Source organism: Halomonas shantousis (assembly GCF_054654615.1).
Map to the genome: position 1 here is coordinate 906,604 of NZ_BAAIER010000002.1, position 230,686 is coordinate 1,137,289.

A 230,686-nucleotide genomic window follows, 5' to 3' on the forward strand; every position below is an offset into this window, starting at 1 on the left:
GGCTCGCCTGCGGGAAGGTCCTGTACCAGTGCCGGAGCGATCAGGCCGATGCCGGCATAGGTCAATCGGGGCTGGTCGTGGTAATCGACCCGGGCATCGGCGGAGAGATGGAAGTCGCCCTCGGGATGATGATCGGGATTGGCGACCAGCACCAGATGCGCCAGATCGGCCCCCAGGGGGGGCAGGCGGCGAAGGTCGAGGTTGCACCAGACGTCACCGTTGATCAGCAGAAAGGGCGCGTCTCCCAGCAGTGGCAAGGCCTGGCGAAGTCCGCCGGCGGTTTCCAGCGGCGTGGTTTCGCGACTCCAGCTGATCGAGACGCCGTAGCGGCTGCCGTCGCCCAGGGCCTCGATGATCTGCTCGGCACGGTAGCTGACGTTGACGACCACCTCATGGATTCCGGCGGCCGCCAGACGCTCCAGATGATGCACGATCAGCGGCTTGCCACCTGCCGCGAGCAGCGGCTTGGGGCAGTGATCGGTGAGCGGGCGCATTCGGGTGCCGAGGCCGGCGGCCAGTATCATCGCCTTCATGGCGCCTCCTCGGCGATGCCCCGGGTCCCGAGCTCCCGGTGCAACCGCGGAGCGAAGGTCTCGTCCAGCCAGGCGACGAAGCCGGCATACTCCGGCCAGGGGGCAAGCCCCTCGCGAAGGTGAGCGAGAAAACGTGGCATCCAGGCCAGATAGCGCGGCTTGTCATCACGCAAGGCCAGGCGACAGAAGATGCCGAGAACCTTCAAGGAGCGTTGCGCCCCCATCTCCTCGTTCATGCGCAGGAAGGCGTCCGGTGCCATCTCATCGAGGCGGCCGCTGGCGGTGGCATGAACGCGAAACTCCTCCGCCCACTCGGCAAGGCGCGATCGAGGCCATTGGCGGTAACGCCCGCACAGCAGCGAGGCGAGGTCGTAAGTCAACGGACCACGTACGGCATCCTGAAAGTCGATCAGCCACAGGCGTTGGTCGTGGATCATCAGATTCATGGCATCGAAGTCGCGATGTACCGCCACCGTGGGCTGCGCCAGGGCGGCCGTGATCAGGCGTTCGCGAACCTCGGGCCACTGCGGCGGTGTCTCCATTGCCAGCAGGCGAGTCAGGCACCACTCGGGAAACAGGTCGAGCTCGCGGGCCAGCAGGGCCCGATCGTAGACGGGCAGGGATTCGTCCGGCGCGCGCTGCTGGAGTGCTTCGAGCAGTTTCAGGGCGCGCTCGGTCCAGGCGATGGCCGTATCCTCGCTGTCCATGTGCCGATGCATGGCATCGTCGCCCAGATCCTGAAGCTCGATAAAGCCCGCCTCGAGATCCACGGCATGTAGCTGCGGTACCGGCAGCTCCTTGGCGTGCCAGGCTTGGGCGATCGCCACGAAGGGATGGCTGTCCTCCTTGTCGGGTGGCGCGTCCATGACGATACGGGTCTCGCCATTCGGCAGGGAGAGACGAAAGTAGCGGCGAAAGCTGGCGTCACCGGCGGCCAGCTCCAGGCGAACGCGATCCTCGCGCAGGGCATGGCGATGGGCGACCCATTGGTGCAGCGTGTCCAGGCGGTGTGGCATGAAGGCTCCCGGTGAATGAGGCGTGTTGACGGGGTCGGCTCGTCGCCGCATGCTGACGATGACCCGTCGGGCGCTGTCGCAATGACGCTACGTGGCCCTGACGCTTGCGATCACGATAAAGACGCGCGCCGCGGGGTCTGTATAATACCGATTCCACTCGGCAAGGACACAGAGGATCATGGGCCAGCGCTTTTTCTGGACTGCCCTTACCGGCCTGATTACCACCGCTGTCCAGGCAGCGCCGCCGGCGCCGCTTCCGGCCGAGCAGCTCGACTGGCAGCCTTGGGGTGACAGTCCGCCGGTGGGTTCACTTTGCAGCGGACGCTATGTTGAACCCGCCTACCAGCTCGCTGCCGGCCGCTCGCCGGAACAGATATTGACCGACTCGGCCAGTGCCGTGTACGGCGAGAATGGCGAAACCATCCTGAGCGGAGAGGTCGTCCTGCGTCGTGACGACTATCAGCTCGAGGCGCCAAAGGTGCGGGTCAATGCCGCCCGCGACCAGGTATTCGCCGATGGGCCGCTGACGGCGCGATACCCGGGGCTGCTGGTTCGGGGCGACGGGGCGGCCGTGTCGCTGAACAGCGATGCCGCCGCGGTGAACGGGGCGCATTACGTGATACACGACCAACGTGTACGTGGCGATGCCGTTCAGCTCGCGCGCCTCGCAGACGGCCGTTACCGGCTCACCGAGGCCAGTTTCACGACCTGTGAGCCGGGTAGCCGCTTGTGGCGCCTGGTAGGCAATGATGTGCTGCTCGATCGTGAACAGGGTTACGGCACGGCCCGGCATGCCCGTCTCGAGGCGGGCGGAGTCCCGGTGTTCTACTGGCCCTGGGTACGCTTTCCTCTCGATGACCGCCGTCAGTCGGGGTTTCTCTGGCCCACCATGGCCATCTCCGGGGACGGATTCGATTATGCCCAGCCCTATTATCTGAACCTGGCGCCCAATTATGACGCGACCCTGACGCCACGCTGGATCACCAACCACGGCTTCATGCTGGGCGGTGAGTTCCGTTATCTGTTCGGCAGCGACGAAGGCATCATCGAAGGGGCCTATCTCGGCTCGGATCGTGGTGGAGAAAGCGACAATCCCAACGATCCCGACGACGCTTTCGAAGGCGAAAGCCGCTGGTACTTCGACTATCGCCATCGCGGCTATTTCACGCCGCGTCTCGACTACGAGATGCTGTATGGCGCCGCCAGCGACGGCCGTTATTTCGATGACTTCGGTCGTAACTTCGCCGAGACCGAAACCGACTATCTGTCACGCCTTGGCCGCCTGACCTACCGCGGCACGAAGTGGTTTCTCGATGCCCGGGCGCAGGGATATCAGAACCTCGACTATCCGCTCCATGACAACGACAAGCCGTTCTATCGCCTGCCCAGTCTGACCGCCAATGCCCGCTGGCAGCAGGACAACGGTCTGTATCAGGAGTGGAACTCCAATGCCACCTACTTCTGGCGCGACGTGAATGAGGCGAATCCAAGCATTCCGATTCGCGAAGCCGCAACCGGTTCACGCCTGCACCTGACCCCGGCGCTGGGCTGGCGTGCCCAGCCGAGCTGGGGCTTTCTGGAACCACGCTTCCAGCTGTGGCAGACCGAGTACGAACTCGACTACGGCAACCGGGACACGGCGCGCGACGAGAGCCTTTCGCGTACCGTGCCGGTCTATTCGGTGGATTCGGGACTGGTCTTCGAGCGCGACGCGTCGCTGTTCGACAGTGGCTACCGTCAGACGCTCGAACCGCGTCTGTACTATGCCTATGTGCCGGAGCGTGACCAGAGCGAGTTTCCCGATTTCGATACCGACGAGCGTCCCTTTTCCTGGGATCGCCTGTGGTCGCCATATCGTTTTGTCGGCTCGGATCGCATCGGCGACGTCAACAAGCTCTCCTACGGAGCTACGACACGTTTTCTGGAAAACGCGTCGGGACGACAGCGTCTGGCCCTGTCGGTGGGACAGAGCGCCTACTTCTCGGATCGCAACATCGATATCTACGGCGACCCGCAGACCCTGCCGGATCGCGAGACGCAGTATGAGCGCTGGTATAATGCGACCCGGGACCGCTCGCCCGTGGTCACCCAGCTCGACTGGCTGATCACCGACCGCTGGAGCAGCCGCTATGAATGGTTCTATGATCCCGAGCGCGAGCTTACCGAGAAGACCTCGGCCTATCTGCAGTATCGCCATCCGCGGGGGCATGTATTGAACCTTGGCTACCGCTGGCAACTCCAAGGGTTCGATCCTTCTGGCGAACCGGAAGATCAGTTGGCCTACGATCGCGAGGATTTCGACGTATCCTTCGCCTATCGGGCCACCAGCCGCTGGGATCTGATCGGACGCTATCTCTATGACAACACCAATGACCGCGCGCTGGAGCAGCTTGCCGGCGTGCAGTTCAACGATTGCTGTTATGGAGTACAAGTGGTGTGGCGCGAATGGGTCGATGATAACGACACCTCCAACACCATCGAGGACGACTACTCCGATCGTGGCCTCTTCCTGCGCTTCGTCTTCAAGGGGCTCGGCGGAGTCGGTCAGGAAGCCGACAGCTATTTCGAACAAGCCATTCCCGGCTATCAGGCCACCCGTTTCTGAAAGCAAGTGAGGTATCCATGCGCCGTAGATTGTTCGCATCCCTAGGCCTGGCAGTGGCGATACTGGTGTCGCCACTGGCAGTACTGGCCCAGGCGGTGCCTCTCGACCGTATCGTGGCGGTCGTCAACAAGGACGCCATCATGGCCAGTGAGCTCGAGAACCGTGTCATCCAGACGCGCAGTCAGCTCAAGGCCCGCAACATTCCGGTGCCCTCGGACGACGTGCTGCGCAAGCAGGTGCTGGATCGCATGATCGTCGAGCAGATCCAGTTGCAAATGGCCAAGCAGGCCAACCTGTCCGTCGACGACACCCAGCTCAACCGCACCCTGCGCGGCATCGCCGAAGAGAACGGCATGACGCTGGAGCAGTTTGCCGACACGCTCGAGCAGGAAGGGTTGTCATTGTCCATCGTGCGTGAGCAGGTACGTCGCGAGATGCTGCTGCGTGAGCTTCAGCAGCGCCGTGTGGCCAGCCGGGTCTCGGTCTCCGACCGTGAAGTCGATCGCTATCTCAACCGGCAGGATGAGAATCAGGACGTGTCCTATCATCTGGCGCACATTCTGGTGTCGGTGCCTCAATCCCCCAGCCCTGAGCAGGTGCGCGAGGCACAGGAAAAAGCGCGTCACCTGTATCAGCAGCTGCAGCAGGGGGCTGACTTCCAGCAACTGGCCGTTGCCGAATCGGATGGCGGCCAGGCCCTGGAAGGAGGCGATCTGGGCTGGCGGCCGGCGCAGGAGCTGCCGAGCATCTTTGCCGACGTGGTGCCTCAGCTCTCCGTGGGTGACGTCAGCGAGCCGATTCGCAGCTCCAGCGGCTTTCATCTCGTCAAGCTGATGGAGCGGCGCGGTGGCAGCCAGGAGCAGCAGCAGGCGATGATCAACGAGGCGCGGGCCCGCCACATACTGATCGAGACCACGCCCAACCGTGACGAAGACCAGGCCTTGGCGCTGGCCGAGGAGCTTCGCCAGCGTATCCAGTCGGGCGAGGATTTCGCGGCGTTGGCCCAGCAGTACAGCGACGACAAGGGCAGTGCCCTGAACGGCGGCGAACTGGGCTGGGTGCGTCCCGGCCAGACCGTGCCGGCCTTCGAGGAGGCGATGAACGAGCTGGACGTGGGGGAAGTCTCACAGCCGGTGCACTCACGCTTCGGTTACCACCTGATCGAGGTGCTCGAACGCCGTCAGCAGGACGTGACTCAAGAGGCTCAGCGCGAGCAGGTGCGCCAGACCCTGTTCCAGCGCAAGGTGAATGACGAGCTCGATGCCTGGATTCAGGAAATCCGCGCCGGGGCGTACGTCGATAACCGCTTGGAAGGCCAGTCGTAATGGTGCCTCCCGTCCTGGCCCTGACCACCGGCGAACCCGCCGGGATCGGTCCTGACTTGGCGTTGATGCTGGCCTGCGACTGGCGACATCTCGAGTCGCCGGTCGTCGCGGTCGGCGATCCCGAGATGCTGCGTGAACGCGCCGGGCAACTGGGATTGCGAGTCGAGATCGCCGTGCTGGCGTCTGACGAGGCGGTACCGGCGCCGCGCGACGGACGACTGCCGGTATGGCCAGTCGACTGCCGGGTGCCGGCGACGCCAGGCGTGCTGGCATCGGCCAATGCCGACTATGTTCTCGAAACGCTCGATGTGGCGATTGCCGCCTGCCGTGAAGGTCGGGCCGGAGCCATGGTGACCGCGCCGTTGCACAAGGGCGTGATCATCGAGGGGGGGCATCCCGCTTTCACCGGGCACACCGAGTACCTGCGAGATGCCTGCGGGGTTGACGAGGTGGTGATGATGCTTGCCACCTTTGCCCCGCAGACGCTGCGGGTCGCTCTGGCGACCACGCATTTGCCATTGCGGGAAGTGGCGGATGCCCTGGATGCGGCGGGACTGGAGCGTGTGGTGCGCATACTCGCCCACGATCTGCGTACGCACTTCGGCGTGGCCCGGCCACGTATCGCCGTGTGTGGACTCAATCCCCACGCCGGCGAGGGCGGGCATCTCGGGCGCGAGGAGCTCGACGTCATCATTCCCACGCTGGAGCGCCTGCGTGCGGCGGGACTCGATCTGGTCGGGCCGCTGCCCGCGGATACGCTGTTCACGCCCCGTCACCTCGCGAATATCGATGCCGTGCTCGCCATGTACCACGATCAGGGCCTGCCGGTGCTGAAATATGCCGGGTTCGGGCAGGCAGCCAACATTACCTTGGGGCTGCCGATCATTCGTACCTCGGTCGACCATGGCACGGCACTGGATCTCGCCGGTACCGGGCAGGCCGATGCCGGCAGCCTGCGGGTCGCTCTCGACACCGCAGCCAGCATGGCAAGTGGCGTTGCCGGCGTCTGAGTTGAATCTGCAAGGATACCCTAACTGCATGTCAAGCCGTCCCCCGGCCCATCGGGCCCGCAAACGCTTCGGGCAGAATTTCCTGCGCGATGCCGGAATCATTTCGCGTATCGTGCGTGCCATTCGTCCGCGTCCCGGAGAGCGCCTGGTCGAGATCGGCCCGGGGCAGGGGGCGCTCACCGAGCCGCTTCTGGACTCCGCCGGCCAGTTGGAGGTGGTCGAACTCGACCGCGATCTGATTCCCGGATTGCGCGTCCAGTTCTTCAACTATCCCGGCTTCGTGATCCATGAAGGCGATGCGCTCAAGTTCGATTTCGCCGCCCTGGCTGCCGAAGGCGAAGGCCAGCCGCTGCGGGTGGTGGGCAACCTGCCCTACAACATCTCGACACCGCTGATCTTTCATCTGCTCGAGACGCGTGGCGCCATTCATGACATGCACTTCATGCTGCAGAAGGAAGTGGTGGAGCGTCTCGCGGCGGAGCCGGGCGGAGCCGACTGGGGGCGCCTGTCGATCATGGCCCAATACGCTTGTCGGGTGGAGTCGCTGTTCATCGTGCCGCCGGAAGCGTTCACGCCGCGGCCCAAGGTGGAATCGGCCATCGTGCGCCTGATCCCGCATGCCGAGTTGCCGTATCCGGCACACGACGAGGCGCTGTTCGCCACCCTCGTGCGCGAGGCCTTCGGTCAGCGGCGCAAGACCCTGCGCAACAATCTCAAGGGGCGCATCGAAGCCGACGCGCTGGAGCAGCTCGGTATCGATCCCGGCCGCCGGCCGCAGACGCTGACGGTGGAGGAAATGGTCCGCATCGCCAATCACTTGGCAGGAGAAGCGAGATGAGTGAAATGAGCGAGCTGTCGAAAAGTGTCGAAGTCCTGGCGGTGCCGACCTATCGTGTCGAGGAATCCTCACCCGGCGAGCAGCGCTTCGTATTCAGCTACACCATTACCGTGCACAACCATTCGGCGCATTCGGTCCAGCTACTGGCGCGCTACTGGAAAATCACCCAGGGCAGCGGCAAGGTCCAGGAGGTACGCGGCAAGGGAGTCGTGGGCAAGCAGCCGCTGATCGGCCCGGGACAGAGCTTTCGCTATACCAGCCGTGCGGTACTCGAATGTCCGGTAGGGGTCATGGAGGGTATCTACACTTGCATCGATACGCTGGCGCAACGGCCCTTCGACGTCATCATTTCGCCGTTCCGGCTGGCGGGGCTCAACCAGATCCATTGATCCGACCGCGCCGCTCCACATCATCCATACGACGGGAGAGTCATGACGACCTATGCCATCGGTGACCTGCAAGGTTGCTTCGAGGAGTTCGAGGCGCTGCTGACGCGCCTGGCCTTCAATCCCCGGCACGACCGGCTGTGGCTGGCCGGGGACCTGGTCAATCGCGGACCGGGGTCGCTCGAATGCCTGCGTGGTGTGAAGCGCCTGGGCGATTCGGCAAGTGTGGTGCTGGGCAATCACGACCTGCATCTGCTGGCCGTCGCGCATGGCATGGCCAAGCCCAAGCGCTCGGACACGCTGGAACCGATCCTGAACGCGCCGGATCGCGTCGAGTTGCTCGACTGGCTGCGCATGCAGCCGTTGCTGGTGACCGATGCGGAGCAGGATGCCGTGATGGTGCATGCCGGTCTACTCCCGCAATGGTCGCTGGCGCGGACCTGCGAGTTGGCGGCTGAGGCCGAGGCCATCCTGCATGGAGAGCGTCTGGTCGATTTCCTGGCCGTGATGTACGGCAATCGCCCCGCACGCTGGTCCGATGATCTCGAAGGCGTCGACCGCTGGCGCTTCATCGTCAACGTGCTGACGCGGATGCGCTTCATCGCCGCCGATGGCACGCTGGATTTCAGTGCCAAGGAGGGACTGGACAGCGCACCCGAGGGCTTCGCGCCCTGGTTCACCTATCCTCGTGAAGACGATCCGCGCATTGTTTTCGGGCACTGGGCGGCGCTGGAAGGGCGTGCACCTGACGCTGCGGTGCGGGCCGAGGCGCTGGATACCGGTTGCGTATGGGGCGGTCCGCTGACGGCACTGAACCTGGCTACCGGGGAACGCATCAGCGAGCCGAGCCGCCAGACCGAACGCGGCTGATCCTGCCCGGGACAGGCAGCATTTTCCAACAGGAGCCTTTTCATGTCACAGGAAACCGCTTTCGAGCACTTGGCGCCACTCACGTTGCTGGAATGGCTGAACGCGGCGCACACGCTCACGCTGGTGGACATTCGCGACCCGCTGAGCTTCGCTCAGGGCCATATTCCCGGCAGTCGCCATCTCGACAACACCACGGTCGGCGCGCTGATGGACGAGGTGCCTCGCGATACGCCGCTGGTGGTGGTCTGTTATCACGGGCATTCCAGTCAGCAGGCTGCCGCCTGGCTTTCCGGCCAGGGATTCCAGAAGGTGTACAGCCTCGATGGTGGCTTCACCGACTGGGCATCGCGTCATCCGGCGCGTGTCACGTCATGAACCCGCCATGACTCGTCACCGCGATCCCGTCATCGATGGCCTGGACGTCTACCGGGTGGGAGGGGCCGTACGCGATACCCGCCTGGGCTGGCCCGTCTATGATCAGGACTGGGTCGTCGTCGGCGCAACGCCCGAGGAGATGCTCTCGCGTGGCTTCAAGGCAGTCGGCCGGGACTTTCCGGTGTTCCTGCATCCTCGCACTCATGAGGAATACGCCCTGGCACGCACCGAGCGCAAGCAGGGGCATGGGTATACCGGCTTCGTGGTGCATGCCAGTCCCGACGTGTCGCTGGAAGAGGACCTCGCACGGCGCGACCTGACCATCAATGCCATGGCCGAAACGCCCGAGGGCGAGCTGGTCGACCCCTTCAAGGGGCTGGTCGATCTCGAGGCCCGTATCCTGCGCCATGTCTCGCCGGCCTTTGTCGAGGATCCGCTGCGAGTGCTGCGTACGGCGCGTTTCCTGGCGCGCTACCAGGGGTTGGGGTTCACCATTGCCGATGAGACGCGAAGGCTGATGCGCCATTTGGCGCACTCCGGGGAAATCGGCCATCTCGTGGCCGAGAGGGTCTGGCAGGAAACCGAGAAGGCCCTGGGCGAACCGCATCCCGACGCCTATTTTCGTACCCTTGCGGAATGTGACGCCCTGCGCGTATTGATGCCCATGCTGGCGGACGACGCCGACGCACTCGAAACCGCCTTGACGCGCATGATACAGATACCGGAGGACGTGGAGCCCCGGCCATGGCGCTGGGCGCGGTTATGCGAGCATCTGCCCGAAGCCGAACTCGAGGCACTGCACGACGCTCTGCGCATTCCCAACGCCTACCGTGAGCAGGCACGCCTGCTGGCGCGAACGCGGCAGCTGCGTCTGGCGGTGTCGGGGGCAGAGCTGGATGCCAGCACCGCGATGGAGTGGTTCAACCGTGTCGATGCCTGGCGGCGCAGTGAGCGCGTCGTGCCCCTGGTGGAGTTGCTGAACTATGATGATCCGGGCCTGGCGCGCGACGTCATGCTGGCGTGGCGGTTGGCGTCGCAGGTAGTGCCCAAGGTGCTGGTGGCGGAGGGCTACAAGGGGGCGGAACTGGGTCGGGAGCTGGCGCGTCGTCGCCATGAGGCCATGCTGGCCGCATTGAATGTGCCCTGATGGCGTGCCTCTCCGGTGCCTTATTCTGCTGTCTGGCCGGCACCGTCGGCATGGGAAATCCTTTCCCCTCGCCAGACGAAGTCCACCGGCCATAACCGCTGACTGTCCCGATCGAAGCCGGCCCAGAGGTCTGCATAGCGCTCGCCCAGGCTGGGGTGCCGATCCTCGGGCAGCAACTCGGCCAGAGGCCACAGCACGTAGGCGTTACGGATGATCTCTTCGCGAGGCAGCGTGACGCCCTCGATAGTGCCGGTCAGGTCGCCGATCGTCAGCAGGTCGATATCCAGGCGCTGCGGGCGGAAACGAGGTGCGTTCGGGTCCCTGCCGTGGCGCTGCTCCAGACACTTGCTCCAGTCACGCAGTTCTCTCACCGTGGCGGTACTGGAAAAGACGGCAACCAGGTTGTAGAAGTTGCCTCCCGCCTGGTATCCCAGCGGTTCGCTCTCGAAGACCCGCGATACCTTCAGGTCGGTAAAGCGGGCCTGCAAGGCATCCAGGCATATTCTTATGTGATGGTCACGCCGGGTGTTGCTGCCGATGCCCACCACCACTTGCCGCTTGCAGGTGGCGGAGGCCGAACACGCATTCATGTGCGCGTGCCCCGCTCGATACGCACGCCGACGGCAGCAGCGTTGGCTACGGCACCGGGCTTGCGCACCGTCAGACGCAGCCAGGTGACGGCGAACTCCTCCTGCAGCAGGGCGGCAAGACGCTCGGCGAAGGTCTCGACCAGCAGGAAGGCGTGCTCGTCGGCAAAGCGCTCGATACGTTCGCCGATGGCCGCATAATTCAAGGTCTTGTGCAGATCATCCGTCGCCGCTGCAGGACGAATGTCGGTGGCCAGTTCCAGATCCAGTGACAGGCGCTGTCTGAGAGTGCGCTCCCAGTCGTAAACGCCGATCACGGTTTCCACAGCCAGGGCTTCGATCAGTACTCGATCCACGGTGGCTTCTCTTGCGATGGGTCCATCCCCCCGGAGCGGAGCCACCATCTCGAGGCCCGGTCGGAAGGTCGAACCTTCAATTGTACGTCAGGATGATGGCAGAATCGCAAGTCATGCCGATGGAAACGCCCATGACCCTATTGTCTCCGTTCATGTCGACCTGCTTGCTGATGAGCGCAGGCTATCTGAGCGGCTCCCTGCTGGGAGCCGTCTGGGTCTGCCGCATCTGGAAGCTGCGCGACCCGCGCTTTGCCGGCTCCTGCAACCCGGGATTTTCCAACGTGCTGCGGGTGCATGGCGCGGCGCCGGCAGCCGTGACGCTGGCGGTGGATGCATTCAAGGCGATGCCGGTGTTGTGGCTGGCAAAGTGGGAGGGGTTGCCCTTGTGGGCGCAGGGGCTGATCGGCCTGGCCGTGTTGCTCGGACACAGCTATCCGCCCTGGCACCATTTCCGTGGCGGCAAGGCCGTGGCCAGCGCCTTTGGAGTGCTGCTGGTGCTGGTCCCGACCGTGGCTCTGCTATGTGCCGCCTGCTGGGCGCTGCTGGCCTGGCGCGGACGCACCGCTGCCATGGCGTCGCTGGCCAGTGCCGCCATGGCGCCCCTGGCCAGTTACGTGCTGGCCCGGGAAGCGACCCCCATCGTCAGCCTGTTCTCGGCGCTGGTCCTGGTCCGCCATGCATGGAACCTGCGCCATCCCGGAAGTGGCGTCGGGCTGGCGCTGTCCCGCCGTGGTGCGGACTCGGAAAAGGCGGGGCGCCAGGCTGACGACGAGCCCTGACGCCTGCCCGAAATCGGCTTACCGGCTTTCGCCGGAGCCGGCTGGCGGCATGAGATCGGCCAGCGGCCAGCGGGGTACGGCACGCATGGCGCTGTCGTCATGTTCTCCGGCGCGCAGTCGTTGAGCTCCGACATAGGCAATCATGGCGCCATTGTCGGTACAGAAGCGCCCGCGTGGATAGTAGGCACGAGCGCCACGCTTGGCGACCTCCCCCTCCAGCCGCTCGCGCAGACGCTGATTGGCACTGACGCCACCGGCCACCACCAGGCGCTTGAGACCGGTGTCGTCGAGTGCCCTTCGACATTTGATGACCAGCGTATCGACGACAGCCTCTTCGAAGGCGCGAGCGATGTCAGCACGCCCCTGTTCATCGAGCTGGGCTGCCTCGCGCAGCGCATTGATGGTGGTCAGGGTGTGAGTCTTGAGCCCCGAGAAGCTGAAATCGAGACCGGGACGATCCGTCATCGGTCGTGGGAAGCGAAAGCGGGTCGGATCGCCCTGCTCGGCCAGACGGGCAACCTGGGGACCGCCGGGGTAGGGGAGTGCCAGCATCTTGGCGGCTTTATCGAAGGCTTCTCCCGCCGCGTCATCCACCGACTCGCCCAACAGGCGGTAACGTCCCAGGCCGTGAACCTCGACAAGCTGGGTATGGCCTCCCGACACCAGCAGGGCGACGAATGGAAATTCGGGGGGATTCTCCTCGAGCATCGGCGCCAGCAAGTGGCCCTCCATGTGATGGACACCGAGCACCGGGATATCCCAGGCGCGAGCCAGGCCATGCGCCGTCGAAGCGCCGACCATCAGTGCGCCGACCAGTCCAGGGCCCGCCGTGTAGGCAATGGCGTCGACATCGCCGTTCTTGAGCCCGGCGGCGTCGAGCGCTTCGCCGATCAGCGGCAGCAGCTTGCGTGTGTGATCGCGAGAGGCGAGTTCCGGCACCACGCCGCCGAACTCGGCGTGCATGGCAATCTGACTGTGCAGGACGTCCGCGAGCAGTCCTTGGGCAGTGTCATACAGAGCGACGCCGGTCTCGTCGCAGGAGGTCTCGATTCCCAGTACGCGCATGTTCAGTGGTCCGAGGCTGGCAAAGCTGCCTATTGTACGCCTTTCCGGTGGGGGCGGGCAGGGCGAAGGCATCGCTGATTGCAAAGCGGGATTGCGGCGACTAGAATACCGGACTCTGCAAGACTGGGTCGTGCGCCTAGGCATCTGAATCTCAGGATTCATGTTCGAGGGTGACGTCCCGATCGGGCGATCCATCGAACGCGTTGCCAAGGGGCGTGCGTTCAAACCGAACTCATGATTCCCAAGGTAGGTGAGTGCTTAATGCCTTCTGTTAAAGTACGTGATAACGAGCCGTTCGACGTCGCGCTGCGTCGCTTCAAGCGTTCCTGCGAAAAAGCAGGTGTTCTGTCCGAAGTCCGTCGTCGTGAGCATTATGAAAAGCCCACGGCGGTACGCAAGCGTGAGGCTGCTGCCGCAGTCAAGCGCCACGCCAAGAAGCTGCAGCGTGAGCGCAAGCGTTTCGAGCGGTTGTATTGATCCGTACTTGAGGTAGCTCTGCTGCCTCAGAGGGACGCCAAGCGGCCGCCATTCGGTGGCCGTTTGTTTTTCTTTCTCAGTGTCATCTGTTACATCGTTTTTCCTTCCTCGCCGTTTCGGCAAGATGCGTCTTCCACCGCTCGAGAGTCCATGTCATGGCCGGACAGATTCCCCAGCGCTTCATTGATGATCTGCTCAGCCGCATCGATGTCGTCGAAGTGGTGGGCGAGCGTGTGCAACTCAAGAAGACCGGGCGCAACCATTCCGGCCTGTGTCCTTTCCATCAGGAGAAGTCGCCGTCCTTTACAGTGAGCCAGGACAAGCAGTTCTATCACTGTTTCGGCTGCGGGGCGCACGGTAATGCGCTGCGCTTTCTGATGGAGTACGACAATCTTCGCTTTCCCGAAGCGGTGGATGCGCTGGCCTCGAGGCTGGGCATGGAGGTTCCTCGGGAGGGCGATGACGACCCGCACGAGCGGGCGCGGCGGCAAGCGCGGGACAAGGCACGCGAGGAGGGGGAGAACCTTCTGGAATTGGCCGCTCGCTTCTTTCGCGAGCGCCTCTCCCTGCCGGAGGCCAAGACGGCGCGCGACTATCTCGAGCGGCGCGGACTTTCTCGAGACATCCTGCGCGACTTCGGCATCGGTTACGCACCGGATGCCTGGGAGGCGCTCAGGCATCATCTGGTGAGTCAGGGAATCGGCGAGGCAGTGCAGATCGAGTATGGCCTGCTGGTACATCGGGAAGACACGGGGCGCTGCTATGATCGGTTCCGTGATCGGATCATGTTTCCCATCCGTGACTGGAAGGGGCGCGTCATCGCCTTCGGGGGACGGGTGCTGGGCGATGCCAAGCCCAAGTACCTGAACTCTCCGGAAACGCCGGTATTTCACAAGGGGCGCGAACTCTACGGCCTCTTCGAGGCGCGACAGGCTAATCGCCAGCTCGAGCGCCTGGTCATCGTCGAAGGCTATATGGATGTGGTGGCGTTGGCGCAGTTCGGCATTCGCAATGCGGTGGCCACGCTGGGGACCTCGACCAGCGAGGAGCATCTGCAGCGTCTGTTCCGCCTGGTCGGTGAAGTGGTGTTCTGCTTCGATGGCGACAATGCCGGGCGACAGGCCGCACGACGTGCACTGGAGACGGTGCTGCCGTTAATGATCGATGGGCGTCAGGCGCGTTTCCTGTTTCTCCCCGAGGGCGAGGACCCGGATACGCTGGTGCGCCGTGAAGGTCGCGAGGCGTTCGAGAACCGGATTGTATGCGCCAGCCCCCTGTCAGAATTTCTTTTCGACCAGGCGGCCGAAGGCCGGGATCTCAAGCGTATCGAGGAGCGCGAACGCTACGTCAGTGCCATGCTGCGTGCGCTGGAGCGTCTGCCCGACGGCGTTCTGAAGTCGCTGTTGTTGCAGGAACTGTCGGAGCGCACGGGCATCGAGCAGTCACGCTTTCAGGCATTGATGACAGTTTCGGGAAGACAATCCGCTCAGGCAGGCTACAATTCTGTTACGCAAGGGGGCGAAGAGGCACCGAGCGAGCCCTTGTCATCCGCTCCGGTCGCCGCGCGGCGTGGCGGGCAGGAGCATCGTCGTTCCGCGACTGGCGGGGCGCTGAGCTTCACGGCCCGTGTGCTGCACCTGCTGCTTCATGATCCGGCGTTGGTGTCGCATCTGCCGGACGCGCTGGACTGGTGCCCCGACGAGGAGCATGACGGGGTGTTGTGCCGGGAAGTGATTCGGCTGGTGCGGGCAGGAGGTTACCGTAGCACCCAGGTCATACTGGCCCACTTTCATGGCACCGAGCAGGGTCAGCGCCTGGTCGCGCTGGCGCAACGCGAGCTGTTGATGCCGCGTGAGGCCCGGGCGACCGAGCTTAACGGGTTGGTCGCCTTTTTTCAGGAACGCCAGTCGAAGCGTACGCCGCAGAGCGAATTCGACGCCCTGCTCGCCAAGGAGAAGCGCGGGGAAAGACTATCCAAGGAGGAGAAGCTGCGATTGATGGCCCTGCTCACCGAGCTCAAGGGCGCCGGACGTGCTTGATCCCGGAAACTCGCAGTCAAGGTTGAATTTCCGCAAAAAACCACCATGTTTGTGACCAGCGGAAAAACAGATAGCCGAACACACTAGCACACCTGGACGCCGACGCAAATACAATACTGGCAGTACAACGCTGATAACAGCTATACTGGCTGGCTTGATGGCGCTTCGATCCTATTGATTTACGTCCAGGTGCTTCATTCTTCTTCGTCGAGATAGGGTTTCTATGGCTGGAAATGCGCAGCAGCAGTCACGTCTGAAGGAGTTGATCGCTCGCGGCAAGGAACAGGGTTTCCTGACCTATGCCGAGGTCAACGACCATCTTCCCGAGGATATCGCCGATCCCGATCAGGTGGAAGACATCATCGCGATGATCAACGACATGGGTATCAGTGTCGTTGAGGTCGCGCCGGATGAAGATACCCTGATGATGGCGGATCATTCCACCGATGAGTCGGCCGCCGAGGAGGCGGTGGCGGCGCTGGCTGCCGTGGAGAACGACGTCGGCCGGACCACCGACCCGGTGCGCATGTACATGCGCGAGATGGGAACGGTGGAACTGCTGACCCGCGAGGGCGAGATTGCCATCGCCAAACGTATCGAGGAAGGTACCCGCGAAGTGATGTCCGCGCTGGCCTACCTGCCGGGCGCGGTGGATTCCATTCTCGAAGCCTATGATGCCACGCAGGACGAAGAGGCTCCCGGGCGGCTGTCCGACCTGTTTTCCGGCTTCATCGATCCGGACGAAGGCATTCCTGGCGTTGCCGAGGCGGAAGTGGTCGAAGAGCCGGTCGCGGATATCGATGCGGACGCCGACGACGCCGACGGTGACGACGACGACGCCGAAGACAGCAGCGAGGACAATGCCACCGAGGGGGGGCCGGATCCCGAGGAGGCGCGCGCACGCTTCGAGCAGATTCGCGAGCAGAACGAGGCTACCAAGGCAGCGATCGCCAAGCATGGTCTGGGTTCTACCGAAGCCAGCGCCGAGCAGGCGCGCCTGGCCGAGTTGTTCTCGCCCATCAAGCTGGTGCCCAAGCATTTCGAGCGTCTTGTCGGACAGGTGCGCATCAGCGTCGAACAGGTTCGCGATCAAGAGAAGGCCATCATGCAGGTCTTCGTCAAGCAGGGTAAGGTTCCGCGCAAGACCTTCATCAACGAGTTTCCCGGCAACGAGTCCAACGCCGAGTGGCTGGATGTGTTTCTCGGCAAGCACGCCAAGTTCGCCGAGTCGCTGGAGCCCTTCCGGAGCGACATCCAGCGTGCCCAGCGCAAGATCGGCTTCGAAGAGCAGATGGTCCAGCTAAGGGTGCCGGGGATCAAGGAGGTCAACCGCCGTCTCTCCATCGGCGAGGCCAAGGCGCGGCGCGCCAAGAAGGAGATGGTCGAGGCTAACCTGCGCCTGGTGATCTCCATCGCCAAGAAGTACACCAACCGCGGACTGCAGTTCCTGGATCTGATTCAGGAGGGCAACATCGGCCTGATGAAGGCGGTGGACAAGTTCGAGTATCGCCGTGGCTACAAGTTCTCCACCTATGCGACATGGTGGATCCGTCAGGCGATCACGCGTTCCATCGCCGACCAGGCGCGGACCATCCGTATCCCGGTGCATATGATCGAGACCATCAACAAGCTCAATCGCGTCTCGCGCCAGATGCTTCAGGAAATGGGTCGCGAGCCGACGCCGGAAGAGCTGGGCGAGCGTCTCGAGATGCCCGAGGACAAGGTGCGCAAGGTGCTCAAGATCGCCAAGGAGCCGATCTCCATGGAAACGCCGATCGGTGACGACGACGACTCGCACCTGGGCGATTTCATCGAGGACGGCACCATGATCCTGCCCATCGACTCCGCGACCGACGAGGGGCTGATCGAAACGACGCGCAACGTGCTGGGTGGCCTGACGGCGCGTGAAGCCAAGGTGCTGCGGATGCGTTTCGGTATCGACATGAATACCGACCATACCCTGGAAGAGGTTGGCAAGCAGTTCGATGTGACGCGTGAGCGCATCCGCCAGATCGAAGCCAAGGCGCTGCGCAAGCTGCGCCATCCGTCACGCTCTGATGCGTTGCGCTCATTCCTGGATGAGTGATCCGTAGTGCAGCAAGCGAAGACAGATCTACGCCCGCGATCATCGCGGGCGTTTTTTATGTCCGTTCTTTATGCGGGCTATGACCGGCGCAACTGACGACGGGCCAGCAGCAGCAGCTCGAGCACGGCAAACAGCAGCAGCATATAGCCGAAAAGCTCGGTAACCTCCTCGGCGACATTCTTGAATATCCGGAGATAGGCTTCCTGCATGAAGGCTTCCCAGAACTCGCTACGGCCAAACAGGCGTGAGAATACGTAAGTGCAGAGAAAGCCCGAGGCGAACAGGCCGAAGGAGAAACTGTCGGCGTAGTGGACGAATTCCTCGATAAATGACCGGCGGTTACGGAGCACGACGAACAGGCTGGGCAGCACGACCAATGACACCAGCACCTGCCAGGCACCATCAAAGACGTGAGTGTCAAGAAAGGCATCCTGCTCCCGAATGAGCGAGGCGAGCAGGAAGGCGAGCATCAGCAGGGTCAGATAGCGAAAATGGCGTAGTGCAGTATGCACGTAGAACAGCAGTGCCACGCTGAATCCCAGCAGGAGACTCTGCATGGTTTCGGTGAAGCCCCCCTCGCTGAAGCGTATCGCCGTTACGCTGCTTGCCTCGTGATGCACCCCCTGCATCAGGATGACGATAAACAGGATATAAAGCCCGGCACGAAGGCAGGTGGCCTTGAAGCTGATGCCGTTCTGCTGGGAGTGGTATGATGGCTTCATGTTCCTCGCTTCTGAAATGGCTACATGGCACATTGGAAAAAAAAGAGCAGCATGACCGGCATCTCGCAAAGCGCGGAATGCGCGATACTGTCTCTGGCGGACTCCGGCAGGAGCCGTACTGACGAGAAGCGGTATATTTTAGCCAAAGCGCATGGGCAAGTCTTTCGCTTGTCGCCCACCCCTGGACCATTCATGTTCTCCGGTGACCGAGGTCAACGTCGGTTTGGCGATGGCGTGCGATGCTGAGCGTAATCCAGACGGATCGGGAAATGGTCCAGTATGTTTCCTGATATCAAGCCGCTACAGAAGCGACATGAGATGAGCGCAAAAGATAGCTGTATCATTCGTTATTTTAACCATTACGCCACACTGTCAGCCGAGGACAAGGAGCTGCTGCGCTCCCTTGAGCGCAGCCCGACGGATATCGGCAAGGCGGTTCCGCTCTGGAAGGAAGGCGATAAAGCGGACCATTTCTGTACGCTGTCAGAAGGATGGGCCTACTCGTGTCGGCACATGGAGGACGGCTCACGGCAGATCCTGGATATCTTTTTACCAGGCGACATCATCGGCCTGCGCGAGTTCGCCTTTCAGGAGCGGCTGACCACGGTGGAAATGATCGAGGAAGGGGTCGTGTGCCGCTTCCCTCACCGCCATCTCACCGATATCTTTCGCCAGTCGCCGCTGCTCTCCACGATCTTTTTCGCCATATCCTCACATCATCAGGCCCTGCTCACCGAGCGGTTGATCAATTTGGCCCGGCGTAGCGCGCGGCAGAAGGTGGCCCATTTCCTCTATGAACTCTATGTGCGCCTGCAGCGCACACAGTCATCCCCCATGCACCGATTCCGTGTCCCGCTGTCGCAGCAACAGCTGGGCGACGCACTGGGGCTTTCCTCGGTGCATATCAGTCGTACGTTCACGGCGTTCCGGGAGGAGGGTGTGATGCTCAGGGAGCGACAGTGGATCAATCTGTCTGACCCCGAATCGCTGGCTCGGGAGGCCAATTTCACCGACCAGTACCTGAACGACCATATCAGTCATCTGTTTCAGAAGGCTGCGCTGGATCCTGCCGGCACGCTGGCAAGCTGAGGCTGCCAGCGGCCTGCTGACGACCTACCGAGGAGGGCAGGCGCTCGACGAGAAACTCCACGAACTGGCGGATCTTGGGAGAGAGGTGGCGATGGCGAGGATAGACCACCCATACCGCGGTTCCCGTGTAGAGATAGTTCTCCAGTACGGAAATCAGGTGTCCGCTGGCGAGATGCTCCCGGACGTAATAATCCGGGAGCTGGGCAAGCCCCAGCCCCTTGAGCGCTGCATCGAGCAGAGCGGGGCCGGAATTGGCCTGCCAGCGGCCCGTGACGCGAACTTCCCGGCGAGTGCCTTCGACATCGAACAACCAGCTGTCGCGTGATCCCAGCAAGCAATTGTGGGCCGAAAGCTCCGCCAGACTATGTGGACGCGAGACCTGCTCGAAATACTCCCGCGAGCCCACCACATATTCCCGACGGTCGCACAGGCGCCTGGCGATCAGGCTGGAGTCCTTGAGCACCCCCATGCGAATCGCCACGTCATAGCCTTCATCGATCAGCTCCACCTGACGGTTGGTGAAGTGCATCCTGATTTCCAGCTGCGGGTGCAGGCACTGGAAATCGTTGACCAGCGGTGCAACGTAGCGCTCGCCGAAAGTGGTGGCGCAGGTCAGCTTGAGCACCCCGCGCGGGCTGGCCTGCATTTCGTTGAGTGCCGCTTCGGCCTCACGGAAGCCGTCGAACAGATGTCGGCAATGCTCGTAGTAGAGCGTTCCGGCGTCGGTCAACCGGATCTGGCGAGTGGTGCGATAGAGCAGCTGCGTGCCGAGCTGGCTTTCCAGCTGTCCGACCAGACGGCTGATATGCGAACTCGAGACTTTCAACTGGCGCGCAGCAGCGGAAAAGGTGCCGAGGCGCACCACTTCGACGAAGGCTTCGATACGATCCCAGCGCTGCATTGTTGCTCCCTGGCAATAATCTTGTGAGTCCTGCCCCGTTTATCGTGCCTGCCGACCTCGCCTAAACTGAAGGCACGAATGATCGTCCATCGTATGCCAGTCGTAACGAAACGTCGCCATACGAGGATACCAATGAGTGATCAAGGAGCATTTTGATGAAATCACGTGCCGCCATCGCCTGGGAAGCCGGCAAGCCGCTGGAAATCGCCGAAATCGACGTCGAGGGGCCCAAGGAGGGCGAGGTGCTGGTACGCATCGCCGCCACCGGTGTCTGTCATACCGATGCCTTTACGCTCTCCGGCGCCGACCCGGAGGGGCTGTTCCCGTCGATTCTCGGCCATGAAGGCGCCGGCGTGGTCGAGGAAGTCGGCCCGGGCGTGACCAGCGTGCAGCCCGGCGATCACGTCATTCCGCTGTACACCGCCGAGTGCGGCAAGTGCAAGTTCTGCCTGTCGGGCAAGACCAACCTGTGCAGCGCGGTGCGCGCCACCCAGGGCAAGGGCGTGATGCCCGACGGCACCTCGCGCTTCTCGATCGACGGCAAGATGATCCACCACTACATGGGCACCTCGACCTTCTCCGAGTACACCGTACTGCCGGAAGTCTCCCTGGCCAAGGTGTCGAAGGAAGCGCCGCTGGACAAGATCTGCCTGCTCGGCTGCGGCGTGACCACCGGCATCGGCGCAGTGCTCAACACCGCCAAGGTCGAGCCGGGCTCCACCGTGGCGGTATTCGGCCTGGGCGGCATCGGGCTCGCCGTCATTCAGGGGGCGCAGATGGCCAGGGCCAGCCGCATCATCGCCATCGACGTCAACCCCGACAAGTTCGAGATGGCGCGCCAGTTCGGCGCCACCGAGTTCGTCAATCCCAAGGATTACAGCGATCCCATCCAGCAGGTCATCGTCGACATGACCGACGGTGGCGTGGACTACTCCTTCGAGTGCATCGGCAACGTCAACGTCATGCGCTCGGCGCTGGAGTGCTGCCACAAGGGCTGGGGCGAGTCGATCATCATCGGCGTGGCCGGCGCCGGCGAGGAGATCTCCACGCGGCCGTTCCAGCTGGTGACCGGTCGGGTATGGAAGGGCTCCGCCTTCGGCGGGGTCAAGGGGCGCAGCGAGCTGCCGGGTTATGTCGACCGCTACATGAAGGGCGAGCTGAAGATCGACGAGTTCGTCACGCACGATCTGCCCTTCGAGCAGATCAACGAGGCCTTCGAGCTGCTGCATGAAGGCAAGAGCATCCGCTCTGTGCTGCACTACTGAGCATCATCGTCATTCGCGCTCGGGGCGGTCGATACCACTCCGAGCGATTCTCAAGGAGTCGAGCATGACCATGACCGAATCGCTGGAGCTGGTGTCCGCCACCAAGAGCTTCGGTGGCTGGCTCAAGCGCTACAAGCATCGCGCCCGCAGCCTCGATTGCGAGATGATCTTCGCCATCTACCTGCCGCCCCAGGCCGAAGAGGGCAAGGTGCCGCTGTTGTGGTGGTTGTCAGGACTGACCTGCAACGACGAGAACTTCATGCAGAAGGCCGGCGCCCAACGGCTGGCCGCCGAACTGGGCATCGCTATCGTATGTCCCGACACCAGCCCGCGCGGGCTCGATCTGCCCGGTGAGCACGACAGCTACGACTTCGGTTCGGGGGCGGGTTTCTACGTCAATGCCAAGCGTGAGCCATGGGCGCGGCATTATCGCATGTACGATTACGTCAACGACGAACTACCTTCGGTGGTTCGCCAGCACTTCCCCGTCAATGGGCGCGAGGCGATCAGCGGCCATTCCATGGGCGGTCATGGGGCGCTGGTACTGGCGCTGCGCCAGCCGGGGCGCTTTGCTTCGGTGTCGGCGTTTGCACCGATCGTCAATCCCTGCGCGGTACCGTGGGGGGAGAAGGCGTTCTCGAATTATCTCGGTGACGACCGCGGCGACTGGAAGCAGTACGATGCCTGCGAGCTGGTTCGCTGCGGGGCCTCCCGCCAGGAACTGTTCATCGATCAGGGCGAGGCCGACAATTTTCTCGAGGAGCAGCTCAAGCCCGAGCGTCTCGAGGCGGCCTGCCAGGAGCGCGATCATCCGCTGACTCTACGGCGCCAGCCCGGCTACGATCATAGCTACTTCTTCATCGCCACCTTCATCGAAGATCATCTGCGTTACCATGCTCGCCATCTCGGTGCGAGCGGATAACCATACACGTTTCGATGCCCCAAAGATCTGCACGGCAACCCATGCCCCACCTCAGGTGGGGCATGTCGTTTCTGGCGTATGGCGTGGCCTGAGCCGGTGTGCCGTGATGAGAACCCTCTTGCGCATGGCGCTGGTATACTGGCCGCCACGACACTCAGCGATTGATCACAAGGCGGGCGCATGACGCAGAGCTGGCCGCGCAGAGCGCTGCGCATCTTGCTGTTTTCCTTTCTCGGTTTCATCGTCGCCTCTGTTCTGCTGGTGGCGCTGTTCCGCGTGGTGCCGGTATTCGGCTCGATGGTGATGGTGGAGCGCAAGATCGGATCCTGGGTATCCGGCGAGCCGCTGGACATTCACCAGCAGTGGACGCCCTGGGCGCGGTTGCCCGACAACGCCAAGCTGGCGGTGATTGCCGCCGAGGATCAGCGCTTTCCCGACCATGCCGGGTTCGATCTCGTGCAGGTGCGCAGAGCCCTGGATGCCTGGTTCCGGGGAGAGTCGCTGCGCGGCGCCAGTACGCTCAGCCAGCAGACGGCCAAGAACCTGTTCCTGTGGACTGGACGCAACTGGCTCCGCAAGGGGCTGGAAGCCTGGTTCACGGTGCTCATCGAGCTGCTGTGGCCCAAGGAGCGTATCCTCGAGGTCTATCTCAATATCGCCGAATGGGACAACGGCGTCTTCGGACTCGAGGCGGCGTCACGGCACTACTTCGGCGTTCCGGCCGCCAGTCTCAACGATGTACAGGCCAGCCGCCTCGCCGCCATACTGCCCAATCCACGGGCCTGGAGTGCCTTGCGTCCCTCATCCTATATCGAGCAGCGCAGCGCCTGGATTCGCAGGCAGATGCGCAATCTGGGCGGAACGGCCTATCTCCAGCGCCTTTAGCGCCAGCGCTTCCAGCGCGCAATAGCCGAACGAGCCCGCGATAACCGAAAGGATATGGATTTATCGCCTTGTGCCCATTGGTCAGCATGGAAGGAGCAGGGTAGGGTGTGGCCTACATCTGGATAACGGCCACAAAAGGACGCTTGCATGCCTGCGCTCAAGATCGCCATCGTCGGTTTCGGCAAGATCGCCAAGGATCAACATCTCCCTGCCCTGCGGGACAATCCGGACTACGAGCTCGTTGCCATTGCCAGCCGCAATGCGCGACTCGAGGGTCTTCCTCATTATTCCGATATCGAGACGCTGCTCGACGCGATGCCGGAGGTGGATGCCGTGTCGCTGTGCACGCCTCCCCAGGTACGCTACCGACAGGCCCAGGTCGCGCTGGCCCGTGGCAAGCACGTGATGCTGGAGAAACCGCCCGGAGCGACCCTGAGCGAAGTGGAGGATCTCCGTGTCCGGGCCGAGCGGGCGCAGCGCACCCTGTTTGCGACCTGGCACTCCCGGCACGCCGCCGGGGTGGCCCGCGCGAAGGCATGGCTGACGGATCGCAATATCCATCGCGTCGCCATCGAATGGAAGGAGGATGTCCGGCGCTGGCATCCAGGTCAGGACTGGATCTGGCAGCCGGGCGGGCTGGGCGTGTTCGATCCGGGCATCAATGCGCTGTCGATCGCCACCGCGATCCTGCCGCAGGCTTTCTTCCTGACCCGGGCGGAATTGACGTTTCCCGCCAACTGTCAGGCGCCTATCGCCGCGCAACTGGATTTCTGCGATGCGAACCAGGTGCCGATCCATGCGGAACTCGACTTCCGCCAGACCGGACCGCAGACGTGGGACATTCACGTCGAGACCGATGCCGGGCGCCTGAGCCTGTCCCAGGGGGGCAGCCGGCTGACGATCGACGGCGAGACCGTGCTCGACGGCGAGGATGTGGAGTATGCGGGCCTCTACACGCGTTTTGCCGAGCTGATTGCGGCGCGGCGCTCCGAGGTGGACGTGGCGCCGCTGCGCCATGTGGCCGATGCCTTCATGCTGGGCCGTCGGGTCGAGACCGAACCCTTCCACGAATGACGCTCGGCGTCACATGCCTCCACGGGACGGGTGACGGATGATGTCGCGCAGGGTCGACATCAGCACGCCGGCACCCGGCGACAGGCGCTGCTCTCGCAGGCTGACCAGCCCGTAGGGCTGAACGCTGAGCTTTTCAGTGAAGGGCAGGATACGAAAGCGCGGCGGGGAGCACAGCAGTTCCGCGACCTGGCGTGTGGTGACGGTGAGCGAGTCGGACTTGTCGACCAGCGCCAGCGACACCAGGATATCCGGCGTGTCGACGATCTGTCGCGGCGGATTCATGCCGTGATGCAGAAACAGGTTGTCGACACGTTGGCGCATCAGGGCACCGGGAGGTTGCAACGACCAGGGATAGGCCACCATAGCCTCCAGATCCAGCGAGGGCAGATCCGCGAGCGGATGGCCCTCGCGACACACGAAGCAGATCTCCTCCTCACCGATCTCTTCGAACACGAAGCGCTCGGCCGGAAACCCTTCGGGAATCCGCGTGATCGCAAAGTCGTACTCTCCCTCCATCAGGCGGGGAATCAGCATCTTGCTCACATTGACGTCGACGCGCACCTTCAAGCCGGGATGTTCGCGATGCACTCGCTCGATAGCGCTGCTCAGCAGCGTTACCGCCGGTGCCATGACCGTTCCCACCGCCACCGTTCCCGTATTGCCCTCGCGCAGGGCGTTGAGTTCATCGCCGGTATGATGCAGTTCCGAAAGGATGCTGCGCGCATGGCGGACCATGATTTCGCCGTACCAGTTGGGGGTCACTCCCCGCGGATGCCGATCGAAAAGGGCCATGCCCAACTGGCTCTCGAGATCGCCGAGCAGCTTGGATGCGGCGGGCTGACTCATCGACAGGCATTCGGCGGCGCGATGCAGATTGCGCTGCTCGTCCAAGGCCAGAAACAGCTGCAGATGACGCAACTTTAGTCGTGCACGAAGAAACCAGTCGGCGGGGAGAACGCCCATGTCATGCCTTCCTGTAGAGAATCGATAACCATTGATGCATTGTTTTTGGCAGGAAGCATTATTAGCCGGTTATTTACAGGCTGTCTAATATGATTCGGGCGTCTCCTTCTTGAAGCGCCAACAACAACATTGCTTCCCGGACGGAAGCCAGGAGCTTGCCATGTCACGCAACGTTTCTTTCTCAGGCCTGATGCTGGGTATCGGTCTTGCGGCGCTGATGCTGGAGTCGGCACAGGCCGATGACGCTGCCCACGGCGGCAGTGCCCAGCGCCATGAAGCTGCCGGTGTCGAGCAGGCGCAGTTCGGCACGTTGCCCGATGGCCGTGAGGTCGATGTCTATCGCATCGTCAATGCCAACGGCATCGAGATGCGTGTGATCAACTACGGCGGCATCATCGTCTCGTTGCGCACGCCTGACGTGAAAGGGCAATTCGACGATATCGTGCTGGGTTTCGATTCGCTGGAAAAGTACCTCTCCGATACCTACCGTGACGCCAACCCCTATTTCGGTGCACTGATCGGGCGCTACGGCAACCGTATCGCCGATGGCCGGTTCTCGCTTGATGGCCAGACCTACGAGCTGGCGACCAACGACGGTCCCAATCATCTGCATGGCGGAAAGCAGGGGTTCGACAAGGTGTTATGGCAGGCCGAACCGTTCGAGAACGACCAGGGACGGGGCGTGGTGTTGACCTATACCAGCGCGGACGGTGAGGAGGGATATCCCGGCAGATTGGAGACGCGGGTCACCTACACCCTGACCGATGCCGATGAGCTGGACATCGAGTATCACGCCACGACGACCCAGGCGACACCGGTCAACCTGACTCAGCACAGCTATTTCAATCTCGAGGGCGAAGGCAGCGGTACCATTCTCGATCATTACCTGATGATCAACGCCGAGGCTTTCACTCCGGTCGACGAAACGCTGATTCCGACCGGCGAGATCCGACCGGTGGCTGGCACGCCCTTCGATTTCACCCAGCCAACCCCGATCGGCGAGCGCATCGAGCAGGACAACCAGCAACTGCAGTACGGCAAGGGCTACGACCATAATTTCGTGCTCGCCCGCGAGTCGAGCGGCGCTGAAGGAAACAAGGCAGACGATAGCCTCGTGCTGGCCGCCCGGGTGTGGGAGCCCGACAGTGGACGCCTGCTCGAAGTCTCGACGACCGAGCCGGGGCTGCAGTTCTATTCGGGCAATTTCCTCACGGGCAATCTGACCGGCAAGCGCGGACAGCCTTACCGGCACCGCTCCGGCTTCGCGCTGGAAACGCAACACTTCCCTGACTCGCCCAATCAGGACGATTTTCTCTCCACCATTCTCGAGCCGGGCGACACCTACCACTCGCGCACGGTCTATGCCTTTTCTACCCGGAAATCGCTTGGCGGCACTCCCTGACCGCATGCTCCGCATCATGGGATGACGTATCGGCCGCCGATCGGCGGCCGATAGTCGTGCACTGGTCATACCACTCAGCCAACTTTAGTCGCATCAGCAAGACGACGTCACGACTCACAATGCCCACAGCGCCGCGACTTATCGCTATCCGATAACAAATTCACTATCGCCTCTTGGATAAAAAGGGATTTGTCGGTTATTTCGCGCATGCCTATTGTGGGGACGATTCATGGCGGACCACGTTGTGGTAATCGAAAAACAACAATGCCCCCAGGGGCAAGGAGAACGCGAATGTCTTTCCTACCGACACTGACCCGGCTGGCGTTGAGTGCAAGCCTGGCATGGGGAGCGCTGGGGTCGGCACAGGCCGCCGAGGAAAACGTCAAGATCGGTTTCATCGTCAAGAAGCCCGAGCAGGCCTGGTTCATCAACGAGCAACGGGCAGCGACCGAACTCGGCGAAGACAAGGGCTTCGAAGTGGTCCGTCTGGCCGGCGAGGATGGCCAGCAGGTGCTCAGCGCCATCGACAATCTCAATTCCCAGGGGGCGCAGGGCTTCGTCATCTGCCCGCCTGACGTGCGCCTGGGGCCGGCGATCATGAACCGGGCCAAGCAGTACGGCATGAAGGTGGTTACCGTCGACGACCAGTTCGTCGGGGCGGGCGGCGAGCCTCTGGCTGATGTGCCGCACCTGGGCATGTCGGGTTACAAGATCGGCCAGCAGGTAGGCAACGCCATCGCCGAAGAGATGCAGGCCCGCGGTTGGGATCCGGACGAGGTCGCCGCGCTGCGCATCACCAACAATGAACTGCCTACCGCCAAGGAGCGCACCGACGGTGCCACCGAGGCGCTGCTCGAGGCCGGTTTCAATCAAGCCAACATCTTCGATGCGCCCCAGCAGAACACCGATACCAGCAGCGCCTTTGCCGCGGCATCTCCGGTCCTCTCCAAGCATGGCGATTTCGAACACTGGGTCATTTATGCGCTCAACGAGGAGAGCGTGCTGGGCGGCGTGCGCGCCAGCGAACAGTACGGTCTTTCCCCCGAGCAGGTGATCGGTGTCGGCATCAACGGCTCCGGTGCGGCGTTTGCCGAGTTCTCACGCGAAAACCCCACCGGCTTCTACGGCACCGTGGCAGTCAGTTCGACCCAGCATGGCCGGCAGACGGCGGACAATCTCTACACCTGGATCACCGAAGACGTGAAGCCGCCGGCCAATACCGAAACCACCGGCACCCTGATGACCCGGGACAACTGGCAGCAGGTTCGCGCAGACCTCGTCCTTTAATCCACGCAGGACACATCGACGCCCATGCATGACGTGGGCGTGTTTCTTCGCGAGTCATTTTCGGGAGCCGGATCATGGCCGAACCTTATCTGCGTTTCGACGGCATTACCGTCGAGTTTCCGGGTGTGCGTGCGCTCGACGGCGTCAGCTTCGGGGCCAATGCCGGCGAAGTGCATGCCCTGATGGGCGAGAACGGTGCCGGCAAGTCGACGTTGCTCAAGGTCCTCAGCGGGGTCAACAAGGTCACTGCCGGCGCGCTGTGGATCGATGGTCAACGACACGTTTTCGCCAACGCCCGCGAGGCATTGGCTCAAGGCATCGCCATCATCTATCAGGAACTGACCCTGTCGCCCAACCTGTCGGTGGCCGAGAACCTGCTGCTCGGACAATTGCCCGAGCGTCGTGGATTCATCGACCGCCGTACGCTCCACGACCGGGCCGTCAAGGTACTGCGTGACTTGGGCGAGGAGGGGATTCACCCCGCCACCAAGGTGCGCGAGCTGTCGATCGGTCAGCAGCAGATGATCGAGATCGGCCGTGCGTTGCTGCGCGATGCACGGATCATCGCCTTCGATGAGCCCACCAGCAGCCTCTCCGTGCAGGAGATCCGTCATCTCAAACGTATCGTTGCGAGGCTGCGCGACGAGGGGCGGGTAGTGCTCTACGTCACTCATCGCATGGAAGAGGTCTTCGACATGTGCGATGCCGTGACCATCTTTCGCGATGGCCAGCATGTGCGGACACATACCTCTCTTGAGCATCTCGACCACGACACGCTGGTCAGCGAGATGGTCGGCCGTGAAATCGAGGATGTCTACGGTTACCGCACGCGTCAGCATGGCGACACCCTGATCGAGGTCGAAGGGGTGATCGGGCGCGGCGTTCACGCACCCGTGAGCTTTTCCGTCCGGCGTGGCGAGGTGTTCGGCCTGTTCGGTCTGGTCGGTGCCGGGCGCAGCGAACTCATGCGTCTGGTCTGCGGTGTGGAGCGGGCCCACGAGGGCGTGGTGCGCTTCGATGGCCACGCACGCCGCTTCGCCAGCCCGGGCGAGGCGATACGTGCCGGCATCGCCATGTGCCCGGAGGATCGCAAGTCGCAGGGCATCTTCCCGGTGGCCAGCGTCGCCGACAATCTCAATATCAGTTGCCGGCGCTTCTTCAAGCGCTGGGGCCTGTTTCGCAGCCCGGCACGCGAGGCGGCCAACGCCAACGACTATATCCACCAGCTGAGCATCAAGACGCCGGATGCGAGAACGCGTATCAGCACGCTCTCCGGCGGCAATCAGCAGAAGGTGATCCTGGCGCGCTGGCTATCCGAAGAGATCGAGCTGTTCGTGATGGACGAGCCGACGCGCGGCATCGACGTGGGAGCGCGACGCGACATCTATTCCCTGCTCTACGACCTGGCCGAGCAGGGCAAGAGCGTAGTGGTGATCTCCAGCGACCTGGCCGAGGTCAGTTCGATCTGCGATCGCATCGGCGTGATGCGCGACGGTGAGCTGGTCGAGATCGTACCGCGAGACGAGGCGACGCCTGAGCGCCTGCTGGGACTGGCGCTACCCGCCTGATATCGATTATGGAGAATTCGTCATGACCACACAAAAACTCACCAAAGACGTCGCAGAAGATTCCCCCCATGTCGATGCCGCGGGACGCCGCGGCATGCCCAAGGCGCTGCGTACGCTGCTCGACACCTCGGGCCTGATCGCCATCTTCATTCTGTTATTCATTGGTCTGTCGGTGCTGGTTCCCGACTTCCTGACCGGGCGCAACATCGTCGGCCTGCTGCTGTCGGTGACGCTCATCGGCACCATCGCCACCACCATGATGATGGTGCTGGCGCTGGGCGAGGTCGATCTTTCCGTGGCCTCGATCGTCGCCTTTTCCGGGGTGGTCGCAGCAGTGATCACCTCGACTTCGGGCAGTGTCGTCATCGGGGTGTTGGCGGGGGTCGCCGCGGGTGGGGCGGTGGGGGCCTTCAACGGTTTCGTAGTGGCGCGCTTCGGCATCAACTCGTTGATCGCCACTCTGGCGGCGATGGAGTTCGTCCGCGGGCTGGCCTACATCACCTCCGGCGGCGATGCGGTGATGATTACCGTGCCGGGTTTCTTTGACCTGGGCAGCGCTTCCTTCCTGGGCCTGACCCTGCCGGTATGGACGATGATCGTATGCTTCGTGATCTTCGGCGTACTGCTCAACATGACGGCCTTCGGGCGCAACGTGCTGGCCACCGGCGGCAACGCCGAGGCGGCGAGCCTGGCTGGCGTCAACGTGCGTCGGCTCAAGATCACCGTGTTCGCGCTGCAGGGCGTGGTCGCCGGCGTCGCCGGCGTGTTGCTTACCTCGCGCATGGGCCTAGGCGATCCCAACACCTCGCAGGGATTGGAACTCGCCGTCATCTCGGCGTGTGTGCTGGGTGGAGTGTCGCTGTCCGGTGGGGTGGCCTCGATCACTGGCGTGCTGGTCGGGGTGCTGATCATGGGTTGCGTACAGAACGCCATGGGCCTGCTCAACGTGCCGACTTTCTATCAGTACCTGGTGCGTGGGGCGATCCTGCTGCTCGCGGTGATGTTCGACCGCTGGAAACAGACGCGCAGAGCGAAAGCTTGAATCCTGGCTTTATCGAACAGGTCACGAGGCTAGACCGGCGATAGGCGGCCCCGCACGAAGGCCGTTCGCCAGGGATGACGAGTGTTGCCCCAGGAAAGGCCGACCGCCCAGAGAGCCGCTTCGCAAAGGTCCGCCCTGGGACAGTGCCAGCCATCAGCGACGTCGTGGAAGCGTTCCAAGGCGTCTTGCCTCGTAACGTAACGCGGGGCGGCCACAAAGGTCCGCCCCGCTTTACGTTGCCCGTGTCCTTGAGGCTTATTCGGGCAGTGCGTAGACGGCGATCTGATCGCCGACCTCATCCTTCAGGATCGTATTGCCGCCCGCGACGAAGGCGACATATTCGCGGCCCTTGTACTCATACACCGAGGGATTCGCCACGGCCGGGGCTTCGGCCTGATCGGACCAGAGTTCTTCGCCGGTCTCGAGCGAGTAGGCGCGGAGCTTGGCATCCATCGAGGCGCCGATGAAGATGACCCCGCCGGCCGTGACTGCCGGGCCGCCGATGGTGGGCGAGCCCCAGCGTTCGGGCATGAAGAAGCCATACTGCTGCGAAGCGCCTACCGGGCGGCGCCACTTCACATCACCGGTGTGCATGTCGATGGCAACGATCTCACCAAAGGGCGGTTCCCAGCACGGCATGCCGAGCCAGTTGCGTGCCACCAGCAGCCGCATCCCGTAGGGCGCGCCTTCCTGCGCGGCAAAGCCGCTCTCGTTACCCGACCCGCTATTGGCCTTCTCGTAGGCCTCGCGATCATACAGCTTGATGTATTGCACGATGTGCGAGGTGTTCACGATCGCCGTCTGGCTCTCGGGGTCGAACGCCACGCCTCCCCATTGCACGCCGCCCGCGCTGTCGGGGTAGGCCAGCGCACCCTCGCCCTTCGTGGTGGGCGGTGTGTACATGCCGCGATACTCGAGCTGGTCCCAGAGGCGCGAGCACTGTCCGAAGCCCACGGCATCGGCCAAGCCCCAGACTTCCGGCTTTTCGGACTGATCGAGCAATGGGGCGGGCTTGGTCGGGAAGGGCTGCGTCGGCGCATAGACCTCGCCCTCGACGGAGCCGTCGCCCTGAGGCACCGGGCGTTCCTCGATCGGCCAGACATCCTCACCGGTCAGACGATTGACGACAAACAGAAAGCCCTGCTTGGTCGCCTGCACCAGCGCCGGGATCTGCTGGCCGTCCACCGTGATGTCCATCAGTGTTGGCGCAGCGTTGGTGTCGTAATCCCAGATGTCGTGATGCACCCACTGCCGCGACCAGACTACCTCGCCGGTATCGATATCGAGTGCGGTGGTCGAGGTCGCCAGGGGAACCTCTTCGGTGCGGTTACCGCCCCAGTAATTGGGTGAGGGTGAGGAAACCGGCAGGTAGACCAGTCCGTGCTCCCTGTCGGCCGACATGTGCGTCCAGACGTTGGCGGTGCCGCTCTTCTGGCGCATGTCGTCGGAGAGCGCATGGAAGGTCCATTCGCGTTCGCCGGTCTGTGCGTTGATCGACCAGACAGTGCCGGGCGGCGCCTGCTCATACGCCCAGTCCATGCCGGCCCAGCCGAGAATCAGATGATCGCCCACCACGGTAGGGGGTTGCAGAAGTGACAGCGGCCACTTGTCGTTAGTGTCGTTCCACTGGTTGACGTTCAGTACGCCGTTGTCGGCGAAGCCCTCGCACAGTTCGCCGCTGTCGGCATCTAGCGCAAACAGCTGCGCATCCATCGTGCCCATGTAGACGATCTTCTGGCAGGGTTCGCCGGCCACCGGATCGTCGGCTTCCCAGTAGGAGACGCCACGGTTCTTCAATACGGGCTGCGTCAGGGCCTTCAGTTTCGAATGCGTGTCGAAGCTCCACTTTTCCTCGCCCGTTCCGGGATCAAGCGCGATCAGCCGATAGAAGGGCGTGCCCACGTAAATCGTATCGTTGGCAAAGATCGGCGTCGCGGACCAGACGGTGGCCGGCGTATCGCCGCTGCCGTCGGATACATCGCCGGTATTGAACTCCCAGACCTTTTCCAGATTGCCGACATTGTCGGCGGTGATCTGCTTGAGCGGGCTGTATTTCTGCGCGTTGAGCTGGCCATGGAAACTGTCCCAGGTCGGCTCTTCGGGCACCAGCGGAATCGGCGGGCGGGCGGATTCGCTTTCCGCGCTACCGTTTTCCTGCCCGGGAGATTCGTCCGCCGCGTTCGGCTGGTCCTGTGCCAGCAGCGGAGCAGGCGTGATGAACAAGGCGAGCGCCGCGGCCGTGCCGAAGCGTTGCGCGGTGGATAGCAATGTTGCCATGGAGCGGCTCCTCATGAATGGGCGGGGCGTTGAACGTGAGGGGAGCGGATCATGTCGAGGATGAGTCCGACAAGACCTATGGCCATGGCAACACAAAACCACCATTGGTGCAGAAGGAGTCCTGCGAAGCAGGCACCGACGAGCCCCAGCAAAATCAGAACGCGAAGTGCATTGCGAGCGCCACGGCCTTTCAGCGCCGACAGAGCCAGTGCCAGAATGGCCAGCGCGATGCTTGTCAGGATGATGGCCAGCGCACCGAGAGTGCCGGTGACACCGGTCAGCGGGGTGAAATAGGCATAAAGGGCAATGGCAAGCCCCGCGAGCGAGGCCAGCAGCAGCAGGATGGCGCCCATTCTGGACGAAAGGGTGTGCGACATGGCGTTACTGTCTCCTTGTGAAACGATGGGGGAAACATGGGAAGTCCGTTCCGTTTGTCTTGTCGTTAGTCTGAAACAGTGAATTTATATTAGCAGAACGCTGAATCGCGTGACCGGATAATGCTGCGAGTTTTCATCGAGATGCCGATATCGGGACAGGCATCCCACACCGGGTTTCCGTCACGCTATTCTGTACCGATCGATTCGATGAGGAGACGATATGCCGATTACCTTGGAAAATACCTCGCTGCGCCTGGTCGTCGCGCCTGAGGTCGGAGGCGCGGTGGTGCGCTTCGACTCACTGGGGGGAAACGGCCCGGAACCGATCTTCCGACCGGGCCGCGAGGATGAGCGCGATCCCAACCGGCTGGGACTGTATCCCCTGTTGCCCTGGGTCAACCGTATCGCGGAGGGGGGCTTCGTCTGGCAGGGCGAACACTACAGGCTGGCTGCCAATCAGCCCGGCGAGCCACTGCCCCTGCATGGCGACGGCTGGCAGCAGGCGTGGCGCATCAGACAGCAGACCCTTTCGCAGGTCAGCCTCGAGCTGGAGTCCCACCATCAGCCACCGTTTCTCTATCACGCATCGTTGGTCTATCGCATCGTCGGCGCGGTGCTGACCGTCGAGCTGGCCGTGACCCATCAGGGCGAGCAGCCAGCGCCTTATGGAATGGGGCTGCACCCTTGGCTGCCGCGTACCGCAGGCGCCGAGATCGAGGCGCAGGCGGACGGTGTCTGGGAAGTGGACGCGCGGCAACTGCCGACACACTGGCGTGCCATCGACGAGCGGCCCGAGTGGAATTTCAATCACACCAGGGGGTTGCCGGATGAGCGGATCGACAATGCTTTCACCGGCTGGAACGGTCGCGCCCGGCTGGCCTGGCCATCGCGGGGGGTGACGCTGTACATCGATTCCGATCCGCCCTGCCCGCGTTATCAGGTGTTCTCGCCGGGTCGTGAGGCCGATATCTTCTGCTTCGAGCCCGTCACGCATGATGTCAATGCCCACCACCTCGAGGCGCCTCTGGAGCATGGCCTGGTCGAACTGGCCCGGGGGCAGACACTGCGCGGGCGTTACCGTTTCCAGGTCACACGGGATGAGGCGGGGCGCGTCTGACGTGACGACCGGTAAGAATGCGTGGCGGGGAGTGTCTTTTTTATATCGACCCTTGAGTTTCATGGCGGGCGAGTGCATCTCGATTAGGCTAAGCAGGACAAAGTATGAGCCATTGACCACTGGCAAGCCGCCATAGTGCAAGGAGAAAGCATGTCCACGATTCTTGGCAAGCAGTACATCGGTGGCACACGGCTGGCCGAGGGCGGCCACACCATGCTGTTCAGTCTCGATGCCGCCACGGGCGAGGCGTTCGACCAGCCTTTCCATGAGGCCACGGCACAGGAAGTGACGGCCGCTGCGCGTGCCGCGGCCGACGCCTTTCCTGCCTATCGTGCCCTGTCGCCGGAAAAACGCGCCGATTTTCTCGAGGCCATCGCCGATGAGATCGATGCTTTGGGCGATGATGTGATTGCCGAGGTCAAGCGCGAAACGGCGCTGCCGGAAGGGCGGCTGACCGGTGAACGTGCGCGGACCAGCAATCAGCTGCGCCTGTTCGCCAAGGTGCTGCGTCGTGGTGATTGTCTCGGGGCACGAATCGACCGCGCCGATCCCGAGCGTACACCGCCGCGCCCCGACCTGCGTCAGATGAAGATCGGCATCGGCCCGGTGGCCGTGTTCGGCGCCAGCAATTTCCCTTTCGCCTTTTCCGTCGCTGGCGGTGACACCGCCTCGGCGCTGGCGGCGGGGTGTCCGGTAGTGGTCAAGGCGCATCCCGGCCATCTGATCACCTCGGAGCTGACCGCCAATGCCATCAGCCGCGCGGTGGAGAGAACGGGCATGCCCAGCGGGGTGTTCAACATGATCTACGGCGACAAGGTCGGCGCTCGGCTGGTTCAGGAACCGATGATCAAGGCGGTGGGCTTCACCGGTTCGCAGCGCGGTGGTCGGGCGCTGTTCGACCTGGCCCAGGCGCGTCCCGAGCCGATTCCGGTCTTCGCCGAGATGTCGAGCATCAACCCGGTGTTCGTGCTTGATACGGCGCTGGAGCAGCGTGGCGATGAGATTGCTCAAGGGCTGGCCAGTTCGGTGGCCCTGGGGTGTGGCCAGTTCTGCACCAATCCGGGGCTGATCATCGGACAGCGCTCTCCGGAGATGAGCCGCTTTGTCGAGCGGCTGGGCGAGGCGATGCGCCAACAGCCGGGGCAGCACATGCTCAATGCGGGGTTGCGCGACAATTACCGCGAAGGCATCGAGCGCTTCGAGGGGCTTGGCGGCATGCAGGCAGTGGCACGTGGTGACGCCGACGCGCATCAGGTCGAGGCGCGCCTGTTCAAGGCGGACAAGGCACTGTTGTGGTCAGAGGGATCGCCGCTGCTGGAGGAGGTGTTTGGCCCGGTCACCGTGGTGGTCGAGGTCGATGGACCGGAAGAGATGGTTGCCGCGGCGCGCCGCCTCGATGGTCAGTTGACCGCGACGCTGGTGGCCGAGCCGGTCGACCTGGAGCGTCAGGGTGGGCTCATGGCGATTCTCGAGGACAAGGTCGGTCGGCTGCTGTTCAACGGCTATCCCACCGGTGTGGATGTCGGCGATGCCATGGTGCATGGCGGGCCTTACCCGGCCACTACCGATGCGCGCGGCACTTCGGTGGGGACGCTCGCCATCGAGCGCTACCTGCGTCCGGTGTGTTACCAGAACCTGCCTGATGCGTTCCTTCCCGAAGCGCTCAAGAGCGGCAATCCGCTGGGAATCCTGCGCTTGGTGGACGGCGAATATACGCGCGAACCCGTTTAAGCGCGTTTTGTCTCGATGAATGAAACTCGATGAATGAAAAAGGCCACCGTGATTGCCCGGTGGCCTTTTCTCGTTCCGACCCGAGGAACTCAGCCGCTCATCGCCTGAGGCAGATAGAGCACGATGCCGGGGAACAGATGCATCAGGACGATGGCGACGATCATCAACAGAAAAAACGGCAGCGTGGCACGGGTGATGGTCAGGATGTCCTTGCCGGTCATGCCCTGGATGACGAACAGATTGAAGCCCACCGGCGGAGTGATCTGCGACATCTCGACCACGATGACCAGATAGATGCCGAACCAGATCAGATCGAAGCCTGCCGCGTCGATCAGCGGCATGACGATCGATGTCACCAGCAGGATCAGCGAGATCCCGTCGAGAAAGCAGCCCAGCACCAGCAGGAACAGCGTCAGCACCACCAGCAGGGCAGTCGGAGACAGTCCCATCTCGGCGATATTGCTGGCCAGCTGCATGGGCAATTGCGTGAAGCTCATCGCCGAGGAGAGTAACGAGGCGCCGGCGATGATGAAGGCGATCATGCATGACGTGCGCAGTGCGGCAAACAGGGAGTCGAGAAAGATCGTCCTGTTGAAGTGGCCGTTCCAGCGCGCGATCACTATCGACAGCACCACGCCCACCGCGGCAGCTTCGGTGGGCGAGGCCAGCCCACCATAGATGCTGCCGAGGATGCCGCTGATCAGTACCAGCAGCGGAATCAACTGGGCGCTGTTGCGCAGTTTTTTCATCAGCGGCAGGTGCGGTTCCTCATGGCCCGCGCCGCCACGGCGCTGCCCGATCAGCAGCGACCAGCCGATCAGATAGGCCATGAACAGCCCCAGCAGCAGCAGACCGGGCAGCACGCCGGCAATGAACAGTTGCGAGATCGACTGTTCGGTGACCACGCCGTAGACGATCATCATGATCGACGGCGGTATCAACAGGCCCAGCGTCGAGGCACTGGCCAGCGTGCCGATGGCCATTCCGCTGTCGTAACCACGACTCTCGAGTTCGGGCAGGGTCATCTTGCCCACCGTGGCGCAGGTTGCCGCCGAGGAGCCACACACGGCGGCAAACAAGCCGCTGCCGATGATGTTCGAATGCAGCAGGCGACCCGGCAGGCGGTTGAGCCAGGGCGCCAAGGCGCGGAACATGTTGTCGGCCAGGCCGGAGCGGAACAACACTTCTCCCATCCACACGAACATCGGTAGCGCGGTGAGGTCCCAGCCGTAGCTGGCGCCCCAGAAGTCGGAGGCGAGAATCGGGCCGGGGTCGAAACTGGTGAAAAAGCTCAGTGCAATCCAGCCGGTGCCGAGCAGGGCGAAGGCGATCCACACGCCGCCGCCGAGCAGCAGGGCCAGGGTGAAAATCATGGCGATACTGAGCGTCAGCATGAGACGTCTCCACAAGCACAAGCCTTGGCGGGCATCATTCGCCGCCCTCCTGCGACTCGGGAGCCGCATAGCGGGAGGGAGCGGTCAGGGCGGTGACGAGAGTAGCGATCAACGCTTCGAGCAGGGCCAGACACATCAGTACGATGCCGACGACCAGAACCGTTTGCGGAATCCACAGCGGAATCGCGAGCAGCCCGGAGGAGACGTCGCCATAATCGAGGCTTTCACGGACCAGGCCGGTCAGTTCCCAGGCCAGCAGTACGCTCAGCGCCAGTGCGATCAGCAGGCAGGCGGTCTCGACCCATACGCGCACGACTGCCGGTAGTCGCGAGATGAGCAGCGTCACTCGAATATGGGCATGGTGTGTGAAGGTGTAGGCCAGGCTCAGGAAGGTCGCACCCACCAGCAGATAAGCGGCGAGTTCGGCAACGCCATGGATTTCGATACCCAGCCGAGAGGCGCCGACCATCACCAACAGGGCGTCCAGACAGCGCAGGATTACCTGCAGGGTGACCATGGCGCAGATGGCCAGCATGCAGATAGCGGCGCCCCAGGCACCGAGGCGATAGAGTCTATCGAGTCTGAATGTCATGTCAGTCACACAAACGGTGAGAACGCCCGCCGAGCACCATCGGAGCCGAGCGGGCGAGGGTGGGCTTATTGCGCGGACTGGCGCTCGCGGTAACGCTCGACCAGTGCATGGGCCTGCTCACCGGCGCGGCTCTGCCAATCCTGGAAGAGCTGATTGCCGGCAGCCTTGAGATCGGCGGCCAGCGTCTCGTTGGGTGTGGAGATGGTAATGCCGTGAGACTCCAGCGCCTCGGCACTCCGGGCGCTGTCCTCGCGGCTCATCTGCCAGCCACGGCGCTCGGCCTTGGCCGCGGCATCGAGCACGGCCTGCTGAGTGTCTTCATCGAGACGGTCGAAGGCCCGCTGATTGACGAAAACGATATTCTTGGGTAGCCACAGCTTGGCGTCATTGTAATGAGAGACGTAGTCCCATGCCGACATGGAATTGCCGGTGGACACCGAGGTGATCATGGCATCGACCCGGCCGGTGCTGAAGGCGGTGGGAATATCGGCTTCCTCGGTTTCGGTCGGCGTACCGCCGAGGTTCTCGACGAAGCGTTGAGTGTTGATGTTGGGCGCGCGGACACGCAGGCCCTCGAACTGTGACGCGTCGGTCAGTTCGAAATCGGTGTAGATCCCCTGTGCCGGCCACGCGACGGCATACAGGGGCATCAATCCCTGCTCGGCGAACATCTGGGTGATGACTGGCTTGGAGGCCTGCCACAGGTCATAGGCGTCCGCATAACTGCCGGCCAGACCGGGCAGGGTGTCGACTTCATAGATCGGCGATTCGTTGGAGAGGATGGAGAGGAACACTTCGCCGGCCTGGATGGTTCCGCGCCGCACGGAAGGCTTGATCTCGGGATGAGCGATCAGAGAGCCGCCGCTATGTACGGTGATGGTCAGATCGCCGTTGGTGGCTTCTGCCACGTCCTCTGCAAACTGCTTGGTATTCTGAGTATGGAAACTGGCGTCGCCGTAAGGCGTGGCGAGGTTCCACTGGGCGGCCAGTGCGTTTGTGCCAAACGTCAGGGAGCCCAATGCCGCCAGCCAGACAAGAGAATGTGTAGTGCGCATGACAACGTTTCCTCGTTGTTATTGAAGGTCAGGGAACTGAAAATCATTCTTCAAGCGGTGACGTGTCGGGTCAAATCGTTAATTCTTATGTCAAGTATCGGCGTAGTCTTTCATCGCGAAAGGTAATGAAAGAGTTTCATGATCATGTGCGTAGTCCGCTGCGCACTGTTTGCCGAGACGTGCCACGCTGGCGCAGAAACTCGGATAGTTGGCGCTGCGCCAGATCGCCTCGTAGATCATCGGGGGGAGCGGCTCCTCCAGGGACAGACGCTCCAGTTCTCCCGTCTCTATCGCGTCTCGCACCGTGGCGACCGGCAATACGCCGATGCCCAGGCCTTCGATGCTCATGCGCATGATGGTCATCAGCGTACTCGAACAGTGGATTCTGGGCGCCTCGACGCGATGCGCCGCCAAATAGGCCACCAGTTCGCTGTAGGGGCGCGCCTGCTTGCTGAAGGAGATGAAGGCCGCCTGGGCAAACGCCTCGCGGCCGCCATCTCTCAGCCGAGCGGCCAGTGCCGGGGCGGCGAACATGCCCATTTCATAGGTACACAGCGGTGTTTGCACGGCGGAAATCCCCGCTGCGACACCATCCATGGCAAACAGCATGTCGAGATCGTTGTCGGCCAGACGGCGATGCAGAAAGGGCGAGATATCCACTGTCAGTTCGATGGTCAGCTGAGGGTAACGCTTGGCCAACCGGCGCATGAAGGCGGGGAACCAACTGCTGGCGATGGTTTCGATGACACCTAGGCGTAGAGTACCGGAAAAGGCCTCCTCGTCCTGAAACAGGCGCATCGCTTCCTCGCGTCCGTTCAGCAGGCGCTCGGCATGGACGAAGAACTCGCGCCCGCGCAAGGTGGGCTGCACGGGACGAGCCGAGCGTTCGAGCAGCGACTCGCCGACGCTGGCTTCCAGACGAGTGATGCGGTCGGAGATCGACGGCTGGGTGATGTGCAGCCTGGCGGCACCCTTGCGGAACGAGCCCAGCCGCACCACCCAGACGAACGCCTCGAGTTCCTTGAAATCGAACATCGTTTTGTATCCTGCCCCGCGCATGCGAAGCGCATATCGGCATGTGCGGGGGCGGTCTTGGCTGGCCTCAGGCCTTTCTGAACAGCTGGGTTTCGCGGTCCTTGAAGGCCTTGAACTCCAGCGCGTTGCCCGAAGGGTCATAGAAGAACATGGTGGCCTGTTCGCCCGGTTCACCCTTGAAGCGGATGTAGGGCTCGATCTCGAACTCGACACCGTGGTCACGCAGCTTGTCGGCCAGGGCCTGCCAGGCATTCATCTCCAGCACTACGCCGAAATGCGGCACCGGTACGCCGTGGCCGTCAACCGGATTCTTGTGGCTGGCCACACCCGCGCTTTTCAGCGCCGGGTTCAGGTGACAGACGAACTGATGACCATAGAGGTCGAAATCGACCCAGGAGTCGGAAGAGCGACCTTCGGGGCAGCCCAGGAAATCACCATAGAAGCGGCGTGCTTCGTCGATATCACGGACCTGAACGGCCAGATGGAACGGATCGCTGACAGCCATGGGGCATCCTCGCTAGAGCGGTGGCGGACATTGACGTGTCCGGATATGGAAAGCGCTTCCGTCATTTGCAGAAGGCGGAATGCCTGATTCTTCAACCCGCCAATGCCCGGCGTCAACTCGTTTCGAAAGTGAACGCCATGAAAGACCAGACCGATATCATGCATCGTGAAAAACGATTGGACCCTTGCGCTGGGCTTTCCCTAAAGTGAAGCCGACCAGACGGACAACAATCATGAGGTCTCTCGTGCGCCTTCCCTTTCTCAACTGCGACATGGGTGAAAGTTTCGGCAACTGGAAAATAGGCCTCGACGAGGAGGTCATGCCCTTCGTCGATTGCGCCAACATCGCCTGCGGTTTTCATGCCTCCGACCCCGGTATCATGCGCCGCACGGTCGCGCTGGCGGTGGAACATGATGTGCGTATCGGCGCGCACCCTGCCTATCCGGACCTGCAAGGATTCGGACGTCGTTCGCTGGCATGCTCTGCGCGTGAAGTCGAGGACATGCTGCTCTATCAGATCGGCGCGCTGGAAGGCATCTGTCGCGCCGAAGGTGCGCGTGTCAGTTACGTCAAGCCACATGGCGCACTCTATAACGACATGGCGCGCGATCCCGAACTGCTGCGTGCCGCAATGCAGGCGGTGGTTCGCTACGATCGTTCGCTGCCACTACTGGTCATGGCCACCGCCGATCCGACATCGATGCGGGCACTGGCCGAGGAAATGGGCGTGACGCTGTGGTTCGAAACTTTCGCCGACCGCGCCTACGATGCCCAGGGGCATCTAGTCTCGCGCCGCTTGCCCGGTGCCGTTCATCACGATAGCGAAGTGATCGTCGCCCAGGCGGTGAGGCTGGCCAAGGGCGAGGCGCTGACGGCCAATGACGGCAGCACGCTCTCGCTGCCCGCCGACACGCTCTGCGTCCATGGCGATAATGCCGAGTCGGTGGCCGCCGTGCGAGCCATCCGCGAGGCGTTCCAGGCGCTGGAGCGGGCATGACGAGGCCGCTGAATCCACGGCTGGAAACGGTGGGTATGGATAGCCTCATCGTGCGCCTGTTCGAGGGCATCGACGAAGCCAACATGCCTTGGCTACTCGCCGCCGATCAGGCGCTGCGCGTTGCTTTCGATGACGCTTTGATCGATCTCGTGCCCTCCTATACCACCTTGCTGGTGCACTACGACATCCGGCGCATGGGGCTTGAAGAAGCGCGCACGCGCACGCGTCAGGCCCTCGAAGGCCTGGTGCCCGTAGCCGGGAGCGGCGGGCAGCGTCACGTGATTCCGGTGTGGTACGACGAAAGCGTCGGTCCGGAGCTGCCGCGCATCGCCGCGCGGCTGGGCATGCGTGACGAGGAGGTCATCGCCCGCCACTGCGGACGCGACTACAGCGTCTTCGCGCTGGGCTTCGCGCCCGGTTACGCCTTCATGGGGCTGGTCGAGGAGGCGCTGGCGACGCCCCGCCTGAAGACGCCACGTCAGAAGGTCGCGGGAGGCAGTGTGGGTATCGCCGATCGGCAGACCGCGATCTATCCGTCGCGCTCGCCCGGCGGCTGGAACATTCTCGGACGCACGCCGGTAGCGCTGTTCGATCGCGGCCGCGAGGGTTACAGCCTGTTCCGTCCCGGTGACAAGGTACGCTTCGAGGCCATTTCCCGCGAGGCGTTTCTCGCCCAAGGGGGGGATCCCACCCCGCTGGAAGAAAGGGAATGAACGCCATGAAACAAGCGCCAATGAATGCTCTGATCGTCGAGCGCGCCGGCCCGCTGGCGCTGGTCCAGGATGGCGGCCGTTTCGGCGTGCGCCATCTGGGGGTCACGCAGGGAGGCGCGGCGGATTGGGTTTCGCTGGGCTGGGCCAACTGGTTGCTGGGCAACGCGCCGGATGCGCCCGGGCTCGAAATCACCGTGGGAGGACTGACGCTACGCGCCGAATCGTCGGCGCGGCTCGCCCTGGCCGGAGCCGATCTGGGCGCCACGCTGGAGGGGACGGCGCTCCAACCCGGGCAGAGTTTCACCATCGCGCCCGGCCAGCGACTCGTCTTCGCCAACCCCCGCGCCGGGTTGCGGACTTATCTCGCCTTTCCCGGCGGGCTCGACGTCGTCCCGGTGCTGGGCAGTGTCTCCAGCGTGATGCGTGAGGGGCTCGGCGGGCTGAATGGAGAGGGACGCCCGCTCGCCGACGGCGACCGGCTGGTCTGGTCGGGAGACTGCAGCGCTCCGCGCACCCTGCCGGTACCGCTACCCGGCATGCCGGGCGGGTCGGATGAGCCGGTGACGCTTGAACTCGTTGCCGGCGCCCAGATTGCCGAGTTCACCGGGGCCAGCCTGTTTGCCGCCTTCAACAGCGCCTGGCGCGTCGATAGCCGGGCCGACCGCATGGGGGTTCGCCTGACCGGCCCGTGCCTACAGCGCGTCGGCGAGGGAATGATTTCCGAAGGCATTCCGCTCGGCGCCGTTCAGGTGCCTGCCGACGGCCAGCCCATCGTGCTGCTCAACGATCGCCAGACGATCGGCGGCTATCCGCGTCTGGGGGCGTTGACTCCGCTGGCCTGTACCCGGCTCGCACAGTGTCTGCCGGGAACAACGGTTCGCCTGCAGCCCGTGACGGCGGGGCAGGCACGCGAGACACATCTGAAGCAACTGGCGATGTGGCGGGCATGAGCCTGCCACTGGGCCGAGGTCTGCCTGCCCGGTTCATCGACCGACTGCTGTTTTCCTGCCTTTCCCATTCGACCTCACCCCGGCGTCTCGTGGCGGCCTGATTGGCGTCACGCCCGTGGCAAGCGTCATCATGTTGTCTTGATATGAAAATAAATTTCCATAGATGGAAATTTATTTGATTACCTGTCTTGAGGCGCCTAGAGTAGACATCACCGAGTCACTGTCGGAGTCCTGAATGTCCGTCTCGTCCATATCCCTGCCTCCCGAGCGTTACGCCGATCTGCAGATACTGGCGCTGCGTGCCCGTCGCGGCGAGGCAGTGGCGTTGAAACTGTCCGCCAAGGGGCTGGCACTGCTGGAAGGTTTGCTGGCGTCACCGGAGGAGACCGGACTGTCCAGTATTTCCCGGCTGGCCGAGCGTCATGGCGTCAACCCTTCCAGCCTGACGCGCCTGTCACGCGCGCTGGGCCTGCCCGGATTCAAGGCGCTACAGGCGCTATTTCGCGACGACCTGGCAGGAAGCGCCTTCTATTCGACGCGGGCGGAGCGGCTGCTCGACTTTGGCGAGACGCCGCAGGCGATGCCGGGTGAGTCGGGGATGGACTCGGCCTTGTGGCAGCAGGAGATGGCCAATCTTGCGGCAGCGGTGGAAGGACTCGATGCGACGCGCCTTGAGGCGGCGGTACAACGGATCATCGCGGCTCGGCGTGTTCACGTGGTCGGGCTGCGCGCCAGCTTCGGCGCGGCGCATTATCTGGCGTATTACCTGGATTATCTGCGTGACGGGGTACAGCTGGTGTCTCTGCAGGCAGGCATCGGCGCGGAACATGCGCTGCGCCTGGGGCAGGAGGATCTGGTGATCGGCATCGCCTTCCGACCGGAAACCCGCACCAGCGTGGAGTATTGCCGCCTGGCGACGGAACAGGGCGCATCGCTGGTCGCGCTGAGCAACCATCACAACGCGCAACTGGCAGGATTGACCGACACATTGCTGGTGGCGCCTGCCGAGGGCCCGTTCTTCTTCAATCCGATGAGCAGCCTGTTCCTGCTGGCGGAAATGCTGCTGTCGCGCGTCGCTCATGCCATGGGGGGCGAGGCCGTCAGCAGCATCCGCCGACGCGAAGCGCTGATCGGACGTCTCGACATCGAATAACCTTTTCCAGCGCCTTGCAGGAGGTCGCCACATGAATCCCGATCCGACATATCATCCTGGCAAGCCGTCACTCGATGCCGCAGCGTGGCTGCAAGGCGGCTATGACGATGCCAGGGAGGCGACACGCGCCTCCGACACGCTGTTGATCAACGAACAGTCCCGGCTGCTGGAGACGCAGGGGCGTCGTATCGTCAAATTCGGCTTCGGCCAGTCGCCATTTCCGGTATTCGGGCCTGCGGTCGAGGCTCTGGCCCGGCATGCCGGCGACAAGGCCTACTTGCCGGTGCAGGGCCTGGCGGCGTTGCGCTCTCGGGTGGCGGCCTTCCAGAGCCGCATGGACGCCACGCCATGGGAGGAGGAGCGGGTCATGATTGCGCCGGGCAGCAAGCTGTTGCTGTTCGCGCTGATGAGGGCTTTGCCGCCGGCCGAGATCGTGATTCCCGCGCCGGCCTGGGTTTCCTATGCACCGCAGGCCAGGATGGCCGGACAGCGGGCGGTGCGTCTGGAAACTTCTTTTGCCACGCGCTGGCAGATCACGCCGGAACAGCTCGATGCGCATTGCCGGGCGGGTGGCCCCCGGTTGAGACTGCTGATTCTCAACGCACCGGGCAATCCCACCGGCCTGTCGATGGATGAATCGACACAGCGCGACCTGGCGGACGTGGCACATCGGCATGGCGTTCTGGTGCTGTCCGATGAAATCTACGCGATGCTGCATCATCAGGGCGAGCATCGGGCCTTTGCCCGGGACTACCCGCACGCCACGGTGACGACCAGCGGCCTGTCCAAGTGGTGCGGCGCCGGGGGCTGGCGCCTGGGTGTGGCGCATATCCCCGCGGCGCTAGGCGACGAAGTATTGGCACGCATGCGAGGCATTGCCTCCGAAACCTGGTCGAGCGTGGCCAGCCCCGTCCAGGAAGCGGCCGTTACGGCCTACACGCCGACACCGGCACTGCGCGAGTATGTGCAGCGCCAGCGGGATATCCTTCGCAATGTCGGAGAATGGTGCGCAGCGCAGCTCAACCAAGCCGGAATTCGGACCCATGCGCCCCAGGGGGGCTTCTATCTGTTTCCCGATTTCGAGGCACACCGGGACCGTTTGGCAGCACGCGATATCACGACCAGTGCCCAACTGACGTCGCGCCTGCTCGAAGAGCTGGGCGTGGCCTTGCTGCCAGGGTCAGCCTTCGGGTGCGCCCCCGACCAGTTGACGGTCAGGCTCGCCTACGTGGATTTCGATGGTGACAGCCTCATGGGCGAGGACGCGCCGGATGCAGGCGCCTGGGTGGATCGCCCTGCATTCGATACGTTGCGCCACGGTATCCAAGCGATGGTCGATTGGGTTCGCGGTTAGTGATTGCGCTGGCTGTCGTTGTTCTGCGACAAGGCCAGGTTGAATTTACATTTAATTTTTCAATATGTTACAAGAAAGGTGGAACTAAGCGGGCGTGAATGCGTCACACTTGGTACACACACGGCAATACCTTTGGAGGTTCTTCATGCAACGGATCACTGCATTCCTGTCGGCAGCTGTGCTCGCCACAACCATGGCCGCTGGATCCGCTATGGCTCAGGAAAGTTCCGGTGCGGCCGGTAGCGCGGGTACCACCCAGTCCCAGACGCAGAATTTCTCCGACGAGCAGCTTCAGCAGTTCGCCGATGTTTCCCAGGAGATTGCCCGGATCTCTCAGGAATACACAGGTCAGTTGCAAGACGCACAGGATGAAGCCTCCCAGCAGCAGATTCGTCAGGAAGCCAATGACGAAATGGTTCAGGCCGTGCAGGACAGCGGTATGAGCATCGAGGAATTCAATAATATCGGCCAGGCGATCCAGCAGGATCCGCAGTTGATGCAGCGTGTTCAGAAGATGGCTCAGCAGCAGTAACCGCCGATCTCGAGAGAAGCCGAGCGCCAAAGGCCACCTTTAAGGTGGCCTTTTTTATGGCTGCTTTCTACAGAACTCTCTACAGGTTTCTTTCTATAAATTCCATGGAAGAATAGAGAAAGGACGGCATGACCTGCCGCGTTCTGGCAGCAAGTCATGCCATGCCCTTGAAGCTTAATTGTCGCGATCGTTGTCTATCGCTTCACTGGCATTATCAAGGATGTCGGACGTGACGTCCTTGGTGCTTTCCCAAGCGCTGGCGGCCCCTTCCTTCGTGTTCTCCCAAGCGCTGGCGGCGCCTTCCTGAGTGTTTTGCCAAGCCTGAGCGGATTGGGATTTGGCCCGGTTCCACCACTCATTGTTGTATTCGGGCAATCGTTCGATCTCTTCCCTGTCCATGTCGAGATAGACACGGTAGGTCAGATCGTCGAGGGTAGTGCTGTCATCGGTTTCGACAGTAAACCGACCCTTCTCGACTACGAAATCCTTGTCACCGATGTCCAGGACGCCACCCGCCTCGAAGATCAGCCCTTGAACGCTCATGTCTTCGCCGAGCAGGATGTCCTCGACATCACCGATATCTTCATCGCGATTGCTGGCGAGATAAACATCGGCATCCAGCAATTCATCGGCTGAGTACAGGCCTTGAAGCTGATTCGTTCCCTGCTGGGCTTGGCCCTGCTGCTGGTTCTGGGCCATTACATGGCTGCCCACGGTGAGCCCGCCAGCAACGAGAGCGGTAATCAGAACGGGATTGAGCTGTCGACGCATGTGATGTGCTCCTTGCTTATCCATGTGTACATAGAGTGGACGTGTTTCCACATCTGTTTCGATGGCAAATTGTGAAATTAGTGCCCTGTCAGCAAAATGCTTGGCATTTCCCTGCCAGCCTCTGCGAATCGCCATCTCTGCATCTTAAGGGTAAAACGCCTGCATGCTTTTTCAAGCCGATACGTTCTTCGCTCCCATGGTCGGGGCACGGAAGTGTCTTTTTACGGTCCATCATGAATGTTGGCCGCTTGTGAATAATTGGCTATTTTCTAGGTGTTCCAAGCGCTAGGTGTTCCAGTAGCTAGGGGTTCCAATAGATAGTTCCGTCCCATCGGGAGAAGGGTGGTGAACAGGCTTCGTGTTGTACGCCATGACCGTATCGCAATTAGCGAAACGCCATGCTCGGAGCGAAAACAGGGAGGAAGCAGCATGAGTGAGGCAAGAAAGCCAAGGAAATTACTGATCGGCTTGTGTCTGATGGGAAGCCTGGCATTGGCGGGGTGTGGTGAGGATGAGGCGCCTGAGCCAACCGACAACCAACCCTCGGCTGAGCAGGATGAGGGGCCGGCAGCCGGTAGCCCGGCCTATGAGCAGGGTGTGCTTGATGATGAAGGTGAGCATAAAGTGCTCGAAGGCGGCAACCTTGAACGGGATGAAGCCGTTACCATGGATCCGCGCGGCGAGTCCGGTCCCGCAGACAGCACGGAAGATGATTCCCGGACTGGAGAAACGTCAGAGCCGCCAGATCAGGACTCCTTCGACGACACCACTGCCGGTGGTACGGCAGGCGGCTCTCTGACCGAGGAGGAGCCGGACGAGCAGCGCTAAGGTCCGATCGAGCGTCAGAAAAGATGCGCCGCGCTGTGGTGCGGCAGGACTTCGGCGATAGAGACGCCCCATGCCGGTGAGCCGAGGCATGGGGCTTTTCCGCATGAACGTGGGGCTTTCTCGTCCCTTACGCCCTCGTCCCTTACGCCGGGCGCTGCAGGGAGAACAGATCGGTGCAGCGGACGTAATCCGCACCGGCCATGCGCCCTACGGGTTGCAGGGTATCGATGTTGATATGACGCCCATCCCAGACGGTATTTTCGGCATGGATCGTCACCACTTCGGCAAGTACCAAACAACCGGCACGGGGCTGCTGACCGAACTCGACAATGCTGTGCAACTGACAGCCGAAGGCGACGGGGGCCGCGGCGATACGCGGCACGCGCAGTTTGCCCAGAGAAGCCTTGGCAAGACCGGCATGCAGAAATTCATCTTCGCCATACGCCAGTGAAGCGCTGGTGGCGTTGAGCGCCTCGATGAGGGGCTCCCCCCCGATATGCACCACGCACTCCGGAATCTCGCGCAGATTGCGAACGGTGTCCTTGGGGTGCCCGGCCTCTCCCAGCAGGGGGGAGAAGGCCAGCACGGGAGGCGTGACGCTGGCGACATTGAAAAACGAGAACGGCGCGAGATTGGCCTGCCCTTTGCCATTGACGGTCGATACCCAGGCGATGGGGCGCGGGGCGATGCTTCCGCTGAGCAGGCGATACAGGATGGCGGGGTCGAGTGTCGAGGCGTTGAGTTCCATGGCGTTCTCATGAGAGGGGCGTGCCTCGTATCCCATCATGGCGTGTCGTCTGCGTCCAGCGACAGGTGCCTGTCGGCTCTGTTTCGTGCCGCTTGCAGTTCCGGTAGCTTGAGGCTTTATTGGAATGATCGCGACATGTTCCGCATCAAGGATGAATCTGGTATGGGAGGAGGTATGTTGGACACGAAACGCTTGAGGACGGTAATGGCGGGACTGGTGCTGGTGTCTGCAGGGCTGGGCTTGGCCGGGTGCGGAGATGACGAGTCCGGCGATTCGAGCGATGTCTCCATCGACGATGTGAAGGATGCCCAATCCGATACGCGATACGATACCGATGCCGAGCAGAGCGAGAGCCCGGATGACAACAAGGATTCCCCTGAGCTGAGCGGCGAGATACCGGCCCAGGGCGGCAAGCAGCGCGGTGCGATGGGGCAGGATGCCGGCACGCTGGAGGGCGAAGGCAGCACTCGCAGCGGACAGAGCGGTATCCAACAGGGTCTGGAAAGCTCTCAAGGGAATCAGGGCGAGACGACCAGTGTGATGGAAGCACCCTCCCAGTCGCAGTGATGCCGATGTCTGACGGGGCGGGCGAAGACTACCCGGTCAGAGCAGAAAAGCCAGCTGCAGCGGCAGGTACGCCAACGCCAGCAGGGTGGAGCAGAACACCAGGCTGGCGACATACTCCGGCTCTCGCTGCGCACGCTGAGCAAAGAGATAGTTATAGACGGCCACGGGCATGCTCATCTGTAGCACCAGGATACTTCGTGCCAACGGCGGCAGATCGAAAAGATAGCCGATTCCCAGTGCCACCGATGCGGCGATCACGGTGCGCAGAAGGCTGAATTGCAGGCCTGCCCGAAGCCCCTTCACCTGGATGCCGGCCAATGAGACCCCGAGGGTGATCAGCATCAACGGTACGGTAAGGCCCGACAACAACCCCACCGTATTGGCCATCCACTTGGGCAGTTCCTGATGCGAGAGCATCAGGCCGACGGCAATGGCGATGCTGTATATCGTGGGTGTGCGCAGCAATACCTTCAACGGGTTGCGGCGGCTGGTCACCAGTACGCCAAACGTGAACTGCACCATCGCCACCGTCATCATCACGGTTACCGCATAAGCGAATCCCGCCTCGCCGAAGGCATACAGGGATACCGGCAGCCCCATGTTGCCAGTATTGGGATACATCATCGGCGATATCACCACCCGCCAATCCTTGCCCAGCAGCTTGGCCATGCCGAAGGCCCCCATGGCCATGACCGCCAGTACGGCTAGCGTGCCCAGCATGGTTTGCCCAAAGGCATGAGGCTCGATATGGGTACTGGCCAGCGAGGCGAGAATCAGTGAGGGAGTACCGACATTGAAGACCAGTCGGGTCACGAAGTCCGTGGGATAGGAATAGCCCAGACGGACCCAGAAGAAACCGATACCGGCACCAAACAGGACGGGCGCCATGACGGCAAACAGTTCGGCAAGCATTGCGCATCCTTGTGGTGACCGAATCGAGACGGCATGTTGCCTGTCTGATGGCCTGCGAGCAATGCAATCGTCAGGCTGACCCAGCGTTACGGTACGCTGGCGTATGGCGCATGATTTTTATACAGTGAAAAGAGAGGAGCTCTCGATCCGATCATCGCTGTACCATGACCAAGCTCTCTCAGGCTCAAGGAGGATGACCTGTCAATGTCGAACGCAGAGACGTTCCTTTCATGTCCCTTGCCCTACACGCGTGATGCCTGGGCGTTGTTTCTCGATCTGGACGGGACGCTGAGCCCGCTCATGGCCAAGCCCACCGACGTTGTGCTCGAAATGCACCTGCTCGAGCTGCTGAGCTCGCTGCATGAACAGTTGAATGGAGCGCTGGCGATCGTCAGCGGACGCTCCATCGAGAATCTGTCGCAACTGTTGTCGCCTCTCGAACTGCCTCTGGCGGGGCAGCACGGGGCCGAGCGTCACGATAGCGTTAACGGCTATTCCTTGAACGAACCCGATCACGACACGCTGAAGAAGGCTCGCGAAGAGCTGAGCCGCTTTCTCGAGGCGCATCCCGATCTGGAACTGGAGGACAAGGGGGCGAGCCTCGCGCTGCACTATCGCAACGCTCCCGACAAGCTCGAGGTCATTGAGCGGCAGTTACAGCATCTGCGCAGTACATTGGGCGAAACCTTGACGATGCATGGTGGCAAGTTCGTTTTCGAGCTGCGAACCACCTCCTGCAACAAGGGGGAGGCGATCCATCAGTTCATGAAGGAGGCGCCCTTTGCCTCACGAACGCCAGTGTTCATCGGCGACGATCTGACCGACGAGGATGGTTTCGCCGCCGTCAATGCACTCGACGGCTACTCCATCAAGGTGGGGGAGGGTGACACGCGAGCGATGTATCGCCTCAAGGATCCCGAAGCCGTCGAGGCGTGGCTCAGTGCCTGTCTACGTCAGCTGTCAGACGCTTGATAGAGGCAATGGGCCGTGCCATGGCGTTGAAAGGACAATGCGTTTGGCTCGATGCGGGAAAGACGTATCGGCCTTGCACGAGAGCGTCAGATGAGTGACCCCAGGGGTGAACAGCCGGCCGGGAATCATCAGGTCGGACAGGGTAAATAAACGGCCATCAATCATTTATCAGAGGAAGTCTTTTCTCATGTCCACGGAACAGGATAATGCGCTGATTGTGGTCTCCAACCGAGTGCCGTCTCCCAAGAGCTCGGGAGGAAGCCAGGGAGGCCTTGCAGTCGGCGTGATGAATGCGCTCCAGAAGAATGAAGGGTTATGGGTCGGCTGGAGTGGGGAAATCGACCAGGACCGCGACGCGCAGCTCAATCACTACACCTTCGATTCGGTACGTTTTGCGACATTTCCGCTGACGGAGCAGGATCACCAGACCTTCTATGTCGGTTTCTCCAACGAAGTGCTCTGGCCGTTGTTTCACTACCGCACCGACAAGGTGGAGTACAGCCGCGAGAATCTGGAAGGCTACCTGCGCGTCAGCCAGCGCTATGCGCGTCATGTGGCGACGCTGGTCGAACCGCATTCGCGTATCTGGGTACACGATTATCAACTGATACCGCTGGGATATTTTCTGCGTCAGGCAGGAGTCGAGGCTCCCATCGGTCACTTCCTGCACACCCCGTTTCCGCCGTGGGACGTGCTGCGCATTCTGCCCGACTACGAAAACCTGCTGCGCTATTTCAGCGCCTACGACGTCATCGGCTTCCAGACCGAATGCGATCTGCGCAATTTCCGTGACTGCATGCAGCATGGCCTCGATGCCGTCTTCCATGAAGACGGAACGATAGAGGCCGACGGTCGGCGCTTCAGAGCCGAGGCCTTTCCCATCTCGATCGATGTGGATTCCGCTCAGGAAATGGCCAAGCGGGGCGTGGAAACCAACACCGGCAAGCGGCTGGCGAACTCCCTGCGGGACCGCACGCTGGTCATGGGGGTCGATCGCCTCGACTACAGCAAGGGCGTCTACAAGCGCTTCCAGGCTTTCGAACGGCTGCTGGAGAAGGCCGAACATCAGCACGGCCATGTGGTGTTCATACAGATATCGCCACCCTCACGCACCGACGTTCAGGAATATGCGGATCTGCGTATCGAGCTCGAACGTGTCGCCGGCCATGTCAATGGACGTTTCGCGGATTACGACTGGACGCCGCTGCGCTATCTCAACCGCGGTTACAGCCGCGAGTCGGTTCTGGGCTTCCTGCGTCTGAGCCGGGTCGGCTTTCTCACGCCGCTGCGCGATGGCATGAATCTGGTCGCCAAGGAGTTCGTGGCCGCCCAGGACCCGGAGGATCCCGGTGTGCTGGTGCTTTCCCATCTGGCGGGTGCCTCCTGGGAGTTGAAGGAGGGCGCACTGGTATGTAATCCCTACGATACCGAAGGCGTCGCCGACATGCTGGAACAGGCGCTGATCATGCCCTTGGAGGAGCGCAAGGAGCGCTGGCAACGCATGATGGATGTGCTGCGCAAGAACGATATCCATCAGTGGTGCCAAGCATTTCTCGGCGCGCTGGGCGATATTCGACAGCCCCAGAGGGATCAGTTGCAGCTGCCGGATTGACGCATTTCGTTAGGAAAACGGGGCCTTTAATCCTCGCGCTAACCCGTTGTAAGAAAAACCGCCCTTGACCATGGGCGGTTTTTCGCAAGAATCGGAGAGCCTTTCCATCCCTGACAGGACTCTCCATGGAGCTTCTCCGCGTCGTCTTTCGCGATTATCGCTGGCCATTCATCGCCGTCATGGCACTGAGTCTGGCCAGTGCCATCCTCGGTATTGGCGTCATCGCCTTCATCAATCAGCAGTTGATCGAATCGGCCGGCAACCCGGCGGTCGTGCTGCCGCAGTTCATCGGGCTGATCGTGCTGCTGCTGCTCGTCACGCTGGGCTCGCAACTGGCCCTGACGGTGCTGGGCCATTTCTTCGTCTATCGGTTACGTGGCCGTTTGATCAAGCGCATCCTCGATACCGATATCGAGCGGATCGAGCAACTGGGTAGCGCCCAGCTGCTCGCCAGCCTCTCCAGCGATGTCCGCAATATCACCATCGCCTTCGTCCGCCTGCCCGAACTGGTGCAGGGTATCGTGTTGACGCTGGCTTCCATCGTCTATCTGGCTTGGCTGTCACCCTCGATGCTGCTGGTCACGATGGTCTGTATCGGTGTCACCGTGGCGGTAAGCTGGTGGCTGGTCTCGAAGGTCTATCTGCACTTCAGCCAGGTACGCGAGGCCGAGGATCGGCTCTATCAGGATTTCGAATCGGTCATCGACGGACGCAAGGAACTGACGCTCAACCGCTATCGAGCTCAGCACCTGTTCGAGCAGGTCTATACGAACGACTCCCGGGATTACCGCTACCACATCATCCGCGCGGACACCTATCACCTCAGCGCCAATAACTGGACCAACATCATGATGCTGGGCGCGATTGGCGTGGTCTTCTTTCTCGCCAACACGCTGGGCTGGGCGAATACCGCGGTGGCGGCAACCTTCGCGCTGACGATCCTGTTTCTGCGTACGCCGCTTATACAGGCAGTTGGCGCTCTGCCGACCCTGATCAATGCCCAGGTCGCCTTCGACAAGCTTGGATCGCTGGAACTGGCCGAGTACCGGTCGGAGTTCCATCGCGGAGAGGCGGCGGCCGACTGGCAGGTCATCGAGCTTCGTGACGTCAGCTATCGCTATGCCGCCAAAGACGGCCGGAATGGATTCGAAGTGGGGCCGCTGAACCTGCGTCTCGAAAGGGGCGAGCAGGTGTTTCTGATCGGCGGCAACGGCAGCGGCAAGTCGACCCTGGCCCGCCTGCTGACCGGCCTGTACCGTCCATGCAGCGGTGAAGTGCTCATCGATGGCCAGCCGGTCACGCCGGAGCAGTGGGAGAGCTTCCGGCAGCGCTTTGCGGCGGTGTTCACCGACTTTCATCTTTTCGATCGCGTGATAGGGCCTCAGGGGGAGCCGGTGGATGCCGAATTTCTCGGTGCCTGGCTGGACCGGCTCGAGATGCGCGAGAAGCTTCACTTCGAAGATGAGCGTGTGACCAACACCCGCCTCTCCCAGGGGCAGCAAAAGCGCCTGGCGCTATTGCTGGCGTTGGCCGAGAAGCGTGACGTGCTGGTACTCGATGAGTGGGCAGCCGATCAGGATCCCGTGTTTCGGCGCATCTTCTATCGTGAATTGCTGCCGCGCTTTCGCGAGATGGGCAAGACGGTGTTCGCCATCAGCCATGACGACCACTATTTCGAGCACGCCGACCGGCTGCTGGAGATGCGCAGCGGGCAACTCACCGAACTGACGGGGGAAATGCGCCATCAGGTCAGCCGTGATGCCGTCGCCCGCATCGGACATCCCGGAGCCGATTCGGCCTGAGTACAGACTGCGTCGAGAGGTTGATCGTCGCCATTCTGGCGATTGTGAGTACAAATAAAAATCTTTATCATATGGAATGTGTTTCGTCTCGCTGAACAAACCGTCCCGTTTGACGCGTCGAACTTTTTGCATGTCTTGTACTGCTGCATAACCGAGGAATCGTCATGCCCCGTTCCCTGCCCCCCGCCGGGCCTTTCAACGTTCTGTCGTCCCAGACCCGCCGTCGGCTGGCGCGGAGCCTCCCCGGTATGCTGCTGCTGGCCGCACCATTAGCCGCTCTGGCTCAGGACAATGCCCAGGATGAGCCGCTGAATACCATGGTGATCATGGGGACGGCGCTCAAGATCGAGACGCCGGCGGTAGAAACGCCACGCGCGACCTCCGTCGTGGCCAGCGAGGAACTGGAAGAGCGTGCCGTCAACGATTTCGACGAAACGTTTCGCTATCGCTCCGGGGTGATCTCGGCACCCTATGGGGATGACAACAAGGCCGACTGGTTCGTGCTGCGCGGCTTCGATGCCGGCGATGCCATCTACCAGGATGGCCTGCGGATGTTCCGCGAGGGGGGATACTTCTGGTGGCTGACCGAGCCTTTCGGCCAGGAGCGGGTTGAACTGCTCAAGGGGCCGGCGTCGATTCTTTACGGCGAGGCGCCTCCCGGCGGGGTGATCAACAGCATCAGCAAGCGGCCCACCGAGGAGGCGCGCGGACTCTTCGAGCTCGAGGCTGGCAGCGACGATCATCACCAGGTGGGTATCGATACCTCCGGGCCCCTGGCGGGCACCGACGATGTGCGTTATCGCGTGGTGGGGCTGTTTCGCGAAGGCGACAACGAGATCGACGGTACCGACAACGAGCGCGTCTACTTCGCCCCCAGCCTATCGGTCGACCTGACGGAAGATACCCGTATCACTTTCCTGGCCAGCTACATGAAGGATCACGGGGTATCCACCAACGGCTTCTTCCTGCCTTACGGCTCGCTCAACGATACGCCGTTCGGCAAGGTCGACCCGCAGACCAATCTCGGCGAGCCCGACTACGATCGGCGCGAGCACAAGCAGGTATCGCTGGGCTACGAGTTCGAGCATGACTTCGACGATACCTGGACCTTCCAGCAGAACCTGCGCTACAGCGAGCTGGAATTGCTGCTGCGTGGCGTCTATGCCTCCTATATGGCCGACGAGCGCCATGCCGTCCGCGGTTTGACCTACCGCGACGGCGAGTACGATGCGCTCACCGTCGACAACCGTCTGGTCGGCAAGTGGTTCACCGCCAATACCGAGAATACCCTGCTGCTGGGTGTGGACTATCAGGATTTCGATCTCAGCTATCAGAATGGCGATGATTTCAATTTTGGTGAACCGTTCGATATCTTCGATCCTGAATACGGCAATTACACCCCGGTCGATGCCAGTGGTCCGGAACATCACTATGAGCAGGGCAAGGAGCAGTTGGGGCTGTACGTCCAGGATCAGCTGCGCCTGTACGATCGCTGGGTCCTGCTGGCCGGGATGCGCCATGATTCGGTCGATGTGACCAATCGTAGTGGGACAGGTGACGATAGTAGCTATGACGACGACCAGATGTCCTTTTCCGGCGGCGTCATGTACCTCGGCGATTACGGTATCTCGCCTTACCTGAGCTACAGCGAGTCGTTCAATCCGCAGATCGGCTACGATCCCGATGGCAATGCCTATGTCCCCAGCGAGGGTGAGCAGTGGGAAGCTGGGGTCAAGTACGCGCCCGACTGGCTCGATGGCTACGTGACCGCGGCGGCCTTCGATCTCAAGGAAACCAACACGCTTTATGTCAGTGGCGAATCCAGCAACCGGCAGGGCGGCGAGCGGCATTCCCAGGGCTTCGAACTCGAGGGTGTGGGTTACCTGACCGACCAACTCCAGGTGAAGGCCGCTTATACTTATACAGACACTACTATCGAGAGCCCAGTGTTGGATGAGGTTCGCGCAGGAGGCATTCCGCGCCATCAGGCGTCGCTGTGGCTCGACTACGGCTTCGAAGGTGGCGCCCTCAACGGGCTCGATATCGGCGGTGGCGTGCGCTATGTCGGCGAGAGCGTCGATTCTCCTCTCTATAGTGATGCCGAGGTTTCCTCGTACACCGTATACGATGCCATGGCCCAGTACGCCATCAACGACCAATGGACGGCCCAGCTCAACGTCAAGAACCTCACCGACAAGGAGTACATCAGCAACTGCAACTACTGGTGCTACTACGGCGAGTCACGTAGCGTCGTCGGCAGCCTCAAGTATCATTGGTAAGCTTCACGGTGAGCTGGACGGCGAGATGAATGAGCGATTGAGGCTTTTTGCGATGCCGTATCAGTCAGCGTAGATATTCTCAGACGGTCGTAGCGCAAGGTCCCGCCATCTGGCGGGACCTTTCGTTGAGGCTACGATCAAGGGCTATGGTCAAGGGCGAAGATGCCCAGCGATCAGGCCGTCAGCAGGCTGGAATCCTCCGCGTTGGCGATGCCCAGCAGAGGCGCAGACAGTTCCACGACATTCGACGTTTCAGGTAACGTATCCGTCTCCTGGCCGCTCATGGCTTCGAGCGTTTCTGAGTCATCAGTGGCCGACATTGCCGAGAAAGCCGCTTCACGGTCCAGGGTGAACGCCTGAAGATTCATGGAGCCACCGTTGAAGGACAGACGCAGGGTCTGCTCGCCGGCCTGCAGGTCGAGCTCCAGCGCCTGGGTGGTGACGAAGTCGTTCCAGTCGCCCGAACTGGGCACCGCAACGGGCCCGGAGTTCTCATAAAAGCTCCCGTCCTGCTCCACCGAGGCCGCAATCGAGCGACCCGCGTTGGGCGTCGCGACCATGAACGACAGATCGTAGGTACCGGCTTCCTCGACATCGAGGGTGTATTCGACCCACTCTCCGTCCCGGATCCAGCCGATCGCGGTACCGTCATCCAGGATATCGACACCCTCCTGGCGGTAATCGCTACCCAGTTGAGCCGCCTCGGCATCGCTGTAGGCGACATCCTGTCCCCCCTCGTCGAACAGCACGGCATCGAGAGAGAGGCTCTCTCCCACCTGCCATGGCGCATGGTCGGCATTGAAGGGGAGTTGCCCCGAGGCACCAGCCTGATCCAGTTCAAAGGAGGCCAGGTTCTGCGAGCCGCCGTTAAAGGTCAGGCGCAGCACCTGCTCTCCGGCGTTGAGCTCGACCTGGATGGCGTCGCTGTCAGTATAGGTGTCCCAACTGCCGCTATAGTCAATGGCGACGGGAGAGAGGGAAGCGTAAGTTTCACCGGCCTGAGTGAAGTCGGCGGTGATGGAGCGCCCCCCGCTCTGGTTGCCCAGCGCCGTCAGGAACGACAGGTTATACGTACCGGCCTGCGCTACATCGAGGGTGTACTCCAGCCATTCGCCATCCGTCACCCAGCCGACGGCGTCGCCATCGCCCAGGATGTCGACGCCTTCCCCGCGGAAATTGCTTCCCAGTTGGCTCTCGCTACTGTCGTTGTAGGCGATCCCCTGGCCCCCTTCGTCATAGCGCGCAGCATCCAGCGTCAGGCCATCCTGATCGACGAACCAAGGCTGCTGGGTGTCATTGTGAGGATGCTGCTCGGTAGTCCCTTCCTCCGTATCCTGAAAGTTCGGGATACCGTCGCCATCATTGTCGTCGTAGAGATCGACTCGGCCGTTGCCATCGGCATCTTCCGTTCCGGAGGGGTCATAGGTCTGGACGTTCTCGACCAGGAAGATGTTGTCGTTGTAGTCATAATTCACTCCCGCGTAGTCCTGAATGACGATGTAGGTGTCGGGAATGACGTTACCGGCGCTGTCCTTGGCGATATAAACCCGAATCAGGTGGCCGTCGTCCGCGTTCCAGTTGAGGTTGGTTCCAGGATTGCCGATAGCGTCGACGCTATCTTCGTAAAGGTTGGCGTCGGGATCGGACCAGGAGATATATCCCTGACGGCCGCTGATCCCGGCGAAGAAACCGAACGGCGCATCGCGATCGAGTGTCGTGGTGGCCAGTGAGTCGCCGTCGTTGAGCGTGCGGGGGAGCAACGTCTGACCGTCGAGCTCATCATGAGCGAGAATCTCGTTGAGATCACGGCTACCGACGTCGTGAACGAACAGACGAGCGATGTCCCCCTGGGTGTGGTAGGCCGCCAGTTGCGTAATCTTGATGGGCGAGCTGCTGTCCGCACGCTGGAAGTAGGGAGCGATAATCTCGTCGCCATTGGCTTCCACCAGGCCGCCCTGGTTCATCTGCTCCTGAGCCACGTCGGTGCTGAAGCCAAAGGCATCGACTATTTCCTGAACCGTTGGCTCCTGGCCATGCTCCGATTGGCCCTGAGCGATTCCCGCGAGTTGAACCACCGCCTGAGGCGTCTCACTGCCATTGGCATGAACCAGCAATGTCGACTCGTAGAGCGAGCCGTCATTGGTATCCTCGGCAATGAAGCGTACCGTCACGTTCAATGAACCGCCGGCGGGCACCATCAGGTTTTGTGTGTCGCCGACGATTTCGAACAGCGAAGGATCGGCAATTTCCAGACGGGTGACCGCGAAATCGGCGGAGCCGTTGTTATTGATGCTGAACGTCGCTTCGTCATGGACCTCCTGGCTGTCATTGGCCGGATTCTCGATACGGCTCATGACGAGACGATCATCCGAGGGGATGCCGTCAAGGTTCTCGATCGAGAGGTCGCCGGCGGCGACGGGTTCGAAGAGAGAAGCCGGCTCGATGCCTTCGATAACGAACATGTTATCGTTGTAGTCGTAATTGATACCGGTGTAATCCATGATGCCGAGATAGGTATTAGGTATCGCATTGCCGTTGGCGTCCAGCGCCTGGAACATCCTCACGGTATAGCCACGCTCGATGCCTTCGGCATCTTCCGGCACATCACCGCTTCCCGTCGGGTTGAGCGACGGGTCGGTGGACAATCCTTGGACGATGATGCTGAAGAGGTCATTGCCTTTCCAGCTGTCGGGAATCGTGTTGTGGTAAAAGGTCGCCGTTGCGAACTGTCCATCGTTCTCGATCGGCAGCAGCGACTGGTTGTTATCGCCGGCATGATTGGTCAACTGGACCACCTGCCCCTTGTTATCGGGGTTATGGATACCCAGGTAGGCGGCGCCGCTGCCGTGAAAAGCGGCAAGCTGGGTGATCTTGGCCGAATTGAACCCCTCGGCAATCTTCCAGTATCGCGATAGCACTTCATCGTCGTTGACCGGGCGATAGAGGTCGTGATCATTGAGGACGGAGTTCTCCCCGGCCTGAACGGTGGGCAGTCCCTCGATGACATTGCCGAAGCCGAAAACTTCCCAGACTTCGTTGACGTTGGGTTCCCAGCCGCCTTCGTCGCGCGCCTGCCAGAAGCCGGCCAGGTGCATCTCGGCAATGGGAGTGTCGGCGTCGTTGGTCGTTAGTTGCAAAGTCCCCTTGAAAACCCCGTCGCCCGCATCCGTAGCGGGAGGCGTATAGGCGTCCCGATCGAAGAGAATATCGACGGTAATCGATTCGCCGGCTGCCAGTGTCAGATCTTCGAAGATGGTGGGATCGGCCAGTTCGAAAGGCCCTGAGAGATCGGCTTTAAGTATCGACAGCTCGGCGGTGCCGGTATTGCTGACCACAACGCTGCCGCTCTCCTTGAAGTCGCGATTCGGACTCGAGGCGCTATTGTTTTCCAGGTAATTGAAGTGAATCCGGTCGGCATAGTACCCGGCATCGTCGCTTTGAAGAGCGATGTTCGCGCCCGGATCGGTCGGTATCGGTGACGTGGCCACCTGCAATGAATCGATATTGGGACCATTGGCATTGGGTGCCGTAACGGTAATGGTATTGGAACCCGCATCGAGACTCACTGCGGTCGTCCGATAATACCAGTCATCCCAGTTGGCATTGGTCTGGCCGATAAAGTTGAGGGCACTGGCAGTGTTTCCGTTTACGCTCAACCCGAGCGGGCGGTCGTCCTTTGTCGAGTCAAGTGCATAGCGGAAACCGACTTCGTACATGCCTGCCTCGGCAACATCGATTGTCCAGGTAACGGTCTGATCTCCGCTGCCGGCAAAATCCACATAGCTCCCCCCTGACGTGAGCGGGTCTGCCACGACCGCGGGACCGCCATCGAGTTCGGCACTCTCGGCTTCGTACTCCGTGTAGCCGGGTGTCGGATCTTCCGGCTCGTCGGGCGTGGTATCGAGCAAGAAGTCCGCCGCCGCGGTGGCTTCGTTGCCTGCTGCATCCGTCACGAACAGCGTGGCGGTGACTTCGCCGTCGGGCAGGGCGGAGACATCCACGCTGAACTGGCCGCTGTCATCCGGCACGACGATGATGCGCTCGCCATCGTTGAAGCTGACTTCCAGCGTTTCGATGTCATCGTCCAGCCCGCTGACCTGGAACGTGGCGGTCTCGGCCTCGTCACCCTCGAGAACGGTGTCGAGTGCGGCCAGCGCCAGGTTGTTGTCGGCATCCGCCGAGTCGTCGGACGCCTCGACGGCGAGGACCTCGAGCTGGTCGATGTTGGGGCCGCTGCTGCCGGTCGAGGTCAGCGTAATGACGTTCTCCTGTCCCTCGATCAGCGTGACGCGCTGGGTCAGGGTCTGCCAGGTACTGAAGCTGCCGGTGGCAGTGAAGTCGAGCGTGATGGGTGCGCCACCGTTGACGGTCAGCGCCAGCGGACGGGTCCCCGACGCCAATGAATAGCGCAGCGCCAGATCGAACTCGCCGGTCTGGTCAGAGCCTATGGTCCAGGTGAGGGTTTCGCCGCTGCCGATTCCGTCTCCGTAGTCGACGAACCCATCGCCCAGATAACCGGCCTGGTCGGCCACCTCCTGAATGTAGTTGTCGCTCGTCGACTCGGGGCCGGTGCCCAGCTCGGCATCTTCCGCCTGGTAGGTGCCGACCGGCGTGGTGAAGACAGGCTCGCCGGGCGTGGTATCGAGCGTGAAGTCCGTCGCCGCGGTGGCTTCGTTGCCTGCCGCATCCGTCACGAACAGCGTGGCGGTAACCTCGCCATCGGGCAGGGCGGAGACATCCAGGCTGAACTGACCGCTGTCATCCGGCACGACGGTGATGCGTTCGCCGCCGTTGAAGCTGACTTCCAGCGTTTCGATGTCATCGTCCAGCCCGCTGACCTGGAACGTGGCGGTCTCGGCCTCGTCACCCTCGAGAACGGTGTCGAGTGCGGCCAGCGCCAGGTTGTTGTCGGCATCCGCCGAGTCGTCGGACGCCTCGACGGCGAGGATCTCGAGCTGATCGATGTTGGGGCCGCTGCTGCCGGTCGAGGTCAGCGTAATGACGTTCTCCTGTCCCTCGATCAGGGTGACGCGCTGGGTCAGGTTCTGCCAGGTACTGAAGCTGCCGGTGGCAGTGAAGTCGAGCGTGATGGGTGCGCCACCGTTGACGGTCAGCGCTAGCGGACGGGTCCCCGACGCCAATGAATAGCGCAGCGCCAGATCGAACTCGCCGGTCTGGTCGGAGCCTATGGTCCAGGTGAGGGTTTCGCCGCTGCCGATTCCGTCTCCGTAGTCGACGAACCCATCGCCCAGATAACCGGCCTGGTCGGCCACCTCCTGAATGTAGTTGTCGCTCGTCGACTCGGGGCCGGTGCCCAGCTCGGCATCTTCCGCCTGGTAGGTGCCGACCGGCGTGGTGAAGACAGGCTCGCCGGGCGTGGTATCGAGCGTGAAGTCCGTCGCCGCGGTGGCTTCGTTGCCTGCCGCATCCGTCACGAACAGCGTGGCGGTAACCTCGCCATCGGGCAGGGCGGAGACATCCAGGCTGAACTGACCGCTGTCATCCGGCACGACGGTGATGCGTTCGCCGCCGTTGAAGCTGACTTCCAGCGTTTCGATGTCATCGTCCAGCCCGCTGACCTGGAACGTGGCGGTCTCGGCCTCGTCACCCTCGAGAACGGTGTCGAGTGCGGCCAGCGCCAGGTTGTTGTCGGCATCCGCCGAGTCGTCCGGCGCCTCGACGGCGAAGACCTCGAGCTGGTCGATGTTGGGGCCGGTGCCTGATGTCGCCTGGAACGTCACCGTATTGACGCCAGCGACCAGATCGGCACGAATGTCGAGCAGTTGCCAAGTGCTCCAGGCGGCGTCTCCCGTGATTCCGGCCGGTGGGTTGAAGGCGAACGTGCCTGCGCTTTCCTGATTGATCACCGCTTCGAGCGGGCGGCTTGTTGTCCCGCCATTGGCGTAGCGGACCTGGAGGACGGACTCGCCGGCTTGGGCTTCGGTAAGCTCGAAAGTGAAGGTGATGAAGTCGTCGTTGGTCGAGCCGAAATCGGCGTACCCGCCCATGACGCCGTCACTGTTGTTGGTATTGCCGTCGAGACCATAGGCACCGGGCCGCAGACCGCTGCTTTCCGGGTTGTTCTCGTTGCGGATCTGGATTTCGGCATCGGCAATGGCCACCGAGGTGCCATCGTCGGGCGTGTTGTCTTCCGCCTGAATCGTCAGAATCGAGACGCGGTCGTCTTCGTCTCCTCCCGTCGGGTCAGTGACAACCCCACCGGGTGCCGGGTCGAGACGAACCAGCTGGCTTTGCCCGTTGTTGCGATTGAGCGTCAGCAGATAGAGCTGACCGGTAGCGGGATTCTCTATGATGTCCAGCGAGTCCACATAGCGAATGACATTGCCATTGATGTCGCGCAGCACATCGTCGCCGATGATATTGCCGTCTTCATCCAGCGTGATCGAACGTATGTCGTCCCCGCCTGAATACTCGGTAAAGAGCAGGTTGTGTTGCAGGCTCGAGCCGAAAACATCGCTGGTATATTCCGTCGCTCCGTTGGGCGAACGGTTCTCTCCGAGCGAGTAGGCATCTTCTATACGGTAGTTGGGATCCGGCTCCTGACCGACGGGATAGTCATCGACCTGATTGACATCCTCTGCGCTGGTCGGGTTGCCGCCATTCATGATGTATTGATCATGCAGCGGATTCGGGTGGCCGTAATATCCGCCTTCTTCCACTGTAAAGAGGTAATCGTCCTGCTTGGAGACGTTAACTTGGCTTTCATCCACTGACGTCGAGGGGTCATCCGGTACACTGCCGCCAGCGGCCGAGCCATTGGTGGGCACGTAGAGTTGGCCGTTGGAGTGCCAGACGAGATCGTAACCATTGCGTATGCCGGTGGCGAAAATCTTGAGCACCGCATCATCGGCGTAAGGGTCGTAGAACTGCTCGAGAATGGCGCCCTCATCGTTCTGCACCGTAGCGGTGCCATTCTCGGCAAACACCAGATACTCCCCATCTCCCATGGGAATGGGATCGTTCTTGAGATCGTTATCGTCATCGGCATAGCGCCGCCCATTGTCCGGTAGAGGCTCTGTCGAGACGTCAAAGCCTCCTTCGGGTGGGGTGCGTGTAGGATCGATCTCCAGGACAGCGGCATTGAGGAGGCGTTCAGGTCGGCTGCCCCAGGCGCTGTCCGGCTCGCCCATGGCAGAATCCGATCCTTGTATGACATAGAGAAGATGCGTCGGGACATCCGGATTGGTGACGGCGTCATAGTCGGGATTGACTCGAAACTCGAGACTATTGGACACGTGATCGGCTACGGAGCGGGGCAGGCCGGTAATATAGGGGTCAGCCGTTGCAGTGAACTCGGGACCGTCACCAAGCGTGATCTTGGTGATACGGCCGCTGAAATCGGGCACGCTTTCGCTGCGTCCGGACAGCGGGATGGGATAGTTGTCCGTGACCCATAGCGTACTGGCGTCATTGGGATCGAATGTCAGGCCGATGATGCCACGTGGCCCATCCTCGTCCTGGAAATAATCGAGCGTCAGGGTCTGCTCGCCGGAGAGGCCGCCGGTGTCGGGATCCACATCGTATCGCTTGATCTCTCCCGCCATCGTGGCGATATAGAGTTTCGACCCATCGGGCGAAAGCTCGACGGAGGTGAAGCCGTAAGCGTTATCCTCCGATCCGTTCAGCTCGATATTCTTGGTAAATGCCACTTCGCGAGCAACGCTTTCCGGAGCGTCACCGGTCACGAATGTAGTGGTGAATGTCTGAAATTCCCGGGTCGGTGCGTCGGGATTGTCGTTATCGCCGCGGTCCTGGAAACCTTCGATCTTTATCGTGTAACTGGTGAACTCCTTGAGACCGTCCTTCGGTGAGATGGTCAGGGAGTCGAAGCCGCCGGTGGTATTGATGTTGAAGGCCACTTCCTTACCCGTCACGGTCTCGAAAAGGCGGACGGATCCATCCTGCAGGCTTTCCAGCAATGTGCCGCCACGTCCGTCGACGACCGAGACTCCAATGAAGATATCCGAGTCGGGGCCTACCCCCGTCGGCATGGCACCATTGTCAGGATCCAGGTCAATCGCGATCTCATTGGTACCGACCCCCGAGACGGCGCGCGGATTGGTGAAATGGGCATAATCCTCAGGGGCACTACGTTCATCGCCAGGCGTCAGATCGGGCAAGCCCTTGATTTCGAGATATTGAATTTCAGTGTTGCTGCTACCGGCACCTAGCGAATCGAGGGTCAGCCGGCCATCGGTAACCTCGACAATGCGGGTCACGAGATCGGAACGGAAACCCTCGGTATCGTCGGCAGGGTTGCTGTCATCGGGAAAATCATCCGGACGAAAGGGGGTGAAGGGATCGTTGAACAGTTCACCTTCGGCATTGATGACATTGTGACTGTCATACTCGCCGGAGGTGTCACCGATCGAGAGGGTCACCTCATAGAAGCCGTTCTCCAGCTCCATTTCCCAGCCGGCGTTTTCCGCATAGCTCGGCAGGGCGAAATGGGCGTAGGTACCCTGCAGCGGATCCAGGCCTTCGATATCGTCGGTACGATCATTGACGGCGAGATCGGCCTGATCCTTTAACGATAGCGGTGTCGTGCCGTTGGCCGTGCCATCGGCGATGGAATCTTCGCTGACCCAGCCATATTGATAGACCTTGCCACCGACGGTGACGGTTTGCTGTCCGAAGGCCAGGCCTTCATCGGCAATATACCCCTCGGGGGTGACGAAGTTGGGGTTGTAGGCTGCAGCATCAATCGCCGGTTGGAAGTTGATCTTCACCTCGAAGCGGTTGGCCGGTTCGATTCCCGGATCGGCTTCTTCGCTCTCGATGGTCACGCTCGTGGTCGTGGAGGCTTCATTGCCAGCCTCATCGGTCACATACAGCGTGGCGGTATGTTTGCCCTGCTCATATCCGGTGAGGTCCAGGGTGAAATCACCTTGATTGTTCGGTGTCACGTCGAGGCGTGTTTCGCCATCGTCGAAGCTCACCGCGATGGTCTTGACATCGGCATCCAGACCGGTGATATGAAACGGCACTGCGGCGATTTCGGTGGTATCGATCGTGGCATCGAGCACGTCGAGCCCAAGGTCCCCGTTCTTGTCTGCCGTAGTGTCTTCTGCTGAAGTGATGGGCAGTATTTCCAATTGATCGATATTGGCGCCGCTGTTCTCGAACGAAGTCAGCGTGATGATGTTCTCCTGTCCCCCGGCCAGCGTGACGCGTTGGGTCAGGGTGTCCCAGGTGGTTGCGCTACCGGTTGCCGAGAAATCGAGCGTGACGGTTTCGCCGCCATTGATGTTCAGCAGCAGCGGACGGGTACCGGTGGTCAGCGCATAACGGAATGCCAGATCGAATTCGCCGGTCTGATCGGACCCGATCGTCCAGGTAATGCTCTCGCCGCGGTCGACGCCATTGCCATAGTCGGCGTAGCCCTCTCCCTCGTAGCCGGCCTGGCTATCGTTCACGCGAATGTAGTTGGAAGTCGTCGATTCCGGTCCAGTGGCGAGTGCCGCATCTTCCGCCTGGTAGACGCCGACGGGCGACGTATAGGCAGAGTCGTCTGGCCCCGTATCGAGCGTGAAGGCTGTCGATGCAGTTGCCTGGTTCCCGGCGTTATCCGTGACGAAAAGGGTCGCCGTGACATCCCCGTCGGCAAGGCCTGAAAGGTCGACGGCAAACCGACCCTCGGCATTGAGGCTGATTGCCCGACGCGCGCCATCGTTGACGCTGATTTCGACAGTTTCGATATCGTCGTCCAGGCCCGTTACCTGGAAGGGAACTGCTTGGGCTTCTTCACCCGTAATCGTGCTGTCGAGCGCAATGAGAGCCAGGTTGTTGTCTTCATCCGCAGAGCCATCGTCAGGCTCTGCAACGGCCAGCACCTCGAGCTGATCGATGTTGGCACCGCTGTTCTCGAACGAAGTCAGCGTAATGACATTCTCCTCGCTCTCGTTCAAGGTGACGCGCTGAACCAAGGTTCCCCAGGTGCTGGCACTGCCTGTCGCGCTAAAGTCGAGAGTGATGGGATCGCCGCCGTTGACCGTCAGCAGCAAGGGGCGGCTACCCGTCGTCAGGGCATAACGGAAAGCCAGGTCGAATTCGCCTGCCTGGTCCGATCCGAGGGTCCAGGTAATGGTTTCGCCACTGTCGATACCATCGCCGTAGTCAACGTAGCCTTCGCCCTCGTAACCGTTCTGATCGCTTTTGACTTGAATATGTCTGGTCGCAGTGGATTGCGTTCCGGTAACCAGCTCGGCATCTTCTGCTTGGTAGATGCCTACAGGTGAATTAGCCATGCCATTGACCCCTTGCTTTCATCTGGTTGTCGATTAGCCGCTGCTCTTGGCAAGTTCGGTCTAATACAGCGTTTTATTGCCCACGCTTGGGTGGAAGAAGACGTCCCCTGCTAACGGTGGGCGTGTCATAAGCAAATGATTTCCATGCGGGAAAAATTGAAAAGACTTCACTTTCCGAATGACTTCGCAGGTGCGCATGAATGAAAAACATGTTTTTATTAGTTATTTTTTATGGTCGTGTCGCCGTTGCTCATGGCAGCAATAACATAAGTTACGTAATTAACGTCTTTTGATGTTTCTTTGGGTAACTTATAACTTGCTGTTTGAATTAATTTTGGTTTATGTATACCAACTCATAAACGTTATTTCAGTATGGTTTATATAATTTGCCTGGGTTAAATAGAGCGGTTGTTTTTCGGGGGATAAGCGTATTGATCCAGTGTTTTAGTTCCGGTTTGACGAATAAAAAGTATTAGTGAAAAGTAAAAACGAAAACGCCAGGCCCGTAGGGCCTGGCGTCAAGGAGCTATCTGCCGCTAGTTACAGAATCATGTCTTCTGGCTGCAGGACTATGCCCGTCACCTCAATGGCCATGTCCACGACACCATCGCCGTTGACATCGGCCTGCAGCATTTCACCCGTTACGCGGATTTCTCCGCCCTGGCCGGTGAACCCATCACTGCCCAGCCAGGTGAAGGACTGCTTGCCTTCGACATTGAGGTTGGCGTCGATACCCGAGAGATCGATTCTGTCGCCCTCCTGGCTAGCGAAGTCGAGGATCACATCCCGATCGAGCGGACTGGACTCGAACGTCGAGAGATACATGAACGTATCCTGGCCGCTTCCACCTGCCAGCGTGTCGCCGCCCAGCCCACCGTAGAGAACGTCGTCGCCTTGGCTGCCCGTCAGGCTGTCCGCGGCTTCGCTTCCCGTCAACAGGGGGGACGGCACATCGATGTTCTCGACCTGGCCGTCGATTGCCGTGACGACCGGAAGCGGGTGCTCCTTGGCGTCAACCTTGTAGGAGAAGCGCCAGGTCTCACCCGGCTCCAGAGCCGCGCCGGCGTTGATGCCGGCAATCGAATAGCCGCCATCGACCGCTTGCCAGTCGCCATTCCACAGCTCGACGATCTCGACGGGCAGTTCGATGTCGATGACCGGACGCTCTATGGCCACGCCAGACGTGTTCTCGACGAAGACTTCCGTCATGTAGCCGCTGGACCATTCGCTCTTGATCGAGGAGGTAACGGATAACATGTCCGCCACGAGGGGCGCCTGGCCGACCGATGTATCGAGCAGGCTGAGGTCGGCAGTGCTGCCGGCGATCAGGGCGGCGGTGTCCACCACGATCTCGCTGCCATTCAGGCTCAGCGACTCAGGCAGGTAGGTTTCCTCTCCCAGGGCCTTGAACCCCAGCCGCATGGTCTGGCCGGGCTTCAGGGCAACGGGATTGTCATCGACGATGGTGTAGACATCGTCGGTGTGACTCAGCAGCATGGAGCCGTACCACTTGATGATCTCGGCCTGTGGCAGGCTGAAGCTGATGGCCTGCTCCGTGAGCACCTGATCCGAGGTGTTGGTGATTTCGAGAGCGAGGGAGTAGCCCAGAGAGGAGCGTCCCAGCACCTCGAAGACCGCCGATGCCGAAAGGGAGGGAGCAGGAGCAGGAGCAGGCTCAGGGCTGATGATGCCGATGGCGGGCTGCAGGACGATCGAGGTGATCGGCTCATTCACCGGAGAGGGTTCAGGCGCACTTTCGTCAACGTCCTGTTCGGGAGCGCCGGTAGCCGTATCATCGTTTAATATCTCCTCTGGTGTCGGAGGCTGCGGTACCTCGCCCTGGGAGACGCTGCGTGTGGCAGTGTCGAGCACCTTGCCATCCGCGAAGATGACCCGCTCCATGTCGACCAGCGTGTCGTTGTCGCCGCTGCCCTTCAGATAGAGCCCGCCGTCATCGAGATACGTGACGGCATAATCGGCAAAGACTTTTTCCATCAACGCCGTGTCGAAGCCGGCTCCGCCCTGAAGCGTGTCCTTGCCTGTCCCGCCGCGCAGGATGTCGTCACCGTGACCGCCATGCAGGGTATCGTTGCCACCCGCGCCGTCGAGGTAGACGCCGTCATCGGCGCCTTGGACCACATCATCACGGCGTGAGCCGACGACGTAGTCGAACGTCGCCCGGTTGGCGCCGGCTTCGGTGATGGCACCGAAACTTTCGCCGCCGTTGTTGTACCAGAGGGTCGTGGACATGCCATCGGCTGCAGCGTCGCGGATCGACTGCTCGACATGCACGGTGTTGTCGTGATCCTGGCCGCCGTGAAAATTGATGTCGCGGTCGGTCGAAGTGACATGAATGTCGTTGCCCACCGAGGAGCGCCAGGAGGCGAAGAGTACGCTGTGACGCATGCCGCTGTCCTGCAGGTCGGTCAGCGTGCCGTCATAGACTTCGCGCAGTTCATAGGCATAGCCGTTGCCGCCGGAGCCCTTGTTGAACGCGCCATGAGCCTGCATGGCATCGCCGTTGAAATCCAGCGACAGGGCGATCTCGAAGGCGGTCGAGGGCCCGTTGACGACCTGGACGTCCTCGATACTGCTGTCGACCGTGCCATTGAACTTGACGGCCTGGTAATCGGTCAGCGAGGACAGCGTGTTGCTGAAAACGGCATTGTCGGGTGTGCCGAGTTCGTACTCGATCGAGAAGCCCTGCAGCGTCACGTTTTCCAAGGCGTCCATTCTTTCGATCTTGGCGTCACCGCCATCGAAGTCGAAGTGCACGCCGCGGTCGAGCGTGACGGTCTCGCCGTCGACCGCCACCACCTTGGCCATGCTGGTACGCAACGGCGCATTGAGCTTTTGCCAGGAGGTGTCGCCGATCTCGTCGAAGTAGGCCTGATCGTTGTCCTGCCAGATGCGCACCGTGTCGCCAGCCTTCAGGCCGTGATCGGCTCCATCGAGTGTCAGCGTGTCGGTACCCTCGGTGACATCCCCCGCGAGATAACCGGCCAGGTCGGTATGTTCGCCGGCCACGTAGAAGCCGTGCGAATCATCGTTTTCGAAGGCATCGTCGGTGAAGGTAATGATCGTCTGGCCGGACCCGGCCCCCACCAGCGATACATCCGAGCGGGTAATGTTGATCGAATCGTCGAATCGGTAATGACCGGCCGCCAACTGAACGGTGGTGCCCGCCGGCACTGAGTCCAGCAGGGTCTCGAGCTGGGCGGCGCTGATCTCGGGGCCGACCCGGATCGTTGTGGCGTCGATGTCGTCGACAGGTGCCGTAGTCGTGACGATGTCGATGCTGGAAACGGGAGGTGAGGCCTCGGCAGGGGACGCCGTCGTGCCGCTACTGCTCTGCTGGCCCTCGCCGATAGCGCTGAAGGCCAGGTCGGCGGGTGTGTCGTTTACCGTGAAGGCAGTGGGTAGTGCTCCGCTTTCGCTCAGCACCTTGAACTTGAAGCGCACGGTCTCGCCCGGGGCGATATCGTTGCTGTCATCATCGTCCATGATGGTGTACGTGTTGGCGTGATGCGCACTGACCTGCCCATTCCAGACATCGGTGATTTCGCCCGGCAGCTCGAAGCTGGCCCGGAAATTCTCGATGTTTCGGGAATCGATATTGGTGATGAACACTTCCAGTACGTAGCCGCCATTCCACTGGCTGGTAATGGCGTAATCGACCAAGGATTTCATTTGTGAAACCTAATGTTTGGCGATAGTGCAACGCAGGGTTGCCACGAAGCTAACAATCCTTAGTCGTGTCTCGTGCAGGTGAGCGCAGGAACGGGACGTGTCGAGCGCTCATGGCTGTCGCGGATGAGATGGCCGAACCCACGGCGAAATTTCCTATAGAACCTGATGGAGTCCGGAAGCTGTCCGCAGCAGTATTGCAGGAATGTAATTGGGGGTAACAGAAAGAAAGGCGAGAGGTTTTGGCGCAATTTCAAAGTTAGCAATAATCTATATTAAACAACTCATAATTGCCGGTTGGGATGAATACTCCATATGTGACGCTGGGATTATCGGATAGGCGGGTGTGAGGCATCGTCGGACGGGGAAGCGGGGCGACCGACAAGCGCTTTGCTGAGCTGATCGGCGAAACGCCGTGCCGATGGCAGACCACCGAAGCTCCATACCGGATCCAGCCGTATCACGTCGCGTTTGTGCACGCTGGGCAGATATTGCCACAAGCCGCTCTCAGCCAGTTGATCCGCGACGCCGACCGGCAGAGGGTCGATCACCACCAACTGGGCTGACTCGATACTTGCCAGCTGCTCGAGACCGACCATGGAGAACCCCCAGGCGTTGGTGGGCTCCTTCCAGGCACTGGTCAGCCCCAGCCGTTGCAATACGGCCTGATAGAGGCTGTGTTCACCGAAGACCCGTACATGGCGGGCATCGATGAACTGGACGATCAGCAGGGGAGGCGTGTCTGCCGGCAACCGCGCGGCATCCTGATCGATTCCGGCCTCAACCTCAGCGATCAGGGTCTCGGCCGCCTCGGGCCGACCGACCAGTCGTGCGAGTTCGTGGGCGGCTTCCCGTGCCTGCGACCAGACGTCACCGCCAGCCAGGTAGAGACCGATATTGCTGACCGGCGCAATCCGCGACAGCCGGGGCGTCAAGGCCGCGAACATGGGAGAAATGAGAATGCGCTCGGGTTTCAGCTGCGCGAGCAGCTCCAGATTGGGTTGGGCCCGCAGGCCGATATCCACGACCTCTTCCGGCATGGTCGGCTCCGAGACCCACTCACGGTAGGCGTCGGTCTGCGCCACGCCCTGGGGAGCGACGCCGAGGGCGAGCAACGTCTCGGCCAGTGTCCAGTCCAGGGACACTACCGGCACGATCGGTCTGGCAGCGCCTGCAGCATCGTTGTTCGCCTGGGCAGACGGCAGCATGACAGGCAGGCCGATCAGCAAGGTGAGGGCCAGGCTGCGCAGCATGGCGCGCAGTGGCACGGACAGGACATGAGCGCGCGTCACGAAGTCCCCGGTCAATGCAGGATGGCGATGGGGTGGTCTCCGCCGGGGTGCGGCATGACGCGCATGGGAATGCCGTAAATGGCTTCCAGCGTGACATCCTGCATCATGTCGAGCGGCGAGCCCTCGGCGAGCAGGCGGCCACTGTGCAGGGCCACGAGATGATCGCAGTAGCGCGCCGCCATGTTGACGTCATGAAGCACGATAATGACACCCAGCCCCAGTTCCCGACACAGCTTGCGCACCAGTTCCAGCACTTCGACCTGATGGGCGACGTCCAGCGCCGCGAGCGGTTCGTCGAGCAGCAGGAAACGGCTGCCCTGAGCCAGCAGCATGGCCAGCCATACCCGCTGGCGTTCACCGCCGGAGAGGGTATCCACGAAGCGGTCGGCAAAGGCCTCGGTGTGTGTCAGGGCGATGGCGCGCTCGATCTGGACATGATCCTCGCGTGACAGCCGACCCAGCAGGCCATGCCAGGGGTAACGGCCGAAGGCGACCAGCTCGCGCCCCGTCAGGTTCTCCGCGCTGGGCAGATGCTGGGGAAGGTAGGCGACCTGGCGGGCGAATTCCCGCGTGCCCCAGGCCTCGAGGGGACGGCCGTCGAGGCGGATCTCGCCATGGGTAGCGGGTTGTTGCTGAGCGAGCAGTTTGAGCAGAGTCGACTTGCCCGACCCGTTGTGCCCGATCAATCCATAAACGCGCCCCTCCAGAAAGGAGGCATTGATCGGCTGCAGCAGCGCCTTGCCGCTGACCTCGAAGCTGGCGGCATTGACTTCGAACATGACGAGAACCCCACCGGGAAGGCAGTACAAGCCGCAATCGTAATTCAAATAAGAACAATTATCAAAATGGATCGCCCGAGAGCTGCATGAATTCTGCCTAAAGGCGTCTCAATCCCCATAGGAAGTAGGCCCCGCCGAGCAGTGATGCGACCAGGCCGGCCGGCACCTCCTGGGGAAACAGCAACTGTCGGCCGAGCCAGTCGGAGAGCACCATGAGCAGCGCACCGAGCAACACGGCACCCAGTAGATGCAGGCGGGCGCGGGAGAAGCCCAGCAGGCGTGCCATGTGCGGTGCCAGCAGGCCGACGAAGCTCAGCGGACCCACGACCAGCGTGGCGCAGGCGGTCAGCAGGGCGACCAGCCCCAGCAGTGCCAGGCGCGAGCGGGTGACGTCGACGCCCAGGGCCTGGGCTGTCGGGGCGCCCAGCGGCAGCAGGTCCAGCCAGCGGGAAAAGGGCAGCGCCGCCACGATCAGCACGACAGCCAGACAGACGACAGCGCCTGCGGTGAAGGCATCGACATAGTAGGTCGAGCCGGACATCCAGGCGATGATCTGCTGGCCTCGCGGGTCTCCCCCGGCGAGCACAAAGCTGCGGACAGCATCGAACAGGGCGGTGATCGCGACGCCGGTGAGCAGCAGCCGTTCGGGCAGAAAGCCGCTGGCGCGGTTGAGTATCACCAGCAGGCCCAGTGTCGCCAAAGCCGATAGCGTGCCGATCCCGACGAGCGTGAGCTGGCCGACGGCCGGCAACAGCAGAATCGCAACGATCATGCCGATGGCCGTGCCGCCACTGATGCCGAGCACCTCGGGGCTGGCCATGGGATTGGAAGTGATGCGCTGAATCAACGTGCCCGCCAGGGCCAGCATGGCGCCGGCGCCTGCCGCGGCAAGCATGCGTGGCAGGCGCCATTCGAGCGTCGTCCAATGGCCGGAAGCGGGCAGCCATTGCCAGCCATGGCCGCTCTGACCGAAGAGCAGCGCGATAGCTGCCGAGCCCAGCAGGGCCGCGGTCAGCAGACGGAGCAGGCGACCCGGCGAGGCATGGCGCCGGGCGATGCCGCCAGTGTCGCCTCGGGGACGATCACCGCCCAGCCGGAGCCGGGGAATCAGCCACAGCAGGAGCGGCGCCCCGAAGGCCGCCGTCGTCGCACCGGTGGGAATCATGGTCGGCAGGGCACCGGAGAAACGCTGCAGGGCCAGATCGGTCGCGGCCAACAGCAGGGCGCCGAGCAGGGTTCCCCAGACCAGGCGCTGGCCCAGTCGGCGGGCGCCCAGCAAGCGCACGATGGCGGGGGCCGCCAGACCGATGAAACCGATCACGCCGGCTACGCTGACCACGCAGGCGGTGATGAAGACCGCCAAGGCAAGGCTGGCCAGGCGTAGGTGCTTGAGCGAGACGCCCAGGCTGCGCGCGTTGGTATCGTCGAGTTCGAGCACCGCCAGGGGTCTGAGCAGCAGTGCCGCAAGCAGCGCCCCCGCCAGCAGGCGGGGCCAGAGGAACATGGCGCCGTTCCAGTTGTTCTGCGATAGCGAGCCGGCGCCCCAGATCAGCAGGCCCTTGAGCTCCTCCTGATGAAATAGCAGCAGCACCATGCTCAGGGCGCCGAAATAGAGGTTGATGACCAGCCCCGCCAGCACCACGACCATCGGTGCCAGGGCGCGTCGCCAGGCGAGCAGGAACACCAGCCCCATGGCCAGGCCTCCGCCGGCGATGGCGACCCACTCGCGGCCGAGCGCCAGCAACTGCGGCGCCATCAGGGTCGCGACCAGCAGCGCCAGGTTGGCCCCGCTGGCCACGCCCAGCGTCGTCGGGGCGGCCAGAGGATTGCGTAGCACCTGCTGCATCAGTACCCCGGCCAGGGCGAGGCCACCGCCGGAGAGCAGCGCGACGCACAGCCGTGGCCACCAGCTGTAATGCACCACGACCTGATCGATATCGCTGAGAACGGGGGTGAACAGCGCGGAGAGGGCGGTGGTGACGTCGAGATGTGGGGCCAACGTCAACCAGGCCAGACCCAGCGTAAGCAATCCCAGTGCGAGGCAGGCCCGCCCCGGCGTCATCCGGCGGGTAGCGTCAATCATGGTGACTTTCCTTGTGCGGCCGAAGAGACAGGTTCCGGCGGCGGTGCGTCTGAAAGATATCGGTGCTGTCCGAAGGAGGAATGACCGGGCGCAATCGTAATCCATGCCCTGCGGTTGTCAAAATGAGGTTTCACCCAGATGGGCCCGACAGTGCTGCAGCGCCTGTTGAACGTAGCGCCCCGCCATGCGCTCGGAAACCCCCAGGCGCTGGCCGATCTCGCGTTGGGTAAGCCCCTCCAGGCGATGCCAGATCAGCGCCTGGCGCTGGCGTGTCGGGAGCCGCTCCAGCATGTCCCGCATCCATTGTCGGCACTGGGCATGGCGGGTGGCCGTTTCGGGGCAGCTCGAGGCGCTTTCCAGCAACAGCTCGGGGGCGTCGAGGGGCAGCATGAGCGGCTGGGTGCGGGAATGTCGCTGGTAGTCGATCAGCAGGTTGCGGGTAATGCGAAACAGGTAAGCCCGGGGATTGTGCAGCGGTATGCGCGGTGTCGTCCGGCACAAGCGAAGATAGACCTCGTGACATAGGTCGTCGGCAAGATCGGGGGAGCCGAGTCGACGGGCTAGATAACCGGTGAGTTCACGCGAGTGCCGATGAAAGAGCTGATCGAGCGGTTGGGCGGTCATGACGTCTCAGCAAGGCGTAAACGAACAGACCTCTCATCATGCATAAAATGATACGCATTATCAATTGGTGGCGTGTTGTATTCTGACTGCCGGCATGCCCTGAGCATGCCGGCAGATCGAAACTAGAAGCGATAGCTCAGCGTGGCGCGAACGCTGCGCTCCTCACCGAAATAGCAGTAGTTGAGGTCGTAGCAGGAGGCGACATACTCCTTGTCGAGCAGGTTGGTGACGTTGAGGCGAGCCGAGACACCTTGCAGGCCCAACTGGCCGAGATCGTAACGAAGCATGGCGTCGACCAGCGTGTAGTCGGGTACCTTTTCGGTGTTCTCTTCATCGGCATAGATGTCGGCGTAATAGCGTACACCGAGCCCCGCACCGAGACCGGCCAGCGCGCCGCGAGTCACGGCATAGTCGCCCCATAGCGAAAGCTGGTGGCGAGGCACCTGATTGGCGGTGTTGCCTTCGGTGTCGTCCTCCGTTTCCTGATAGGTCACGTCGGTATAGCTGTAACCGGCCTGGAGGCGAAGATTGTCGGTGAGCTGGGTATGCGCCTCCAGCTCGATGCCCTGGGATTCGATCTCGCCCACGGCGCGATAGAAACTCTCGTTGGGGTCCTTGGTCGAGACGTTCTCCTGAGTGATGTGAAACAGCGAAACCGTGTATTGATCACGCGTGCCGAGCGGCTGGTACTTGAGACCGGTCTCGATCTGCTTCCCTTCGGTGGGCGCGAGTAGGTCACCGTGCTGATCCGTGGTGGCATTGGGTGCAAAGGATGTCGAGTAGCTGACGTAGGGGGCGACACCGTTGTCGAACAGATAGAGCAGCCCGGCGCGTCCGCTGAACTGGGTGTCATCCAGCTCGCTGGCGTTGCCACTGTCACGGTCGGTGTTTTCGATGTCGACCCAGTCGTGACGTGCGCCCAGCGATAGACGCCAGTTCCCCAGGGCCAACTGATCCTGAAGATAGATCCCGGTCTGCTTCAGCTCGCGCCGCTCCCGGGTGGCCGGGTACAGAGCCGTAGGCTCGGCGCCATACTGCGGGTCGAAGGCATCGAGCGTGGGGAAGGCGCCGGAGGGCCAGGCGACGTCGTTCTCGCGCTCCTGGTAGTCGGCCCCCAGCAGCACGGTGTGCTCGATGAAGCCGCTCCGCAGGTGCGCCTCGAGCTGGTTGTCCAGCGTCCAGGCCTGCAGGGACTCGTCGCCGCCCGAGTAATAACGGTAGAGCTCGGTATCGGTGGCCCAGCCGTATGCATAGACCTGGTTCATCTCGACATCGGCGTCCAGATAGCGCAACTTCTGACGGCCGGTCCAGCTGTCGCTGAAACGATGCTCGAGATCGTAGCCGACCATGCGCTGGGTACGTTCGAACTTTTCGTAGTCCTCCTCGCCCTCGAAGAAGGTATTGGAAATATGGCGTCCTGCCCGGCTCTCGATGGTTCCTTCATACGGCAGGCCGGAATGATAGCCGCCCTCCGGTTCGTGTTGCAGGTAGGCGAGGAAGGTCACGCTGGTGGCATCGGTCACATCCCACGTAATCGACGGCGCAATGGCGTAGCGTTCCTCCTCGACCGGACCGAACTGGGTGTCGGCGGCGCTGGCCAGGCCCACCAGGCGATAGGCGACCCGGCTTTCGTCGCCGAGCGGGCCGGTAAGGTCGAAAGCGGCACTGCGCTGGTCGCGATTGCCGGCCATGAAACGCACCTCGCCACTGTTCTCGAATTCAGGGCGCTTGCTGTTCAGGGCCACCAGTCCGCCCGGCGATGCGCGGCCGTAGAGGACCGAGGCCGGCCCCTTGACCACTTCGATGCTCTCCAGAAAATACGGATCGATGACCATTGAGCTGTAGGAACCGCTGTCGCCCATCAGCTTGAGTCCATCGAGGAAGGTATTGTTGATACTGCCGTCGGAGAAGCCGCGCAGTACCAGATAGTCGTAACGATTTGAGGCGCCGATCTGATTGGTGAAGACGCCGGGCGTGTAATTGGCGGCACGTTGTACGCTCTGCGCGCCTTTCTCTTCGATATCCTCGCGATCGATGACGGAGATTGCCTGGGGCGTCTCGATGAAGGGCGTTTCGGTCTTGGTGGCGGCCTGGCCGGTCACCGTCACGGGGGCCAGGGTGACGGCATCGTTTTGTCGGACATCGTGCTGTTGGACATCGGCCTGGCCCCAGACAGCCGTCAGCGACAGACCGGCGTAGACGGTGACACCGGTGAGAGCAGCATGGGTCTTTCGGTACTGGATCTTTCGGTACATCGCGAAGGGTTTCCTTGAATGAGCTTGTTTTTAATGCAAATCGTTGTTATTTGCAGCCTTGCTGACAAGGAAGACGAACCGGGGAGGGATTTCTGAACCGCAGGCAGGAAATAGTACAATGAGTCGCCAATCGGCCTTTCGCGTTCCCGAAAGCACGCGATGCGCAGCCTCAAGCCAATGAAGTGACGCCATGCCTGATCATCATCCCCAACGACTCACCACCTCCCTCGACATCGGGGCGAACGGGCGGGAGAAGCTCAGATCGCTGTTTCCCGGCGTGTTCACCGAGACGCAGGATTCACGCGGCGAGCCGGTCGAGAGTCTCGATTTCGACAAGCTGAAGGCCGAGCTGGGCACTTTCACCGAATCTTTCGAGGCACGCCGCGAGCGTTACGGGCTCGAGTGGCCGGGCAAGCGCGAGGCGCTCAGGCTCGCCCAGATGCCCAGTCATGCCACACTCAAGCCTCAGCGCGAAGCATCGGTGGCCTTCGACGCCTCGCGTAACCTGTTTCTCGAAGGCGATAATCTGGAAGTGCTGAAGCTGCTGCAGAAGCCTTATCACGCCAAGGTGAAGCTGATCCATATCGACCCGCCATACAACACGGCCGGCGATTTTATCTATGCCGATCGCTTCGCCGAGCCGCTTCAGGCATATCTCGCCTACACGGGGCAGACGGATGCCCAGGGCCGTCACTTCACCACCGCGAACGAGCAGGACGGCCGTTATCATAGCCGCTGGCTCAGCATGATCTATCCACGGCTCTATCTGGCGCGGAATCTGCTGGCGGACGATGGCGTGATCCTGATCCACATCGATGAACACGAGGCGGACAATCTGCGCCTGGTCATGAACGAACTGTTCGGGGCGGAGAATGATCTGGGCGAAATCATCTGGGACAAGCGCAATCCCAAGGGGGATTCGACGCGCATTGCCAGCCAGCACGAACGGCTGCTGGCCTATGCCAAGGATCGCACGGCGCTGCGGGAGGCGCGCCCGCTCAAGCGGCCCAAGGCCAATGCCGAGCGCATGATGGCCAAGGCGGCCCAACTGATGCAGAAAGTGGGCACGACGCTGGTGCCCACGGACCTGGAGGAGGTGATTCGCAAGTACGGTCTGGCGCTTGACGCCAGCGACTTTGCACGCGCCTATACCCTGGACGATGCTCGCCGGGACTATCGGGAGTGGCTTGCCAGACAGGACGTTTCGGGGGGCGAGGCGGCATATCGCCATCTCGATGAGCAGGGAGAGATCTACCGTACCGTGTCCATGGCCTGGCCGAACAAGAAAACCGCGCCGGACGAATACTTCGCGCCGCTGATCCATCCCGTCACGCGCAAGGCCTGCCCGGTTCCCGCCCGTGGCTGGCGCAATCCTCCGGCCAGGATGGCGGCGCTTCTCGAGGCCGGCATGATCGTCTTCGGCGAAGACGAGACCAGGCAGCCCGAGCGCAAGTACTACCTGAAAGACAACATGCTGGAGAACGTGCCGTCGGTGCTTCCCTTCGGCGGCAGCGACGATGCCCTGCTGAGGCGACTCGGCATCCCGTTCGACAACCCCAAGCCGGTCGCGCTGGTCACGTCGCTGATCGCCCATTTCACTGGCGGCGAGGGGCTGGTCCTCGATTTCTTTGCCGGCTCCGCGACCGTGGGGCATGCCTGCCTCGAACTGCAGCAGGCGGGGCATGCCGTCGAGTTCATCCTCGTGCAGTTGCCTGAAAAGCTCGACGCCTCGCGAGCGGAGCAGAAGGCGGGCGTACGCTTCTGTCGCGAGCAGGGGATGGCGGAGAACATTGCGGAAATCGCCAAGGAGCGCCTGCGCCGGGTCATTGCCGGATATCCGCAGCAGGGCGGGGTGGCCGCGGGATTTCGCGTGTATACCCTAGCGGCATCGAACTTCCGGTCCTGGCAGGCGCCTGATGCCCGAACGTCGCCCGAGGCGCTGATCGAACAGCTCGAGCTGCACGTCGACCACGTCGATCCCCATGCCTCGTCGGAGGAATTGCTCTGCGAGATCCTGCTCAAGGCCGGCGTTGCGCTCACCGAGTCGATCGAGTTGCGCAACATGGCCGGGCTGCCGGTCTATTGCGTTGCCCGAGGGGAGTGGCTTATTTGCCTGTCCCGGCAGGTGACGCCGATGCTGATCGAGGCGGTGGCGAAAGCGGCTCCGGCGCAGTTCCTCTGCCTGGACGCGGCGTTTTCCGGCGACGATGCGTTCAAGGCGAATGCCGCACGGGGATTTGCCGCGCGGCGGATCCTTTTCCGCACGGTCTAGAGGAGCGGGACGTTGAAGCTGCAATTCGATGCCGAGCTGGACTATCAGCACGAGGCGATCCGCGCGGTGACCAATCTCTTCGAGGGTATGCCTGCGTCGCCGGAAACCGCTCACACGACGCTGGGGATCGCCAACCCCTCACTGCTGGCGCCGTCGGCACTGTTCGCCAACCTGCATCGTGTTCAGGCCCGTCATGATGTGCCCCTGTCGCCTGCGCTACAGGACGCGGAACCCGACTACTCCTTCCCCAACTTCTCGATAGAGATGGAGACGGGTACGGGCAAGACCTACGTCTATCTTCGTACCCTTTTCGAACTCAACCGACGCTATGGCCTGCGCAAGTTCATCATCGTCGTGCCCTCGGTGGCGATCCGCGAGGGGGTGCTGAGCACCCTGCGCCTCATGCGCGAGCATCTCGGAGGGCTGTACGAGAACGTCGCCTCCGACAGCTTCGTCTATCAGTCGAACGACCTGAGCCGGGTCCGGCGCTTCGCTGCCAGCAACACCCTGCAGATCATGGTGATCAACATCCAATCCTTTCAGAAGGAGACGGAAACAGCGGCCAACGTGATTCACCGTGAGCAGGACACTCTAGCCGGCCTCAAGCCGATCGATCTCGTACGGAGCACACGTCCGGTCGTCGTCATCGACGAACCGCAAAGCGTCGACACCACGACCAGGTCTCGGGCTGCCATTGCCGGCTTGAATCCTCTGTTCTGCCTGCGCTACTCGGCCACGCATGTGCGGCCTTACCATCTGCTGTATCGGCTCGGCCCGGTGCGTGCCTACGACCTCGGCCTGGTCAAGCAGATCGAGGTGGTGGCTATCGGCGATTCGCACGACTACAACCGTACTCTGGTACGCCTGGACTGGGTGGGGCATGTCGGACGTGACAGAGTCCCCCGGAGCAAGGTCACGCTCTATGCCAACACCCCGGATGGGCCGCGCACTCGCCAGGTGACGCTCACGCGGGGAGCCGATCTGACACGGTATACCGATCGGCCGGACTACGCCGGCTTCTTGGTCACCGACATCAGCGCTGAACCCGGCAACGAGTATGTCGAGTTCGCCAACGGCGAGATCGTCAGGCTGCACCGGGAGAGCGGCGGCGTGCTCGAGGAGCGCATGAAAAGCCAGCTTCGGGCGACTCTCGAGTGTCACTTCGCCAAGGAGAAGGCGCTCAGGACCCGAGGTATCAAGGTGCTGTCGCTGTTCTTCATCGATCGGGTCAGCGACTATCGGTACTACGACGGGAGTGGCAAGGCCCTCAAGGGCAAGCTGGCGCAGTGGTTCGAGCAGCTCTATGAGGAGATCGCCGCCCAGCCGGACTATCGGGACGTGATTCCCCACCGTGCCGCAGAGGTGCACGACGGTTACTTTTCCGTCGATCGTCGCAAGGGCCGGCCGACAGCGCTGCTGGACACCAGCGGGCGGACGGCGAAGGACGACGACACCTACCGGCTGATCATGCAGGACAAGGCGCGGCTGCTGTCGCCTGAGGAGCCTCTGCGCTTCATCTTCAGTCACTCTGCGTTACGCGAAGGGTGGGACAATCCGAACGTCTTCCAGATCTGTACCCTGCGTGAAACCGGCACTGAGCGTGAGCGTCGCCAGACGATCGGACGCGGGCTGCGTCTGCCTGTCGATCAGATGGGCAAGCGTGTCCACGATGCCCAGGTCAACCGTCTGACGGTGATTGCCAACGAGCCCTTCCGGGACTTCGCCAGCGGCCTGCAGGCTGACATCGAGCGTGCCATCGATCCCAGCGGACGCTTCAAGTTCGGATGTGTTCCGCCATTGGCTTTCACCTCCCTGGCCGACAAATCCGGTGCAGGCCGCCTCTCGCCGGAACAGTCCCGCAGGCTCTGGATGCATCTGCAGGAGGTGGGCGTGCTCGATTCGGCCGGGCAGATCCTGACACTCCCTGCCGCGCGCGACCTCGGGCTGACGCTTCCCGATGAGTTCGAGACGCTGGAGACTGCCGTTGCCACCCGCTTGCAGCAGTTCCAGCCCCGGCCGTTCGTCAAGGATGCCCGGCAGCGCAGAAGCGTGCGCTACAACGAGCGTGTGGCGCTGAATCCCCAATTCAAGGCGTTATGGGAGCGAATCGGCCAAAAAACGCGCTATCTTCTTGCGTTCGATACGGCTGAGCTCGTCGCCGATGCTGCGCAGAGAATCAACCGGATGGCCGCGATCCCGCCCGTGACGATCGAGATGACCCGACGAGACGTGAAGATTAACGCCGCCGGAGTCGCGGGGCGCGAGGTGGTGTCCCGGCATGCCTACACTGTCGACAACGCCCGGCCCTTGCCTGACATACTCAGGTTCCTGCAGCGCGAGACCGAGCTGACGCGGGCGAGTCTGGTGGCGATTCTCAAGGCTTGCGGACGGCTGGGGGACTTTGCGCGCAATCCGCAGCTGTTCATGACCGAAGCCGCCAGACAAATCCATCGCGCGATGCAAGAGCTGGGCGTGGCGGGTATCAGATACGAAGCGATAGCCGGACAACGCTACGAGATGCGCCTGTTCGAGGAGAAGACGGTGGAGGAGTACTGCGACCGCCTGTACCAGGTACAACGTCAGGACGATCGTAGCCTCCATGATGCCATCATTTGCGACTCCGAGGCGGAGCGGGCCATTGCTGCAACGCTGGACGCCGACGATCGCGTGAAGTTTTTCTGCCGGCTGCCGCACTGGTTCAGGATCCCGACCCCGCTGGGCGACTACACGCCCGACTGGGCGCTCGTCGTCGAGGAGGGCGAGACGATTCGCTATCTCGTCAGGGAGGCCCGGCTTGGCTCTGAACGTGACGACTTACAGCGCAAGGCGGCATGTGCCCAAGCGCATTTCGAGGCCTTGGGCGTCGATTTCAAACTGACAAGCCCTCTCGATGAGCTTGCCGGGAAATGAAAGGGCTCTCTGCGATCATGTCTGAAGGACAGTATAGTGGCCGTTCACGAACGCTTGGAAATCCACGATACCCAGTCGTTGGGGGGTATCGTGATTCCAATACCGGAACAGCGACAGGCGAGACGCATCGTCATGGAACCGCGGTCTCGTTTGCCGCAGGTTGTATGCGATAGTGAAATGCCACCCAGTGGTATGGCTGACGGCACAGAGCAGATTGAAATTGGCATAGTCCGCCCGGTAGGGCGCCCATTTCTCGAGCGGTATGTAAGAGCGCTTGAGTTCGATGATCTCCGTTGGCGTACCGTCTTCGCCGAGTCTGAGCAGGTCGATATCGCTGACCTTGATGGCACCCAGGTTCTCCCTCTGCCACTTGTGATAAGCGCTGCTGGTGGCATCGTTGACGCTCTTGCCGCAGGCCCCGGCGGTGACGGGGAGCCCGAAGCGCTGATAAATCGCCTTCAACCTGTCCAGACCGATCGTCACGGGTGGAACGTTCATGGTGCTTATCGAAACGCTGTCGATGACCGGCACCCTGTCATCGAAGCCGACCAGGACATGCGGTAACCGGGCCGCTTCGGCAAGCGTACCAAACGCCGTAATGACTCGTTCCTGCCGGCTCCAGGAGGCCCCGTAGGCCATTACCAGCAGCCGAGGTACCCCGGCCGCGTCGGCGTATACCAGTATCCAGGCGTTACCCGAAACCCAGACGAACGAATGCTCGCGTGTCTGCATCAACGTCTCGTAGACGGCATTGGTTCTGTAGTAGTTCACCTGAGACTCCGTAAAGACCGAGGAGAGCGGGCAGCCGTACGCAGGCACCATTGCCTATCGGTTGGCTTCGAGGCGTTATCGAAACCTAACATTAGCGAAGCTTGATTGAAAGTTGCGCTTCGCGCCTTTCAACTCGGCAGCTGGCGTTTGCCTGATCTCGATTTCCAGGGGGGCCGGGTGAATGATCATGGGAGTCTTGGTGGCAGTACATGAAGGGGAGGGCGGTAGGACCCGAGAGACACACTTTGCCTATGGATTATTAAGATTTATTGCAGAGATATCACGCTTAAGTATTGAGGGAGGGAGCCGATAATAGAGGGAATTCTTCCTCTCTCAAGTGGTAATCAGCATGCTGAATCGAATCAGAATAGGAACCAGGCTTGGTGTTTCCTTCGGTATCATGTCATTGTTGCTTTTAGGTGTCTTTGGTGCGGGATTGTTGGGGCTGGATTCAATAAAGAGCACAGCGAACGTTACTTTTGAAAGGGACATCGCCCTGGATTCCAACGCTGCACAAGTTCAACAGATTGCTTTGCAGCAAAGACGCTATGAAAAAGATATTTTTATTAATATCAATGACTTGGATAAAGTGGCCTCGTATTACAAAAAATGGAGCAATGCCCAGAGCGATCTTGGAGTCGCTTTGAAGGAGGGGCAGGGTCTAGCGGATTCGGAAGAAATAAAAGGATTGTATCGTGAAGCAGAGGATGCCCTTCAAGGTTACATTAGTGGTTTCGATGAAGTTTATAAAAGAATCCTGAATGGTGATCTTTCTGATACTGCCAATGCTAATAAAGCCTTTGGCGAATACAAGCAGGAGATTTATCGCTTGGAGGAACTCGCCGATAATATCGAAGCAGCAGTGTCGGCGAGGGTGGTATTAGCTAAAGAGAGCATAAACCAACAGTATGATGTTGTATTCTGGGCTTTAATCGCCTTCGCAGGTATTGCATTAACCTTTGCAGCGCTGCTGGCTTACGTTATCACTCGTAGTATCGTGCGCCCGTTGCACCGTGCGGTGGAGGTGGCCCAGCGCGTCGCTGAAGGCGACCTCACATCAAGGATCGAACATCAGGGTGACGATGAAATCGCTCTGTTGCTTGGTGCCTTGAGAGAAATGCAGGACAAGCTCAGCGAACTGGTTCGTTCTCTGCGTCTCAGCAGTGAGAGTGTCTTCACTGGCGCAGGGGAGATCGCCACTGGCAATCAGGATCTATCGACACGTACTGAAGAGCAGGCTGCAGCCCTTCAGGAAACGGCATCCAGCATGGAACAAATGGCGTCCACCGTACGCCAGAATACCCATGCTGCGGTCGAGGCCGACCGCCTGTCCGCCAGTGCCTCGGAGGCGGCTGAGGCAGGCGGGAAAGAGGTAGACATTACCGTCGAGCTAATGAAGGAGATTGCCCAAAGCTCTCACAAGATCAATGAAATCGTGGGCGTCATCGACTCGATCGCTTTCCAGACCAACATTCTGGCGTTGAATGCGTCTGTAGAAGCGGCACGTGCAGGTGAGCATGGCCGTGGTTTTGCCGTGGTTGCCAGTGAGGTTCGTTCATTGGCGAGTCGTAGCGCGGAATCCGCCAAGGAAATTCGTGTGATGATAGAGTCGACGACCACCCAGATCATCAAGGGCGCAGAGCAGGCCGAACGTAGTGGGCAAACGATGAATCAGACCGTAGACTCGATTCGTCAGGTGTCCGACTTGATGAAGGAAATTTCTTTAGCGACACGTGAGCAGAACAGCGGGATCGAACAGGTCAATGTCGCTCTGACACAGATGGATTCCGTGACCCAGCAGAACGCCTCGTTGGTACAGCAAGCAAGTGCCGCCGCCGCTTCTCTCGAGGACCAGGCCAAGCATCTGGCTGGACTGATATCCACCTTCAAGATCATTGACGCCGCCGTTCGGGGTGAAATAGCCCAGAAAACGCAATCAGTTGCCTCGACGCGTCACCTGTCCAAGCCAACCGCTTCCAGGAGTGTGGCTGTGCAAGACAAAACAGCCAAAGAAGAGTGGGACGTATTTTAAGGCTACGGAATAGCTTAAGGACACCGCCGTTTTATTGAATCTTTGCCCCAATGATTAAAGGAAATCGCTTCACAACACGCTTGTGTAGCGATTTTCCACGTTGAAGCTCTGCAGCGAGATGGTGGGCCCAGTAGGACTTGAACCTACGACCAAGGGATTATGAGGGCCGTCTAAAGACGCTCGCTTTGGCACATTGGTAGCAAAATCAGTTGACTAGGGGAGGGGAGCATGCCATTGCGGCTCGCAATGGCATGAAGATGTTGACATTTGTCGACAGGCCGGAGATCGCATCAGAATATTTACTTGATATTTTATTTTTTAATAACAACGTAGTGGGGTATTAAATTTATAGTAATGATGGTTAAATTCTTATATTTGTCGAAATAACGAAGGCAGTAACTAGAAGTATTACTGAGTATGAAAATAACTTGTCATTTCTATATTCAATAGACTCCTGCTCCAAGCTTTTTTGTTCGTTGCTAAACAGATCAACGAATAGTTCGTATTCTGAGTTGCAACCGAATTTTTCATTGAGTGTTTCTATGTCTATGCTGTCTTTATCATTAAGTATTTTCCCTCTTATGTTTTCGAAATCTTCACGTATTGTGTTGATCCTTTTTTCTAGTTCTTCTAGTTTCTTTTGAGATTCTTTTGATGGATTGAATTTTTCGTAATCGTTCCATTTTACAACCATTTGGTTAAACGAGGTGCTTAATTTTATAAAAGATAGATACAATGATGATATCTTTTTATCTACGTTCATTACATGTCTATCATGTTCCTTTGAAAGATATTCATACTCAGATGATTTTATCTGGAATAATTGCATAAAAACATTAGATTTTGGATTGTCTGGAGCCTTTAAGTTAACTTCCTGTACGCTATTGAATATTTTTTCATATGATGTTTTTATCTCTTTATATTTCTGGTTTATGCTATGCATTGTTTTCTTGTCTTGTTCTAGCAAAATTGCGCCACCTGTTATTTCCTTTGATAAGGATATGTATTCTAAAATAGAGCTTTTGAAGCTTTCTTTTAAAGTTGCCCTTTCATTTCTAAAGTGTAGCTCTCTGTTTGTAGCGCTTGACATATAAGTGAATAAGGAGGCTATTATAGTGCCTGAAATTATTGCTGTTGAGCTTGGTTGGATGAATTCATAATTTAAATTGGCTATTCCTAATGCTACTCCAGACACGACTGACAATGGATAAAAAGCTATGTGAATTTTCGCAATACTCATTGCTGATATACGTCTCTTTTTAATGTTAGAATGAAGAGTTATAAGCTTTATATAGCTGTTTTCTTTTTGGCGCGACTTCTATTTTTTTGTCGGCATGATTTATTTTCATCCTTTCCAGCCTGATCCCCGCCACCTCACAAGCTTGATCAAGAATCCTGTCCCGCTTCATCCGATCAGCCCGCTTATGGCTGGGGTCGTCCAGCTCCAAGGCGCAGAAAATACGGAAATCATCCTTCTCGCATAGAACATAATCGAAGTGCCACTGGGACAGTTGCCTGAACAGCGAAGCAAATTCCTTGCTTCTCCGGTGGTACTTCTGGGTATTCGGCTGGATCAGATCGACGACACGGACTTGGCAGAAGATGTGGTAGCGGTCGCCATAGCCTCGCTCCAGAACCTTGTAGACATCACGCTCGGTAGGGGACATGAGATGCGTTTTGCCGATGTAGGCATCGCCCAGGTCCATCAGGTCCTCGGAGTAGTTTCTATCGCTATCCTTGTTGTGCGTGGATTTAGAAGTCTCATATAAGTCATCCTCTTTCGCTGTCAGGCTTTCCTTTACGGTTGGCTCTTGTTTTTCATTTCCTTCTTGCCAGCCTTTCTTGAGGTCTTCCCAATCACGCCGTAGCTCTGTACCAACTGTTTTTGCGTTTCCTTTATAATTTACGTCAAAAAGATTGTTGATGCGCCTATTGAAAGCCTTTTCTATTGGTTCCAAAAAAACGAAGATTGCACTGTAAGTTACGGCAGTGATGATAAAAAATCCTATGAATGGATTTTGTTGGGCTATAAGAAAAGCTAGGAAGACATTCGTCTTAATCATGAAAAATATCATAGACAACATGATGGTGATACATAGTGCCATTCTTGTTTTATAAAACCGCTTGGTACCTACTCCTAGCCAGAGGCTTAACCAACCCCCTGCTAATATACCAAGGCCCGCGACCAAGAATGCTTTACTCAGCGAAAGTAGTTCGTTCATGCTTTCCCCTGCAATAATCTGTTATTACTTATATCTAATATAATTATTAACACCCACCCCTATACCAACTATCCGCAATCCGCCTGGCTAGTCGGTATCCGTTCCCGTTGGCTTAAAGTCTTTGCGTGCCTTCTCTATTTCCGGACTGATCTGCCCAGCTTCTTCGTTGATTTGGTCGGTCATTAGCCACAACGTGTACTTAGTAAATGCGTTCGTGACTTGTAACAGAACCTTGCCTGAAGGGGCATTCTTGCCCTGTTCAAGCCTAATTAAAGTGTTCTTGGGTATGCCGGTGACGTCGCTGAACTCCTGACGTCCCATTCCTTCGGCGTCTCTCAAGGCACGGATTTTTTCGCCAATTGCTATTGACGCATGATCATCCATGATTATACTCACCAATGAGTGTGATCATTCATGATTACCTTAGCCATAACACAAAACGTGTCACTTCCCACATTTTGGTGACATTACCACAACGTGCTACAGCGAGCAGGTACGACATGGAAACGAGCAGTTCGCCCCAGGTCCCGGCCATCGTGCCACTCATGACCGTCGAGCGATTCGCCGAGCTTTCCGGCCTCTCTCCCGACACCGTCCGGGGGCAGCTCCAGCAGGGCAATTTGCCGATTTTCAAGATTGGCCGCCGTCGTCTCGTCAATGTCGCACTGCTCACGGCGGAATGCCTCGGCGCGGAGGACTGGGCATGATCACCTTCCGTACCGTGACCGACTCCCTGGATGACACCACCGCCCGGGTACGTACCACCTGCAACAGCGCCACGCCTCACGCCGCCATCCCGGCTGGCGCGCCCGCTGCCGTTTCTATCGTTGCCCCCGTTTACGCTGACGCCTCCCCCCGAGTTCCCAGCGATTCGGCCCCCGTGGTGCCCCACACCTCGTTCCCGACAGCCACCGGGGTCGCTTTTTATTCCCGCGCGCTTACGCGTCCACTCCTGGATGCGCAGCGCCCCCAGACCACCCCCACGAGGAACACCCAATGACCTTGTCGAACAGCAAAAAGCAGCCCGTTCGCGTGTTCCTGGAACAGGACGACCACTCCCGGTTCCTGGTCCAGGCCGGCACGCACCGCCTGACCCCCTCGGCCCTCGGCGAATGCCTCTTCCAGGACGGCCTCGCCCGCCTGGAGCGCGGCGACCTCTCCGCACTCCCCGAGGCTGCCCACGCCACCCCGCGACCCGGCTCGGAGGGCTGAAAGATGTTTGTGCCTGCCCGTCACCCGTCGCCCATCGGTCGCACGGCTCCCCGAGTCGGCGACGGCCCCGCCGTCACACCTCGCGCAGCGACGGTTGACGGCGGGGTCGGCGTCGACTGCCGTGCGGGCCGACAGATGGGCGCACGGGTAGGGCAGGGACACGCCTGCCCGGAACCCCGAGCCTTGAGGGAGCGGGCCTGCCGGTGTCTCCAAGGCCGCGACTACGGCAGCGCCGCGCTCCTCTACGCCCAGGCCGAACACCTCACCCGGATGCTCTACCCCGAGTCATCCGACCCCCTAGAGCTCGCCGTGCTCGCTCACCACTGCCAAACCCAAGCAGCCCAGCACACACGCTAACGAAGGAAGACACGACCATGATCAACACCATCACCGCCCGCGTCATCGGCGCCATGCGCTACTCCATGGACAACGGCGTCAAGGGCGCCAAGCTCACCCTCATGAACGAAGCCGACGGCAGCAACGACAACCGCGTCGGCTATGAAGTCATGACCATCTCCGCGCCCTACGAGATTCTCGACCAACTGCGGCCCCACGCCCCGCACATGCCCTGCAACCTCGAGATCGACGCCGAGATGCGCGTCACCCAGGGCAAGATGACCATGCACGCCATCGCCGTGCGCAAACCCACCCACGGCTCCGGCACCCCCGCCAAAGCCGAAGCCAAAGCCAGCTAACAGGAATTGCGAGCCATGGCCCTGGACCCTGAACAGTTCAACAGCCTATGGCTCCTGATTTATTGCATCGGGCTCGTCGCCGTCTTCGGGCTCGGCGCAATAAAAGGGGGCCAGCGATGATGGAAGTCCCGCAAATCATCGGCACCCTCATGACCGCCTACGCCCTCGGTTGGGTGTGGGGAAAATCCATGCTTGCCTTCAAGCGCTTTATGGAAGTCTCGATATGACCATCGCAACCCAACTCAAGTCCTCCATTGCCAAGACTCGCGCCCTGGCAGCCAACACTCGGACCAAAGCCACCGCCCTCGGCACACTGGCCTTCGTATCCGCCGGCTCCGCGTTCGCCTCCGGCACCGAAACCTCCGCCGCCCAACAAGCCTTCGACGAACTGCAAAGCCAGGCCGCCGACATGGCCTCCAGCGCCTGGCCGGTGGTCACCGCCATCGTCGGCTCGCTGCTCGCCATCGGCCTGTTCAAGAAGTTCGCCCACAAGGCCAGCTGATCGGCCTCACGGCACACCGGGGGCCACAAGTTGGCCCCTTTTTTAATCTTAAATATTGAGGGTTAATAATAATGTCTGTTCGATTTTTTAAGCTGGGATTATTATTGGCTCTTTTATTTTTTGCATTTTATTCCTCTTTTGCGTCTGCTGGTATTGTATGGACTAAAACAACGCAATATAAACGCTATGGCATTGGTGGCAGCCCTGATTATATGAGTTTATGCTATGCTAAAGCTTTGTCTTATAGTACTGCCTCTCCCGGGTCTTTGAGTTCTCCGTCTAAAATTAAGGCTTATTCTGTCCCTGATCCGTCCATGTCTGTTCCCGATGGTGTTGCTTATTATTGTAATGTATATCGCGGACATTGTACTGCGTGGTCCGGCAGTAGTTGGGATGAATGTACGGCTGAGCAGGAGGATGAGGCATTTAAAGATCCTTCAGTTGTGGAGCCGGATGACGTCATGTTTGGTCGCCCTTATACAGATGAACAATGCCAGTCAGTATATGGCGGTGTTGGATCGTATAAAAATACGGTTATATCATCGGAGGGTGATCGTGTAGCAAATTTGGGGGCGTGTGTAGCATATACGACTGGTGTATCTGTTATTACCGGAGATGGAGAGGTTTTTGGCGAATGGAGTGCGGTGTCTACGGGTAATGTTATGCCATCTCCTGGTGATGCTGATGGCACTTTTTCGACGGTAGATGTAACTATTCCGGATTATTTAACTGAATCGCCAGATTGCCAGGCTAGTTGTATGACGGTTGATGGCGTTACATATGAGGTTGATCAGTCTGAAATAGATAGTGGTAACGTTTCTTATTTTGATCCGGGCGGCTCGTCTGACGGTGGTACGGGCGGTGATACGGGTGGTGATACGGGCGGTGATACCGGCGGCAATAATGGCGGCTCTTCCGGTGGGGATAACGATGGCGGTTCCACCGGGGGAGGCTCCAGTGGCGGCGGTTCCAGTGGTGGAGGCAGTATCGACTGGGGCGAGGATGATGCCCCGACCGGCTCGGAAGACTCCGGCAGCGGCGATATCGTCAACGCCATCAACTCCCTCAAATCGGCAATGAAGACCGGCTTCGACGGCCTGGTCGACAAGCTCACCGAGAACCAGGACGGCAATATCCAGCAGTTTGCCGACGGTGCCCCCTCCCAGGCGGACTACGACGCCAAGTTCGGCAGCCAGGCCGATCATGAAGCCGACATGCTCTCGAAGCTCCAGGAAACCGAGGGCGAACTCACCGGCCTGATCGACGGCTCCGGCTCCGAGTTTCAGACCTGGTACGACCGGATGGGCGGCTACTTCGGCCAGTACTTCCCCATGATCCCCGAGCCCAGCTGTTCCCCGCTGGTCTTCGCGCCGGGCAAGCCGTACTCCTTCACCATCGAATGCCGCATCTTCGAACTGATCCGCTCGGCGCTGGCCTGGATTCTCGGCGTGTTCACCATCTGGGTGGTGCTGTCCTCGATGTTTTCGGCCCGGCCTCACTAAAGGAGACACGCAATGATCCCGGTAGCAGCAGCGGCAGGTATCTGGGCGGCCCTGGTCTCGGCGGTTGCCGAGGGCTCCTTCCTTGCCCACGTCTGGATTTTCAGCATCAAGCTTTCGGTTCGCCTGGCCCTGTTCATGATCAAGGTCGGCGCATTGCTGATCATCATCGGCGTGATCGGTCAGGGCGTTCAGGAGGCATTGGAAAGCTTCAACCTGGTGCTGCCGCCCATGCTCGAGGACGGCATCTCTCGCATCCTGCCGGGCAACTTTATCCTGTGCCTGTCAGCCATCATCACCGCCAAGCTGCTGGTCTTTACCTTCGCCGTGTCCAGCCGCCTGATTTCCCTGTTCCTGAGTGACTTCTAATGGCCGTCTACGTCGTCACCGGCAAGCTCGGCGCCGGCAAGACCCTGGTCGCGGTGGGCAAGATCAAGGACAAGCTCAACCGCGGCTGCAAGGTCGCCACTAACCTCGACATTCGCCTCGACAAGCTCATCGGCGAGAAGGCCCGGCAGACTCGCTTCCACCGCATCCCCGACAAGCCCACCCTCGACGATCTGGAAGCGATAGGGCGGGGTACCGAGTCCTACGACGAGAACAGGAACGGCCTGCTGGTGCTCGACGAGTGCGGCACCTGGTTCAACGCCCGCAGCTGGAACGACAAGTCCCGCCAGGACGTCATCAACTGGTTCCTGCACGCCCGTAAACTCGGCTGGGACATCATCTTCCTCATCCAGGATCTCTCGATCATGGACAAGCAGGCCCGCGTCGCGCTGGCCGAGCATGTCGTCTACTGCCGCCGCCTGGACCGTCTCTCGCTGCCTTTCATCGGTGCGCTCTGGTCGATGTTCGCCGGGGGCAAGATCCCCATGCCCAAGGTCCACCTGGGCATCGTCAAATACGGCGATTCGCCCACCTCGATCATCGTCGAACGCTGGACCTATACCGGGCGCCGCCTGTATCCGGCCTACGACACCAAGCAGGCCTTCTCCGACCACTACCCCCACGGCACCTACAGCCAACTGCCGCCCTGGTACACCCACGGCAGGTTCCGCGTTCCGCACAACGCGAGGTACTACATGAGAATGACCCGTATCGTCTGGAAGCGCTTCAACCGGCCCCTGGTCGGCCTCGCCTCCTTCCTGCTCGGCATCTTCCTGACGGTTTCCGTTCTGGTCGTCGACGAGGTCAACGCCCGATCCACCGAACCCGCCTCACCGCAGCCCCAACAGGATCTCTCGGCCTTCACGCACTACCACATCACCGGCTACGCCCGCCTGGGTGACGCCATTACCTACCGCCTCCTGGACCGCGACAACCGGCCCCTCACCAGTGACGACCTGGAACGCCAAGGCTTCCGCCTCGTCCCGATGGGTGCCTGCCAGCTCCGCCTTGAACAGGGAACCGACCATGTGGACCTCACCTGCTAGCCAACTGACTGTCGGCATTGTCTTCGCCGTGTTGTCGGCAATGTCTTACGCCGAGCCTATCGAACTCCAGCACGCCGATGTGCGCGACTTCGTGCGCTGGTATGCCGAGAAGACTGACACCGCGCTGGCCATCGATCCCGCCGTCGACGGCACCCTGACCGTCTACGCCCCCGACGTCAGCGACGCCCAGTTGCCCGAGTTCTTCGAAGGCGTCATGCACGCCCACGGCTACGCGATCGTGCCCGGCAACCCGCCGACTCTCGTCCCGGCGCACCCGCAAAACGATTTCCTCCAAGAAGTCGACGTGCCCACCGAACCGGTCGCCTCTCGCGTCCTGCCGGTGGCCCACCTGCGCGCCGCCGATCTCGCGCCCCTGGTCACCGCCTTCCTGGCACGCTCCACCCCCGGCAGCGTCACCGCCTCGCAAGCCCAGGTGCTCAATGCCGCCAATGCGCTCCTGGTCAACGGGCCCGAGGAACGTCTCGACGATCTCGAGCGGCTGCTACCGCAGTTCGACGTCATCCATCCCCAGGTACTGATCCGCGCCATCCTCTTCGAAACCACCCAGGGCGACAGTTTCGACCTCGGCGTCGCGCTCGGCTCAGCCTCCGGCAGCAAACTGGCCGGGGGCTTCAACACCAACAACCTCGGCACCACGCTCTCGGTCCCCGGCGGGTCCTTCGGCATCTTCGACGGCAACGTCCTGGCGCTGGCCATCAACGCACTCCAGCGCGACTCCCAGGCCAAGGTCCTCTCCACCCCGCAGATCCTCACGCTCTCCGGGCAGGCCGGGCGTATCTCCGTGGGCCAGAACGTGCCCTTCGTCACCGGGCGCGTCACTGGCGAAGCGGCCAGCGTCGACAACCCGTTCCAGACCATCGAGCGCCGCGATGTCGGGGTCAGCCTCGCCGTCACTCCGGTGGTCACCACCTCGGGACTGGTGATCATGGACGTCAGGACCCAGGCCGACAGCCTCAGCGACTCCCTGGAGGCCTCCGACATCATCACCAACCAGCGCTCGATCACCACCACCGTCCAGATCCAGTCCGGCCAGACCCTCCTCCTGGGCGGGCTCGTCAGCGACGAAACCAGCGAACAGACCTCCAGCGTCCCCGGCGTTTCCTCGCTCCCGTGGATCGGCCGCCTGTTCCGCAACACCTCGACCGGCCACGATCACCGCAAGCTCTACGTCCTGCTGCAAGCCACCGTTCTGCCCACGCAAGGAGCCGCCTCATGACCGTCCGCAACCACTGGATCAGCTGGGGCCAATGGCTCGCCCTGATCACCATGACCGCCGAGCACATCGTCCGCTGGTTGATTCCCGATGCCGGGCACGTCGAGTTCTGGGCCATCCTGGTCGGGCGCATCGCCTTTCCGCTGTTCGCCGGGATGGTCGCCTGGCACGCCTGCTTCAACACCCGCAACCCGTACCGCTATGCCGTCCGCGTGCTGTTGATCGGCCTGATCGCTCAGCTTCCTTACGCCTACGTCCGCCACGCCAGCGATCTGCCGTTCCAGCTCAACGTCTGCTTTACCCTGGGCATCAGCCTGCTCGCGGCGGCCGTCTACCTGGGCCTGTCGTCGCGCACCTCTCGAGCGTTCTACACCGGCGCCGCGCTCCTGGTCTGGTTCTTCCTCGGCCAATGGTTCGAATACGAACAGTTCGGCCTGCTGCTGGTCCCGGCGTTCATGGCGGCGTTTCACTACCCGCGCCAGCTCGCCGCCCTCGCGCCGCTCCTGATGCTCACCTTGGTCATCAACGCCCACCCGGCCTACAGCCTCGTCAGCATGGCCACCGCCGGCGTCCTGGTCCTGATCGCCCAGGACACCCTACGCCCGCGCATGAGCCTGCCCGCCATGCCGCGTCAACTCTGGCTGGCCTGGTACCCGCTGCATTTTGCGCTGATCGCGTTGGTCATGGTGGGCATGGAGGTGGCGAGACCCTCCCTGTAACACGTCTCGCAACTTAGCAAAGCGCACCTTCGTAGAAGCTCGTTACAGCACGTTAGAAGGATTAGGAAAAATGAACCGTTGGGAACGCTACTCGCTGGAATCACTTACCAAGGGTGAACAGGACGAATTCGGCCGACTGTTTATCAGTCCCAAAGGGCAGCGCGAACTCTCGCGCATCAATCTGCTGCATGCCGGCATCGACACCATCCGTCAGCTCTACCGCGGCCAGCCGATCATGTCCCTGTTCGAGTGCATCATCAGTACCTATCACGAAGGCCGGGGCGCCACGCTGAGACTCTTTGACACGCTCTGGGCCGTGGGTGCCGGGGCCACTGGCTCAGGCTTTCGCTACCGCCTGCAGAACAACGAACTCGGCGTCATCATCTTCCTCGGGGCGCGTCACGCCAAGCTCGACGGCATCGGCACCCACGTCAAAATCGAACTCTCGCCCCACTTCATCCACGAACGGGGCAGCGAAGAGACGCAACGCTTCCTGGACTGCATTGCCGCCCAACTGCTCGACGAGTGCGAACCCATCGGCTGTGCCATTCATCTCGCCCTGGACGTGCAGGGCTGGGAACCGCCCAAGGACTTCATGGAGCGCTTCGTCACGCGTTCGAAGAAGGTCATGCGCATCGACGGTATCGACGACATGGAATTCGATCTCTCCAGCATCGCCGCCACCTATGGGCGTGGGGAAACCATGATGTTCGGCAAGGCCGGTGCGCTCCAGGCCTGTATCTACAACAAGACCAAGCAGGCCCACGCCGTCGACAAGATCCATTTCTGGGAAGGCATCTGGCAGGAAGCCGCCGACGACGAGCCTCTGTCCAGCGCCTATGATCCCGACTTGGACGTCTGGCGTATCGAGATGCGCTTTCACCAGTCCGTGCTCCGCGAGTTCGCCCAGGGCGTACCCTGCAACCCCGACACCGGCGAAGAACTCGACATGAACCACGGCTTCAAGCGCTTCCTCGACGTCGTGCCACACCTCACCGGTATCTGGCGCTCCGCGCTGCAAAGCCACCGACTCGACCACACCAGGAACCTGATCGACGCCGCATGGCAACTCTTCCAGGAGGACCCGCGCTTCCTCGCCCAGCCTCCGCACTTCCTCTACAAGCGCAAGCGCAAAGCGGCCGGGATCGGCAACGAGAAAAACGTCGCCCTGGTCGTGGGGAATCTCATCTCGCTCTATGCCCGCCAAGGCTTCACCGTCGCCCAGGCCATCCGGGGCATGCACCACTGCGGCGTCTGGGACCAGATCGCCGAATACTTCCGACACCGAGGCATCGGCGCCGATGCCTTCCGAAAGCTGATAGGTCAGAAGCTCATAGAACGACGATTGTTAGGCAGGGCCGCATAAGCGATGGCAATAAGGCGGGTAAAGACAGGCTGGCAGGTTGATATTCAACCTGGTGGGCGAGGGTTCAAGCGCTATCGCAAGACCTTCAAGACCCAGGCCGAGGCCAAGCGATTTGAAGCCAAGGTGACAGCGACGGTTGCCATGGGGGAGGAGTACACGCCACCCAAGCGGGATCGGCGTCGCCTGCTGGATCTCGTGCAGCTGTGGTACGACATGCATGGCACCACGCTCAAGGATGGCAAAGCCCGGCTCAAGAAGCTGTTCCAACTGACAGCATTGATGGGCAACCCCGTAGCGATAACGATACGGCCTGCCGATGTGGCTCGCTTTCGCCAGACGCGCATTGACCAGGGCATTTCACCCAATACGGCCAACCATGACATCGCTTACCTACGCGCTGTTTTCAACCTGGCGATTCGCATGGGGGAGTGGAAGGGCGATAACCCCTTCGCCACCGTCAAGGCTATCCGGTTGCCTGAACGCGAGCTGGCTTATCTCACCCAGGAACAGATCGACATGCTATTTGCAGAGCTCCAGGAATCCCGAAACCCTGACGTGTTGCTTATCGCCACGTTATGTCTGGCGACCGGGGCCCGTTGGAGTGAAGCCCAGACCCTGCGAAGCGAGAATGTTCGGGACGGTCGAGTCTCCTACATCGGGACCAAGAACGGGCGCAGCCGCTCCATACCCATTTCGCCCGAGCTTTACCGTCGTCTCAAGGCTCATGGCCGTCGGATCGGCAGGCTCTTTCCCCACGATGCCTACCAGGCGTTTACCAATGCACTGAACCGGACGGGCATCGAACTGCCCAAGGGGCAACGCACGCATGTGCTGCGGCATACTTTTGCTAGCCACTTCATGATGAACGGCGGCAATCTGTTGACGTTACAGAAGATTCTCGGGCACCAGTCGATCCAGATGACCATGCGCTACGCTCATATGTCACCTGATCACCTGACAGAAGCGGTCAGATTTGGCCCGCAGATGTCGGTTGACACAATGTTGACACCGGGGGAGAAATACAGCGGAGCCAAGGGGCAGAAGGGAAGGTAAACCATTGATTTTATGGTGGGCCCAGTAGGACTTGAACCTACGACCAAGGGATTATGAGTACGGACCGTAGCGCTCCCGCTAGCTCTCACCCGCTATCAGTGGGTTTACGTAAGATACTGATTATAGTGAGTTTTCACCCCAAAACACCTATCCTTAACTATCATCGGGTCTCCCCCAATAGCCCGGTGGATGTCTCCCCCACACGCTCCCCCGAGACAGAGGTTAAGGACATGGCAAGAACACGGCTAACCGCCGCCGCCGTCAGCAAGCTACCCCCTCCCGACTCAGGCCGAAAGGAAGTATACGATGCCGAGGTGCCGGGCCTAACCCTGCGCATCACCGCCTCTGGCGTGAGAAGCTGGTCTTTCACCTATCGCAAGAATAACAAGTCGCGCCGCCTCACCCTCGGCCAGTACCCCGGCGTCTCTCTGAAGCTGGCCCGCGAGCGAGCCCGCGATGCCAGAGCCAGCGTCCAGCGAGGCGAGGACCCGGTCGAGGACAAGAAGGAGAAGGAGCGCGAGAGGACGCGCAACGGCTTTGATGCCTGCGCTCGTGATTTTGTAGAGAAGTACTGCAAGCCCAACCTCAAGACCTGGAAGAAGATCGACAGCTGCTTTGAGCGCTTCGCCATCCCCGCCTTCGGCGACCGGCCCGTTAAAGAGATACGCCGCCGCGATATTGTGGACCTGCTGGATAAGGTGGCAGCCAAGACACCGGGGCAGGCCCACCACCTCCGTGCCTTCCTCTCCAAGATGTTTAAGTGGCTGCTGGAGCGGGAGATCGTGGAGGTCAACCCGGTCGTAGGCACAGCCCCTCGTCACAAGGCCCAGCCCAGAAGCCGCGTTCTGAGCGAGGCCGAGATAGTGGCACTGTGGAAAGCCACCGAGCGGCTGGGCGGCCCCTTCGGAGCCTGCACCCGTGTCCTGCTGCTTACCGGGGTCCGGCGCGACGAGGCTTCCTACCTGCGCTGGGACGAGCTAGACGGGGACTTTGCCAAGCTACCCGCCTCGCGTATGAAGGGTGGGCGGGACTTCAAGGTGCCCCTCTCCGCGACCGCCAAGGACATAGTGGCAAGCATGCCAGCGCTCGGGGATTACGTTTTCACCACCAACGGGCGCTCGCCGATCTCCGGGTGGAGCAAGGCCAAGACCCGGCTGGATGAATACATGGGCGAGGAGCTGGGGGAATCGGTACCCGACTGGCGGCTACATGACCTGCGCCGCACCCTTGCCAGCGGGCTAGCCATGCTGGGCGTCCGATCAGAGGTCATAAAGCGGGCACTCGGCCATGCGGCCAGTGCCAACGACGTCACAGCAGTGCACTATCTATGGCACAATTACGACACGGAAGCGTTGGAAGCGGTGCAGGTTTGGGCGGGCCATATAGAAAAGATAACCAGCTCAAACATTTAGGCATATGCAACCCTCCCAAGGTTCCATATCATCAGACATACTGCTGGCCAGTATTGATACCGGTTCAGCCAAGCGGAATATTATTTAGGCAGAATCAAATATGGCTGAGACCCCTGTTAACAACGGCCTTACCTGCATTGAAGCCTTCTCTGGTGCCGGAGGCATGTCGCTAGGCTTAAAGCAAGCTGGTTTCGATGTAAGATTAGCCTTTGACATCAACCTAGCTGCTGTTGAAACTTACAATAGCAACTTTTCCTCACACTGTTTAGCCCTTGATGCTAAAGAAGTTACAGGAAGTTATTTACTTAAGGAAGCAGGAGTATCTGGCCGCTTAGATTTGTTCAGCGGTGGCCCGCCTTGCCAAGGATTTTCTAAACAGCGGCGGGGAGCTCATCTACTAGATGACGAAAGAAACAGGCTTGTCCTAGAGTATGCTCGTTTAGTTAAAGAAACTGATGCGCGCGCTTTTATATTCGAGAACGTGGAAATATTCGGCCAAAAGCGGGGAGCGGATCTTATTGAAGAAATACGAGAAGAGCTTTCCTCATACCGGATTTACACCTTTTTTGTCTGTTCTTCAGAATTTGGATTGGCTCAAAAGCGTGGCCGATTCATTATGATCGGTATAGACCGAAATGAAGGAAAAGGTGTGCCTGCTCTTGAGATGACAACCAAGGCTAAAAATGTCAAGGATATCATAGGACACCTTCCACCTCCTCCTGAAGACTATTCCGAGCATCCAAATTACCCGAACCATATAAAGTGTAAAATATCAAAAATAAATGAAGAGCGCTTTTCCCATGTGCCACCGGGCGGCGGCTGGCAGGACATTCCTATGGAGCTAAGACTGCCTTGCCATCAAGTAGTGGATGTAAAATCTGGTGGCTGGCCTGATGTATATGGCCGGCTTGAGTGGGAGAAGCAGTGCCCGACTATTACTGCCGGGTTTGACAGCTTCACTAGGGGACGCTATGGCCATCCTGAACAGAACCGCGCGATAACTCTCAGGGAGGGGGCAATGTTGCAAGGGTTCCCCGAAGATTTTAGATTTTTCGGGACAAGGCATGATATAAGGCTTCAAATAGGCAACGCGGTCCCCCCACCGGTTGCCAAAGCCGCAGGACAGGCTGTAGCTAGGTTGTTGTTAGGAGGAGATATACCTAGCTCAGCTGCAAAACAGTTTCCTGCAGAACATCAAGCTGAAATTAATCAGCTTGAACTCTTATGAAATTCAAAAAATTGGTAAGCATCAACAAAGAAATCACCCACTGTTTTTACAGGAATCACTTCTAAGACATCGGCTGTATTATAACGAGGAGGTACATCGCAGTAATACAGCCCTCCTACTGGAGCCAAATACTTTTGGAAAAGCTTCACCGTCCCTGGAACGCATATGTGGTTGACTTTCGCTTTGTTTTTAACTTGCTGAGTTTCGCTTATACAGACTAAAAACGAAGTATATGCACTCGCCCCGAAGGCTGCATCTAATATCCGCTGATGAGCAAAAGGCTGTACAATCCTCTCACGAGTAGTAATCTTTAACGGTACTACAAGGCTTGCCTGGGAGTATCTGCTTTTAATTACTAGGTCAGTAGATACACTAGAAGCATTCTCTTTCCCATTGCTTGGCAATGCATCGTCTTCCACATCTACGGATTCATCATGCACTAGTTCAGCTAAAGGGATATGCTTTGAGAAAAGCTCCTCTGGCAGCAAGGCCTGCAAAATTGCTGCCATAAGAACCTCGAAGAAAGTTCCTGGCGTTTTCCTACTTCCTTTTTGCCATAAATCATAACAACAGGCTACTGACATTACAGCGGTATAAACCACTGCATTCGCTCTAGCTCTCTCAACCCCACTCCAAAGATCAGGCCTTTTATTAAAAGACCGCAATAGAGCATCATACTCATTAACGAAATTACTCACATCAAAAATAAAAATATCCGGCCTGATTGGCCTAGAAATTTCATTACCTGAAAAAAATGCATTATAGTTTATGACTGGCCAGCCTGAAAAGTCTCCGAAATATCGGTAAGCAGCCTCTCTTGCTAGCTTATTAATGGCGTAAACAACTAACGCCTTACAATCCTCGCCGTGTTTCTGCTGCGAGTTGTATTTTTGAGATGCGATACCCAGATAATACTTTACGTTTTCCATTTTTATCCTTGCCATGCAGACCCAAACAGTACCTACAAGCAAGGCATTGTAAACATGTTGCTAAATATTGGAATGCTTACGAAGGGAGTAATTGGCCAAGTTGGTTGAGAGGGAGTGGGTTAAGCCGGCACCGCCCAGACCGGGTCTATGGGGCGGTTTCCAATGCGTTCGGGGCCGGGGCCGTAGGTGAGGAAGGGGGCGGGCCTGCCGCCCCTTAAACCGCCGTATAGGGGGGGAGGTTAGTCGAGGGGCGTGGATGGATGCCCGACGCCCGCTTCTCCGCGAGTGTGGTTAGCCAAACCGTGGAGATCGTTGAGCGCCTTGCCTACCGTGGCGGAGGTAAACACGCCGAAGCTATGCCCCGGCGTTGCACCGGTATCATTGGCAATCTGCCGGGCCTGGCGTCCAAGTTTACCGCCTTGCTCACGTAACTGATTCCAGCGGGTAGCGGTATCCTTCAGCGTGGCCACGGTAGCCAGCAGCTCGTCGCGGACCTGTTCGGCCTGAGCGCCTAGGTCTTCATGCTGGGTGCGTAGGGCAGCAATGCTAGCTTCCCCTTCACGGGCTACGGCCTGCGGTACGGCATCGAGCAAGGCTTTCCTCTCGATGTTCAGACGACGCTTCTCCTTCGCGTTGGCGGTCCGCTGCTTGGCTTCGGTATCCGTCTCGTTCTCCACCGCTGACACGTCCTCGCCATTCATCAACGCCTCGTAGATGGCTTGGGTTGCGTCCCGGGAGTTAGGGGCCAGTTCGGCTTCCCGCGCCTTGATTTCGGCCAGCCGGGCCTCGATCTGCGCTGGGGTCATGTCCTTAATGGCAGTCATTCGCAAAGCTCCTTTGGTAGCGTGAAATCATCGTCAGCGGGCGGCTGCTGGCTATGTACCTCTAGCCCTGCTTGATCGCGCTCTTTCATGGCCTTCTTGGCTTCTAAGTGTTCCATCTGTACCAGCAGCGGGGCGATGGCCTTCTTAACGGCCAAGCTGACTTCCTCGGAGGTAGGCTGTCGCGTTTGCTGTTGCGCTTCGTAGCGTGCAATCTTAGCGGCTAGGGCATCGAACTCGGCTTGGGTCGGTTCACGGTTCGCCTGCATCTTGCGCTTCAAGTGATCCCATGTGCCTTGGGACACCCCGGGAGGTGCTGAGGCAGTGATAAGTTCATGCTTACTCATAATAATTAACCTCTATCGGATTTAATTGTCTGGTAGGTTTAGGTAATCCCGAGGGACTTATAATCCCTTTGGATGCACCGCTGCCCGGTCCTGCCTTTCTTTCGCGCTCAGCCGCAGCAGCGCCTCGATGGCTTCCACGTCGCCTGCATCCGCCTTGGCCTTCAGCGTCCGCCACCATGTGCGGATTTCGGTCTGGTTGGGCTTAGCCTGAGCCCCCCGATGGCCAACGCCTCGCTTATACATTTTCATGAACTATTCCTTTTATTTCAGACACTTAGTAAATAATAGGATAAGCCCGCTAAAGAACGCACCTAATACCAAAAATTTTAATTAGCAATTCAAAATAGGGGGAAGCTTCGATAAGCTGATTCTTTGCATGGTCTAACCGAGCCCTAGCAATAGGGCTTTTGCGAATAGCTATCAGCGAGTTTCTTATGGATATTGAAGATTTAAAGTTTAAAAATATTACTGATAAATATCTAAAGCCCTATGAGAAAAGGTCTCCTACTGAGACGATGCAGTTTCTAAGGTGGATTCTGGAGAATATTTTCCGCCTAGATGCTCAAGATGCCGATGATGCCTGTGTCGACCAAAAGCAAGACAAAGGAGTCGATGCTCTACTTGTCAACGACACCCTTGAAACTGTATTTATTTTTCAATCAAAATTCCACAACTCTGATAAAGCTACACTTGGCGACACGGACCTTAAAGAATTCACGGGCACCCTGGCTCAATTTAAAACACCCCAAACGGTAGATTTAATCCTAGAGGGGAAAGCTAACGAAAGGTTAAAATCTGCAATCCGCCGGATAGACCTAAAAGAGAAGATAGATACCGGATATGCAGTAGAAGGTGTCTTCTGCACAAATGTCTCGCTGAATAAAGACGGATCAGACTACCTTAGGAATGTAGATGACATTACAGTATACGATGCAAATAAAATTGTTGCAGATTTTGTTGACCTCGATGCAAACGCAGGGGTATCAGACACCTTCGAGTTAGACACGTCGGACACAGAGGTAATTGACTACCGGACCGCTGACGGCATTGATGCAAAAATATTTTTAGCCAATGCACTACAGCTAACCCATCTAAAGGGCATTTCCGACAGCACCTTATTCAGCAGGAATGTGAGATATGCGCTTGGCAACACTAAAGTCAACAAGAGTCTGGTTTCTAGCATTAGAGACAAGAAAGAGCATAAAAACTTCCCACTCTATCATAACGGCATAACAATACTTTGCGACCACATGGCTGCCCCTAATGAAGACAAACTAAGAATTTCAGACTACATGGTCGTCAATGGCGCCCAAAGCTTAACTTCACTAGTCAATTCAAAGTCCAGAATTTCTGCCGACCTAAAGATTTTGGTTAAGATAATTGCGCTTGGAGGAGATGAAGAGCTAACCGACAAGATTACACAAAACAGCAACAACCAAAATGCCATAAAGCCCCGCGACATGCGTTCCAATCACGGCATCCAGCAGCGGCTTAAAAAAGAGGTCTCACAAATAAAAAGCGGGAACTATGAATTACAAGTCAAGCAAGGCGAAGCAGTTACTAAAGGCCATACTATAATATCCAATGAAAAAGCCGGACTTGCCTTGCTCGCTTTAGACCTAGGCGAGCCATGGAGCTGCCACCAGAAATATAAAGTAATGGACGACTCTTATTCAAAAATCTTCGGAAGGTCCGACGTTACTGGCGCTAAAATAGTTGCTCTTCATTCAGCGCTAGAAGAAATCACTGACTCACTTGATACATTTGACGACAAACTCTTTGGCTATTATACATTAACCAAGTACTTCTTAGGTTATGCAGTCTCAGAAATAATCAAGAGCGACGACATCGGGAAACAAACATTTAACAAAATTGACCAAGTTGTCAAGAATGGGAACCTACAAAAATTCTTGGATGTTTTTTCCTCGATTGCCAGCACCACGGTTGCAGACATCAACGCTGAAATCGATGAGCTTCGAGAGAATGGGGAGGATTTTGACTACAAGCGCGACCTTAAAAGCCCAAAATGGTGTCGAACAATGAGTGGCAAGCTTAAAGCAAATTACAAGAAAGATGTTAAGCGGGGGAGAGCTGAGCCAGTTTCTACACTGCTAGCTAACTTAATTTAGCCTTTAAGGGTTGCCTGTCTCCAAGCCGAGATGGGCAACCATAGCCGTCGGTCACCACTTTTGAATATAGAGGAAACCGCTTTATACGGCGGTCTGGGGCGGTTTAAGGGGTGGGGGCGGGCAATGGGAGGGGCAGCCCCTTATCGCAGCGGAAACCGCCGTATAGGGCGGTATGGCTATAGTGTCTATTTAGCCGCCATAATGGCGGGGAGGCGTGAGTGATTTAGCGGCTGACACCGAGCAGGTCGGCTAAAGCTGGGCGATAATGGGATTTACCAACAGCGGCGACTGGTCATCCCTCAAGTTGGTAATAGCCTCGGCCGGTAAAACCGTCCGGGGCTTCTTGTGCCTTGCCGATAATGGTGATTACTCGATGGCGAGGGACAGGGTAATTACTAGCCTGCTGGGCAGGCTATCGTATTACTCCTTGCCTCACTGTAAACCAACCACCACCCCAAGACGGTTTATCCCGGGGGCAGCCATTTTAGTCAGGAAAAAAGCGCTAGAGGCCCGGGATATGGTGGCCCCCTAAAGGGGGTGGCCATCCCGCCCATATACCCAGGGGGGCCTCGCCGGGATATTCTTGCCGGGATATGGGATACTTTTGTTTATCCCGACCCGCAGGTGAGCCGGCTGTTTTGGCTATGGCTGCCTTGCAACTCTACCCCCTCCCCGCCTCTAAGATACGGATCATAAAGCGTTTTTAACAAACAGGCGCAAAATACTATTTGCGGTCTCTTGGGGTATTCGCTTATATTTGGAGGTGCAATTCGCAAGCGCAAGTTCATCGAAAGACGCATTCGCGTCCTGAAACCTCGGCGCTCTTCTCTACCAAAGGAGAGCACCATGACCAAGCAAACTTCCCTTCAGACTAATTCCCATACCCTTCTGAACGCTGAACAGTTCGCGGCGATTCTCGGCATAGCCAAATCGACATTTTACCGCTGGCTTAGCGAGGGGCACGTTCCAGCAGGCATTAAATACGGCCCAAACACTACCCGCTGGCCCCGCCATGTGGTTGAGCAGTGGCTGGCCGAAAAGGAAGCCCCCACCTCCTCGTCAGAAGCACAATAATCGACTGGAGGGATGACCATGAATGCACCGTTCAGCCCCTCGGTAGAGGGGCAACAGTCTACGCTCGCCTGTATGAAACAGGCCCGCCGCTGGTTGCTGTGGAAATACGGACCGCCCAAGCCAGGCAAGAAGTCACCGAAAATCCCTTACTATGCAGACGGGTCTCCACGCCAAGGAGAACTCGACAATCCCGATGATCAAGCCCGGCTAGTGAGCTATGGCGAGGCCAAGGAAGCACTAAGCAAAGGGATTTATGGCGGCCTTGGGTTTGCGCTGGGTCCGGATGGCAATGACGGTTTTTGGCAGGGTATCGATTACGACCACATTCCCGAGCATAACGGGCTGCAAGCTATCGCAGAGGAAACAAAAGGCTACATAGAGTACAGCCCATCTGGCACTGGCGTACATGCCATAGGTTACGGCGAGGAGTTCGATCCGCTAGCCAGCAATGGTTCAGGGATCGAGGCCTATAGCAGGAAGCGTTTCTTTACTTTTACGGGGAACTGGGCTGCTGACCAAGAGCTTGTTTGCCTTGCGTCTTTTGTGCGAGAAAAGCTAGCACCGCTACGGTCCTCTAAAGCTGTATCTAGCAACCAAGCGACAGATGCCGAAGGAGAAGTCGTCTCTCCTGAGACCATCACCGATCTTCGCTCCGCGCTTAATTATCTAGACGCGGACAACCGGGATACTTGGATCGCAGTAGGCATGGCGCTTAAAACCTTGAAGGGCGGGCGTGGGCTTTGGCTAACTTGGTCGCAGTATTCAGACAAATTCGAATCTAATGACGCTGCCCGCACATGGGAAACCTTGGAGCCAAGCCATACGGGCTGGAAAGCGGTTTTTACCAAGGCGCAGGATGCTGGCTGGGTTAATCCGAACAGCAATGAGGCCCGAGGGCAGCGCTCCACCTCCTCGTATAAATCCAATCTTGAGGGTCCGCTTTTCGACCTGCTGGAGCCCTTCGGTGAGTTTATTCAGAAGCAAACACCAATTTTGAAGCTGGTTCGGGGGCTTCTTGGCGAGGGCTGCCTTTCCGTCCTGTATGGCGCACCTGGAGCTGGTAAGTCCTTCCTCGCGCTAGACCTCGGCTTTGCCATAGCCACTGGTCAGCCTTGGATGGATCGAGATACCCAGCAAGGGCCGGTCATCTACGCTTGCGGAGAAGGGGTGGGAGGTTTGCGTCAAAGGGGCCGCGGCATTGCTCAGGTAAAAGGGCAGGCTGCGTCCGATTTCTATTTTCTGCCCCACGCCATGAGTGCACCGGATGAAACCGAGGAGCTTGAGAAGGTGCTGGCACGAGTAAAGGATCGGCATGGCCGGTCCCCTTCTCTGCTAATCGTGGACACCCTTAGCCGTTTCTTTGGTAGCGGGGACGATGAAAACTCCGCCAAGGATATGAAGCGGTTTTTCGATGCCCTCGGCGCGCTGATAGCCAAGCATCCGGCTCTGCACATAATGGTCGTCCATCACTCCGGCAAGACTCAGGAGAGCGGCATGCGCGGCTCCTCTGCGCTGCAAGGGGCGGCGGATACGGTTATAGCTTGCAAGAAGAATGCTAAAGGCTTGCATGATGCACGTGTAGAAAAGCAAAAGGATGGGCCAGAAAATATAATTCTGCCTTTCCGGCTAGAGCCGGTGGATCTAGGCGAGGATGCGGGTGGCGAGCGTCTAACAACCTGCACTGTAGCCTCCGACGCTAGTGGTCGGCCGGCTCCGCCACCGCCCCTGAAGGGCTATGCAGCTGATGCAGTCGAAATCCTGCGCTACCTCCGGAACTCTAAGCTCGAAGGACAAGCAGGTAATCTGGTCGATACAAACCCTGTAGAAATACCACTCAATGCTTATCGTAACCGCTGGTATCAGCAACACCCTACTATGAAGGAGGATTCGGCTAGAAAAACTATGCGGCGCAAGCTGGAAGAGCTTTGCAATAAGCAGCTAATCGAATGGGGCGGCAGCGAGGAGCCTATTTGCATATTACCCGCAATCCAGTCCGTAGTTATTGAAGCTGGGAGGTGATGTCAATGGCTTATCTTGCAGGCTACGAGGCCGTGCGCCGATTGAATGATCAGCTCCAGCAGCGTGAGCATATAGCCATGAGGTTGGAGCTTGTCGCTAGCTTCATTCGAGGCGGAGTCAGGCACGAGGATGCGGCTGTAATGCTGGCCGATACGTCCTTGGATTTTCGCGAGCTAGTGGAAGCAGGCGGGAGAGCGACCGCAGGGGTACATTTTCCATCTTCGAGAGGAGCTGTGCTGCCGACTACAACGGGTACCCAGTACTGCGACGCGCTGGCAACTTCTAGGCTCATGCTAATTACGGGGAACCGACCCAGCATCCACTCCTCGACTGAAGCCCGAGACACTGTCTATCAATGGCTGTCACGCCGTAAGGACGCCACACTTCGGCAGGTACAGTATAACCTGAACGGTACCAAACCATTTAGAGTGGGCTCAGTTCATAACCGGACGGCTATACAGGAAGCAGTGCAGGATTTAGCCCATATAGGGGCAATCCGGCGTACCGGCAGTCGCTACTACGTGGTGGGCTAGCCAGCCCCTAGGTGGGCCGCAGGGGTCAAACGCTCCCCCAACACTCCCCCAGCCATCGGTACACTGGGGGATATTTCGCTAACCCATTGAAAACATGGTGGGCCCAGCAGGACTCGAACCTGCGACCAAGGGATTATGAGTCCCCTGCTCTAACCAACTGAGCTATAGGCCCAACTCGTGCGACTCACTATTATTTCTTGAAAATCAATAACTTAGACAATAAATGCAAAATGCCACATTGCCAAGCTGGAACCTCGAAAGTAAGCTCTCTGGAACCTGATTAGAACCTCAGAACCTAATTTTCGAGGGTGTATGCCGAAACATACTGAAAAGCTCACAAACCGCGCTATTGAGCGGCTTTCCAAGACCCTACCGGTCTCCGATGAGGTATGGGATACCGAGTTATCAGGGTTCCATGTGAGGGCTGGCAAGCGTGGCCTGTCATTCCGCCTGTCCTATTACAACTCCACTGGCACAAGGCGTGTTATTACCCTTGGCAGGAATGGTGTCATATCGGCATCTGAGGCGCGTGAGAAGGCCAAGGCCGCATTAGCACAAAACACCCAAGGAGAAGACCCCAGAGAGACGCAGACAAGCCGTAAAGGTATGCAGGCTTCTACCCTTCGGGATTACCTCACAGGGCCATACAAGGAATACCAAGACAGGCGCAAGGACGGTAAGAAGACACTGAGACGGATTGAGAGGGACTTCGAAGGCTTGCTTGATCGGCCCATGGCCTCATTGTGTCGTGCTGATATTGAGGACTGGCAGAAGGCAGAAGAGCGTAAGGCGAAGCCAAGAGCCTTTACAACGCTCCAACTGTCCTACGCTGCTTTGTGTGGCCTGTTAAGCCATGCTGCTGATAGAAAGGCTATCTCTGAGCACCCTCTTAGGGGCGTAAAACTTCATAAAAGAGCGTTAGAGAATACTGAGGGGAACGCACAAGGAAGGTGCTATCTGACAGAGGCAGAGGTGGAAGCGCTGTTTAAAGGGCTAGAAGCGTATCAGGAACAGAAGCGCGAACAGCGCAGAAGCTCAAGAGCACATGGCAAAAGTCACTTAGTTGACCTGGATACTGTCGCTTATGTTGACCATGTCATGCCTTGGATTCTGACTATGTATTATTCTGGGTTCCGCCCAGGTGACATATACGGCCTGCAATGGGAACACATCAACTTCGAACTTAGCATAATCAGAAAGGTAATCGAGAAGACAGAACATTATACATCCGCACCCAAGACTTTTCCCATACATAAGAAGCTAAAAACTGTTCTAGAAACGTGGCATAAACAACGAGGAGAGCCGAACACCGGCCTCGTTTTTCCTTCATTTGTCACGGGAAAACGTTTGAATAACACAGCTATGATGAAGCCATGGAAGAAGGTTAAAGAACTTGGCGGACTGTCTGACAGCCTTGTGCTTTATAGCCTCCGTCATAATTTCGCATCGCAGCTTGTCATGGCTGGCATTGACTTGCTGACTGTAGCAAATCTCCTAGGGCATACAGACGTAACGATGGTTGTGAGGCACTACGGACACCTAAAACCAGATCATATTGCTAATGCTTTGGAAAGCGTGTTCTGAGCCTTTACTCGTATAACCAATCTAGAAACTCCACTCTATCTTGGAACTCGCCGACCATCTGCCCTGTTAGAGGGTCGATTTCGCCTCCCACACTTTTCTCTGCCTCACGGTGTTTGCTTGCTTCTTCATGAGAGCCTAACAGAAACATCACAATGCTAAACTTTAGCTCATCTCGCTTGGTGCTCCATACAAGGCGCGGGTCAACCATCCAGCGACAATCCCCATGCGCATCAACAACTTCTTTAATAACCCCCTCATCTCTGAGACGACACAAGGCTTTATGTTTGTTTGCACGGTCCCACGCTTTCTCTTTAACAATTTCAGGAAAGCTTTTCTGAACACAGTTATCATGAATATCTATATGGTTTAGAAGTTCACAAATCACCTCCCCTACGCTTTTTGGTAATTCGCTAAGCTTTATAAGAAACTCATCTGTGCAGGTTCTGTAATATACGCTTTGCTTGCCCTTCATGGTAGAATTCCGTCTAGCCATATACACCACAACCCTCATGTTGTAAAAAATTACTACAAGCATATTTGCTGAAAACCGCATGATACCTGACACACAGAGGGTTTGGCAATGCAATAGACTCTCTTATAACGCACAATGAGAATTTAAAACCTTATTAACTCTGCTAAGGCTTCGCTAATCTTAAAAAGATGAGAATTTCAAGGCACCCTCTCAAATATCTCGACACCAGCACAGCAAGAAGAGATACGCATATCGGCGAATTTACATAGTCGATTTTATAATATTATCTTAATTTTTACATAGCTAAAAACTATACTCCTGCATAACTTACAGCTAATAATTTTTTCCGGCTTCTATGAGTCAGACACACACACAACAGTGTTTTTATTTTTTTCCTTTATAGCACGCTGGACTGTTGAAACCCCACAGCCTGATAGCTCAGCCGTTTTGCGTATGCTAAACCCTTTCTCTCGAAGCTCATATATCTTCTTATGCAGTGCTTCGTTAATTGGCCGCCCCTTATAGACACCTCTTTCTCTAGCCTTTTCAATGCCTTGCGATTGACGCCTGCGACGATCTTCATAATCTTTTCTAGCAATAGCAGCAAGCATATCTAATAGCATGCCATTCACAGCATCAAGCATCCTTGCTGTAAATTGATCGTTATCGCTAGGCTTTATAGCTGCATGGCTTGTTGGTAAGTCAAGAGACACGATACGAACACCAGCATCAGTTATAGCCCTTTTCAAGGCATCCCAATCGCAGTGTGTTAAGCGAGTCAACCTGTCCACGCCTTCGACTAAAAGCACATCGCCAGGTTTAGCATCCGAAAGCAAGCGCATTAGCTCCGAGCGCTCTGCCTTAGTGCCGCTAACACTTTCAGCATACCAAGCGACCACCTCCGTTCCTTTATCAGCCGCAAACTGAGCTAACGACTCCCTAGCTCGATTAGCATCCTGGTCATCTGTCGAAGCCCTAAGGTAACCCCTGACATAGCTAGCTGACATGCAACACCCTATGTGTTCGTTTGAGTGTATTCATATTACCTGTGTTCGTTTGGATTGTATAGTGTATTATGAACACACCCTAGGGGCGCTTATCCTTTGTGCTCCTTGAGGTATACCCAAAGAAACACACCTCAGCGCATAAAATTTCTCCTTAGCAAGCCATAAAATCATTGACCAATGAGTAAATTTATGCGTATTGGTGGCGAACCTTGACACTGTTCATCTATACATAGGTAGTCTAGTGATGAGAAGATAGGCATCATAGGCGGCAGTTAGTCAATGCCTCATGTCTGAAGCGGAGCAGCAGGGCTACCCTCACCGCACAGCGAGCGATATATGTTTAAATTTTATGAATTTTTTGCTGGCGCTGGCATGGCTAGGGCTGGCTTAGGAAAAGACTGGCAATGCCTTTTTGCCAATGACTTCGATCATAAGAAGGGCAAAACCTACCAGAGCAACTGGGAAGGTGACGCCATGGTCGTCGAAGATATCAAAAAGCTTACAACCAAAGGCTTGCCTGGCTACGCAGACCTAGCATGGGCCTCCTTTCCATGTCAAGACCTTTCTTTAGCTGGCGGCGGTGCTGGCTTGAAGGGCGATCGTTCGGGAACCTTTTGGCCTTTCTGGAAGCTTATGACTAGCCTTCAAGATGAAGGCAGAGCACCAACAGTAGTCGCTCTTGAAAACGTTTGCGGAACAATAACCTCCCATAAAGGGAAGGATTTCACCGCTATCTGCGAGGCTTTCAATGAAGCAGGATACCGCTATGGTGCCATGGTCATTGATGCTTCACTTTTTGTGCCTCAGTCACGCCCTCGCCTCTTTGTCGTCGGCGTTAAAAAAGGTGCAAAAATCCCCTCTTCTGTCATTTCAGAGTCTCCTCACGATACATGGCATACAAAAGCGCTTAGAAAGGCATATACCTGCCTTAGCGAGCCACTTCAAAAGAATTGGGTTTGGTGGAACTTCCCTCTCCCACCACAACGGACTACTGTTTTTGCAGATATTGTAGAAGAAAACCCTGCAAGCATAGACTGGCATTCTGATGAAGTGACCCGCAATCTGTTAGCAATGATGAGCGAGGTCAACCTTAGGAAAGTCGAAGCTGCAAAGCTCGCAAAAAGAAAAATGGTTGGCACAGTATATAAAAGAACTAGGCGTGACGCAGAAGGAAATAAGATACAAAGAGCAGAGGTTAGGTTTGATGATGTTGCGGGCTGCCTTAGGACTCCTTCAGGCGGTTCCAGCCGTCAGTTATTGTTGTTCGTTGAGGGCGAAAGCGTTAGATCACGCCTAATATCGACACGGGAAACAGCACGCCTAATGGGGCTTAGTGATGATTACGCTCTCCCCGAAAGATATAACGAAGCCTACCATTTAACTGGTGACGGAGTGGCTGTCCCTGTTGTAAGGCATATTGCCCAAAACATTATCGAGAAAATACTAGAGTTAAACACAGAAAATAGCGAGGCTGCATGAGCACCACCCCTTGCGAGAAGAACAAAGAGCTAAAGAAAAAAATTGAGGACTTCGCAGAGACTTTAAAGGTAGAGGCTCATACCCTAGGAGATCACGGTTTATCCGAAGAAGACTTCTACAACAGCGGCGTTTTTCGAGGGGCAGTTGAAAGGATACGCGGCCAATTTAGCGCCACAATGCGGCCAAAGCGTGAATTCGTAAATATAATAATGGCTTACATGCAGGACGAAGGCTACATAAAAGACTGGAGCTCTGCTGGTGAAGCGAATAGGCATGACTATAATGTCACTTTAAATAGCGGAAGGACTGCTATAATCGAGTTAAAAGGATGCCTAGATGGCAATAATACCAATATATTCGAGAGGCCTCCACATGCCAACGAGTTTATCATTTGGAGCGTATGCACAAACTTAGGCGCAGACCCTAGGCACAATGCCTGGTCTGGTATTCATACTCGACTAAGCGCTGAAATAATTTCCAGATCACAGCAAGTCGATGGTGTGTTGGTATGGGACATGGTTTGTGGCACTACTGGCCGCCCTTGCCCCAAAGTAACCAGTGATGCTACGCGCATAACTTCCGTTGGCCCTTACAAAGTAACTCCGCCTTGTATATATCTCTTTCCAGCTACTATACCAAGCCCCAGAAACAACCCGCGCCCAGAGCCCCAAAAGCTTGAGAACGTCGAAATCCTTGACGCTTTTCACAAATGCTTTAACGGGCACGATAATGAAGTTAATTATGTCAACTTTGAAGTTGAATACTCAGGAGCTGACACCCTGAGAAAGACAAAGATCAAGCGCCACGGGACTACTGTGAAAGAGTCTGAACCAACCGCAATCCGCAGATCATAACCATCAGCACGCCCCTTGACAATGAGGGGCTTAATAGACTGGATTAGCCAAAATCCTTTTCTATTTTTCTGGGCGGCTCAATTGGCCACTGTGAGTAGGATTCGTTGCTTTTTATAATTTCTTCTATCTCTTGCGCTTCATTCCAAGCGTGCTTTGTCCCGCACTCCCATATAACCAGAACACGCCATCCTTGTGCCAGCAACTCTTTCTGCTGTCGTGCGTCCCTTTCAATGTTTCGAGAAAACTTTTTATTCCAATATTCTAGGTTAGTGGCAGGCTGGGAAGCATAACGACACCCAGAGTGACGATGCCAGAAACAGCCATGAACAAAAAGCGCCAGCTTATATCTTGAGAATACTAAATCTGGCTTTCCAGGAAGCCCTTCCTTGTGAAGCCTGTATCTAAACCCTTGGTTATGTAGAAAGCGGCGCAACTTCATCTCAGGAGAAGTATTCTTAGATTTTACAGCCGCCATGATTTCAGAACGAGACTTTGTTTTACTCGTCTCTTTCATCTTCATGCTCCCACAAAAGCTACATTCGCCTAGTGTCCAAGGCTCATTCTACTTCAAACAGAACAGGTAGGCTTACCTAGACATAAAAAAACGCCCAAGCTAGAGGATAGGCTATGGGCGTAGAATATTGTGAAGTGTCCCGCGAACATAGCATATATTTAATCGAAAGCCAATCCCTCAGTGTCCATGCATGGATAAAGGGGTTATAACGCCTAAGGGCTCCTATATGGTGCCTAGCAGGCCGTATGGGCGATTCAACGGCGATGCAGTAGGGTAGGCATCAAAAGCCTAAAGCGGCCATCAGATAGCGCTATGCGTCGCCCTGCTTAGGTATTGTGATGACTTCCTCTGCTTTCGCAGTAGCTCAGGGCAATGTCATAGGCACTGGGGCCTGTTGGGATAGTGAGAGCAGCTATCAGGAGCTCTTGTGAAAGCATGTGGCGTCGTCCTGTGTCATGGTGCGTTGCTATCACCTTCTTCTAGCACAGGACGTGACTTGATGCGCCTTGGCTCCTAAATGGAACCTGTAAGGCTTTTCCTTTGAGGAAAGAACCTAGAAATTCTCTTCTAAGTTCTTGTTTTGTTTGGTGGGCCCAGCAGGACTTGAACCTGCGACCAAGGGATTATGAGTCCCCTGCTCTAACCAACTGAGCTATAGGCCCTATATGATGGGAGCCGTATGATAACGGAAGCTGCCCCGGGAGGCTAGGGGCGAGAGTGAACCCCACGGAAGGTGACCATGAAGACGAGACTCCAGCATTTTTATCGTTCAGGGGCGGTGATGGCGTTCACGGCCATGCTGTCCACCCCCGCGATGGCGGTATGGCAGTTATCTCCCGATCAGTCGCGTGTCACGGCGACAGTGGTGGAGATAACCCCTAGCGGGCCCATCCCGCATGAGCATCAGGTGCGACAGATGCAGGGGCAGATAGGCCCGGATGGCACTTTGCGTCTGCCGATCACGCTGCGTCAAACCGATATAGTCGATATGTTGGGTAGCTTACCGCCATGGATGACCGGACTGGCGGACATGCCCCTGGTCACGATAGTGACTCATTTGCCCCCGGAACATCTCAACGACCTGGCGGTAGGCGAGACACGTACGGAGTCGTTGATGATGGGGGGGCAGACGGAGGGAATGAACGAGCAGGAATTGCTGAAGGTAAATCTCACGCGAGAGTCGGCGGACAGGATCCGGGTTCGCAATGCAGAACATATCGCTCTGGATGGCCAGGAACTGATGCAGAATCAGACGGCAAGATCCATTCTGCTACTGCTGGGTTACGAGCGGATAGGCGATGAAGTGCCGGTAGAGTTGGATGCCGTACTCGTCGATCGTTGACCGCTGAGTCTGCTGCGTCATGTGTCGGTTAGGAGGTTTTCGGGACACCGAGCGCCGTTAATGACGAATGATTGCTAAAGATAATAAAAATATGGTTTTTCATAGGAAAGTGCTCTGTCCGCGGGTTCTGTCTGGCAGTGTATGGCGCTTTGTCGCTGCCAGCGGATAGGTAACGATAAGGGTGTATCTTGGAAAAATGAAGGGGAGGCCACTGCAGCGAGGCCGCTTGAACGGGATGGATGCGGTCTGGTCATTTTGGGAGCCACGTGGCTGTCCACTGCGCTGGCTCTGATCCTTCATGCCAGGAGAGCAGCGATGCCTTCGCGGATGGGGATCGCAAGCCTGGCGGGTACATTTCGAAATAGCCGGCGCACAAGGATCATTTATTGCGAGGCGAAAAGGAGGACTGGAGAGGTCATTAAGGTGGGTGAAAACGAAAAGACCCGCCTAGGCGGGTCTTTCGAGCTCGACACCTTGCGGCTCGAGCGATCCTAACTATGCCTTAGCTTAGTTAGCGATCTTGATGTTTGCAGCCTGCAGGCCTTTCTTGCCCTGAGTGACGTCGAAGGAAACCTTCTGGCCGTCCTGCAGAGACTTGAAGCCTTCAGCTTGAATTTCGGAGAAGTGGGCGAACAGGTCGTCACCGCCATCATCAGGAGAGATGAAGCCGAAACCTTTAGTGTCGTTGAACCACTTAACTGTGCCAGTTGCCATTTTCGATATCCTTACACGCAAATATGCGCTTTCAATTGCCGGGCGTTACCCGAGATGCAGTGGGTAAAACAAGGGAGATATACACCAGGCTACCGAATGATTCGATTACAACTGACGATATTCTACTTGCTAACCAACTGGCGCCAGTATCCACATTTGTACGGCACGCGTCAATGCCGTGTTGTGAATTAATTTGTGGTGTTGGCGCCAGGCCGGTCATCCTGTCGCCACTGTCCTCAGCCGGCGACGGGGTGTGGAGACGTTCTTTACCGAGGCTGAACGAAGCTGAGCAAGCTGCTGATCGGCATGCTGGGCCTCCTGCGTGGCGATAAGGGCGCGTTGCAATGCCGCTTGGCACTCCCGTTCCAGCTCTGCGATGCGGGCTTCTCGGGCATTGATCTGCGCCGCCGCCTCGTTGACATGAATGGTGTACGACACCTCTCCATAACAGTTGCGAAGTCCGTAAGCCTCGCGCAATTCCCCGGCTGTAACCTTGGCCATGTTACCTCTTCGCTGTATCGAGCAGCGTCTCGTAGTGCTTGACGATCTCTATCGGCGGCCTGGACGGCATTGTTGAATTGATCGCCGTTGTGGCCAGGAGCCTGGATGTCGTGTCAAGCCCGTCAGTGGAGAGTGAAGGTCCTGCCGTCATACTTGGGTGGTAGGTAACCACTCACGCTTTTGTGTTAACAGATTGTTAAAAAATGCTAACAGCATGGGAGCCATGGTTTCAATTGGTTTCATTTCCAGAAGTGACCATTCACATAGGCAATTAGTCTCGAATGACAGGGCGGGGAGGGGTAAGAAAGTGGGCCGGTAGACGGTAAGGGCTTTCAGGCGAGCAGGGCGGAATGGCGCTATTCTTATACATGAAATCGCATAGCTTCATTCCCATAAATAACTTCAAGGAATAAGCAAGCTTGGTCACAATGCGTCCTGCGTTTTATTCAAGGATCGCTGGATCATGCCTTTTGATGCTTGGCTGTCGTTAGCCATCGTGGCTGTTGCCTTTCTGCTCATGGCCTTTTCCCGCCTGGGGCCAGACGTGATTCTGCTGGGCGGCGTCATCGTACTGCTGAGCTGCGGCGTGATCGATACGGAGCAGGCGCTGCAGGGCTTTTCCAACAGCGGCCTGTTCACGGTCGCCTTCATGTATGTGCTGGTGGTCAGCATTCGTGAAACCGGGGGCATCGATCTCATCATCCGCCACGTGTTGGGTCGTCCACGTAGCGAAAATACGGCTCAGGTGCGTCTGCTGCTGCCTGTTTCCGCCATGAGCGCCTTTCTCAACAATACGCCGGTGGTCGCCACTTACCTGCCTGCGGTGTTGAGCTGGAGTCGACGCTTGCGTCTGCCGGTGCACCGTTTTCTGCTGCCGCTGAGCTATGCCTCGATACTCGGCGGCACCTGCTCGCTGCTGGGCACCAGTACCAACCTCGTCGTCAATGGGCTGTTGATCGAGCGTTATCCCGATCTGGCACTGGGGCTCTTCGATATTGCCTGGGTGGGGATTCCCGTTGCCCTGGTGGGGCTGACATACCTGATCCTGGCAGGACGGCACCTGTTGCCTGAACGCCGCTCGGCTTCGGAGATGTTCGAGAATCCCCGCGAGTACACCATCGAGATGGAGGTGGACGGCAATGGCCCGCTGGTCGACAAGACCGTCGGGGAGGCGGGGCTGCGTCATCTGGAAGGGCTGTTTCTGGTCGAGATCGAGCGGGCGGGTAACGTCGTGAGCGTGGTGGGACCCGGAGAGAAGCTCAAGGCCAATGATCGACTGATCTTTGCCGGGACGACCGAAGCCGCGATCGAGTTGCAGCAGATTCGGGGGCTGATCCCCACCATGCAGGGCGAGTCCAGCCTCAAGAAGGACTTCGCCGAGCGGCGTCTGGTGGAAGCGGTGGTGTCGGACCAGTGCCAGTTCATTGGCCAGCGTATCCGCGAAGGGCATTTTCGTACCCAGTACGGTGCCGCGGTGCTCGCCGTGTGCCGCAACGGCGAGCGTGTCAACGGCAACCTGGGGCAGGTGCGTCTGCAGCCTGCCGATGTCCTGCTGATGGAGGTCCGGCCGGCCTTCGTCGAGCGTCACCGGCAATCGCGCGACTTTCTTCTGGTTAGTCAGGTCAATGGCCAGGCAAGGCCCAACCATGAGAAAGCCTGGCTGGCCTGGAGTATCCTGGCGGGCACCATCGCGCTGGCGACCTTCGGTGTGTTGAGCATTCTCAATGCGACGATGATCGGTGCGGCCCTGGCGCTGCTGACCGGCTGCTGCTCTGTCGGCGCGGCCAAGAGGGGGCTGGACACGCAGGTGCTGCTGACCATCGGTGCATCCTTCGGACTGGGAGCGGCACTGGAGAGCTCCGGCGCGGCAACCGCCATTGCCGGCGCCACGCTGTCGCTGGCAGATGGAAGCCCCTATCTGCTCCTCATCGGCGCCTACATCCTGGTCGCCTTGCTCACCGAGCTGGTCACGAATAACGCCGCCGCCGTCATCGCCTTTCCCATCGTCGTCACCAGTGCTGAGCATCTGGGAGTCAACGTCATGCCATTCATCGTCGCGGTGATGTTCGCGGCGTCGGCCAGCTTCCTGACACCGATCGGCTACCAGACCAATTTGATGGTGTATGGCCCGGGAGGCTATCGTTTCAGCGACTATCTGCGGGTCGGCGGATTGCTCAACGTGCTGACCGGAGTGGTGGCCCTGACATTGATCCCTCTGGTGTGGCCGTTCTAGGAGGCTGCCGTGCGTCGCTCATCGCTACCTGAGTTGGCGGGTTATGGGAGAGGCCGGCTTTCTGTACGAAGCAGCAGGTCGCTGATGGCGGGGCTCGCCTGGGCGCTGTCGGCCAGCGGCGTGACGGCGGGCCCGGCCGAGCATGGACATGAGGCGCGATTTTCCACATTCTTGATCACCCGATTCGTGACATATCCTCATTATCAGGAGCCTGCCATGGCCTCATCCGACCCGCTCGTCATCGAACCCGCCTCGCGCCAGCCCGCCGACGCCAGTGTGATTCTACTGCACGGCCTGGGCGCCGATGGCCACGATTTCGAGCCACTGATCCCTGCCATGGAGCTACCGGATTCGCTCGCGGTCCGTTTCGTGCTTCCCCATGCGCCGCGCCTGCCCGTGACCGTCAATGGCGGCATGCTCATGCCGGCCTGGTACGACATTCTGGAAATGAACCTGGGGCGGCGGGTCGACGAGGCTCAGCTCAAGGCCTCGGCGGATCGGGTACACGGCCTGATCGATGCCGAAATCGCGCGGGGGATCGACAGCCGGCGCATCATCGTGGCGGGATTTTCCCAAGGCGGCGCGGTGGCCTACCAGGCGGCCCTGACCTATCCCAAGCCGCTGGGCGGCCTGATAGCCATGTCGACCTATTTTCCCACGGCGGACAGCATCGAGCCGCATGACGCCAACCGGGAACTGCCCATCGAGGTCTATCATGGCACTCAGGATCCTGTCGTACCGGAGGCGCTGGGACGTCAGGGCGCCGAGCGAGCCCGGGAGATGGGATATTCGGTCAACTATCATACCTATCCCATGCAGCATACGCTGAGCATCGAGCAGGTCCGGGAAATCAGTCGCTGGCTGACGGCTCGGCTGACGGATACGAAGACCCCTTAGTGCCGTCGGGCGCTTCCTTTGCGAAGCATAGCTGATTGCGCCCCTGAGCCTTGGCGCGGTACAGCGCCTGGTCGGCGCGTCTGAGTGCGTCGGCAAGGCTTTCTCCCGACGCGACCATGGCCAGCCCGGCGCTGAATGTCAGCTCGGATACGATCATGCCGGGCTGACTCAGCCGCTGGCGGAGCTGCCGGTCGAGTTGAACCGCCATGTCGGGTTCGGCCTGGATCACACCGAGAAACTCCTCTCCACCGCAACGTCCCGCCTGGGCCCGGCAGGAATGCGCGATCTGCTCGAAGAGCATGGCGAAGGTGGTCAACACCTTATCGCCGTGCGGATGGCCATGCCTGTCGTTGATCGCCTTGAAATGATCGAGATCGCAGATCAGCAGGCAGCAGTGTTCGTTACGGACGATCACGTCATGGGCATACTGATGAATGGCCCGGTGATTGAGCAGTCCGGTCAGGCTGTCGCGGTTGGCGAGCTGTTCCAACTGACGGGCATAGCGTTCGGCGCGGCTTTGCTCCTGGTGGGTGCGCCGCGCATGTCCTGCCACAAGAAGCCCCAGAAGGGTCGCCGACAACAGATAACAGAAGGTTTGGTCCAGCAGGCGCGACAGGGGCGTGGCATAGCCCGAGATCCACTGTGGCTGGAGCTGCTCGAAGCCGAGCAACAATGGCGGCATCGCGACCAGCCCGGCTATCACGGCCAGGCGCTGCTTCCCGATGTCCGCCATCAGGACCAGCGCATAGGCCAGCGAGGTGAGATAGAACATGATGGCCGGCCCCTGCGAGCCGGCATTGAACAGCCAGTTGATGGGAAGGATAACGAAGGCCAGAAGCTGGATGAACAGGATCACCATGCGTCGATACTCCCCGTGCCAGCGCGAGCGATACCACATCACGCCCACGCACGCGGCCATGGCCAGCAGCAGCAGGTTGTATATGAACGGCGTGATATTCAGCAGCCAGTTGAAAAGTGCCGAAAGCAGCAGAGTGCTGGTACCCAGCATCAGGAACGCGTGATGCATGCGGTGCGCCGGTTGCTGGTCGTCACCGACGATCCAGACATAGCAGCGTTGCCAGAAGCGGTATCCCATCGTGATGTTCCTGTTTGGGCCGGCGGCGGGTACCGCCTCTTTTTCTTTTCAAGAAGCGTAACACCTTCGGCCAGGTTCACTGATAGCCTTTTGCCTGCAGCCGGAACAGCTGGGCATAGCGACCATCAAGCGCCAACAGAGCGGCATGGGTGCCCTGTTCGATGATGGCGCCATGCTGCATGACGATGATCTGGTCGGCCATGCGCACCGTGGAAAAGCGGTGCGAGATGAGAATGGTCATGCGTGCCTCGGCGTGCTGACGGAACTGTTCGAAGACCTGGGCTTCGGCCGCCGCGTCCATGGCCGCGGTAGGCTCGTCGAGTACCAGGATGTCGGCCTCGCGACGCATATAGGCACGGGCCAGGGCGATCTTCTGCCACTGGCCGCCCGAGAGCTCCTGACCGTTCTTGAACCAGCGGCCCAGTTGGGTGCGGTATCCTTCGCTGAGCGTCTCGATGAAACCTTCCGCCATGCCTTGGCGGGCCGCATCGCGCCAGCGGGACTCGTGGGCGAGGGCCTCGACGTCACCTACGCCGACGTTCTCGCCGACCTGCAGCTGATAGCGCACGAAGTCCTGGAAGATCACGCCGATCCGTCGGCGCAGCGCGGCCACGTCCCACTCCTGCAGGTCGCTGCCGTCCAGCAGGATGCGCCCTTCGCTGGGTGTATAGAGCCGGGTCAGCAGCTTGATCAGCGTGGTCTTGCCTGAACCGTTCTCGCCGACCAGTGCCAGGCTCTGGCCGGGGCGCAGATGCAGATCGATATGACGAATGACGGGATGCGCCGCCCCGGGGTAGCGAAAGCTGACATTCTCGAAGCGGATACCCTCTCCCGGGCGCGCGCCTTCGCGGAGATGGCCGCTCTCGGGCACGACGGGCTGTTCGAGATACTCGTAGAGGTTGGAAAGGTAGAGGTTGTCCTCGTACATGCCGCTGATCGCCGTGAGGCTGGCGCTGACGGCCGCCTGGCCCTGCTTGAACACCGCCAGATACATGGTCAGCTGGCCCAGCGACAGGCGGCCCGCGACGGTATCGATCACCGCCCAGACATAGGCGGCATAGAACGCCAGCGTACCCAGCAGGCCGAGCAGAAATCCCCAGCTGTCGCGGCGGATCGTCAGGCGCCGGTCCTCGGCGTAGAGCCGGTCGAATATCGCCCTGTAACGCCGTAGCAGCTCGGGACCCAGCCCGAACAGCTTGACCTCCTTGATGCTGTCCTCGCGGGCCAGCACGACTTCCAGATAGGTCTGCATGCGTGTATGCGGCGAGCGACGCCGGAACAGGCGGAAGGCATCGCCGGAAAACTTGGCCTCGGAGAAGAACACCGGCAAGGCGCCGACCATCAGCAGCGCCAGGGCCCACGGCGAGAACTGCACCAGCAGCACCGCGAAGCTGGACAGTGAAATGCCGTTCTGGATCAGGCCGAAGGTCTTGTTGACCAGGGACAGCGGGCGGGTCGAGGCCTCACGGCGTGCGCGGGTCAGCTTGTCGTAGAACTCCGAGTCCTCGAACTGCGCCAGCGACAGGGTCTGAGCCTTCTCCAGAATCATCACGTTGACGCGCTGGCCGAGCAGAGCGCGCAGGAGCGATTGCTGCGCCGAGAGGGCACGCTGGGCCAGGGCAATGAGGGCGACGACGCCAGCTTCGAGGGCCACATAGCGCAGCACCGGACCCAGCGGGGCCTGGGCGTCCTGCTGATGGGCAGCCGCGGCGGCGACGACGGCATCGATGATCAACTGGCCGAGCCAGGCGGCCACGGCGGGCAATATGCCGGCGACCAGCGTGCATAGCGCCAAACCCAGCGTCAGGGGGCGTGACGTGCTCCACACCAGGCTCAGCGCACGGTGGCTGTAGCGGAACACAGCGAAAAAGCGCGCCGCGGACGACGAGGCGGTTTGACGTGACAAGCGACCATCCCTTAGACAGAATCGAGCAGGCCCGACAGTGTAAGCGATCAACCAGTGAGGATGCGTCATGCAGAGCATGGATTCCCTGTCCGGTACGTCGCCGGAGGCACGGCTATCGAGCCCGGCCGCGCAGCGTAACCGCGAGCCGGTGCTCGCCGTCCTGCGCGAGACCCTGCCTGCCGAGGGCAGCGTGCTCGAGATCGCCAGCGGTACGGGCGAGCACATCATCCACTTCGCCCGCCACTTGCCCGACCTCCGCTGGCAGCCCAGCGATCCCAGCCCGGAGGCCCGACGCTCCATCGAGGCCTGGCGGCAGCACGAGACACTTGCCAACCTCGAGACGCCGCTGGATCTGGACGTCACCGTACGCCCCTGGCCGGTCGAGCCTGTTCAGGCCATCGTCTGCCTGAACATGATCCATATCGCTCCCTGGGAAGCGGCCGAAGCGCTGCTGACCGAGGCCGGCGAACGTCTCGCACCGGGCGGGGTGCTGGTGCTGTACGGGCCGTTCAAGCGTGCGGGCGTCCACGGTGCGCCGAGCAATGCCGCCTTCGATGTCGAACTGCGTCGGCGCGACCCGGCCTGGGGGGTACGCGATCTGGAGGCCGTCGTGGCGCTGGCGGAGCAGGCGGGGCTGCGTCTGGAGCGTGTCGTCGACATGCCGGCCAACAATCTCAGTGTGGTCCTGCGTCGTGCTTGATTAATCCGCCGTTACCCCAAAGACTGTGTAGGAACAGGGAGCTGTTGGGTTTCGATTCTCAGAGGAGACGCCAGATGTCCGATTTTTCAGAAGAATTCCGCCTGCCGACCGGCTGTCCCAATTGCGGCAACCATCGAATGCGTGTCTCCGCGGCCCGTGATCCCGAGGACAAGGTGTTCTGTGTCTCTTGCAACACGTTCGTGTGCCTCTACAAGGAGGCGAAAGAGCGTATGGATGACGACCCCAAGAGCGAGGCCGAGGAACTCATGGAAAGGGTCATGAACAGCAAGAAGACCTGACGCCACGCATCCACTTCATGACTGCCACGGCCTGCTCGCGCAGGCCGTGGTGTTTGAGACGCGTTCGGAAGAGCTGCGCTCAGAGCAGTTCTTCCGCGGCCAGGGCCAGGCGCGAACGCTCGACACTCTTCATGGTGATATGGCCGGCATGGGGCCAGTCGCGAAAGCGTTCGACGACGGCAGCCATGCCACAGGTGTTGGCGGTCAGATAGGGGGTGTCGATCTGGCCGACGTTACCCAGACAGACGATCTTGGTATTGCGCCCCGCCCGGGTGACCAGCGACTTGAGCTGCTTGGGCGTGAAGTTCTGGGCCTCGTCGATGATCAGGAAAGTATCGTTCAGCGTCCGCCCACGCATGAAACCGGGCGAGCGGATCTGTACCCGCGAGCCGATCAACTGCCGCGTGGCGCCTTCGCTCCAGCTCGTGGAGCCATCCTTCTCGTCGCGCAGCAGATTGTCCATGTTGTCGTGGAAGGCGCCCATCCACGGCGACATCTTTTCCTCCTCGGTGCCGGGCAGAAAGCCGATGTCCTCGCCCATGGGGATGGGCGCCCGGGTGAACACGATACGCTCGAAGCGCTTGGCATCCAGTGTCTGCTGAAATGCGGCGGCGAGCGTCATGAAGGTCTTGCCGGTACCGGCATTGCCGGCGATGGTCACCAGATCGATCTCCGGATCCATGAGCAGATTGAGAGCGAAATTCTGACGACTGTCGTGGGCATGCACGCCCCACACGCCGGCATGGTGACGATAATTGACGAGCAGTTGCAGCGTTGCCCGGCGCGGTGAGAGTTCGCGCACGATCGCTTCGAAGTCGGCGCCATTCTCGCTGTCGGAGACCAGCATTCCGACATGCCAGTCTTCGGGCATGGGGCCGTTCAGATGGTAGAGAATCCGACCTTCGGTGCGTTCGACCCGGACTTCCGCGTTCAGCGACTCCCACAAGCCGGCGCCGTCCCGGCCGGCGTCGGCATAGACCTTGGCCCCTTCGATCATCGCGTCGGAGTCACCGAAGGCGCGATCGTTGAGGTAGTCCTCCACCGGCACTTTCAGTGCCGCGGCCTTGACGCGCAGGTTGATGTCCTTGGTGACCAGGATCACCGAGGCATCCGGACGCTCGTCGCGTAACCGGCAGGTCTCGGCGAGCAGACGGTTATCGGGCGAGTCGATCAGTGGGTCGAGGGGCTTGAGGTCCTGATAGCAGAGAAAATGCAGGTGACCCGTGGGGCCGACGCTACCCGGCAGAGGAATGCCGTGCTGAATGTCCTCGGGGGTGGCCAGTGCCGTCAGATCGGAGAGAGTGCGGCTGATCTGGCGAGCGGTTCGGGCGATTTCACGGATGCCGTTCTTGTGCTTGTCGAGCTCTTCCAGAACGGTCATGGGAATGACGACGTCGTGTTCTTCGAAATGATAGAGGGCGGCGGGATCATGAATCAGGACGTTGGTGTCCAGCACGTAGAGCCGGACGGCTTTCTTGTCGATTCGCACCATCGGCGGAAGCACTCCTTTGGGTTGACAGCCTCATCGACGCTGACAGGGAGATGTGACATCTACATGGCACGTCGGCATTGAGCCGCCCTGTCGGTGTCGCTTCCTGCCTGCCGGCAATGTCCGGCAAGATCTGGCGAATGATGTATCGGCGCCTCCTGTCTCGGTGGGGTTGCCTTAAAGATGAACCGATTGTGCCAAAAGCGCCACTGTCGATGACAGTTGCGTTAAAACCGGCAGAGCGTAATGTCAGTTCGCGGCGTTGGATGGTGGCAGGATCAGCGTGCCGTCCGGGGCCGGTACGCCGCGCCTGATCGCCGTCGAGAATCCCGCTGTTGAGCGGCCTCGTGCGTCGTCGCTGGCCCTGGCGCGTGGATTGATGTAGCCACGCGAATGCAGCTCGTCGAAGGGCCGGGAGGTGTCGAGGCCGCCCAGGTCATAGACGTAGTCAGGCAGATAGCCGGAGAGAATCAGACGGCTGTCCAGCGGCAGGCCGGGGACGATATGCTTGACCATGTCGAACACCAAGGTCGTGCAGTTGGTGAACAGCGTGTTGTAGAAGCGCGGCGCCTCATGCAGTGCGTGAGCTTCTTCGAGGTAAGAGAGGAACAGCGCCCGCGCCGCGCCCGCAGGCAGTTGCACGCGGTAGAGATAGACATCCTCGCCGCGTACGTTGCTGCGCGTGCGCACGATGTCGCGTTCGTCGGCGGCGATCAGGCTGACCTCGTACTGCTTGAAAAACCCGCCGAGAGTGGAAAAGGTTTCATCCCGCTCGCGCCGGATCTCCACGGAGAACACCAGGTAGCGACCGTCATCGAAGCCGAAGCTGACCAGCGTGTGGGCGATTGCCGGCCCCATCCAGTAGGAGACCAGCAGATCGGTGGAGCGCAATCGGGCCAGATCGTACTGCCGGGTTTCCCAGCGTGGCGTGAAGTCTTCGGGAGTATGCCACTCGAAGTTGCGTACGTTGTGCAGCGTGACTCGGTTGCCCTCGACCTGCGCCGAGAGCTGGCGTGCCACCTCTGGCGCCCACTGACGCGTGTTCAAGGGCTCAAGGGATACCCACCATGCGCACAGCACGGCGAAGCTGGCCGTGAATGCCAGTACGGTGCGCCATCGGTAACGCTGCCACGACGGGAGCAGCAAGGTTACGATTCCCGCGCAGGCCAGCAGGCCCCATGACGTGATCACCAGATAGGTCAGCCATGCGGGAGCCGGCAGTTGATACTTCAGCGCCAGCCCCCCCCAGATGGCCGCGACCGTAAACGCCAGCGCCAGCAGCACACGCCCCGCAAGGCGCAAGCAGCGGCGCAGCCAGTGATTTTTCGTCATATGCCCCATGCGATCCGGATTCGCTCCCTATACCGGCCCCAGAATGGCAACCAATATCAGGACCAGGCCGAACAGACCCACGCCCCAGGCCAGGGAGCGGACAAACGGTACGCCGAAGGCGTAGAGCGGCACGTAGACAACACGAGCGACGACATAGAGCCAGGCACCCCAGAGGGTCAGCATGCCGTCGCGTCCGGCGACGTGAGCGATCAGCACGGCGGCGATGAATAGCGGCAACGTCTCGAACAGGTTCTTTTGCGCCCGCGACAACCGTCCGGTGATCTTGCCCATCGGCGGGCCCGGCTCGTCGCGGGGGCCGGCATTGTAGACGATGCCGGTCTCCTTGTTGCGAAACATGGCGGGCAACAATATCTGCACAATGGCCAATACCAGCGTCCAGCCGAGCAGGGTCAGTTCGACAGTCATGGGGGGCTCCTGGCAAGAAAACCTGATGTCAGCAAGGTTAGCATCTTCATGGCGATCGTTTGGTTCAGTTTCGCTGCAGGCCCAAGTTCGATGATCGGTTGGTAAAAGCTTTGCTTGGCAACGAAGATTCAGGTAGTCGCCGAGGAAGGCGAATACATTCGAGATGTCACGACAGGAGTCCATCATGACATTACAGCAGTCTCATTCCGGCGGCTGCCTCTGCGGTGCGGTACGCTTTGCTGCCCGCCACAATGGCGAAGTCAGCGTCTGCCACTGTTCGATGTGCCGACGTGCGATGGGCGGGCCGATGCTCGCCGTTATCTGTGAAGGCGAGCCGAGGTTCGAGAAGTGCGAAGCGCTGGGAATCTATCGCTCGTCAGATACCGCCGAGCGAGGCTTCTGCCAGCGTTGCGGCAGCCAGCTCTTCTATCACGGGATGGCAGACGACAGCTATGCCTTCACCGCCGGCAGTTTCGACGATCAAAGCGGATTGGTCATGATCGAGCAGATATTCCTGGCCGACAAGCCGGATTTCTATGCGCTGGCCAACGAGACGCGCTGCTTTTCCGGGGACAGGACGCCCGACGAGACATGACGAACGGGGCAGGGGCGTTGGGTCGCTGAGGGGAAGGACCATGGCAGACAGGGCAGAGCGTACCCGGCGGCAGACGTCGGGTACGGCAGACATCAGCGCGAGGTGCCGATCAGTACCCGATCGCCGTCGATGCGCACCTTCCAGGTGCGCAGCTTCACCGACTCGTCCTCCAGGCAGACCCCGTCGCGCAGACGGAAGTGCTGCTTGTAGAGCGGCGAGGCGACCATCGCTTCGCCGCTCTTGTCGCCGACGATGCCGCGGCCGATGACGTTGGCATTGGCGAAGGGGTCGTGGTTGTCGAGGGCGTAGAGCCGTGCCTCGCTACGCTCGGGGCCGGCGGGAATGTAAAACAGCGCCACCTGCGCGTCCTGCCACCAGGCGACGACGCCGGAATATTCCACCAGATCGCGGACTTGGCATAGCGGATGCCACTGAAGGCTTCCCTGCTGGGCGGCCTGCGTTTTCACTTCGGCTTGGGCAACAATGCTCATGAGTGGGTCTCCATGGCCGGATGATCGGCGTTGATTTCACGCACCGGGATTTCGTTGAGACGCGCCGGACGCGGCTGCTGGCGCTCGTCGACGACGCGAATGTCCGGATCGGGGCGCTGGTCGTTGACGAAGGTGCGAAAGCGCTTGAGCTTCTCGGCGTCCTTCAGCGCGTTGGCCCACTCGCACTCGTACTGGTCGACGACGTGCTGCATCTGCGCCTCGAGTTCGGCACCCAGGCCGAGACTGTCGTCGATGATCACCTCCTTGAGGTAGTCGAGCCCGCCCTCGAGGCTCTCGCGCCATACCGAGGTGCGCTGGAGCTTGTCGGCGGTGCGGATGTAGAACATCAAAAAGCGGTCGATGTAACGGATCAGCGTTTCGTCGTCGAGGTCGGTGGCGAACAGCTCGGCGTGGCGTGGGCGCATGCCGCCGTTGCCGCAGAGGTAGAGATTCCAGCCCTTTTCGGTGGCGATCACGCCGACGTCCTTGCTCTGCGCCTCGGCACACTCGCGGGTGCAGCCGGACACGGCGAACTTGAGCTTGTGTGGCGAGCGCAATCCCTTGTAGCGGTCCTCGATGTGCAGCGCCATGGCCACGCTGTCCTGCACGCCGTAGCGGCACCAGGTGCTGCCGACGCAGGATTTCACCGTACGCGTCGACTTGCCGTAGGCGTGGCCGGTCTCGAAGCCGGCCTCGATCAGCTCGGCCCAGATGTCGGGCAGATCGTGGAGCTGGGCGCCGAACAGGTCGATGCGCTGGCCGCCGGTGATCTTGGTGTAGAGATTGTACTTCTTGGCCACGGCGCCGATCGCGATCAGCTTGTCCGGGGTAATCTCTCCGCCCGGAATGCGCGGCACCACGGAGTAGGTGCCGTTCTTCTGCATGTTGGCCATGAAGGTGTCGTTGGTGTCCTGCAGCGGCACGTTCGAGGCGTCGGTGATCGGCTTGTTCCAGCACGAGGCGAGGATCGAGCCCACCGCCGGCTTGCAGATCTCGCAGCCGATGCCGCCGTTGCCGTGCTTCTCCATCAGTTCGTTGTAGCTCTGGATATTTTCCACGCGCACCAGGGAGTAGAGCTCCTGGCGGGTGTACGAGAAATGCTCGCAGAGCGACTTGTCGACCTTCACGCCGCGGGCTTCGAGTTCATGCTCGAAGACGCTCTTGAGCAGCGCCGCGCAGCCGCCGCAGCCGGTGCTGGCTTTCGTTTCGGCCTTGATCGCGCCGAGATCGGTAGCGCCGGCGTCGATGGCGCTGCAGATCGCGCCCTTGGTGACATTGTGGCACGAGCAGATCGAGGCCGTGTCGGGTAGCGCATCGGCCCCCAGCGTCGGCACGCCTTCGCTGCTGGGAAGAATCAGCGAGGCGGGATCCTTGGGCAGTTCCAGACCGTTGCTGTAGTACTGCATCAGCGTGTCGTAGACGCTATTGTTGCCGACCAGCATGGCGCCGAGCAGCTTCTTGCCGTCGCTGGAGACCACCAGCTTGCGGTACTCCTGCTTGATCTGATCCAGATAGCGGAACATGCGTGCACCGGGGTTGCGGTCGCCATGGGCATCGCCGATGGCGCCGACATCCACCCCCAGCAGCTTCAGCTTGGTGCTCATGTCGGCCCCCTTGAAGGTGAGCTCGCCCTCGGTGAGCGTGTCGACGGCGGCCTTGGCCATCTGATAGCCGGGACCCACCAGGCCGAAGATACTGTTGCGCCATAGCGCCACTTCGCCGATGGCCAGAATGCTCGGATCGCTGGTGCGGCAGTGGTCGTCGATCACGACACCGCCACGCTCGCCTATCTCGAGTCCGCACTCCCGGGCCAGGTTGTCGCGGGGACGGATGCCTGCGGAGAACACGATCAGGTCGGTCTCCAGTACCTTCTCGTCCTGGAAGACCATGCGGTGATAGCTGGCCTGACCGTCCTCGATGTGCTGGGTGGCCCGGCCGGTCAGCACCTGAACGCCCAGGTTCTCGATCTTCTCGCGCAGCAGTTCGCCGCCTTCGGTATCGACCTGCATGGGCATCAGGCGCGGGGCGAACTCCACCACGGCGGTATCCAGATTCAGGCCGCACAAGGCGTTGGCGGCCTCCAGCCCCAGCAGGCCGCCACCCACGACCACACCGGTATTGGCCGTTTCGGCCGCCGCGCGGATCGCATCGAGATCCTCCAGGGTGCGATAGACGAAGCAGTTGGGGCGATCGTTGCCCGGAATCGGCGGCACGAAAGGGTAGGAACCCGTCGCCAGCACCACCGCGTCGTAGGGATAGCGGCCCTGTTCGGTCACGATCTGGTGGCTGTCACGGTCGATACGTGTCACCTCTTCGCCCAGACGCAAGGTGATGCCGCGGCCCTGGTAAAGGCCAGGCTCGCACATCGCCAGTGACTGGGCATCACGCCCGGTGAAGTATTCGGAAAGGTGCACACGGTCGTAGGCCGGATGACGCTCCTCGCCGAAGACCAGGATATCGAAACGCTCGGTGGCGTTACGCTCGATCAGTTGTTCGACCAGATGATGGCCGACCATACCGTTGCCGATGATGATGAGTTGCTTCTTGGTCGTGGGGGTTGCGTTCACGGTCATGCGGCCTCCTCGAGTCGCTGGGTCGCGTCATGCGCGCCGAACAGCAGGGCCTGACGGCAGGCGCCGAGGTCACGTCCGGCAAGGGATTGAGAAAAATACCAGGGGCCGGCAGCGGTATCGCCGTACAGCACGGCCCCTTCGAGTCGATTGTTGCGCAGCAGCAGACGGCGGTAGTCGCCGTGCTGCGGGTCGTGATAGGTCAGCACCTCATGCCCGGGAGAGGGTTCGATGGGCCCGAAGGCGTAGAGCGACAGGCCGCTGATCTTGAGCTTGGTGGCGGCGGGCGCTTCGCTGTAGCCTTCGCATGTTTCGCCGCAGAGCCTGGCGGCGAGTACGTCCACCTGGCGCCAGATCGGTTCCACCAGGCCATAGGTGCTGCCGTCGTATTCGCAGCATTCGCCCAGTGCGGAAATGGTCGGATCGGAGGTGGCCAGCCAAGCATCGACGACGATGGCGCGATCGGTGGCCAGCCCGGCGATTCGGCCCAGCTCGGCATTGGGGGTGATGCCGGCCGCCATGACGACGCAGTCGGCGTCCAGACACCTCCCGTCCTCCAGACGCACCCCGGTGACCCGGCCCTGACCTTGGCCCTCGAAGCCGGCGAGGCGCGCGCCGGTCAGCACCTGCAGCCCCCGCGCTTCGAGTTCCGCCTGCAGCAGATCCGCGGCGGTAGGGTCGAGCTGTCGGTTCATCAGATGCGCGGAGCGCTGCACTACGCTGACCGCCATGCCGCGTTTGCGCAGACCTTCGGCGGCTTCCAGGCCCAGCAGCCCGCCGCCGATCACTACGGCCCTGCGGCCGGGCAGGGCGGCGGCATCGGCCAGGTTGGCGGCGTCCTGCAGGTCGCGGAAGCCATGAATGCCGGCGAGCCGGGTGCCGGGAACATCGGGCATGGCCGGACGCGAGCCGGTCGCGATCACCGCATGGTCATACGCGACACGGCGTCCGGTGTCGGTGATGGCACAACGTGCGTCACGCTCGAGCGTGGTGACCCGCTCGCCGAGAATCAGCTCGATGCCCTGGGCGGCATACCAGTCGGCGTCACGCAGGTCGAGCGCCTCTCGGGTCACTTCGCCCGCCAGCAGCGGCGAGAGCAGGATACGGTTATAGGCCGCACTCGGCTCGTCACCGATCACCGTGATCCTTCCGGGGCGGTCGTCACGGGCAAGCAAGGTCTCGACCAGACGATGCCCGGCCATGCCGTTGCCGATTATCAGCAGGTGATCCTGAGCCGAGAGTGGTGCGGCGGACTGGGTCGTCACGTGCCCTACCTCCCCAATGGAGTCTTGAAACGAAAAAATGGCGCCTGACGACGGAAGAGTCCTTGTGGGTCTTCGCCGTCAGGCGCCATTGCCTGTGTTCGGTGCTGCACTGTATCTGGTGGCTGGCCTTGCCAGCGGGACACTTGGCGCGTGCGCCAGGATCGTCATTGATCGGTCCTGACATGGATTAAGCCGGGAACGTGCCAGTTTGATTTTATTTCTTGTTATTCAAAGGCTTTTGATTTTTTCGTTTTAAACGAAACGGGGAGATGGAAGGGAGCGGAGGGGCGTGCGGAGGCAGGAATGTGCGCTGGGTGTGCAACAAAGCCCCTTTCTGCGACCTCATGGTGCAATGCGTCATCGCGAGCGAAAGGAGCTCTACGCCCGGTAGAGGGCTAAAGATAGAAAACGCATGAAGCAAAGGGCTTTTTATATCAGTTGGCATGGGGATTGCTTGGTATGCGGGTATCGATTCGCCGATGCCATGCATGCACGGCTGCGCCAACGGCGGCGCCCAGGCGAGTACCCGATCAGCAACGCGTTCGACAGGCAAAGAGGCCTGACCCTGTAATCATCGGGGTCAGGCCTCCTTGCGTTTCGGCAAGCCATCAGCATCGAGGCTGGACAAGCCAGCCAAGGGGGCCAGAATGCAAGGCGCTACCACCTGCCCATATTGCGGAGTCGGCTGCGGTGTCATCGCCACTTATGAAGATGGCGTGATCACCGGAGTGGAGGGTGACCCCCAGCATCCGGCCAACCATGGCCGTCTGTGCGTCAAGGGCTCCGCTCTTCATGAGACGCTCGGCGAGCATGGACGGTTGTTGTATCCGCGCGTCGATGGGCAGGAGGTCAGCTGGGAGCACGCCCTCGACAGCGTTGCCGAGCGCCTTGCCGCCGTGCGTGACACGCATGGCAATGACGCCGTGGCCGCTTATCTCTCGGGGCAGCTGCTGACCGAGGACTACTACGTCGCCAACAAGCTGTTCAAGGGCTTTCTGGGAACGCCGCATCTGGATACCAACTCGCGGCTGTGCATGGCCTCGGCCGTGGCCGGCTACAAGCGGGCCTTCGGTGCCGATGCCGTGCCGTGCAGTTACGAGGACCTGGAGTTTGCCGAACTGGTGGTGCTGGTGGGGTCGAACCTGGCCTGGAACCATCCGGTACTCTTCCAGCGCCTGCGCGCCGCCAAACAGCTCAATCCATTGTTGCGCGTGGTGGTGATCGATCCGCGCGTCACCGATACCTGCGAGATCGCCGATCTCTATCTGGGGCTGCGTCCGGGCAGCGATGCGCGGCTGTTCACCGGATTGCTGGCGTGGCTGGTCGACAAGGGCAAGCTGGATCGGGTCTATCTCGATGCCCACACCGAGGGCCTGGAGGACGCCCTGGCCGCGGTCCGCGAGGACGACAACCGTCTGGAGTCGGTTGCCGCCGACTGCGACGTGGACCCCGAGCGCCTGGAAACCTTCTATTACTGGTTTGCCACCCAACTGCACGTGGTCACGCTCTACTCCCAGGGCGTCAACCAGTCGAGCAGCGGCACCGACAAGTCCAATGCCATCATCAATTGCCACCTGGCGGGTGGCAAGATCGGCATTCCCGGCGGCGGGCCGTTCTCCATCACCGGCCAGCCCAACGCCATGGGCGGGCGCGAAGTGGGCGGCCTGGCCAACCAGCTCGCCGCGCACATGGATTATCACACCCCCGGCGCGCGGGATCTCGTCACGCGCTTCTGGAGTGCGCCCCAACTACCCGAGGGGCCGGGCTACAAGGCGGTCGCGCTGTTCGAGGCCATCGAGCGCGGCGAGATCCAGGCGCTGTGGATCATGGCCACCAACCCGGCGGTCAGCCTGCCCGACGCCAACCGGGTACGCCGGGCCCTGGCCAAGTGCCCGCTGGTCATCGTCTCCGACTGCGTGACCGACAACGACACCCTGGCGTATGCCGACATCATCCTGCCGGCCTCGTCGTGGTCCGAGAAGGACGGCACGGTGACCAACTCCGAGCGGCGCATCTCGCGCCAACGCGGCCTGCTGCCGCCCCCCGGTGAGGCGCGCCATGACTGGTGGATCATCAGCCAGGTCGCAAGGCGCCTGGGTTACGGCGATGCCTTCGCCTATCGTCACCCTGGCGAGATCTTCGACGAGCACGCGCGGCTGTCGGGCTTCGAGAACCCCGTCGACAAAAAGGCTGCAGGTGCGCGCCTGTTCGACATCTCCGGGTTGGCTGGACTCGACCGCGCCGCCTATGACGCCCTGGCGCCGATTCAATGGCCGGTCAACGCCGCCGCGCCCCAGGGCACCGCGCGGCTGTTCGAGCACGGCCACTTCATGACGCCCAACGGGCGCGCCAGGTTGGTGCCGGTACGCTCACGGGAGCCGGTCCAGGCACTGAGCGATGCCTGGCCGCTGCGCCTGAACACCGGGCGCATTCGCGACCAGTGGCATACCATGACGCGCACCGCCCGGGCGGCGCGGCTGATGAATCATCGTGCCGAACCGTTCATCGACATCCATCCCCTGGACGCCGAGCGCTATGGTCTGCGCGACGGTGCCTTGGCTCGGCTGAGCGGCGAGGACGGCGAGTACCGTGCCCGAGTGCGGATCTCCACGGCCCAGCGGCGCGGCGATGTTTTCGTGCCCATGCACTGGAACGATCAGTTCAGTGGACACGCCCGCATGGGCAGCCTGCTGGCGGCGAATCTCGATCCCGTCTCCGGCCAGCCCGAATCCAAGCATGGCGCGGTGGCCATCGCACCGCTGCGGGCGCAGTGGGAGGCCAGCCTGCTGGTGAGCCATGACATCGAGGCCGCCGGGCACTGGCGAGACGACACCGTCTACTGGACCCGCATACCCTTCGCCCATGGCGAGCGCTGGCAGCTGGCGGGCGAACACGCTCGCGACTGGCTGAGCTGGTGCCGCGACAACCTGCCTGGCGAACTCGGCCCCTGGTGTCAGGACGCCGCCACCGGCCGGCTGCGTGCCGCCGGCCTGGTCGACGGCAAGCTGGCGTGGTGGCTGATGGTCGGGCCGCCCAGCGACCTGCCGGGGCTCAACTGGCTCAACGAACGTTTCGGCCAGGCGTCGCTGAGCGACAGCGAACGCCGCCGCCTGCTGGCGGGCTGCGCCGCCGGCGAGGCCGATACCGGCCCGGTGGTGTGCAGTTGTCATCAGGTGGGACGTCAATCCATCATTGCGGCGATTCGCGCCGGCGATACCAGCGTCGAGGCGCTGGGCGCCCGACTGGCCTGCGGCACGCAATGCGGCTCGTGCATTCCCGAATTGAAATCACTGATCGAAGAGGAAACCGCCCATGATCGCACTATTGAAGCAGTGGAAACCGAAACTGCCTGATCTGCTGGGCTACCTGCCACGCCTGTCCGGCGGCTCGAGCGCCTTGTCTTCGGTCATGGCCGGCCTGAAGACAACCTCCCGGGACGTCTCCCTGCCGACTCAGGGCGAGTGCCTGCCAGGCAGGGTCCATCTGGTCGGCGCCGGGCCGGGCAACGCCGATCTATTGACGCTGCGCGCTGCGCGTCTGCTGATGCGAGCCGATGCCGTCGTCTATGATCGCCTGGTGGGCGACGACATCCTGGCGCTGATTCCCGCCGGGCGCGAGCGCTACTACGTGGGCAAGGCCGCCGGGCATCACAGCGTGCCACAGGCCGAAATCGGCGCGATGCTGGTCAAGCTGGCCGGTGAAGGCAAGTCCGTGGTGCGCCTGAAGGGCGGCGACCCCGGCGTGTTCGGGCGCATGGGCGAGGAGCTTGATGCGCTATTCGCCGCCAGTGTTGCCTTTGATATCGTCCCGGGCATCACCGCCGCCTCCGGCGCCGCAGCAGCGATGGGCATGGCCCTGACCGATCGCGCCCACGCCCAGCAGTTGCGTTTCATCACCGCCCAGCAGTGCCGCGAAGGGGGAGCGCTGGACTGGCAAGCGCTGGCCCGCACCGACGAGACGCTGGTGTTCTACATGGGCCTGTCCAAGGTCGAGGCGATCTGCGCCGGCCTGCGCGGGGCTGGGCTGCCCGACGACTGGCCGATGATGCTGATCGCCAACGCCAGCCTACCGGTGCAGGAAACGCTGATCGGTACGCTCGCCGACATGCCCGAAAAGCTCGCCGAACATCCGCTGCCCTCGCCGTGCCTGATCATGGTCGGCAGCGTGGTGAAGATGGCCGAGGCGGCGCAACGGCAAGAGAAGGCCGGGGAGCCGACATCGGCCTCATCTTGAAGATGGCTCAGGTTCACGGTTTTGCATTATCGCCGACGGCTACGATGAGAACGGCAATGACCGGCCTGACGCGGTACAGCGTCTGTACGCGACGCTTTGCCGCTGGGCTTCGTGGCTCCCCGCCGGTAGACTCCGCGCTTCGCTTTTCACCAGGATGCCGAGTTGCCCATGAGTCAGTTGCCCCCTTGCCCGCAGTGCGCCAGCGAGTATACCTACGAAGACATGGCCATGTATGTCTGCCCCGAGTGCGCGCATGAATGGCCGCAACAGGCAGCGGGGGAGGTCGCCGGCGACGAGCGCGTCATCACCGATGCCAACGGCAATCCGCTGCAGGACGGCGACACCGTCAGCGTGATCAAAGATCTCAAGATCAAGGGCTCCTCGCAGGTGGTGAAGGTGGGCACCAAGGTCAAGAACATTCGCCTCGTCGACGGCGACCATGATATCGACTGCAAGATCGATGGCGTCGGCGCGATGAAGCTGAAGTCGGAATTCGTGAAGAAGGTTTGATGGGCAATAAGCCGGGAGGAACAGGGGCTTCCGGTAATGATTCGCTGTCTAGACGCTACGTTCCGCCTGAAAGATGCCTGCACTCGCCCGTGAGTGTTAAAAATCCTCTCGGGCGCAAGTTCGCTCAAACTCTCGTCTGCACCGCGTAAGCTCCGCTTTCTCGCCGATTTTTCAGCGGAACTTAAAACGGTACAAGCTGATGCAACTCCGGTCGCACCAGCTTCTCCAGCTGCCCCAGCTGATCGAAGTCGGCACGAGTGAGGATATTATTGATGGCGAGTTCGCTGCGCGAGGTGTTGCGCACCACGCGTACGCGGGTGGGCTGGCCGGTGTCGTCGAGTTCCATTACCCAGGCGAGATAGCCGCGCGAGAACTGTACCAGACTGCCGATCGGGTAGAAGCCGTGGCGCTGGACGTAGCGGGTCACCCACCATTTGTCGAAACGTTCGGGACGGTTGTAGAGATAGCGGTAGGCCTCGACGGCGGTCTTGGCGGGGCGGTCGCCCCGTGGGCGTGTCATGGCATCGATGACGTCGATCACCGCGGCCATGCGGGCGATCGGGGAAAGCTCGTCGCCACGCAGGCCTTGCGGATAGCCCGAGCCATCGAGACGTTCATTGATGCAGGCGATGATGTCGTGACACATGTCGTCGTCGAGCCAGTCCACCCCATACAGATGGCCGAGCAGGGTCCCCACATGCCGGCGCAGCAGGGCACGTTGCTGATCGTTGAGCTTGCCTTCCAGCGTGTTCAGGCGCTCGCTGAGCAGCATCGCCTTGCCCATGTCATGCACCAGGGCGGCGATCACCGCGGGCTTGGCGTAGGCTGCGTATCTCGGCTCGGCGAGCAGCAGGTCCGCCAGCTTGCCGGCGACATTGAGCGAGTGCTGAATCCACTGCGGTTCGCCGCTGAGGCAGGCGAGGGCGTAGAAAAAGTGCTGGCGCTGACGCCCGTGCAGGTAGAGCAGCGTATCGGCGCCTTCATGCAGGGGGGCACCCGAGAGCGGCTGACGGTTCTGTATGGCCAGCAGGGTGATGTGCAGCTGACGGGCGATTTCCCGGATTGCGCGGACCATGGGCGTTCTATCGGCCAGGTGGCGCTCCTGCTGACCCCGACGACGCTGCTCGTCGCGCAGTCCCGAGCGAAACAGTGGAGAGGGCCGGGCCATGTTGCCCCCGTAATCGCTGCGGTAGGCGGCTTCGTGTTCGGCTTCGGTCACGTAGTGGATCAGACGGTTCTTCTGCTCCTGCGAGAGATTGAAGAACGCAATGCCCACCGCGGCGTAATGCGAACGTCCCGCCGGGCTGATATGGCGAATGATGCCGGCGGTGACGAACCGCTCCCCGTTGGGAAATTCGAAGCCCACGGTGGGCAGTGGCTCACCGACGGTAAAGAAAGGAATTTCGCTGAAGGGCACCTCCATCAGGCACCCGCCGGAGGAGAGGTTGCGCAGCCTGCCGATCACGGGCGGATGATTGGCCAGTACCGTGGCGTGCGCCTTGGCATGCATGCCCTGAGCGAAGGGGATGCGCACGCTGCGCCGCTTCGAGGTGGTGCAGAGCGCACGCGGCATTCTGCACTGGATGTTCAGGCGATCGCCCTGACGGGTGACCTCCAGCGTTTCCAGTCTTTCGAAGTGCAGCGTATCCGCCACGCTCTCGGCGCGTAGTGCCAGATACTGCTCGGTGACTTCCGGTTCGCTGAGGCTCTGCGCGTCCAGCAGTGACAGGGTCAGCATGCGGCGTTCGGGATCGACCTGCGCCAGCGTCACCGGAAAGGCCGTGACCGCATGACCGAGGGTGACCGACAGCGCGTGGGTCTCGTTTCCCAGTGCATCGATCACATTGGCAATCTGTGCCTCGTCGGTGATCTCGACCTGAGGCAAGGCTTCTTCTTGTTGGAGTTCCATGACATACCCGTCCATTGAGTGGCATCGACAAGCGCAGCGTCGAAGTGTCCCTCTAGAGTTATCGTCACTTTGCCAGTGAAACTGAACCGATCATCGCCATGAATGGCTGCGACGGTCATCCCGCGGTCCCTGGCGTCGGTAAGCGTTTGCCATGATGCCATAGCGTCGGGCTTCGTTGTGAGCCGTCAGGCTCCGTTACGTTTATTCGCCAAGGATTTCGGCAGGGGGCGCTTTGAAAAGGCCTGGAGGGAAGGCTTGGAAGAGGGTCTGGAGAGAGCCTGGCGATGATGCGAGATCCGCGGCTTGCGCCATTGCCCGCCAAGGTTGCCAAGGAACCGCCGTATGGCGGTCCTTTGGGCTTCGCTGCCTCGGGTTCGCGGCTGTCAGCCGCCCAGAAATGACGAGATGGCTCGATCGGCAACGGCGTTGCAGGCCTTCTCGCCGATCTGCTCCTTGAGATGGCTCAGGCTGAAGGACTGCCCGTCCTCGCCTTGCAGAATGCCGCTGAGTCCCTGCTGATAGCGATTGTCCCGAGAGGCCTGCTCCCGCCCCCCGATTCGGTCCACCAATCTGGCCTTGATCCTGTCCGTGGTGCTTGCGGTATAACCCTGCTCCTGACAGTAGCCCAGCACGCCTGCCACGTTCTGCATGCTGCCGAGACTGAGTGAGCCGGAGCCGAGAGCGCTGAGAATGCGGCTCCCCGAGACCGAAGTGTCGCTACTCGAGAAGACGCTGCCAGCTCGCTCTTTCAGGCTGTCCAGACTCTGCGCCGATGCCGCCGGCGCCAGGAACAGTGAAGCGGCCAACATGGCCCAGGGGATGCAGCGGTTGATCATTGGCCTTCTCCAGTATGAAATCGGGTGACGGCGAGTGAGGTAAGTTAGTCATCGCTATCTTCGTTGTCCAACCCGTATCATCGAAGTGGCGCGAGCCTGTCGGTGGCCTGGGCGGTGACGCCTCTTGCCGTTTCAAGGGGGCTGGCTTCAGCGGGAAGCGATGCTTTCGCTCCCGGCCATCCTCGCCGGCTTGGGGCTATGCTGCCTGGCGGACTAGAATCCTGTTTATCCGAACCGCGAAAGAGTGAGCCAAATGAGCGAAGCGAATCAGCCCTGGAACCGGCCTATGCCGGAGCAGCAGTTCAACTTGATGCGCGACATCCTGGCCGCGCCCAGCCCGGTGGGGCTGGAAGGCGCCATGACTTACGGTGTGCTCAAGCCTTACTTCGAGTCCTTCTCTCCCGAGGGCTGGCACGTGCATCAGTTCAAGGGGCATGCCGGCATCGTGCTGGATACCCATCCGGGGCGCGACGACATGTTCAAAGTGATGCTCGTCGGCCATGCGGACAAGATTCGCATGCAGGTCCGCAGCATCGGCGACGACGGCAAGATCTGGATCAACACCGATGCCTTTCTGCCCACGGTCGTGGTCGGCCACGAGGTCAAGCTGTTCAGCGAGGATCCACAGAAGCCGGGGAGCTATCGGGTGATCGAGGGCGGCACGGTAGAAGCCCTGGGTGCCATCCACTTCGCCGATCCGGCGGTGCGTTCGGGCGAGAAGGGCATCAAGAAGGAGCAGATCTACCTGGACCTGCAGATCCACGGCGAGAACAAGAAACAGCAAGTACTGAACCTGGGCGTGCGCCCCGGGGATTCCATCATCCTCGATCGGCCCATTCGCCCCGGTTTCAGTCCCGATACCTTCTATGGCGCCTATCTGGATAACGGTCTGGGCTGTTTCGTCACCGCCGAGGTGGCGCGTCTGATCGCCGAGGCGGGCGGTACCCGGAAGGTGCGCGTACTCTTCGCCATCGCCAGCTACGAGGAAATCGGTCGTTTCGGCAGCCGGGTTCTGGCCGGGGAGCTCGAGCCGGATGTATTGATCGGGGTGGACGTGAACCACGACTACGTGGCGGCACCCGGCATTGGCGACAGGCGCATGCAACCGCTGGAGATGGGCAAGGGTTTCACCATGGCGGTGGGGGCGATCGTCAGCGAGCAGTTGAACCGGATCATCGAGAGCGCCGCCAGGGAGCACGACATCCCCATGCAGCGGGACATGGTGGGGGCCGACACGGGCACCGACGCCATGGCCGGTGTGCTGGCCGCCGTGGATTGCGCCGCGACTTCCATCGGCTTTCCGATCCGCAACATGCACACTATCTCCGAGACCGGCAATACCCAGGACGTGCTGGCGGCCATCCACGGGCTGACCTACACCATTCAGTCGCTGGATGGTCTGTCGGACCCCCATCGGGAGTTCATGGACAACCATCCGCGTCTCGATCAGGCAGGAACGCTGGGGCATCAGGGGGCGGCGAAGCCCGACGAAAGCAAGGAGGCGTGACGCTCTGACCCCTGTCACGGTGAAGGCGTCCAGGCGTTCTTCATCGTGACACCCATGGCGTGGCATCCATGCCGTCATCGCGTGCCGCAATCTTCAGCTCTCTGCATCCATGTGGATGCAAGAGACGTGGCGAAGCAGGCACCAGCGTATTTCCATCCCTCGGCTCTGGACATCCGTCAGTGAAAAAGCGCTTATCGTACGGTTTCTGTCTGCTCGGTTTCGTCGTCAGTCTGGTGAGTCATGCGGTGATGGCGGCGCCATCACCGGCACCGCTGGAGGACAAGAGCGCATTCATCGACGACCTGATGGCCCGCATGACGCTCGACGAAAAGATCGGCCAGCTACGTCTGATCAGCGTCGGTCCGGAAATGCCGAAGGAGAAGCTGGCCAAGGAGATCGCTGCCGGGCGTGTGGGCGGCATGTTCAACACGGTGACGCGGCGCGACAACCGGCCCCTGCAGGACGCCGCGGTCAAGGAAAGCCGGCTGGCCATTCCGCTGTTCTTTGCCTACGACGTGGTGCACGGTCACCGCACCATTTTCCCGATCGGCCTGGGACTGGCATCGAGCTGGGACATGAAGAAGATCGGCCTGAGCGGGCGCATCGCCGCCATCGAGGCCAGCGCCGATGGCCTCGACATGACCTTCGCGCCGATGGTGGACATCGCACGCGATCCACGCTGGGGGCGGACCTCGGAGGGATTCGGCGAGGATCCCTATCTGGTATCGGAAATTGCCCGCACCATGGTCAAGGCCTATCAAGGGGCGTCGCCCGATGCTGCCGATAGCGTGATGGCCAGCGTCAAGCATTTCGCACTCTACGGAGCCGTCGAGGGCGGGCGCGATTACAACGTGGTCGACATGAGTCCGATACGGATGTACCAGGATTATCTGCCCCCTTACCGCGCGGCGATCGAGGCGGGAGCGGGCGGCGTCATGGTGGCCCTGAACTCGATCAATGGCGTTCCGGCCACGGCCAACCGCTGGCTGCTGCAGGATCTGCTGCGCCAGGAGTGGGGCTTTTCCGGCGTGACCCTCAGCGATCACGGGGCGATCGTCGAGCTCATCAAGCACGGTATCGCCCGCGATGAGCGCGAAGCCGCCAAGCTGGCGATCCAGGCCGGCGTCGACATGAGCATGGCCGACACGCTTTATCTGCGGGAGCTGCCGGCGCTGGTGCAGTCGGGCGAGGTCGCCATGCAGGAGATCGACGCTGCCGTGCGTGACGTGCTCAGCGCCAAATACGATATGGGGCTGTTCCGGGACCCTTATCGGCGCATCGGTACAGCCGCCGAGGACCCGGAGAATGTAAACGCCGAAAGCCGCCTGCATCGCGAGGCGGCCCGCGACGTGGCAAGGCATTCGCTGGTACTGCTGGAGAATCACGATAGCACCCTGCCTCTGCGCAAGAGCGGCACGATCGCGCTCGTCGGTCCATTGGCGGATTCAGCGGTCGACATGCTGGGCAGCTGGTCGGCGGGCGGAGTCGCCGATCAAGCCGTCACGCTGCGTCAGGGCCTGCAGGATGCGGTGGAGGGCCGGGCGACCCTTCTTTACGCTCGCGGCGCCAACGTCACGGACGACCCGCATATGGTCGAGTATCTCAACCGCCTCAACTGGGATCGGCCGGAAGTCGTGGAAGACCCGCGCCCGCCGGCCGAGATGATCGACGAGGCGGTCCGCGTTGCCGAACGGGCCGATGTCATCGTCGCGGCGGTCGGTGAGGCCCGCGGCATGTCGCATGAATCCTCGAGCCGCACCAGCCTCGAGATTCCCGACAGCCAGCGGGCCCTGTTGCGGACGCTCAAGCAGACCGGCAAGCCCTTGGTCCTGGTACTGATGAATGGCCGGCCGCTGGAACTGAACTGGGCCCGAGACAACGCCGACGCGATCCTCGAAACCTGGTTCAGTGGTACCGAGGGCGGTCATGCGATTGCCGATGTGCTGTTCGGTGACGTCAATCCGTCCGGCAAGCTGCCCATCTCCTTTCCTCGTTCGGTCGGGCAGATTCCGATCTATTACAACCACCCTCGAATCGGCCGACCCTTCGTCGAGGGCAAGCCGGGCAACTACACCTCACAGTACTTCGAGGAGCCCAACGGCCCGCTGTATCCGTTCGGTTACGGCCTGAGCTATACCGATTTCACCCTTTCCGAGCCTGAACTCTCCACCCGGCAACTGGCACGAGGCGATACGCTCGAGGTCAGCGTGACGCTTGCTAACCACGGCGCGCGCGATGGCGCCACGGTCGTTCAGCTGTATATCAAGGACATGGCGGCCTCGGTGATTCGCCCGGTCAAGGAATTGAAAGCCTTTCGCAAGGTGACGCTCGCGGCCGGCGAGCAGCAGCGCGTGCGCTTCACGCTCGATGAAGAGGATCTCAAGTTCTTCAACGCCCAACTGCAGCACGTGGCCGAGCCGGGCGAGTTCGAGGTGCAGGTCGGGCTGGATTCCCGGAGCGTGCAGTCCCAGCGCTTCGAGTTGCGCTGAGGCCATGCCCTGTTCGATTGTTCCCGCTGGCGTTGTCGGCGGCCGCGCCAGGACCTTTAGCGGGCGAAGCCGAGAGAGGGCGAATCAGGGGCGCATGTCGAAAGCCACGCTGCGTATCAGTGCGACGACCGGCATATTCTCCTCAAGTCCGAGTTCGTCGAACGACTTGCGCGTCAGGCGTGTGCGCAGGATCTGCTCGCCCAGTCGCAGGCGCAGTTCCACGCGGGTCGCGTCGCCGCCGCGTGCGTCGATCTTCTCGATGACGGCGTGCAGCCGATTGCGATAGCTGGTCTGGCGGGGATCGGTCAGCGCCAGCGCCACGTCGCGGACCGGAATGCGCAGGCGCAGCGTGTCGCCGAGCGCCGCATCGACGGCGGGCACGCAGAGCGGCTGGCCGTCGGCGAGACACAGGTGGGTGAGGGCATAGGCCGGCTCGTGACCGGTGACGGTAGCTTCGATGACCGAGGCGGCATCGAAACCGCCCAGATGCTCGGTCAGGTCGAAGCGCATCAACAGCGCATCCAGACGACCGTGCGCAATGACCCGGCCAGCCGCGAGCAGCACCAGATGGTCGGCGATGGCGGTCAGTTCGTCGGGATCGTGACTGACGTAGACGATGGGAATGTCGATGTCCCGGGCCAGTCGCGCGATGTAGCGCAGAAGCTCCTGCTTGCGGGCACCGTCGAGACCGGTCAGCGGTTCGTCCATCAGCAGCATGCGCGGCTCGGTGAGCAGCGCCCGGCCGATGGCCACGCGGCGTGCCTCGCCGCCCGAAAGCGTGGCGGGGTAGCGGCCCAACAGCGGCGCGATGCCCAGCAGCGAGACGACGTCGTCGAAGCGCTGACGCGCCTCGGGACGCATGCCGTAGGTCAGGTTGCCCATGATCCGGTAGTGCGGAAACAGGCGGGCCTCCTGAAACACCACGCCCAGCCGACGGCGGTGCGGCGGGACGAACACGCCGCGCTCCGTGTCGGTGAGCGTCTCCTCGCCGATACGGATGATCCCGCTATCGGGCGCATCGAGACCGGCCATCAGCCGCAGCAGACTGGTCTTGCCGCTGCCCGAGACACCGAACAGCGCAGTGACGCCCCGGGCGGGTATCGTCAGCGCGGCATCGAGCTGGAAGTCGCCCTGGCGCTTGCGGACGTCGAGCGTCAGCGCGGAGGAGGCGTCGGGAGCGGTGGGGGACATGGCAGTCATGGTGTCACTCGGTATGGCGCCCAGGGCCTAGCTGTCGCGTTCGCGCAGGCGCCGTCTGGCCTGGCGGGCCAGCCACTCCGAGGCCAGCAGCGAGAGCATGGCGATGACGATCGACAGCACGCACAGGCGCGCGGCGGCGCCTTCCTGCCCCGGCATCTGGATCAGCGAATAGAGCGCCAGCGGCAGGGTTCGGGTTTCGCCGGGAATATTGGAGGCGAAGGTGATGGTGGCGCCGAATTCCGACAGGGCGCGGGCGAAGGCCAGCACCGTGCCGGTGAGCAGGCCGGGAAACGCCAGTGGCAGTGTGATGGTGAAGAACACCCGCCAGCGTCCGGCGCCTAGGGTACTGGCCGCCGCTTCCAGCTTGACATCCACCGCTTCCAGCGACAGACGCACGGCGCGCACCAGCAGCGGAAAGGCCATCACCCCGGCGGCCACCGCCGCCCCCTGCCAGGTGAAGGGCAGGGAGACGTCGAACCAAGCGTTCAGCCACTGCCCCAGCCAGCCCTGACGCCCCAGCGACAGCAGCAGCAGGTAGCCGACCACCACCGGCGGCAGCACCAAGGGCAGATGCAGAAAACCGTCGAGCAGCGCCTTGCCGCGAAACTCGTGGCGTGCCATCAGCCAGGCAAGCGCCACGCCGGGGATCAGAATCCAGCCCACGGCGCTGCCGGCGACCCGCAGGCTGATGAGGATGGCTTCCCACTCGGCGTCGGAGAGCATGACGAAGCGGACTCAGGGGTGAGTGTCGGCGGGCGCGAAGCCGAAACGGACGAAGACATCCATGGCCTCGTCGCTGCCCAGCCAGTCGCGGAAGTCGCTCGCGGCGTCGCTGGCCGGCGGATTGACCAGCGCCACCGGATAGGTGATCGGCGCATGGCTATCGCGGGGAAACAGGCCGAGCTGGCGGACCTTGTCGCTGGCCTTGGCGTCGGTCTGATAGACGATGCCCAGCGGGGCTTCGCCACGCTCGACCAGGGCCAGCGCTGCGCGCACGTTGTCGGCCCGTGCCAGACGCGGCTCGAGCGCATCCCATTCGCCCAGCGACTGGAGGGCCTGCTTGGCGTAGATGCCGGCGGGCACATGGTCGGGGTCGCCGACCGAGAGGCGGCGGCCTTCGGCGAGGTGGGCGGCGATCGCGTCGTCTTCGCCCGGCGTGAAGGCGGCCACGTCATTGTCGGGGGCGGCGATCAGCGCCAGACGGTTCTGCAGCACGTCGGCGCGGGCCTGCAGCTCGACGCCCTGCTGCGCCAGCCAGTCCATCCACTGCTCGTTGGCGGAGAAGTAGAGATCGGCCGGCGCCCCGTTGGCGACCTGGCGCGCGGCGGTGGACGAGGAGGCGTAGACCGGCACGATGTCGACGTCGTGATGCGATTCGTAGCGCTCGATGGCGGCGTTCAGCGCATCGGTGAGCGAGGCGGCGGCGAAGACGTTGACCTTGGCGGGCGCCGCCTGGGCCGTGGTCGACAGCGTGACGAGCGTGGCCAGGGCGAACCCCAGCCCCTTCAGCCAGCGAGCGGCGTGTGACGAGAACGACGTGGATGCTTCCTGGGGGACTGGCCCGTTCATGAGTGCCTCCGTGACGGCGTGGTGAGCGCGAGTTTTTCGCTATGTATGAATGGATATAGCGGGAACACTATAACGACAATGGCGCTCCGTCGCCAAGTGCGATTACCGGTCGTGTCAGGACGGATCGGAGCGGGCGGTAGCGTCGAGCAGCGCCAGCAGCGCGCGGGTCTCGTCGCAGTGTTCCGGTGCCAGGCGTCGCTGCAGGGCACGATAGTGAGCGAGCACTTCGCTGCCCAGCGGGGTCAGGCGGGCGCCGCCGCGCTGATGGCCGCCGGTGTGGGTCTCGATGACCGGCGTGGCGAAGTGGCGGTTCATCGTCTCGATGAGCTGCCAGCCCTTCTTGTAGCTCATGCCCAGTTCGCGGCTCGCCGAGGAGATCGAACCGCTACGCTCGATCGCTTCCAGGAGATCGGCCTTGCCGGGGCCCAGCACGACATCCTTGTCCGCGACGAGACGTAGCTGAAGATTCGGCGTGGTATGGCGGGTACGGGTCATGAGGGCAGGGAATCCATGCAGAAAAGCTCCTTCTAACACGTCTGGCCCCCGGTTGCAGCCGGGCGGCGCCAGACCGGGGCCGGGCGCCACTGGTGGACGTCACGTCCGGGAGAACGCCTGAATGAGGCGTTCCCGTTCGTGCTCTTCGTAGAAGCTCGGGTCGTCGAACAGGTCGGGCTGGGTATCGTCGAAGACCATTTCCAGTGCCTGGGGGCTGGTCTGTACCAGCGGCTCGAAGTGGGCCGTCTCGCCGGACACGAGGGTGGAGACGCGCTGGCGGCGATAGAGGGCAAAGCCGCCGAGCAGGGCGAATACGCAGGCAATGTAGACCGGCAGCGCTTGAGGACCGAAGACGCTCATGGTGAACCCGGCAAGGATGGGCGCCACGGCGCTGCCGGCACCCTGCAGCACCAGCATGTCGGCGGAACCGGAGACCACCTCTTCGGGATGCAACTGGTCGATCAACTGTGCCACTGCCAGCGGGTAGAGCGAAAAGGAGAGCCCGCCCCAGACGAAGAACAGCCCCATCAGGATCGGTTTGCCGGGAGCCAACGGCATCAGCGCGGCGAAGAAGGCGGCCAGGATCGCCACGTAGGTCAACACCCGCGGGCGATCGTGCTTGTCGGAGAAGCGTCCGATGGGAATCTGTAATAAAGCTCCGCCAAGGATGGTGATACTCATGATCAGTCCCACACCGCCATTATCGAAGCCCAACTGCTTGGCATAGACCGGCGTCATGGCCCAGAAGGCGCCCATCGCCAGCCCGGACAGGGCCGACGAGGCCACTGCCATGGGCGCGAAGCCGATCAGCGCTTTCAGGCTGCTTTTGGGGCGGTCGGGAATCGTCGGCTGTGGACGGCGGGTCATGGTGATGGGGAGCAATGCCCAGCAGATCAGAATGGCCGTCAGCGAGAACAGCAGGAAGCCGTCGGGCGCATCGAGACGCAGAATCTGCTGGGCGATGGCGATCGCCCCGAGATTGACCAGCATGTACATGGCGAAGATGCGGCCACGCTCGTGGGAAGCGGCCTTGCTGTTGAGCCAGCTCTCGATGACCGTCATCAGCGTCACGAAGGAGAGCCCATAGATGAAGCGAAGCGCGAGCCATGCCCAGGGATTGACGAAGATGACGTGCAGCAGCGCCCCCGATGCACAGATCGCCGCGCAGAAGGCGAAGGTGCGGATATGGCCGACACGGCGAATGAGGCGACTGCTGACCCAGGTGCCGCAGACGAACCCCACGAAATAGCCGGACATGATGATACCCAGCATCGAGGTGGAAAAGCCCTCGTCGGTCCCTCGCAGGGTGAGTAGCGTGTTGATCAATCCATTGCCGAGCAGCAGGAGCGCTACGCTCCCCAGCACTGCGCGGATGGGATGCAGTAATGCCCGCATGCCATGCTCCTTGCATCCAGATGTCCAGAATCTTCGGCGGCCATCGTGCCAAGCGGCGTCCCACCGAAAAACACGCCTGTTCGTAGGCGTATTTTTTCGAGTAGAAGAATTAGTCGATTAAGCGTTATTGATCAAATACCCAATCAGTACATTGGCTTAGCGACGCCTCTGCCTGATGAAGGGGCGGTCGGCTTGTGTTTGAGCGCAGCGGGCGTAGGGAGGCTTCAACAGGACACGCCGGCACATGACAGGGACACGATAGAGACATGAAATACGGAGCGCAGGAGCTCTTGCGTCAGGGCTGCTTCAGAAGGAGTCGCCGAGCGATGAAAGAACGAGCGTTTCTACCATGGCGTCTTTCGAAGCCGGTCTTCGGGGAGCCGGCGCAAAGCGCCGGCTGATAGACAGCGACGCCTTAAAGTTGCTCGAGAACCGTCTCGGCGCTGCTCTTGTCCACGCCCTTGGCATCCACACCGAGGTATTCCACCACGCCATCGTTGGCGATCAGCGCGAAGCGCTTGCTGCGAATGCCCATGCCGGCACCGGTGGCATCCAGTTCCAGGCCCAGTGCCCTGACGAACTCCGCGTTGCCGTCGGCGAGCATGGTGAACGCCTGGGCATTCTGGTTCTGCTGCCAGGCGCCCATCACGAAAGCATCGTTGACCGACAGACAGGCAATGGTGTCGACGCCCTTGGCCAGGATCTCGTCGGCCTTGATCACGAATCCCGGCATATGCGTGTTGGAGCAGCCGGGAGTGAAGGCGCCGGGCACGGCGAACAGCACCACGCGCCTGCCGGCGAACAGCTCGGCAGTGGAAATGTCCTCGGGCCCGTTGGCGCCGTTGGTCTTGATCGTCACGTCGGGAATCTTGTCGCCTACCGAGAGGGTCATGTGTGCGTCCTTTCTGAAAGAGGAGGGCTGGCTGGAGAAGCCGCCAAGGTGCGTCTGCCAATGTAGCAAGAGCCGGGCAGCGGCAACAGCCGGCAAGGCATTCTTGTGGCTTCCGCGTGCTCGATGGCAACGGGTCGCTTAGGCGAGTCCGGCGGCCCGAGGCAAGCCGGCGGCTCCTGCGCCAGTGGCGGAAGCAACATATCGTTACCCGCGTTGGCTGGTGTAATGACGGTTCATGACTAAATTCAATCGTACTGATTTACCGAACAGCGCAGAGAGGTTGGACCATGGAATATCGCCAACTCGGTCACTCGGGCCTGAAAGTTTCCCAGCTGATGCTGGGTACGATCACCTTTGGCGGGGAGGCCGGCTTCGAGAAGGTCGGCAACATCGATGCCGATCAGGCGCGGCGCATGATCGACATCGCTTGCGAGGCGGGCGTCAACACCTTCGATACGGCCAACATGTACTCGATGGGCCTTGCCGAGGAGGTGCTTGGCAAGGCGCTCAAGGACAAGCGCGACGAGGTGCTGATCACCTCCAAGGTGCGCACGCCGATGGGCGAAGGCCCTAATGATGGCGGCGCGTCGCGCTATCACATCATCCGTCAGTGCGAGAAGAGTCTGCGCCGGCTGGGCACCGACCATATCGATCTGTACCAGTTGCACCAGTGGGATGGTGTCACGCCGATCGAGGAGAGTCTCGCGGCCCTCGACCATCTGGTGCAATCCGGCAAGGTGCGCTACGTCGGCACCTCGAACTACAACGGCTGGCAGATGATGAAGACCATGGCGGCGGCCCGGGAACATGGACTGATCCGCCCGGTCAGCCAGCAGATCTACTACACGCCGGAGTCGCGCGAGGCCGAATACGAGATTCTGCCGGTGGGGCGCGATCAGGGCCTGGGTACGCTGATCTGGAGTCCGCTGGGTGAAGGCTTGCTCACCGGGCAGCTGCGACGCGGCAAGGAGCTGTCTTCGGATCATCGCCAGGGCACCGACTGGCCCGAGCCCTATGTCCATGATCGCGAGCGCCTCTATGACATCATCGATCTGCTGGTCGAGATCGGCGACGGCCATGGCGTCTCGGCGGCGCGGGTCGCGCTGGCATGGCTGAAGGATCGCCCCGGCGTGACCTCGCTGATCCTGGGCGCACGCAACGAGGATCAACTCAAGGACAACCTCGCCTGTCTGGAACTCGAGCTCAGCGAGGCGGAGATCGAGCGCATCGAGGAGGCGACTCGCCCGGTGCCGATCTACCCTTATTGGCATCGTGCCATGAACGGTACCGATCGCCCGGAACCGGCGGATGAGCCATTCATGGAAGGCTTTCGCAAGACCATGGGGTTGTAAGCTTCAAGGAGATAGAGCATGAACGATTCCTGGCAGGAGGATTCTCTCGTCGCCATGCGCGACAAGCCGGAGAATGCCGGTCAGCTTTCCGGCGGGGAGCGAGCCGCTTCCCTGCTGGGCGGTGGTTTATGTGTCTGGCTGGGGCTGCGCCGACAGGGTGTCGGTCGGCTGGCGCACCTGGCCCTTGGCGGCATGCTCCTGTCCCGCGGTGCGATGGGCTATTGCGGCATCAAGAAGGCCCTGGCGCCGAATTCCTACGAGCAGGACATGGCGGCGGCGCATGACTGGAAAAGCGCCAAGGTCACCTCGCGCAGCGTGACCATCAACAAGCCGCGCGAAGAGGTTTTCCGCTTCTGGAAGGACTTCAGCAATCTCGCCCGTTTCATGGAGCATATCGAGCGGATCGATGTGATCGATGCCCGGCGCTCCCATTGGGTCGCCAGCCCGGCGCCGGGCAAGCGCCTTGAATGGGATGCCGAGATCACCGATGAGCGCGAGAACGAGTACCTCGCCTGGCAGACCATCGATAACGCCGATATCCATCAGGCCGGCTGGGTCAGCTTCCGCGATGCGCCGCAGGGGCGGGGGACCGTGATCCAGGCGGTGTTCGCCTACGAACCGCCGGCGGGTCATGCCGGCCATGTGGTGGCCCGGTTGCTGGGCAAGGACCCGGGTACCCAGGCCGGCGATGACCTGCGCCGGCTGAAGCAGTTGCTGGAAGTCGGGGAGATCACCACCAATGCCGCCCGCCCCGGGGCGCATCGAGGAGGACGCTGATGCGCGCACTGACATGGCAAGGTACCGACAAGCTGAGCGTCGAGACGCTTCCCGATCCGGAAATCGTCAATCCCCATGATGTCATCGTGCGCGTCACGATGTCGTCGGTATGCGGCTCCGATCTGCATCTACTCAATGGCTACGTGCCGACAATGAAGCCGGGAGATGTGCTGGGACATGAATTTCTCGGCGAAGTCGTCGAAGTGGGCAGCGCCGTGACCGGATTGGCGAAGGGAGATCGCGTGATCACGGTGTCGATCATCGGCTGCGGGCATTGCGAGCCCTGTCGACGCCAGGAGTTCTCCTGCTGCGACAACTCCAACCCCAACCCCGCGACCACGGAGGCGCTGTACGGCTACGCCTGCGGGGGAATCTTCGGCTACAGCCATGCCTTCGGCGGCTATGCCGGCAGTCATGCCACCTACGTGCGCGTGCCGTTCGCCGATGTCAACGTTTTCAAGGTGCCCGAGGGGATCAGTGACGAACAGGCACTGTTCGTCTCCGATGCCGTGCCCACCGGCTATTTCGGCGCCGACATCGCTGATATCGAGCCGGGCGACACCGTTGCCGTGTGGGGGTGCGGCGGGGTCGGGCAGATGGCAATGCGCAGTGCCTATCTGATGGGCGCCGAGCGTGTCATCGGTATCGACCGCTTCCCCGATCGTCTGGCGCTGGCGAAGGACAAAGCCGGCGCCGAGGTGCTCGACTACACCCAGATCAACATTCATGAGGCGCTGGTCGAACTCACCGGAGGGCGCGGGCCGGATCGCTGCATCGACTGCGTGGGGCTGGAGGCGCACACCACCGGGGTGGAACATGTCTATGACGCCACCAAGCAGACACTGCGTCTGCAGACGGAGCGTGGCGCCGCGTTGCGCCAGGCAATCCGCGCCTGTCGCAAGGGCGGTACGGTATCGGTGCTGGGGGTTTACGCCGGTCTGATGGACAAGTTCCCCATGGGCGCCATCGTCAACAAGGCGCTCAGCGTACGCTCCGGCCAGCAGCCCGGCCAGCGTTACATCGAACGCATTTTCGAACACATCCAGAAAGGCGAGCTCGACCCTTCCTATCTGCTCACCCATCCGATGAGTCTGGAGGACTCGCCCAAGGGGTACGAGATGTTCCGCGACAAGGATCAGCAGTGTCTGCGGGCGGTATTCATGCCGTGACGAGCCCATGCCTTTCGAGCGTGCCGGGCAGGCAGTGACCGGCACGCTGCTGCGGGATACGGCCTGTCATCCTGGCAGGCCGGTGGCGGTGGGCTCGATCAGGAGCCCGACACAGCGTTCACTACCTCATCGATCTGCAGGCTCAAGCTCTGCAGTCCGCCACCGGAGAGGTACCACAACTCCGGCGACAGCATCTCGATACGCACATCCTCCGCTCCCGCATCGGCCAGTGACTGGCGCAGTGCGTCGAGGTCGGCGGCGTCATCGCCGATGGCGGCGCTGCGATCGATGATCAGTAACACGTCGGGAGCGATCTCGGCGATAGCCTGCGGTGAAAGTCGCGTAAAGGTGCGATTGCCATGAGTCTCGCTGGGGACGCTGTCGGGAATTTTCGGCAAGGTCAGGCCGAGCACCTCGTAGGCTACCGGATGGCGGTTGAGTGTCAGACTGCCCTGATTGTGGGTGACTGTCAGGACCGATGGTGCGTTGTCGAGCCGCTGGCGGGCTTCGTCGATCTTTTCATGCAGGGCCTGCAGGGCGGATTCTGCCGGCTTCTCGGCATCGAAACGCTCTGCCAGCTGCCTCACGTTGGCATCGAAAGCGTCGAGGTAGTCGTCATTGTCCAGACTGGTATCCATGACCGGTGCCACCGCCTGGAGGGTTTCGCGCTGCTCGTTCTGGCGTCCGGTGATCAGGACCAGCGTCGGTGATAGCTGGCGGAGTGTCTCGAGATCGGGAGATTTCAGCCCGCCGACATCGGTATAGGTATCGTCGGCGTATTTCGAGAGATAGTCCGGCAGTCCCTGCTTGGGAACGCCGACGATCTGCTCGCTAAGACCCAGGGCATCGAGCGTGTCGAGACTGCCGTAGTCGAACGACACGACCCGCTCGCTATCGGTCTCGTCGTGGGGCGAGGTGTCATTCGCCATGGCGACCCCGGACAGCGAGAGCAGGACGACGGCAAGCAATGAAGTCGTTTTCATCAGGATTCCTTGTTCATGAGAACTTATGTTAGGTAGTAATGTTTCTCATGTTTACAGGAGAGCGGGAAGCTTGTCTTCGTCTTGTGGAAGGAACATAAGGTTGCAGGATTCGGCACGCCAGCAGACCTGCTATGGTGAGAGGCACGCCATTCCGCAAGGAGATGGGCCGCTCAGGCGGTCAGCAGTGACGCCTTGCATTTCGATGATGAGGAAATTGCCATGCCACGCATTGTCCGTCTCCATGAATATGGAGGCCCTGAAGCCCTGCGCCTCGAGGAGCTGGACGTTCCCGCTCCCGCGGGTGACGAGGTGCAGATCGAGGTGAAGGCGATCGGTATCAATCGTGCGGAAGTCATGTTTCGCAACCACGCTTATCTGCAGGAAGCCGAGTTTCCTACCCGGTTGGGCTACGAGGCCGCCGGTATCGTGAAAGCGCTGGGCGAGAACGTCGAAGGATTCGCCCCGGGTGACGCGGTCAGCCTGATTCCCCCGCTCGATATCGCCAGGTGGGGTACCTATGGCGAAATCGCCAACGTTCCCGCGTCGTTACTGGTCAAGCATCCCGACAGCCTCTCCTTCGAGCAAGCGGCCGCAGTGTGGATGCAGTACGTGACGGCCTACGGTGCCTTGATCGACCAGGCGAAACTGACCCGTGACGATTGCGTGATCATCACCGCCGCCTCGAGCAGCGTCGGTCTTGCCGCCTTTCAGGTTGCCAAGCAGGTCGGGGCCACGGTGATTGCCACTACCCGCACTTCGGCCAAGCGCGATTCCCTGCTCGAGGCGGGGGCGGACCATGTCATCGCTACCCACGAGGAAAACCTGCCTGAGCGCGTCCTGGAAATTACCGGAGGAAAGGGCGCGCGCGTGGTCTTCGATCCGGTCGGAGGACCGGCGCTGGAGCCGTTGACCGATGCCATGGCGGTGGGGGGAATCCTGCTGGTCTATGGTGCGCTGAGCCCCGAGGCGAGCCCGTTTCCGCTGTTCACGGTACTGGGCAAGACGCTGACGCTCAAAGGCTATCTCTACAGCGAGATCGTCTCGGATACCGCTCGCCTCGACGGCGCCAAGCGCTTCATTCTGGAAGGATTGGAATCCGGTGCGCTGAAACCGACCATCACTCGAACCTTTCCCCTGGAGCAGATCCAGGAGGCGCATCGCTTCCTGGAATCCAATCAGCAGGTGGGCAAGGTCGTCGTCACGGTCTGATACGGTTTGTTGCCTGTCCGGACGGGACAGGCACAAGCCAGACCATGCTCTACCAGGCCTTGCAGGGCAGGAACTTGCCGTTACGGCTGACCTCTAGAACCAGGTATCCTGCATCTCGTAGCAGATCGCATTGCCCTGGCTGAGCAGCCGGGCCTGATGGCCGACCTGGGGCAGCTCCCACTCCATGAAGTAACGTGCAGCCTGCAGCTTGCCATGGTAGAAGGCTTGCTGCTTCTCGGCAGGAGTCGTCTCCAGGGCGCGTGCCGCGACCAGTGCCTGACGCAGCCATATCCACCCGACCACGACCCGCCCGAACATGTCGAGGTAGAGCGTGGCATTGGCCATGCCCCGGTCGACGTCGCGTTGAATCTGGGCGAGAAGATCCTGGCTGACCGTTTCCAGGGTACGCAGCGCCTGTTCCAGCGGTTCGATCAACGTGGCGCACTCCGGCTGGGCTCGGGCCTGCTCGAGACCGTCGCGTACGGCAGCGGCAAACAGGGTAAAGCCGGCTCCCCCCTGCTGGGCGAGTTTGCGCCCCAGCAGATCCAGTGCCTGGATGCCCTCGGTCCCTTCGTGGATGGGGTTGAGGCGGTTGTCACGCAGATACTGCTCGAGAGAGTATTCGCGAATGTAGCCGGAGCCGCCAAGCACCTGGATGGCGAGATCGTTGGCCTGCACGCCATAGCGGGAGGGCCAGCTCTTGACTACCGGCGTCAGCAGGTCGAGCAGCAGGCTGGCGTCGCGTCGGGCGCTCTCGTCGGGTGCGGTATGGCTGTCCTCGGCCAGGCTGCTGGCATACAGGCACAGCGAAAGCGCACCTTCGGCGTAGGCTTTCTGGGCCAGCAGCATGCGGCGCACATCGGCATGCCTGATGATGGGGACCTGCGTGGAGGAGGGGTCCTTGCTGGAGGGTAGCCGGCCCTGGGGGCGTTCGCGGGCATACTCCAGCGAGTGCAGGTAACCCTGATAGGCCAGCGCGGCGGCCCCGAGGCCGATCCCGATACGCGCCTCGTTCATCATCTGGAACATGTAGCGCAGGCCCTGGTGCGGTTCGCCGACCAGATAGCCGATGGCGCCGTCGCGTTCGCCGAAGTTGAGCACCGTGGATGTGGTGTTGCGCCAGCCCATCTTGTGCAGCAGGCCGGCCAGCTGCACATCGTTGCGCTCGCCCAGGCTGCCGTCGGGATTGACGTCGTACTTGGGGACGATGAACAGCGATATGCCCTGGACACCGGCCGGGGCCCCCGCGATACGTGCCAGCACCAGATGGACGATATTGTCGGTCAGTTCGTGATCGCCGCCGGAGATGAACATCTTGTGGCCAAACACGCGATAGCGGCCACCATCGGCGAGGCGCGCGGTAGTGCGGATATCGGCCAGCGCCGAGCCCTGGCCCGGTTCGGTCAGCGCCATGGTGCCGCTGAAACGACCGCTGAGCATGGGGGGCAGAAAGCGGGCCTGCAACTCGGGGGTGGCGAAGGTCTTGATCAGGTTGGCGGCGCCGATGCTCAGCATCGAGTAGCTGGCCGTGGCGATATTCGCGGCATAGAAGTAGGCCATGCTGGCGCGCAGTACCACTTCGGGCAATTGCAGCCCGCCATCCTCGATCCCGTGGTGCGCAGCGAGAAAGCCGGCCTCGGCGAAGGCATCCCAGGCGGCCTGGGTCTCCGGCACGAGCCGCACGTGCTGCCCGTCGAACGTCGGTTCTTCGAGGTCCCCCTTGCGGTTATGCCCGGCAAAATAGTCCCGGGCAATGTCTCGCGCCGTCTGCAACGTGGCATCGAACACCGTACGGTCGTGGTCGCGATAGCGCGGTCGGGAGGTAAGGGATTCGGTATCCAGAACCTCGTAAAGCTGGAACTGCAGGTCGCGATCGTCGAGAAGGGGGAGAGGCATGAGCGGTCTCTGAAGTCGGTGGGAAACTTCCGGTGCGAGCAGGATGCGCTACGGAACCAGGCACATTGGACAGTGTGCAGGGGGCTTGGACGAGCGCCATTGGACTTAGGTGGCGAAATCGCGATAACGCAGATGCAAACGCGACGACCGCCTCCTGAGGATGGCGGTCGTCGCGTCAGGGCGTGAGAAGGAGCGGATGTCAGCGCACGCCAACGGCGACCGGTGTGGCGTCGCGAGTTCCGGCGGCGGCGTGGTAGGCTGCGTCCTCCTCGGCGAGGACTTGCGGAGAGAAGCGCACCAGCAGGGCGCAGAACGACGCCAGCAGCACGGCCACGCCGAGATAGAGCAGGCCCTGCTGGTAGGTCAGCGATTCCGAGCGGAACAGGAAGCCGGCGGCGACGGCACCGGCGTTACCGCCGGCCCCGACGATACCGGCCACCGCACCCAGCGCCTTCTTGTTGACGAAAGGCACCACGCCGAAGGTGGCGCCCTCGGCCATCTGGGTGAAAAGGCTGAAGACCAGCATGATACCGATGGCCAGCGTCAGTACCTGCATCTGGGAGAAGAACATCAGGGCGATGCCCTCGCAGAACATGGCGATGAACAGCCAGCGCACACGGCCCTTGAGCCCTCCGTTACGAGCGAAGAGATCGGAGAACACGCCGCCCAGCGTACGGGCGAAAAGATTCATCAGGCCGAACAGCCCGGCGATGAGGCCAGCGGTGGCCAGGTCGAGATCGAACGTATCGAAATAGTAGATGGCGGCGATGTTGTTGATGGTCAGCTCGACACCGAAGCAGGCGGCATAGACCACGAACAGGGCCCAGACGCGCTTGTCCTTGGCGGCGGCGGCGAAGGTTTGTCCCATACCATGCTCTTTTTCGGCGCGGGGCAGCTCGCCACGCGCGCGCAGCTCGTCGAAGTTGCCGTTCGGAGCGTCCTGAGTCAGGAAATAGTAGGCGATGCCAGTGACGAACAGCACGATGCCGGGCACGACCATGGCCAGGCGCCAGCCGAGCGTGGCCTCGACACCGAGCATGAGGATGCCTGAGAAGACCAGCGGCATCAGGATCTGGGTGGTGCCGCCACCGAGGTTGCCCCAGCCGGCGGTGGTGGCGTTGGCGGTGCCCACCACGTTGGGACCGAACATCACCGAGGTGTGGTACTGGGTGATGACGAAGGAGGCCCCGATGGCGCCGATCGCCAGGCGAGCGATGAAGAAGCTCTCGAAGCTGTCGGCGAAGCCGATCATCATCACCGGCAGGGAGCCCAGGCACAGCAGCCAAGTGTAGGCCTTGCGCGGACCGATCTTGTCACAGAGCACGCCGATGGCCAGACGCACGATGACGGTGATCGCCACCGAGGCGATGATGGTATTGCCGATCTGGGTCTTGGTCAGCCCCAGGTCGTCACGCACCACTGCCATCAGCGGCGCGATGCCGAACCAGCCGAAGAAGCAGACGTGAAAGGCGAACCACGACAGATGGAAGGCACGCATCTGGGGCGTGTTGAAACTGAACAGGCGGATCCTGTTGGCTTTGTTGCGAATGTCCATGGGACGTTCCTCGTCGAGATGGTATCGAACACGGATGCATGGCCCTTCGTCGTTGAAGGCCCTGGTTCGACGCACTCGTACTCGCAACGCAAGCCTGGTCCACGTCCTGGTGACTCTGCTCAAGCAGAATGTGTGCCAACCTGCAGAAAGCATTGTCGTTCAGCGCATTATGCCGTGTGTCGTCTACGGCGATTTGGTGTCGACGTGCCGCTTTGGCGCATGTGGCGTGCCGTGTGCACTAGGACAATGCATGGCGCGGTGGCCTGATGCCTCGTGTGGGGCAGGAGAGGGGTGTTCCGCTCAATGGCATGGATATTGCGTAATATGACGAGCAAGGCACCAGAAGCAGAGGAGTGCGCATGGTAAGGGTGCTGATCGTGGATACCCGGGACGAGCGATCCCGGGCACTGGAGCAGGCGCTGATCGATGCGGGATTCGATGTCATCACGACCGTGGACGAGCAGGAGGATCTCTATGCCATCATGGAGCGCCTGCAGCCGGACGCGGTCATCGTCGACGCCGCGCTTCCCAGTCGTGACACGCTGGAACATCTGGGGCAGATCGGACGACGCTACCCCAAGCCGATGATCATGCTGGCCGAGGAGGAGACGCCGGACCTGACCCAACAGGCCGCCCGCGCCGGCGTCAGCGCCTATGTCGTCGATAATGTCGGTCCGGCACTGGTGCGTTCGATGCTCAACGTCGCCATCTCGAGCTTCGAGACGCATCGCGCACTCAAGGGCGAGCTGAGCCGGACCCAGGAAACCTTGGCTCAGCGTCGGGCCATCGATCGGGCCAAGGCCAGAGTCATGGAGATGCATGGCCTTGGCGAAGAGGCCGCCTATCAATACCTGCGCACCACGGCAATGAATCGGCGCATGACCATCCACGAACTGGCCCAGGAACTGCTGTCCACCAAGGGCAGGAAGCAAAAGTAGGAGGAGTGCATGGACACGACCGGGGCTGATGGGGCCTCTCCCGCACCGGAGCTGCGTCGCCTGACGTTGGGAATGCTGCCGCTCAACGATGCCGCACCGCTGGTGGTGGCCTTGGAGCAGGGGTTTTTTGACCGCGAAGGACTGCAGGTCTCGCTGAATGTCGAAACCTCCTGGGCCAGTCTGCGGGATGGCGTGCAGTTGGGAATGCTCGACGGTGCGCAGATGCTGGCACTGATGCCGCTGGCCTCCACCCTGGGACTGGACGGGCGTCCCACCCCGATACTCTCGGCAATGACGCTGAATCTGGGCGGGAACGCCATTACCGTCTCCCGGTCGCTGCATGCGCGGATGAGTGCACTCGATGCCGAGGCGATGGTGCATCCGGCGACGCGGGCACGGGCGCTGGCGCGGGTGATCGAGGCGCGGCGTCGGGAGGGTGAACCACCGCTGCGTTTCGCCAATGTCTATTCGTTTTCCTCGCATCGTTATCTGTTGCGCTACTGGCTGGCCTCGGGGGGTATCGACCCCGAGCGCGATCTCGAACTGCGCGTCGTGCCTCCGCCGTTGATGGCCTCTCAGCTCGAAGCCGGCGTTCTGGACGGCTACTGCGTAGGCGAACCTTGGAACCGTCTGGCGGTCAGCCGTGGCCTGGGGCGTATGGTGTGCGGCAGTTTCGACATCTGGGGTGCCAGCCAGGAGAAGGTTTTCGGAGTCCGCGAGTCCTGGGCCGAGAAATACCCCCATACCCACCGTGCCGTACTGCGCGCGTTGCTGCGTGCCTGCATGTGGCTGGACGAGCCCGGAAATCGCGAGCAGGCAGCCCGACTGCTATGCCTCGGGGGATACCTGGATGTCCCACCGCAGGTCGTCGAGGCGGGGCTGCGTGACCCTGGTGAAATGGGGGGCGACGAGGATGGACGCTCCGGTGCCACCGTGTTCTTCCGGCATGCCGCCAACTTCCCCTGGCGTTCGCATACGCTGTGGTATGCACGCCAGATGCAGCGCTGGAGGCACCTCGACCGGACGCAGGATCTGCAGGCAGTGATTCAGCGCTGCGTCCGCCCCGATCTCTATCGTCAGGCCGCGGGCGATCTGAAACTTGCTGTTCCCCTGGAAGATCGCAAGGCGGAAGGTGCCCACGCCAATGCGTGGACACTCTCGGGTGAGCGGGGCGATATCCGCATGTCTGCGGATGCCTTTCTGGACGGAGCGATATTCGAGTTCTGATCGCTTCCTTCTCTCGCCTCGGTTGCAAAGCAAAACACCCCGCTTGTGCGGGGTGTTTTGCTGTCGATAGCTGAGCGGCGTGAATCAGGTACCGTCAGGACGATTGTCCGGCTTGGAGCGGCTGGCGACGACAGGCGTTCTGCTGCTGTCGTTGAGCTTAGCCAGCAACTGCTTGGACTCCTGCTTGAAGGCGGCTAGCGCCTGGCCCGACAGGCTCTGGCTCTCCGGTAGCTTGACGCGCATGGCGTCGACCTGGCGGTTGTTGACCATGACTTCATAATGCAGGTGAGGGCCGGTGCTGCCTCCCGTGTTGCCGGACAGGGCGATGCGATCCCCCATGGCGACACGCTGCCCGACCTTCACCAAGGTCTTGGAGAGGTGCATGTAGCGCGTCTTGTAACCATTGTCATGCTGGATCACGAGGTATTTGCCGGCACCGCCGGCCTGGAAGGCGGCCTTGACCACGCGGCCGTCGGCAGGTGCCACGACCGTCGTGCCGGTATGCATGGCGAAGTCCGTACCGCGGTGCGGACTGATGCGACCCGTGATCGGGTGATGGCGACGCAGGTTGAAGGGCGAGCTGACCCGGTACGATCCGGCAAAAGGGTAGCGATTGAACGCCGGGTCGAGGCTATGGCCATCGGGGGTATAGAAGCGATCGTTATCACTGTTGCGAATTACGGTCAGATCCTTCCTGTTGCCCTCGTAGTGGGCCGCCAGGATACGTGAGTCGAGGGCCTGTCCCTCGATCATGTCGGACTCGACCAGAACCTGAAAGCGGTCGCCGCGACGGGTGTCGCGGCGGAAGTTGATCTTCTTGGAGAGGACGGCCGTCAGCTCGGCGACCTCGGCGGTCGACAGGCCAGTCGCCTCGGCGGAGAGGGCGAAGCTGCCGCTGACGGTGCCGGAAAACAGGCGCTGAGTCGATTCGGAGGCCTTGACGATATCCGCAACGGAAAATTCATGATTGGCGCCGCGCTCGATCAGGTAGCCGTCGCGGGCATTCTTCATGACCCGTAGGGCCAGCAAAGAGCCGTTTTCGTCCAGCTTGTAATCGAAACTGTGTCCGACCCGCCAGCGGGTCAGCACATTCTTGTCGGGAACAGTCGCTAGAATGCGCATCACGTCGCTGTATCCCAGGCCCAGGTTGCGCTCGGCCATGACGGCGAAGGTGTCGCCGGGCTGAATGGTGTAGCTCTCCCAATCCGGCACGTAGACCTGTTGGGCCGCGATCTCCTCTTCGAGTTCCGGCTCGCCATCGGAGAGTTCGACCGGGTCGATGGAGATGTCCTCGTAGGAGGTGCCGCCGATGGTCTCGTCATCGGGAAGCTGCATGGCAAGATGTAGCGGCTTCGTCTTGACCTTTTCCTGCTTGGTGCCCGCCGGTACGGTATCGGGAGGCGTGGCCTGGGGCGGATGCACCGCTGCGGCCTGGAATGCCTGCTTATCTCCTTCGGTGCCGTCTGCTTGGGCTTCGCCAATGAAATCGATATCGACGATTTCATGCACGGCCAACTGCGACAGCGGCACATAATCATGCAGTGCCTTGGCTTCGGAAGTACCGGCATGTGCCAAGGGAGCAAGTTCCGTCTGGGAGACGGAAGCGAACGGCACTGCATTGCGCGAAGATGAAGAGAGGGAATGCCCCGAAGAATCGGCCTCGACATCACTGGTGTCGAAGCTTGTTACAATCTGGTGTGCGCCCAGCACTGTCACCATGGTGGCAATGGGTAACAGTAAAAATTTATGTGTGCGGGGCAGCGAATGAAGGATTCGCAACATATAAAGGCCATACATGACATGTGGATATAAAAAGGCTATCGAACCTTAACCCATGAAACATGACATGCATAGCCTGTTTTTACATACAGGAGAACCGGTCCCTCTCAACGTTTCCTTGTCGGTAGGAGGGGGACGAGCAGGCTGCCCGTTGGCAAGGCAGCCGCATCTTGGCGAAGCGCAGTTCTTTGATGCGTTACTGCATCAAAGTACCGTCCTGGTAGTCGCGCAATGTCTGTTCGAGTTCTTCCCTTGAATTCATGACAAAAGGACCGTAGTGAGCGATGGGCTCACGATGTGGCGTGCCGGCCAGCAGCAACGCGCCCGATTCGGTATCGCTGAGCAGCGACAAGGCATCACCCGAACCCATGATCGCCAGTGTACCTTGAGATACCTCTCGGCCTTCAATAGCCAGCTTACCTTTATAACAGTAGACCAGCAACGTTTCGGCCTCTTGGGTCAATTGCAAGCGGCTGCCGGCGGAGAGCCTGACATCGGCAATGGCTCCATGACCGGCCAGCCGGTCGAGCGGTCCCGATACATGCTGCTCGCCGAGGTGCCAGTCACCGCCCAGCGCGATGAGTCGGCCACCCTCGACGGTGATCTGTGGCATCTCGGCGCCCTGGACATCACGATAGGTCGGTGGGCTCAGCTTGTCCCGGGCGGGCAGGTTGAGCCACAGCTGAAAAGCGTGCAGGCCGTCGCTATCTGCCAGGGGCATTTCAGAATGAACGATGCCCCGGCCGGTATGCATCCACTGCGCATCGCCTGCCCGGATGGTGCTGGAATGGCCCAGATGATCCTCGTGGGTCAGTCCACCATGGATCACGTAGGTCAAGGTCTGGATGCCGCGGTGCGGATGCGAAGGAAAGCCGCTGAGGTATTCGTCGGGGCGATCCGAACCTAGCTCGTCAAGCATCAGAAAAGGGTCGATGCCGCCGCCGAAATCATGGATACGATGGATCTTGACACCGGCGCCATCCTGGCTGGGATGGCCGGGAATCACCCGGGTAACGATGCGTTGAGACATGGCAAGCGTCCTCTGGCGAAGTGACAGAGTGGCATTTTAGGCCAATATTGTCGAACATTAAGCGCATAATATTGCCTTTATCATTCGAGGTTTTCGAAATGTCCCGTGTCACGCTTGCGCAATGGCAAACCCTGGCGGCAGTGGTCGACCACGGTGGTTTTGCTCGCGCTGCCGAGGCCATGCACAAGAGTGCTTCGACGCTCAACCATGCGGTACACAAGCTCGAAGCGCAGTTGGGCGTGCAAGTGCTGGAGCCGGTGGGGCGACAGGTCCGGCTCACCGAGGCAGGAGAGATGCTGCTGCGACGGGCTCGTCAACTGATCGAGAATGCGGCCGCCCTGGAGGATGTGGCCGGCAGCCTGGCGCAGGGGCTGGAGAGCGAAGTGGTACTTGCCGTGGATCAGGTATTTCCATCCGATGCGCTGGCCCGAGCGTTGGAGACATTCTCCAGTGATTATCCCTTTGTGCGGGTACAGCTTCATGAAACGGTACTCAACGGCGGTATCGAAATGCTGCACGATGGCCGTGCTGATCTGGTGATCTCCGGCCTGGCCGCCCAGGGTTTCCTGGGCGAGCCTCTGGCCTCGCTGCGCTTCATTGCCGTCGCACATCCCGATCATCCGTTGCATCGGCTGGGACGGGAGCTGGACCTGCGCGATCTGATCCAGCACCGTCAGCTGGTGGTGCGCGACACGGCACTGCATCAGGCGATGGATGCCGGCTGGCTCAAGGCGGAGCAGCGCTGGACCGTGAGCCATCTGGCCACTTCGCTGGACATGCTCGAGCGGGGGCTGGGGTTTGCCTGGTGTCCCGAAACACGTATTCGTGAAGCGCTCGAGGAGGGGCGTCTCAAGCCGCTGCCCCTCAATGCCGGCGGTGTTCGGCAGGTTCCGGTACAACTGATTTTCAGCGACCGGGACCGTGCGGGGCCGGCGACTCGGGCCATGGCCCACGCCCTGGTGGAAGCGGTCGCCAAGAGCTGCCCGGAACAGGGGGTTTCGATACCATCGAATGATACGGCGTAAAACTTGCCAAGGACGCCAGGAGGCAAGCGGTTTACTCTGATGAAACAGTTCGACGCAATAGCATGCCGTGAATGACAGGGAGGCCGTATGGGCTTGTTGATCGAAGGCAAATGGCACGACCAGTGGTACGACACCAAGAAGCATGGCGGCGAATTCGTGCGCGAATCGGCCAAACTACGCGACTGGGTGACACCGGATGGGAGACCAGGCCCCGAGGGGCAGCCGGGTGTGCCGGCCGCAGCGGGGCGATTTCATCTTTATGTCTCCCTGGCCTGTCCCTGGGCGCATCGCACCTTGATCATGCGCAAGCTGAAGGGCCTCGAAGACGTGATCGGCGTCTCCCATACCAGCCCGCTGATGCTCGGGCAGGGCTGGACATACAATGAGGAGGAGGGCGCCAGCGGCGATCCGCTCAATGGCGTCAACTACCATTATCAGCTCTACACCCTGACTGACTCCGCCTATACCGGCCGTGTCACGGTGCCAGTCCTGTGGGACAAGCAGGAGCGGCGCATCGTCAACAATGAATCCGCCGAGCTGGTGCGCATTCTCAACGGGGCCTTCGACGAGTTGACCGGGAATCGCCTGGATTTCTATCCCGAGGAGTTGCGCGAAACCATCGACGCGATCAATGCCGATGTCTACGATCACGTCAACAACGGCGTCTACAAGGCGGGTTTCGCCACCGAGCAGGCGGTCTACGAAAAACACGTCACTGCGCTGTTCGAGGCGCTCGATCGACTGGAAGCGCGCCTGAGCGACCAGCGTTACCTGGCCGGTGACTGGCTGACCGAGGCGGACATTCGCCTGTTCACTACGCTGGTGCGCTTCGATGCCGTCTACCACGGCCACTTCAAATGCAACCTGAGACGTATCGAGGACTACCCCAATCTATCCAATTACCTGCGTGAGCTGTATCAGTGGCCGGGCGTTGGAGAGACGGTCAACTTCGACCATATCAAGCGCCACTACTATTACAGCCACGCCAATATCAATCCCACGCGTATCGTGCCCAAGGGGCCGCTTCTCGGGCTCGATCGTCCTCACGATCGCCAGCGTCTGCCGGGGCGGGGGATTCGCGAAAAGGATTAGCGGGTCTGCCGGGCCAGCCAGCGATCCAGAGCGTTGGCGAAATCGCGTCGGTCGGCATCGGAATAGCCCCTGGGGCCGCCGGTGTGTTCGCCGCTGGCGCGCAGGGTTTCCATGCATGTCTTGAAAAGCCGCATCTGGACCCGGTGCAGAGGTGCCTGCCGAGATCAGCGATGCCGGGCCAGCCAGCGATCCAGAGCGTTGACGAAATCGCGCCGGTCGGCATCGGAATAGCCCTTGGGGCCGCCGGTGTGTTCGCCACTGGCGCGCAGGGTTTCCATGCATGTCTTGAAAAGCCGCATCTGGACCCGGTGCAGAGGTGTCTGCCGAGATCAGCGATGCCGGGCCAGCCAGCGATCCAGAGCGTTGGCGAAATCGCGTCGATCGGCATCGGAATAGCCCTTGGGGCCGCCGGTGTGTTCGCCGCTGGCGCGCAGGGTTTCCATGAAGTCACGCATCTGGACTCTGGCGCGGATGTTATCCCGCGTCAGCGCCTCGCCCCGAGAGGTCATCACCTCGGCACCTTTCTCGATCGCCTCCATGGCCAGCGGTAGATCGGAAGTGATCACCAGATCCCCCGCAGCGGCGCGGCGCACGATCTCCTGATCGGCGGCGTCGAGGCCGCTGGTCACGGCCAAGGCTTTGACCCAGGGGGAGGACGGCAGTGGCACCTGATGGTTGGCGACGAACCAGGCAACGATTCGGGTGCGCTCGGCGGCACGGATCAGAATGTCACGTACCACACGCGGGCAGGCATCGGCGTCGATCCAGAGGGTAGGTGCAGACAATGAAGAGTTAGGCGGCATGGCATTTTCCGGCTACCAATGAACATTCCCACCATACACTAGACAGGCATTCTCGACGATGGTAGTATGCGCGCTCTCCTCGCATGTGTTGACCCCACCATCCTGCTGATTCGCCCCTGACTCTGTTGTCGATGCCTGAAGGGCATGGCATTGGGACGATTCCTACGCAAGGCGCACAGACCACGATGGATTACGAGTGGCTGAGAAAGCGCCTGGGTGCATAGATGGAACGCCGCTGATGCCAATTCGGCCCGGCGTATAAGGTCGCCACACTGTTCGTCCTTCACCGCATCCCGTGGTGACGGCCGTGAAACGAACAGCACGCAGGTGCGACCCGGTGCCATGTCACGTTGCCCATGTTCATGCGAACTGCAACCAGAAGCGACAAGGCGCCACAACATTCTCCCGCCGGTGATTACCGGTTACTCAAGGTGTTATATGACCTCGACTTCTGTTGCCTCGCCGAGCTTCGGCGACCTGGCGCTGTCATCTGCTGTACTTTCCGCTCTGGAAACCCTGGGCTACGAAATGCCCTCGCCGATCCAGGCGCAGACCATACCGGCCCTGCTGGAAGGCCGTGACATGCTGGGCCAGGCCCAGACCGGTACCGGCAAGACGGCCGCTTTTGCGCTGCCGCTGCTGACCAAGCTCGAATTGACCCGTCGTGAGCCCCAGGTACTGGTGCTGGCGCCGACCCGCGAACTGGCCCAGCAGGTGGCGGTATCGTTCACCAAATACGGCCAGAACCTGCAGGGACTGGAAGTGGCCAGCCTGTGCGGTGGCCAGGAATACCGTGAGCAGCTCGGCGCGCTGCGTCGTGGCGCTCAGGTGATCGTGGGCACCCCGGGCCGTGTCATCGATCACCTCGATCGCGGCAGCCTCAAGCTCGACGGCCTGTCCGCCCTGGTGCTCGACGAAGCCGACGAGATGCTGCGCATGGGCTTCATCGACGACGTCAAGCGTGTGGTCTCCGATACGCCCAAGAACGCCCAGCGTGTGTTCTTCTCCGCCACGTTGCCGGCCGAGATCGAGCGCATCGTCAACCGCTATCTGGTTGATCCGGTCAAGGTGGCCATCGAGTCCAAGGCCGACACCGCGGCGAGCATCGACCAGCGTCTGGTTCGCGTCGACGGTGGCGCCAAGCTGGAAGCGCTGTCGCGCATCCTCGAGGTCGAGCCGGTGGACGCCGCCATCGTCTTCGTGCGTACACGTGCCGCCTGTACCACCCTGGTCGAGCAGCTCACCGCCCGTGGCATCAATGCCGCCGCGCTGTCCGGTGACCTGGACCAGAGCCTGCGTGAGCGTACCGTGGCGCGGCTCAAGAAGGGCAAGATCGATGTCCTGATCGCTACCGACGTGGCGGCTCGCGGCCTCGACGTGCCGCGTATCACTCACGTGGTCAACTACGACCTGCCGCAGGACAGCGAAGCCTACACGCACCGCATCGGCCGTACCGGCCGGGCCGGACGCTCGGGTGTGGCGATCACCTTCGCCGGTGTCCGTGAGACCCGCAAGGTTCGCTGGCTGGAGCAGGCCACCGGTCAGACCATGACCGACACCGAGCTGCCCGATGAGACGGCGATTCGTGCCCACCGTGACGAGCGCTTTCGCGAGCGCGTGATCGGTGCACTGACGGCCGGTACCGAAGAGCAGCGTGCGCTGGTCGAGCGGCTGATCGGCGAAGGCCACGATCCGGTCGAACTGGCCTGCGCTTTTGCCGCCATGGCGCGTGCAGATGAGGCTCCGATCGGTCGCCTGCCCAAGCCGGGAGCGCGCAACGACCGTGAGCGTACGTCGGCACCGCGTGACGGCAAGCCGCCGCGCCGCCGCGACAGCGGTCCTTCCGAGGGCATGACGCGCTATCGCGTCTCCGTGGGCCACAAGGATGGCGTCAAGCCGGGCCAACTGGTCGGCGCCTTGGCCAATGAGGGTGGCATCGAAGGCTCGCGCATCGGACGTATCGATATCCGTAATGCCTTCTCGGTCGTCGAACTGCCCAGTTCGCTGCCGGCCAGCATCCTGGCCAAGATGGCCCGTGCCCGTGTCGCCGGTCGCGCACTGGAGATCAGCGAAGATCGCGGCGCTCCCGAGCGCGCCCCGCGTCGTCGCAACGACGATGACGCGCCGGTACGCCGCCGCTCGCAGGCATCCTGAGTGAGGCGGCTCACGCCCAAGCCGTGAGCCGTCGTAGCGCCGTAAGGCGCCGCCATGAGCCGAAGTCCGGAACCATTCCGGGCTTCGGCTTTTTTTGTCCTGCTTTCATCGGCACGCTCCACTTGACCTCGTGCACAGGTTTTTCCAGGCTCAGGAAGGTGAATTCCGTTCCGACATCGATCTGCAAGGAGGAGGACACATGGCAAAAGGTGATGCGCGCAGCAAACGCGGCAAGATCAATCGGGGTTCCTTCGGACGCCGACGTCCACGCAAGGAGCGCCAGCGCAAGCGTCTGTTGGCGCGCGGCTTCTAAGCACTTCTGTTGACGATAAAGGGCGGCCCACCGGGCCGCCCTTTTTGTTCTGCGAGGCCATCGAATCTGACTGGCATCGTGGAATCTGCCGATAGCTCAAACGATGGCTGGCCGATCCGGCGGAACCCTGATCTATCAGGCGTATTCCTGGGCCCGGTTCACGATCCTGGAGCAGGCAGGATGCGCCCCATGGCCATCAATTGATCGGGATCGAAAAGCTGCTTGAGGCCGGTCAGCAGTTCCAGTTCCACTTCGCTGACACGCTGCAGATAGGCCTCCTGCTTGACGCGGCCGATGCCGTGCTCGGCGCTGATACTGCCATCGAAACGATCGACAACTTCGAACAGCGCTATTTCGATCTCGTGCAGTAGCGCTTTCTTTTTCGTCTCATCAAGCGCTGCCGGCGGCAATACGTTGAAATGCAGGTTGCCGTCGCCGACATGGCCATAGGCGATCACCGTTGCATCGGGCCATTGAGCGTTCACCGTCTGGGTGGCGGCATTGGCGAAGTCGGCGAGCCGGGAAATGGGCACCGAAATGTCGGTACGTAGATGCTCGCCACGCATCTGCTGACCTTCCAGCATGCTTTCGCGGAACTGCCACAGCCGGCGGGACTGCGCTTCGCTGGAGGCGAGGGTGCCGTCGAGTACCAGCCCTTCCTCCATGCTATGTTCGAGCAGGGACTCGAGCATCTCGCCGAGATCCACCGGGCCGGTGGCAGCGAGTTCGAGCAGCACGTAGATGGGGTGGGCATCGTCCATTGGATCGCTGAGCTGGGGAGCGGCTTCCAGTGCCAGTTCGATGCATCCGCGGGGAATCAGTTCGAAGGCCGAAAGCAGATCGCTGCATTCACGACGTGCTCGGGCATAGAGCCGCATCGCCGCATTCACCGAAGGGACGGCAAGCATCGCCGTCAGACTCTTCACGGGGCGCGGAAACAGCTTGAGCACGGCGCCGGTAATGATGCCCAGCGTACCTTCGCTGCCAATGAACAACTGCTGCAGACTGTAGCCGCGATTGTTCTTGTGCAGGGCGTGCATGCCGTTCCAGATGCGCCCGTCGGGCAGTACTACCTCCAACCCTAGAACCAGTTGACGCATCATGCCGTAGCGCAGCACGTTGAGACCGCCGGCGTTGGTCGCGACATTGCCGCCGATCTGGCAACTGCCTTGGGCGCCCAGCGCAAGCGGAAAATAGCAGTCCTCGGCCAAAGCGGCGTTCTGGACCTCTTCCAGGACGCAGCCGGCATCCACCGCGATACTGAAATTGAGCGGATCGATGGTGCGAATGTGATTCAGCCGTTCCAGGCTGATGATCAGCTCCGGCCGGTCCGGATCGGGCATCGCGCCGCGCACGAGACCGGTATGCCCGCCTTGGGCGACCATGCGTATGGCGTGCTGTCGGCACAGTTTCACGGTTTCCGCGACCTGCTCGGTGGAAGCGGGGCGGGCCACTGTCAGCGGCATGCCCAGACGATCGCCTGCCCAGTCCTTGACGTAGCGCTCATGATCCATTGGATCTTGCAGCACGCCCTCCGGGCCGAGCAGCGCAACGAGTTGCTCGACGAAGCGGGGTGATTTCTCGATCATGTTGCCTTCCTGTTGACTTATTTGAACCACAACACGACTCCCGGCACGAAGAGGAACAGCGCAAGCAGAGCCAGTAGGGTGAAATAGTAGGGAAGCAGGCTCTTGACCAGATCTTCCAGGCTGACCCTGCCGACTCCGCAGCCGACATAGAGAACGGTACCCACGGGCGGGGTAATCAGCCCGATGCCGAGCACGAATGACATCAAGACACCGAAGTAGACCGGGTCGATGCCCAGTTTGACGACCACCGGTGTCATCAGCGGCGCAAGAATGACCATGGCCGGGGTGAGGTCCATGAAGAAGCCCACGATCAGCAGGAAAAGCGTCAGAATGCCCAGGATGATGTACTTGTTCTGGGACAACTCCGAGAGCATGACGACGATCTGCTGAGGAATCAGGTTGGCGGTCAATAGCCACGCCAGGACGCTGGCAAATGCCAGCAGCAGCAGGACCACCCCGGTCAAGCGGCCGGTGGCCACACACAGCGAGAAGAAGCTCTTCAAGGTGAGGCTGCGATACACGAACATCGACACTGCCAGAGCGTACAGCAGGGCTACAGCGGCGCTTTCGGTAGGCGTGAAGACGCCGCTGAGAATCCCGCCGACGATGATGACCGGCAGCAGCAACGCGAGCACCGAGTCCTTGAGTGCGGCGACGAGTTCCTGGAAGTCGAACGGTTGAGCGGCGCCGGTTTTCTTGGATTGGAAGTACGTCGCCAGGGCCAGGCCCATGGTGATTAGAATCCCCGGCACGATGCCGGCCATGAAGAGCTGAGAAATCGAGGTGCCGGTCACCACCCCGAAAAGTATCATCGGAATCGATGGGGGAATGATGATGCCCACCACCGAGGCGGCGACGACAATGGCGGTGGCGCGTGGCCCCGAGTAGCCGTGTTGCTTCATCGGGTTGATCATCATGCTGCCTACCGCCGAGGCATCCGCCACGGCGGAGCCGCTGATGCCGCCGAAGAACATCGAGGTCAGCACGGTCACCTGGCCCAACCCGCCGGCGATGAAGCCCACCATGGCGCTGGCCAGGCGTACCAGGCGCTTGGCGATGCCGCCTGAACTCATGACCTCGCCGATAAGGATGAACAGGGGGATGGCGAGCAGCGGAAAGGAGTCAAGCCCATTGATCGCCTGCGAGACCAGCGTGGTCAGGCCATAGTCGGCGACGTAGAAGATGAACAGGCAGATCGCGGCCAAGCCAAACGAGATCGGCATGCCGATCACGATACAGGCGAACAACCCCAGCAGAATGCTCCACAAAATCATGCCGCACCTCGCTTGAAGACTTTGTAGAGAAACAGGGTGTTGCCGATGAGAGTCAGCACTGCCATGACCACCATCGCACTGTAGAGAACGGTCTTGGAAATGCCCAGAAAGGGGGTCGTGCCCACGTAGCCCGAAATAATGCCGTCGAAACCGACGAAGATGCTGATGCAGACCGCGTAGATGATCGCCGCTGCCAGTACGGCGAAGAATTTTTGCAGTAAGGGGGGCGCCTTGTCCTTGAACAGGGTTACGGCGACATGTTGATTGGTCAAACTGGCGATGCCTGCGCCAAGTAGTACCATCCAGATGAAGAACAAGCGTGAGACTTCCTCCGCCCAGGCAAAGGAGTAGTTGAACAGAAAACGGCCGAAGACGTTCATCGATACGGTGATGACCACGCCAATGACGAGGAGCCCGATGATAACGTCCAATCCGCTTATCAGCTTGTTCAAGTAGGCGTTACCCGAACGTGACTTCATGAAGCCTCCAGGGAGGGATGCTTATCATGGTGAGGCCGAGGCAGGGAAGGTCGTGGCCGACCTTCCCTGCAAACTAATGGTACTGAGGCGCGCGGCGATTATTGTTGCTTTTGTGCCTGTTGTACCTGGTCGCGGATATCGTCGATCAGCTCACCGCCGATTTTGTCGCGCCAATCTTCGTAGACCGGTTCCAGCTTATCCTGAAAGGCCTGGATCTGCGCGTCGCTGAGCTCGGTGATCTGCATGCCGGAAGCTTTCAGATCCTGCTTGATCTGATCGTTCAGCGTACGGCTGACTTCACGCTGGTAGTCGCCCATCTCGGTCGCCGCGTCGCGCAGCAATTGCTGATAATCTTCCGGCAGACGGTCCCAGAAACGCTTGGATACCAGGGTGATGAACGGCGTGTAGACGTGGTTGGTCTCGGTGGCGTAGTCCTGAACCTCATTGAATTTGGAAGATTCGATGGTGATCCAAGGGTTTTCCTGGCCGTCGACGACGCCTTGCTCAAGCGCTGTAAAAAGCTCGGCGAATGACATCGGTGTGGGGTTGGCGCCCAGGGTCCGCCAGATATCCAGGTGAAGTTCGTTCTCCATGGTGCGGATCTTGAGGCCGTCGAGATCCGCCGGCTTTTCGACGGGATGCTGGCTGTTGGTCAGTTGGCGATAGCCGTTCTCACCCCAGCCGATGGCGACCAGACCTTGCGAGGACGCGTCTTCGAGCATCTGCTGGCCGATCTCGCCATCGAGCACGGCATCGGCCATTTCCGGTTTGGGGAACAGGAATGGCAGGTCGAAGACCGCGAACTGCGGGAACATATTCACCAGCGGGGAAGTGGAGGGCATGGTCATTTCCAGCGTGCCGGCCTGAAGAGCGCTGGTAGCCTGGCGATCATCACCCAACTGAGCGCCGGGGAAGAGATCCACCTGAATATGCCCGTCGCTACGTTGTTCGACAATCTTCTCGAAATACTCAAGACCTCGGTATTGCGCCCCGGATTCCGTGGTACCGATGCTGAACTTGATCTTGAAGTCGCCATCGGCCTTGACGGTATCACCTGTGACGTCGGGTAAGGGCGGCATTTCGGTCGCCGCGGAGGCACTGAGCGCAGTCAAGCCGAGCAAAGCGCCGCCGACGATGGAAGCGAAGCGTGACGTTGTGGTTGTTGTCATCCTGTCCTCCAGAACTAATGGTTGGTGCTGGCATGTGTGTCACGAATGACACCGATCACATTGCGACTTGCAGCAGAATTGTTGTTGTACGTTGGCTGCGCAATTCGTTGGCCAACAGCATGTCTGCTTTGGATTGCCTGAATGTTGAACATAAACCCAGACATCCCCGGTGTGACTTGATCGTTAGTCGTAGTTGGCCAATTAATTGGAGGCCTATGATGGATTCCAGGCCTCGCCTTCGGGATAGCGATGGTGCTCGAGTGAGGCCTCATGCATGGCGATGCTGTATCCCGGAGCTTCCGGTACCTGGTAGCGCCCCCGGTGAATGCGCACCGGATCGATGAAATGCTCGTGCAGATGATCGACATACTCGAGAATGCGCCCCTCGAGCGAGGCGGATACCGCGATGTAGTCGAACAGGGAAATGTGCTGGGTATATTCGCAAAGTCCCACGCCGCCCCCGTGCGGACAGACGGGGACGTCGTATTTGGCTGCCATCAGCAGCACTACGATCACTTCATTGAGACCGCCCAGACGTGCCGCATCAAGCTGGCAATAGTCGAGCGCACCGGCCTGGAACATCTGCTTGAACATGACGCGGTTATGGCAATGCTCGCCGGTAGCCACGCCGATGGGGTAGATCCGCTCGCGAATCTCGGCATGGCCGAGAATGTCGTCGGGGCTGGTCGGTTCCTCGATCCATAGCGGTTCGAACTGGGCCAAGTCACGCATGTTGGCGATGGCCTCGTCGACGTCCCACACTTGGTTGGCATCCATCATGAGCGGACGCTCCCAGCCGATCTCCTCGCGCAGAATGGCGGTACGTCGACGGTCCTCGGCCAGGTCGCCGCCGACCTTCTGCTTGAAATGCGTCCAGCCCTCGGCCAGCGCCTCACGCGCCAAGTGGCGAACCTTGTCGTCGGAATAGCCGAGCCAGCCTGCGGAAGTGGTATAGGCCGGGTAGCCATGTTCGCGCATTTCCCGTTCCCGCTCGGCCTTTCCCGCTTCGTTGCGCTTTAACAGAGCAATGGCTTCCTCGGGGGTCAGTACATCGCTCACGAAGCGAAAGTCCAGGCAGCGCACCAGTTCTTCGGGCGTCATGTCCACCAGCAGTTTCCAGACCGGCTTGCCTTCCACTTTTGCCCATAAATCCCAGACGGCATTGACGATCGCGGCGGTGGCCAGATGAATGACGCCCTTTTCGGGCCCCAGCCAGCGCAACTGGCTGTCACCGGTGATGAGCCCTTCCCAGAAGCGGCCCATGTCGGCAGTGATCGAGTCCAGTGAGCATCCCACGATCAGCCGGCTTAGCGACTCGACGGCAGCGACGCAGACCTCGTTGCCACGACCGATCGTGAACGTCAGCCCGTGCCCCGTGGGGCCCTGGCCATTGTCGGTGTGCAGGGTGACATAGGTTGCCGAGTAGTCCGGTGCCTCGTTCATGGCATCCGACCCATCCAGTGAGCGGGAGGTGGGAAAGCGGATGTCTTTGACATCCAGATGGGTGATCGTGGTCATTGCTGGTGTTACCTGGCTGCTCGTGGATATTGTGATAGTTGGCGTATACGAAGCTTCTTTCAGCCTAGATGCGTGCCGCAATAACGATCCAATCGAAGTTTTTGTAGTATTGATTACCTTGGGTTATCGTTCAGAGATTCCTATCGTCAGGCCAGGCTCCATGTCATCGGACACGCCGATACAGCTCGCCAGTTGGTTGAGATTCAAGCATCTCGTTCTGCTGACCACCTTGGCGGACAGCCGCAACATGCATGTCACGGCGCGCCGGATGCATCTCAGCCAGCCGGCGGCTAGCAAAATGCTCAAGGATCTCGAAGGCTTCTTCGGCTTTGAAATATTCGTGCGCCAGCCGCGGGCCATGGCCCTGACGGAACTGGGAGAGCATGTCGTGCGCCATGCCCGGATTCTGCTCAACGATGCGGATCGCCTGATGGAGGAGATTGGCGCGCTGCGCAATGGAGGGTACGGGCAATTGATGATCGGCGCGATTCCGGCGGCCGCCCCGGAAATCCTGCCGGCAGCCCTTGCCGAGTTGAAGCATCGCCGCCCGCGCCTGGCGATCAGTTTTCTGGAGCAGTCGAGCGACCGTCTATTGGTCGAACTGGAGTACAAGCGCCTGGATCTGGTCATCGGACGCCTGACCAGCAGCAGCCAGCACAACCTGTTCGATTTCGAGCCGCTGCGCGAAGAGCCCCTGCGGGTCGTCGTCCGCAGCGGCCACCCTCTGCTCGAGCATGACGTGGGGCTGGACGAGATCAGCCGCTGGCCCTGGGTGCTGCATCCTGTCACCAGCCCGATGCGCGGCGTGTTCGAGGCGGCTCTGGCCGAGGCCGGCGTCTTCTCGCCGAGTAGCGTGATCGAGACCACATCCACCCAGACGATTCTTCAACTGCTCAAGACCTCGGACATGCTGACGGTTTTGCCGTGCTCGGTGTTGCGCAGCCCGCTGGCCGCTGGTCAGTATCAGACATTGCCTCTCGTCATCGGCAAACCACTCGACTATTACGGCATCATCACGCGGAAAGGCGAGTTGCTCTCTTCCGCCGCCAGCGAACTGGTGGCTGCGCTGCGTTCCTTGGGCAAAGCCGAGCTCGACGCGTCGTTACCTTGACCTGAGCTGCACCGTCGTTGCGGAGAACGTACCGGCAACGGCCACGTGCTGCCTGCCAGATATCCGCCAGGCTTCGACATAGCAGATGCCGGGGCGAATCACCTGAAATATGTATATTGCGGTCAATGAACATTTTTTAGACGATCGTCTAATCGACGCTATGCAGTAAACCGATAGAGTTCAGGCAATATCGTCTAAAACAATGTTCTGGATTTGCTCAGGCTATATCCGTGACCGTTAGAGGCAGACTATGGAACTTATAAACAATCCAGTTTCGGTAATAAGGCTGAGCGATAACGACAATGTAGGTGTCGCTTCCCAGTCCATTCCCGAAAGTTTTCCTGTCGATGACAGTCAGCACTTGAGCCGGCAGAACATCGATGCGGGCCATAAGGTGGCCCTGAACCGTATTGCCAAGGATGAGCCCATTCTGAAATACGGTCAGGTCATCGGACTGGCCAGCCGCGATATCGAAATCGGCGAGCACGTCCACACCCATAACCTGTCGATGCTGGAGCGCGATACAACCCTGGAGTCGTTCAGGCCCGCCACGAAAACGCCGATCACCAATTCACAGAGAACATTCAACGGCTACCATCGCAGCGATGGCCAGGTGGGGACGCGCAACTATATTGGCATTCTCTCCACGGTGAACTGTTCCGCGACGGTGTCTAAGGTCGCTGCGGAACAGCTCAATGCCTCGCACGAGCTGGAAGAGCTGGGCTTCGATGGCGTCGTTTCGGTGACTCACGGTTCCGGCTGCGCGATAAACGCTCAGTCCGAAGGCTTCGCCTTTCTGGAGCGGGTCATCAGCGGTTACGCTCGGCATCCCAACTTCGCCTTCGTGCTGATCATCGGGTTGGGCTGCGAGACCAACCAGGTCAGGCAACTCGTGGAGAAGTCCGGTCTGTCGGACAATTCACGCATATTCTATTTCAATATTCAGGAGGCGGGAGGCACACGAGGCAGCATTCGCCTGGCCAGAGAGAAGGTCATGGAGATGGCGCAGCAATACGGGCATGCTCAGCGCCAGCCAGCATCACTGAGCCATCTGTGGCTCGCCCTGCAGTGCGGTGGCTCCGACGGTTATTCAGGCATCACGGCCAATCCTGCGCTGGGGCATGCTGCGGATCTGCTCGTTCAGCATGGAGGCAGCACGATTCTCAGCGAAACGCCTGAAATCTATGGCGCGGAGCATCTGCTGCTCGACCGCGCCGTCGAGGAGCGTGTGGCGCGCAAGCTGCTGGATCGCATCGCCTGGTGGAAACACTATACGAAGATCAACGGCGCTGAACTGAACAACAACCCCTCGCCCGGCAACAAGGCCGGTGGCCTGTCGACTATCCTGGAAAAATCGCTAGGTGCCGTCGCCAAGGGCGGCTCTTCTAGCCTCAACGACGTTCTCGAATATGCCGAGCCACTGACCGTGCCCGGTTTCAATTTCATGGATAGTCCGGGATACGATCCGGTCTCGGTGACCGGACAGATCGCCTCGGGAGCCAACGTGGTCTGTTTCACGACCGGGCGCGGTTCCGTCTCCGGTTTCAAGCCGGCGCCCTGTCTCAAGCTGGCAACCAATACCGCCATGTATGAGAAAATGGCTGAGGACATGGATATTAATTGCGGCACTATCGTGGACGGCGACAGAAGTGTCCAGGAAGTCGGCGAAGAGATCTTCGAGAAAATCATCGCCGTCGCTTCAGGCGAAATGAGCGCCAGTGAGTCCCTTGGCTATGGCAACAACGAATTCGTGCCCTGGTCGGTGGGCGCCGTTACCTGATTCGTATCGCTGATAAGAGACATATGGCCAAGACATTGAAAGAACAGCTTTATGATGCCTTGACGCACAGCATCGACAGCGGCCATCTGGAATCCGGGCTTGTGCTGCTGGAGGGAAACATTGCCGAAATCTTCGGCATGAGCCGCTCTCCCGTACGCCAGACGCTGGGACAGCTGCATGAAGAAGGGCGGATCTGCCGGTTCGACGGGAGAGGCTATCTCGTCGGCTCCCGGCCCGACGAGATCATCCGGCGCACGCTCGCGGAGGCGGACTTCCGTGCGGCAGGTGGGAAGGCGCAGGTCAAGCGCAGCGACGAATGGCCTGATCTCGCCGGGCGGGTAGAGCGGGATATCGTGCTCTGCTCCATGAAAGGTCGATTTGAGCTGAATGAGTTGCAGCTTGCCAAACATCTTCAGGTCAGCCGTACGATCACTCACCGTATTCTGCTGCACCTGCAGTCTCTGGGGCTCATCGAGAAGGTGAAGTATACCGGTTGGACGGTGGTTCCTCTGGATGATGAACGGTTGCATAACCTCTACGAGGCTCGTCGTCAGCTAGAGCCCTTCATGATCGCCCAGGCCAGCAGAAGCATGCCCGAGCAGGAAATCCTCGGTTACATCGAAAAGCTGGATGACGCGGCCCGGCGTTATCCGGACATCAAGGGCTCGCTGCTGGACGAGCTGGAAAATGATCTGCATCAGAGGGTAGTCGGCAAGGGGGGGAACCGCGAGATCATGATGATGCTACGGCGTACCCAACCTATCCTTCTGGTCAGCAAGCACCTGCTGGGCTCGGCCATCGCATTTCCACAGCATGATCCCTTCTTCGACGAGCATCGCAGGGTCTTCGAAAGAATGCGTGACAGGCAGACGGAACTGGCGAGCCGGGCACTAGCGGAGCATCTTGAACACTCCGAGTTCAAGGTCATGGATCGGCTGGCCCGGTTTCGTGACACGGGCCAGATCGAAGTGCCCGGCTACCTGTCCTGAAGAACGACAGGGGAGGGGCTGGGATCAGAGCGGCAGATTGTTACGCCGTCTCAGCTCCCGAAACAGCGCGCTATGGTCCAGTTCGCCATCGCCATGCGCGACCAGATTCGCGAAAAGCTGATTTACCAGTGACGCCACGGGGAGATCCAAGGCCAGCTCCTCGGCCAGCGACACGGCCGTTCGGGTATCCTTCAACTGCCATTTCGAGGGGCCGCCGGGCGTGAAGTCCCGCGCTAGCATGCGCGGCGCATGGGCGCGCAGTATCGTGGAATCGGCAAAGCCACCCAACAGCGCTTCACGTACCTTGGCCGGGTCGGCGCCGCCGCGTTCGGCCAGTAGCATCGCTTCGGAGACCGTCGCGATGGTACTGGCGACGACCAGTTGATTGACCAGCTTGGCCAGTTGCCCGGTACCGGCCGGGCCGACCCTTACCGAATGGCCCAGAGGCGCAAGCACGGGACTGGCGCGCTCGAATGCGGCGGGCTCGCCCCCGGCCATGATGGCAAGCTTGCCCTCGATGGCACCCTGCTCGCCGCCTGATACCGGTGCATCCAGATACTGGATATGGCGTGCCGCCGCCGCTTCGGCCTGGCGCCGTGCGCTATCGACGGGTATGGAACTCATCACGATGAGCAAACTTTCGCGTGGCATGGTCTCGATGATGCTCTGCGCCCCCAGCAGCATCTCGTCGCATACCGGGCCGGAACTGAGCATGACAATGACCACATCGGCATCGGTGATTACCTGGCTGGGCGTGTTGGCGACCTCGACGCCCAGCGGGACAAGGGCCTCTGCCTTGCTGAGCGTGCGGTTCCATGCCTTGACCTGATAGCCCGCATTGGCCAAGCGCCCCGCCATCGGCGCCCCCATGATGCCTGTGCCAAGAAAGCCGATCTTATTGTCGTTATGCATATTTCACCTTCCTTCAAAGTGGACCGACATGTCCGGCCCATGCAGGGCGCTGTCGGGCCGCTTCAGATTTCAATGGTACCCCTGAGTGACGAGCGCTCGATTGCCTGGCGCAGCTCCGTGACGACATCGTCGGGTAACGGAATCCCGTCGGCGAGGTAGGCTTGGCGTCGTTCCAGGCCCGCCTGTCCGGGGAGGCGCACCGGACGATATGGGTCGATGGGCCGTGAGCCAAGGCACTGCTTCGCCAGATGATCGGTCTCGTCCAGAAAGTTTTCCTTGCCGCCGAAGCGTGACGGGTCGATGACCATCACCAGCACTGACGCGCCCCAGCCGGTGGGGGCATCCTTGCGACCGAAGCCGCTCAACGCCGAGGTCAAGGCCTCGACCATCAGGCCCAATGCAAAGCCCTTGTGACCGAACTCCATACCGCCAAGCGGCAGGATGCTGCCCGAGGGAGTGGTGAAGAAATCCGCCGGGTCGTCGCTGACATGCCCGTCGTTGGTCAGGATGGCCGGATGCGGTAGCCGAGTCTCGGCGGCCCTGGCCTTGGCCACGCTGCCGTTGGTAACCGTCGACATGCTGACATCCAGCATCACCGGTTGAACCCGGCCGGGAATTCCCATGGCGATGGGGTCGGGTGTGTAGACCGGATCGACGCCGCCAAAAGGGGCCACCGACTTGACGGCAGGATCCGAGGTCATGACGATCGGCACTAGCTCCCGCTCGACGAAGGGCTGGAGATAAGCGGCCAGGCAGGCAATATGATGGGAACGCCTGATGCTGACAATCCCGATGCCGAACTCGCCTGCCGCTGCAGCGCAGCGTTCCAGGGCCTGCTGAACCAGGTAGGGGCCGAGCAGGTAATGGCCGTCGAAAAGGGCGGCGACCGGGCTGGTTTCCTGAATGTCTAGAATTGACGGGTCGCCCTTGGCGTGACCCGCCTGTAGATCGCGCAGATAGCCATTGGCCAGTTTGACGCCATGGGTATGGTGGCCCAGCAGATCGCCCTGGATCAGGATACGGGCCGTGGTCTCACTGACCTCGCGCGATGCACCGCTCTCCGTGAAGAGAGCAACCAACGTGTTCTGCAGCCAGCCTTGCGTGTAACGTGTCATAGGATTCTCGGCGTCTTGTCGGGGTAAGTGCCGTGCAGTTACCTGACGAGCTTCATCGGGGCGCCCAGACCGGGATGTCTGAGCGCTTCGCTTGTGAAACCTTGCGTTCTGCGAGTGAAGAGGAGCGAGCCTCCATGGCAGGCCAGGCATCGTGGCGGTGTCTTGGCGATGGTCATGGTGTGCTGTCGGCCATCAGCCAACAGCGCCTCGAAGCAATCACCTCACGGAGTCGGCCTTATCGGCTCAGGCCGACACTCTCCATTATTTTTCCGAACTCGGTATCCATTTCGGCCATGAACTGTCCGAAGTCCTTCGAGTTGCGCCACTCAGTACCAAAACCCTGCTTGGACATGAAGCTCTGGTATTCATCACTGCGGTAAGCGGCTTCTAGGGCCTGTTCGAGTTTGGCCACGATGTCAGGGTCCATGTCCTGGGGACCGACAATGCCTCGCCATGCGCCATTCTGATAGTTACTGCCAACGGCTTCCTCAATGGTGGGAACGTCGGGGAAACTGTCGAGCCGCTCCGGAGCCATGACGCCCAGACTTCGCACTTTGCCGGCCTCGATCATGGAGCGGGCTTCGGGAACCGAGCTGGCGGCAATATCCACACCGCCCGCGGCGAGCTCGGTCATGGCCGGCGCAGCCCCTTGACTGGGAATCCAGGTTACCTTGTCGGCGGCGATGCCCTGATCCATCATGAAACCGGCATACGCAATGTGCCAGATACCGCCCAGGCCGGTACCCGATGCCACATAAGTGCCCTTGGGCTGTTCCTTGACCGATGCGACCAGTGTCTCGAGCGAGTCGAAGGGTGAGCCATCGGCTACATGAATACCGGCATAATCGAAGTTGATTTGCCCGATCGGCGTGAAGTCTTCATAGGTCAGGTCAGTCAGTCCCTGCCAATGCATCATATTGACCTCGACCGTCGCCAAGCCCAGCGTATAGCCATCAGGCTTGGCCTGGACAATGGCGGTATGCCCGACGACACCGCTGCCGCCGGTGCGGTTGACCACGTTGACAGTCTGGCCCAGCTCTTTCTCGAGGGCACTGGCAATGGTGCGCGCCGTGGTATCGGTTCCGCCACCGGCGGTCCACGGCACGATGATGGTAATGGGCTTTTCGGGATAATCGGCCAGAACCGAGCTTGAGGCAGCGATCAGGGCCAGAGCAACAGCCCCCTTAAGCAGAACTCTACTCATGACATTTATCCTTGTTGTCTTTATTTGCTGTCTTTGTTTGCGTTGATGCCATCAAGATTACAGCGGCTGAAAGATGCGTTAATTGCCATGGCCTGCCGGAGGGCATCGGCACCCGAGCACTTTCTGCAGGATAATCGCTATCAAGCCTGAACGACGTGTTGCTCCTGTTCGCCTAGGCCTTCGATTCCTAGGCGCATGCGTTGACCTTCGCGCAGGAAGACTTTAGGAGATTGACCCATACCCACCCCGGGTGGCGTGCCGGTGGAAATCACGTCGCCCGGCTGCAAACTCATGAACTGGCTCAGGTAGGCGACGAGATAGGGAATACGGTAGACCATGGTGCGGCTGTTGCCGTTCTGGTAGCGCTTGCCGTCGACCTCCAGCCACATGTCGAGTTCGTGCGGGTCGTCGATCTCGTCGCGGGTAACCAGCCATGGCCCCAGAGGACCGAAGGTGTCGCAGCCCTTGCCCTTGTCCCAGCTGCCGCTGCGCTCGAGTTGGAACTCGCGCTCGGAGACGTCGTTGATTACGCAGTAACCCGCCACATGCGTCATGGCGTCGGCTTCGTCGATATAGCGTCCGCCCTTGCCGATCACCACGCCGAGCTCCACCTCCCAGTCAGTCTTCTCTGAGCCACGCGGAATCTCGACATCATCATTGGGTCCGCAGATAGCGCTGGTCCACTTGTTGAAAATCACCGGTTCCGGCGGAACCTTGGAGCCCGTCTCCGCGGCATGGTCAGAGTAGTTGAGGCCGATACAGATGAACTTGCCGACATGCCCCACGCACGGGCCCAAGCGGGTCCCTTCGGGCACGCTCGGCAGTTGCTCGGTGTCCAGCTCGCGCAGGCGCTGCAATGCTTCATCGGCCAGCGCGTCTCCGGCCAAGTCGCCGATGACGGCAGACAGGTCGCGAAGCGTGCCATCGGCTGCGAGTAGACCGGGCTTTTCCTGACCCTTGAGGCCAAAGCGCAACAGTTTCATTAATGCGTTCTCCTTTGAGTGCATAGGCAGGCGGCGTCAGTTTGCCCAGCCGCCGTCGATCAATTGACAGGTACCGGTGATGAAGGCGGCCTCGTCGGAAGCTAGAAATGCCGCCAGGGCCGCAACCTCCGCGGGGCGCCCCAGACGGCCCATCGGCTGGCGGGCGATGAACTCCTGAAGAACCTTGTCCAGGGAGCGTCCCTGCTGGCGAGCCTGCGCCTCGATGCGCTGATGCAGCGAGGGCGATTCGACCGTGCCGGGACAGATGGCATTGCAGCGAATGCCCTGCGTCATGAAGTCGGCCGCCACCGACTTGGTCAATCCGACCACGGCCGCCTTGGTGGTGCCATAGGCGAAGCGGTTGGGAATACCCTTCACGCTGGAGGCCAGCGAGGCCATGTTGATGATGCTGCCACCGCCACGCTTGAGCATGCCGGGCAGAAAGGCCTGAATCATGTGGAACATGGAGGTGACGTTGAGCGCGTAGCTGCGCTCCCAAGTCGCATCGTCGCATTCCAGGACCGTACCGCCCGGGACCATGCCGGCACAGTTGAATAGCACATCCAAGTCAGGCAGTTCGCGCACCAAATGCATGATGGCGGCGCTATCGGTCACATCGAGACGCCGAATGTCGGCACCTTTCAGATCCTCGAGGGCCGAGGTATCGATGTCGGTGGCAATCACGGTTGCGCCCTCGGCCAGAAAGCGCTCCACGGTGGCGCGGCCAATGCCCTGGGCGGCTGCGGTAATCAATGCCGTCTTATTGTCGAGTGTCATGATCGAGCGTTCCTGATGCGTACTGGCACGCTGGAAGCCAGCGTTGTCATGGCTTATGGCCGGCGAAGTCTCAATAAAGACGCGAAGAGGTCAGTGTTTCGATGCCCTTGTAGCGGGCAATCGTGGCCAGGGCGCTCTGGCGCAACAGGCTGATATCGATGCCCACTGCTATAAAATGACAGCCCCACTCCTGATAGCGGCGAGCATCCTCCTCGTGCGGGGCAAGAATGCCGGGCGCCTTGCCGGCGGCCAGAGTGGCATTGATGGCGTGGCGTATCTGCTGCTGAACCTCGGCATGCCCGGGGTCGCCAATATGGCCGAGCCCGGCGGAGAGGTCGGCCGGGCCGACGAACACGGCATCGACACCATCGACCGCGGCGATCGCCTCGACATTCTCGATTCCCTTGCGCGACTCGACCTGCACGATCAGACACAGCTCCTCGTGGGCGGAGTTCGTGTAGTTGGCGATGCCGTCCCAGCGCGTGGCCCGGGCCAGACCGCCCCCGAGGCCCCGGATGCCGAACGAGGGATAACGCATGGCGCTGACCAGTGCCATGGCCTGCTCGGCGGACTCGACCATGGGGATCATCAGCGTCTGCGCGCCAATGTCCAGCAACTGCTTGATCAGCGCGACATCGCTGTTGACGGCGCGAACGACGGGTGACGTGTCATACGGGGCGACCGCTTGCAACTGGGCCAGGATCGACGGCACGGTATTGGGGGCATGCTCACCATCGATCAGCATCCAGTCGAAGCCTGTCGTGGCAACGATCTCGGCGGCATAGCCGGTGCCGAATCCGGCCCAGATTCCGTATTGGGTCGTATCTGAAGTCAGTGCCGCTCTAAACCTGTTGGCTGGGATCTGCATGGAATGTTCCTCGGTCTAATTCGCATCATCTGATGGTTCAGGTGTTCGGCGTCCTATCTGGCTGTTTACTGCGCAGGCGTTGATAGAGCCTGGCCAGCAGGGGCGAGACCCAGATCAGGATGACCAGCGCACCCAGCGAGGCACTGATCGGACGCGAGAAGAAACTCAGCAGGTCACCATTGGACTTGAGCATCGAACTCATGAAGCTGTTTTCCAGCGTGGTGCCCAGCACCAGCCCGAGGATGGCGGGCGCCATGGGGAAATCGCAGCGCGCCAGGATGTAGGCCACCATGCCGACGAGCAGCATGATCCAGACATCGGTGATCGAGTTGTTGATCGAGAAGGCGCCGACGATGCAGAAACACAGAATGATCGGCATCAGGATCTTGCGCGGGGTCAGGATGAAGACCTTGGACGACTGGATGGCCAGGTAGCCGATCGGGAGCATGATCAGGTTGGCGACGAAGAACACCACGAACAGCGAATACACCAGACCGCTGCCCTCCATGAAGATCGTCGGCCCGGGGTTCATCCCTTTCATGTACAGCACACCGATCACGATGGCGGTGATCGAGTCGCCGGGTATGCCGAACACCAGGGCCGGCACCCAGGCGCCGCTGATGCCCGAGTTGTTGGCGGAGCTGGCATCGACGATGCCCTCGATGTGCCCCGTGCCGTAGGCCGCCTTGTCCTTCGAGCGACTCTTGCCGGCGGCGTAGGCGATCCAGGCCGCGATGTCTGCACCGGCACCTGGCAGGGCGCCGATGAGCGTGCCGATCGAACTGCCGCGCAGCATGTTGCGCCAGTACTTCCTCACGTGGGTAGGCACCTGCCCGAACACCTTGTCCTTGCTGAGGGCTGGCGGATTCCTGGCTTCGACGCGCGAGCCGTAGAAGCTCATGATCTCGTTGAGCGCGAACATGCCGATCATTACCGGGATGAAGTTGATGCCCGCCATCAGATCGGGAATGCCGAAGGTGAAGCGTGGCGCTCCGCTCATCATGTCCAGGCCCACGGTGGACAGCAGCAGACCGATCATCAACGAGAGAAAGGCCTTGGTCTTGGAGCCGATCGAGATGAAGATCGAGCTGCTCAACCCCAGCAGCGCCAGCCAGAAGTACTCGTAAGAGCTGAACTTCAGCGCGACTTCCGCCAGCGAGGGGGAGACGAAGACCAGAATGACGGTCCCGAACAGACCGCCGAAAACCGAGCAGACCAGATTGGTGCCCAGCGTTTCCCGGGCGCGGCCCTTCTTGGCCAACTGCGAGGATTCGCCGACGTAAGCGGCCGACGCCGGTGTGCCGGGAATGTTCAGGTAGGTACCGGGAATGTCGCCGGCGAAGATAGCCATGGCCGAAGTGGTGACGATCGCTGCGATGGCCGGCGTCGGGTCCATGTAGAAGGTGATCGGCACCAGCAGCGCCACGGCCATGGTCGCCGTCAGGCCGGGAACGGCGCCGACGAAGATACCGAACGCCGCCGCGGCGAGAATCACCAGCAGCGTCTGGCCGTTGAAGACGAGCTGAAGTCCTTGGAGCAAGGCATCCATGAATTTAACCTCCAGCGCTCAACAGCCCTTCGGGAAGGGGTATCAGCAAATAGCGTGAGAAGATGAAATAAATGACCAGGGAGGCGGCTACGGAGACGCCCAATGCCAGAAGCCATGGCGTTTTACGCACCAGCATCAGTACGAACATCATCGTGGCCAGACTGATGGCGGTGCCCAGATAGTCACTGGCCAGGATGTAAAACACGATCAAGGCGCAGGGGAGCAGGGAGACCAGGATGGCCTGGTAGTCGACGGGCTGGACGACGCGGCCTTCGCCGGCGCGCCGACGCAGCGTCGGGAACTGGCTGACCGCGAGCACCAGGCCACCTATGAAAAACCCTCCCCCAATGAGGGAGGGAAACAGCGACGGGCCGAACTGCAGGCTGGGCATGGTGGGATATTGTCGGGCGACAGAGATCGTGACGATGCCTGCCACCATGAAACACAGCCCCAGGATGACGTCTTTCATGGGGAAGCCCTGTTATTTCTTCAGACCGATGCTTTCGATGATGTTGCCGTATTCCTGGTCCATCTCGCCCATCATCTTTTCGAAGTCCTCGGCGTTGCGCCACTCCGTGCCGAAGCCCTGCTTGGCCATGAAGCCCTGGTAGGTCTCGCTGTTGTAGGCCGCTTCCAGCGCACTCTCGAGCTTGTCGACGATCGCTTGGTCCATCCCCTTGGGGCCGGCGATGCCGCGCCACTCACCTATGGTGTAATCGCTGCCGATGGCTTCCTTGACGGTGGGCACCTCGGGGAAGCTGTCCAGCCGTTCGGGAGCCATGATGCCCAGGCTTTGCGCCTTGCCGGCCTCGATCATCGAACGGGCTTCGGGGACCGAGCTAGGGACGATGTCGATGCCGCCGGAAACGAGCTCTGTCATGGCCGGTGCCGCCCCCTGGCTGGGAATCCACGTCACCTTGTTGGGCTCGATGTCCTGGTCGAGCAGGAAGCCGGCGAAGGCCAGATGCCAGACACCACCCAGGCCGGTGCCCGAAGCATTGTAGGTGCCGGCCGGCTGCTCCTTGATCGAACTGAGCAACTGATCCAGCGAATCGAAGGGGGCATCTTCGGCAACCTGAACGCCGGAATAGTCGAAATTGATCTGGCCGATCGGAGTGAAATCCTTGTAGGTCAGGTCGGTCAGGCCCAGCCAGTGCATCATGTTGGTTTCGCCGGTGATCAGGCCGAGGGTATAGCCGTCGGGCTTGGCCGTGGAAATCGCCGTGTGGCCGACGACGCCGCTTCCGCCGGTGCGGTTGACGACGTTGATCGTCTGGCCAAGCTGCTCCTCGAGCGCACTGGCAATGGTGCGCGCCGTGGCATCCGTGCCGCCGCCAGCAGCCCACGGCACGATGATGGTGATGGGCTTTTCCGGATAAGCGGCCAGAACCGAACCTGAGACGGTCAGCAGGGCCATGGCGGTAAGATTCTTGAGTGTCTTTAGGCTGGGACTGTTCATCATGCTTCTCTTGTTATTGATATTGTGAGGGGTATTTTTAATCTAGCAATAACGTTTTTTGTGTTCAATGTGCATATTACGTAGACTTTGGTAGTGTTTAAAATTTTTGACCATCTGTTTTTACTGAAATATTTTCAATATCAATAATCGTTCTTGGGGTGGGTTTTTAACTAATAAATGAACTTGTGTTTCTTGTGTTTGCATACTAATGCATTCAGACAGCGGCGGGAGTCGTGATTCGATGAAGATATTGGATCGGGGGATAACCTTGAGTTATCGCTACAAGTGCCCATCGACGCAGCATCGTCCGGGACGAGGGCAAAATAGCCTTGCCCAAAAGGGGATGGGGGACGTAAAGGTCGCCAGGTAATTTGGTCAATAGCATGGGGAAGTTCGTTTGTGTTTTTTATGGATGTGCCATAAATATGAATAGAAAATTTCCGGTTGAGTCGGGTCTCGAGGATTTGGCTTAGACGAAAGTGCAGTGTCGGCGATGGCCGCTCGATGGCTTATAAATAAGTTTGCACAGATACGAACTGGCGATATCGATTCAGACTGTTTACTGAAACCATAATTAATTATTAAGGCACTCTCATGGCCCTCATCAATTATGTGACACAAGTTCAGTTCGACTATGGTGCGTCTGCCGTGCTGCAGCAGGAGTGCAATCGACTCGGAATACACCATCCCATGGTAGTGACCGATACCGGTGTACGTGAAGCGGGTATCGTCGATCGGGTACTGGCCTACCTGGACAATGCTTCCCGGGCCACCATTTTCGATCAGACACCTCCAAATCCCAACGAGGCAGCGGTACGTCAGGCTGCTGGCCTGTATCGTGAAGGCGGATTTGACGGAATCATCGCTATCGGCGGTGGCTCATCCATCGATCTGGCCAAGGGGGTAGCCATTGCCGGTACGCACGACGGCCCCTTGAAGTCGTTTGCCGTCATCGAAGGCGGTGCGGCACGGATCACCGACGCGACGGCACCGGTGATCGCCATTCCCACGACGGCCGGCACCGGCAGCGAAGTCGGGCGCGGTGCCATCCTGATTCTGGACGATGGTCGCAAGGTGGGGCTGCTGTCACCGCATCTGGTGCCGAAGTCGGCGATCTGCGATCCCGAATTGACGCTGGGACTGCCAGCGCGGCTGACGGCGGCTACCGGTATGGACGCCATTGCGCACTGCCTGGAAACCTTCATGTCCGCGGCATTCAATCCTCCCGCCGACGGCATCGCCCTGGATGGCTTGTGGCGTGCCTGGCGTCATATCGAACATGCGACTCATGAACCGGGCGATCGCGAGGCGCGACTGAACATGATGAGCGCCTCGATGCAGGGGGCAATGGCTTTCCAGAAAGGTCTTGGTTGCGTGCACAGTCTCAGCCACTCGCTGGGCGGCATCAACCCGCGCCTGCATCACGGCACCCTCAATGCCATTCTTCTGCCCGCGATTATCGAATTCAATGCCGCCAGCGACTCCGTCCGCCAGGAAAGGAAGCTGGAACGCATCGCGCAGGCCATGCAGTTGAGCGGCCCCGATGAGATCGGTTCGGCAATCAAGGCCATGAACGGGCGTCTGGGGCTACCGGCAGGACTGACGGAGCTCGGCGTAACGGAGGAGCTGTTCCCGCGAATCATCAAGGGAGCGCTTGCCGACCATAGCCACAAGACCAACCCGCGCGTGGCCAGTTCCGAAGACTATGAGTGGATGCTCAGGCAGTCGATGTAAGGGAGATGCGTGGAACTCGGAACTGCGGGGCGCTGGTCTGCGCATCCGGCACGGGGTCGGGAAGAGACTGCGCCGCCGCGCTGTTGAACGAAGCAGAAGCAACGGATTGAAGCGACAAGGAGAGGAAGATGACTGAGGAAGTAAAGCGAGTCGGCTTCATTGGGGTGGGATTCATGGGCCACGGAATGGCAAAGAATATCGTCGAAAAAGGCTATTCGCTGACTGTCATGGCGCACAGGAACCGGTCGCCTATAGAGGATCTAGTGTCGCGCGGGGCGCAGGAGGTGGAAAAGCCAAGAGACGTCGCGGCCGTATCCGATATCGTCTTTCTCTGCGTGACCAGTTCGCGCGAAGTCGAAGCGCTGTTCCAGGGACCCGACGGGCTGGAGCAAGGGCTGAGGCCCGGCTCGGTCGTCGTGGATACTTCCACGTCGGACCCCAACTCCACACTGGCGCTGGCGGCACGTCTGGAGTCGATCGGCGTCACCTTGGTCGATGCGCCGCTCGGGCGCTCGCCGAAGGAAGCCTGGGAGGGTGAACTCGATACCATGGTCGGATGCGATGCGCGGACCTTCGAGCGCATCAGGCCGGTGCTGGATACCTGGGCTGGGCGGGTTGTGCATATCGGCAGTGTCGGTGACGGCCACAAGATGAAGCTCATCAACAACTTCCTTTCCCTGGGATACGGTGCGCTCTATGCCGAGGCACTGACGCTGGCGAGCAAGGTCGGCATCGAACCCTCCCGCTTCGATAGCGTCATCCGTGGCAGTCGCATGGACTGTGGGCTGTACCAGGCATACATGAAATACGTTCTTGAACATGACCGCGATGCTCACAAGTTCACGCTGCGTAATAGTTTGAAGGATATGCGCTACGTTGACGCCATGGCTGATGAAGCCGGCATGTCTAATATGCTTTCCAGTACCATAAAGAATATGTACGCATTGGCCGTCAATACAGGACATGGGGATGATTTCCTGCCCATGATGTCCGATATTGTTGCCGGGTTGAACGATACCTCCCTCGTCGAGAAAAGCGATAAATCCCCCTCGGCCGGTAATCGATGAGCCGGCATGCGTTTGCTCGAGATCTCGTCTGGCGCTGGTGTTTGATGACTCCCGCGATATGCATCATTAATGCATCGGCGCCGGGCGGCAGTATGAAAAAAAGGGCGGCCCACCGGGCCGCCCTTTGTGCTTGCGTAGTGCTATGCACAGAGGCCGTTAGCCTTCGCGCTTGCCATCTACCAGGCGCTTGAGCTTCAGCGGGTTATCGTTCTTGAGCGCTTGCGGCAGCAGCGTCTCCGGCAGCGCCTGATAGCATACCGGGCGCAGGAAGCGGAAGATCGCCGCCGAGCCCACCGAGGTGGTACGGCTGTCGGAGGTCGCCGGGTAGGGCCCGCCGTGAACCATGGCGTGGCATACCTCGACCCCGGTGGGCCAGCCGTTGACCATGATGCGGCCGGCCTTGCGCTCCAGCGTCGGCAGCAGCGCGCGGGCGGCCTCGATGTCGGCATCGTCCATCTGCAGCGTGGCGGTGAGCTGGCCTTCGAGGTGCTCGGCCACCTGTTTCACTTCCGCGGCATTCTGGCATTCGATGATCAGCGAGGAGGAGCCGAACACCTCCTCCTGCAGCGCTTCATCATTGAGGAAGTCGGTCGCCGAGGTGACGAACAGCACCGACTGGCACTGGTTGGGCGACTCGCCCACCTGGCCACGGGCGATTTCGCGTACCTTGTCGTGGCTGGAAAGCCGGCCCACGCCCTGCTGGTAGGCGGCATGAATGCCCGGGGTGAGCATGGTCTGCGCGGCACTCTCCTTGAGCGCTTCGCCGGCAACCTTGACGAAGGCGTCGAGTGCCGGCCCCTTCTCGGCGATTACCAGGCCGGGATTAGTGCAGAACTGCCCCGCGCCCATGTTGAGCGAGGCGACGAAGGCCTTGGCCATCTCCTCGCCGCGTGCCTGGAGCGCTTGTGCAAAGGCGAACACCGGGTTGATCGAACTCATCTCGGCGTAGACCGGGATCGGCTCCGGGCGTTGCTGAGCGATGCGCGTCAGGGCCAACCCGCCGTTGCGAGAACCGGTGAAGCCCACCGCCTTGATGCGAGGGTCAGCCACCAAGGCGCCGCCGATCTCGTTACCCGCACCGAACAGCAGGGAAAACACCCCCTCCGGCAACTGGCATCTGGCCACCGCCTTCTGAATGGCGCGACCCACCAGCTCGGAAGTGCCGGGATGGGCGGGATGCGCCTTGACCACCACCGGGCAGCCCGCGGCGAGTGCCGAGGCGGTATCGCCGCCGGCCACGGAGAAGGCCAGCGGGAAGTTGCTGGCGCCGAATACCGCCACCGGGCCCAGCGCGATGTGGCGCTGACGCAGGTCGGCGCGCGGCAGCGGCTGGCGGTCGGGCATGGCCGGATCGATGCGTACGTCGAGCCATTCGCCGGCACGCACCACGGAAGCGAACAGGCGCAGCTGACCGCAGGTGCGGCCGCGCTCGCCCTCGATACGCCCCTGGGGCAGGCCGGACTCGGCCACGGCGCGCTCGATCAGGGCCTCGCCGATCGCCTCGATCTCCTCGGCGACGGTCTCGAGGAATACCGCGCGATCTTCCAGCGAAGTCTCGCGGTAGGCGTCGAAGGCCTCCCAGGCGAGCTGGCAGGCCTTTTCCACCTCGGCAGCGCTGCCGCCGGCATAAGCCGGTTCGAGCTGTTCGCCGGTGGCCGGGTTGATGGCCTGAAAGGATGCGTCTTGACCGGTGACTTCCTGTTGCCCGATGAGCATGGTGCCGTTCAGCGTCATGGGGTGCCTCCTGTCGATGGTTCAGAGTGAGCGGATGGTGATGACATCCTCGTCATCGGAAGTAAAGCGTAGTGGGTTGCGCAGAGGACGGCCGAATGCAGGCAGGTCGATCTCGAAGCGGTCGCCCTGTTGGGTCCGGATGCTGTCGGCGAAACTGAGCGTTGCGGTGCCGAAATAGTGGACATGTACATCCCCGGCACGGCGAAAGGGCGCATACTTGAAATGGTGATGTTCCAGATTGGCAAGGCTGTGCGCCATGTTGGTCTCGCCGGTGAGAAACGGCTTTTCCCACAAGGTCTCGCCATCGCGCACGATGCGACTGGTACCTTCCAGATGCGCGGGCAGCTCGCCGATCAGCAGTTCGGGGCCGAAGCTGCAGGCACGCAGTTTGGAATGCGCCAACCAAAGATAGTTGAAGCGCTCGGTGACGTGGTCGGAGAATTCATTGCCGATCGCATAGCCGACCCGCCACGGGCGGCCATCCTCGCCGATCAGGTAGAGACCGGCCAGTTCCGGCTCCTCGCCGGCATCCTCGGCGAAGGCCGGTACCGGCAATTCGCCCTCGGGATCGACGACGATGCTGCCATCGCCCTTGTAGAACCACTCCGGCTGGGCCCCGCAGGCACCCGCCTCGGGCTTGCCGCCCTCCACGCCGAGCTTGAACATGCGCATCGAGTCGGTCAGCTCGCTCTCATCGGCCTGGGCCTTGGCGTGCATCGCCGCACGCGTGTCGGCACTGCCCAGGTGGGTGAGCCCGGTCCCGCTGACCAGACAGTGCGCCGGGTCGGGGTGGGTCAACGGCGGGCGCAGGCGTCTTGCCTCGATCAGGGCCGTATAGTCGAGGCGGGTGTCGGTAAGCGCGGCCTCGACGACTTCGGCGAGCGACCGCGCCTCGGCGATGGCCCGCTGGGCCAGGCCGTAAACGCCCCGGTCGCCTTCGACCAGCCGGACCTGCTCGGGGCTTTCCACCACGGCCGCTCGCAGGCGGCCCTCGTGTTCACATTGAATCAATCGCATGGCGACCTCCGCTGGGTCAGGTAGGGGATTCGAGTCATACCAGCCACATGGCCAGGTTCGGATAGAACAGCAGCAAGGCCAGCACGCACAGCTGGATGGCGATGAACGGCAGCAGCGAGACGAAGATGTCCTTCAGACTGATGCCCGGGGGCGCCACGCCCTTGAGGTAGAAGGCGGCCGGGCCGAACGGCGGCGACAGAAACGATACCTGCATGTTCACCGCGAACAGGATGCCGAACCAGATCGGGCTGTAGCCGAGCTGCTCGACGATGGGCACGAAGATCGGCAGGGTCAGCATCGCCACCCCGATCCAGTCGAGGAACATGCCCAGCACCAGCAGGATCGCCATCATCACCAGCATCACCACGATCGGCGCCACGTCGAGCCCCATGATCATCTGCGAGATGAAGCGGTTGCCCCCCATCAGGTTGTAGACCCCGACCAGCGCCGCGGCGCCGATGCCGATCCAGATGATCATGCCGCAGGTGACCAGCGTCTGCCCCAGGCTCTGGTGCAGCGTCTTCACCGAGAACTCGCCGCGCGCGACGATTGCCAGCAGCACGCCGAACACGCCCATCGCCGCCGCCTCGGTGACCGAGGCCACCCCGCCGTAGATCGAGCCCAGCACCAGAAAGGCGATCAGCCCCGGCACGACGATCGCCTTGAGCGCCTGGCCCTTGGTGGCGAAGGTGCTCTGGCGGTCGGCCTCGGTCATCGGCGGGCCGAGCCTGGGATTGATCAGGCAGCGCACCAGCACGTAGGCGATGTAGCTGCCCATCAGCAGCAGCGCCGGGGTGATGGCGGCGGTGAACAGGTCGGCGATCGACTCGGACGCGATCAGCCCGTAGATGATCAGCACGATCGACGGCGGCATCATCGTGCCCAGCGAGCCGCCGGCGCAGACCACCCCGATCGACAGGTGCTTGTCGTAACCCAGGCGCAGCATCTGCGGCAGGGCGAGGATCCCCAACAGCACGATCTCGCCGCCGATGATGCCCGACAGCGCGGCGAGGAAGAACGCCACCACCACGGTCTGGATGGCGACCCCGCCCGGCAGGCGCCCGGCGAACACGCGCATGGCGTTGAACAGATCCTTGGCGATGCCCGATCGGTCGAGCAGCGAGGCCATCAGCACGAACATGGGCACCGCCACCAGCGAGTATTCGGTGACGAAGCCGTAGACGCGGCTGGTGACCAGCGGCAGGGCCATCGGGCCGAACCAGCCGAAGGTGAAGGCCAGCGCCACCAGCCCGGTGATGAAGGCCAGCGGCAATCCGGTAACCAGCAGGGCGAAGATCGCCCCGACCATCAGAAGCGTTCCGTCGGCGATATCCATTTACACGGCTCCCTCGTTATCGCTCGGGGGGATGGCGGGCTTGCCGCGCAGGGACTGGATCAGGTGAATGAACGACTGCACGCACATGAGGATCAGCGCGGCCATGATGATGCCCTTGACCAGAGCGGGAAACGGCGGGTTCCAGGAGGTCCCGGAACGCTCCAGATGCCACTCGCCGAGCGGGTTGTGCGAGGCCTCCCAGAACATCACGTAGGCGGCGTAGCTCATCGCCAGGCAGAAGCCGAAGGTGACGAAGTCATTGAAGCGATCGAGCCACCGACGCAGGCGCGGCCCGGCGCTGTCGTAGAGCACGCGCACGCGGATGTGGCGATTGCTGGCCAGCGCCGCCGGCCCGCCCAGGGCGAAGGAGACCGCCACCAGCGTGACCACGCTCTCGTGAACCCAGGAGGTGGGCGAATCGAGGCCGTAGCGCATGAACACCTCGTAGACGCTGATGGCCATGGCGACGAACACCAGCCAGGCGGCACCGCGGGCGCACCACACCACGCCGCGATCGAAGGCGCTGCGCACCTCGTCGCCTTCGCTCTGGGGCCCGCCGACGGGGCTTTCGGCGCCTTCCTGGCGGGACAGGGCGGCGTAATCGGTGTCCGGTTTCTCGGCGGACATAACACCTCCACGCGGGGCGCCAAGGCGCCCCGCTCATGCTGAATCGTTGTCGAAGAGCGATCGGGGCCGACCCGTGGCCCGTCACGCTCCAGAAAGTTACAGCAGGTTGCGCGACTTCAGGAAGGCGGTCGCCGAGTCGTAGATCTTCTGTGTCATTTCGTTCTTGCCGGCCCACTCCTGCCACTCCTGCTCTGCGGCCTGACGGAACTTCTTGCGCTCCTCCGGCGGCAGGTCGAAGGGGTGTACGTCGGGATTCTCCTTGAGTTTCTGCAGAGTCTGGATGTCCTGTTCCTTCAGGCGTGCCACCAGATCGTAGGCCATGCGATCGAAGGCCGTTTTCAGCGTGAGCTGAAGCTCCTCGGGAAGCCCGTCCCAGATCTGCTTATTGATCGAGACGGCGATCATCGGCATGGAGTGGAAGCCCGGATAGAGCGGGTAAGGGGCGAAAGCGTGCAGACCCATGGCATCGTTGTTGGAGAGCACGGTGGAGTCTGCCGCATCGATCACGCCCTTCTCGAGTCCGGTGTAGACCTCCGAGCCCGGCAGGTTGACCGGCGTTGCGCCGATACGCTCGAAGATGTTGTAGACCATACCCTGAGGCGCACGAATCTTGAGTCCCTGGAAGTCCGCGATGCTCTCGATCGGTTTGGTCGAGGGAATCGACTCCAGCGGGAAGGTGCCGGCTGCGATCAGGTGAGCGCCGTAAGGCTCTGTCAGCTCGTTGTAGAGCTCCTCGCCGCCGCCGTATTTCATGTATTCCAGAAAATCGTAGGGGTCGCTCCAGGCGCCGACCAGGTTGCCCAGCATGCCGTAGGCCGGGTTCTGGCCCGAAAAGTAGCTGGGGTCGGTCATGTGGCCCTGAAGGATGCCCGACTTGACCGCCTGCAGGGTCTCCGTCGGCCCGACCACGGAGTTGATGGGCAGGACTTCGATTTCCACCTGCCCGTTGGTCATCTTGCCGATCTTGTCCGCCCACTCCTGCTTGATCTTGAAGCTGGGCTCGCCGGACGTCTCGGAGGCCTGGAATTTCCATTCATATTCCGCCGCCCAGGCGCTGGTGGCGCCGAATAGCAGCATTGAGCCGGCTGCGATGACTTGCTTGAACGTGATCATGAAATGGCTCCGTATGGGGTGTTGTTATGTGCAAGAGACGTGGTTGACAGCTTGCCGCCCAAGGCGCCGGGGCCGCCATGCTTGTTTAATATGTTGAACATAGACTTTTTAAGTTCAACATATACTTTAGGCTAGGAAGCGCAAGCCAATGCAGGCTTGTCGTGAGAACTTCGGCAAAAATCCGCAAACGTATGAGACGGGAAATGCCTGCGTAAAGAGAGGGTTGCTCCTTGTAGCGAGGCTCGACCGGAACATGTCGGGGAGGGTTCCAATAGTGTTTGATATCAATTTTGTTATCGATATTGTGCTATCTGGCTATTTTGAGGTTATTTCAATTGTGTGTAGGGTGCTGACAAATCCTCTTCACGGAGTGGCCTGATCATGCCAGACAAGAAACGCCCGCTGCGTTCCGCCGAGTGGTTCGGCAGTGCCGACAAGAACGGCTTCATGTACCGCAGTTGGATGAAGAATCAGGGCATTCCCGACCACGAGTTCCAGGGCAAGCCGATCATCGGCATCTGCAATACCTGGTCGGAGCTCACTCCCTGTAACGCGCACTTTCGCAAGATTGCCGAGCACGTCAAGAAGGGGGTGCTGGAAGCCGGCGGTTACCCGCTGGAGTTCCCGGTATTCTCCAACGGCGAGTCCAACCTGCGCCCCACGGCGATGTTCACCCGCAACCTGGCGAGCATGGACGTCGAGGAGGCGATCCGCGGCAACCCCATGGACGCAGTGGTATTGCTGGTCGGCTGCGACAAGACCACCCCGGCGCTGCTGATGGGCGCGGCGAGCTGCGATATTCCCACCATCGTGGTCACCGGCGGGCCGATGTTGAACGGCAAGCACGAGGGCAAGGATATCGGCTCGGGCACCGTGGTCTGGCGACTGTCGGAAGAAGTGAAGGCCGGCAAGATTTCGCTCCACGATTTCATGGCCGCCGAGGCTGGCATGTCGCGCTCGGCGGGCACCTGCAACACCATGGGCACCGCCTCGACCATGGCCTGCATGGCCGAATCGCTGGGCACGTCCCTGCCGCACAACGCGGCGATCCCGGCCGTGGATTCGCGCCGCTACGTGCTGGCGCATCTGTCCGGGAATCGCATCGTCGAGATGGTCCACGAGGACCTGCGGCTGTCGAAGGTCCTGACCAAGGAGGCGTTCGAAAACGCCATCCGCACCAATGCCGCGATCGGTGGGTCGACCAACGCGGTGATCCACCTCAAGGCCATCGCCGGACGTATCGGGGTCGATCTGACCCTCGACGACTGGACGCGCATCGGCCGCGGCACGCCGACCATCGTCGATCTGCAGCCCTCGGGGCGCTTTTTGATGGAAGAGTTCTACTACGCCGGCGGGCTGCCCGCGGTGCTCAAGCGCCTCGGCGAGGCCGACCGCCTGCCGCACAAGAACGCGCTGACCGTCAACGGCAAGACCCTGTGGGACAACGTCAAGGATGCTCCGCACTACAACGACGAGGTGATCCGCCCGCTCGACAACCCGCTGCGCGAGGATGGCGGCATGTGCGTGCTGCGTGGCAACCTGGCGCCACGTGGCGCGGTGCTCAAGCCCTCCGCGGCGACCCCCGAACTGATGACCCATCGCGGCCAGGCGGTGGTGTTCGAGGACTTCGACGACTACAAGGCACGCATCAACGATCCTGATCTCGACGTGACCGCCGATAGCGTGCTGGTCATGAAGAACTGCGGGCCGCGCGGCTATCACGGCATGGCCGAGGTCGGCAACATGGGCCTGCCGGCCAAGCTTCTCGAGCAGGGCATCACCGACATGGTGCGCATCTCGGATGCGCGAATGAGCGGTACCGCCTACGGTACCGTGGTGCTGCACGTCGCCCCGGAGGCCGCCGCAGGCGGCCCGCTGGCTGCGGTCAGGAGTGGTGACTGGATCGAACTCGACGCCTACGCCGGCAAGCTGCACCTGGACATCAGCGACGCGGAGCTCGAGGCGCGCCTGGCTGAATCCGATCCCACCGAAGCGTCGCGGCAGATCGCCAGCACCGGCGGCTATCGCCAGCTCTACATCGAGCGGGTGCTGCAGGCCGACGAGGGCTGCGACTTCGACTTCCTGGTCGGTTGTCGCGGCGCGGAGGTGCCCCGGCACTCGCACTGAACCTGACAAGGGGCACCTATGCCGCCGGCTAGTCCGGCGGCATTTTTTTGGTTCATCGCGGATTGGCGTGAAAGAGGCAGGAGACGGCAGCCAGATCCTGTCCGGCCTCCTCGCTTTCACCGCTATGGACAGGCGTTTTCCCTCATCCACGACATTTATCGCCGACGCGTTACGCTCTGTCTGGAAAATGTCTGCGCTCACTCATGCAGTGTTAAAAACCGGCTCGGGCGCGAGTCCGGACTCGGCGTCCCCATTAAAATGCTCATTTACAGCACGTAAACCCGAATGCGGGCCCAGTCCGTTTATCGCTGATTTTTGCCTTGCCTGAGTATCGCTCGCCGACTTTTCAGACAGAACTTAGTAAGCGAGATCTATCTCGGTGCCGCGTCTGGTTGGATGTACCCATCCGCCGGTTTCGTCGTCTCCCGTGCGGTCTCGTCGCGAACGTATCGAGTGGCTGATCGATCGCCAGCCACTGACACGCGCCATGGTGAGCTGATTGAAGCGTTGGGTGCCTGACGCCGCTGATCCTGCCGAACAAGCTTCTGGGCAGGTTTTGAAAGGTACACCAAGCGGCTCTTGCCGACCCGTCCGGGGTCTCAGCATGCCTGGAGGCGTGCCTTACTGAACATCGTCGAAGTCATGAATTGCTCTGGCCAGGACCTGTGCCGCGGCACCGCGTGCGGCGACGAAGGTACTATCTTCCATGACCCTTAACCGTATCTGCTGTGTCGTGCCCAGCAGGCGGTTCTGGTGAGCCTCGAAATAGTCCAGTGCCGGACCGAGAAAGGGGCTTCCAAGCAAGGTAAGAGAGCCGCCCAGCACGATCTCGGCAGGGTTCAATGTATGGTGGAGATTGAGCAGTAGAATACCGAGGGCCTCGCCGGCCCGCCGTAGTGTCATCTCGACTTCTGGCTCATGCAGGCGTGGACGGATCGCATCGATCAGGCTCTCTTCTTCGGCGATCCCCAATGCGGCGCGAATGGACCAGCCGCTTACCAGGGTTTCCGCACAGCCGCGATTGCCGCAATGGCAATAAAGGCCGCCCGGCTGCAGCACGGTATGGCCGATCTCCCCCGCCAGGCCCTGGATGCCTCGTGTGACCAGAGGAGACTGGCTGTTTTCGACGCCGCCGCTGCCGATCCCGGTACCCGCACTGACATAAACCAGGGACGAGGGAATGTTTCCGGTACGAAAATAAAGTTCCCCGAAGGCGGCAGCCTTGGCCTCGTTGTCCATGAGCCAGAGCCCACCCAGTTCGGGAAGGTGATGACGCAACAGATCCAGGAAGGGCACGTCGTGCCAGCCGAGGTTGGGAGCCAGGCGCAGGAGAGGGCGAGAGGGGGCGATGGGGCCTGGGACCGCAACGCCGAGACCGAGACAATGGCGCTGGGCAACGTCGGGATGCTCGAGCAGTTCGTGGAGCTTCGTGGCCAATAGCTCCGCCGTCGCCTCCGGCGTGGTGGGTACAAGGCGCTGGTGCTGCTGCTGAAGGATGTTGCCAGTCAACGAGCAGGCGACCAGACGTAGGCCGTGGACGCCGACTTCGGCGCCCAGCAGTACATGACGGTGCTCGTTGAGATGCAGGGTTCGTCCCGGACGGCCACTGCTGCTTTTTTGTAGCGCTCCCTCGATGATCCACTCCCTTTCCAGCAGCGTTTGTACGCCGGTACCCACCGTGGCTTTGGTAAGGCGCGCCTTTGTCGCAATGTCGGCACGGGTCATGCCTGGCGAACGACGTACCATGTCCAGAATAGCGCTACGGTTGAGTCTTTTGAGAAAAAGAAGATCGCCCGCCTTGTGCGGGGGGGAGGGGGTGGTCATAGAGGGAGTCGGGCCTTCCTTGTTGTTGGGCGCGAGGCCGGACGACTGCCGCTGCCATCGCTCATGAACGAGGGCCGATTATGGCATTGACCGGGTGCGAAATCGATTGGATGCCATGTCGGGCAGGCTATTGGTAAATCCTTTTTATCAATTGGTCTTTGGGCGCATGCCCTTGGCCTGGTTGCCTAGACTCATGAATATAAATAAAAAAATCGCTACATCCCGCTCTTATACGATAGTTCTATGGATTGCATTGTCGGCGTGATCAAGAATCCACTTAGTTCATAGAATTTACTAACGGGCCTGGCCTGTCGGATCGCGTGCCAAGGGTAACGGCGATTCGATCCATCTGGACAAGCCAAAGGTTCCGTGACAACCGGCCGAAGGGGTCCTTTTTCATGAGTGCAGCTATCTATCCCAGCCTTGAAGGCAAGCGTGTCGTCATTACGGGAGGAGGATCCGGTATCGGGGCAGGCCTGGTCGAAGGCTTTGCCAGGCAGAAGGCGGAAGTGCACTTTCTGGACATCGCGGCGCAAGCCTCACGGGAACTCGTCGAGCAGCTTGACGGGCAGGTGACATTTCATCATTGCGACCTTGCCGATCTTGCGGCACTGGCCAGGACGCTCGAGTCCATCGGAGATGTCGATGTGCTGGTCAACAATGCCGCCAATGATGACCGTCACAAGCTGGGCGAAGTGACCCCCGAGTACTGGGACAACCGCATGGCGGTCAACCTGCGCCATGTGCTGTTTGCCACTCAGGCCGTCGCGCCGGGCATGAAAGCGCGCGGGGGCGGTGCAGTGATCAATTTCGGCTCGATCAGCTGGCACCTGGGACTGGAGAACCTGGCGCTCTACGAAACCGCCAAGGCAGGTATCGAGGGCATGACCCGCGCCCTGGCACGCGAACTGGGCGGGGATAACATCCGGGTGACCTGTGTCGTGCCAGGTAACGTGCGCACGCCGCGCCAGACGAAGTGGTACACCCCGGAGGGCGAGGCCGAGATCATGAACGAGCAGGCCATCAAGGTTCGTATCCATCCGCCTCATATTGCTTCGATGGTGTTGTTTCTCGCCTCGGATGACGGGGCTGTCTGCACCGGCCACAACTACTGGGTCGATGCCGGATGGCGGTGATGCGCCTGCCGTTTCACCTCCATTGCAACGGGCAATAACACAACAACAAACCTCTGAAAAAGGAGTAAGCGCATGCCAGCGTCAAATAACAGACAGCCGGTCTATGTCTTTATCATCTGCTGTATCGCCGCGATCGGCGGCTTCCTGTTCGGGTTCGACAGCGGCGTCATCAACGGCACCGTCGACGGTCTGCAATCGTCGTTCAACTCCGATAGCGTCGGCACGGGGTTCAATGTCGCCTCCATGCTGTTGGGTTGCGCGGCGGGGGCCTTTTTCGCCGGCCGGCTGGCAGACCGCTATGGTCGCAAGACGATCCTGTTGATTTCCGCCGTCTTCTTCCTGGTCAGCGCCTGGGGCTCGGGTGTCTCGAATGCTTCCATGGAGTTCGTCCTCTACCGCATCCTGGGTGGGATCGCCGTTGGCGCGGCAAGCGTCATGACACCGGCCTACATCAGCGAGATCGCCCCCTCCGGCGTGCGGGGTCGTCTGGCGACGATCCAGCAGGTCGCGATCATCTCGGGGCTGTTCGTTTCCTTCCTGAGCAACTACGTGCTGGCACAAGTCGCCGGTTCTTCGGTCGCCACACTGTGGCTGGATTATGCCGCCTGGCGCTGGATGTTCTGGATCGAGATTCTGCCGGCGGCCTTCTTTCTGTCGGCGCTACTGTTCATTCCGGAAAGTCCGCGTTTTCTCATCAGCGCGGGCAAGGAGGAAAAGGCGCGCCGGGTACTTTCCCTGACCTATTCCGATACCGAGCTTCACGCCAAGATCGCCGAAATCAAGGAGACGCTTTCCAGCAGCCACAAGCCGCGCCTCAGTGATGTCATCAACCGGACCACCGGCAAGATGCACGGTATCGTCTGGGTCGGCATCGGGCTGGCCGTCTTCCAGCAACTGGTGGGTATCAATGTCGTCTTCTATTACGGAGCGGTTCTGTGGCAGTCCGTCGGCTTCACCGAAGGCGACGCTCTTTTGATCAATGTCATCAGCGGCGCCGTCAGTATCGCAGCCTGTCTGATCGCCATTTCCCTGATCGACAAGATCGGCCGTAAACCGCTGTTGTGGGGCGGCTCCGTAGGCATGGCCGTCACCCTGGCGATTCTGGCATATGCGTTTTCCACGGCGAGCATGGTCGGCGGGTCGCTACGGCTCTCCGATGAGATGGGGATCGTCGCATTGCTGTCCGCCAATGCCTATGTACTGTTTTTCAATGTGTCCTGGGGACCGGTCATGTGGGTCATGCTGGGCGAGATGTTCCCCAACCAGATGCGCGGGTCGGGCCTGGCCATTGCGGGTCTGTTCCAGTGGCTGGCCAACTTCGCGATTACCATGACGTTCCCGATCATGCTGGCGTCGATCGGCTTGACCGGTGCCTACGGTTTCTATGCCTTGTGCGCCGTGATCTCGATCTTCTTCGTCATGAAGTATGTCAAGGAGACCAACGGCAAGGAGCTCGAGGCGATGACATACGAGTGATGGCCAAGCAGCCGCGAAATGGATGGTCGGGGTGGGGCTGCCCGTCCCGGCCTGTCAGGATGGACAGGTGCTGGATTCGTTCCGTTCGGTACCGCAATGAGCAGGGCTGGAGCGATGCAAGATTACGATTTTGAAGTGGCGGTAAAACTGCAGATGAGCCTCGGCGAGTGCCCGCTGTGGTCGGTGTCCCGTCAATGTCTGCATTGGGTGGATATCAATCGGGGACAGCTGTTCACCTGGCGTCCGGAAGATGGCGACACGCCTGACACGATGGAGATCGACGAGCCGGTAGGGTGTATCACGCTGACCGCCGACGGCTTGCTGGCAGCCGCCGCTTCGGGGATCCAGGAAATCGCCTTTCCCAAGGGCAGCCGGAAACCGGTAGCGACCAATCCCGAGTGGAACGGTGGCAAGGGCAACCGTTTCAATGACGGCCGCTGCGATGCCCGGGGGCGGCTGTGGATCGGAACCATTGACGCTCATGAGGTTTCACCGAGCGCGGCGTTGTATTGCCTGACAGCGCAGGGCCTCATCAGGAAGAAAGCAGACCTGGTGATCTCCAATGGCTTGGCCTTCAGTCCTGATCGCCAGTGGATGTACCACACGGACTCGATGACGCGACGGGTCGTGCGCCACCGCTTCCAAGAGGAGAGTGCCACCCTCGGCGAGGCCGAGCCCTGGATCGACCTCGCCGACCATGATTTGCCTGGTGTTCCCGACGGTGCCGCCGTCGATAGCGAAGGCAACTACTGGTGTGCGCTTTACGGCGGAGGCCAAGTCGCCAAGTTCGCCAGTGACGGCAGCTGGGTACGAAGCTATTTCCTGCCGTCCCCGCACCCGACCATGGTGGCTTTTGGCGGTAGCGACCTGGGTACGTTATATGTGACAACAGCCACTCAACACCTCGATGAAAAGGACAAGCAACGCTGGCCGCTGGCCGGTAGCATTTTTGCCATGGCCGCTCCCAATCAGGGGTTGGAAGAGCCTGGATTTCTGCCAATGTAGCGTAAGATCTTGTCTGCTACCTGAGGAAATGGTGCGGCCATGACCTTTACCCAGCTCCAGCGATGCACTGGCTTTTCTGACCCAACGGGAACCTGCTTATGACCCCCATACCTCTGCAAGACTTTCTGCCCGACGATATGGATCGTGCCCTGCTGGTGGGCCGCATCTGGCGCGATGCCCCCATCTCGGGGCCTGCCATCGTCGCGATCCGTCAGGGCGATGTATACGACATCTCGAACCATGTGGCGACGATGGCCGATCTGCTCGACAACGCCGATCCTGCCGGCTTCATTCAAGGGATCGAGGGCGAGTCTCTCGGACGGGTCGAGGTCCTGCTCGAGAATTCACTGCAGGAGCCGAAGGTGGCCCCCTACCTGTTGGCCCCTTGCGACCTGCAGGCCATCAAGGCATGCGGTGTAACGTTCGCCGTCAGCCTGCTTGAGCGAGTCATCGAGGAACAGGCCGCCGGAGATCCTGTCCGTGCCGACCAGTTGCGTCAGGAAATCCGCGAGATTATCGGCGCCGACCTGTCCCGTATTCGTCCTGGCTCCGAACAGGCCATGACCCTGAAAGCCGAACTGCAAGCCCGGGGAGCCTGGTCGCAGTACATGGAGGTCGGCATCGGGCCCGATGCCGAGGTTTTCTCCAAGGCGCAGACGTTGTCTTCCGTGGGGTTCGGCGACAGGGTCGGCTTGCACCCGGTATCGCAGTGGAACAATCCCGAGCCGGAAATCGTCCTGGCGGTCGATGCTCAGGGCACTCCGCGTGGCGCATCGCTGGGCAACGACGTGAATCTGCGCGATGTCGAGGGCCGCAGTGCGCTGTTGCTGGGCAAGGCCAAGGACAACAATGCCTCCTGCGCCATTGGTCCCTTCATTCGTCTGTTCGATGAGCACTTCACTCTGGATACGGTCCGCCAGGCAGTCGTCTCCTTGCGTATCGAAGGCGCGGAGGATGGTTTCGTCCTCGACGACACCAGCGACATGCGCGAGATCAGCCGCGATCCTCTGGACCTGGTCCGTCAGACGCATGGGGCGCATCACCAATATCCCGATGGATTCATGCTCTTCCTGGGCACCATGTTTTCGCCCATTGCCGATCGCGACGGCCCCGGCCAGGGTTTCACCCATCATCTGGGAGATCGCGTCACGATCTCGACGCCCAGTCTCGGCGCGTTGATCAATCAGGTCGATCGTAGTGACAGGCTGCCGCCATGGACGTTCGGCATCCGAGCGCTCTATGCGCACCTGGCACGCAGAGCGACGACTTGATCGCCGTCGAATATCGTTTGGACAAGGGAGTACGACATGACACGGGAAGGTAAATCACTCATCGGCCAGCAGGAGGCGCTGCCGGAGAGCCTGCCGCCGCAAGCGCTCAAGAGCGATAACCCGCTGAAGCTCAAGCGCCTGGTGGATGGCAAGCGCGAGAGTTGAGGCTGAAGCGGACCACAATGACTGCGACACCGTAAATGTCTCGTTGTGGTCCGCTCTGGACGACGTTCAGGGAAACGCTCGTTTTTGACGAGACGTTTTTGACGAGAATCGTAGGGCTGTCATCGCTGACAGACTTCTTGTATGTTTGACATACGCATCGTGTGTTCAACATTCCGTCTGAAAAATTGGCCGATTCATTACAAGAAATGGACTCCGAACTGGGCTAATTGATTGTTCATGGCTTGGCACATGAACTTCGGTATGGCCAGCTTTGGCTCATGTCGTTTCAAGCGACCGGCAAGTCACGTAATGCTTCCTCCTAGGCCTTGCCTGGAAAGCCAGCGAGCGTCGCCCTTTTCAGACAGACCGTAACTTTTCCTACAGGTAAAGGCGCCAGACCCATGAGCAACCGCAAAATCACGCCCGACCAGCTCCGCTCACGTTGGTGGTTCGACAATCCCGATCATCCCGGCACCACGGCGATCTGTATCGAACGCTACATGAATTACGGTGTGACGCTGGAGGAGCTGCGCAGTGGCAAGCCGATCATCGGTATCGCCCAGTCCGGCTCCGACCTGACGCCATGCAACCGTCACCACATCGAGCTGGTCAAGCGCGTCAAGGACGGCATTCGTGCCGCCGGCGGCGTGCCGTTCGAGTTCCCCATGCATCCGATCCACGAGAACGTACGCCGCCCGACGGCGGCGCTGGATCGCAACCTGGCCTATCTCGGACTGGTCGAGGTGCTGCACGGGTATCCGCTGGATGGCGTGGTGCTGACCACCGGCTGCGACAAGACCACTCCGGCCTGCCTGATGGCGGCAGCGACGGTCAACATTCCGGCGATCGTGCTTTCCGGCGGCCCCATGCTCAACGGCTGGCGCGGCAACAACGAGCGCGTCGGCTCGGGGACCATCATCTGGGAACTGCGCAAGCGCCTGGCCGCGGGGGACATCGATTACGAGGAGTTCATCTCCCGGGCCACCGATTCGGCGCCGTCCGTCGGGCACTGCAATACCATGGGTACCGCCTCGACCATGAACTCCATGGCCGAATGTCTGGGCATGAGCCTGCCGGGCTCGGCGATCATTCCGGCGCCCTACAAGGAGCGCTCCATCGTGTCCTACGATACCGGCAAGCGTATCGTCGACATGGTCTGGGAGGATCTGCGTCCGCTGGATATCCTGACCCGCGAGGCCTTCGAGAACGCCATCGTCGCCTGTTCGGGATTGGGCGGCTCGTCCAACGCCCCGATCCACGTCATTGCCATTGCCCGCCATGCGGGTATCGAGCTCACCAATGACGATTGGCAGCGTCTCGGTCACAAGATCCCGTTGCTCTCCAACGTCATGCCGGCGGGCGCCTACCTGTGCGAGGAGTTCTACCGCGCCGGCGGTGTTCCGGCGGTGCTCAACGAACTGTTGAAAGCCGGTAAGCTGCATGGCGGGGCACTGACGGTCAATGGCCGTACGCTGGCGGAGAACGTCGAAGGCCGCGAGACGCTGGACGAAGACGTCATCCGCCGCTACGACACTCCCATGCTCGAGGAAGCCGGCTTCATCAATCTCAAGGGCAACCTGTTCGATTCGGCACTGATGAAGACCAGCGTCATCTCCGCGAAATTCCGTGAACGCTACCTGAGCAACCCCGACGATCCGGACGCCTTCGAAGGGCGCGTGGCGGTATTCGACGGTTCCGAGGACTACCATGCGCGCATCGACGATCCCGCGCTGGGAATCGACGAGAATACCGTCCTGGTGATGCGCGGCGCCGGTCCCATCGGTCATCCGGGTGGGGCCGAGGTGGTCAACATGCAGCCGCCCGAGGCGTTGATCAAGCGCGGCATCGAGGACCTGCCCTGTCTGGGCGACGGGCGCCAGTCGGGCACATCGGGCTCGCCATCGATTCTCAACGCCTCACCGGAAGCGGCAGTCAACGGTGGCCTGGCGCTGCTGGAGACAGGGGACCGTATCCGCATCGATCTGCGCAAGGGCGAGGCCAATCTGCTGGTGTCCGACGAGGAGATCAGCCAGCGCCGCGAGCGTCTGGCGTCCCGGGGCGGCTATATCTATCCCGCCCACCAGACGCCGTGGCAGGAGATCCAGCGCAGCCTGGTGGAACAGCATGACCGCGGCATGACGCTCGAGCCGGCAACCAAGTACCGCGACGTGGCGCGTCGTACGCCACCGCGCGACAACCACTGAACCGGAAGAGACGCGGCGCAGCGTGACTCAGTCGAGCTCCACGCTGCGTCCCAAGGAGGTTTCGGGGCTTTCCAGTCCCAGCGCCTTGGCGGTGCCGGCGAGAACCGACTGGGCGGCACGAAAGGCATCGCGCGGCTGGCGGGCACGGATGCTCTCCATCAACCGGCGGTGGCGCTCCAGGCTTTCGGCAGGATCGTCGGTCTCGCTGACATTGGATATCGACACCAGCAGCGAAATGGACGGACGCAGGATATGCGAGAGCTGCGCCCAGACGATGTTGTGCGTCGCCCTGAAGATCGCCTCGTGGAATGCCACGTCGTAGTCGCTGTGCAATCGTCGCGCCTCGCCGCTATCGGCGTTGAGGTACTGTCCCATACCTTCGAAGGCTTCCTCGATGGCGACCAGATCCCGGGCGGTGGCGCGCTTGGCGGCCGTCATCGCCACGTAGGGCTCGACATCCAGGCGGAAGGCCAGGATTTCGCGCTGTACCTTGGGGTTGGGCGCCGCATAGCGGGTCATCCATGCGGTGACCTGCGGATCGAGAATATTCCACTCGGTGTAATCGCGCACCTTGGAGCCGTGACCCGAGATACGCTCGATGATACCGGCATCGACGAGCTGGCGGAGGTCGCTGCGCACGGCAGAGCGGTTGAGGGCGAACTGCTCGCAGAGATCGATCTCCTTGGGAACGAAGTCGCCGGGTTGGTAATGCCCGGAAAAGATGGTTTCAGCCAGCGCTTCGGCCACGCTGGGCCGCCGGGGAGTCTTGCGTCGAGTGTCCTTCACAAATGAAACGTCCGCTTAAATTTGTTTCAAGCTGCCATAGGTTGAACATTTGAGCAACGCGGCGTGATATGCCATGTGACGCCTGACAGGGCGTGCCGTAACGTTTCGCGTCGAAATCCCCTGTCGAAATTCCATGGCGGAAGAGACGCCGGCGTAGGCGCTTTGACACCCCCATGGGGTTGCACCATCTTTTGCTGACATGTTTCTGGTTTAACCCGTCTCGAGGAGTGACCCGATGAGCAAGGTGTTGGTGATTTACTATTCCAGCTACGGCCATATCGAAACCTTGGCCCAGGCCATCGCGGAAGGTGCGCGCGGGGTCGACGGTACCCAGGTGGACGTGTACCGGGTGGATGAGCTGGTGCCCGGTGAGCTGGCGGAGAAGTCGGGGTACAAGCTCGACCAGCAGGCGCCGATACTTGACGATCCCAATGCATTGAAGGCGTACGATGCCATTATCGTGGGCTCGCCGACACGCTTCGGCAACATGGCCTCGCAGATGCGCAACTTCTGGGACAAGACAGGAGGGTTGTGGGCCAATGGCGAGCTGGTCGGCAAGGTCGGCAGCGCTTTCACCTCCACCGCCAGCCAGCATGGCGGCCAGGAAACCACGCTGACCTCGATCCATACCACTCTGCTACACCATGGCATGGTGATTGCCGGAGTGCCGTACTCGTGTCCGGCGCTGACCGACCTGAGCGAAGTTTCCGGCGGCACGCCTTATGGTGCCACCACCATTGCCGGGGGTGACGGTAGCCGTCAGCCCAGCGAAAACGAGCTGACCATTGCACGCTTTCAAGGCAAGCATGTGGCGGAGCTGGCGGCCAAGCTGGCGCGTTAAGCATTCATGAACTGCTGAGCTCGATATCGTCTGCATGCCGCCAAGGCTCAGTGGGCGTCGAGCCGGATCCGGCTGGCGCCATTGCCGGCCGGTTCCACGCAGATGCGCACCGGGATACGTTCGTGCATTTCCTGTACATGCGAAATCACGCCGACCTTGCGGCCCTGCGCCTGCAACCCATCCAGTGCATCCATGGCCAGTGCCAGCGACTGCGGGTCGAGGCTGCCGAAGCCCTCATCGATGAACAGCGATTCGATCTTGAGTCTCCCCGAGGCCATCGAGGCCAGTCCCAGCGCCAATGCCAGCGACACCAGAAACGTCTCGCCGCCCGAAAGGGAGTGTACCGAGCGCTGCTCGTCACCCATATCGGTATCGATGACCAGCAGTCCCAGGGGGCTGCCGCCACGTACCAGGCGATAGCGTCTGGATAGCCCGACGAGGTGGGCATTGGCGTGCTCGAGCAGACGTTCGAGGTTGTAGGCCTGGGCGATGCGCCGGAATGCCTTGCCATCGGCCGAGCCGATCAGCGAAGCGAGCTTGCCCCAACGGCGATATTCGGCGTTGGCGGCATCGAGCTCGGTCTGCAGAGCGCGCAGAGTCCGGCGGCGGCGGTCGTCGTCGCGCAGTGCATGCAGGGCATCGTCACGTTGCTGCTGTGTCCGTTGCTGGCGGGGGGCCAGATCGGCTTCCTCGCCGTGCAGCGCCTGGGCCAGGGCCTCGATCCGGCTTTCGCAGGCCGCGGGGTCGTCGAGCCATTCTGCCTCCAGGCGGATCCGGCGGTGATCGTTCAACGCCGTGAGACGCTCCTGCTCGCGCAACTGGCTGTCGCGCAGGTTCTGATCGGCCTGCTGGATCTGCCGGCGCAAATCGGCCTGAGCGGCGTCATCCAGCCTTAACAGTTGCGCCAGCGTGTCGTCGTCGATATCGGGATGAGCGTCACGCCATGACTGCAGGATGCTGGCCTGCGTCTCGAGGTTGCGGCGATATTCGGCCTCGCTCTCCCGGTCGTGCTGGAGCTGCAGTGTCAGGCGTTGATACTCCTGGCGGACGGTGTCCAACGCGTCGCGTGTCCGGCTTAGCTGACGCTCGGCCTTCTCTACGCCGGTGTCGAGGGCCTCGCGCCACTGCGTGACGTCGGCGTGCCCGGCGAGCTGGCGGGTCAGGGTATCGCGCAGGGATTGCTGCTCGGCCGTCTTGGGCGCCAGCGTGGCATCGAGCTGGCCGAGTCGCTGCTGTTGCTGCTGGAGCTGGCTGTCGAGCTTGCCGATATCCACCGCAAACGCTGCCAATGCCTCACGCAGCGGCGCCTGACGCTGCTGGTCCCGTTCGAACTGCTGCAGTCTCTGGCGCTGCTCGTCGCGCTGATGCCGGGTCGCGGTGAGCTGCTCGTCCAGCCAGGCATGGCGCTGCGCTTCATCTAGCGCAAGCAGTTCGCGTCCCGCCGGCAAGGCCTCCAGTGCCTGACGGGCGTCGGCCGCCGTGCGGGTAGCTTCGTCCAGTGGTGCTTCACGCTGAGCGAGCTGCGTCTTGAGCGCCTTGTAACGCGCCGTCAACTCCTGATGGCTGTCCCGCGCCGTGTCGAGCTGGCGGGTGGCCTCCTCGAGCTGGCGCTGCTCCTCTCGCTCAGTCTGTTCGAGCAGCTCCTGAGCCGGCGAGGGGGGCGGCTGAGAGCGGTAAGGATGCTCGAGACTCCCGCATACCGGGCAGGGAGCGTGGTCTGCCAACTGGGCGCGCAGTTTTTCGACGCTTTCGCTGCGCACGGCACGCAGACGTTCGAGGCTGTCGCGCAACTGACGATCGTGCAATTGCGCCTGCTCGAGACGCCGCTTGGCGTGTCGACCCTCCTGAATGACATTGTCCCGGGCCTGAAGATCCGCGCGCTGGCGGCTTTCCAGTTCGGCTTGCTGCCGTCGCAGACGAGATTCCTGCTGCCAGGCGTGCCGCGCCTCCTCCAGTGCCATGAGCCGCTCGTGGGCGCGATCCTGAGTCTGCTGCAGCGTCTGCCGGTAGCGCTCCGGGGCGTCATGCTCCCCCAACCGGCTTTCTAGGGTTGCCAGTTCTGCCTGCTGGCATGCCTGGGCGTCATGCTTGGCATCAAGTGCTTGCTGCACGCTCTGCACGCCGTGCTCGAGTTCGCGCCGCTCGCGGGTTAGCGCCTCGATCTCCTGCGTGAGGTAATCGAGACGCTGGGCGTGGCGTCCGGCTTCGTCGAGCCGGGGCTGTGCCTGTTGACGCTGCTGCTGGGCCAGTGTGGCCTGCTGCCGGGCCTCGTCGAAAGCGGCCTGGTGTGCCTGCTGCTGTTGCTGCGCCTGATCGAGGGCGCGACGTGTCGTCGCCTGTTGGGCAAGCAATTCGGCGAGCGCATGCTCCAGCTCGCGTTGCTGGTGAAAGCGGTGCGCCTGGGGAGCCAGCGCCTCGAGTCGGGCGAGACGAGTGCGCGACGCTGCCAGGGCGGCGTGCTCGTTCTCCGCCTGCTGGCGAGCCGCGACGGCCTGCTGCCAGCTGTCGCGCAACTGGCGATCCTGTTCTAGCCAGGCGCGACGAGCCTTGAGAGCGTCGGCTTCGGCCTGCACGGCATGCCAGGCCTGTTCGCTCTGCTCGACCGCACTCTCCAGGGCCTGGCGTGCCTCGGCCGTGGCCGGCGCCTCGCCGCCGATGCGCGATTCGAGACGCTTGATTTCATCGCTGGCCTGCCTGGCGCGCTGATAGGCAGCGATGGAAATGCGCGAATAGATGCCGGTGTCGGTGAGCTTCTCCAGCAGATCGCTGCGGTCGTTGTCGTCGGCCTTGAGAAAGGCGCTGAACTCACTCTGAGCAAGCATTACCGCGCGAGTGAACTGATCGAACGTCAATCCCAGCTTATCGGGCAGCAGACGATCGAACTCGCGCTTCTGGCTGGCCAGCACGCGTTCTTCGGGCAGGACGATCAAGGCCTGTTCGGATGCCTGGAGCCGCCCATCCGCCTTGCCTCGGGCGCGCCGCACCGACCAGCGGGCGCGATAGGCACCGCCGTCGCGACCGACAAAATCCACCTCGGCGAATCCCGTCGCCGTACCCCGGCGCAGCAGGGTGCGCGGATCGGCGGTCACCAGGTTCTCCTCGCCGACGTCGGGCGTCTGCGAGTCCCGCGTGGGCGCTCCGCGCAGGCGCGGCGTATTGCCGAACAGCGCCAGGCACAGCGCGTCGAGCAGCGTGCTCTTGCCGGCGCCGGTGGGGCCGGTGATGGCGAACAGCCCGCTCTCCTGCAGGGGGCCGGTGGCGAAGTCCAGTTCGTGTTCGCCGGCCAGCGAGGCGAGATTCTTCAGGCGAATGGCAAGAATCTTCATGAGGCCGCGCTTTCCTGATCGTCGTTGATGACTGCCTGCAGCAGCTGAGCGAAGTCCTGGCGGGTCGGCTCGTCGGGCAGGCTGCCATAGCTGTCCTGCCAGGCGCGCTCGAACAGCGCCTGGGGACCCAGGCTCTCCAGGCGCTGGTGGGCCGGGGAAAGATCGTCTTCGAGACGGGCATACTGCGACTGGATGCGCACCAGCCGCACGGCCTGGTCGCGCAGGGCGCGTTCGATCACCGCGCGCAGATCGACCCGCGGCGCATCGAGCTGCACGCGCACTTCCAGCCACGGCCAGCACTCGCGGGGCAGGGTCGTATCGCTGTCGAGGGCTTCGAGTTCGGCCACCACCTCTTCGAGAGGCGCAGGGCCTACGCGCAGCATGTCGACGGCGCGCGGAATGGGCAGAATCTCGCAGTGCTCGAGCGCCTCGCCGTTCAGCGTGACCTCGACGATCTGGTGAGGGTAACGTGCCTCGGAGAAATCCATGGGTAGCGGGCTGCCGCTATAACGGATACGCGCTTCACCGACCTGCTGAGGCCGATGCAGATGGCCCAGCGCCACGTAAGCGATGCACTCCGGAAACAGGCTGGTCGACAGCGACTCTTCGCCGCCGATCACAATGGGACGTTCGCTATCCTCGGAGACGGCTGCCCCGCGCATGTGGGCATGGCTCATGGCGATCAAGGCCTGGCCCGGCTCACGGCGCCGTTGGGCTTCCTCGATCAGTTGCCGGTGGACGCGGGTAATGCCGGCCACGTAATCGTCGCCGGCCTCGCCGCCGGTGACCTCCGCCGGGCGCAGGAAAGGCAGGGCGAGGCACCAGGCGCGCACCTCGCCCCGGGTGTCTTCCAGCGGCACCAGCAGGCGCCGGGCGTCGAGGCGGCCATCATCGAGCCATACCACGCGCCCCAGCGCATGCGCGCGCAGCCGTCTGAGCAGGGGCGCCGGCAATTCGATGCGCGCTCCGCTGTCGTGGTTGCCGGCGATCATCACCAGCGTCAGGTGCGGCAGGCGTTCATGAGCGGCGACGATGAAGTCGTAGAGCTGTTCCTGGGCCTTCAGCGAGGGATTGACCACATCGAAGATGTCTCCGGCCACCAGCAGGACATCGGGGCGGCGTGCCTCGAGCGTGTCCAGCAGCCAGTCGAGAAAGCATTGATGCTCGTAATGACGTTCCTGGCCATGGAAGGTCTGGCCTAGGTGCCAGTCGGCGGTATGGATCAGCTTCACGTTGTGCTCCCGTTCGAGCGCTCATTGTAACGACTCGGGGAGCGGGAAACATGCCGACTTGAAGCTGCGGTGATTCGTGACTTGAATGAAGGCAGCACACGGCGCCAAGGACGCGCTGAAATAAGGGAGGCACATGAGCGTACCACTACATGACTGGGCATTGCCGCCACAGGAGGCGGTGGCCATGCAGAAGCGGCTGGCTCCACGTATCGAGCGTCGCGATCGGCTGGGTGAGGTTCGCCATATTGCCGGGGTGGACATCGGTTTCGAGGATGAGGGCGCCACGACCCGTGCGGTGATCGTGGTGATGACCTATCCCGAACTCGACATCGTCGATCAGGTATTGCACCGCGAGCCGACTCGCATGCCGTACATTCCGGGGTTGCTGTCGTTTCGCGAGTTGCCGGCGGCTTTGGAAGCCTACCGCCAACTCAAGATCGAGCCCGAGCTGATCATGGTCGACGGCATGGGCATCGCCCATCCACGTCGGCTGGGAATCGCCGCGCATCTGGGCTTGTGGCTCGACAAGCCCACCATCGGCGTGGGCAAGAGCCGCTTGTGCGGAAAGCATGACGAGGCGCCGCCGACCAAGGGCGACTGGACGCCGCTACGCGACCGGGTGCGTGCGGAGGATCCGCTCGACTCAAGAGCGGTAAGTGAGGTCACCATTGGCGCGGTGCTGCGCACCCGCGAGAAGATCAAGCCGTTGTATATCTCCACCGGCCACCGCGTGGGGCTCGATACGGCAGTAGACTGGGTGATGCGCTGCGTGACCCGCTACAAATTGCCCGAGCCGACCCGTCAGGCCGATCGCATCGCCTCACGGCGCGGACAGTTGCGTGATCGACAGGGGCGCGATCGGCAAGAAGGGTTGTTCGTGAACGAGACGGATGGGAGCCCCGATGGCGATTCGCCATGACAGCCTGGATGCCGGGGTGCGTGCCCGCATGCAGGAAGAGCTGCAGCGAGACATCGAGGGGCAGCGGCTCTCGCTCAGCCCGCGCCTCAATGCCAAGGGGATCGAGGCGTGGCCGTTGCTGCTGCAGTTGGCCCTTCGCCGGCACGACGATGTCTGGCTGGCGCAACAGATTCGCACGCATGGACTGCTCAAGGCCACCGAGCGGCGCCGCACGTCTTCCGGCGGCATGACCGTCGCTCGCGTGCCGAACACGGCAGCGGAGACCTTGGCCGAGGGCGACTTCAATCGCTACTACGTGCGGGGCTTGTGCCTGCAGGTGCTGGCCGAGGGCGAGCGCGACGTGGAAGTCTATCGCGGCAAGGAGGTCATGACGCCACGACCGGAGTCGCTGCTGATGCTCGGCAAGCGGCTCTCCGCCGAACAACTGCTGGGCGCACTGCGCCACTCCGCCAGCGACGAGACGGTGCTTGGCGTGCTGCTGGGGCCCAATTCGGGGCTGAGCGTGCGACGCTTACGGTCTGACTGAAAAGTGCCTTGCCCATACGGCGTTAAAAATCGGCGAGGAAGCGGAGTTTACTGAAGTAAATGAGCATTCCGAGCCGATTTCTGCTTTGTGACCCACATGGCTGTGGGAAATGCTTAGGCCCGTAGGGAACGGGCCTGGCGCTGGCCTGCGCTCGCCGACTTTTCAGACAAACCTTGTCCCCTAGACGATAGCCAGCGGCTGCTTGCGGGTCGGCGGAGGAAACGCCTCATCGAGGCGGCGCAGGTCGTCATCGCTGAGCCTGACCGCGAGTGCGGCGGCATTCTGCTCGACATGGGCGGGCTGCACCGCCTTGGGAATGGCAATCGTGTCGTGGCGACCCTCGACCGGGCGGATGACCCAGGCCAGCAGTACCTGTGCGGGCGTCACATCGTGTGCATCTGCGATGGCGCGTACGGTGGCGTCGTTCATCAGCGCCTGACTCTCGCGACCGCCCTGAGCGAGCGGGCAGTAGGCCATGGCCGGCAATCGATGATGGCGCTGCCAAGGCAGCAGATCGTATTCGATGCCGCGGGAGCCGAGATGGTAGAGCACCTGGTTGGTGGTGCAGGACTCGCCGCCGGGTAGCGCATGAAGCGTTCGCATCTCGTCGCTGTCGAAGTTGGAAACGCCGAAGCGGCGGATCTTGCCCTGTTCCTGCAGGCGCTCGAAGGCCTCCAGTGTCTCCTCCAGCGGGACATTGCCCGGCCAGTGCAGCAGATAGAGATCGAGATGGTCGGTGCGCAGACGCTCGAGGCTGCGCTCGCAGGCACGGATGGCACTGTTGCGTCCGGCATTCCACGGATAGACCTTGGAAACCACGAAGGCCTGGTCGCGCCGCCCGGCCAAGGCTTCGCCGACGACCTCCTCGGCGCCACCTTCGGCATACATCTCGGCGGTGTCGATCAAGCGCAATCCCAGTTCGAGGCCCTGCTGCAGGGCGCGCACCTCGTCGCGGCGGGCGGCGTGGCCCTCGGCCATGTGCCAGGTCCCCTGGCCAACGGCGGGCACGCTGACCGGTTCGATACCCTCGGGACCCGCCAACGCTACGTGGGGAACCGCGTGTGTCTCCGATATCGCCATGAAGTGCTCCCGGCAGAAGGTGAAAGTCCCTTCAGGGTGGCCCGCCACAAGAGTGCGTTCAAGTTGCAGTAGTGCCGGCGTATACTGATTGCCTGCTCTCTCGACTGTTCTCCATCTTCCATCCAGTTCCCGGAAACCCGCTGCATGCCCGATTCTTGCTATGTCCAGGCCACTCGCGACTGGGTGCGCTCCTTCGTCGTGGCGCACAATGTCTGTCCCTTCGCGGGCCGCGAGGTGAGGCGTGACAGTATCCGTTACGTGGTGTGCGCCGCCCGCGACCCCCAGGCGGCGCTGCTTGCGCTGATCGATGAGTGTCGACACCTCGATAGCCATGCCACTGTCGAAACCACCTTGTTGATCCTGCCGCACGGGATGGAGGACTTCGAGGACTATCTGGACCTGCTGGAGGTGGCCGAGGCGCTGCTGGTGGATCAGGGATACGAAGGTGTCTATCAACTGGCGAGCTTCCATCCCGACTATTGCTTCGCCGACACGGCAGCGGAAGACCCGGCCAACTATACCAACCGTTCACCCTACCCGATGCTGCATCTGCTGCGTGAAGCCGGCCTCGAGCGGGTCCTGGCGCATTTTCCCCATCCCGAGCGCATTCCCGAAGCCAACCAGGCGAACATGCGCAAGCTGGGCGATGCCTTGCTTGCCGAACAGCTCCAGCGTTGCCATCACGCCGCTGAGAAATAGTCTTTCAGGCAGACAGGGTTTTCACACGGCAATCGGGAAAATATTGGCTACGCTGAGCATTGAATGGACGACTGCCGTGGTGATCGTCCAGTGCCGATGGCGCAATGCCTACTGCGCTTCAATGGCTCCAACGAAGTTCTGCAACAAGGAGACGTCATGAGTATCCAGAAGAAGGGTTCCGCCGAGTGGCAGGGCAGCCTCAAGCAGGGCAAGGGCACGGTATCCACCGAGAGCGGCGTGCTCAAGCAGAACCCCTATGGTTTCAAGACCCGTTTCGAGGGCGAGGCGGGCACCAACCCCGAGGAGCTGATCGGTGCCGCGCATGCCAGCTGTTTCTCGATGGCGCTATCGATGATTCTGGGGCAGGCCGAGCTCGAGCCGGAAAGCATCAAGACCCAGGCGACGGTATCGCTGGATCAGGACGACAGCGGCTTCACCATCTCCAAGATTCATCTCGAGACCACCGCCCGGGTACCCGGCGCCGATCAGGCCACCTTCGACGAGTGTGCTCAAAAGGCCAAGGAAGGGTGCCCGGTTTCCAAGCTGTTCAAGGCCGAGATCACGCTGGACGCCAAGCTCGAAGCCTGACGGGATCTGCTTGTCAGATGATCCGGGGCGCCTCACGGGGCGCCCCTTGCATTGAAAGGCCACGGCCAGGCGTCATTCGAACGACGTGAGCCGGAAGCTCTCCCGCGATAGCCGCGCATCCTGCCAGGCGCTCAGTGCCGGAAAGCGCATCTTCCAGTCGAGTTCGCCGAGGCGGAAGCTCACGTAGTCCAGTGCCACGGCCAGCATGATGTCGTCCAGCGTCAGGTGGGCGTCGTCGGCGTAGCGATGGCGCGGTGCCAGCTCCGCTTCCAAGGTGATCAACAGTCTCTCGATGGCTGCCAGACGACGTCTGCCGAGTGCGCTGGCATCCGTCGCCGCGCCGTCATGCTTGCGTGCGATCACCGTCTGGAAGGCGGCGTCGAGCAGTCCCTGTCCCAATCCGGCGAACTTGAGCACCTGCGGCAGTTCGGCTTCCGGAAACAGTGCGGGCCCCGGGCCCACGGTATCCAGCATGCGCGTGATCAGCAGCGTCTCGGTGATGGCCGTGCCGTCCTTGAGCACCAGGACCGGCACCTTGGCGACGGGCGAGACGGCCAGCAGGGCGGGGTCGTCCTGCCAGGGGTCGACCCAGTGCAGGACGAGGCGCTCGCCGAGCTTCTTCTCGAGTGCCGCGATACGAGCCACTCGGGCATAGGGCGACGTCCGGGTGAGAAACAGGGTCAGACTCATGAGGAGGCTCCATGCCGGGAAGAAGGATGGGAAGCGGCGAGAGGGGCAGCGGCGAAGCGTCCGCTCAGCCATAGCAGCATCACGCCGCACCACAGCGAGGCTGCGGCCAGCGCAAAGATCCAGATTGGCATTGCCAGGTAGGCGTAGAGTGCGGCGAACAGGTAGGCGCCCGCTGCCTGAGCCAGGGCGAACGACGCCGTGGCACGTCCCCATAGCGCGGGATGGCGCGTCGCACCGCCGAGTTCGCTTAGCCGCCCCGATACCAGGGCCACCGTGGCGGGGATCAGCGCCCCGACCCAGAACGAGGAGAGCGAGACGCTCCACATGGCAGGTGCGAGAACCGGTAGCGCCACCGCCGTGCCCTTGATCGACAGCGATGTCATCAGACCGCGATGCCAGCCCAGACGTGATGCCATGAAGCCGGCGATGAAAGGACCGCACAAGGCGCCCAACCCGAAGATTCCCCACTGCAGCGCCCCGATACCGGAGGCGTGGCCTAGCTGACGCTCGAGTGCATCGACCCAGAACAGGGTATGCGGGACGAAACCAATGGCGTCGAGCCCGTAGGCGAACATGACCGCGGCGACCGGCCAGCGCAGGTGGCGCTCCAGCGGCTCGAGACGACGGCGTCGCTCGGTCATGGTCATGGTCGGGGATGGCGGTTCGGCGACCGGCCAAGGGCGCAGCGCCAACCATAGCGGCACCAGACTGACAGCGGTCAGCCCCAGCCAGGCGGCACTCAGGCCCAGCGGCATCAGGGCCGGTACCAGCGTCGCCGATGCCACCATGCCCAGGCCGATGCCCAGGAACAGGCAGGGGCCGCCGCGCTTGCGCTCGGACTCGTGCATGGCACCGAGCATGCTCGAGGTGCCCACCACCATCAGCACGGCACCGGCCATGCCGGCGATCAGACGCCAGAAGGCGAACCACGCGAAGGGGGCCGGCCAGGCGCTGGCGACGAAGCTGAGGGCGATCAGCGCCATGGTGAGGCGAACGATGGCGCGACTGGAGAATCGCGCCATCAAGGCGGCACTGCCCAAGGCGCCGAGCAGGTAGCCGAGCAGGTTGGCGGCGCCGATATAGCCGCCCTCGGCGGCATCGAACCAGCCCGCCTCGAGCATTTCGGGAAGCAGCGTGGCGTAAGCGAAGCGCCCCAGGCCCAGACCGGCGAAGGTCGAAGCGGCGCCAATCACGATCAGCTGCAGCGGGCCGCCGGCACGGGAAGGCGTATCCATGGCGATTCCTTGTGACGAGTCTGCCCTGGCGATGCGCCACTCCGGTGGTTTGCCATGGGGCGCATGCAACGGTTGTCTCTCCTTTTAACGCATCAGGCCAGCCGGGGTCAGACCACCTTGGTCTCAGAGTTTGTCAATTCACGACAGGACGCTCTGCGCGTGGCGATACGCCGATCATGCACACTCCAGGTAGTGCACGCTGAACAGGGCGTCGTCGTCGACCCACTCGGCGCGGGCCCGAAAGCCGGCACGTCCGGCCAGGGCCTGGAAGCCTTCGATGCTGTACTTGTAGGAATTCTCGGTGTGGAGGCTCTCGCCGGTATTGAAGCGAAAGCGCTCGCCGGCAACCGTGATCACCTGTGCCATCTCGCTGACCAGATGCATCTCGATGCGCGAGGCGTCCGGGTTGAAGAAGGCACGATGCTGAAAATGCACCGGGTCGAGTTCGGCGTCGAGCTCGTTGCGCAGGCGCTCCAGCAAGTTGAGATTGAACGCGGCCGTGACGCCTGCAGCGTCGTTGTAGGCAGCCTCGAGGACCGTCCTGTCCTTGACCAGATCGACGCCGATGAGCAGGCCGCTGCCCGTCGGCAGCAGCCGATGCAGCCGATGCAGAAAGGCCTCGGCGGCCTGCGGATCGAAGTTGCCGATGCTCGAGCCGGGGAAGAAGGCCACCGGACGCTCACAGGCCATGTCATCGGGCCAGGCCAGGCGCTGCGAGAAGTCGGCGCAGGCGGCATGTACCTCGAGCCAGGGATAGTCGGCGGCCAGACGACGGGTACTGTCGAGCAGGAAATCCCGCGAGATGTCGATACCCAGATAGCTCGACGGACGCATCGCCTCGAGCAGCAGACGCACCTTGCGGCTGGCGCCGCTGCCCAGTTCGACCAGCGTCGCCTCCTGACCGGCCAGCGCAGCGATGTCCCCCACCGCCGCCCCGAGAATGGCCTCCTCGGTGCGCGTCGGATAGTACTCGGGCTGGACGCAGATCTCGTCGAACAGCTCGGAGCCGCGCTGGTCGTAGAAGAACTTGGGCGAGACGTGCTTGGGCGTGGCTCGCAGCCCGGCCAGGATCTCGTCGCGCATCGAGTTGGCGGCCGGCGTCGGGTGCAGGTCGTGGAAGTGCACGGCAAGCGTCATGTTCAGCTCTCCTTGGCCAGGCGGAAGCCGGAAAAGGCCCAGCGGGCGTGGGGCGGGAAGAAGTTGCGGTAGGTGGCGCGGATGTGATCCTCGGGCGTGGCGCAACAGCCGCCGCGCAGCACCATCTGTCCGGACATGAACTTGCCGTTGTACTCGCCGAGACTGCCGGGCAGCGGTTTGAAGCCCGGATAGGGGCGGTAGGCGCTGCCGGTCCACTCCCAGACATCGCCGAACATCTGCTGCGGGTGACCCAGCGTCGCGCCGCCGCCGACCGGCTGCAGATGGTCGCGTTCGACGAAGTTGCCCTCCATGGGCACGTCCTGGGCCGCGACCTCCCACTCCACCTCGGTGGGCAGGCGTGCACCGGCCCAGTGTGCATAGGCATCGGCCTCATAGAAACTGACGTGGCACACCGGCGCATTCGGGTCGACCGGCGCGAGGCCGGCAAGCGTCATGTGGTGCCAGACACCGCCACGTTTTTCCCAGTACAGCGGCGCATTCCAGCCGAGCTGCTTGATCAGATGCCAGCCGTCCGACAGCCACAGGTCGGTGCGTGAGTAGCCGCCGTCCTCCATGAAGGCGATGAACTCGCCATTGGTCACCGGACGGCTGGCGAGTTGGAACTCCTCGACATACTCGCGATGACGCGGTGTCTCGCAGTCGAAGGCGAAACCGGCGCGTGCCGTCTCGGCGATATCGAAGCCGACGTGACGCACGCCACCGGGGTAGGCGTGCCAGGCAAGGGGCTCGGCGGCACGCTCGGGCGGTGGGGCCAGGTCGCCACGATAGACGGGATGCAGCGGGTTCTGGGCGAGGATGTGCTTGATATCCATGACCAGCAGTTCCTGGTGCTGCTGTTCATGGTTCAGGCCGAGAATGACGCGGTGAACGATCTCGTCGACGTGCTCTGCGGGCGGCTGGCTCAGCAGTTTCGTCATTGCCGCATCGATGTGCGCACGATAGCGGTAGACATCATCCACCGTGGGACGCGAGATCAGCCCGCGATTGGCGCGTGGAAAGGGCTTGCCGTGGGTTTCGTAGTAGGAGTTGAAGAGAAAATCGTAGGCGGGGTCGATCGTCTTGTAGTGCTTGAGAAACGGGGTGAGCAGAAAGGCTTCGAAGAACCAGCTGACGTGAGCCAGGTGCCACTTGGGCGGGCTGACGTCGGGCATGCTCTGCACCATGTAGTCTTCCTTCTCCAGCGGAGCGCAGAGCCTCTCCGAGGCGGCACGGACGCGCTGATAACGGCGCAGCCACTCCTTGGTGTGGTGGCTGTCGAGCGTTTCGCTAGGGACATCGTGAGCGAAGGGGGACATGAAGGTTCCTCTTGGATGGCGGCTTGGAGGCATCTCTCCAGCGTAGCAGCCCGAGGCAGGAAGTCGGCGTCGTCCGGCCGGTTTCGGGTAAGGGTTTGTTATGCGATGCCGTCGACTCCTGAACAGCCGTTCGGGCCACGCTAGTCCAGGTGGCTTCGGCCGTGGACTGCGGTTACGGCTACGGCGAAAGGCGACTTGACTTCCCGGCGCTGACGCGGTGAGGCGAATCTGTTAGCCTGCTGGCCCCGCCGCGCACTGTGTTGAGCTTCAGGTGCTGGGCCTCAGGCCCGTCTCACTTCAGGCCCTTCTGCTGGGTGTGTGCGGCGCTGGACACTGCACAATACGACTCCACTATAAAGAACGTTCACTATGTCAAAACCTCACGATCCCGACGCGGCGCCGTCTCGCCCGCTGTCCCGGGGCGACGTCAAGGTGCTGTCGTTGTCGGCCCTGGGTGGCGCACTGGAATTCTACGATTTCATCATTTTCGTCTTCTTCGCCACCGTCATCGGCCAGCTGTTCTTCCCGCCGGAGATGCCGGAGTGGCTGCGCCAGATCCAGACCTTCGGCATCTTTGCCGCCGGTTATCTGGCGCGCCCGCTGGGTGGCATCATCATGGCCCACTTCGGCGATCTGCTCGGACGCAAGAAGATGTTCACGCTGTCGATCTTCCTGATGTCGATTCCCACCCTGATCATGGGTGTGTTGCCCACATACGCGACGATAGGCTATCTGGCACCGCTGGCGCTGGTGGCAATGCGTATTCTGCAAGGCGCCGCGGTGGGTGGCGAGGTGCCGGGGGCCTGGGTGTTCGTCACCGAACACGTCGACCGCCGGCATGTCGGCTTCGCCTGCGGTTCACTGTCCGCCGGCCTGGTGGCAGGCATCCTGCTGGGGTCGCTGATGGCCACTGCCATCAATGCCGCCTTCTCGCCGGAGGAACTGGCCGGTTACGCCTGGCGGATTCCGTTTCTGGTCGGTGGCGTGTTCGGCCTGCTGGCGGTCTATCTGCGCCGCTGGCTGCATGAAACGCCGGTCTTCGCCGAGATGCAGGCCCGCAAGGCCCTGGCCGAGGAACTGCCGCTGAAGACCATCCTGCGCGAGCATCGTGGCGCCATCGTGTTGTCGATGGCGGTGACCTGGGTGCTCACCGCAGCGGTGGTGGTGGTACTGCTGATGACCCCGGCGCTGCTGCAGAAGGCCTACGGTCTCGATGCCGTGAGCACCATGCTCGCCAATAGCGTGGCGATCGTCTGTGTGGTGATCGGCTGCCTGGTCTCGGGCAAGCTCGCCGATGCGATTGGGGGTGGGCCGACTATCGCGCTGTGGAGCGTGCTGCTGGGCACCACTTACTGGATCCTGCTGAGCACGGTAGGTCAGCAGCCGGACCTGCTGATGCCGCTGTACGCCCTGGCCGGCTTCGGGGTGGGCATTACCGGCGTGGTCCCGTCGATCGCGGTCAAGTCCTTCCCTGCGGCGGTGCGTTTCACCGGGCTGTCGTTTTCCTACAACGTGGCCTATGCCATCTTTGGCGGCTTCACGCCGATCGTCGTGTCGCTGCTGATGAGTCTGCATCCGCTGACACCCGCACTGTACGTGGGGGCACTGAGCGTGATGGGCGTTGTCATCGGACTGTTCCTGATGCGCTCGTCCCGTGGCCGGCAGTTGGCGGTGATGCAGCCCTGAGATCGGCAACTTTCGCGTCGTGCACCTATCCAAGAGATTGGCCGGGCCGTTTCGATCAGGCCCGATCAACGCAACAGGAGGGGACATGAACGCGAGCCGCTCACGCAATATCGTGCACAAGCACGCCATGCAGTATCAGCGCAGCAAGACCTTCGCCGACAGGAAGAAACTGGCCAAGAAGGGCTATCGCAAACACAAGGGGGAGCCGAAAGCTCCCCCTTGTGCGTGGGCCTGCCTGACAACGCCGCGCGTCCGTTTCAATCTGCCTTAACTCGTCGCGTACTTGTCGGCCAGCCCTTGGCGCACGTGCTCGGCAAGTCCCAGGCCCGCTTCGTGCATGGTCAGATAGGTCTGGTTGGCGCCGGCTTCGCGGATGGCCTGCGCCTCATCTTCATAGAGACTGTGCGCGACGATGGTGCCGGTAAATCCATGCGCGCGCAGTTGTCGGGCAGCGAAGACCTTCGATTCGGCGTCGGGCAGTGACAGCACCACGGCGCCGATCCGGCGCAGGTCGATGGCATTCCAGAAACTGATGTCCTCACCATCGGCATACACCACATGACGGCCCTGGGCCGTATGGCTCTCGACCCGGCTGGGGTCGGCATCGATACCGATGGCGACTGTATTGTCATCGCGCAGGCGGTCATAGGTCGCCGTGCCGGTGCGTCCCATGCCAATGACCAGGACGCGGGCGTCGCCCAGCGAGGCGGGCTGTTCGTCGGGATGCCAGGTATGGGTCTCGAAGCGGATCAGGTGCGGCTCGAGACGGGCGAAAAGCTGGTGTGCGTTGCGCTGCAGCGGCGCGCTGATCAGAAACGACAGCGCCACGGCGAGTGCCAGCCCCACCAGGGCGTCGGGGACCAGAGCCGCCGCCACGATCAGCCCGAATTCGCTGTAGCTGGTGAGACTGATGGCAGCCTGGAAGGCGTTGCGTGCCCGCAGACGGAACAGGATCAGCAGGAAGAAGAACAGTACGCCTTTCAGCGGCAGCAGGGCGGCGAAGATCACCGCGAAGCCCAGCGAGTGCCAGTCGGGCAGGCCCGACATGCCGATCTTGAGAAAGAAGCCGACCAGAAACAGCTCCTTGAGTGCCCACAGCGACTTGCCGATCTCCTGAGCGCGGGGATGCTGGGAGACCAGGGCGCCGAGCAACAGCGCACCCACTTCGCCGGAAAGCCCGAGTGCCGCGAACCCGGCACCGCCGATCACTACCGCCAGTACCAGGCCCATCAACAGCAGCAGTTCATCGTGACCGCTGGCATCGATCAGGCGATGGAGTACCGGGCGCAACAGGGGGAGACCGAGCAGGCACAACGCCCAGGGAGAGGGCACCTGGCCGATGGAGAAGGCCAGCACGAACAGCGCGATCAGATCCTGGATGATCAGGATGCCGATCGCCACGCGGCCATGAAAGGCGCGCAACTCACGCCTTGACTCCAGGCTCTTGGCCGAGAGCACGGTGCTCGAGAAGGCCAGCGCAATGGCCAGTACCAAAGCGTTGGTCCAGACAACGCCTCCTGCCCAGTGCAGGCCCGGCGCGAGCACGGCGACGGTGACGGCGAAATGGAGCAGCCCCCCGCCGATGACCTCGGGTTGCACCAGGCTCTTGAGCTTGAGCTTGAGCCCCACGCTGAACAGCAGCAGCAGTACGCCGAGATGGGCCACATGATCGAGAACTTCCGGCGTGGAGTGGGGCAGGGCCAGCCATTTGCCGAGGGGATTGATCATGAAGCCCGCCGCCAGGAAACCGATCAGCGCAGGCAGGCCGAAGGCGCGAGCGACAAGGCCGAGGACCAGGGCGAACGATAGGCAGATGACTTCCAGCATGGATGCACTCCAGGTTTCGCACGACAGGGAGGCCGTTCGGGTTTGCTGCGGGCACCGGACGGACGCGTGCGTTTTACCCTATCGTCGCCTGCGAGGCCAGCGCATGCACGAGACTCGCCACGTAGCGGCGGTTCGTCTACTCTCGCGAACTGCCGGTCTCGGCTGCGGCTTCGGTATCCCGGGACGGTGCGCAGTACTCCTGGGATGCCTGCACCAGCGCACGGATGAGGCGTTGCTGCGGACGGTTGAAGATCAGGAATTCGGGGTGCCACTGTACGCCGATGAGAAAGGGATGATGGCGGCTCTCGATGCCCTGCACCAGTCCTTCGCGATCGCGCGCGACCACCGTGAGTCCCTTGCCGGGGCGGGCCACCGCCTGATGATGCAGACTGTTCACCCGACACCAGCTGACGCCGAGGATATCGTGCAGGCGGCTGTGGCGGGTGATATCGACGGTCTTGCGCGGCAGCACCGTGCGCCGCTTCTTGACATGCTCATAGGTGGTATAGATGTCGCTGACCAGCGAGCCGCCGAGATAGACATTGATGATCTGCGAGCCGCGACAGATCCCCAGCACCGGGCAGCCGCCGGGCACGAAACGGTCGAGCAGCTCGAGTTCCAGGGCGTCGCGCTCCGGGTCGACGCGCACGTCCAGCTCCACCTCGCCGCCATAGAGTTGAGCGCCGATGTCGTCCCCGCCGCCGACCACCAGGCCGCTGAGCCCCTCGGGAACCGGGCGTGACGGCGACAGGCGTACCGGCTGACCACCGGCACGGCGCACGGCCAGCCAGTCGCACCACCAGGAGATGAGGCTTTTGTGATCCGAGGTCGTGATACCGATCAGGGGACGCCGACTCATTCGTTCATCCATTTTCTCAGCTTGTCCAGCCAGCGCGCCATCGACGACTGGGTATGATGTTCGATGTAGGCCAGGGAACGCTCCTTCAGGCGTGCCGGATCGGCGGCCAGACGCTCCACCTCGACCCAGCGGTTCCACTCGTTCACCGCGCCCCAGCCGGGCTCGGAGAGCTGGGCATTGGGGAGTCGGTAATGATAGGTCGGTCGCGGCTTGACCAGCTCCTCATGCAGCAGCGGGTTCGGCGAGTCCGGCACGAGATGCGCGAACAGGGGAAACAGGTCCAGCTCGCGGTTGCGGGTCGGGTTGTAGTCGAGGTAATCGGCGATCAGCGTGTCGAGATCCGGCGTATAGGCCGTCGACAGCACCTTGAGAGCGTAGGGCTTGGGAAACGGATTGGCATGCGGCAGCACCTCGCGGGTGATGTCGATGCGGATCTCGTCGCGCAGCCAGGCGGCAAGGATCAGATAGGCGCGCAGATGCGCCAGAACGCTATCGCTTTCCTCGCTGGGGACCTGCGGGTTGAGATGCATGCCGAAACCATAGAGCACGCTGGCGTCGGTGCCCTTGGCGTGATGCTCGCGCAGGGCCTCGAACAGGCAGTCCAGCTCGCCCAGCTCGTTCCAGGGCACCGGCGGCGTGACGATTTCCGTGGGAACCACGCCGGCCACCATGTCGCCGAACCACTCGCGGGTCTTGGTGTGCAGCTCGAGGCGCATCTGGTCGCCGGCCGACAGCGGCGTGCCGGGGGTGGCGTGAATCTGGCTCAGCATCTTTTCGTCAGGATGGACGTACTTGCTGTCGAGCTCGATGGTGAACTTGCCCCAGCGGGTCTCTTCCACGACCAGACGGTGCGCACTGATGCGCGTCAGCGTGCCGCCGAACAGATTGACGACCAGATCGGCGGCCAGCACCGGCGACAGGCCGGCGAATTCGATTTCCACTCCTATCCGTCGGGGCTCGCCTTCGGAGGTACAGGAGTGGGGGGGCGCCAAGGGTTCCAAGAGTGGCCTCCTGAAAACAGGGTGCGTGGAGCAGCGGCAATGACACGCAAGGTGCCGAATACTAACGATATGATTTACAGCCTATCATATTTTTGCCTCCGAAGACGGTAATGCACCACCCCGGCAGATGCTCTCCGACGCCGGGACAGGTAGGATGTCAGCCATTGTCCCCCGGAGCGCTCATGTTCACCGTCCTGCATGCCAACCATCTCGAAGACCTGCGCGACCTGGCCCTGACGCTGATCGCGCGTCAGCCGCTGCCGCCGCTGGTACCCGAGACCTTCCTGGTGCAGTCCAACGGCATGGCGCAGTGGCTGCGTATCGCGCTGGCCGAAAAGGACGGCATTGCCGCCTCGGTGGATTTCCCGCTGCCGTCGAGTTTCGTGTGGCGTGCCTACCGCGCCGTGCTGGGCGATCAGATCCCGCTGCAGTCGCCCTTCGACAAGGGACCGCTGACCTGGCGGCTGATGCGTCTGCTGCCGGGGCTGCTGGCGCGCGAGGACTTTTCCCCGCTGGCGCACTATCTGCACGACGACCGTGACGGGGCGGGCGACGGGCGCAAGACCTGGCAACTGGCCGCCAAGCTGGCGGATCTTTACGACCAGTACCTGGTGTATCGCCCCGACTGGATCGCCGCCTGGGAGGCCGGTGAAACGGCACTGGGGGATCTGCCCGACGATCAGCGCTGGCAACCCATTCTGTGGCGTGCGCTGCTCGACGATGCGCCGCAGGACGAACGTCAGTGCCACCGCGCCGCCCTGCATCGGCGCTATCTCGACCGGGCACGGCGCCTCGAGACGCTGCCTGCGGTACTGCCGCCGCGACTGTTCGTGTTCGGCATCTCGGCACTCCCGGCTCAGACCCTGGAAGCGCTGCATGCGCTGTCAGGCGTCATGGACGTGGTGCTGATGATCACCAACCCGTGCCGCTACTACTGGGGCGACGTGGTCGCCGATCGCGATGCCATCAAGCGCCTCGGCCGGCTCTCTGGCGCGCGCACTGCCCGCCATCCCGAGGCGCCGCGTCTGGAGGGCATCGACGGCGAGGGGCTGCACCTGCGCGCCAATCCGCTGCTGTCGGGGTGGGGCACCCAGGGGCGCGACTTCATCGTCGGACTCTACGAGTTCGAGAGCGCGCACCCCTTCGATCTGGAAACCGACGCGTTCCGTGACGTCGTGGCGGACGTGGCGGAAGAGGGCGTGGAAGATGCCATGCAGAATGCCGCCGGGCGTGTCGCGGTTCCATTGCTCGCACAGTTGCAGCAGGAGATCCTGGATCTGGTGCATCCCGGCGAGCGCGCCGAGGAGGAGGGCGGCCCGCGCGAGATCGCCCCCGAGGACCGCTCGCTGTCGCTGGTCAGCGCTCACTCGCCGCTGCGCGAGGTGGAGATCCTCCACGACCGGCTGCTGGAAGCCTTCGAGCGCGACCCGAGCCTCAAGCCGCGCGACGTCATCGTGATGGTACCGGACATCGATCGCTACGCACCGTTCATCGACGCGGTGTTCGGCCAGGTGCCGGTAAACGATCCCCGCCACATTCCCTTCACCATCGCTGACCGGCTGGCCTCCCAGGCCGATCCGCTGCTGGCCTGCGTGCTGCACCTGCTGGAACTGCCCCAGCGGCGTCTCGGTGTCTCCGAGATTCTCGACGCGCTGGACGTGCCGGCCTTCCGGCGGCGCTTCGCCATCGAGGCGCATGAGCTCGACCGGCTGCGCCAGTGGCTGGCGGGCAGCGGCGTGCGCTGGGGGCTCGACCGCGACCACCGCCGGGCCCTGGGGCTGCCGGATCTGCATGACAATACCTGGGCGTTCGGGCTCGAGCGCATGCTGCTGGGCTATGCGGTGGGAGCGGTAGACACATGGAGCGCCGCGGAAACCATCGGCGAGCCGGGCGCTGCGAGGGCGCACGCCTTCGACGGCATCGCGCCTTATGATGAGGTCGGCGGACTCGAGGCCGATCTCGCCGGGCGGCTGGCGAGTCTGATCCAGACACTGGAACACCACTGCCGCATCCTGCGCACCACGGCGACGCCGCAGCAATGGGTCGCAAGGCTGCGCGAGCTGCTCGACGCCTGTCTCGCCCCGCAGGACGCCGCCGAGCACGACATCCTCGCGCGCATCGATCAGGCGATCGAGAGCTGGCATGGCGACTGCGAGTGCGCCGATTTCGCCGAGCCGCTGTCGCTGGTGGTGGTGCGCGATGCACTGACCGGGGCACTCGACGATGGCGGTTTGGCCCAGCGCTTCCTGGCCGGCAAGGTCAACTTCGCCACCCTGATGCCGATGCGGGCGATCCCGTTTCGCGAGGTGCATCTGCTGGGCATGAACGATGGCGACTATCCGCGTTCGCGCCTGCCCCAGGATTTCGATCTGATGGCCGGACGCGGCCGCGCGGGCGACCGTTCGCGGCGCGACGACGACCGTTACCTGATGCTCGAGGCGCTGCTCTCCGCCCGTGACCGGCTGAGCCTTTCGTGGGTCGGCCGCGATCAGCGCGACAACGTCGAGCGCCCGCCCTCGGTGCTGGTCAACGAGCTGCTGGACTGCGTGGCGTTGGGCTGGCGGCCCGCGGGCGAGGCATTCGACGAGCGAGCGCTGTGGCGACGCCTGGTCGAGGAACATCCGCTGCAGCCGTTCTCGGCACGCTACTTTCGCCAGGACTCGTCCTTCGCCACTTACGAGCGCAGTTGGGAGACCCTGCATCTTCGCGACAGGGCGGCATCCGACGCCACGCCCAACGTGACGCTGGCACCCGATGTGGCCCCCGAGGCGCCGCTGGGACTGGGGGCGCTCGAGACGCTGTTGCGCCTGCCGCCGCGAGTCTGCATCGGTGAGCGTCTCGGCGTCGTGTTCCGTGACGTCCAGGTGCCCGACGAAGATGCCGAGCCCTTCTATCCCGACGGGCTGGAAATCCATATGCTCAAGCGCGAGCTGCTCGTTGCCGGACGCGACGGCCCGGAAGGGACGGGCTTCGATCATGCCGTGGCGCGGCTGATGCATGACGGACGCTTGCCGGCGCTGGGCTTCGGCGAGGCGTTGCTGCAGCGTCTTTCCGGCCCGCTCACGGCCCAGCTGACCCGCTGGCGCGCCCTGACCGCCGAACTGGAGGCGCTCCCGCCGGTGCAGGTCACAAGCCGCTACCGCTGCCCCGACAGCGGCGTGGAAGTGACCTTCGAAGAGCGTCTCGACGGCCTGGCCCGTGACGCCGCCGGGCGACTGTGGCGCTGGCAACTGGAGCCGGGACACTACGGGCGCTTCAGTCTCGACAGGCAGGGATGTCTGGCTCAGTGGGGCAAGCCCCATCGGCTGTTCGGCGCCTGGCTGGCCCAGCAGGCATTGGCTGCCAATGGCCTGAGGGTGCATGTCGGGGCGCTGTTCGAGGATCGCGAGGTGGTTCTCACCCCCCCTGATGCCAGCGTGGCGAGCCATCGCCTGCAACAGCTGCTCGGCCTCTGGTGGCAGGCACGCCAGGCCCCCTTGGCCTGCGCCCCCGAGCTGGCGTTCGTCTGGCTGGCGCCGCAGCCTGACGTCACCGAGGCGACACGGAACATGGGTGACTCGGAATCCCTGGCGCAGGCTCGCGAGGCTGCACGGGTCCGCTATGAGGAGAGCAGCTTCAACGGCATGGCGGCGCTGCGTGACAGTGAGCCGCTGCTGGGCGAGCTGTGGGCCGATTTTGCTGGCCTCGTGGCCGGTGACTTCGAACCGTGCGCCCGGGCACTCTATGCGCCGCTCTGGAACGATCTGATTCGTACGCTGCAGGAGGCCGGGAACCATGCCGATGATCGATGAACCCGTCCAGGCATCCCCGAGCGAGGAAGCCTCACGGCGGCTGGACATTCCCACGCTGCCGCTGACCGGACGGCGCCTGATCGAGGCCAGCGCCGGCACCGGCAAGACCTTCACCTTGGCGGCCCTGTATCTGCGTCTGGTCATG

The 230,686-nt window shown here is 61.1% G+C and carries 193 protein-coding genes and 2 tRNA genes (2 of these 195 running past the window's edge); 100 read left to right on the top strand and 95 right to left on the bottom strand.

Going from position 1 to position 230,686, the window contains the following annotated elements; all coding sequences use genetic code 11:
* Positions 1 to 533: the 5' portion of an N-acetylmuramate alpha-1-phosphate uridylyltransferase MurU gene (murU, locus tag ACYQ12_RS04930; protein WP_459868559.1), read on the bottom strand. The gene continues 136 nt to the left of window position 1, outside the view; 533 of the gene's 669 nt are visible here — the first part of the coding sequence; it begins with the start codon at positions 531 to 533; its stop codon lies off the left edge, out of view.
* Positions 530 to 1,549 (bottom strand): aminoglycoside phosphotransferase family protein, encoded by a 1,020-nt coding sequence (locus ACYQ12_RS04935; protein ID WP_459868562.1) that lies wholly within the window; start codon positions 1,547 to 1,549, stop codon positions 530 to 532. Before ACYQ12_RS04935 ends, murU begins: the two co-directional genes overlap by 4 nt.
* Positions 1,550 to 1,727: 178 nt before the next feature.
* On the opposite strand from ACYQ12_RS04935, the gene ACYQ12_RS04940 reads away from it, so the two are divergent.
* Genes ACYQ12_RS04940 through ACYQ12_RS04975 form a run of 8 tightly spaced genes read left to right on the top strand, consistent with a single transcriptional unit; the run spans position 1,728 to position 10,105 of the window.
* The gene (locus tag ACYQ12_RS04940) at positions 1,728 to 4,154 is read left to right on the top strand and encodes an LPS-assembly protein LptD (protein ID WP_459868565.1); all 2,427 of its coding nucleotides are present in this window, start codon (positions 1,728 to 1,730) and stop codon (positions 4,152 to 4,154) included.
* A 17-nt stretch (positions 4,155 to 4,171) separates the two neighbouring features.
* Entirely contained in the window at positions 4,172 to 5,479 is a 1,308-nt protein-coding gene (locus ACYQ12_RS04945) for a peptidylprolyl isomerase (RefSeq protein WP_459868568.1), read from the top strand.
* On the top strand, positions 5,479 to 6,489 hold the full coding sequence (gene pdxA, locus ACYQ12_RS04950; RefSeq protein ID WP_459868571.1) for a 4-hydroxythreonine-4-phosphate dehydrogenase PdxA: 1,011 nt from the start codon (positions 5,479 to 5,481) through the stop codon (positions 6,487 to 6,489). Before ACYQ12_RS04945 ends, pdxA begins: the two co-directional genes overlap by 1 nt.
* Positions 6,490 to 6,517: 28 nt before the next feature.
* The gene (gene rsmA / locus ACYQ12_RS04955) at positions 6,518 to 7,327 is read left to right on the top strand and encodes a 16S rRNA (adenine(1518)-N(6)/adenine(1519)-N(6))-dimethyltransferase RsmA (RefSeq protein WP_459868574.1); all 810 of its coding nucleotides are present in this window, start codon (positions 6,518 to 6,520) and stop codon (positions 7,325 to 7,327) included.
* Positions 7,328 to 7,332: 5 nt separating this feature from the next.
* Positions 7,333 to 7,716 carry a Co2+/Mg2+ efflux protein ApaG gene (apaG, locus tag ACYQ12_RS04960; protein WP_459874467.1) on the top strand — a complete coding sequence of 128 codons (384 nt, stop codon included), beginning with the start codon at positions 7,333 to 7,335 and terminating at the stop codon, positions 7,714 to 7,716.
* A 42-nt stretch (positions 7,717 to 7,758) separates the two neighbouring features.
* The gene (locus ACYQ12_RS04965; protein ID WP_459868577.1) at positions 7,759 to 8,583 is read left to right on the top strand and encodes a symmetrical bis(5'-nucleosyl)-tetraphosphatase; all 825 of its coding nucleotides are present in this window, start codon (positions 7,759 to 7,761) and stop codon (positions 8,581 to 8,583) included.
* A 42-nt stretch (positions 8,584 to 8,625) separates the two neighbouring features.
* Positions 8,626 to 8,958 carry a thiosulfate sulfurtransferase GlpE gene (gene glpE / locus ACYQ12_RS04970; RefSeq protein ID WP_459868580.1) on the top strand — a complete coding sequence of 111 codons (333 nt, stop codon included), beginning with the start codon at positions 8,626 to 8,628 and terminating at the stop codon, positions 8,956 to 8,958.
* 7 nt (positions 8,959 to 8,965) lie between these two features.
* The gene (locus tag ACYQ12_RS04975; protein WP_459868583.1) at positions 8,966 to 10,105 is read left to right on the top strand and encodes a tRNA nucleotidyltransferase/poly(A) polymerase-related protein; all 1,140 of its coding nucleotides are present in this window, start codon (positions 8,966 to 8,968) and stop codon (positions 10,103 to 10,105) included.
* 20 nt (positions 10,106 to 10,125) lie between these two features.
* Here the strand turns inward: ACYQ12_RS04975 and folK are convergent, their stop codons facing one another.
* Positions 10,126 to 10,695 carry a 2-amino-4-hydroxy-6-hydroxymethyldihydropteridine diphosphokinase gene (folK, locus tag ACYQ12_RS04980; protein ID WP_459868586.1) on the bottom strand — a complete coding sequence of 190 codons (570 nt, stop codon included), beginning with the start codon at positions 10,693 to 10,695 and terminating at the stop codon, positions 10,126 to 10,128.
* On the bottom strand, positions 10,692 to 11,048 hold the full coding sequence (gene folB, locus ACYQ12_RS04985; protein ID WP_459868589.1) for a dihydroneopterin aldolase: 357 nt from the start codon (positions 11,046 to 11,048) through the stop codon (positions 10,692 to 10,694). Before folB ends, folK begins: the two co-directional genes overlap by 4 nt.
* A 131-nt stretch (positions 11,049 to 11,179) precedes the next feature.
* Here folB and ACYQ12_RS04990 point away from each other — a divergent pair, with 131 nt between their 5' ends.
* Positions 11,180 to 11,827 carry a glycerol-3-phosphate acyltransferase gene (locus tag ACYQ12_RS04990; RefSeq protein WP_459868592.1) on the top strand — a complete coding sequence of 216 codons (648 nt, stop codon included), beginning with the start codon at positions 11,180 to 11,182 and terminating at the stop codon, positions 11,825 to 11,827.
* An 18-nt stretch (positions 11,828 to 11,845) separates the two neighbouring features.
* Here the strand turns inward: ACYQ12_RS04990 and tsaD are convergent, their stop codons facing one another.
* A complete protein-coding gene (gene tsaD / locus ACYQ12_RS04995) occupies positions 11,846 to 12,892 on the bottom strand; it encodes a tRNA (adenosine(37)-N6)-threonylcarbamoyltransferase complex transferase subunit TsaD (RefSeq protein WP_459868595.1) in 1,047 nt (348 codons plus the stop codon).
* Positions 12,893 to 13,153: 261 nt separating this feature from the next.
* Between tsaD and rpsU the strand changes: the two genes are divergently transcribed.
* The 3 genes from rpsU to rpoD all read left to right on the top strand — a co-directional run bounded on the left by rpsU (position 13,154) and on the right by rpoD (position 17,494).
* The gene (gene rpsU, locus ACYQ12_RS05000) at positions 13,154 to 13,369 is read left to right on the top strand and encodes a 30S ribosomal protein S21 (protein WP_459636661.1); all 216 of its coding nucleotides are present in this window, start codon (positions 13,154 to 13,156) and stop codon (positions 13,367 to 13,369) included.
* A gap of 155 nt (positions 13,370 to 13,524) precedes the next feature.
* A complete protein-coding gene (gene dnaG / locus ACYQ12_RS05005; RefSeq protein ID WP_459868598.1) occupies positions 13,525 to 15,408 on the top strand; it encodes a DNA primase in 1,884 nt (627 codons plus the stop codon).
* A gap of 223 nt (positions 15,409 to 15,631) precedes the next feature.
* Positions 15,632 to 17,494 carry an RNA polymerase sigma factor RpoD gene (gene rpoD / locus ACYQ12_RS05010; RefSeq protein WP_459868601.1) on the top strand — a complete coding sequence of 621 codons (1,863 nt, stop codon included), beginning with the start codon at positions 15,632 to 15,634 and terminating at the stop codon, positions 17,492 to 17,494.
* Positions 17,495 to 17,571: 77 nt separating this feature from the next.
* Here rpoD and ACYQ12_RS05015 read toward each other — a convergent pair whose 3' ends face one another.
* Positions 17,572 to 18,216, bottom strand: a complete 645-nt coding sequence (locus ACYQ12_RS05015; RefSeq protein ID WP_459868604.1) for a hypothetical protein — start codon at positions 18,214 to 18,216, stop codon at positions 17,572 to 17,574.
* A 318-nt stretch (positions 18,217 to 18,534) separates the two neighbouring features.
* On the opposite strand from ACYQ12_RS05015, the gene ACYQ12_RS05020 reads away from it, so the two are divergent.
* Complete coding sequence (locus ACYQ12_RS05020; RefSeq protein ID WP_459868607.1) at positions 18,535 to 19,305, top strand: Crp/Fnr family transcriptional regulator; 771 nt, start codon at positions 18,535 to 18,537, stop codon at positions 19,303 to 19,305.
* Here the strand turns inward: ACYQ12_RS05020 and ACYQ12_RS05025 are convergent.
* The gene (locus tag ACYQ12_RS05025; protein ID WP_459868610.1) at positions 19,250 to 20,206 is read right to left on the bottom strand and encodes a LysR family transcriptional regulator; all 957 of its coding nucleotides are present in this window, start codon (positions 20,204 to 20,206) and stop codon (positions 19,250 to 19,252) included. The genes ACYQ12_RS05020 and ACYQ12_RS05025 overlap by 56 nt on opposite strands.
* Before the next feature lie 155 nt (positions 20,207 to 20,361).
* On the opposite strand from ACYQ12_RS05025, the gene ACYQ12_RS05030 reads away from it, so the two are divergent.
* The 4 genes from ACYQ12_RS05030 to ACYQ12_RS05045 all read left to right on the top strand — a co-directional run bounded on the left by ACYQ12_RS05030 (position 20,362) and on the right by ACYQ12_RS05045 (position 24,352).
* Positions 20,362 to 21,471: an S-(hydroxymethyl)glutathione dehydrogenase/class III alcohol dehydrogenase gene (locus ACYQ12_RS05030; RefSeq protein ID WP_459868613.1), complete on the top strand. Its 1,110-nt coding sequence runs from the start codon at positions 20,362 to 20,364 to the stop codon at positions 21,469 to 21,471.
* Between the two features lie 64 nt (positions 21,472 to 21,535).
* Positions 21,536 to 22,393 carry an S-formylglutathione hydrolase gene (fghA, locus tag ACYQ12_RS05035; protein WP_459868616.1) on the top strand — a complete coding sequence of 286 codons (858 nt, stop codon included), beginning with the start codon at positions 21,536 to 21,538 and terminating at the stop codon, positions 22,391 to 22,393.
* A 180-nt stretch (positions 22,394 to 22,573) separates the two neighbouring features.
* Positions 22,574 to 23,278 carry a monofunctional biosynthetic peptidoglycan transglycosylase gene (gene mtgA, locus ACYQ12_RS05040; protein WP_459868619.1) on the top strand — a complete coding sequence of 235 codons (705 nt, stop codon included), beginning with the start codon at positions 22,574 to 22,576 and terminating at the stop codon, positions 23,276 to 23,278.
* Between the two features lie 147 nt (positions 23,279 to 23,425).
* On the top strand, positions 23,426 to 24,352 hold the full coding sequence (locus tag ACYQ12_RS05045) for a Gfo/Idh/MocA family protein (RefSeq protein ID WP_459868622.1): 927 nt from the start codon (positions 23,426 to 23,428) through the stop codon (positions 24,350 to 24,352).
* A gap of 9 nt (positions 24,353 to 24,361) precedes the next feature.
* Here the strand turns inward: ACYQ12_RS05045 and ACYQ12_RS05050 are convergent, their stop codons facing one another.
* Positions 24,362 to 25,315 carry a LysR substrate-binding domain-containing protein gene (locus ACYQ12_RS05050; protein WP_459868625.1) on the bottom strand — a complete coding sequence of 318 codons (954 nt, stop codon included), beginning with the start codon at positions 25,313 to 25,315 and terminating at the stop codon, positions 24,362 to 24,364.
* Positions 25,316 to 25,475: 160 nt separating this feature from the next.
* Between ACYQ12_RS05050 and ACYQ12_RS05055 the strand changes: the two genes are divergently transcribed.
* From ACYQ12_RS05055 to araH, 4 genes are all read left to right on the top strand, one after another.
* Positions 25,476 to 26,717, top strand: a complete 1,242-nt coding sequence (locus ACYQ12_RS05055; protein ID WP_459868628.1) for an aldose epimerase family protein — start codon at positions 25,476 to 25,478, stop codon at positions 26,715 to 26,717.
* Between the two features lie 291 nt (positions 26,718 to 27,008).
* Positions 27,009 to 28,004, top strand: coding sequence for an arabinose ABC transporter substrate-binding protein (locus ACYQ12_RS05060; RefSeq protein ID WP_459868631.1), 996 nt, complete (start codon positions 27,009 to 27,011; stop codon positions 28,002 to 28,004).
* 74 nt (positions 28,005 to 28,078) lie between these two features.
* On the top strand, positions 28,079 to 29,572 hold the full coding sequence (gene araG, locus ACYQ12_RS05065) for an L-arabinose ABC transporter ATP-binding protein AraG (RefSeq protein ID WP_459868634.1): 1,494 nt from the start codon (positions 28,079 to 28,081) through the stop codon (positions 29,570 to 29,572).
* Between the two features lie 22 nt (positions 29,573 to 29,594).
* Complete coding sequence (gene araH / locus ACYQ12_RS05070; RefSeq protein ID WP_459868637.1) at positions 29,595 to 30,614, top strand: L-arabinose ABC transporter permease AraH; 1,020 nt, start codon at positions 29,595 to 29,597, stop codon at positions 30,612 to 30,614.
* Between the two features lie 255 nt (positions 30,615 to 30,869).
* Here the strand turns inward: araH and ACYQ12_RS05075 are convergent, their stop codons facing one another.
* Entirely contained in the window at positions 30,870 to 32,891 is a 2,022-nt protein-coding gene (locus ACYQ12_RS05075; protein ID WP_459868640.1) for a pyrroloquinoline quinone-dependent dehydrogenase, read from the bottom strand.
* 11 nt (positions 32,892 to 32,902) lie between these two features.
* Complete coding sequence (locus ACYQ12_RS05080) at positions 32,903 to 33,268, bottom strand: hypothetical protein (RefSeq protein ID WP_459868643.1); 366 nt, start codon at positions 33,266 to 33,268, stop codon at positions 32,903 to 32,905.
* Positions 33,269 to 33,488: 220 nt separating this feature from the next.
* Here ACYQ12_RS05080 and ACYQ12_RS05085 point away from each other — a divergent pair, with 220 nt between their 5' ends.
* Together ACYQ12_RS05085 and ACYQ12_RS05090 are read left to right on the top strand one after the other, a co-directional pair.
* Positions 33,489 to 34,385 (top strand): aldose 1-epimerase, encoded by an 897-nt coding sequence (locus ACYQ12_RS05085; RefSeq protein WP_459868646.1) that lies wholly within the window; start codon positions 33,489 to 33,491, stop codon positions 34,383 to 34,385.
* A gap of 150 nt (positions 34,386 to 34,535) precedes the next feature.
* Positions 34,536 to 36,116, top strand: coding sequence for an aldehyde dehydrogenase (NADP(+)) (locus tag ACYQ12_RS05090; RefSeq protein WP_459868648.1), 1,581 nt, complete (start codon positions 34,536 to 34,538; stop codon positions 36,114 to 36,116).
* A gap of 89 nt (positions 36,117 to 36,205) precedes the next feature.
* Here ACYQ12_RS05090 and ACYQ12_RS05095 read toward each other — a convergent pair whose 3' ends face one another.
* The 5 genes from ACYQ12_RS05095 to ACYQ12_RS05115 all read right to left on the bottom strand — a co-directional run bounded on the left by ACYQ12_RS05095 (position 36,206) and on the right by ACYQ12_RS05115 (position 40,697).
* Positions 36,206 to 37,510, bottom strand: a complete 1,305-nt coding sequence (locus tag ACYQ12_RS05095) for a TRAP transporter large permease (RefSeq protein WP_459868650.1) — start codon at positions 37,508 to 37,510, stop codon at positions 36,206 to 36,208.
* A 34-nt stretch (positions 37,511 to 37,544) separates the two neighbouring features.
* Positions 37,545 to 38,102 (bottom strand): TRAP transporter small permease, encoded by a 558-nt coding sequence (locus tag ACYQ12_RS05100; RefSeq protein ID WP_459868652.1) that lies wholly within the window; start codon positions 38,100 to 38,102, stop codon positions 37,545 to 37,547.
* 65 nt (positions 38,103 to 38,167) lie between these two features.
* Positions 38,168 to 39,157 carry a TRAP transporter substrate-binding protein gene (locus ACYQ12_RS05105; RefSeq protein WP_459868654.1) on the bottom strand — a complete coding sequence of 330 codons (990 nt, stop codon included), beginning with the start codon at positions 39,155 to 39,157 and terminating at the stop codon, positions 38,168 to 38,170.
* A 90-nt stretch (positions 39,158 to 39,247) separates the two neighbouring features.
* Complete coding sequence (locus tag ACYQ12_RS05110; protein ID WP_459868656.1) at positions 39,248 to 40,192, bottom strand: LysR family transcriptional regulator; 945 nt, start codon at positions 40,190 to 40,192, stop codon at positions 39,248 to 39,250.
* 67 nt (positions 40,193 to 40,259) lie between these two features.
* Complete coding sequence (locus tag ACYQ12_RS05115; protein ID WP_459868658.1) at positions 40,260 to 40,697, bottom strand: VOC family protein; 438 nt, start codon at positions 40,695 to 40,697, stop codon at positions 40,260 to 40,262.
* Positions 40,698 to 40,941: 244 nt separating this feature from the next.
* Between ACYQ12_RS05115 and ACYQ12_RS05120 the strand changes: the two genes are divergently transcribed.
* From ACYQ12_RS05120 to ACYQ12_RS05145, 6 genes are all read left to right on the top strand, one after another.
* A complete protein-coding gene (locus ACYQ12_RS05120) occupies positions 40,942 to 41,694 on the top strand; it encodes a 5-oxoprolinase subunit PxpA (RefSeq protein WP_459874468.1) in 753 nt (250 codons plus the stop codon).
* An 8-nt stretch (positions 41,695 to 41,702) separates the two neighbouring features.
* Positions 41,703 to 42,407, top strand: a complete 705-nt coding sequence (locus ACYQ12_RS05125) for a 5-oxoprolinase subunit B family protein (protein ID WP_459874469.1) — start codon at positions 41,703 to 41,705, stop codon at positions 42,405 to 42,407.
* 5 nt (positions 42,408 to 42,412) lie between these two features.
* Positions 42,413 to 43,357, top strand: a complete 945-nt coding sequence (locus ACYQ12_RS05130; RefSeq protein ID WP_459868660.1) for a 5-oxoprolinase subunit C family protein — start codon at positions 42,413 to 42,415, stop codon at positions 43,355 to 43,357.
* 235 nt (positions 43,358 to 43,592) lie between these two features.
* Complete coding sequence (locus tag ACYQ12_RS05135; RefSeq protein WP_459868662.1) at positions 43,593 to 44,510, top strand: MurR/RpiR family transcriptional regulator; 918 nt, start codon at positions 43,593 to 43,595, stop codon at positions 44,508 to 44,510.
* A 31-nt stretch (positions 44,511 to 44,541) separates the two neighbouring features.
* Complete coding sequence (locus ACYQ12_RS05140) at positions 44,542 to 45,864, top strand: pyridoxal phosphate-dependent aminotransferase (protein WP_459868664.1); 1,323 nt, start codon at positions 44,542 to 44,544, stop codon at positions 45,862 to 45,864.
* A 145-nt stretch (positions 45,865 to 46,009) separates the two neighbouring features.
* Positions 46,010 to 46,396, top strand: coding sequence for a DUF4168 domain-containing protein (locus tag ACYQ12_RS05145; protein ID WP_459868666.1), 387 nt, complete (start codon positions 46,010 to 46,012; stop codon positions 46,394 to 46,396).
* 174 nt (positions 46,397 to 46,570) lie between these two features.
* Here ACYQ12_RS05145 and ACYQ12_RS05150 read toward each other — a convergent pair whose 3' ends face one another.
* Positions 46,571 to 47,302, bottom strand: a complete 732-nt coding sequence (locus ACYQ12_RS05150; protein ID WP_459868668.1) for a PRC-barrel domain containing protein — start codon at positions 47,300 to 47,302, stop codon at positions 46,571 to 46,573.
* 294 nt (positions 47,303 to 47,596) lie between these two features.
* Between ACYQ12_RS05150 and ACYQ12_RS05155 the strand changes: the two genes are divergently transcribed.
* The gene (locus ACYQ12_RS05155) at positions 47,597 to 47,995 is read left to right on the top strand and encodes a hypothetical protein (protein ID WP_459868670.1); all 399 of its coding nucleotides are present in this window, start codon (positions 47,597 to 47,599) and stop codon (positions 47,993 to 47,995) included.
* Between the two features lie 142 nt (positions 47,996 to 48,137).
* On the opposite strand, the gene ACYQ12_RS05160 is transcribed toward ACYQ12_RS05155, so the two are convergent.
* Positions 48,138 to 48,782, bottom strand: a complete 645-nt coding sequence (locus ACYQ12_RS05160) for a flavin reductase family protein (protein ID WP_459868672.1) — start codon at positions 48,780 to 48,782, stop codon at positions 48,138 to 48,140.
* A gap of 135 nt (positions 48,783 to 48,917) precedes the next feature.
* Here ACYQ12_RS05160 and ACYQ12_RS05165 point away from each other — a divergent pair, with 135 nt between their 5' ends.
* Positions 48,918 to 49,310, top strand: a complete 393-nt coding sequence (locus tag ACYQ12_RS05165; protein WP_459868675.1) for a hypothetical protein — start codon at positions 48,918 to 48,920, stop codon at positions 49,308 to 49,310.
* Positions 49,311 to 49,346: 36 nt separating this feature from the next.
* Here the strand turns inward: ACYQ12_RS05165 and ACYQ12_RS05170 are convergent, their stop codons facing one another.
* Positions 49,347 to 50,222 (bottom strand): AEC family transporter, encoded by an 876-nt coding sequence (locus tag ACYQ12_RS05170; RefSeq protein WP_459868678.1) that lies wholly within the window; start codon positions 50,220 to 50,222, stop codon positions 49,347 to 49,349.
* 204 nt (positions 50,223 to 50,426) lie between these two features.
* On the opposite strand from ACYQ12_RS05170, the gene otsB reads away from it, so the two are divergent.
* The 4 genes from otsB to ACYQ12_RS05190 all read left to right on the top strand — a co-directional run bounded on the left by otsB (position 50,427) and on the right by ACYQ12_RS05190 (position 56,887).
* Positions 50,427 to 51,194, top strand: coding sequence for a trehalose-phosphatase (otsB, locus tag ACYQ12_RS05175; RefSeq protein WP_459868681.1), 768 nt, complete (start codon positions 50,427 to 50,429; stop codon positions 51,192 to 51,194).
* A gap of 187 nt (positions 51,195 to 51,381) precedes the next feature.
* Positions 51,382 to 52,806 carry an alpha,alpha-trehalose-phosphate synthase (UDP-forming) gene (locus ACYQ12_RS05180; RefSeq protein ID WP_459868684.1) on the top strand — a complete coding sequence of 475 codons (1,425 nt, stop codon included), beginning with the start codon at positions 51,382 to 51,384 and terminating at the stop codon, positions 52,804 to 52,806.
* 125 nt (positions 52,807 to 52,931) lie between these two features.
* Positions 52,932 to 54,608, top strand: a complete 1,677-nt coding sequence (locus ACYQ12_RS05185) for a multidrug ABC transporter permease/ATP-binding protein (RefSeq protein WP_459868687.1) — start codon at positions 52,932 to 52,934, stop codon at positions 54,606 to 54,608.
* Positions 54,609 to 54,772: 164 nt separating this feature from the next.
* On the top strand, positions 54,773 to 56,887 hold the full coding sequence (locus tag ACYQ12_RS05190; RefSeq protein ID WP_459868690.1) for a TonB-dependent siderophore receptor: 2,115 nt from the start codon (positions 54,773 to 54,775) through the stop codon (positions 56,885 to 56,887).
* A gap of 173 nt (positions 56,888 to 57,060) precedes the next feature.
* Here the strand turns inward: ACYQ12_RS05190 and ACYQ12_RS05195 are convergent, their stop codons facing one another.
* The 7 genes from ACYQ12_RS05195 to ACYQ12_RS05225 form a co-directional block, all read right to left on the bottom strand.
* Positions 57,061 to 67,155 carry a carbohydrate-binding protein gene (locus ACYQ12_RS05195; RefSeq protein WP_459868693.1) on the bottom strand — a complete coding sequence of 3,365 codons (10,095 nt, stop codon included), beginning with the start codon at positions 67,153 to 67,155 and terminating at the stop codon, positions 57,061 to 57,063.
* A gap of 540 nt (positions 67,156 to 67,695) precedes the next feature.
* Complete coding sequence (locus tag ACYQ12_RS05200; protein WP_459868696.1) at positions 67,696 to 70,845, bottom strand: cellulose binding domain-containing protein; 3,150 nt, start codon at positions 70,843 to 70,845, stop codon at positions 67,696 to 67,698.
* Positions 70,846 to 71,171: 326 nt separating this feature from the next.
* A complete protein-coding gene (locus ACYQ12_RS05205; protein WP_459868699.1) occupies positions 71,172 to 72,134 on the bottom strand; it encodes an ABC transporter substrate-binding protein in 963 nt (320 codons plus the stop codon).
* A gap of 11 nt (positions 72,135 to 72,145) precedes the next feature.
* A complete protein-coding gene (locus tag ACYQ12_RS05210) occupies positions 72,146 to 72,913 on the bottom strand; it encodes an ATP-binding cassette domain-containing protein (RefSeq protein ID WP_459868702.1) in 768 nt (255 codons plus the stop codon).
* A 97-nt stretch (positions 72,914 to 73,010) separates the two neighbouring features.
* Entirely contained in the window at positions 73,011 to 74,996 is a 1,986-nt protein-coding gene (fhuB, locus tag ACYQ12_RS05215; RefSeq protein WP_459868705.1) for a Fe(3+)-hydroxamate ABC transporter permease FhuB, read from the bottom strand.
* A 117-nt stretch (positions 74,997 to 75,113) separates the two neighbouring features.
* Positions 75,114 to 75,620, bottom strand: a complete 507-nt coding sequence (locus tag ACYQ12_RS05220) for an RNA polymerase sigma factor (protein WP_459868708.1) — start codon at positions 75,618 to 75,620, stop codon at positions 75,114 to 75,116.
* A 122-nt stretch (positions 75,621 to 75,742) separates the two neighbouring features.
* Positions 75,743 to 77,875, bottom strand: a complete 2,133-nt coding sequence (locus ACYQ12_RS05225) for a TonB-dependent siderophore receptor (RefSeq protein WP_459868711.1) — start codon at positions 77,873 to 77,875, stop codon at positions 75,743 to 75,745.
* A 190-nt stretch (positions 77,876 to 78,065) separates the two neighbouring features.
* Between ACYQ12_RS05225 and ACYQ12_RS05230 the strand changes: the two genes are divergently transcribed.
* Both ACYQ12_RS05230 and ACYQ12_RS05235 read left to right on the top strand, forming a co-directional pair.
* Entirely contained in the window at positions 78,066 to 80,147 is a 2,082-nt protein-coding gene (locus tag ACYQ12_RS05230; RefSeq protein ID WP_459868714.1) for a site-specific DNA-methyltransferase, read from the top strand.
* Between the two features lie 12 nt (positions 80,148 to 80,159).
* Positions 80,160 to 83,057 carry a restriction endonuclease gene (locus tag ACYQ12_RS05235; protein WP_459868717.1) on the top strand — a complete coding sequence of 966 codons (2,898 nt, stop codon included), beginning with the start codon at positions 80,160 to 80,162 and terminating at the stop codon, positions 83,055 to 83,057.
* 15 nt (positions 83,058 to 83,072) lie between these two features.
* Here the strand turns inward: ACYQ12_RS05235 and ACYQ12_RS05240 are convergent, their stop codons facing one another.
* Positions 83,073 to 83,828 (bottom strand): hypothetical protein, encoded by a 756-nt coding sequence (locus tag ACYQ12_RS05240; protein ID WP_459868720.1) that lies wholly within the window; start codon positions 83,826 to 83,828, stop codon positions 83,073 to 83,075.
* Between the two features lie 349 nt (positions 83,829 to 84,177).
* On the opposite strand from ACYQ12_RS05240, the gene ACYQ12_RS05245 reads away from it, so the two are divergent.
* The gene (locus ACYQ12_RS05245; RefSeq protein WP_459868723.1) at positions 84,178 to 85,860 is read left to right on the top strand and encodes a methyl-accepting chemotaxis protein; all 1,683 of its coding nucleotides are present in this window, start codon (positions 84,178 to 84,180) and stop codon (positions 85,858 to 85,860) included.
* Positions 85,861 to 86,221: 361 nt separating this feature from the next.
* On the opposite strand, the gene ACYQ12_RS05250 is transcribed toward ACYQ12_RS05245, so the two are convergent.
* The 3 genes from ACYQ12_RS05250 to ACYQ12_RS05260 all read right to left on the bottom strand — a co-directional run bounded on the left by ACYQ12_RS05250 (position 86,222) and on the right by ACYQ12_RS05260 (position 88,466).
* Entirely contained in the window at positions 86,222 to 87,100 is an 879-nt protein-coding gene (locus ACYQ12_RS05250) for a hypothetical protein (RefSeq protein WP_459868726.1), read from the bottom strand.
* A gap of 25 nt (positions 87,101 to 87,125) precedes the next feature.
* Complete coding sequence (locus ACYQ12_RS05255) at positions 87,126 to 88,082, bottom strand: DUF2726 domain-containing protein (protein WP_459868729.1); 957 nt, start codon at positions 88,080 to 88,082, stop codon at positions 87,126 to 87,128.
* A gap of 87 nt (positions 88,083 to 88,169) precedes the next feature.
* Positions 88,170 to 88,466 (bottom strand): helix-turn-helix domain-containing protein, encoded by a 297-nt coding sequence (locus ACYQ12_RS05260; RefSeq protein ID WP_459868732.1) that lies wholly within the window; start codon positions 88,464 to 88,466, stop codon positions 88,170 to 88,172.
* Between the two features lie 116 nt (positions 88,467 to 88,582).
* Between ACYQ12_RS05260 and ACYQ12_RS05265 the strand changes: the two genes are divergently transcribed.
* The 14 genes from ACYQ12_RS05265 to ACYQ12_RS05330 all read left to right on the top strand — a co-directional run bounded on the left by ACYQ12_RS05265 (position 88,583) and on the right by ACYQ12_RS05330 (position 100,435).
* On the top strand, positions 88,583 to 88,789 hold the full coding sequence (locus ACYQ12_RS05265; protein ID WP_459868735.1) for a helix-turn-helix domain-containing protein: 207 nt from the start codon (positions 88,583 to 88,585) through the stop codon (positions 88,787 to 88,789).
* Positions 88,790 to 89,078: 289 nt separating this feature from the next.
* The gene (locus ACYQ12_RS05270) at positions 89,079 to 89,294 is read left to right on the top strand and encodes a hypothetical protein (RefSeq protein WP_459868738.1); all 216 of its coding nucleotides are present in this window, start codon (positions 89,079 to 89,081) and stop codon (positions 89,292 to 89,294) included.
* 374 nt (positions 89,295 to 89,668) lie between these two features.
* Positions 89,669 to 89,989: a hypothetical protein gene (locus tag ACYQ12_RS05275; protein WP_459868741.1), complete on the top strand. Its 321-nt coding sequence runs from the start codon at positions 89,669 to 89,671 to the stop codon at positions 89,987 to 89,989.
* Positions 89,990 to 90,004: 15 nt separating this feature from the next.
* Entirely contained in the window at positions 90,005 to 90,109 is a 105-nt protein-coding gene (locus ACYQ12_RS05280; RefSeq protein WP_459868744.1) for a tail virion protein G7P-2, read from the top strand.
* Between the two features lie 103 nt (positions 90,110 to 90,212).
* The gene (locus ACYQ12_RS05285) at positions 90,213 to 90,491 is read left to right on the top strand and encodes a major coat protein (RefSeq protein WP_459868747.1); all 279 of its coding nucleotides are present in this window, start codon (positions 90,213 to 90,215) and stop codon (positions 90,489 to 90,491) included.
* 71 nt (positions 90,492 to 90,562) lie between these two features.
* Positions 90,563 to 91,993, top strand: coding sequence for a hypothetical protein (locus tag ACYQ12_RS05290; RefSeq protein ID WP_459868750.1), 1,431 nt, complete (start codon positions 90,563 to 90,565; stop codon positions 91,991 to 91,993).
* 12 nt (positions 91,994 to 92,005) lie between these two features.
* A complete protein-coding gene (locus tag ACYQ12_RS05295; RefSeq protein WP_459868753.1) occupies positions 92,006 to 92,359 on the top strand; it encodes a DUF5455 family protein in 354 nt (117 codons plus the stop codon).
* Positions 92,359 to 93,423 carry a zonular occludens toxin domain-containing protein gene (locus ACYQ12_RS05300; RefSeq protein WP_459868756.1) on the top strand — a complete coding sequence of 355 codons (1,065 nt, stop codon included), beginning with the start codon at positions 92,359 to 92,361 and terminating at the stop codon, positions 93,421 to 93,423. The genes ACYQ12_RS05295 and ACYQ12_RS05300 overlap by 1 nt, the downstream gene beginning before the upstream one ends.
* Positions 93,404 to 94,660 carry a secretin N-terminal domain-containing protein gene (locus tag ACYQ12_RS05305; RefSeq protein ID WP_459868759.1) on the top strand — a complete coding sequence of 419 codons (1,257 nt, stop codon included), beginning with the start codon at positions 93,404 to 93,406 and terminating at the stop codon, positions 94,658 to 94,660. The genes ACYQ12_RS05300 and ACYQ12_RS05305 overlap by 20 nt, the downstream gene beginning before the upstream one ends.
* Entirely contained in the window at positions 94,657 to 95,376 is a 720-nt protein-coding gene (locus ACYQ12_RS05310; RefSeq protein WP_459868761.1) for a TraX family protein, read from the top strand. Before ACYQ12_RS05305 ends, ACYQ12_RS05310 begins: the two co-directional genes overlap by 4 nt.
* Positions 95,377 to 95,446: 70 nt before the next feature.
* Positions 95,447 to 96,742: a hypothetical protein gene (locus ACYQ12_RS05315; protein WP_459868764.1), complete on the top strand. Its 1,296-nt coding sequence runs from the start codon at positions 95,447 to 95,449 to the stop codon at positions 96,740 to 96,742.
* A gap of 3 nt (positions 96,743 to 96,745) precedes the next feature.
* Positions 96,746 to 97,795 (top strand): phage integrase, encoded by a 1,050-nt coding sequence (locus ACYQ12_RS05320; protein ID WP_459868767.1) that lies wholly within the window; start codon positions 96,746 to 96,748, stop codon positions 97,793 to 97,795.
* A gap of 230 nt (positions 97,796 to 98,025) precedes the next feature.
* Complete coding sequence (locus ACYQ12_RS05325; protein ID WP_459868770.1) at positions 98,026 to 99,207, top strand: tyrosine-type recombinase/integrase; 1,182 nt, start codon at positions 98,026 to 98,028, stop codon at positions 99,205 to 99,207.
* A gap of 100 nt (positions 99,208 to 99,307) precedes the next feature.
* On the top strand, positions 99,308 to 100,435 hold the full coding sequence (locus tag ACYQ12_RS05330) for a DNA cytosine methyltransferase (protein WP_459868773.1): 1,128 nt from the start codon (positions 99,308 to 99,310) through the stop codon (positions 100,433 to 100,435).
* On the opposite strand, the gene ACYQ12_RS05335 is transcribed toward ACYQ12_RS05330, so the two are convergent.
* The 4 genes from ACYQ12_RS05335 to ACYQ12_RS05350 form a co-directional block, all read right to left on the bottom strand.
* Positions 100,417 to 101,364: a hypothetical protein gene (locus ACYQ12_RS05335; protein WP_459868776.1), complete on the bottom strand. Its 948-nt coding sequence runs from the start codon at positions 101,362 to 101,364 to the stop codon at positions 100,417 to 100,419. The two genes, ACYQ12_RS05330 and ACYQ12_RS05335, sit on opposite strands and share 19 nt — an antisense overlap.
* 239 nt (positions 101,365 to 101,603) lie before the next feature.
* Positions 101,604 to 102,188, bottom strand: a complete 585-nt coding sequence (locus tag ACYQ12_RS05340) for a hypothetical protein (protein ID WP_459868779.1) — start codon at positions 102,186 to 102,188, stop codon at positions 101,604 to 101,606.
* Positions 102,185 to 102,532, bottom strand: coding sequence for a hypothetical protein (locus ACYQ12_RS05345; RefSeq protein ID WP_459868782.1), 348 nt, complete (start codon positions 102,530 to 102,532; stop codon positions 102,185 to 102,187). The genes ACYQ12_RS05340 and ACYQ12_RS05345 overlap by 4 nt, the downstream gene beginning before the upstream one ends.
* Before the next feature lie 57 nt (positions 102,533 to 102,589).
* The gene (locus tag ACYQ12_RS05350) at positions 102,590 to 102,781 is read right to left on the bottom strand and encodes a hypothetical protein (protein ID WP_459868785.1); all 192 of its coding nucleotides are present in this window, start codon (positions 102,779 to 102,781) and stop codon (positions 102,590 to 102,592) included.
* A gap of 185 nt (positions 102,782 to 102,966) precedes the next feature.
* Here ACYQ12_RS05350 and ACYQ12_RS05355 point away from each other — a divergent pair, with 185 nt between their 5' ends.
* From ACYQ12_RS05355 to ACYQ12_RS05365, 3 genes are all read left to right on the top strand, one after another.
* On the top strand, positions 102,967 to 104,661 hold the full coding sequence (locus ACYQ12_RS05355) for an AIPR family protein (protein WP_459868788.1): 1,695 nt from the start codon (positions 102,967 to 102,969) through the stop codon (positions 104,659 to 104,661).
* A gap of 846 nt (positions 104,662 to 105,507) precedes the next feature.
* Positions 105,508 to 105,735: a helix-turn-helix transcriptional regulator gene (locus tag ACYQ12_RS05360; RefSeq protein ID WP_459868791.1), complete on the top strand. Its 228-nt coding sequence runs from the start codon at positions 105,508 to 105,510 to the stop codon at positions 105,733 to 105,735.
* A gap of 18 nt (positions 105,736 to 105,753) precedes the next feature.
* The gene (locus ACYQ12_RS05365) at positions 105,754 to 107,754 is read left to right on the top strand and encodes an AAA family ATPase (protein ID WP_459868794.1); all 2,001 of its coding nucleotides are present in this window, start codon (positions 105,754 to 105,756) and stop codon (positions 107,752 to 107,754) included.
* Positions 107,755 to 108,382: 628 nt separating this feature from the next.
* Here the strand turns inward: ACYQ12_RS05365 and ACYQ12_RS05370 are convergent.
* Positions 108,383 to 108,459, bottom strand: a tRNA-Ile gene (locus ACYQ12_RS05370).
* Between the two features lie 140 nt (positions 108,460 to 108,599).
* On the opposite strand from ACYQ12_RS05370, the gene ACYQ12_RS05375 reads away from it, so the two are divergent.
* Positions 108,600 to 109,871, top strand: a complete 1,272-nt coding sequence (locus tag ACYQ12_RS05375; RefSeq protein WP_459868797.1) for a site-specific integrase — start codon at positions 108,600 to 108,602, stop codon at positions 109,869 to 109,871.
* Positions 109,872 to 109,875: 4 nt separating this feature from the next.
* Here the strand turns inward: ACYQ12_RS05375 and ACYQ12_RS05380 are convergent, their stop codons facing one another.
* Positions 109,876 to 110,343, bottom strand: coding sequence for a hypothetical protein (locus ACYQ12_RS05380; protein WP_459868800.1), 468 nt, complete (start codon positions 110,341 to 110,343; stop codon positions 109,876 to 109,878).
* A 353-nt stretch (positions 110,344 to 110,696) separates the two neighbouring features.
* Positions 110,697 to 111,350, bottom strand: a complete 654-nt coding sequence (locus ACYQ12_RS05385; RefSeq protein WP_459868803.1) for a recombinase family protein — start codon at positions 111,348 to 111,350, stop codon at positions 110,697 to 110,699.
* Between the two features lie 336 nt (positions 111,351 to 111,686).
* Here ACYQ12_RS05385 and ACYQ12_RS05390 point away from each other — a divergent pair, with 336 nt between their 5' ends.
* Together ACYQ12_RS05390 and ACYQ12_RS05395 are read left to right on the top strand one after the other, a co-directional pair.
* A complete protein-coding gene (locus ACYQ12_RS05390; protein ID WP_459868806.1) occupies positions 111,687 to 112,829 on the top strand; it encodes a DNA cytosine methyltransferase in 1,143 nt (380 codons plus the stop codon).
* Positions 112,826 to 113,683: a hypothetical protein gene (locus ACYQ12_RS05395; protein ID WP_459868809.1), complete on the top strand. Its 858-nt coding sequence runs from the start codon at positions 112,826 to 112,828 to the stop codon at positions 113,681 to 113,683. Before ACYQ12_RS05390 ends, ACYQ12_RS05395 begins: the two co-directional genes overlap by 4 nt.
* Positions 113,684 to 113,726: 43 nt before the next feature.
* On the opposite strand, the gene ACYQ12_RS05400 is transcribed toward ACYQ12_RS05395, so the two are convergent.
* Together ACYQ12_RS05400 and ACYQ12_RS05405 are read right to left on the bottom strand one after the other, a co-directional pair.
* Positions 113,727 to 114,197, bottom strand: a complete 471-nt coding sequence (locus ACYQ12_RS05400) for a very short patch repair endonuclease (protein WP_459868812.1) — start codon at positions 114,195 to 114,197, stop codon at positions 113,727 to 113,729.
* A 585-nt stretch (positions 114,198 to 114,782) separates the two neighbouring features.
* Positions 114,783 to 114,859 (bottom strand) — tRNA-Ile (locus ACYQ12_RS05405).
* A gap of 77 nt (positions 114,860 to 114,936) precedes the next feature.
* Here ACYQ12_RS05405 and ACYQ12_RS05410 point away from each other — a divergent pair.
* Positions 114,937 to 115,539 carry a hypothetical protein gene (locus tag ACYQ12_RS05410; RefSeq protein WP_459868815.1) on the top strand — a complete coding sequence of 201 codons (603 nt, stop codon included), beginning with the start codon at positions 114,937 to 114,939 and terminating at the stop codon, positions 115,537 to 115,539.
* 507 nt (positions 115,540 to 116,046) lie between these two features.
* Here the strand turns inward: ACYQ12_RS05410 and ACYQ12_RS05415 are convergent.
* Both ACYQ12_RS05415 and ACYQ12_RS05420 read right to left on the bottom strand, forming a co-directional pair.
* The gene (locus tag ACYQ12_RS05415) at positions 116,047 to 116,253 is read right to left on the bottom strand and encodes a cold-shock protein (RefSeq protein ID WP_459868818.1); all 207 of its coding nucleotides are present in this window, start codon (positions 116,251 to 116,253) and stop codon (positions 116,047 to 116,049) included.
* Positions 116,254 to 116,469: 216 nt separating this feature from the next.
* Positions 116,470 to 116,754 carry a hypothetical protein gene (locus tag ACYQ12_RS05420; protein ID WP_459868821.1) on the bottom strand — a complete coding sequence of 95 codons (285 nt, stop codon included), beginning with the start codon at positions 116,752 to 116,754 and terminating at the stop codon, positions 116,470 to 116,472.
* A 463-nt stretch (positions 116,755 to 117,217) separates the two neighbouring features.
* On the opposite strand from ACYQ12_RS05420, the gene ACYQ12_RS05425 reads away from it, so the two are divergent.
* Positions 117,218 to 118,987 carry an SLC13 family permease gene (locus ACYQ12_RS05425; RefSeq protein ID WP_459868824.1) on the top strand — a complete coding sequence of 590 codons (1,770 nt, stop codon included), beginning with the start codon at positions 117,218 to 117,220 and terminating at the stop codon, positions 118,985 to 118,987.
* Between the two features lie 216 nt (positions 118,988 to 119,203).
* Entirely contained in the window at positions 119,204 to 119,884 is a 681-nt protein-coding gene (locus ACYQ12_RS05430) for an alpha/beta hydrolase (RefSeq protein WP_459868827.1), read from the top strand.
* Here ACYQ12_RS05430 and ACYQ12_RS05435 read toward each other — a convergent pair.
* A complete protein-coding gene (locus tag ACYQ12_RS05435; protein WP_459868830.1) occupies positions 119,838 to 120,980 on the bottom strand; it encodes a GGDEF domain-containing protein in 1,143 nt (380 codons plus the stop codon). The two genes, ACYQ12_RS05430 and ACYQ12_RS05435, sit on opposite strands and share 47 nt — an antisense overlap.
* Positions 120,981 to 121,056: 76 nt before the next feature.
* A complete protein-coding gene (locus ACYQ12_RS05440; protein WP_459868833.1) occupies positions 121,057 to 122,886 on the bottom strand; it encodes an ABC transporter ATP-binding protein in 1,830 nt (609 codons plus the stop codon).
* A 67-nt stretch (positions 122,887 to 122,953) separates the two neighbouring features.
* Here ACYQ12_RS05440 and ACYQ12_RS05445 point away from each other — a divergent pair, with 67 nt between their 5' ends.
* A complete protein-coding gene (locus tag ACYQ12_RS05445) occupies positions 122,954 to 123,586 on the top strand; it encodes a DUF938 domain-containing protein (protein WP_459868836.1) in 633 nt (210 codons plus the stop codon).
* Between the two features lie 74 nt (positions 123,587 to 123,660).
* Positions 123,661 to 123,885: a hypothetical protein gene (locus ACYQ12_RS05450; RefSeq protein ID WP_459868839.1), complete on the top strand. Its 225-nt coding sequence runs from the start codon at positions 123,661 to 123,663 to the stop codon at positions 123,883 to 123,885.
* A gap of 79 nt (positions 123,886 to 123,964) precedes the next feature.
* Here ACYQ12_RS05450 and ACYQ12_RS05455 read toward each other — a convergent pair whose 3' ends face one another.
* The 3 genes from ACYQ12_RS05455 to ACYQ12_RS05465 form a co-directional block, all read right to left on the bottom strand.
* Positions 123,965 to 125,377, bottom strand: coding sequence for a PhoH family protein (locus ACYQ12_RS05455; protein WP_459868842.1), 1,413 nt, complete (start codon positions 125,375 to 125,377; stop codon positions 123,965 to 123,967).
* A 246-nt stretch (positions 125,378 to 125,623) separates the two neighbouring features.
* Positions 125,624 to 126,706: an Lnb N-terminal periplasmic domain-containing protein gene (locus ACYQ12_RS05460; RefSeq protein ID WP_459868845.1), complete on the bottom strand. Its 1,083-nt coding sequence runs from the start codon at positions 126,704 to 126,706 to the stop codon at positions 125,624 to 125,626.
* 27 nt (positions 126,707 to 126,733) lie between these two features.
* Positions 126,734 to 127,132: an MAPEG family protein gene (locus tag ACYQ12_RS05465; RefSeq protein ID WP_459868848.1), complete on the bottom strand. Its 399-nt coding sequence runs from the start codon at positions 127,130 to 127,132 to the stop codon at positions 126,734 to 126,736.
* A gap of 184 nt (positions 127,133 to 127,316) precedes the next feature.
* Here ACYQ12_RS05465 and ACYQ12_RS05470 point away from each other — a divergent pair, with 184 nt between their 5' ends.
* A complete protein-coding gene (locus tag ACYQ12_RS05470) occupies positions 127,317 to 127,727 on the top strand; it encodes a GFA family protein (protein ID WP_459868851.1) in 411 nt (136 codons plus the stop codon).
* Between the two features lie 92 nt (positions 127,728 to 127,819).
* Here the strand turns inward: ACYQ12_RS05470 and nirD are convergent, their stop codons facing one another.
* The 3 genes from nirD to ACYQ12_RS05485 are packed head-to-tail and all read right to left on the bottom strand — an operon-like array spanning position 127,820 to position 132,053.
* Complete coding sequence (gene nirD, locus ACYQ12_RS05475) at positions 127,820 to 128,218, bottom strand: nitrite reductase small subunit NirD (RefSeq protein WP_459868853.1); 399 nt, start codon at positions 128,216 to 128,218, stop codon at positions 127,820 to 127,822.
* Complete coding sequence (gene nirB, locus ACYQ12_RS05480) at positions 128,215 to 130,791, bottom strand: nitrite reductase large subunit NirB (protein ID WP_459868856.1); 2,577 nt, start codon at positions 130,789 to 130,791, stop codon at positions 128,215 to 128,217. The genes nirD and nirB overlap by 4 nt, the downstream gene beginning before the upstream one ends.
* A complete protein-coding gene (locus tag ACYQ12_RS05485) occupies positions 130,788 to 132,053 on the bottom strand; it encodes an NAD(P)/FAD-dependent oxidoreductase (protein WP_459868859.1) in 1,266 nt (421 codons plus the stop codon). The genes nirB and ACYQ12_RS05485 overlap by 4 nt, the downstream gene beginning before the upstream one ends.
* A gap of 647 nt (positions 132,054 to 132,700) precedes the next feature.
* Between ACYQ12_RS05485 and ACYQ12_RS05490 the strand changes: the two genes are divergently transcribed.
* The 3 genes from ACYQ12_RS05490 to ACYQ12_RS05500 all read left to right on the top strand — a co-directional run bounded on the left by ACYQ12_RS05490 (position 132,701) and on the right by ACYQ12_RS05500 (position 136,796).
* A complete protein-coding gene (locus ACYQ12_RS05490) occupies positions 132,701 to 135,406 on the top strand; it encodes a nitrate reductase (RefSeq protein ID WP_459868862.1) in 2,706 nt (901 codons plus the stop codon).
* Positions 135,407 to 135,461: 55 nt separating this feature from the next.
* Positions 135,462 to 136,286, top strand: a complete 825-nt coding sequence (cobA, locus tag ACYQ12_RS05495) for a uroporphyrinogen-III C-methyltransferase (protein WP_459874470.1) — start codon at positions 135,462 to 135,464, stop codon at positions 136,284 to 136,286.
* A 168-nt stretch (positions 136,287 to 136,454) separates the two neighbouring features.
* Entirely contained in the window at positions 136,455 to 136,796 is a 342-nt protein-coding gene (locus ACYQ12_RS05500) for a zinc ribbon domain-containing protein YjdM (protein WP_459868865.1), read from the top strand.
* 181 nt (positions 136,797 to 136,977) lie between these two features.
* Here the strand turns inward: ACYQ12_RS05500 and ACYQ12_RS05505 are convergent, their stop codons facing one another.
* Both ACYQ12_RS05505 and ACYQ12_RS05510 read right to left on the bottom strand, forming a co-directional pair.
* Complete coding sequence (locus ACYQ12_RS05505) at positions 136,978 to 138,705, bottom strand: HD domain-containing phosphohydrolase (protein WP_459868867.1); 1,728 nt, start codon at positions 138,703 to 138,705, stop codon at positions 136,978 to 136,980.
* 383 nt (positions 138,706 to 139,088) lie between these two features.
* Positions 139,089 to 139,541: a DUF2501 domain-containing protein gene (locus ACYQ12_RS05510; protein ID WP_459868870.1), complete on the bottom strand. Its 453-nt coding sequence runs from the start codon at positions 139,539 to 139,541 to the stop codon at positions 139,089 to 139,091.
* A 253-nt stretch (positions 139,542 to 139,794) separates the two neighbouring features.
* Between ACYQ12_RS05510 and ACYQ12_RS05515 the strand changes: the two genes are divergently transcribed.
* Positions 139,795 to 141,048 carry a M20/M25/M40 family metallo-hydrolase gene (locus ACYQ12_RS05515; RefSeq protein WP_459868873.1) on the top strand — a complete coding sequence of 418 codons (1,254 nt, stop codon included), beginning with the start codon at positions 139,795 to 139,797 and terminating at the stop codon, positions 141,046 to 141,048.
* Between the two features lie 179 nt (positions 141,049 to 141,227).
* A complete protein-coding gene (gene bglX, locus ACYQ12_RS05520; RefSeq protein WP_459868876.1) occupies positions 141,228 to 143,537 on the top strand; it encodes a beta-glucosidase BglX in 2,310 nt (769 codons plus the stop codon).
* 84 nt (positions 143,538 to 143,621) lie between these two features.
* Here the strand turns inward: bglX and modC are convergent, their stop codons facing one another.
* From modC to ACYQ12_RS05550, 6 genes are all read right to left on the bottom strand, one after another.
* Positions 143,622 to 144,737 carry a molybdenum ABC transporter ATP-binding protein gene (gene modC, locus ACYQ12_RS05525; protein ID WP_459868879.1) on the bottom strand — a complete coding sequence of 372 codons (1,116 nt, stop codon included), beginning with the start codon at positions 144,735 to 144,737 and terminating at the stop codon, positions 143,622 to 143,624.
* Positions 144,738 to 144,764: 27 nt separating this feature from the next.
* A complete protein-coding gene (gene modB, locus ACYQ12_RS05530) occupies positions 144,765 to 145,460 on the bottom strand; it encodes a molybdate ABC transporter permease subunit (RefSeq protein WP_459868882.1) in 696 nt (231 codons plus the stop codon).
* Between the two features lie 12 nt (positions 145,461 to 145,472).
* Positions 145,473 to 146,306, bottom strand: coding sequence for a molybdate ABC transporter substrate-binding protein (gene modA, locus ACYQ12_RS05535; protein WP_459868885.1), 834 nt, complete (start codon positions 146,304 to 146,306; stop codon positions 145,473 to 145,475).
* Positions 146,307 to 146,420: 114 nt separating this feature from the next.
* Positions 146,421 to 146,801, bottom strand: coding sequence for a winged helix-turn-helix domain-containing protein (locus tag ACYQ12_RS05540; RefSeq protein WP_459868888.1), 381 nt, complete (start codon positions 146,799 to 146,801; stop codon positions 146,421 to 146,423).
* A 99-nt stretch (positions 146,802 to 146,900) separates the two neighbouring features.
* Positions 146,901 to 148,196 (bottom strand): MFS transporter, encoded by a 1,296-nt coding sequence (locus tag ACYQ12_RS05545; RefSeq protein WP_459868891.1) that lies wholly within the window; start codon positions 148,194 to 148,196, stop codon positions 146,901 to 146,903.
* 415 nt (positions 148,197 to 148,611) lie between these two features.
* A complete protein-coding gene (locus ACYQ12_RS05550; protein WP_459868894.1) occupies positions 148,612 to 149,088 on the bottom strand; it encodes a peroxiredoxin in 477 nt (158 codons plus the stop codon).
* A gap of 287 nt (positions 149,089 to 149,375) precedes the next feature.
* Here ACYQ12_RS05550 and ACYQ12_RS05555 point away from each other — a divergent pair, with 287 nt between their 5' ends.
* Genes ACYQ12_RS05555 through ACYQ12_RS05565 form a run of 3 tightly spaced genes read left to right on the top strand, consistent with a single transcriptional unit; the run spans position 149,376 to position 152,386 of the window.
* Positions 149,376 to 150,440, top strand: coding sequence for an aldo/keto reductase (locus ACYQ12_RS05555; RefSeq protein ID WP_459868897.1), 1,065 nt, complete (start codon positions 149,376 to 149,378; stop codon positions 150,438 to 150,440).
* 18 nt (positions 150,441 to 150,458) lie between these two features.
* Positions 150,459 to 151,217, top strand: coding sequence for an SRPBCC family protein (locus ACYQ12_RS05560; protein WP_459868900.1), 759 nt, complete (start codon positions 150,459 to 150,461; stop codon positions 151,215 to 151,217).
* Complete coding sequence (locus ACYQ12_RS05565) at positions 151,217 to 152,386, top strand: zinc-dependent alcohol dehydrogenase (protein WP_459868903.1); 1,170 nt, start codon at positions 151,217 to 151,219, stop codon at positions 152,384 to 152,386. The genes ACYQ12_RS05560 and ACYQ12_RS05565 overlap by 1 nt, the downstream gene beginning before the upstream one ends.
* Before the next feature lie 98 nt (positions 152,387 to 152,484).
* Here the strand turns inward: ACYQ12_RS05565 and ACYQ12_RS05570 are convergent, their stop codons facing one another.
* Entirely contained in the window at positions 152,485 to 153,369 is an 885-nt protein-coding gene (locus ACYQ12_RS05570; RefSeq protein WP_459868906.1) for an ABC transporter substrate-binding protein, read from the bottom strand.
* Between the two features lie 219 nt (positions 153,370 to 153,588).
* Here ACYQ12_RS05570 and ACYQ12_RS05575 point away from each other — a divergent pair, with 219 nt between their 5' ends.
* Positions 153,589 to 154,578: a zinc-dependent alcohol dehydrogenase family protein gene (locus tag ACYQ12_RS05575; protein ID WP_459868909.1), complete on the top strand. Its 990-nt coding sequence runs from the start codon at positions 153,589 to 153,591 to the stop codon at positions 154,576 to 154,578.
* 93 nt (positions 154,579 to 154,671) lie between these two features.
* Here ACYQ12_RS05575 and ACYQ12_RS05580 read toward each other — a convergent pair whose 3' ends face one another.
* Entirely contained in the window at positions 154,672 to 156,474 is a 1,803-nt protein-coding gene (locus ACYQ12_RS05580) for an acyl-CoA dehydrogenase (RefSeq protein ID WP_459868912.1), read from the bottom strand.
* A gap of 199 nt (positions 156,475 to 156,673) precedes the next feature.
* Positions 156,674 to 158,029, bottom strand: coding sequence for a NarK family nitrate/nitrite MFS transporter (locus tag ACYQ12_RS05585; RefSeq protein ID WP_459868915.1), 1,356 nt, complete (start codon positions 158,027 to 158,029; stop codon positions 156,674 to 156,676).
* A gap of 359 nt (positions 158,030 to 158,388) precedes the next feature.
* Here ACYQ12_RS05585 and ACYQ12_RS05590 point away from each other — a divergent pair, with 359 nt between their 5' ends.
* A complete protein-coding gene (locus ACYQ12_RS05590) occupies positions 158,389 to 158,967 on the top strand; it encodes an ANTAR domain-containing response regulator (RefSeq protein WP_459868918.1) in 579 nt (192 codons plus the stop codon).
* A 9-nt stretch (positions 158,968 to 158,976) separates the two neighbouring features.
* The gene (locus ACYQ12_RS05595) at positions 158,977 to 160,194 is read left to right on the top strand and encodes a CmpA/NrtA family ABC transporter substrate-binding protein (protein WP_459868921.1); all 1,218 of its coding nucleotides are present in this window, start codon (positions 158,977 to 158,979) and stop codon (positions 160,192 to 160,194) included.
* A gap of 84 nt (positions 160,195 to 160,278) precedes the next feature.
* On the opposite strand, the gene ACYQ12_RS05600 is transcribed toward ACYQ12_RS05595, so the two are convergent.
* Both ACYQ12_RS05600 and ACYQ12_RS05605 read right to left on the bottom strand, forming a co-directional pair.
* Positions 160,279 to 161,976 (bottom strand): peptidoglycan DD-metalloendopeptidase family protein, encoded by a 1,698-nt coding sequence (locus tag ACYQ12_RS05600; RefSeq protein ID WP_459868924.1) that lies wholly within the window; start codon positions 161,974 to 161,976, stop codon positions 160,279 to 160,281.
* 193 nt (positions 161,977 to 162,169) lie between these two features.
* On the bottom strand, positions 162,170 to 163,003 hold the full coding sequence (locus ACYQ12_RS05605; RefSeq protein ID WP_459868927.1) for a pirin family protein: 834 nt from the start codon (positions 163,001 to 163,003) through the stop codon (positions 162,170 to 162,172).
* A 98-nt stretch (positions 163,004 to 163,101) separates the two neighbouring features.
* On the opposite strand from ACYQ12_RS05605, the gene ACYQ12_RS05610 reads away from it, so the two are divergent.
* Together ACYQ12_RS05610 and ACYQ12_RS05615 are read left to right on the top strand one after the other, a co-directional pair.
* Entirely contained in the window at positions 163,102 to 164,028 is a 927-nt protein-coding gene (locus tag ACYQ12_RS05610; RefSeq protein ID WP_459868930.1) for a LysR family transcriptional regulator, read from the top strand.
* Between the two features lie 87 nt (positions 164,029 to 164,115).
* Positions 164,116 to 165,120, top strand: a complete 1,005-nt coding sequence (locus ACYQ12_RS05615; protein WP_459868933.1) for a glutathione S-transferase family protein — start codon at positions 164,116 to 164,118, stop codon at positions 165,118 to 165,120.
* On the opposite strand, the gene ACYQ12_RS05620 is transcribed toward ACYQ12_RS05615, so the two are convergent.
* The 3 genes from ACYQ12_RS05620 to ACYQ12_RS05630 are packed head-to-tail and all read right to left on the bottom strand — an operon-like array spanning position 165,117 to position 165,923.
* Positions 165,117 to 165,233, bottom strand: coding sequence for a DUF188 domain-containing protein (locus ACYQ12_RS05620; protein WP_459868936.1), 117 nt, complete (start codon positions 165,231 to 165,233; stop codon positions 165,117 to 165,119). The two genes, ACYQ12_RS05615 and ACYQ12_RS05620, sit on opposite strands and share 4 nt — an antisense overlap.
* A gap of 51 nt (positions 165,234 to 165,284) precedes the next feature.
* On the bottom strand, positions 165,285 to 165,398 hold the full coding sequence (locus tag ACYQ12_RS05625; RefSeq protein ID WP_459868938.1) for a DUF188 domain-containing protein: 114 nt from the start codon (positions 165,396 to 165,398) through the stop codon (positions 165,285 to 165,287).
* A 51-nt stretch (positions 165,399 to 165,449) separates the two neighbouring features.
* The gene (locus ACYQ12_RS05630; protein ID WP_459868941.1) at positions 165,450 to 165,923 is read right to left on the bottom strand and encodes a YaiI/YqxD family protein; all 474 of its coding nucleotides are present in this window, start codon (positions 165,921 to 165,923) and stop codon (positions 165,450 to 165,452) included.
* A 438-nt stretch (positions 165,924 to 166,361) separates the two neighbouring features.
* Between ACYQ12_RS05630 and ACYQ12_RS05635 the strand changes: the two genes are divergently transcribed.
* Together ACYQ12_RS05635 and ACYQ12_RS05640 are read left to right on the top strand one after the other, a co-directional pair.
* Positions 166,362 to 168,077 carry a DEAD/DEAH box helicase gene (locus ACYQ12_RS05635; protein ID WP_459868944.1) on the top strand — a complete coding sequence of 572 codons (1,716 nt, stop codon included), beginning with the start codon at positions 166,362 to 166,364 and terminating at the stop codon, positions 168,075 to 168,077.
* A 199-nt stretch (positions 168,078 to 168,276) separates the two neighbouring features.
* Positions 168,277 to 168,390: a 30S ribosomal protein THX gene (locus ACYQ12_RS05640; RefSeq protein ID WP_459868947.1), complete on the top strand. Its 114-nt coding sequence runs from the start codon at positions 168,277 to 168,279 to the stop codon at positions 168,388 to 168,390.
* A gap of 158 nt (positions 168,391 to 168,548) precedes the next feature.
* Here the strand turns inward: ACYQ12_RS05640 and ACYQ12_RS05645 are convergent, their stop codons facing one another.
* From ACYQ12_RS05645 to ACYQ12_RS05665, 5 genes are all read right to left on the bottom strand, one after another.
* On the bottom strand, positions 168,549 to 169,979 hold the full coding sequence (locus ACYQ12_RS05645; RefSeq protein WP_459868950.1) for an FAD-binding oxidoreductase: 1,431 nt from the start codon (positions 169,977 to 169,979) through the stop codon (positions 168,549 to 168,551).
* A gap of 17 nt (positions 169,980 to 169,996) precedes the next feature.
* Entirely contained in the window at positions 169,997 to 171,253 is a 1,257-nt protein-coding gene (locus ACYQ12_RS05650; RefSeq protein ID WP_459868953.1) for a TRAP transporter large permease, read from the bottom strand.
* Positions 171,250 to 171,732 (bottom strand): TRAP transporter small permease, encoded by a 483-nt coding sequence (locus tag ACYQ12_RS05655; RefSeq protein ID WP_459868956.1) that lies wholly within the window; start codon positions 171,730 to 171,732, stop codon positions 171,250 to 171,252. The genes ACYQ12_RS05650 and ACYQ12_RS05655 overlap by 4 nt, the downstream gene beginning before the upstream one ends.
* A gap of 98 nt (positions 171,733 to 171,830) precedes the next feature.
* Positions 171,831 to 172,901 carry a TRAP transporter substrate-binding protein gene (locus tag ACYQ12_RS05660; protein WP_459868959.1) on the bottom strand — a complete coding sequence of 357 codons (1,071 nt, stop codon included), beginning with the start codon at positions 172,899 to 172,901 and terminating at the stop codon, positions 171,831 to 171,833.
* Positions 172,902 to 173,114: 213 nt separating this feature from the next.
* Entirely contained in the window at positions 173,115 to 174,419 is a 1,305-nt protein-coding gene (locus tag ACYQ12_RS05665; protein ID WP_459868961.1) for an L-fuconate dehydratase, read from the bottom strand.
* 160 nt (positions 174,420 to 174,579) lie between these two features.
* Between ACYQ12_RS05665 and ACYQ12_RS05670 the strand changes: the two genes are divergently transcribed.
* The 3 genes from ACYQ12_RS05670 (at position 174,580) to ACYQ12_RS05680 (ending at position 178,299) form a co-directional block, all read left to right on the top strand.
* Positions 174,580 to 175,530 (top strand): LysR substrate-binding domain-containing protein, encoded by a 951-nt coding sequence (locus ACYQ12_RS05670; RefSeq protein ID WP_459868963.1) that lies wholly within the window; start codon positions 174,580 to 174,582, stop codon positions 175,528 to 175,530.
* Between the two features lie 250 nt (positions 175,531 to 175,780).
* Positions 175,781 to 177,310 carry a UxaA family hydrolase gene (locus tag ACYQ12_RS05675; RefSeq protein ID WP_459868965.1) on the top strand — a complete coding sequence of 510 codons (1,530 nt, stop codon included), beginning with the start codon at positions 175,781 to 175,783 and terminating at the stop codon, positions 177,308 to 177,310.
* A gap of 23 nt (positions 177,311 to 177,333) precedes the next feature.
* Entirely contained in the window at positions 177,334 to 178,299 is a 966-nt protein-coding gene (locus ACYQ12_RS05680) for a GntR family transcriptional regulator (RefSeq protein WP_459868967.1), read from the top strand.
* A gap of 24 nt (positions 178,300 to 178,323) precedes the next feature.
* Here ACYQ12_RS05680 and ACYQ12_RS05685 read toward each other — a convergent pair whose 3' ends face one another.
* From ACYQ12_RS05685 to ACYQ12_RS05725, 9 genes are all read right to left on the bottom strand, one after another.
* Positions 178,324 to 179,211, bottom strand: a complete 888-nt coding sequence (locus ACYQ12_RS05685) for an NAD(P)-dependent oxidoreductase (RefSeq protein WP_459868969.1) — start codon at positions 179,209 to 179,211, stop codon at positions 178,324 to 178,326.
* Between the two features lie 62 nt (positions 179,212 to 179,273).
* The gene (locus tag ACYQ12_RS05690) at positions 179,274 to 180,326 is read right to left on the bottom strand and encodes an Ldh family oxidoreductase (protein ID WP_459868971.1); all 1,053 of its coding nucleotides are present in this window, start codon (positions 180,324 to 180,326) and stop codon (positions 179,274 to 179,276) included.
* A gap of 235 nt (positions 180,327 to 180,561) precedes the next feature.
* A complete protein-coding gene (locus tag ACYQ12_RS05695; protein WP_459868973.1) occupies positions 180,562 to 181,530 on the bottom strand; it encodes a Bug family tripartite tricarboxylate transporter substrate binding protein in 969 nt (322 codons plus the stop codon).
* Positions 181,531 to 181,670: 140 nt separating this feature from the next.
* Complete coding sequence (locus ACYQ12_RS05700) at positions 181,671 to 182,513, bottom strand: fumarylacetoacetate hydrolase family protein (RefSeq protein ID WP_459868975.1); 843 nt, start codon at positions 182,511 to 182,513, stop codon at positions 181,671 to 181,673.
* 36 nt (positions 182,514 to 182,549) lie between these two features.
* Positions 182,550 to 183,290, bottom strand: a complete 741-nt coding sequence (locus ACYQ12_RS05705) for an SDR family oxidoreductase (RefSeq protein WP_459868977.1) — start codon at positions 183,288 to 183,290, stop codon at positions 182,550 to 182,552.
* A 70-nt stretch (positions 183,291 to 183,360) separates the two neighbouring features.
* Complete coding sequence (locus tag ACYQ12_RS05710) at positions 183,361 to 184,158, bottom strand: aldolase/citrate lyase family protein (protein ID WP_459868979.1); 798 nt, start codon at positions 184,156 to 184,158, stop codon at positions 183,361 to 183,363.
* A gap of 37 nt (positions 184,159 to 184,195) precedes the next feature.
* Positions 184,196 to 185,707, bottom strand: a complete 1,512-nt coding sequence (locus tag ACYQ12_RS05715) for a tripartite tricarboxylate transporter permease (RefSeq protein WP_459868981.1) — start codon at positions 185,705 to 185,707, stop codon at positions 184,196 to 184,198.
* A 4-nt stretch (positions 185,708 to 185,711) separates the two neighbouring features.
* Complete coding sequence (locus ACYQ12_RS05720) at positions 185,712 to 186,176, bottom strand: tripartite tricarboxylate transporter TctB family protein (protein WP_459868983.1); 465 nt, start codon at positions 186,174 to 186,176, stop codon at positions 185,712 to 185,714.
* A 12-nt stretch (positions 186,177 to 186,188) separates the two neighbouring features.
* Positions 186,189 to 187,169: a Bug family tripartite tricarboxylate transporter substrate binding protein gene (locus ACYQ12_RS05725; protein WP_459868985.1), complete on the bottom strand. Its 981-nt coding sequence runs from the start codon at positions 187,167 to 187,169 to the stop codon at positions 186,189 to 186,191.
* Between the two features lie 591 nt (positions 187,170 to 187,760).
* Here ACYQ12_RS05725 and ACYQ12_RS05730 point away from each other — a divergent pair.
* Both ACYQ12_RS05730 and ACYQ12_RS05735 read left to right on the top strand, forming a co-directional pair.
* Entirely contained in the window at positions 187,761 to 188,900 is a 1,140-nt protein-coding gene (locus ACYQ12_RS05730; protein WP_459868987.1) for an iron-containing alcohol dehydrogenase, read from the top strand.
* A 128-nt stretch (positions 188,901 to 189,028) separates the two neighbouring features.
* Positions 189,029 to 189,967: an NAD(P)-dependent oxidoreductase gene (locus tag ACYQ12_RS05735; protein WP_459868989.1), complete on the top strand. Its 939-nt coding sequence runs from the start codon at positions 189,029 to 189,031 to the stop codon at positions 189,965 to 189,967.
* 156 nt (positions 189,968 to 190,123) lie between these two features.
* Here the strand turns inward: ACYQ12_RS05735 and ACYQ12_RS05740 are convergent, their stop codons facing one another.
* The 5 genes from ACYQ12_RS05740 to ACYQ12_RS05760 form a co-directional block, all read right to left on the bottom strand.
* Positions 190,124 to 191,701: an aldehyde dehydrogenase (NADP(+)) gene (locus tag ACYQ12_RS05740; RefSeq protein ID WP_459868991.1), complete on the bottom strand. Its 1,578-nt coding sequence runs from the start codon at positions 191,699 to 191,701 to the stop codon at positions 190,124 to 190,126.
* Positions 191,702 to 191,722: 21 nt separating this feature from the next.
* A complete protein-coding gene (araD1, locus tag ACYQ12_RS05745) occupies positions 191,723 to 192,718 on the bottom strand; it encodes an AraD1 family protein (RefSeq protein WP_459868993.1) in 996 nt (331 codons plus the stop codon).
* Between the two features lie 34 nt (positions 192,719 to 192,752).
* Positions 192,753 to 194,054, bottom strand: a complete 1,302-nt coding sequence (locus ACYQ12_RS05750) for a TRAP transporter large permease (protein ID WP_459868995.1) — start codon at positions 194,052 to 194,054, stop codon at positions 192,753 to 192,755.
* Positions 194,055 to 194,681, bottom strand: coding sequence for a TRAP transporter small permease subunit (locus tag ACYQ12_RS05755; RefSeq protein ID WP_459868997.1), 627 nt, complete (start codon positions 194,679 to 194,681; stop codon positions 194,055 to 194,057).
* 96 nt (positions 194,682 to 194,777) lie between these two features.
* The gene (locus ACYQ12_RS05760; RefSeq protein WP_459868999.1) at positions 194,778 to 195,794 is read right to left on the bottom strand and encodes a TRAP transporter substrate-binding protein; all 1,017 of its coding nucleotides are present in this window, start codon (positions 195,792 to 195,794) and stop codon (positions 194,778 to 194,780) included.
* A gap of 381 nt (positions 195,795 to 196,175) precedes the next feature.
* Here ACYQ12_RS05760 and ACYQ12_RS05765 point away from each other — a divergent pair, with 381 nt between their 5' ends.
* The gene (locus tag ACYQ12_RS05765) at positions 196,176 to 197,921 is read left to right on the top strand and encodes an IlvD/Edd family dehydratase (RefSeq protein WP_459869001.1); all 1,746 of its coding nucleotides are present in this window, start codon (positions 196,176 to 196,178) and stop codon (positions 197,919 to 197,921) included.
* Between the two features lie 621 nt (positions 197,922 to 198,542).
* Here the strand turns inward: ACYQ12_RS05765 and ACYQ12_RS05770 are convergent.
* On the bottom strand, positions 198,543 to 199,745 hold the full coding sequence (locus tag ACYQ12_RS05770) for an ROK family protein (protein WP_459869003.1): 1,203 nt from the start codon (positions 199,743 to 199,745) through the stop codon (positions 198,543 to 198,545).
* 398 nt (positions 199,746 to 200,143) lie between these two features.
* Between ACYQ12_RS05770 and xylB the strand changes: the two genes are divergently transcribed.
* The 6 genes from xylB to ACYQ12_RS05800 all read left to right on the top strand — a co-directional run bounded on the left by xylB (position 200,144) and on the right by ACYQ12_RS05800 (position 207,002).
* Complete coding sequence (xylB, locus tag ACYQ12_RS05775) at positions 200,144 to 200,881, top strand: D-xylose 1-dehydrogenase (protein WP_459869005.1); 738 nt, start codon at positions 200,144 to 200,146, stop codon at positions 200,879 to 200,881.
* Positions 200,882 to 200,953: 72 nt separating this feature from the next.
* Positions 200,954 to 202,357, top strand: coding sequence for a sugar porter family MFS transporter (locus ACYQ12_RS05780; protein ID WP_459869007.1), 1,404 nt, complete (start codon positions 200,954 to 200,956; stop codon positions 202,355 to 202,357).
* A gap of 114 nt (positions 202,358 to 202,471) precedes the next feature.
* Positions 202,472 to 203,362: an SMP-30/gluconolactonase/LRE family protein gene (locus tag ACYQ12_RS05785; RefSeq protein WP_459869009.1), complete on the top strand. Its 891-nt coding sequence runs from the start codon at positions 202,472 to 202,474 to the stop codon at positions 203,360 to 203,362.
* A 98-nt stretch (positions 203,363 to 203,460) separates the two neighbouring features.
* Positions 203,461 to 204,633 carry a fumarylacetoacetate hydrolase family protein gene (locus ACYQ12_RS05790; protein WP_459869011.1) on the top strand — a complete coding sequence of 391 codons (1,173 nt, stop codon included), beginning with the start codon at positions 203,461 to 203,463 and terminating at the stop codon, positions 204,631 to 204,633.
* 36 nt (positions 204,634 to 204,669) lie between these two features.
* A complete protein-coding gene (locus ACYQ12_RS05795) occupies positions 204,670 to 204,798 on the top strand; it encodes a hypothetical protein (RefSeq protein ID WP_459869013.1) in 129 nt (42 codons plus the stop codon).
* Between the two features lie 401 nt (positions 204,799 to 205,199).
* A complete protein-coding gene (locus ACYQ12_RS05800) occupies positions 205,200 to 207,002 on the top strand; it encodes an IlvD/Edd family dehydratase (protein ID WP_459869015.1) in 1,803 nt (600 codons plus the stop codon).
* Positions 207,003 to 207,029: 27 nt separating this feature from the next.
* On the opposite strand, the gene ACYQ12_RS05805 is transcribed toward ACYQ12_RS05800, so the two are convergent.
* The gene (locus tag ACYQ12_RS05805; protein ID WP_459869017.1) at positions 207,030 to 207,788 is read right to left on the bottom strand and encodes a FadR/GntR family transcriptional regulator; all 759 of its coding nucleotides are present in this window, start codon (positions 207,786 to 207,788) and stop codon (positions 207,030 to 207,032) included.
* 235 nt (positions 207,789 to 208,023) lie between these two features.
* Here ACYQ12_RS05805 and wrbA point away from each other — a divergent pair, with 235 nt between their 5' ends.
* Entirely contained in the window at positions 208,024 to 208,629 is a 606-nt protein-coding gene (gene wrbA / locus ACYQ12_RS05810) for an NAD(P)H:quinone oxidoreductase (protein WP_459869019.1), read from the top strand.
* A 47-nt stretch (positions 208,630 to 208,676) separates the two neighbouring features.
* Here the strand turns inward: wrbA and ACYQ12_RS05815 are convergent, their stop codons facing one another.
* Together ACYQ12_RS05815 and ACYQ12_RS05820 are read right to left on the bottom strand one after the other, a co-directional pair.
* Entirely contained in the window at positions 208,677 to 211,955 is a 3,279-nt protein-coding gene (locus ACYQ12_RS05815; RefSeq protein ID WP_459869021.1) for an AAA family ATPase, read from the bottom strand.
* On the bottom strand, positions 211,952 to 213,187 hold the full coding sequence (locus tag ACYQ12_RS05820; protein ID WP_459869023.1) for an exonuclease SbcCD subunit D: 1,236 nt from the start codon (positions 213,185 to 213,187) through the stop codon (positions 211,952 to 211,954). The genes ACYQ12_RS05815 and ACYQ12_RS05820 overlap by 4 nt, the downstream gene beginning before the upstream one ends.
* A gap of 133 nt (positions 213,188 to 213,320) precedes the next feature.
* On the opposite strand from ACYQ12_RS05820, the gene nfi reads away from it, so the two are divergent.
* Complete coding sequence (gene nfi, locus ACYQ12_RS05825) at positions 213,321 to 214,106, top strand: deoxyribonuclease V (RefSeq protein ID WP_459869025.1); 786 nt, start codon at positions 213,321 to 213,323, stop codon at positions 214,104 to 214,106.
* Positions 214,090 to 214,632, top strand: coding sequence for a hypothetical protein (locus tag ACYQ12_RS05830; RefSeq protein WP_459869027.1), 543 nt, complete (start codon positions 214,090 to 214,092; stop codon positions 214,630 to 214,632). The genes nfi and ACYQ12_RS05830 overlap by 17 nt, the downstream gene beginning before the upstream one ends.
* Before the next feature lie 180 nt (positions 214,633 to 214,812).
* Here ACYQ12_RS05830 and ACYQ12_RS05835 read toward each other — a convergent pair whose 3' ends face one another.
* Positions 214,813 to 215,712 (bottom strand): aldo/keto reductase, encoded by a 900-nt coding sequence (locus tag ACYQ12_RS05835; RefSeq protein WP_459869029.1) that lies wholly within the window; start codon positions 215,710 to 215,712, stop codon positions 214,813 to 214,815.
* A 144-nt stretch (positions 215,713 to 215,856) separates the two neighbouring features.
* Between ACYQ12_RS05835 and ACYQ12_RS05840 the strand changes: the two genes are divergently transcribed.
* Together ACYQ12_RS05840 and ACYQ12_RS05845 are read left to right on the top strand one after the other, a co-directional pair.
* Positions 215,857 to 216,411 carry a DUF1415 domain-containing protein gene (locus tag ACYQ12_RS05840; RefSeq protein ID WP_459869031.1) on the top strand — a complete coding sequence of 185 codons (555 nt, stop codon included), beginning with the start codon at positions 215,857 to 215,859 and terminating at the stop codon, positions 216,409 to 216,411.
* A gap of 156 nt (positions 216,412 to 216,567) precedes the next feature.
* On the top strand, positions 216,568 to 216,999 hold the full coding sequence (locus ACYQ12_RS05845; protein ID WP_459869033.1) for an OsmC family protein: 432 nt from the start codon (positions 216,568 to 216,570) through the stop codon (positions 216,997 to 216,999).
* A 72-nt stretch (positions 217,000 to 217,071) separates the two neighbouring features.
* Here ACYQ12_RS05845 and ACYQ12_RS05850 read toward each other — a convergent pair whose 3' ends face one another.
* From ACYQ12_RS05850 to egtB, 4 genes are all read right to left on the bottom strand, one after another.
* The gene (locus tag ACYQ12_RS05850) at positions 217,072 to 217,689 is read right to left on the bottom strand and encodes a glutathione S-transferase family protein (RefSeq protein ID WP_459869035.1); all 618 of its coding nucleotides are present in this window, start codon (positions 217,687 to 217,689) and stop codon (positions 217,072 to 217,074) included.
* Positions 217,686 to 218,924 carry a YbfB/YjiJ family MFS transporter gene (locus tag ACYQ12_RS05855; RefSeq protein ID WP_459869036.1) on the bottom strand — a complete coding sequence of 413 codons (1,239 nt, stop codon included), beginning with the start codon at positions 218,922 to 218,924 and terminating at the stop codon, positions 217,686 to 217,688. The genes ACYQ12_RS05850 and ACYQ12_RS05855 overlap by 4 nt, the downstream gene beginning before the upstream one ends.
* Positions 218,925 to 219,098: 174 nt before the next feature.
* Positions 219,099 to 220,061, bottom strand: coding sequence for an L-histidine N(alpha)-methyltransferase (egtD, locus tag ACYQ12_RS05860; protein ID WP_459869038.1), 963 nt, complete (start codon positions 220,059 to 220,061; stop codon positions 219,099 to 219,101).
* Positions 220,062 to 220,063: 2 nt separating this feature from the next.
* Positions 220,064 to 221,377 (bottom strand): ergothioneine biosynthesis protein EgtB, encoded by a 1,314-nt coding sequence (gene egtB, locus ACYQ12_RS05865; RefSeq protein WP_459869040.1) that lies wholly within the window; start codon positions 221,375 to 221,377, stop codon positions 220,064 to 220,066.
* A 369-nt stretch (positions 221,378 to 221,746) separates the two neighbouring features.
* Here egtB and ACYQ12_RS05870 point away from each other — a divergent pair, with 369 nt between their 5' ends.
* Both ACYQ12_RS05870 and ACYQ12_RS05875 read left to right on the top strand, forming a co-directional pair.
* The gene (locus ACYQ12_RS05870) at positions 221,747 to 223,063 is read left to right on the top strand and encodes an MFS transporter (RefSeq protein WP_459869042.1); all 1,317 of its coding nucleotides are present in this window, start codon (positions 221,747 to 221,749) and stop codon (positions 223,061 to 223,063) included.
* Positions 223,064 to 223,148: 85 nt separating this feature from the next.
* Positions 223,149 to 223,334: a DUF7230 family protein gene (locus ACYQ12_RS05875; protein ID WP_459869044.1), complete on the top strand. Its 186-nt coding sequence runs from the start codon at positions 223,149 to 223,151 to the stop codon at positions 223,332 to 223,334.
* Here ACYQ12_RS05875 and ACYQ12_RS05880 read toward each other — a convergent pair.
* The 3 genes from ACYQ12_RS05880 to ACYQ12_RS05890 form a co-directional block, all read right to left on the bottom strand.
* Complete coding sequence (locus tag ACYQ12_RS05880) at positions 223,331 to 224,890, bottom strand: cation:proton antiporter domain-containing protein (RefSeq protein WP_459869046.1); 1,560 nt, start codon at positions 224,888 to 224,890, stop codon at positions 223,331 to 223,333. The genes ACYQ12_RS05875 and ACYQ12_RS05880 overlap by 4 nt on opposite strands.
* A gap of 136 nt (positions 224,891 to 225,026) precedes the next feature.
* Entirely contained in the window at positions 225,027 to 225,749 is a 723-nt protein-coding gene (locus ACYQ12_RS05885) for a gamma-glutamyl-gamma-aminobutyrate hydrolase family protein (RefSeq protein ID WP_459869048.1), read from the bottom strand.
* Positions 225,746 to 226,750: an amidoligase family protein gene (locus ACYQ12_RS05890; protein ID WP_459869050.1), complete on the bottom strand. Its 1,005-nt coding sequence runs from the start codon at positions 226,748 to 226,750 to the stop codon at positions 225,746 to 225,748. The genes ACYQ12_RS05885 and ACYQ12_RS05890 overlap by 4 nt, the downstream gene beginning before the upstream one ends.
* A gap of 182 nt (positions 226,751 to 226,932) precedes the next feature.
* Between ACYQ12_RS05890 and recC the strand changes: the two genes are divergently transcribed.
* Positions 226,933 to 230,541 (top strand): exodeoxyribonuclease V subunit gamma, encoded by a 3,609-nt coding sequence (recC, locus tag ACYQ12_RS05895; protein WP_459869052.1) that lies wholly within the window; start codon positions 226,933 to 226,935, stop codon positions 230,539 to 230,541.
* A protein-coding gene (gene recB / locus ACYQ12_RS05900; protein ID WP_459869054.1) for an exodeoxyribonuclease V subunit beta crosses the window boundary here: on the top strand, positions 230,525 to 230,686 show its start. It continues 3,666 nt past the right edge of the window; only the first 162 of its 3,828 coding nucleotides appear in the window; the start codon lies at positions 230,525 to 230,527; its stop codon lies beyond the right edge, outside the window. The genes recC and recB overlap by 17 nt, the downstream gene beginning before the upstream one ends.

Coding starts and splice junctions, on each gene's coding strand:
- ACYQ12_RS04935 (WP_459868562.1), bottom strand. CDS start 1,549: ATGCCACACCGCCTGGACACGCTGCACCAATGGGTCGCCCATCGCCAT.
- ACYQ12_RS04940 (WP_459868565.1), top strand. CDS start 1,728: ATGGGCCAGCGCTTTTTCTGGACTGCCCTTACCGGCCTGATTACCACC.
- ACYQ12_RS04945 (WP_459868568.1), top strand. CDS start 4,172: ATGCGCCGTAGATTGTTCGCATCCCTAGGCCTGGCAGTGGCGATACTG.
- pdxA (WP_459868571.1), top strand. CDS start 5,479: ATGGTGCCTCCCGTCCTGGCCCTGACCACCGGCGAACCCGCCGGGATC.
- rsmA (WP_459868574.1), top strand. CDS start 6,518: ATGTCAAGCCGTCCCCCGGCCCATCGGGCCCGCAAACGCTTCGGGCAG.
- apaG (WP_459874467.1), top strand. CDS start 7,333: ATGAGCGAGCTGTCGAAAAGTGTCGAAGTCCTGGCGGTGCCGACCTAT.
- ACYQ12_RS04965 (WP_459868577.1), top strand. CDS start 7,759: ATGACGACCTATGCCATCGGTGACCTGCAAGGTTGCTTCGAGGAGTTC.
- glpE (WP_459868580.1), top strand. CDS start 8,626: ATGTCACAGGAAACCGCTTTCGAGCACTTGGCGCCACTCACGTTGCTG.
- ACYQ12_RS04975 (WP_459868583.1), top strand. CDS start 8,966: ATGACTCGTCACCGCGATCCCGTCATCGATGGCCTGGACGTCTACCGG.
- folK (WP_459868586.1), bottom strand. CDS start 10,695: ATGAATGCGTGTTCGGCCTCCGCCACCTGCAAGCGGCAAGTGGTGGTG.
- ACYQ12_RS04990 (WP_459868592.1), top strand. CDS start 11,180: ATGACCCTATTGTCTCCGTTCATGTCGACCTGCTTGCTGATGAGCGCA.
- tsaD (WP_459868595.1), bottom strand. CDS start 12,892: ATGCGCGTACTGGGAATCGAGACCTCCTGCGACGAGACCGGCGTCGCT.
- rpsU (WP_459636661.1), top strand. CDS start 13,154: ATGCCTTCTGTTAAAGTACGTGATAACGAGCCGTTCGACGTCGCGCTG.
- dnaG (WP_459868598.1), top strand. CDS start 13,525: ATGGCCGGACAGATTCCCCAGCGCTTCATTGATGATCTGCTCAGCCGC.
- rpoD (WP_459868601.1), top strand. CDS start 15,632: ATGGCTGGAAATGCGCAGCAGCAGTCACGTCTGAAGGAGTTGATCGCT.
- ACYQ12_RS05015 (WP_459868604.1), bottom strand. CDS start 18,216: ATGAAGCCATCATACCACTCCCAGCAGAACGGCATCAGCTTCAAGGCC.
- ACYQ12_RS05020 (WP_459868607.1), top strand. CDS start 18,535: ATGAGCGCAAAAGATAGCTGTATCATTCGTTATTTTAACCATTACGCC.
- ACYQ12_RS05025 (WP_459868610.1), bottom strand. CDS start 20,206: ATGCAGCGCTGGGATCGTATCGAAGCCTTCGTCGAAGTGGTGCGCCTC.
- ACYQ12_RS05030 (WP_459868613.1), top strand. CDS start 20,362: ATGAAATCACGTGCCGCCATCGCCTGGGAAGCCGGCAAGCCGCTGGAA.
- fghA (WP_459868616.1), top strand. CDS start 21,536: ATGACCATGACCGAATCGCTGGAGCTGGTGTCCGCCACCAAGAGCTTC.
- mtgA (WP_459868619.1), top strand. CDS start 22,574: ATGACGCAGAGCTGGCCGCGCAGAGCGCTGCGCATCTTGCTGTTTTCC.
- ACYQ12_RS05045 (WP_459868622.1), top strand. CDS start 23,426: ATGCCTGCGCTCAAGATCGCCATCGTCGGTTTCGGCAAGATCGCCAAG.
- ACYQ12_RS05050 (WP_459868625.1), bottom strand. CDS start 25,315: ATGGGCGTTCTCCCCGCCGACTGGTTTCTTCGTGCACGACTAAAGTTG.
- ACYQ12_RS05055 (WP_459868628.1), top strand. CDS start 25,476: ATGTCACGCAACGTTTCTTTCTCAGGCCTGATGCTGGGTATCGGTCTT.
- ACYQ12_RS05060 (WP_459868631.1), top strand. CDS start 27,009: ATGTCTTTCCTACCGACACTGACCCGGCTGGCGTTGAGTGCAAGCCTG.
- araG (WP_459868634.1), top strand. CDS start 28,079: ATGGCCGAACCTTATCTGCGTTTCGACGGCATTACCGTCGAGTTTCCG.
- araH (WP_459868637.1), top strand. CDS start 29,595: ATGACCACACAAAAACTCACCAAAGACGTCGCAGAAGATTCCCCCCAT.
- ACYQ12_RS05075 (WP_459868640.1), bottom strand. CDS start 32,891: ATGGCAACATTGCTATCCACCGCGCAACGCTTCGGCACGGCCGCGGCG.
- ACYQ12_RS05080 (WP_459868643.1), bottom strand. CDS start 33,268: ATGTCGCACACCCTTTCGTCCAGAATGGGCGCCATCCTGCTGCTGCTG.
- ACYQ12_RS05085 (WP_459868646.1), top strand. CDS start 33,489: ATGCCGATTACCTTGGAAAATACCTCGCTGCGCCTGGTCGTCGCGCCT.
- ACYQ12_RS05090 (WP_459868648.1), top strand. CDS start 34,536: ATGTCCACGATTCTTGGCAAGCAGTACATCGGTGGCACACGGCTGGCC.
- ACYQ12_RS05095 (WP_459868650.1), bottom strand. CDS start 37,510: ATGCTGACGCTCAGTATCGCCATGATTTTCACCCTGGCCCTGCTGCTC.
- ACYQ12_RS05100 (WP_459868652.1), bottom strand. CDS start 38,102: ATGACATTCAGACTCGATAGACTCTATCGCCTCGGTGCCTGGGGCGCC.
- ACYQ12_RS05105 (WP_459868654.1), bottom strand. CDS start 39,157: ATGCGCACTACACATTCTCTTGTCTGGCTGGCGGCATTGGGCTCCCTG.
- ACYQ12_RS05110 (WP_459868656.1), bottom strand. CDS start 40,192: ATGTTCGATTTCAAGGAACTCGAGGCGTTCGTCTGGGTGGTGCGGCTG.
- ACYQ12_RS05115 (WP_459868658.1), bottom strand. CDS start 40,697: ATGGCTGTCAGCGATCCGTTCCATCTGGCCGTTCAGGTCCGTGATATC.
- ACYQ12_RS05130 (WP_459868660.1), top strand. CDS start 42,413: ATGAAACAAGCGCCAATGAATGCTCTGATCGTCGAGCGCGCCGGCCCG.
- ACYQ12_RS05135 (WP_459868662.1), top strand. CDS start 43,593: ATGTCCGTCTCGTCCATATCCCTGCCTCCCGAGCGTTACGCCGATCTG.
- ACYQ12_RS05140 (WP_459868664.1), top strand. CDS start 44,542: ATGAATCCCGATCCGACATATCATCCTGGCAAGCCGTCACTCGATGCC.
- ACYQ12_RS05145 (WP_459868666.1), top strand. CDS start 46,010: ATGCAACGGATCACTGCATTCCTGTCGGCAGCTGTGCTCGCCACAACC.
- ACYQ12_RS05150 (WP_459868668.1), bottom strand. CDS start 47,302: ATGGCGATTCGCAGAGGCTGGCAGGGAAATGCCAAGCATTTTGCTGAC.
- ACYQ12_RS05155 (WP_459868670.1), top strand. CDS start 47,597: ATGAGTGAGGCAAGAAAGCCAAGGAAATTACTGATCGGCTTGTGTCTG.
- ACYQ12_RS05160 (WP_459868672.1), bottom strand. CDS start 48,782: ATGATGGGATACGAGGCACGCCCCTCTCATGAGAACGCCATGGAACTC.
- ACYQ12_RS05165 (WP_459868675.1), top strand. CDS start 48,918: ATGTTGGACACGAAACGCTTGAGGACGGTAATGGCGGGACTGGTGCTG.
- ACYQ12_RS05170 (WP_459868678.1), bottom strand. CDS start 50,222: ATGCTTGCCGAACTGTTTGCCGTCATGGCGCCCGTCCTGTTTGGTGCC.
- otsB (WP_459868681.1), top strand. CDS start 50,427: ATGTCGAACGCAGAGACGTTCCTTTCATGTCCCTTGCCCTACACGCGT.
- ACYQ12_RS05180 (WP_459868684.1), top strand. CDS start 51,382: ATGTCCACGGAACAGGATAATGCGCTGATTGTGGTCTCCAACCGAGTG.
- ACYQ12_RS05185 (WP_459868687.1), top strand. CDS start 52,932: ATGGAGCTTCTCCGCGTCGTCTTTCGCGATTATCGCTGGCCATTCATC.
- ACYQ12_RS05190 (WP_459868690.1), top strand. CDS start 54,773: ATGCCCCGTTCCCTGCCCCCCGCCGGGCCTTTCAACGTTCTGTCGTCC.
- ACYQ12_RS05195 (WP_459868693.1), bottom strand. CDS start 67,155: ATGGCTAATTCACCTGTAGGCATCTACCAAGCAGAAGATGCCGAGCTG.
- ACYQ12_RS05200 (WP_459868696.1), bottom strand. CDS start 70,845: ATGAAATCCTTGGTCGATTACGCCATTACCAGCCAGTGGAATGGCGGC.
- ACYQ12_RS05210 (WP_459868702.1), bottom strand. CDS start 72,913: ATGTTCGAAGTCAATGCCGCCAGCTTCGAGGTCAGCGGCAAGGCGCTG.
- fhuB (WP_459868705.1), bottom strand. CDS start 74,996: ATGATTGACGCTACCCGCCGGATGACGCCGGGGCGGGCCTGCCTCGCA.
- ACYQ12_RS05220 (WP_459868708.1), bottom strand. CDS start 75,620: ATGACCGCCCAACCGCTCGATCAGCTCTTTCATCGGCACTCGCGTGAA.
- ACYQ12_RS05225 (WP_459868711.1), bottom strand. CDS start 77,875: ATGTACCGAAAGATCCAGTACCGAAAGACCCATGCTGCTCTCACCGGT.
- ACYQ12_RS05230 (WP_459868714.1), top strand. CDS start 78,066: ATGCCTGATCATCATCCCCAACGACTCACCACCTCCCTCGACATCGGG.
- ACYQ12_RS05245 (WP_459868723.1), top strand. CDS start 84,178: ATGCTGAATCGAATCAGAATAGGAACCAGGCTTGGTGTTTCCTTCGGT.
- ACYQ12_RS05250 (WP_459868726.1), bottom strand. CDS start 87,100: ATGAGTATTGCGAAAATTCACATAGCTTTTTATCCATTGTCAGTCGTG.
- ACYQ12_RS05255 (WP_459868729.1), bottom strand. CDS start 88,082: ATGAACGAACTACTTTCGCTGAGTAAAGCATTCTTGGTCGCGGGCCTT.
- ACYQ12_RS05260 (WP_459868732.1), bottom strand. CDS start 88,466: ATGGATGATCATGCGTCAATAGCAATTGGCGAAAAAATCCGTGCCTTG.
- ACYQ12_RS05265 (WP_459868735.1), top strand. CDS start 88,583: ATGGAAACGAGCAGTTCGCCCCAGGTCCCGGCCATCGTGCCACTCATG.
- ACYQ12_RS05270 (WP_459868738.1), top strand. CDS start 89,079: ATGACCTTGTCGAACAGCAAAAAGCAGCCCGTTCGCGTGTTCCTGGAA.
- ACYQ12_RS05275 (WP_459868741.1), top strand. CDS start 89,669: ATGATCAACACCATCACCGCCCGCGTCATCGGCGCCATGCGCTACTCC.
- ACYQ12_RS05280 (WP_459868744.1), top strand. CDS start 90,005: ATGGCCCTGGACCCTGAACAGTTCAACAGCCTATGGCTCCTGATTTAT.
- ACYQ12_RS05285 (WP_459868747.1), top strand. CDS start 90,213: ATGACCATCGCAACCCAACTCAAGTCCTCCATTGCCAAGACTCGCGCC.
- ACYQ12_RS05290 (WP_459868750.1), top strand. CDS start 90,563: ATGTCTGTTCGATTTTTTAAGCTGGGATTATTATTGGCTCTTTTATTT.
- ACYQ12_RS05295 (WP_459868753.1), top strand. CDS start 92,006: ATGATCCCGGTAGCAGCAGCGGCAGGTATCTGGGCGGCCCTGGTCTCG.
- ACYQ12_RS05300 (WP_459868756.1), top strand. CDS start 92,359: ATGGCCGTCTACGTCGTCACCGGCAAGCTCGGCGCCGGCAAGACCCTG.
- ACYQ12_RS05305 (WP_459868759.1), top strand. CDS start 93,404: ATGTGGACCTCACCTGCTAGCCAACTGACTGTCGGCATTGTCTTCGCC.
- ACYQ12_RS05310 (WP_459868761.1), top strand. CDS start 94,657: ATGACCGTCCGCAACCACTGGATCAGCTGGGGCCAATGGCTCGCCCTG.
- ACYQ12_RS05315 (WP_459868764.1), top strand. CDS start 95,447: ATGAACCGTTGGGAACGCTACTCGCTGGAATCACTTACCAAGGGTGAA.
- ACYQ12_RS05320 (WP_459868767.1), top strand. CDS start 96,746: ATGGCAATAAGGCGGGTAAAGACAGGCTGGCAGGTTGATATTCAACCT.
- ACYQ12_RS05325 (WP_459868770.1), top strand. CDS start 98,026: ATGGCAAGAACACGGCTAACCGCCGCCGCCGTCAGCAAGCTACCCCCT.
- ACYQ12_RS05330 (WP_459868773.1), top strand. CDS start 99,308: ATGGCTGAGACCCCTGTTAACAACGGCCTTACCTGCATTGAAGCCTTC.
- ACYQ12_RS05335 (WP_459868776.1), bottom strand. CDS start 101,364: ATGGAAAACGTAAAGTATTATCTGGGTATCGCATCTCAAAAATACAAC.
- ACYQ12_RS05340 (WP_459868779.1), bottom strand. CDS start 102,188: ATGACTGCCATTAAGGACATGACCCCAGCGCAGATCGAGGCCCGGCTG.
- ACYQ12_RS05345 (WP_459868782.1), bottom strand. CDS start 102,532: ATGAGTAAGCATGAACTTATCACTGCCTCAGCACCTCCCGGGGTGTCC.
- ACYQ12_RS05350 (WP_459868785.1), bottom strand. CDS start 102,781: ATGAAAATGTATAAGCGAGGCGTTGGCCATCGGGGGGCTCAGGCTAAG.
- ACYQ12_RS05355 (WP_459868788.1), top strand. CDS start 102,967: ATGGATATTGAAGATTTAAAGTTTAAAAATATTACTGATAAATATCTA.
- ACYQ12_RS05360 (WP_459868791.1), top strand. CDS start 105,508: ATGACCAAGCAAACTTCCCTTCAGACTAATTCCCATACCCTTCTGAAC.
- ACYQ12_RS05365 (WP_459868794.1), top strand. CDS start 105,754: ATGAATGCACCGTTCAGCCCCTCGGTAGAGGGGCAACAGTCTACGCTC.
- ACYQ12_RS05375 (WP_459868797.1), top strand. CDS start 108,600: ATGCCGAAACATACTGAAAAGCTCACAAACCGCGCTATTGAGCGGCTT.
- ACYQ12_RS05380 (WP_459868800.1), bottom strand. CDS start 110,343: ATGAAGGGCAAGCAAAGCGTATATTACAGAACCTGCACAGATGAGTTT.
- ACYQ12_RS05385 (WP_459868803.1), bottom strand. CDS start 111,350: ATGTCAGCTAGCTATGTCAGGGGTTACCTTAGGGCTTCGACAGATGAC.
- ACYQ12_RS05390 (WP_459868806.1), top strand. CDS start 111,687: ATGTTTAAATTTTATGAATTTTTTGCTGGCGCTGGCATGGCTAGGGCT.
- ACYQ12_RS05395 (WP_459868809.1), top strand. CDS start 112,826: ATGAGCACCACCCCTTGCGAGAAGAACAAAGAGCTAAAGAAAAAAATT.
- ACYQ12_RS05400 (WP_459868812.1), bottom strand. CDS start 114,197: ATGAAAGAGACGAGTAAAACAAAGTCTCGTTCTGAAATCATGGCGGCT.
- ACYQ12_RS05410 (WP_459868815.1), top strand. CDS start 114,937: ATGAAGACGAGACTCCAGCATTTTTATCGTTCAGGGGCGGTGATGGCG.
- ACYQ12_RS05415 (WP_459868818.1), bottom strand. CDS start 116,253: ATGGCAACTGGCACAGTTAAGTGGTTCAACGACACTAAAGGTTTCGGC.
- ACYQ12_RS05420 (WP_459868821.1), bottom strand. CDS start 116,754: ATGGCCAAGGTTACAGCCGGGGAATTGCGCGAGGCTTACGGACTTCGC.
- ACYQ12_RS05425 (WP_459868824.1), top strand. CDS start 117,218: ATGCCTTTTGATGCTTGGCTGTCGTTAGCCATCGTGGCTGTTGCCTTT.
- ACYQ12_RS05430 (WP_459868827.1), top strand. CDS start 119,204: ATGGCCTCATCCGACCCGCTCGTCATCGAACCCGCCTCGCGCCAGCCC.
- ACYQ12_RS05435 (WP_459868830.1), bottom strand. CDS start 120,980: ATGGGATACCGCTTCTGGCAACGCTGCTATGTCTGGATCGTCGGTGAC.
- ACYQ12_RS05445 (WP_459868836.1), top strand. CDS start 122,954: ATGCAGAGCATGGATTCCCTGTCCGGTACGTCGCCGGAGGCACGGCTA.
- ACYQ12_RS05450 (WP_459868839.1), top strand. CDS start 123,661: ATGTCCGATTTTTCAGAAGAATTCCGCCTGCCGACCGGCTGTCCCAAT.
- ACYQ12_RS05455 (WP_459868842.1), bottom strand. CDS start 125,377: ATGGTGCGAATCGACAAGAAAGCCGTCCGGCTCTACGTGCTGGACACC.
- ACYQ12_RS05460 (WP_459868845.1), bottom strand. CDS start 126,706: ATGACGAAAAATCACTGGCTGCGCCGCTGCTTGCGCCTTGCGGGGCGT.
- ACYQ12_RS05465 (WP_459868848.1), bottom strand. CDS start 127,132: ATGACTGTCGAACTGACCCTGCTCGGCTGGACGCTGGTATTGGCCATT.
- ACYQ12_RS05470 (WP_459868851.1), top strand. CDS start 127,317: ATGACATTACAGCAGTCTCATTCCGGCGGCTGCCTCTGCGGTGCGGTA.
- nirD (WP_459868853.1), bottom strand. CDS start 128,218: ATGAGCATTGTTGCCCAAGCCGAAGTGAAAACGCAGGCCGCCCAGCAG.
- nirB (WP_459868856.1), bottom strand. CDS start 130,791: ATGACCGTGAACGCAACCCCCACGACCAAGAAGCAACTCATCATCATC.
- ACYQ12_RS05490 (WP_459868862.1), top strand. CDS start 132,701: ATGCAAGGCGCTACCACCTGCCCATATTGCGGAGTCGGCTGCGGTGTC.
- cobA (WP_459874470.1), top strand. CDS start 135,462: ATGGCCGGCCTGAAGACAACCTCCCGGGACGTCTCCCTGCCGACTCAG.
- ACYQ12_RS05500 (WP_459868865.1), top strand. CDS start 136,455: ATGAGTCAGTTGCCCCCTTGCCCGCAGTGCGCCAGCGAGTATACCTAC.
- ACYQ12_RS05505 (WP_459868867.1), bottom strand. CDS start 138,705: ATGGAACTCCAACAAGAAGAAGCCTTGCCTCAGGTCGAGATCACCGAC.
- ACYQ12_RS05510 (WP_459868870.1), bottom strand. CDS start 139,541: ATGATCAACCGCTGCATCCCCTGGGCCATGTTGGCCGCTTCACTGTTC.
- ACYQ12_RS05515 (WP_459868873.1), top strand. CDS start 139,795: ATGAGCGAAGCGAATCAGCCCTGGAACCGGCCTATGCCGGAGCAGCAG.
- modC (WP_459868879.1), bottom strand. CDS start 144,737: ATGACTGCCATGTCCCCCACCGCTCCCGACGCCTCCTCCGCGCTGACG.
- modB (WP_459868882.1), bottom strand. CDS start 145,460: ATGCTCTCCGACGCCGAGTGGGAAGCCATCCTCATCAGCCTGCGGGTC.
- modA (WP_459868885.1), bottom strand. CDS start 146,306: ATGAACGGGCCAGTCCCCCAGGAAGCATCCACGTCGTTCTCGTCACAC.
- ACYQ12_RS05540 (WP_459868888.1), bottom strand. CDS start 146,801: ATGACCCGTACCCGCCATACCACGCCGAATCTTCAGCTACGTCTCGTC.
- ACYQ12_RS05545 (WP_459868891.1), bottom strand. CDS start 148,196: ATGCGGGCATTACTGCATCCCATCCGCGCAGTGCTGGGGAGCGTAGCG.
- ACYQ12_RS05550 (WP_459868894.1), bottom strand. CDS start 149,088: ATGACCCTCTCGGTAGGCGACAAGATTCCCGACGTGACGATCAAGACC.
- ACYQ12_RS05555 (WP_459868897.1), top strand. CDS start 149,376: ATGGAATATCGCCAACTCGGTCACTCGGGCCTGAAAGTTTCCCAGCTG.
- ACYQ12_RS05560 (WP_459868900.1), top strand. CDS start 150,459: ATGAACGATTCCTGGCAGGAGGATTCTCTCGTCGCCATGCGCGACAAG.
- ACYQ12_RS05565 (WP_459868903.1), top strand. CDS start 151,217: ATGCGCGCACTGACATGGCAAGGTACCGACAAGCTGAGCGTCGAGACG.
- ACYQ12_RS05570 (WP_459868906.1), bottom strand. CDS start 153,369: ATGAAAACGACTTCATTGCTTGCCGTCGTCCTGCTCTCGCTGTCCGGG.
- ACYQ12_RS05575 (WP_459868909.1), top strand. CDS start 153,589: ATGCCACGCATTGTCCGTCTCCATGAATATGGAGGCCCTGAAGCCCTG.
- ACYQ12_RS05580 (WP_459868912.1), bottom strand. CDS start 156,474: ATGCCTCTCCCCCTTCTCGACGATCGCGACCTGCAGTTCCAGCTTTAC.
- ACYQ12_RS05585 (WP_459868915.1), bottom strand. CDS start 158,029: ATGGACATTCGCAACAAAGCCAACAGGATCCGCCTGTTCAGTTTCAAC.
- ACYQ12_RS05590 (WP_459868918.1), top strand. CDS start 158,389: ATGGTAAGGGTGCTGATCGTGGATACCCGGGACGAGCGATCCCGGGCA.
- ACYQ12_RS05595 (WP_459868921.1), top strand. CDS start 158,977: ATGGACACGACCGGGGCTGATGGGGCCTCTCCCGCACCGGAGCTGCGT.
- ACYQ12_RS05600 (WP_459868924.1), bottom strand. CDS start 161,976: ATGTTGCGAATCCTTCATTCGCTGCCCCGCACACATAAATTTTTACTG.
- ACYQ12_RS05605 (WP_459868927.1), bottom strand. CDS start 163,003: ATGTCTCAACGCATCGTTACCCGGGTGATTCCCGGCCATCCCAGCCAG.
- ACYQ12_RS05610 (WP_459868930.1), top strand. CDS start 163,102: ATGTCCCGTGTCACGCTTGCGCAATGGCAAACCCTGGCGGCAGTGGTC.
- ACYQ12_RS05615 (WP_459868933.1), top strand. CDS start 164,116: ATGGGCTTGTTGATCGAAGGCAAATGGCACGACCAGTGGTACGACACC.
- ACYQ12_RS05620 (WP_459868936.1), bottom strand. CDS start 165,233: ATGGAAACCCTGCGCGCCAGCGGCGAACACACCGGCGGCCCCAGGGGC.
- ACYQ12_RS05625 (WP_459868938.1), bottom strand. CDS start 165,398: ATGGAAACCCTGCGCGCCAGTGGCGAACACACCGGCGGCCCCAAGGGC.
- ACYQ12_RS05630 (WP_459868941.1), bottom strand. CDS start 165,923: ATGCCGCCTAACTCTTCATTGTCTGCACCTACCCTCTGGATCGACGCC.
- ACYQ12_RS05635 (WP_459868944.1), top strand. CDS start 166,362: ATGACCTCGACTTCTGTTGCCTCGCCGAGCTTCGGCGACCTGGCGCTG.
- ACYQ12_RS05640 (WP_459868947.1), top strand. CDS start 168,277: ATGGCAAAAGGTGATGCGCGCAGCAAACGCGGCAAGATCAATCGGGGT.
- ACYQ12_RS05645 (WP_459868950.1), bottom strand. CDS start 169,979: ATGATCGAGAAATCACCCCGCTTCGTCGAGCAACTCGTTGCGCTGCTC.
- ACYQ12_RS05650 (WP_459868953.1), bottom strand. CDS start 171,253: ATGATTTTGTGGAGCATTCTGCTGGGGTTGTTCGCCTGTATCGTGATC.
- ACYQ12_RS05655 (WP_459868956.1), bottom strand. CDS start 171,732: ATGAAGTCACGTTCGGGTAACGCCTACTTGAACAAGCTGATAAGCGGA.
- ACYQ12_RS05660 (WP_459868959.1), bottom strand. CDS start 172,901: ATGACAACAACCACAACGTCACGCTTCGCTTCCATCGTCGGCGGCGCT.
- ACYQ12_RS05665 (WP_459868961.1), bottom strand. CDS start 174,419: ATGACCACGATCACCCATCTGGATGTCAAAGACATCCGCTTTCCCACC.
- ACYQ12_RS05670 (WP_459868963.1), top strand. CDS start 174,580: ATGTCATCGGACACGCCGATACAGCTCGCCAGTTGGTTGAGATTCAAG.
- ACYQ12_RS05675 (WP_459868965.1), top strand. CDS start 175,781: ATGGAACTTATAAACAATCCAGTTTCGGTAATAAGGCTGAGCGATAAC.
- ACYQ12_RS05680 (WP_459868967.1), top strand. CDS start 177,334: ATGGCCAAGACATTGAAAGAACAGCTTTATGATGCCTTGACGCACAGC.
- ACYQ12_RS05685 (WP_459868969.1), bottom strand. CDS start 179,211: ATGCATAACGACAATAAGATCGGCTTTCTTGGCACAGGCATCATGGGG.
- ACYQ12_RS05690 (WP_459868971.1), bottom strand. CDS start 180,326: ATGACACGTTACACGCAAGGCTGGCTGCAGAACACGTTGGTTGCTCTC.
- ACYQ12_RS05695 (WP_459868973.1), bottom strand. CDS start 181,530: ATGAGTAGAGTTCTGCTTAAGGGGGCTGTTGCTCTGGCCCTGATCGCT.
- ACYQ12_RS05700 (WP_459868975.1), bottom strand. CDS start 182,513: ATGAAACTGTTGCGCTTTGGCCTCAAGGGTCAGGAAAAGCCCGGTCTA.
- ACYQ12_RS05705 (WP_459868977.1), bottom strand. CDS start 183,290: ATGACACTCGACAATAAGACGGCATTGATTACCGCAGCCGCCCAGGGC.
- ACYQ12_RS05710 (WP_459868979.1), bottom strand. CDS start 184,158: ATGCAGATCCCAGCCAACAGGTTTAGAGCGGCACTGACTTCAGATACG.
- ACYQ12_RS05715 (WP_459868981.1), bottom strand. CDS start 185,707: ATGGATGCCTTGCTCCAAGGACTTCAGCTCGTCTTCAACGGCCAGACG.
- ACYQ12_RS05720 (WP_459868983.1), bottom strand. CDS start 186,176: ATGAAAGACGTCATCCTGGGGCTGTGTTTCATGGTGGCAGGCATCGTC.
- ACYQ12_RS05725 (WP_459868985.1), bottom strand. CDS start 187,169: ATGATGAACAGTCCCAGCCTAAAGACACTCAAGAATCTTACCGCCATG.
- ACYQ12_RS05730 (WP_459868987.1), top strand. CDS start 187,761: ATGGCCCTCATCAATTATGTGACACAAGTTCAGTTCGACTATGGTGCG.
- ACYQ12_RS05735 (WP_459868989.1), top strand. CDS start 189,029: ATGACTGAGGAAGTAAAGCGAGTCGGCTTCATTGGGGTGGGATTCATG.
- ACYQ12_RS05740 (WP_459868991.1), bottom strand. CDS start 191,701: ATGACGCTGAACGGCACCATGCTCATCGGGCAACAGGAAGTCACCGGT.
- araD1 (WP_459868993.1), bottom strand. CDS start 192,718: ATGCGATTGATTCAATGTGAACACGAGGGCCGCCTGCGAGCGGCCGTG.
- ACYQ12_RS05750 (WP_459868995.1), bottom strand. CDS start 194,054: ATGGATATCGCCGACGGAACGCTTCTGATGGTCGGGGCGATCTTCGCC.
- ACYQ12_RS05755 (WP_459868997.1), bottom strand. CDS start 194,681: ATGTCCGCCGAGAAACCGGACACCGATTACGCCGCCCTGTCCCGCCAG.
- ACYQ12_RS05760 (WP_459868999.1), bottom strand. CDS start 195,794: ATGATCACGTTCAAGCAAGTCATCGCAGCCGGCTCAATGCTGCTATTC.
- ACYQ12_RS05765 (WP_459869001.1), top strand. CDS start 196,176: ATGCCAGACAAGAAACGCCCGCTGCGTTCCGCCGAGTGGTTCGGCAGT.
- ACYQ12_RS05770 (WP_459869003.1), bottom strand. CDS start 199,745: ATGACCACCCCCTCCCCCCCGCACAAGGCGGGCGATCTTCTTTTTCTC.
- xylB (WP_459869005.1), top strand. CDS start 200,144: ATGAGTGCAGCTATCTATCCCAGCCTTGAAGGCAAGCGTGTCGTCATT.
- ACYQ12_RS05780 (WP_459869007.1), top strand. CDS start 200,954: ATGCCAGCGTCAAATAACAGACAGCCGGTCTATGTCTTTATCATCTGC.
- ACYQ12_RS05785 (WP_459869009.1), top strand. CDS start 202,472: ATGCAAGATTACGATTTTGAAGTGGCGGTAAAACTGCAGATGAGCCTC.
- ACYQ12_RS05790 (WP_459869011.1), top strand. CDS start 203,461: ATGACCCCCATACCTCTGCAAGACTTTCTGCCCGACGATATGGATCGT.
- ACYQ12_RS05795 (WP_459869013.1), top strand. CDS start 204,670: ATGACACGGGAAGGTAAATCACTCATCGGCCAGCAGGAGGCGCTGCCG.
- ACYQ12_RS05800 (WP_459869015.1), top strand. CDS start 205,200: ATGAGCAACCGCAAAATCACGCCCGACCAGCTCCGCTCACGTTGGTGG.
- wrbA (WP_459869019.1), top strand. CDS start 208,024: ATGAGCAAGGTGTTGGTGATTTACTATTCCAGCTACGGCCATATCGAA.
- ACYQ12_RS05815 (WP_459869021.1), bottom strand. CDS start 211,955: ATGAAGATTCTTGCCATTCGCCTGAAGAATCTCGCCTCGCTGGCCGGC.
- nfi (WP_459869025.1), top strand. CDS start 213,321: ATGAGCGTACCACTACATGACTGGGCATTGCCGCCACAGGAGGCGGTG.
- ACYQ12_RS05830 (WP_459869027.1), top strand. CDS start 214,090: ATGGCGATTCGCCATGACAGCCTGGATGCCGGGGTGCGTGCCCGCATG.
- ACYQ12_RS05835 (WP_459869029.1), bottom strand. CDS start 215,712: ATGGCGATATCGGAGACACACGCGGTTCCCCACGTAGCGTTGGCGGGT.
- ACYQ12_RS05840 (WP_459869031.1), top strand. CDS start 215,857: ATGCCCGATTCTTGCTATGTCCAGGCCACTCGCGACTGGGTGCGCTCC.
- ACYQ12_RS05845 (WP_459869033.1), top strand. CDS start 216,568: ATGAGTATCCAGAAGAAGGGTTCCGCCGAGTGGCAGGGCAGCCTCAAG.
- ACYQ12_RS05850 (WP_459869035.1), bottom strand. CDS start 217,689: ATGAGTCTGACCCTGTTTCTCACCCGGACGTCGCCCTATGCCCGAGTG.
- ACYQ12_RS05855 (WP_459869036.1), bottom strand. CDS start 218,924: ATGGATACGCCTTCCCGTGCCGGCGGCCCGCTGCAGCTGATCGTGATT.
- egtD (WP_459869038.1), bottom strand. CDS start 220,061: ATGACGCTTGCCGTGCACTTCCACGACCTGCACCCGACGCCGGCCGCC.
- egtB (WP_459869040.1), bottom strand. CDS start 221,377: ATGTCCCCCTTCGCTCACGATGTCCCTAGCGAAACGCTCGACAGCCAC.
- ACYQ12_RS05870 (WP_459869042.1), top strand. CDS start 221,747: ATGTCAAAACCTCACGATCCCGACGCGGCGCCGTCTCGCCCGCTGTCC.
- ACYQ12_RS05875 (WP_459869044.1), top strand. CDS start 223,149: ATGAACGCGAGCCGCTCACGCAATATCGTGCACAAGCACGCCATGCAG.
- ACYQ12_RS05880 (WP_459869046.1), bottom strand. CDS start 224,890: ATGCTGGAAGTCATCTGCCTATCGTTCGCCCTGGTCCTCGGCCTTGTC.
- ACYQ12_RS05885 (WP_459869048.1), bottom strand. CDS start 225,749: ATGAGTCGGCGTCCCCTGATCGGTATCACGACCTCGGATCACAAAAGC.
- recC (WP_459869052.1), top strand. CDS start 226,933: ATGTTCACCGTCCTGCATGCCAACCATCTCGAAGACCTGCGCGACCTG.